Source organism: Pseudescherichia sp. AS216 (assembly GCF_037152055.1).
Taxonomy (GTDB): domain Bacteria; phylum Pseudomonadota; class Gammaproteobacteria; order Enterobacterales; family Enterobacteriaceae; genus Pseudescherichia.
In genome coordinates this window covers 168,354-399,039 of record NZ_JBBCMV010000002.1, presented here as the reverse complement: position 1 = coordinate 399,039, position 230,686 = coordinate 168,354, and the positions used below count along the sequence as shown (strand labels likewise).

At 57.0% G+C, this 230,686-nt stretch carries 210 protein-coding genes, 4 tRNA genes, 1 other RNA gene, 1 pseudogene and 1 riboswitch (2 of these 217 only partly in view); of the genes and pseudogenes, 160 read left to right on the top strand and 56 right to left on the bottom strand.

Translation table 11 applies throughout. From position 1 onward, the window contains the following. Both WFN61_RS07435 and speB read left to right on the top strand, forming a co-directional pair. Positions 1–165 carry the 3' end of a type II toxin-antitoxin system YhaV family toxin gene (locus WFN61_RS07435; RefSeq protein ID WP_144816139.1) on the top strand. The gene continues 315 nt to the left of window position 1, outside the view, so 165 of the gene's 480 nt are visible here — the last part of the coding sequence; its start codon lies off the left edge, out of view; its stop codon occupies positions 163–165. Between the two features lie 176 nt (positions 166–341). Then, entirely contained in the window at positions 342–1,262 is a 921-nt protein-coding gene (gene speB, locus WFN61_RS07430) for an agmatinase (RefSeq protein WP_042388088.1), read from the top strand. A gap of 47 nt (positions 1,263–1,309) precedes the next feature. Here the strand turns inward: speB and WFN61_RS07425 are convergent, their stop codons facing one another. Continuing rightward, on the bottom strand, positions 1,310–2,068 hold the full coding sequence (locus WFN61_RS07425) for a M48 family metallopeptidase (RefSeq protein ID WP_144816137.1): 759 nt from the start codon (positions 2,066–2,068) through the stop codon (positions 1,310–1,312). A gap of 279 nt (positions 2,069–2,347) precedes the next feature. Between WFN61_RS07425 and tkt the strand changes: the two genes are divergently transcribed. Continuing rightward, on the top strand, positions 2,348–4,339 hold the full coding sequence (tkt, locus tag WFN61_RS07420) for a transketolase (protein WP_222888808.1): 1,992 nt from the start codon (positions 2,348–2,350) through the stop codon (positions 4,337–4,339). A 45-nt stretch (positions 4,340–4,384) separates the two neighbouring features. Here the strand turns inward: tkt and WFN61_RS07415 are convergent, their stop codons facing one another. The 5 genes from WFN61_RS07415 to WFN61_RS07395 are packed head-to-tail and all read right to left on the bottom strand — an operon-like array spanning position 4,385 to position 7,448. After that, positions 4,385–5,050 carry an energy-coupling factor ABC transporter ATP-binding protein gene (locus tag WFN61_RS07415; RefSeq protein WP_337038440.1) on the bottom strand — a complete coding sequence of 222 codons (666 nt, stop codon included), beginning with the start codon at positions 5,048–5,050 and terminating at the stop codon, positions 4,385–4,387. Continuing rightward, positions 5,044–5,721 (bottom strand): ABC transporter ATP-binding protein, encoded by a 678-nt coding sequence (locus tag WFN61_RS07410; RefSeq protein WP_337038579.1) that lies wholly within the window; start codon positions 5,719–5,721, stop codon positions 5,044–5,046. Before WFN61_RS07410 ends, WFN61_RS07415 begins: the two co-directional genes overlap by 7 nt. Beyond that, on the bottom strand, positions 5,709–6,416 hold the full coding sequence (locus WFN61_RS07405) for an energy-coupling factor transporter transmembrane component T (protein ID WP_337038439.1): 708 nt from the start codon (positions 6,414–6,416) through the stop codon (positions 5,709–5,711). Before WFN61_RS07405 ends, WFN61_RS07410 begins: the two co-directional genes overlap by 13 nt. Further along, positions 6,417–6,995 carry an ECF transporter S component gene (locus WFN61_RS07400; RefSeq protein WP_337038438.1) on the bottom strand — a complete coding sequence of 193 codons (579 nt, stop codon included), beginning with the start codon at positions 6,993–6,995 and terminating at the stop codon, positions 6,417–6,419. Between the two features lie 24 nt (positions 6,996–7,019). Next, the gene (locus tag WFN61_RS07395) at positions 7,020–7,448 is read right to left on the bottom strand and encodes a PPC domain-containing DNA-binding protein (protein ID WP_144816118.1); all 429 of its coding nucleotides are present in this window, start codon (positions 7,446–7,448) and stop codon (positions 7,020–7,022) included. Positions 7,449–7,813: 365 nt separating this feature from the next. On the opposite strand from WFN61_RS07395, the gene epd reads away from it, so the two are divergent. The 6 genes from epd to WFN61_RS07365 all read left to right on the top strand — a co-directional run bounded on the left by epd (position 7,814) and on the right by WFN61_RS07365 (position 13,921). After that, positions 7,814–8,833, top strand: a complete 1,020-nt coding sequence (gene epd, locus WFN61_RS07390) for an erythrose-4-phosphate dehydrogenase (RefSeq protein WP_257758500.1) — start codon at positions 7,814–7,816, stop codon at positions 8,831–8,833. Positions 8,834–8,882: 49 nt separating this feature from the next. Then, on the top strand, positions 8,883–10,046 hold the full coding sequence (gene pgk / locus WFN61_RS07385; RefSeq protein WP_154058527.1) for a phosphoglycerate kinase: 1,164 nt from the start codon (positions 8,883–8,885) through the stop codon (positions 10,044–10,046). A 66-nt stretch (positions 10,047–10,112) separates the two neighbouring features. Beyond that, positions 10,113–11,189 (top strand): class II fructose-bisphosphate aldolase, encoded by a 1,077-nt coding sequence (gene fbaA, locus WFN61_RS07380; RefSeq protein WP_042388071.1) that lies wholly within the window; start codon positions 10,113–10,115, stop codon positions 11,187–11,189. Positions 11,190–11,406: 217 nt separating this feature from the next. Continuing rightward, the gene (locus WFN61_RS07375) at positions 11,407–12,276 is read left to right on the top strand and encodes a small-conductance mechanosensitive channel MscS (RefSeq protein WP_144816110.1); all 870 of its coding nucleotides are present in this window, start codon (positions 11,407–11,409) and stop codon (positions 12,274–12,276) included. A gap of 133 nt (positions 12,277–12,409) precedes the next feature. Then, positions 12,410–13,039 carry an arginine exporter ArgO gene (argO, locus tag WFN61_RS07370; protein ID WP_337038578.1) on the top strand — a complete coding sequence of 210 codons (630 nt, stop codon included), beginning with the start codon at positions 12,410–12,412 and terminating at the stop codon, positions 13,037–13,039. Positions 13,040–13,144: 105 nt separating this feature from the next. Further along, positions 13,145–13,921, top strand: coding sequence for an oxidative stress defense protein (locus WFN61_RS07365; protein ID WP_222888800.1), 777 nt, complete (start codon positions 13,145–13,147; stop codon positions 13,919–13,921). A 48-nt stretch (positions 13,922–13,969) separates the two neighbouring features. On the opposite strand, the gene argP is transcribed toward WFN61_RS07365, so the two are convergent. Next, positions 13,970–14,863, bottom strand: coding sequence for a DNA-binding transcriptional regulator ArgP (gene argP, locus WFN61_RS07360; protein WP_103818426.1), 894 nt, complete (start codon positions 14,861–14,863; stop codon positions 13,970–13,972). Positions 14,864–15,038: 175 nt separating this feature from the next. Here argP and rpiA point away from each other — a divergent pair, with 175 nt between their 5' ends. Continuing rightward, positions 15,039–15,698, top strand: coding sequence for a ribose-5-phosphate isomerase RpiA (rpiA, locus tag WFN61_RS07355; protein WP_257758496.1), 660 nt, complete (start codon positions 15,039–15,041; stop codon positions 15,696–15,698). Between the two features lie 254 nt (positions 15,699–15,952). Next, a complete protein-coding gene (gene serA / locus WFN61_RS07350; protein ID WP_144816102.1) occupies positions 15,953–17,185 on the top strand; it encodes a phosphoglycerate dehydrogenase in 1,233 nt (410 codons plus the stop codon). A gap of 28 nt (positions 17,186–17,213) precedes the next feature. Here serA and WFN61_RS07345 read toward each other — a convergent pair whose 3' ends face one another. The 3 genes from WFN61_RS07345 to zapA all read right to left on the bottom strand — a co-directional run bounded on the left by WFN61_RS07345 (position 17,214) and on the right by zapA (position 18,384). Beyond that, positions 17,214–17,810, bottom strand: coding sequence for a 5-formyltetrahydrofolate cyclo-ligase (locus tag WFN61_RS07345; protein ID WP_313572936.1), 597 nt, complete (start codon positions 17,808–17,810; stop codon positions 17,214–17,216). Positions 17,811–17,829: 19 nt separating this feature from the next. Further along, positions 17,830–18,013, bottom strand: a non-coding RNA gene (gene ssrS, locus WFN61_RS07340) — 6S RNA. Positions 18,014–18,054: 41 nt separating this feature from the next. Next, the gene (gene zapA / locus WFN61_RS07335; RefSeq protein WP_144816098.1) at positions 18,055–18,384 is read right to left on the bottom strand and encodes a cell division protein ZapA; all 330 of its coding nucleotides are present in this window, start codon (positions 18,382–18,384) and stop codon (positions 18,055–18,057) included. Between the two features lie 262 nt (positions 18,385–18,646). On the opposite strand from zapA, the gene WFN61_RS07330 reads away from it, so the two are divergent. The 8 genes from WFN61_RS07330 (at position 18,647) to WFN61_RS07295 (ending at position 28,750) form a co-directional block, all read left to right on the top strand. Continuing rightward, a complete protein-coding gene (locus WFN61_RS07330) occupies positions 18,647–19,225 on the top strand; it encodes a YecA/YgfB family protein (protein ID WP_144816095.1) in 579 nt (192 codons plus the stop codon). 31 nt (positions 19,226–19,256) lie between these two features. Beyond that, a complete protein-coding gene (gene pepP / locus WFN61_RS07325; protein ID WP_312282548.1) occupies positions 19,257–20,573 on the top strand; it encodes a Xaa-Pro aminopeptidase in 1,317 nt (438 codons plus the stop codon). Beyond that, the gene (ubiH, locus tag WFN61_RS07320; RefSeq protein WP_312282547.1) at positions 20,570–21,748 is read left to right on the top strand and encodes a 2-octaprenyl-6-methoxyphenyl hydroxylase; all 1,179 of its coding nucleotides are present in this window, start codon (positions 20,570–20,572) and stop codon (positions 21,746–21,748) included. The genes pepP and ubiH overlap by 4 nt, the downstream gene beginning before the upstream one ends. A gap of 21 nt (positions 21,749–21,769) precedes the next feature. Then, positions 21,770–22,972 carry an FAD-dependent 2-octaprenylphenol hydroxylase gene (ubiI, locus tag WFN61_RS07315; RefSeq protein WP_337038433.1) on the top strand — a complete coding sequence of 401 codons (1,203 nt, stop codon included), beginning with the start codon at positions 21,770–21,772 and terminating at the stop codon, positions 22,970–22,972. Positions 22,973–23,380: 408 nt separating this feature from the next. Further along, positions 23,381–24,475, top strand: coding sequence for a glycine cleavage system aminomethyltransferase GcvT (gene gcvT / locus WFN61_RS07310; RefSeq protein WP_313572939.1), 1,095 nt, complete (start codon positions 23,381–23,383; stop codon positions 24,473–24,475). 25 nt (positions 24,476–24,500) lie between these two features. Beyond that, complete coding sequence (gene gcvH, locus WFN61_RS07305; protein WP_337038432.1) at positions 24,501–24,890, top strand: glycine cleavage system protein GcvH; 390 nt, start codon at positions 24,501–24,503, stop codon at positions 24,888–24,890. Positions 24,891–25,062: 172 nt separating this feature from the next. Next, positions 25,063–27,936 (top strand): aminomethyl-transferring glycine dehydrogenase, encoded by a 2,874-nt coding sequence (gcvP, locus tag WFN61_RS07300; RefSeq protein ID WP_337038430.1) that lies wholly within the window; start codon positions 25,063–25,065, stop codon positions 27,934–27,936. Between the two features lie 70 nt (positions 27,937–28,006). Beyond that, positions 28,007–28,750 (top strand): SDR family oxidoreductase, encoded by a 744-nt coding sequence (locus WFN61_RS07295; RefSeq protein WP_337038428.1) that lies wholly within the window; start codon positions 28,007–28,009, stop codon positions 28,748–28,750. A gap of 18 nt (positions 28,751–28,768) precedes the next feature. On the opposite strand, the gene WFN61_RS07290 is transcribed toward WFN61_RS07295, so the two are convergent. Together WFN61_RS07290 and WFN61_RS07285 are read right to left on the bottom strand one after the other, a co-directional pair. After that, a complete protein-coding gene (locus tag WFN61_RS07290; RefSeq protein ID WP_312273196.1) occupies positions 28,769–30,202 on the bottom strand; it encodes a 6-phospho-beta-glucosidase in 1,434 nt (477 codons plus the stop codon). Positions 30,203–30,330: 128 nt separating this feature from the next. Next, positions 30,331–31,059 carry a MurR/RpiR family transcriptional regulator gene (locus WFN61_RS07285; protein WP_144816820.1) on the bottom strand — a complete coding sequence of 243 codons (729 nt, stop codon included), beginning with the start codon at positions 31,057–31,059 and terminating at the stop codon, positions 30,331–30,333. Positions 31,060–31,349: 290 nt separating this feature from the next. Here WFN61_RS07285 and trhA point away from each other — a divergent pair, with 290 nt between their 5' ends. Continuing rightward, the gene (gene trhA, locus WFN61_RS07280) at positions 31,350–32,009 is read left to right on the top strand and encodes a PAQR family membrane homeostasis protein TrhA (protein WP_144816076.1); all 660 of its coding nucleotides are present in this window, start codon (positions 31,350–31,352) and stop codon (positions 32,007–32,009) included. Between the two features lie 81 nt (positions 32,010–32,090). Here trhA and ygfZ read toward each other — a convergent pair whose 3' ends face one another. Beyond that, on the bottom strand, positions 32,091–33,071 hold the full coding sequence (gene ygfZ, locus WFN61_RS07275; protein ID WP_337038426.1) for a tRNA-modifying protein YgfZ: 981 nt from the start codon (positions 33,069–33,071) through the stop codon (positions 32,091–32,093). A gap of 262 nt (positions 33,072–33,333) precedes the next feature. On the opposite strand from ygfZ, the gene sdhE reads away from it, so the two are divergent. Then, positions 33,334–33,600 (top strand): FAD assembly factor SdhE, encoded by a 267-nt coding sequence (gene sdhE, locus WFN61_RS07270; protein ID WP_042388033.1) that lies wholly within the window; start codon positions 33,334–33,336, stop codon positions 33,598–33,600. Next, positions 33,581–33,997 (top strand): protein YgfX, encoded by a 417-nt coding sequence (locus tag WFN61_RS07265; RefSeq protein ID WP_144816072.1) that lies wholly within the window; start codon positions 33,581–33,583, stop codon positions 33,995–33,997. Before sdhE ends, WFN61_RS07265 begins: the two co-directional genes overlap by 20 nt. A gap of 6 nt (positions 33,998–34,003) precedes the next feature. Here WFN61_RS07265 and fldB read toward each other — a convergent pair whose 3' ends face one another. Next, the gene (gene fldB / locus WFN61_RS07260; protein ID WP_042388029.1) at positions 34,004–34,525 is read right to left on the bottom strand and encodes a flavodoxin FldB; all 522 of its coding nucleotides are present in this window, start codon (positions 34,523–34,525) and stop codon (positions 34,004–34,006) included. Positions 34,526–34,625: 100 nt separating this feature from the next. On the opposite strand from fldB, the gene xerD reads away from it, so the two are divergent. The 8 genes from xerD to WFN61_RS07220 all read left to right on the top strand — a co-directional run bounded on the left by xerD (position 34,626) and on the right by WFN61_RS07220 (position 42,464). Next, positions 34,626–35,522 carry a site-specific tyrosine recombinase XerD gene (gene xerD, locus WFN61_RS07255; protein WP_042388027.1) on the top strand — a complete coding sequence of 299 codons (897 nt, stop codon included), beginning with the start codon at positions 34,626–34,628 and terminating at the stop codon, positions 35,520–35,522. Between the two features lie 22 nt (positions 35,523–35,544). Further along, positions 35,545–36,255 (top strand): bifunctional protein-disulfide isomerase/oxidoreductase DsbC, encoded by a 711-nt coding sequence (gene dsbC, locus WFN61_RS07250; protein ID WP_042388024.1) that lies wholly within the window; start codon positions 35,545–35,547, stop codon positions 36,253–36,255. Positions 36,256–36,260: 5 nt separating this feature from the next. Then, positions 36,261–37,994, top strand: coding sequence for a single-stranded-DNA-specific exonuclease RecJ (gene recJ / locus WFN61_RS07245; protein ID WP_312174577.1), 1,734 nt, complete (start codon positions 36,261–36,263; stop codon positions 37,992–37,994). An 88-nt stretch (positions 37,995–38,082) separates the two neighbouring features. After that, positions 38,083–39,181, top strand: a protein-coding gene (gene prfB, locus WFN61_RS07240) for a peptide chain release factor 2 (protein WP_106403885.1) whose coding sequence is annotated in 2 segments (ribosomal slippage) — positions 38,083–38,157 and positions 38,159–39,181 — 1,098 coding nt in all. Because the reading frame shifts where the segments join, the coding sequence is not laid out codon by codon here. A 9-nt stretch (positions 39,182–39,190) separates the two neighbouring features. Continuing rightward, entirely contained in the window at positions 39,191–40,708 is a 1,518-nt protein-coding gene (gene lysS, locus WFN61_RS07235) for a lysine--tRNA ligase (RefSeq protein WP_337038422.1), read from the top strand. Between the two features lie 206 nt (positions 40,709–40,914). After that, entirely contained in the window at positions 40,915–41,616 is a 702-nt protein-coding gene (actS, locus tag WFN61_RS07230) for an amidase activator ActS (RefSeq protein ID WP_144818937.1), read from the top strand. Positions 41,617–41,696: 80 nt separating this feature from the next. Continuing rightward, a tRNA-Gly gene (locus WFN61_RS07225) sits at positions 41,697–41,770 on the top strand. Between the two features lie 487 nt (positions 41,771–42,257). Further along, entirely contained in the window at positions 42,258–42,464 is a 207-nt protein-coding gene (locus tag WFN61_RS07220) for a hypothetical protein (protein ID WP_257758485.1), read from the top strand. 87 nt (positions 42,465–42,551) lie between these two features. On the opposite strand, the gene WFN61_RS07215 is transcribed toward WFN61_RS07220, so the two are convergent. Together WFN61_RS07215 and WFN61_RS07210 are read right to left on the bottom strand one after the other, a co-directional pair. Further along, positions 42,552–43,655, bottom strand: coding sequence for a hypothetical protein (locus tag WFN61_RS07215; protein ID WP_313681295.1), 1,104 nt, complete (start codon positions 43,653–43,655; stop codon positions 42,552–42,554). 77 nt (positions 43,656–43,732) lie between these two features. Further along, positions 43,733–43,999: a hypothetical protein gene (locus tag WFN61_RS07210; RefSeq protein WP_257758482.1), complete on the bottom strand. Its 267-nt coding sequence runs from the start codon at positions 43,997–43,999 to the stop codon at positions 43,733–43,735. Between the two features lie 513 nt (positions 44,000–44,512). Here WFN61_RS07210 and WFN61_RS07205 point away from each other — a divergent pair. The 4 genes from WFN61_RS07205 to WFN61_RS07190 all read left to right on the top strand — a co-directional run bounded on the left by WFN61_RS07205 (position 44,513) and on the right by WFN61_RS07190 (position 46,624). Continuing rightward, positions 44,513–44,734, top strand: coding sequence for a hypothetical protein (locus WFN61_RS07205; protein ID WP_257758481.1), 222 nt, complete (start codon positions 44,513–44,515; stop codon positions 44,732–44,734). 656 nt (positions 44,735–45,390) lie between these two features. Then, positions 45,391–45,783, top strand: coding sequence for a polymorphic toxin type 44 domain-containing protein (locus tag WFN61_RS07200; protein ID WP_337038419.1), 393 nt, complete (start codon positions 45,391–45,393; stop codon positions 45,781–45,783). After that, a complete protein-coding gene (locus WFN61_RS07195) occupies positions 45,761–46,198 on the top strand; it encodes a hypothetical protein (RefSeq protein WP_257758479.1) in 438 nt (145 codons plus the stop codon). Before WFN61_RS07200 ends, WFN61_RS07195 begins: the two co-directional genes overlap by 23 nt. Positions 46,199–46,243: 45 nt before the next feature. After that, on the top strand, positions 46,244–46,624 hold the full coding sequence (locus WFN61_RS07190; RefSeq protein WP_337038416.1) for a putative T6SS immunity periplasmic lipoprotein: 381 nt from the start codon (positions 46,244–46,246) through the stop codon (positions 46,622–46,624). 71 nt (positions 46,625–46,695) lie between these two features. Here WFN61_RS07190 and WFN61_RS07185 read toward each other — a convergent pair whose 3' ends face one another. Together WFN61_RS07185 and WFN61_RS07180 are read right to left on the bottom strand one after the other, a co-directional pair. Continuing rightward, positions 46,696–48,732, bottom strand: coding sequence for a glycoside hydrolase family 31 protein (locus tag WFN61_RS07185; RefSeq protein ID WP_313681292.1), 2,037 nt, complete (start codon positions 48,730–48,732; stop codon positions 46,696–46,698). Between the two features lie 7 nt (positions 48,733–48,739). Then, a complete protein-coding gene (locus WFN61_RS07180) occupies positions 48,740–50,083 on the bottom strand; it encodes a glycoside-pentoside-hexuronide (GPH):cation symporter (protein ID WP_257758476.1) in 1,344 nt (447 codons plus the stop codon). 296 nt (positions 50,084–50,379) lie between these two features. On the opposite strand from WFN61_RS07180, the gene WFN61_RS07175 reads away from it, so the two are divergent. The 3 genes from WFN61_RS07175 (at position 50,380) to WFN61_RS07165 (ending at position 52,049) form a co-directional block, all read left to right on the top strand. Beyond that, positions 50,380–50,904 (top strand): hypothetical protein, encoded by a 525-nt coding sequence (locus tag WFN61_RS07175; RefSeq protein WP_337038413.1) that lies wholly within the window; start codon positions 50,380–50,382, stop codon positions 50,902–50,904. A gap of 216 nt (positions 50,905–51,120) precedes the next feature. Beyond that, complete coding sequence (locus WFN61_RS07170) at positions 51,121–51,663, top strand: type IV secretion protein Rhs (RefSeq protein ID WP_337038411.1); 543 nt, start codon at positions 51,121–51,123, stop codon at positions 51,661–51,663. Positions 51,664–51,668: 5 nt separating this feature from the next. Continuing rightward, positions 51,669–52,049, top strand: a complete 381-nt coding sequence (locus WFN61_RS07165; RefSeq protein ID WP_337038410.1) for a putative T6SS immunity periplasmic lipoprotein — start codon at positions 51,669–51,671, stop codon at positions 52,047–52,049. 104 nt (positions 52,050–52,153) lie between these two features. Here the strand turns inward: WFN61_RS07165 and WFN61_RS07160 are convergent, their stop codons facing one another. Beyond that, entirely contained in the window at positions 52,154–53,500 is a 1,347-nt protein-coding gene (locus tag WFN61_RS07160) for an aminotransferase-like domain-containing protein (protein WP_337038409.1), read from the bottom strand. A 108-nt stretch (positions 53,501–53,608) separates the two neighbouring features. On the opposite strand from WFN61_RS07160, the gene WFN61_RS07155 reads away from it, so the two are divergent. From WFN61_RS07155 to WFN61_RS07145, 3 genes are all read left to right on the top strand, one after another. Next, positions 53,609–54,484: a DMT family transporter gene (locus WFN61_RS07155; protein WP_337038577.1), complete on the top strand. Its 876-nt coding sequence runs from the start codon at positions 53,609–53,611 to the stop codon at positions 54,482–54,484. Positions 54,485–54,513: 29 nt separating this feature from the next. Then, complete coding sequence (locus tag WFN61_RS07150; protein ID WP_337038407.1) at positions 54,514–55,035, top strand: GNAT family N-acetyltransferase; 522 nt, start codon at positions 54,514–54,516, stop codon at positions 55,033–55,035. Positions 55,036–55,203: 168 nt separating this feature from the next. Then, positions 55,204–57,600, top strand: coding sequence for a membrane-bound PQQ-dependent dehydrogenase, glucose/quinate/shikimate family (locus tag WFN61_RS07145; protein WP_312235826.1), 2,397 nt, complete (start codon positions 55,204–55,206; stop codon positions 57,598–57,600). A 48-nt stretch (positions 57,601–57,648) separates the two neighbouring features. Here the strand turns inward: WFN61_RS07145 and WFN61_RS07140 are convergent, their stop codons facing one another. Further along, entirely contained in the window at positions 57,649–58,860 is a 1,212-nt protein-coding gene (locus WFN61_RS07140; RefSeq protein ID WP_257758461.1) for an MFS transporter, read from the bottom strand. 735 nt (positions 58,861–59,595) lie between these two features. On the opposite strand from WFN61_RS07140, the gene WFN61_RS07135 reads away from it, so the two are divergent. From WFN61_RS07135 to crtB, 10 genes are all read left to right on the top strand, one after another. Further along, positions 59,596–60,549: an aldo/keto reductase gene (locus tag WFN61_RS07135; protein ID WP_337038406.1), complete on the top strand. Its 954-nt coding sequence runs from the start codon at positions 59,596–59,598 to the stop codon at positions 60,547–60,549. 158 nt (positions 60,550–60,707) lie between these two features. Beyond that, a complete protein-coding gene (locus WFN61_RS07130; RefSeq protein ID WP_337038405.1) occupies positions 60,708–61,682 on the top strand; it encodes a fatty acid desaturase in 975 nt (324 codons plus the stop codon). Then, positions 61,672–62,442: a phosphate/phosphite/phosphonate ABC transporter substrate-binding protein gene (locus WFN61_RS07125; protein ID WP_312282526.1), complete on the top strand. Its 771-nt coding sequence runs from the start codon at positions 61,672–61,674 to the stop codon at positions 62,440–62,442. The genes WFN61_RS07130 and WFN61_RS07125 overlap by 11 nt, the downstream gene beginning before the upstream one ends. A 123-nt stretch (positions 62,443–62,565) precedes the next feature. Continuing rightward, on the top strand, positions 62,566–63,315 hold the full coding sequence (locus WFN61_RS07120; protein WP_144819000.1) for an SDR family NAD(P)-dependent oxidoreductase: 750 nt from the start codon (positions 62,566–62,568) through the stop codon (positions 63,313–63,315). Between the two features lie 166 nt (positions 63,316–63,481). Next, positions 63,482–64,354 (top strand): polyprenyl synthetase family protein, encoded by an 873-nt coding sequence (locus WFN61_RS07115; protein WP_308219181.1) that lies wholly within the window; start codon positions 63,482–63,484, stop codon positions 64,352–64,354. A 62-nt stretch (positions 64,355–64,416) separates the two neighbouring features. Then, complete coding sequence (gene fni, locus WFN61_RS07110; RefSeq protein WP_257758454.1) at positions 64,417–65,460, top strand: type 2 isopentenyl-diphosphate Delta-isomerase; 1,044 nt, start codon at positions 64,417–64,419, stop codon at positions 65,458–65,460. Further along, positions 65,457–66,698: a glycosyltransferase gene (locus WFN61_RS07105; RefSeq protein WP_337038402.1), complete on the top strand. Its 1,242-nt coding sequence runs from the start codon at positions 65,457–65,459 to the stop codon at positions 66,696–66,698. The genes fni and WFN61_RS07105 overlap by 4 nt, the downstream gene beginning before the upstream one ends. Beyond that, positions 66,695–67,855: a lycopene beta-cyclase CrtY gene (crtY, locus tag WFN61_RS07100; protein ID WP_436880860.1), complete on the top strand. Its 1,161-nt coding sequence runs from the start codon at positions 66,695–66,697 to the stop codon at positions 67,853–67,855. Before WFN61_RS07105 ends, crtY begins: the two co-directional genes overlap by 4 nt. Continuing rightward, positions 67,852–69,330, top strand: coding sequence for a phytoene desaturase (locus WFN61_RS07095; RefSeq protein ID WP_337038400.1), 1,479 nt, complete (start codon positions 67,852–67,854; stop codon positions 69,328–69,330). Before crtY ends, WFN61_RS07095 begins: the two co-directional genes overlap by 4 nt. Further along, entirely contained in the window at positions 69,327–70,256 is a 930-nt protein-coding gene (crtB, locus tag WFN61_RS07090; protein WP_144819012.1) for a 15-cis-phytoene synthase CrtB, read from the top strand. The genes WFN61_RS07095 and crtB overlap by 4 nt, the downstream gene beginning before the upstream one ends. Here the strand turns inward: crtB and WFN61_RS07085 are convergent. The 3 genes and pseudogenes from WFN61_RS07085 to WFN61_RS07075 all read right to left on the bottom strand — a co-directional run. Beyond that, the gene (locus tag WFN61_RS07085; protein WP_042387980.1) at positions 70,192–70,722 is read right to left on the bottom strand and encodes a sterol desaturase family protein; all 531 of its coding nucleotides are present in this window, start codon (positions 70,720–70,722) and stop codon (positions 70,192–70,194) included. The two genes, crtB and WFN61_RS07085, sit on opposite strands and share 65 nt — an antisense overlap. Before the next feature lie 89 nt (positions 70,723–70,811). Further along, positions 70,812–71,945, bottom strand: coding sequence for a trans-sulfuration enzyme family protein (locus WFN61_RS07080; protein WP_337038575.1), 1,134 nt, complete (start codon positions 71,943–71,945; stop codon positions 70,812–70,814). 36 nt (positions 71,946–71,981) lie between these two features. Then, positions 71,982–72,944, bottom strand: a pseudogene (locus WFN61_RS07075) (PLP-dependent cysteine synthase family protein); the annotation flags it as partial. 411 nt (positions 72,945–73,355) lie between these two features. On the opposite strand from WFN61_RS07075, the gene WFN61_RS07070 reads away from it, so the two are divergent. From WFN61_RS07070 to WFN61_RS07055, 4 genes are all read left to right on the top strand, one after another. Further along, a complete protein-coding gene (locus WFN61_RS07070) occupies positions 73,356–74,378 on the top strand; it encodes a methionine ABC transporter ATP-binding protein (protein WP_257758450.1) in 1,023 nt (340 codons plus the stop codon). Further along, positions 74,371–75,039, top strand: a complete 669-nt coding sequence (locus tag WFN61_RS07065) for a methionine ABC transporter permease (protein ID WP_103818366.1) — start codon at positions 74,371–74,373, stop codon at positions 75,037–75,039. The genes WFN61_RS07070 and WFN61_RS07065 overlap by 8 nt, the downstream gene beginning before the upstream one ends. Positions 75,040–75,067: 28 nt before the next feature. Then, complete coding sequence (locus tag WFN61_RS07060; protein WP_103818365.1) at positions 75,068–75,880, top strand: MetQ/NlpA family ABC transporter substrate-binding protein; 813 nt, start codon at positions 75,068–75,070, stop codon at positions 75,878–75,880. A 374-nt stretch (positions 75,881–76,254) separates the two neighbouring features. After that, the gene (locus WFN61_RS07055; RefSeq protein ID WP_042387967.1) at positions 76,255–76,935 is read left to right on the top strand and encodes an oligogalacturonate-specific porin KdgM family protein; all 681 of its coding nucleotides are present in this window, start codon (positions 76,255–76,257) and stop codon (positions 76,933–76,935) included. Positions 76,936–77,087: 152 nt separating this feature from the next. Here the strand turns inward: WFN61_RS07055 and WFN61_RS07050 are convergent, their stop codons facing one another. Beyond that, complete coding sequence (locus WFN61_RS07050) at positions 77,088–78,263, bottom strand: oligogalacturonate lyase family protein (RefSeq protein ID WP_312235467.1); 1,176 nt, start codon at positions 78,261–78,263, stop codon at positions 77,088–77,090. A 369-nt stretch (positions 78,264–78,632) separates the two neighbouring features. On the opposite strand from WFN61_RS07050, the gene kduI reads away from it, so the two are divergent. The 3 genes from kduI to araE all read left to right on the top strand — a co-directional run bounded on the left by kduI (position 78,633) and on the right by araE (position 82,053). Beyond that, a complete protein-coding gene (kduI, locus tag WFN61_RS07045; protein ID WP_144819018.1) occupies positions 78,633–79,469 on the top strand; it encodes a 5-dehydro-4-deoxy-D-glucuronate isomerase in 837 nt (278 codons plus the stop codon). Positions 79,470–79,530: 61 nt separating this feature from the next. Continuing rightward, complete coding sequence (gene kduD / locus WFN61_RS07040; protein ID WP_144819020.1) at positions 79,531–80,292, top strand: 2-dehydro-3-deoxy-D-gluconate 5-dehydrogenase KduD; 762 nt, start codon at positions 79,531–79,533, stop codon at positions 80,290–80,292. 342 nt (positions 80,293–80,634) lie between these two features. Next, positions 80,635–82,053, top strand: coding sequence for an arabinose-proton symporter AraE (gene araE, locus WFN61_RS07035; protein WP_222888755.1), 1,419 nt, complete (start codon positions 80,635–80,637; stop codon positions 82,051–82,053). A gap of 42 nt (positions 82,054–82,095) precedes the next feature. On the opposite strand, the gene WFN61_RS07030 is transcribed toward araE, so the two are convergent. The 5 genes from WFN61_RS07030 to WFN61_RS07010 form a co-directional block, all read right to left on the bottom strand. Next, positions 82,096–83,385 carry an ABC transporter substrate-binding protein gene (locus WFN61_RS07030; RefSeq protein ID WP_144819024.1) on the bottom strand — a complete coding sequence of 430 codons (1,290 nt, stop codon included), beginning with the start codon at positions 83,383–83,385 and terminating at the stop codon, positions 82,096–82,098. 13 nt (positions 83,386–83,398) lie between these two features. Next, complete coding sequence (locus WFN61_RS07025; protein WP_312235465.1) at positions 83,399–84,526, bottom strand: ABC transporter ATP-binding protein; 1,128 nt, start codon at positions 84,524–84,526, stop codon at positions 83,399–83,401. A gap of 12 nt (positions 84,527–84,538) precedes the next feature. Beyond that, positions 84,539–85,441 carry a carbohydrate ABC transporter permease gene (locus WFN61_RS07020; protein ID WP_144819028.1) on the bottom strand — a complete coding sequence of 301 codons (903 nt, stop codon included), beginning with the start codon at positions 85,439–85,441 and terminating at the stop codon, positions 84,539–84,541. After that, a complete protein-coding gene (locus WFN61_RS07015; RefSeq protein WP_144819030.1) occupies positions 85,434–86,324 on the bottom strand; it encodes a carbohydrate ABC transporter permease in 891 nt (296 codons plus the stop codon). The genes WFN61_RS07020 and WFN61_RS07015 overlap by 8 nt, the downstream gene beginning before the upstream one ends. 258 nt (positions 86,325–86,582) lie before the next feature. Then, positions 86,583–86,909 carry a cupin domain-containing protein gene (locus WFN61_RS07010; protein WP_337038397.1) on the bottom strand — a complete coding sequence of 109 codons (327 nt, stop codon included), beginning with the start codon at positions 86,907–86,909 and terminating at the stop codon, positions 86,583–86,585. Between the two features lie 148 nt (positions 86,910–87,057). On the opposite strand from WFN61_RS07010, the gene WFN61_RS07005 reads away from it, so the two are divergent. Continuing rightward, positions 87,058–87,750 (top strand): aspartate/glutamate racemase, encoded by a 693-nt coding sequence (locus tag WFN61_RS07005; protein ID WP_337038396.1) that lies wholly within the window; start codon positions 87,058–87,060, stop codon positions 87,748–87,750. Here WFN61_RS07005 and WFN61_RS07000 read toward each other — a convergent pair. Further along, complete coding sequence (locus tag WFN61_RS07000) at positions 87,747–88,673, bottom strand: LysR family transcriptional regulator (RefSeq protein WP_337038395.1); 927 nt, start codon at positions 88,671–88,673, stop codon at positions 87,747–87,749. The genes WFN61_RS07005 and WFN61_RS07000 overlap by 4 nt on opposite strands. 113 nt (positions 88,674–88,786) lie before the next feature. Between WFN61_RS07000 and lysA the strand changes: the two genes are divergently transcribed. Next, on the top strand, positions 88,787–90,049 hold the full coding sequence (lysA, locus tag WFN61_RS06995; protein WP_337038393.1) for a diaminopimelate decarboxylase: 1,263 nt from the start codon (positions 88,787–88,789) through the stop codon (positions 90,047–90,049). A 10-nt stretch (positions 90,050–90,059) separates the two neighbouring features. Next, the gene (locus WFN61_RS06990; protein ID WP_312235587.1) at positions 90,060–90,509 is read left to right on the top strand and encodes a GNAT family N-acetyltransferase; all 450 of its coding nucleotides are present in this window, start codon (positions 90,060–90,062) and stop codon (positions 90,507–90,509) included. On the opposite strand, the gene galR is transcribed toward WFN61_RS06990, so the two are convergent. Beyond that, entirely contained in the window at positions 90,506–91,513 is a 1,008-nt protein-coding gene (galR, locus tag WFN61_RS06985) for an HTH-type transcriptional regulator GalR (protein ID WP_144819040.1), read from the bottom strand. The two genes, WFN61_RS06990 and galR, sit on opposite strands and share 4 nt — an antisense overlap. A 431-nt stretch (positions 91,514–91,944) precedes the next feature. On the opposite strand from galR, the gene aas reads away from it, so the two are divergent. Further along, positions 91,945–94,104, top strand: a complete 2,160-nt coding sequence (gene aas / locus WFN61_RS06980; protein ID WP_337038392.1) for a bifunctional acyl-ACP--phospholipid O-acyltransferase/long-chain-fatty-acid--ACP ligase — start codon at positions 91,945–91,947, stop codon at positions 94,102–94,104. Further along, a complete protein-coding gene (lplT, locus tag WFN61_RS06975; protein ID WP_312467929.1) occupies positions 94,097–95,290 on the top strand; it encodes a lysophospholipid transporter LplT in 1,194 nt (397 codons plus the stop codon). The genes aas and lplT overlap by 8 nt, the downstream gene beginning before the upstream one ends. Positions 95,291–95,329: 39 nt before the next feature. On the opposite strand, the gene WFN61_RS06970 is transcribed toward lplT, so the two are convergent. Continuing rightward, positions 95,330–96,370: an NADP(H)-dependent aldo-keto reductase gene (locus WFN61_RS06970; protein WP_144819046.1), complete on the bottom strand. Its 1,041-nt coding sequence runs from the start codon at positions 96,368–96,370 to the stop codon at positions 95,330–95,332. Positions 96,371–96,493: 123 nt separating this feature from the next. Next, on the bottom strand, positions 96,494–96,712 hold the full coding sequence (locus tag WFN61_RS06965) for a YgdI/YgdR family lipoprotein (RefSeq protein ID WP_042387937.1): 219 nt from the start codon (positions 96,710–96,712) through the stop codon (positions 96,494–96,496). Positions 96,713–96,898: 186 nt separating this feature from the next. Between WFN61_RS06965 and WFN61_RS06960 the strand changes: the two genes are divergently transcribed. Continuing rightward, positions 96,899–97,156: a hypothetical protein gene (locus WFN61_RS06960; protein WP_337038389.1), complete on the top strand. Its 258-nt coding sequence runs from the start codon at positions 96,899–96,901 to the stop codon at positions 97,154–97,156. A gap of 37 nt (positions 97,157–97,193) precedes the next feature. Here the strand turns inward: WFN61_RS06960 and WFN61_RS06955 are convergent, their stop codons facing one another. Continuing rightward, on the bottom strand, positions 97,194–97,907 hold the full coding sequence (locus WFN61_RS06955; protein WP_144819054.1) for a TerC family protein: 714 nt from the start codon (positions 97,905–97,907) through the stop codon (positions 97,194–97,196). A gap of 63 nt (positions 97,908–97,970) precedes the next feature. After that, positions 97,971–98,666, bottom strand: coding sequence for a DNA mismatch repair endonuclease MutH (gene mutH / locus WFN61_RS06950; protein ID WP_144819056.1), 696 nt, complete (start codon positions 98,664–98,666; stop codon positions 97,971–97,973). 680 nt (positions 98,667–99,346) lie between these two features. On the opposite strand from mutH, the gene rppH reads away from it, so the two are divergent. The 12 genes from rppH (at position 99,347) to recD (ending at position 117,666) form a co-directional block, all read left to right on the top strand. Beyond that, positions 99,347–99,877 carry an RNA pyrophosphohydrolase gene (gene rppH / locus WFN61_RS06945; RefSeq protein ID WP_042387929.1) on the top strand — a complete coding sequence of 177 codons (531 nt, stop codon included), beginning with the start codon at positions 99,347–99,349 and terminating at the stop codon, positions 99,875–99,877. Between the two features lie 12 nt (positions 99,878–99,889). Further along, positions 99,890–102,136: a phosphoenolpyruvate--protein phosphotransferase gene (gene ptsP / locus WFN61_RS06940; protein ID WP_144819058.1), complete on the top strand. Its 2,247-nt coding sequence runs from the start codon at positions 99,890–99,892 to the stop codon at positions 102,134–102,136. Positions 102,137–102,300: 164 nt separating this feature from the next. Next, entirely contained in the window at positions 102,301–103,176 is an 876-nt protein-coding gene (gene lgt, locus WFN61_RS06935; protein ID WP_144819060.1) for a prolipoprotein diacylglyceryl transferase, read from the top strand. A gap of 6 nt (positions 103,177–103,182) precedes the next feature. Beyond that, on the top strand, positions 103,183–103,977 hold the full coding sequence (gene thyA, locus WFN61_RS06930) for a thymidylate synthase (protein ID WP_144819062.1): 795 nt from the start codon (positions 103,183–103,185) through the stop codon (positions 103,975–103,977). Positions 103,978–104,160: 183 nt separating this feature from the next. Then, positions 104,161–104,631, top strand: a complete 471-nt coding sequence (locus WFN61_RS06925) for a prepilin peptidase-dependent protein (protein ID WP_312177829.1) — start codon at positions 104,161–104,163, stop codon at positions 104,629–104,631. Then, positions 104,622–105,185, top strand: coding sequence for a prepilin peptidase-dependent protein (locus tag WFN61_RS06920; protein ID WP_312273268.1), 564 nt, complete (start codon positions 104,622–104,624; stop codon positions 105,183–105,185). The genes WFN61_RS06925 and WFN61_RS06920 overlap by 10 nt, the downstream gene beginning before the upstream one ends. After that, a complete protein-coding gene (locus WFN61_RS06915) occupies positions 105,182–105,589 on the top strand; it encodes a DUF2509 family protein (RefSeq protein ID WP_312235571.1) in 408 nt (135 codons plus the stop codon). Before WFN61_RS06920 ends, WFN61_RS06915 begins: the two co-directional genes overlap by 4 nt. Further along, positions 105,574–105,897 (top strand): prepilin-type N-terminal cleavage/methylation domain-containing protein, encoded by a 324-nt coding sequence (locus WFN61_RS06910; protein ID WP_144819068.1) that lies wholly within the window; start codon positions 105,574–105,576, stop codon positions 105,895–105,897. The genes WFN61_RS06915 and WFN61_RS06910 overlap by 16 nt, the downstream gene beginning before the upstream one ends. 12 nt (positions 105,898–105,909) lie before the next feature. Continuing rightward, a complete protein-coding gene (gene recC, locus WFN61_RS06905; protein WP_337038385.1) occupies positions 105,910–109,278 on the top strand; it encodes an exodeoxyribonuclease V subunit gamma in 3,369 nt (1,122 codons plus the stop codon). Between the two features lie 116 nt (positions 109,279–109,394). Then, positions 109,395–112,280: a pitrilysin gene (gene ptrA / locus WFN61_RS06900; protein ID WP_337038384.1), complete on the top strand. Its 2,886-nt coding sequence runs from the start codon at positions 109,395–109,397 to the stop codon at positions 112,278–112,280. Beyond that, positions 112,277–115,837, top strand: coding sequence for an exodeoxyribonuclease V subunit beta (gene recB, locus WFN61_RS06895; protein ID WP_337038383.1), 3,561 nt, complete (start codon positions 112,277–112,279; stop codon positions 115,835–115,837). The genes ptrA and recB overlap by 4 nt, the downstream gene beginning before the upstream one ends. Beyond that, a complete protein-coding gene (recD, locus tag WFN61_RS06890; RefSeq protein ID WP_257758437.1) occupies positions 115,834–117,666 on the top strand; it encodes an exodeoxyribonuclease V subunit alpha in 1,833 nt (610 codons plus the stop codon). Before recB ends, recD begins: the two co-directional genes overlap by 4 nt. A 36-nt stretch (positions 117,667–117,702) precedes the next feature. Here the strand turns inward: recD and argA are convergent, their stop codons facing one another. Then, positions 117,703–119,034 (bottom strand): amino-acid N-acetyltransferase, encoded by a 1,332-nt coding sequence (gene argA, locus WFN61_RS06885; RefSeq protein WP_336851902.1) that lies wholly within the window; start codon positions 119,032–119,034, stop codon positions 117,703–117,705. A gap of 230 nt (positions 119,035–119,264) precedes the next feature. Here argA and amiC point away from each other — a divergent pair, with 230 nt between their 5' ends. Beyond that, entirely contained in the window at positions 119,265–120,518 is a 1,254-nt protein-coding gene (gene amiC, locus WFN61_RS06880) for an N-acetylmuramoyl-L-alanine amidase AmiC (protein WP_312178441.1), read from the top strand. 70 nt (positions 120,519–120,588) lie between these two features. Here the strand turns inward: amiC and WFN61_RS06875 are convergent. From WFN61_RS06875 to WFN61_RS06865, 3 genes are all read right to left on the bottom strand, one after another. Next, positions 120,589–120,665 (bottom strand) — tRNA-Met (locus tag WFN61_RS06875). Between the two features lie 42 nt (positions 120,666–120,707). Next, positions 120,708–120,784, bottom strand: a tRNA-Met gene (locus tag WFN61_RS06870). Positions 120,785–120,828: 44 nt separating this feature from the next. Further along, positions 120,829–120,905: transfer RNA gene (locus WFN61_RS06865), tRNA-Met, on the bottom strand. 209 nt (positions 120,906–121,114) lie between these two features. On the opposite strand from WFN61_RS06865, the gene mltA reads away from it, so the two are divergent. After that, positions 121,115–122,218 (top strand): murein transglycosylase A, encoded by a 1,104-nt coding sequence (mltA, locus tag WFN61_RS06860; RefSeq protein WP_222888736.1) that lies wholly within the window; start codon positions 121,115–121,117, stop codon positions 122,216–122,218. Between the two features lie 41 nt (positions 122,219–122,259). After that, positions 122,260–123,066 (top strand): tRNA cyclic N6-threonylcarbamoyladenosine(37) synthase TcdA, encoded by an 807-nt coding sequence (gene tcdA / locus WFN61_RS06855; RefSeq protein WP_144817720.1) that lies wholly within the window; start codon positions 122,260–122,262, stop codon positions 123,064–123,066. 29 nt (positions 123,067–123,095) lie between these two features. On the opposite strand, the gene csdE is transcribed toward tcdA, so the two are convergent. Both csdE and csdA read right to left on the bottom strand, forming a co-directional pair. Next, the gene (gene csdE, locus WFN61_RS06850) at positions 123,096–123,539 is read right to left on the bottom strand and encodes a cysteine desulfurase sulfur acceptor subunit CsdE (RefSeq protein ID WP_257758435.1); all 444 of its coding nucleotides are present in this window, start codon (positions 123,537–123,539) and stop codon (positions 123,096–123,098) included. Beyond that, a complete protein-coding gene (gene csdA / locus WFN61_RS06845; protein WP_144817722.1) occupies positions 123,539–124,744 on the bottom strand; it encodes a cysteine desulfurase CsdA in 1,206 nt (401 codons plus the stop codon). The genes csdE and csdA overlap by 1 nt, the downstream gene beginning before the upstream one ends. A gap of 192 nt (positions 124,745–124,936) precedes the next feature. On the opposite strand from csdA, the gene WFN61_RS06840 reads away from it, so the two are divergent. From WFN61_RS06840 to rlmM, 4 genes are all read left to right on the top strand, one after another. After that, positions 124,937–125,164, top strand: coding sequence for a YgdI/YgdR family lipoprotein (locus WFN61_RS06840; RefSeq protein WP_144817723.1), 228 nt, complete (start codon positions 124,937–124,939; stop codon positions 125,162–125,164). 378 nt (positions 125,165–125,542) lie between these two features. Then, a complete protein-coding gene (gene gcvA / locus WFN61_RS06835; RefSeq protein ID WP_042387892.1) occupies positions 125,543–126,457 on the top strand; it encodes a glycine cleavage system transcriptional regulator GcvA in 915 nt (304 codons plus the stop codon). Positions 126,458–126,500: 43 nt separating this feature from the next. Further along, on the top strand, positions 126,501–126,896 hold the full coding sequence (locus WFN61_RS06830) for a DUF423 domain-containing protein (RefSeq protein WP_144817724.1): 396 nt from the start codon (positions 126,501–126,503) through the stop codon (positions 126,894–126,896). Continuing rightward, positions 126,889–127,989 carry a 23S rRNA (cytidine(2498)-2'-O)-methyltransferase RlmM gene (rlmM, locus tag WFN61_RS06825; RefSeq protein ID WP_144817725.1) on the top strand — a complete coding sequence of 367 codons (1,101 nt, stop codon included), beginning with the start codon at positions 126,889–126,891 and terminating at the stop codon, positions 127,987–127,989. Before WFN61_RS06830 ends, rlmM begins: the two co-directional genes overlap by 8 nt. Before the next feature lie 39 nt (positions 127,990–128,028). Here the strand turns inward: rlmM and xni are convergent, their stop codons facing one another. From xni to queF, 5 genes are all read right to left on the bottom strand, one after another. Beyond that, entirely contained in the window at positions 128,029–128,784 is a 756-nt protein-coding gene (xni, locus tag WFN61_RS06820; RefSeq protein ID WP_257758433.1) for a flap endonuclease Xni, read from the bottom strand. 75 nt (positions 128,785–128,859) lie between these two features. After that, complete coding sequence (locus WFN61_RS06815) at positions 128,860–130,227, bottom strand: L-serine ammonia-lyase (RefSeq protein ID WP_312235504.1); 1,368 nt, start codon at positions 130,225–130,227, stop codon at positions 128,860–128,862. A gap of 62 nt (positions 130,228–130,289) precedes the next feature. Then, positions 130,290–131,591, bottom strand: coding sequence for an HAAAP family serine/threonine permease (locus tag WFN61_RS06810; RefSeq protein ID WP_257758431.1), 1,302 nt, complete (start codon positions 131,589–131,591; stop codon positions 130,290–130,292). Positions 131,592–132,086: 495 nt separating this feature from the next. Then, positions 132,087–133,451 (bottom strand): nucleotide 5'-monophosphate nucleosidase PpnN, encoded by a 1,365-nt coding sequence (gene ppnN / locus WFN61_RS06805; protein WP_337038381.1) that lies wholly within the window; start codon positions 133,449–133,451, stop codon positions 132,087–132,089. Between the two features lie 127 nt (positions 133,452–133,578). Continuing rightward, entirely contained in the window at positions 133,579–134,427 is an 849-nt protein-coding gene (queF, locus tag WFN61_RS06800; RefSeq protein WP_312633168.1) for an NADPH-dependent 7-cyano-7-deazaguanine reductase QueF, read from the bottom strand. Positions 134,428–134,496: 69 nt separating this feature from the next. On the opposite strand from queF, the gene syd reads away from it, so the two are divergent. From syd to WFN61_RS06760, 8 genes are all read left to right on the top strand, one after another. After that, positions 134,497–135,042, top strand: a complete 546-nt coding sequence (syd, locus tag WFN61_RS06795) for a SecY-interacting protein (protein WP_144817731.1) — start codon at positions 134,497–134,499, stop codon at positions 135,040–135,042. A gap of 634 nt (positions 135,043–135,676) precedes the next feature. Beyond that, a complete protein-coding gene (locus WFN61_RS06790) occupies positions 135,677–136,006 on the top strand; it encodes a YqcC family protein (RefSeq protein WP_337038379.1) in 330 nt (109 codons plus the stop codon). Then, positions 136,006–136,800, top strand: coding sequence for a tRNA pseudouridine(65) synthase TruC (gene truC / locus WFN61_RS06785; protein WP_144817733.1), 795 nt, complete (start codon positions 136,006–136,008; stop codon positions 136,798–136,800). The genes WFN61_RS06790 and truC overlap by 1 nt, the downstream gene beginning before the upstream one ends. A gap of 3 nt (positions 136,801–136,803) precedes the next feature. After that, positions 136,804–137,253 (top strand): flavodoxin, encoded by a 450-nt coding sequence (locus WFN61_RS06780; RefSeq protein WP_144817734.1) that lies wholly within the window; start codon positions 136,804–136,806, stop codon positions 137,251–137,253. Between the two features lie 344 nt (positions 137,254–137,597). Further along, positions 137,598–138,950, top strand: coding sequence for a galactarate/glucarate/glycerate transporter GudP (gene gudP / locus WFN61_RS06775; RefSeq protein ID WP_144817735.1), 1,353 nt, complete (start codon positions 137,598–137,600; stop codon positions 138,948–138,950). 2 nt (positions 138,951–138,952) lie between these two features. Then, on the top strand, positions 138,953–140,293 hold the full coding sequence (locus WFN61_RS06770) for a glucarate dehydratase family protein (RefSeq protein WP_257758427.1): 1,341 nt from the start codon (positions 138,953–138,955) through the stop codon (positions 140,291–140,293). Between the two features lie 24 nt (positions 140,294–140,317). Next, positions 140,318–141,658: a glucarate dehydratase gene (gudD, locus tag WFN61_RS06765; protein WP_222888722.1), complete on the top strand. Its 1,341-nt coding sequence runs from the start codon at positions 140,318–140,320 to the stop codon at positions 141,656–141,658. 86 nt (positions 141,659–141,744) lie between these two features. Beyond that, positions 141,745–142,887: a glycerate kinase gene (locus tag WFN61_RS06760; RefSeq protein ID WP_144817738.1), complete on the top strand. Its 1,143-nt coding sequence runs from the start codon at positions 141,745–141,747 to the stop codon at positions 142,885–142,887. Between the two features lie 52 nt (positions 142,888–142,939). On the opposite strand, the gene barA is transcribed toward WFN61_RS06760, so the two are convergent. Beyond that, a complete protein-coding gene (gene barA, locus WFN61_RS06755; protein ID WP_257758424.1) occupies positions 142,940–145,702 on the bottom strand; it encodes a two-component sensor histidine kinase BarA in 2,763 nt (920 codons plus the stop codon). Positions 145,703–145,759: 57 nt separating this feature from the next. Here barA and rlmD point away from each other — a divergent pair, with 57 nt between their 5' ends. The 6 genes from rlmD (at position 145,760) to queE (ending at position 154,295) form a co-directional block, all read left to right on the top strand. Next, positions 145,760–147,058 carry a 23S rRNA (uracil(1939)-C(5))-methyltransferase RlmD gene (gene rlmD, locus WFN61_RS06750; protein WP_337038376.1) on the top strand — a complete coding sequence of 433 codons (1,299 nt, stop codon included), beginning with the start codon at positions 145,760–145,762 and terminating at the stop codon, positions 147,056–147,058. Between the two features lie 52 nt (positions 147,059–147,110). Further along, entirely contained in the window at positions 147,111–149,348 is a 2,238-nt protein-coding gene (relA, locus tag WFN61_RS06745) for a GTP diphosphokinase (protein ID WP_144817741.1), read from the top strand. Between the two features lie 107 nt (positions 149,349–149,455). Beyond that, entirely contained in the window at positions 149,456–150,247 is a 792-nt protein-coding gene (gene mazG / locus WFN61_RS06740) for a nucleoside triphosphate pyrophosphohydrolase (protein ID WP_337038374.1), read from the top strand. Positions 150,248–150,473: 226 nt separating this feature from the next. Further along, the gene (gene pyrG, locus WFN61_RS06735; protein WP_144817743.1) at positions 150,474–152,111 is read left to right on the top strand and encodes a glutamine hydrolyzing CTP synthase; all 1,638 of its coding nucleotides are present in this window, start codon (positions 150,474–150,476) and stop codon (positions 152,109–152,111) included. A gap of 79 nt (positions 152,112–152,190) precedes the next feature. Next, a complete protein-coding gene (gene eno / locus WFN61_RS06730) occupies positions 152,191–153,489 on the top strand; it encodes a phosphopyruvate hydratase (protein WP_144817744.1) in 1,299 nt (432 codons plus the stop codon). Between the two features lie 134 nt (positions 153,490–153,623). Next, positions 153,624–154,295: a 7-carboxy-7-deazaguanine synthase QueE gene (queE, locus tag WFN61_RS06725; RefSeq protein WP_042387845.1), complete on the top strand. Its 672-nt coding sequence runs from the start codon at positions 153,624–153,626 to the stop codon at positions 154,293–154,295. Positions 154,296–154,356: 61 nt separating this feature from the next. Here the strand turns inward: queE and queD are convergent, their stop codons facing one another. Next, complete coding sequence (queD, locus tag WFN61_RS06720; RefSeq protein ID WP_042387843.1) at positions 154,357–154,719, bottom strand: 6-carboxytetrahydropterin synthase QueD; 363 nt, start codon at positions 154,717–154,719, stop codon at positions 154,357–154,359. Positions 154,720–155,024: 305 nt separating this feature from the next. Here queD and cysJ point away from each other — a divergent pair, with 305 nt between their 5' ends. From cysJ to cysH, 3 genes are all read left to right on the top strand, one after another. Next, positions 155,025–156,836 (top strand): NADPH-dependent assimilatory sulfite reductase flavoprotein subunit, encoded by a 1,812-nt coding sequence (cysJ, locus tag WFN61_RS06715; protein ID WP_337038373.1) that lies wholly within the window; start codon positions 155,025–155,027, stop codon positions 156,834–156,836. Then, positions 156,836–158,548, top strand: a complete 1,713-nt coding sequence (cysI, locus tag WFN61_RS06710) for an assimilatory sulfite reductase (NADPH) hemoprotein subunit (RefSeq protein ID WP_312283035.1) — start codon at positions 156,836–156,838, stop codon at positions 158,546–158,548. Before cysJ ends, cysI begins: the two co-directional genes overlap by 1 nt. A 97-nt stretch (positions 158,549–158,645) precedes the next feature. Then, on the top strand, positions 158,646–159,380 hold the full coding sequence (cysH, locus tag WFN61_RS06705) for a phosphoadenosine phosphosulfate reductase (protein WP_144817747.1): 735 nt from the start codon (positions 158,646–158,648) through the stop codon (positions 159,378–159,380). 136 nt (positions 159,381–159,516) lie between these two features. Here cysH and WFN61_RS06700 read toward each other — a convergent pair whose 3' ends face one another. Then, positions 159,517–160,563, bottom strand: coding sequence for an aminopeptidase (locus WFN61_RS06700; protein ID WP_337038370.1), 1,047 nt, complete (start codon positions 160,561–160,563; stop codon positions 159,517–159,519). A 298-nt stretch (positions 160,564–160,861) separates the two neighbouring features. On the opposite strand from WFN61_RS06700, the gene cysD reads away from it, so the two are divergent. The 12 genes from cysD to rpoS all read left to right on the top strand — a co-directional run bounded on the left by cysD (position 160,862) and on the right by rpoS (position 170,657). Beyond that, positions 160,862–161,770, top strand: coding sequence for a sulfate adenylyltransferase subunit CysD (gene cysD / locus WFN61_RS06695; protein WP_042387833.1), 909 nt, complete (start codon positions 160,862–160,864; stop codon positions 161,768–161,770). Positions 161,771–161,779: 9 nt separating this feature from the next. After that, positions 161,780–163,207 (top strand): sulfate adenylyltransferase subunit CysN, encoded by a 1,428-nt coding sequence (gene cysN, locus WFN61_RS06690; protein ID WP_257758409.1) that lies wholly within the window; start codon positions 161,780–161,782, stop codon positions 163,205–163,207. After that, positions 163,207–163,812, top strand: coding sequence for an adenylyl-sulfate kinase (gene cysC / locus WFN61_RS06685; RefSeq protein WP_144817750.1), 606 nt, complete (start codon positions 163,207–163,209; stop codon positions 163,810–163,812). The genes cysN and cysC overlap by 1 nt, the downstream gene beginning before the upstream one ends. A 47-nt stretch (positions 163,813–163,859) precedes the next feature. Continuing rightward, on the top strand, positions 163,860–164,183 hold the full coding sequence (locus tag WFN61_RS06680; RefSeq protein WP_144817751.1) for a DUF3561 family protein: 324 nt from the start codon (positions 163,860–163,862) through the stop codon (positions 164,181–164,183). Positions 164,184–164,351: 168 nt separating this feature from the next. Further along, positions 164,352–164,663: a cell division protein FtsB gene (ftsB, locus tag WFN61_RS06675; protein ID WP_042387824.1), complete on the top strand. Its 312-nt coding sequence runs from the start codon at positions 164,352–164,354 to the stop codon at positions 164,661–164,663. Positions 164,664–164,682: 19 nt separating this feature from the next. Then, the gene (gene ispD, locus WFN61_RS06670) at positions 164,683–165,390 is read left to right on the top strand and encodes a 2-C-methyl-D-erythritol 4-phosphate cytidylyltransferase (protein WP_144817752.1); all 708 of its coding nucleotides are present in this window, start codon (positions 164,683–164,685) and stop codon (positions 165,388–165,390) included. A gap of 2 nt (positions 165,391–165,392) precedes the next feature. Further along, positions 165,393–165,872 carry a 2-C-methyl-D-erythritol 2,4-cyclodiphosphate synthase gene (gene ispF / locus WFN61_RS06665; protein ID WP_144817753.1) on the top strand — a complete coding sequence of 160 codons (480 nt, stop codon included), beginning with the start codon at positions 165,393–165,395 and terminating at the stop codon, positions 165,870–165,872. After that, the gene (gene truD / locus WFN61_RS06660; protein WP_144817754.1) at positions 165,869–166,918 is read left to right on the top strand and encodes a tRNA pseudouridine(13) synthase TruD; all 1,050 of its coding nucleotides are present in this window, start codon (positions 165,869–165,871) and stop codon (positions 166,916–166,918) included. Before ispF ends, truD begins: the two co-directional genes overlap by 4 nt. Further along, positions 166,899–167,660, top strand: a complete 762-nt coding sequence (gene surE, locus WFN61_RS06655) for a 5'/3'-nucleotidase SurE (protein ID WP_312633145.1) — start codon at positions 166,899–166,901, stop codon at positions 167,658–167,660. The genes truD and surE overlap by 20 nt, the downstream gene beginning before the upstream one ends. Beyond that, the gene (locus WFN61_RS06650) at positions 167,654–168,280 is read left to right on the top strand and encodes a protein-L-isoaspartate(D-aspartate) O-methyltransferase (RefSeq protein WP_144817756.1); all 627 of its coding nucleotides are present in this window, start codon (positions 167,654–167,656) and stop codon (positions 168,278–168,280) included. The genes surE and WFN61_RS06650 overlap by 7 nt, the downstream gene beginning before the upstream one ends. 109 nt (positions 168,281–168,389) lie before the next feature. Then, on the top strand, positions 168,390–169,544 hold the full coding sequence (gene nlpD / locus WFN61_RS06640; RefSeq protein WP_144817757.1) for a murein hydrolase activator NlpD: 1,155 nt from the start codon (positions 168,390–168,392) through the stop codon (positions 169,542–169,544). Positions 169,545–169,664: 120 nt separating this feature from the next. Further along, positions 169,665–170,657, top strand: coding sequence for an RNA polymerase sigma factor RpoS (gene rpoS, locus WFN61_RS06635; protein ID WP_103818262.1), 993 nt, complete (start codon positions 169,665–169,667; stop codon positions 170,655–170,657). 124 nt (positions 170,658–170,781) lie between these two features. Here the strand turns inward: rpoS and WFN61_RS06630 are convergent, their stop codons facing one another. Continuing rightward, entirely contained in the window at positions 170,782–171,210 is a 429-nt protein-coding gene (locus WFN61_RS06630) for an OsmC family protein (RefSeq protein WP_144817758.1), read from the bottom strand. Positions 171,211–171,272: 62 nt separating this feature from the next. Beyond that, a complete protein-coding gene (gene mutS / locus WFN61_RS06625) occupies positions 171,273–173,834 on the bottom strand; it encodes a DNA mismatch repair protein MutS (RefSeq protein ID WP_222888701.1) in 2,562 nt (853 codons plus the stop codon). A gap of 918 nt (positions 173,835–174,752) precedes the next feature. Here mutS and WFN61_RS06620 point away from each other — a divergent pair. The 36 genes from WFN61_RS06620 (at position 174,753) to WFN61_RS06445 (ending at position 213,413) form a co-directional block, all read left to right on the top strand. After that, positions 174,753–175,247 carry an SH3 domain-containing protein gene (locus WFN61_RS06620; protein ID WP_312177988.1) on the top strand — a complete coding sequence of 165 codons (495 nt, stop codon included), beginning with the start codon at positions 174,753–174,755 and terminating at the stop codon, positions 175,245–175,247. Between the two features lie 24 nt (positions 175,248–175,271). Then, a complete protein-coding gene (gene tssJ / locus WFN61_RS06615; protein WP_337038366.1) occupies positions 175,272–175,778 on the top strand; it encodes a type VI secretion system lipoprotein TssJ in 507 nt (168 codons plus the stop codon). A 29-nt stretch (positions 175,779–175,807) separates the two neighbouring features. Then, the gene (gene tssK / locus WFN61_RS06610) at positions 175,808–177,151 is read left to right on the top strand and encodes a type VI secretion system baseplate subunit TssK (RefSeq protein ID WP_144817762.1); all 1,344 of its coding nucleotides are present in this window, start codon (positions 175,808–175,810) and stop codon (positions 177,149–177,151) included. Positions 177,152–177,168: 17 nt separating this feature from the next. After that, complete coding sequence (locus WFN61_RS06605; protein WP_042387804.1) at positions 177,169–178,407, top strand: DotU family type VI secretion system protein; 1,239 nt, start codon at positions 177,169–177,171, stop codon at positions 178,405–178,407. A gap of 1 nt (position 178,408) precedes the next feature. After that, positions 178,409–182,032: a type VI secretion system membrane subunit TssM gene (tssM, locus tag WFN61_RS06600; RefSeq protein ID WP_257758404.1), complete on the top strand. Its 3,624-nt coding sequence runs from the start codon at positions 178,409–178,411 to the stop codon at positions 182,030–182,032. Between the two features lie 16 nt (positions 182,033–182,048). Beyond that, entirely contained in the window at positions 182,049–182,756 is a 708-nt protein-coding gene (tagF, locus tag WFN61_RS06595; RefSeq protein WP_144817764.1) for a type VI secretion system-associated protein TagF, read from the top strand. Positions 182,757–182,767: 11 nt separating this feature from the next. Then, the gene (gene tssA, locus WFN61_RS06590) at positions 182,768–183,784 is read left to right on the top strand and encodes a type VI secretion system protein TssA (RefSeq protein ID WP_312467989.1); all 1,017 of its coding nucleotides are present in this window, start codon (positions 182,768–182,770) and stop codon (positions 183,782–183,784) included. A gap of 75 nt (positions 183,785–183,859) precedes the next feature. Beyond that, positions 183,860–184,384 (top strand): type VI secretion system contractile sheath small subunit, encoded by a 525-nt coding sequence (gene tssB / locus WFN61_RS06585; RefSeq protein ID WP_042387797.1) that lies wholly within the window; start codon positions 183,860–183,862, stop codon positions 184,382–184,384. 3 nt (positions 184,385–184,387) lie between these two features. Next, positions 184,388–185,887, top strand: coding sequence for a type VI secretion system contractile sheath large subunit (gene tssC, locus WFN61_RS06580; protein ID WP_312283016.1), 1,500 nt, complete (start codon positions 184,388–184,390; stop codon positions 185,885–185,887). Positions 185,888–185,981: 94 nt separating this feature from the next. Next, the gene (locus WFN61_RS06575) at positions 185,982–186,407 is read left to right on the top strand and encodes a T6SS amidase immunity protein Tai4 family protein (protein WP_337038357.1); all 426 of its coding nucleotides are present in this window, start codon (positions 185,982–185,984) and stop codon (positions 186,405–186,407) included. 578 nt (positions 186,408–186,985) lie between these two features. Next, on the top strand, positions 186,986–187,468 hold the full coding sequence (locus WFN61_RS06570) for an Hcp family type VI secretion system effector (RefSeq protein WP_312283014.1): 483 nt from the start codon (positions 186,986–186,988) through the stop codon (positions 187,466–187,468). Between the two features lie 57 nt (positions 187,469–187,525). Continuing rightward, a complete protein-coding gene (locus WFN61_RS06565; RefSeq protein WP_312283013.1) occupies positions 187,526–188,350 on the top strand; it encodes a peptidoglycan-binding protein in 825 nt (274 codons plus the stop codon). Next, a complete protein-coding gene (locus WFN61_RS06560; RefSeq protein ID WP_312283012.1) occupies positions 188,350–189,156 on the top strand; it encodes a lysozyme inhibitor LprI family protein in 807 nt (268 codons plus the stop codon). Before WFN61_RS06565 ends, WFN61_RS06560 begins: the two co-directional genes overlap by 1 nt. A 70-nt stretch (positions 189,157–189,226) precedes the next feature. Further along, a complete protein-coding gene (locus WFN61_RS06555) occupies positions 189,227–189,628 on the top strand; it encodes a putative T6SS immunity periplasmic lipoprotein (RefSeq protein ID WP_312283011.1) in 402 nt (133 codons plus the stop codon). Between the two features lie 135 nt (positions 189,629–189,763). Further along, on the top strand, positions 189,764–190,123 hold the full coding sequence (locus WFN61_RS06550) for a T6SS amidase immunity protein Tai4 family protein (RefSeq protein WP_312283010.1): 360 nt from the start codon (positions 189,764–189,766) through the stop codon (positions 190,121–190,123). Positions 190,124–190,385: 262 nt separating this feature from the next. Then, positions 190,386–191,378, top strand: coding sequence for a hypothetical protein (locus tag WFN61_RS06545; RefSeq protein ID WP_337038352.1), 993 nt, complete (start codon positions 190,386–190,388; stop codon positions 191,376–191,378). Beyond that, positions 191,375–191,788 (top strand): hypothetical protein, encoded by a 414-nt coding sequence (locus WFN61_RS06540; RefSeq protein ID WP_312283007.1) that lies wholly within the window; start codon positions 191,375–191,377, stop codon positions 191,786–191,788. The genes WFN61_RS06545 and WFN61_RS06540 overlap by 4 nt, the downstream gene beginning before the upstream one ends. A gap of 228 nt (positions 191,789–192,016) precedes the next feature. Beyond that, positions 192,017–192,418 (top strand): hypothetical protein, encoded by a 402-nt coding sequence (locus WFN61_RS06535; protein ID WP_312283006.1) that lies wholly within the window; start codon positions 192,017–192,019, stop codon positions 192,416–192,418. A gap of 112 nt (positions 192,419–192,530) precedes the next feature. Next, on the top strand, positions 192,531–192,929 hold the full coding sequence (locus WFN61_RS06530; RefSeq protein ID WP_312283005.1) for a hypothetical protein: 399 nt from the start codon (positions 192,531–192,533) through the stop codon (positions 192,927–192,929). Between the two features lie 217 nt (positions 192,930–193,146). Continuing rightward, positions 193,147–195,081 carry a type VI secretion system-associated FHA domain protein TagH gene (tagH, locus tag WFN61_RS06525; RefSeq protein WP_337038348.1) on the top strand — a complete coding sequence of 645 codons (1,935 nt, stop codon included), beginning with the start codon at positions 193,147–193,149 and terminating at the stop codon, positions 195,079–195,081. Continuing rightward, positions 195,078–195,872 (top strand): PP2C family protein-serine/threonine phosphatase, encoded by a 795-nt coding sequence (locus WFN61_RS06520; RefSeq protein WP_144817779.1) that lies wholly within the window; start codon positions 195,078–195,080, stop codon positions 195,870–195,872. The genes tagH and WFN61_RS06520 overlap by 4 nt, the downstream gene beginning before the upstream one ends. A gap of 20 nt (positions 195,873–195,892) precedes the next feature. Continuing rightward, on the top strand, positions 195,893–196,888 hold the full coding sequence (locus WFN61_RS06515) for a hypothetical protein (protein ID WP_337038345.1): 996 nt from the start codon (positions 195,893–195,895) through the stop codon (positions 196,886–196,888). A 9-nt stretch (positions 196,889–196,897) separates the two neighbouring features. Beyond that, positions 196,898–197,710, top strand: a complete 813-nt coding sequence (locus WFN61_RS06510; protein ID WP_144817781.1) for a type VI secretion system accessory protein TagJ — start codon at positions 196,898–196,900, stop codon at positions 197,708–197,710. Next, the gene (gene tssE, locus WFN61_RS06505; RefSeq protein WP_144817782.1) at positions 197,703–198,266 is read left to right on the top strand and encodes a type VI secretion system baseplate subunit TssE; all 564 of its coding nucleotides are present in this window, start codon (positions 197,703–197,705) and stop codon (positions 198,264–198,266) included. The genes WFN61_RS06510 and tssE overlap by 8 nt, the downstream gene beginning before the upstream one ends. Positions 198,267–198,268: 2 nt before the next feature. Beyond that, positions 198,269–200,140 carry a type VI secretion system baseplate subunit TssF gene (gene tssF / locus WFN61_RS06500; RefSeq protein WP_257758390.1) on the top strand — a complete coding sequence of 624 codons (1,872 nt, stop codon included), beginning with the start codon at positions 198,269–198,271 and terminating at the stop codon, positions 200,138–200,140. Beyond that, positions 200,137–201,180, top strand: coding sequence for a type VI secretion system baseplate subunit TssG (tssG, locus tag WFN61_RS06495; RefSeq protein WP_144817784.1), 1,044 nt, complete (start codon positions 200,137–200,139; stop codon positions 201,178–201,180). The genes tssF and tssG overlap by 4 nt, the downstream gene beginning before the upstream one ends. Before the next feature lie 46 nt (positions 201,181–201,226). Then, the gene (gene tssH, locus WFN61_RS06490) at positions 201,227–203,842 is read left to right on the top strand and encodes a type VI secretion system ATPase TssH (protein ID WP_337038341.1); all 2,616 of its coding nucleotides are present in this window, start codon (positions 201,227–201,229) and stop codon (positions 203,840–203,842) included. Between the two features lie 26 nt (positions 203,843–203,868). Then, positions 203,869–205,311: a serine/threonine protein kinase gene (locus tag WFN61_RS06485; protein WP_144817786.1), complete on the top strand. Its 1,443-nt coding sequence runs from the start codon at positions 203,869–203,871 to the stop codon at positions 205,309–205,311. A gap of 39 nt (positions 205,312–205,350) precedes the next feature. Beyond that, positions 205,351–206,829 carry a phospholipase gene (locus WFN61_RS06480; RefSeq protein WP_144817787.1) on the top strand — a complete coding sequence of 493 codons (1,479 nt, stop codon included), beginning with the start codon at positions 205,351–205,353 and terminating at the stop codon, positions 206,827–206,829. A 41-nt stretch (positions 206,830–206,870) separates the two neighbouring features. Next, positions 206,871–207,599: an ankyrin repeat domain-containing protein gene (locus WFN61_RS06475; RefSeq protein WP_144817912.1), complete on the top strand. Its 729-nt coding sequence runs from the start codon at positions 206,871–206,873 to the stop codon at positions 207,597–207,599. A 150-nt stretch (positions 207,600–207,749) separates the two neighbouring features. Then, positions 207,750–208,250, top strand: coding sequence for a hypothetical protein (locus WFN61_RS06470; protein ID WP_337038338.1), 501 nt, complete (start codon positions 207,750–207,752; stop codon positions 208,248–208,250). A 14-nt stretch (positions 208,251–208,264) separates the two neighbouring features. Next, complete coding sequence (locus WFN61_RS06465) at positions 208,265–208,723, top strand: hypothetical protein (protein ID WP_337038337.1); 459 nt, start codon at positions 208,265–208,267, stop codon at positions 208,721–208,723. 94 nt (positions 208,724–208,817) lie between these two features. Next, the gene (locus tag WFN61_RS06460) at positions 208,818–210,779 is read left to right on the top strand and encodes a type VI secretion system Vgr family protein (RefSeq protein ID WP_257758384.1); all 1,962 of its coding nucleotides are present in this window, start codon (positions 208,818–208,820) and stop codon (positions 210,777–210,779) included. Positions 210,780–210,801: 22 nt separating this feature from the next. Further along, entirely contained in the window at positions 210,802–211,857 is a 1,056-nt protein-coding gene (locus tag WFN61_RS06455) for a PAAR domain-containing protein (RefSeq protein WP_257758383.1), read from the top strand. A gap of 24 nt (positions 211,858–211,881) precedes the next feature. Further along, positions 211,882–212,325 (top strand): hypothetical protein, encoded by a 444-nt coding sequence (locus WFN61_RS06450; RefSeq protein WP_337038336.1) that lies wholly within the window; start codon positions 211,882–211,884, stop codon positions 212,323–212,325. A gap of 14 nt (positions 212,326–212,339) precedes the next feature. Further along, positions 212,340–213,413: a hypothetical protein gene (locus WFN61_RS06445; protein WP_257758381.1), complete on the top strand. Its 1,074-nt coding sequence runs from the start codon at positions 212,340–212,342 to the stop codon at positions 213,411–213,413. Between the two features lie 78 nt (positions 213,414–213,491). Here the strand turns inward: WFN61_RS06445 and gap are convergent, their stop codons facing one another. Then, entirely contained in the window at positions 213,492–214,502 is a 1,011-nt protein-coding gene (gene gap / locus WFN61_RS06440) for a type I glyceraldehyde-3-phosphate dehydrogenase (RefSeq protein ID WP_257758380.1), read from the bottom strand. A gap of 78 nt (positions 214,503–214,580) precedes the next feature. Further along, complete coding sequence (locus WFN61_RS06435; RefSeq protein WP_238081207.1) at positions 214,581–215,561, bottom strand: GlxA family transcriptional regulator; 981 nt, start codon at positions 215,559–215,561, stop codon at positions 214,581–214,583. 397 nt (positions 215,562–215,958) lie between these two features. Between WFN61_RS06435 and pgaA the strand changes: the two genes are divergently transcribed. From pgaA to WFN61_RS06410, 5 genes are all read left to right on the top strand, one after another. Further along, complete coding sequence (pgaA, locus tag WFN61_RS06430) at positions 215,959–218,421, top strand: poly-beta-1,6 N-acetyl-D-glucosamine export porin PgaA (protein ID WP_257758379.1); 2,463 nt, start codon at positions 215,959–215,961, stop codon at positions 218,419–218,421. 9 nt (positions 218,422–218,430) lie between these two features. Then, positions 218,431–220,446 carry a poly-beta-1,6-N-acetyl-D-glucosamine N-deacetylase PgaB gene (gene pgaB / locus WFN61_RS06425; RefSeq protein ID WP_312282996.1) on the top strand — a complete coding sequence of 672 codons (2,016 nt, stop codon included), beginning with the start codon at positions 218,431–218,433 and terminating at the stop codon, positions 220,444–220,446. Further along, positions 220,443–221,777, top strand: a complete 1,335-nt coding sequence (gene pgaC / locus WFN61_RS06420) for a poly-beta-1,6-N-acetyl-D-glucosamine synthase (protein WP_144817800.1) — start codon at positions 220,443–220,445, stop codon at positions 221,775–221,777. The genes pgaB and pgaC overlap by 4 nt, the downstream gene beginning before the upstream one ends. Next, positions 221,774–222,208 (top strand): poly-beta-1,6-N-acetyl-D-glucosamine biosynthesis protein PgaD, encoded by a 435-nt coding sequence (pgaD, locus tag WFN61_RS06415; RefSeq protein ID WP_257758378.1) that lies wholly within the window; start codon positions 221,774–221,776, stop codon positions 222,206–222,208. The genes pgaC and pgaD overlap by 4 nt, the downstream gene beginning before the upstream one ends. Positions 222,209–222,316: 108 nt before the next feature. Next, positions 222,317–223,276, top strand: a complete 960-nt coding sequence (locus WFN61_RS06410; protein ID WP_257758377.1) for a sensor domain-containing diguanylate cyclase — start codon at positions 222,317–222,319, stop codon at positions 223,274–223,276. A gap of 52 nt (positions 223,277–223,328) precedes the next feature. On the opposite strand, the gene WFN61_RS06405 is transcribed toward WFN61_RS06410, so the two are convergent. Together WFN61_RS06405 and WFN61_RS06400 are read right to left on the bottom strand one after the other, a co-directional pair. After that, entirely contained in the window at positions 223,329–223,556 is a 228-nt protein-coding gene (locus WFN61_RS06405; RefSeq protein ID WP_042387723.1) for a YgdI/YgdR family lipoprotein, read from the bottom strand. Between the two features lie 114 nt (positions 223,557–223,670). After that, on the bottom strand, positions 223,671–224,606 hold the full coding sequence (locus WFN61_RS06400) for a LysR family transcriptional regulator (RefSeq protein WP_257758376.1): 936 nt from the start codon (positions 224,604–224,606) through the stop codon (positions 223,671–223,673). 100 nt (positions 224,607–224,706) lie between these two features. Here WFN61_RS06400 and WFN61_RS06395 point away from each other — a divergent pair, with 100 nt between their 5' ends. From WFN61_RS06395 to WFN61_RS06365, 7 genes are all read left to right on the top strand, one after another. Beyond that, positions 224,707–225,141 (top strand): DMT family transporter, encoded by a 435-nt coding sequence (locus WFN61_RS06395; protein ID WP_144817805.1) that lies wholly within the window; start codon positions 224,707–224,709, stop codon positions 225,139–225,141. 6 nt (positions 225,142–225,147) lie between these two features. After that, on the top strand, positions 225,148–225,603 hold the full coding sequence (locus WFN61_RS06390; protein ID WP_144817806.1) for a DMT family transporter: 456 nt from the start codon (positions 225,148–225,150) through the stop codon (positions 225,601–225,603). Between the two features lie 157 nt (positions 225,604–225,760). Next, a riboswitch (guanidine-I (ykkC/yxkD leader) is annotated at positions 225,761–225,859 on the top strand. Positions 225,860–225,915: 56 nt separating this feature from the next. Continuing rightward, positions 225,916–226,974 (top strand): putative urea ABC transporter substrate-binding protein, encoded by a 1,059-nt coding sequence (locus tag WFN61_RS06385; protein WP_337038324.1) that lies wholly within the window; start codon positions 225,916–225,918, stop codon positions 226,972–226,974. Between the two features lie 18 nt (positions 226,975–226,992). Then, positions 226,993–227,808, top strand: coding sequence for an ABC transporter permease (locus WFN61_RS06380; protein ID WP_042387713.1), 816 nt, complete (start codon positions 226,993–226,995; stop codon positions 227,806–227,808). Beyond that, entirely contained in the window at positions 227,805–228,581 is a 777-nt protein-coding gene (locus WFN61_RS06375) for an ABC transporter ATP-binding protein (protein WP_144817809.1), read from the top strand. The genes WFN61_RS06380 and WFN61_RS06375 overlap by 4 nt, the downstream gene beginning before the upstream one ends. A 4-nt stretch (positions 228,582–228,585) precedes the next feature. After that, entirely contained in the window at positions 228,586–229,314 is a 729-nt protein-coding gene (locus WFN61_RS06370) for an urea amidolyase associated protein UAAP1 (protein WP_337038321.1), read from the top strand. An 11-nt stretch (positions 229,315–229,325) separates the two neighbouring features. Then, positions 229,326–229,961 (top strand): urea amidolyase associated protein UAAP2, encoded by a 636-nt coding sequence (locus WFN61_RS06365; protein ID WP_103818238.1) that lies wholly within the window; start codon positions 229,326–229,328, stop codon positions 229,959–229,961. Here WFN61_RS06365 and WFN61_RS06360 read toward each other — a convergent pair. Further along, positions 229,958–230,119 carry a hypothetical protein gene (locus WFN61_RS06360; RefSeq protein WP_186370573.1) on the bottom strand — a complete coding sequence of 54 codons (162 nt, stop codon included), beginning with the start codon at positions 230,117–230,119 and terminating at the stop codon, positions 229,958–229,960. The two genes, WFN61_RS06365 and WFN61_RS06360, sit on opposite strands and share 4 nt — an antisense overlap. On the opposite strand from WFN61_RS06360, the gene uca reads away from it, so the two are divergent. Further along, positions 230,118–230,686: the start of an urea carboxylase gene (uca, locus tag WFN61_RS06355; RefSeq protein WP_337038319.1), read on the top strand. The gene runs 3,043 nt beyond the window's last position; the window shows 569 of its 3,612 coding nt (coding positions 1–569); it begins with the start codon at positions 230,118–230,120; its stop codon lies off the right edge, out of view. The two genes, WFN61_RS06360 and uca, sit on opposite strands and share 2 nt — an antisense overlap.

Below are 230,686 nucleotides of genomic sequence, written 5' to 3'. Positions count from 1 at the left end.
ATTCTGGCGTGGGTAAACGATGAATCTACCAAACGCGCCTACGATCACAAACGTGATGCGTATAAGGTATTCAGCGCAATGTTATCCAGCGGCCACCCACCGAGCGACTGGGATCGGCTGATTGCGGAGGCCGGGCCGCTCATTTCCCGTCTGCGTGGGCTATAATCGTCGATACGGATGTAAACGCAGGGGTCGTGGGCAGATTATTTTGGACTTACTTGAACCCGTACAGATTAACGGCGATAATCCGCGTCAGACAAGCACTCCCCCCATTCAAACCCTTCCTCGTCGGGCTAACGACGCGGAGGGGTTTTTTTATCGACGAAAAAGAGGTCATAGCCATGAGCACCTTAGGTCATCAATACGATAACTCTCTGGTATCTAACGCATTTGGTTTTTTACGCCTGCCGCTGAACTTCCAGCCGTACGACAGCGATGCTGACTGGGTTATTACCGGTGTGCCGTTTGATATGGCGACGTCCGGACGCTCCGGTAGCCGTCAGGGCCCGGGCGCTATCCGTCAGATTTCTACCAACCTGGCGTGGGAGCACTGCCGCTTCCCGTGGGACTTCGACATGCGCGAGCGCCTGAACGTGGTTGACTGCGGTGACCTGGTCTACGCCTTCGGTGATGCCCGTGAGATGAGCGAGAAGCTGCAGGCCCACGCCGAGCGTCTGCTGGCGGCTGGCAAGCGCATGCTCTCCTTTGGCGGGGACCACTTTGTCACGCTGCCGCTGCTGCGTGCCCACGCAAAACACTTTGGTAAGATGGCGCTGGTGCACTTCGATGCCCACACTGACACCTACTCCAACGGCTGCGAGTTCGATCACGGCACCATGTTCTATACCGCGCCGAAAGAGGGCCTGATCGATCCAAACCACTCGGTGCAGATCGGGATCCGTACCGAATTCGATAAAGACAACGGTTTCACCGTGCTTGATGCTTGCCAGGTTAACGATCGTTCCGTTGACGACATCATCGCTCAGGTGAAGCAGATCGTCGGCGACATGCCGGTCTATCTGACGTTTGATATCGACTGTCTGGATCCGGCCTTTGCTCCGGGTACCGGTACGCCAGTGATTGGTGGCTTGACCTCCGATCGCGCGATTAAGCTGGTACGCGGCCTGAAAGATCTGAATATCGTGGGAATGGATCTGGTGGAAGTCGCCCCGGCGTACGACCAGTCGGATATTACTGCCCTGGCCGCAGCGACCCTGGCGTTAGAGATGCTCTACATCCAGGCTGCTAAGAAAGAAGCGTAAGTGATTCAGGCCGGGTAGGGCGTAGCCACTACCCGACCTGGGGAGATTTACTTAATCCCGTCCGCCGCCATACGTTCGCGAATGTGCTGTGCACGGGCCTCGGAGGCCGGGTGATCGTCAAACATTGTGCTTTGACGGCCCGCTTCCTGCTGGGCCAGCTTCTCGAAGCTGGTGGCTAAGCCTGACGGATTGATGCCGCGCTTGCGCAGCAGATCGTAGGAGTAGTCATCCGCTTCTGCCTCCTGGCGCTGGGAGAACTGTGCGTTCACCAGCTTCTCGCCAAGATCGCCGAGCTGCGACTGGGAGAGGCTACCCACCACGCCACCCGCCGAGGCGGCGGCAACGCGTACGGCGTTAGTACCCAACGCAACCTGCATACCGCGCTTCACGTGACCGAGCGCAACGTGGCCCATCTCGTGGCCGATCACCGCTTCGACCTCGTTGTCATTCATCATATCCATCAGTCCGCTGTAGACACGGATACAGCCGTTGGCCATTGCAAAGGCGTTAACGTCTTTGGTGATATAGACGTTGTAGTTCACCGCCTGGCCGTTGATGTTGTCGCCCAGCGCAGAGGCAATCTTAGCCAGCCGCTGGCGATAGGGGCTGTTGGCAGGCGCAAGCGTTGCTTTGCTGTCCAGCTCTTTACAGGATTCGTCGCTCAGCGCTTTTACCTGTGCATCCGAAAGTGAATAGGCCTGGAATGCCTCAGCGCCCGAGCTTAATAAACCGTTTGAATCCATGTTCTGACAGCCGGTTAATGCCGCTGCCACACCCAGAGCGAGCAATGCTTGCCGAATTTTCATTGGTTATCTTCCGCATCAATATATTGATAATTTTAATGGTCTTCCCGACGCAGGGAGGCGGGAACCTTCTCTGAGTATAAAGAAAATAGCAAGCCGTGGGCGAGTGTTTGCGCAACCTGCGAGCGGCTTCCAGAGATTTCTGAAGTGGCAAAAGGATGGTCCATGTACATGGCTAGCCGCTTGGGTTACATTGTTGGCACTTTTTTCCGGCGTAGCCCATATTGCGCTGTAGTCAAGTCGCTACGGGCATGGCCTTTAACAGTCCGATCTGGAGTCAAAATGTCCTCACGTAAAGAGCTTGCCAATGCTATTCGTGCGCTGAGCATGGACGCGGTACAGAAAGCCAAATCCGGTCACCCCGGTGCCCCGATGGGTATGGCAGACATCGCCGAAGTCCTGTGGCGTGATTTCCTGAACCACAACCCGGCCAACCCGGCCTGGGCCAACCGCGACCGTTTTGTGCTCTCCAACGGCCACGGCTCCATGCTGATTTACAGCCTGCTGCACCTCTCTGGCTATGACCTGCCGATTGAAGAGCTGAAGAACTTCCGCCAGCTGCACTCAAAAACCCCGGGCCACCCGGAAGTGGGCTACACCGCTGGCGTTGAAACCACCACCGGTCCGCTGGGCCAGGGCATTGCCAACGCCGTAGGCATGGCAATTGCCGAGAAAACGCTGGCAGCGCAGTTCAACCGTCCTGGTCACGATATCGTTGACCACTTCACCTACGCATTCATGGGCGACGGCTGCATGATGGAAGGCATTTCTCACGAAGTGTGCTCCCTGGCCGGTACCCTGAAGCTCGGCAAGCTGGTGGCGTTCTATGACGACAACGGCATCTCTATCGACGGCCACGTTGAAGGCTGGTTCACCGACGATACCGCAGCACGCTTTGAGGCTTACGGCTGGCACGTAGTGCGCGGCGTAGACGGCCACGATGCCGACGCGATCAAACGCGCCGTTGAAGAAGCACAGTCCGTTACCGACAAGCCGTCCCTGCTGATGTGCAAAACCGTCATCGGCTTCGGCTCCCCGAACAAAGCGGGCACCCACGACTCCCACGGCGCACCGCTGGGCGACGCGGAAATCGTTCTGACCCGCGAGCAGCTGGGCTGGAAACACGAGCCGTTTGTTATCCCGTCTGACATCTACGCTCAGTGGGATGCGAAAGAAGTGGGCACCGCGAAAGAGAACGCGTGGAACGAGAAGTTCGCCGCCTATGCCAACGCCTTCCCGCAGGAAGCCGCCGAGTTTACCCGCCGCATGAAAGGCGACATGCCGGCTGACTTCAGCGCGAAAGCAGATGCGTTCATCGCTAAGCTGCAGGCTAACCCGTCCAAAATTGCCAGCCGTAAAGCGTCTCAGAACGCCATCGAAGCCTTTGGCCCGCTGCTGCCGGAATTCCTCGGCGGCTCCGCTGACCTGGCACCGTCTAACCTGACCATCTGGTCTGGCTCTAAAGCCATCAACGAAGATGCAGCAGGAAACTACATTCACTACGGCGTGCGCGAGTTCGGCATGACCGCCATTGCCAACGGTATCGCCCTGCACGGCGGTTTCGTGCCGTACACCTCCACCTTCCTGATGTTTGTGGAATATGCCCGTAACGCGGTGCGTATGGCTGCGCTGATGAAGCAGCGCCAGGTGCTGGTCTATACCCACGACTCCATCGGTCTGGGCGAAGATGGCCCGACCCACCAGCCGGTAGAGCAGGTGGCCTCCCTGCGTCTGACGCCGAACATGAGCACATGGCGTCCGTGTGACCAGGTTGAGTCTGCAGTGGCGTGGAAGTACGGCGTAGAGCGTCACGACGGCCCGACCGCGCTGATCCTCTCTCGTCAGAACCTGGCTCAGCAGGAGCGTACCGAGCAGCAGCTGGCCGACATCGCCCGCGGCGGCTACGTGCTGAAGGACAGCGACGGTCAGCCACAGCTGATTTTCATCGCCACCGGTTCTGAAGTTGAGCTGGCTGTTGCCGCATGGGAGCAGCTGACTGCGGAAGGCGTGAAGGCGCGCGTGGTCTCCATGCCGTCTACCGACGCGTTCGATAAACAGGATGCGGCGTACCGTGAATCCGTATTGCCGAAAGCCGTTTCTGCCCGTGTTGCCATCGAAGCGGGTATCGCCGACTTCTGGTTCAAGTACACCGGCCTGAACGGCGCTATCGTCGGGATGACCACCTTCGGTGAATCTGCTCCGGCAGAGCAGCTGTTCGAAGAGTTCGGCTTCACCGTGGAAAACGTGGTGGCGAAGGCGAAAGCGCTGCTGTAATCCGCTAATGCCCGCTGGCGCTGTGCTTAGCGGGCCTACAAGCAGTTACAGGCTACAGTGGTCTTCGGCTATGCCGCCGTCGGCCAGACGCACGATCCGCGGGAAGTTACGGCGGAGAAAATCGTAGTCATGGCTGATGGCGAGCACCGTGGTGCCACGCTGGCGGCAAAGTGCCAGCCAGTTTTCGAAGATACCCAGCCAGCGATCGTCAAAATCGCGGCTGGGTTCATCAAGCAGCAGCAGCGGCGGCGACAGCGCCTCCAGGCTTGCCACGGCGACCATCCGGCGTTGGGCAACATGGAGATCGAGTGGATGCGCCAGGGCTACCTCTTCAAGATGGCACAGCGTTAACGCCTCTTCGACTCTTCGTTGGATCTCATCCTGAGGCAGCTTCTGCAACCGCAGGCCATACGCCACCTCGGCAAAGACTTCGCTCTGCACGATCTGATTTTCCGCCTCCTGAAACAGCACGCCAGCAAGCCTTGCACGCTCCTGTGCCTTGAGGCGCGTTAGCGCGTGGCTTTGGATCGACACGCTTCCCGCATCAGGGGCAAGCAGCCCGGCCATAATGCGTAGCAGCGTCGATTTACCCGCGCCGTTATCGCCAATCAGGGCCACGGACTCGCCTGGCGTCAGGTGGAGCGACACGTCGTGCAGACAGCGCTGCTCCGCCTTCGGCCAGCGAAAATCGATGTGTTCTACTTTCAGCATAACGGCTCCAGCCCCCCGGTCGTGAGCTGCCAGGCCTGCTGGCAGAGAGGACGCACAGGCTCAAGCCTGCGTTCAAACAGCACGATCAGCGCCTGCTGTGCCGTGGCCCAATCGGCGAGCCGTTCAAGCATGCGCTGCGTAGCCTGGGGCGTCAGGCGGCTGAACGCCTCATCCAGCAGCAGGATTTTGGGCTGCATCGCCAGCGCACAGGCAATCACCACGCGCTGCGTCTCACCGCCGGAGAGCGTAGCCGGGTGGCGGTGGCGCAGCGGCTGGCAGTCGGTCAGGGTCAGCGCCGCGTCAATGCGAGCAAGGATCGCCTCCTCGCTCAGGCAGAGGTTCTCCGGACCAAAGGCAATCTCCTCTTCCACGCTAAAAGTACAGCCTGAGAGCTGAAGATAGGGCGACTGCTGCACCAGCTGAATGGTCTGCGCCTGCGCGGCAAGCGAAAGCGTGCCAATCGGCTGCCCAAGCAGGCTGCCGGATCCGCTAACGGTGCCGGGAAGAAAGTCCGGGTACCAGCCCGCCATCAGCTGCGCCAGCGTGCTTTTCCCGCTGCCGTTGCCACCAATAATCGCCACTATGCCGGGCAGCGCGTAATGAAAATCGTACGCTCGCGGGGCGGCGCTGGCGTGCAGCGGCTGATAGCAGAACCCCTCTAACGTAACCATAGCCATACGCCTGCCTCCACGACCATCAGCGCCACCATGCCGTAGCGCACGGCACGCTGAAGGGCGCTGTCCTTCGGGGCCCACAGCGTGGTGCGGGTACGGTGCAGGCGAAAGGCCCGCATATCCAACGCCGCGCCGCGCACGGCGAGATCGTTAAGCGCGCCCTGGGTCAGGGGCAGCACCAGAGCCGGGATCGCCCGCAGCCGTTGATACCAGCGTCCGTCCAGCGGCACGCCCCGGGCGCGCTGGGCTTCATGAATGCTGGCTAGCCGATGCTTAAGTTGCTCGACGATCAGCAGCGGGCCTGAAAGCAGGTAGGCGAGACCCGGTGGCAGGCGGCTGGCAAACAGCGCGCGAATAAACTGCCGGACCGGCACACAGTGCATCCAGAGCTGGGCAGTCGAGACGACTGCCAGAATACGCAGCCAGAGCGTAACGGCCTGTGCCCAGCGTCGGGGATCGCGCGGCTGTCCGCTAAGCCATTCTGTCAGCCAGCCGCCGTGCACCAGCCAGAGCCCCGCACCCAGGGAGAACATCAGCCAGCCGACGTAGCGTGCTCGCCTACGGGTGGCGTGAAAAAACAGCAGGCTGGCAAAGGCGGCGGTGCTCCAGGCGGTTAGCGCCGCGCCTGCTGGTATCAGCAGCGTAGAGAATGCGGCGAGCCCCCACAGCGTGAGCGACGTAAAGGGGTGCATTTAACGCACGGCGGCCATGGTGGGGAAGTGACGCGTGGTGCGCAGCGGCAGCCGGCGCAGCAGGATCCAGACCACAATCGCCGTGAGGATCTTATCCACGAGGTTGGCCCCGAGCACGGTGATCGCCACGGACTCAAGCAGATCCTGGCCCATAGAGTGCATCCAGGCGACAAAGAGATCGGCTCCGCTGCCGGTAACCCCGCCGAAGAGGGCGGTACGAAGCGGTACGGCCACCACCGTGACCGCGAGCGTAATGATGCCGCCGCTGACGATCACCTTCGGCAGGGTACGGAACCAGCCCAGCCGGGCCAGCCAACCGGCCACCAGACCAATCACCATGGCCACCGGGGCAAAGGCGGCGGCGATGGGATCGGTGAGCAGCCCCCAGAGCAGATTGGTCAGCAGGCCGGTAAGCATGCCGATAAACGGCCCCAGCAGCACGGCGCTCATCAGCGTGCCGATAGAGTCGAGAAAGATCGGCAGCTTCAGCAGGCTAATCAGCTGGCCACCGATCATATTGATGGCGATAGAGATAACGATCAGTGCCAGCGTCTGGCTGGCGAATTGGCGACGTGCCATAGCGACCTCATAAGGTTGGGAAAATTAGCGTACGTTAATAACCAGCTCGTCATAGCCCGAAACAGCACAGGGCTGGCGGCTGAAGGCGAGGGTGGTCAGCTCGCCGATCACCAGTTCAAGGGTGGTGCGAACCGTACAGCCAGGCATGACGTGCCCGCCGGTCATCACGCCATTCTCATCGGCCACGCTGAGGTGCAGATGCTCACCGGCCAGCTCCAGCGTGCCGCCGAGGGAGATCGCTTCGAAGGTGCCATGCAGATAAGTGGTCTCGTCGCGGGCGGCGAAGCGCAGCGCCACGTCCGTCAGGCTGCCGGTGCAGCCTGCAATCCAGGCGGCGTGGAGTGCGTGACGCTGGGTAAACGCACGCAGGGCAGTGAGCAGCTCATCGCCGGGAAGCAGACGCAGGGCATAGAAGCGTGCGCTGGATGGAGAAGTGCCGGGGGTCATGGTCATAGGCCTCGTAAACGCCAAAGTGGCAGCGATCATAAGAGCGACAGCAATTCGTTTTAATGATGTATATCAGGAAAAGACCGCGACCGAAGGCTGATTTGCGGATAAAGGAATACGGATTCCGGCAATGGAATAATTCCGCCGTCGGTTTGCGGTAAAGTGTGACGTAGATCAGATAACTGGTTTAACCCCGCGGCGACAGATTCCCTTTATTCCGCGTTTCGCTTACCCTAGCTGAAGCGTTTCAGTCGAAATTCCGTTCGACATTTAACCACTTAGTCACAGTTTGTGACAGGCGAGGTTTCCCTGACTATGCCGCTGCATTACTCTGTCAGCCATCGACTCAGGGATAGCTTTGCAGGAGACTTATGACCCTACGCATCGCGATAAATGGTTTTGGTCGCATCGGGCGTAACGTGGTTCGTGCTTTGTATGAATCCGGACGCCGGGCGGAGATCGCCGTAGTGGCCATTAACGAGCTGGCGGATGACGCAGGCATTGCGCATCTGTTGAAGTATGACACCAGCCACGGCCGCTTTAGCCAGCGTGTTCATCACGAGGGCGGGCAGCTATTTGTCGGCCATGACGCGATCCGACTCCTGCACGAGCCAACCATTGATGCGCTGCCCTGGCGCGAGCTTGAGGTCGACGTGGTGCTGGACTGCACCGGCGTGTATGGCAACCGTGAGCACGGTGAAGCACATTTGAACGCCGGCGCGAAAAAGGTGCTCTTTTCCCATCCAGGCAGCAGCGATCTCGACGCCACCGTGGTCTTCGGCGTCAATCAGGACGATCTGCGTCCGGACGATCGCATCGTCTCTAACGCCTCCTGCACCACAAACTGCATTATTCCCGTCATCAAGCTGCTTGATGATGCTTTTGGCATCGAGTCGGGGACGGTCACTACCATCCACTCGGCGATGCACGATCAGCAGGTCATTGACGCTTACCATCCGGATCTGCGGCGTACGCGTGCAGCCAGCCAGTCGATCATTCCGGTGGATACCAAGCTTGCGGCAGGCATTACGCGCTTCTTTCCAAAATTTAACGATAAATTTGAAGCCATTGCCGTACGCGTACCGACAATCAATGTCACGGCAATCGACCTCAGCGTGACGGTAGGCAGCCCGGTAAATGCCTGTCAAGTCAACCAGTTGCTGCAAAAGGCGTCACGGGAAGCATTTCATGGTATAGTTGACTATACGGAATTACCGTTGGTCTCAACTGATTTTAACCACGATCCGCACAGTGCCATTGTCGATGGCACACAGACGCGGGTCAGCGGTGCACATCTGATCAAAACGCTGGTCTGGTGTGATAATGAATGGGGTTTCGCTAACCGAATGCTCGACACGACGTTAGCGATGGCCGCGAAAGGTTTTAGGTAGGACGCGTCTTGCGTCTGCAAAACTTTAAGAATCAACGAGAGGATTCACCATGTCTGTAATTAAGATGACCGATCTGGATCTAGCTGGGAAACGCGTTTTTATCCGTGCGGATCTGAACGTACCGGTTAAAGATGGTAAAGTAACCAGCGATGCGCGTATTCGTGCCTCCCTGCCGACTATCGAACTGGCCCTGAAACAGGGTGCAAAAGTGATGGTCACCTCTCACCTGGGTCGTCCGACCGAAGGCGAGTACAACGAAGAATTCTCTCTGCTGCCGGTTGTTAACTACCTGAAAGACAAACTCTCTAACCCGGTACGTCTGGTCAAAGACTACCTGGACGGCGTGGAAGTGGCTGAGGGTGAGCTGGTCGTTCTGGAAAACGTTCGCTTCAACAAAGGCGAAAAGAAAGATGACGAAACCCTGGCGAAAAAATATGCTGCCCTGTGCGACATCTTCGTGATGGACGCATTTGGTACGGCACACCGTGCGCAGGCGTCTACCCACGGCGTAGGCAAGTTTGCTGACGTAGCGTGCGCAGGCCCGCTGCTGGCAGAAGAACTGGACGCGCTGGGTAAAGCGCTGAAAGAGCCAGCTCGTCCGATGGTGGCTATCGTTGGTGGCTCTAAAGTCTCTACCAAGCTGACCGTGCTCGACTCCCTGTCTAAAATTGCTGACCAGCTGATCGTCGGTGGTGGCATCGCCAACACCTTCGTTGCTGCGCAGGGCCACAACGTGGGCAAATCCCTGTACGAAGCGGACCTGGTTGACGAAGCGAAACGTCTGCTGCAGACCTGCGACATTCCGGTCCCGACTGACGTGCGCGTTGCCACTGAGTTCTCCGAAACCGCGACCGCGACCCTGAAATCTGTTAGCGACATCAAAGATGAAGAGCAGATTCTGGATCTGGGTGATGTTTCCGCTGAGAAACTGGCTGAAATCCTGAAAAACGCCAAAACTATTCTGTGGAACGGCCCGGTTGGCGTTTTTGAGTTCCCGAACTTCCGTAAAGGGACTGAGATCGTAGCCAACGCTATCGCTGACAGCGACGCGTTCTCTATCGCAGGTGGCGGTGATACCCTGGCAGCGATCGACCTGTTCGGCATCGCTGACAAAATCTCCTACATCTCCACCGGTGGCGGCGCGTTCCTTGAATTCGTGGAAGGCAAAGTGCTGCCAGCCGTAGCGATGCTCGAAGAGCGCGCTAAGAAGTAATGCCTGAGCAGGCGGATCGCTCCGCCTGATTTCAGACCCGTTTTCTGTAAATACAGGATTTACACCATGTCTAAAATTTTTGATTTCGTAAAACCAGGCGTGATCACCGGTGATGACGTTCAGAAAGTATTCCAGGTTGCTAAAGAGAACAACTTTGCGCTGCCAGCCGTTAACTGCGTAGGTACCGACTCCATCAACGCCGTTCTGGAAACCGCTGCGAAGGTAAAAGCGCCGGTTATCGTTCAGTTCTCTAACGGCGGTGCTGCGTTTATCGCTGGTAAAGGCTTCAAAGGCGAAGGCCAGCAGGCGGCTATTCTGGGTGCGATCTCTGGTGCGCACCACGTTCACCAGATGGCTGAACACTACGGCGTGCCGGTGATCCTGCACACTGACCACTGCGCGAAGAAACTGCTGCCGTGGATCGACGGTCTGCTGGACGCGGGTGAAAAACACTTTGCCGCTACCGGTAAACCGCTGTTCTCTTCCCACATGATCGATCTCTCTGAAGAGTCCCTGGAAGAGAACATCGAGATCTGCTCTAAATACCTGGAGCGCATGTCCAAAATGGGCATGACCCTGGAGATCGAACTGGGCTGCACCGGCGGTGAAGAAGATGGCGTGGACAACAGCCATATGGACGCATCTGCACTGTACACCCAGCCGGAAGACGTTGACTACGCGTACACCAAGCTGAACGCGATCAGCCCGCGCTTCACCATTGCGGCCTCCTTCGGTAACGTGCACGGCGTGTACAAGCCGGGTAACGTTAAGCTGACCCCGACCATCCTGCGCGACTCTCAGGAGTATGTTTCTAAGAAACATAACCTGCCGCACAACAGCCTGAACTTCGTGTTCCATGGCGGTTCCGGCTCTTCCGCGCAGGAGATCAAAGATTCCGTAAGCTACGGCGTGATCAAAATGAACATCGATACCGATACTCAGTGGGCTAACTGGGAAGGTATCCTGAAGTACTACAAAGAGAACGAAGCTTACCTGCAGTCTCAGCTGGGCAACCCGAAAGGCGAAGACCAGCCGAACAAGAAATACTACGATCCGCGCGTATGGCTGCGTGCCGCACAGGCCAGCATGGTGACGCGTCTGGAGCAGGCATTTAAAGAGCTGAACGCGATCGACGTTCTGTAATTTAAAGCGTGTAAAAGTGAATGGCTCCCTACGGGGGGCCATTTTTTTTGCCTGTATAGGGTGAACACAGTCTGAAAAGTCACCCTTATCGCAGATGTTTTGTGCGACCGGTGCGTTTAGGGTTTGGCATAGGTGTCGTTTTTTGTTTACGCTTTGCTGACCTGCTTCACGTTTTACGTGATTTTTAACCCATCTAGGTAAGCATAAGGAACAGTGAATGGACGATCTTAATGTGCTGGGTAGCATAAACAACGCCGGCGGCTGGCTGGTACGCAACCAGGCGCTGCTGCTGAGCTATGCCGTCAACATCGTTGCTGCGATTGTCATCCTCACTATCGGGATGGTGGTGGCCAGGGCCATTGCTAAGACTCTCAATCGGGTGATGGTCGCCAGGCATATCGATCCTACGGTGGCTGACTTTCTCTCTGCGCTGGTGCGCTACGGCATTATTGCCTTTACCCTGATCGCCGCGCTGGGCCGGGTAGGGGTGCAAACCGCATCGGTGATTGCCGTGCTGGGTGCCGCGGGTCTGGCCATTGGCCTTGCGCTTCAGGGCTCGCTCTCTAACCTGGCCGCAGGCGTGCTGCTGGTGACCTTCCGTCCTTTCCGCGCCGGTGAGTATGTGGATTTAGGCGGTGTGGCGGGGACCGTTTTGCATGTGCAGATCTTCTCTACCACCATGCGTTCCGCCGATGGCCGCTACATTGTCATCCCCAACGGTAAGATCATTGCTGGCAACATCATTAACTTCTCCCGCGAGCCGGTGCGCCGTAACGAATTCATTATCGGCGTTGATTACGATGCGGATATCGATCTGGTGAAACAGCTGCTGACCGAAATTATCGAGTCTGACGATCGTATTCTGAAAGATCGCGAAAGAACCGTCCGCATGAACGAGCTGGGCGCATCCTCAGTTAACTTTGTGATCCGTACCTGGAGCAACAGCGGCGATCTGCAAAACGTTTACTGGGACGTGCTGGAGCGCATCAAGAAGACATTCGATGCCCACGGCATTGGTTTCCCCTATCCGCAGATGGATGTGCACTTCAAGCGTGAGAGAGCCGCTCAGCCTGCCGAGCAGCAATAATCTCCCCAGGGCCAGCACTGCTGGCCCTATTTAGTATTAGCCCTACTGATTACTGATTAGAATTTTAAATTTCCGCTTATAATAAGGGCACGGTATAGTCTCCGCCATGAACGAACAGGTAGAGGCTATGATGGTGTTAAGTTATTATTTTCAAGGGCTTGCGTTAGGCTCAGCGATGATCCTGCCGCTGGGCCCACAAAATGCGTTTGTGATGAATCAGGGCATCCGCCGCCAGTATCCATTGATGGTGGCTGGATTATGCGCTCTTAGCGATCTGATTCTGATCTGTGCCGGGATCTTCGGCGGCAGCGCGGTGCTAATGCAGTCGCCGTGGCTGATGGCGCTGGTCACCTGGGGCGGCGTAGCGTTCCTGCTCTGGTATGGCTTTGGCGCCCTAAAAACGGCCTTTAGCCAGCAGCTTGAGCTGGCGAATGCTGAGGTGTTAAAACAGGGGCGCTGGCGAATAATCGCCACTATGCTGGCGGTAACCTGGCTCAACCCTCACGTCTATCTTGACACCTTTGTGGTGCTCGGCAGTTTGGGTGGGCAGCTGGCGGCAGAGCCGAAGCGTTGGTTTGCGCTCGGGACGATTAGCGCCTCATTTATCTGGTTTTTCGGCCTGGCGCTGCTGGCAGCATGGCTTGCGCCACGCCTGCGCACCGCTAAGGCGCAGCGTATTATCAACGTCGTCGTGGGCGTGATCATGTGGTTTATCGCGTTTCAGCTGGCGAAGGAAGGTATTCATCATTTACAGGTGCTGTAGCGCAGCGTTACCAGGCTAAGTCCGATGGACAACCGCGCCGAAAACGTTAAGCTTGCAGCCAAACGTCCGCGTCCGCGGCGAATATTCAGACAAGGAGAAGCTACGGTGAAGTTCAAAGTGATGGCCCTTGCGGCATTAGTTGGATTAGGTGCGCTGTCGGTTCAGGCAAATGAGCTGCCAAACGGCCCGCATATTGTGACCTCGGGTACGGCGAGCGTTGATGCCGTGCCGGATATCGCTACCCTGGCGATTGAAGTTAACGTTGCAGCAAAAGATGCGGCATCGGCGAAGAAGCAGGCCGACGATCGCGTTGCGCAATACCTGAGCTTCCTTGAGCAGAACGGCGTGGCGAAGAAGGATATTAACTCCGCTAACCTGCGTACCCAACCGGACTATGACTATCAGAATGGCAAAAGCATTCTGAAAGGTTACCGGGCGGTACGTACGGTAGAAGTGACGCTGCGCGAGCTGGATAAGCTTAACTCGCTGCTGGACGGCGCGCTGAAAGCCGGGCTGAACGAGATCCGTGCGGTTACCCTCGGCGTTGCGCAACCAGAAGCCTATAAAGACAAGGCGCGTAAAGCAGCAATCGATGACGCCGTGCGTCAGGCCGGGCAGCTGGCTGCGGGCTTTAAGTCTACCCTGGGGCCGGTGTACAGCGTGCGTTACCACGTCTCTAACTATCAGCCTACCCCGATGGTACGCATGATGAAGGCAGACGCGGCACCAACGTCGGCGCAGGAGACCTACGAGCAGCCAACGATCCAGTTTGACGATCAGGTTGACGTGGTGTTTGAACTGCAGCCGCAGGCGGGAAGCACCGCTCAACCTGCGCCTGCGCAGTCGGCACCAGCCCAGTCAACTCAGCCAGCCCAGCAGTAATCCGCTCTTATCCGGCCGGGGTCAAACCTGGCCGGATACTCTCCCGTTTTAGTCCTGACGCAGTACGCGGCGACCGTGGGCCAGCAACGCTTCGGTAACGTTGCGCATCATGCGGCTCTCCGGCGCGAAACGGTGCCAGAAAAGCATCCGCCGCTGGAACAGGCCCGGCGTCAGGTCAATCAGCTCGCCGCTGTCTAACTCGCGCTCAATCTGCAGGTGCGGGATCATGCAGCAGGTCGTACCCTGGCGCGCCAGCTGCACAAAGGCTTCGGACGAGTTAACGATATGGCACGGTACGCTGCCCGGCGGCAGATCGAAGTTCTGCTGCAAAAAGGCCTGATGCATATCGTCGAGATGGTCAAACGCCACCGCCGGGGCCTTTAGCAGCGCCGAGCGGGTCACGCCGTTGGGGAAGTAGCGTTCGGCGAAGGCTTTTGAGCCTACAAACAGGTAGTCGAGCGCGCCGAGCCGATCCACGAGGCAGCTTGGCAGCGCCTGGGACTGGATACTGACCGCGCCGACCACTTCCCCCCGACGCAGACGCTCCTGGGTACGGGTCTCATCTTCCACCTGCAGATTAAGGCGGATCGGTGAGTCAACCAGCACCGGTGCCAGGGCGGGTAACAGCCAGGTCGCCAGGCTGTCGGCGTTGACCGCTAGCGAGAGCAGCAGCGGCGTAGAGCCGGTCTGCTCATCCCCCAGCCACTCATCCTCTAGCAGCTCAACCTGACGCAGCAGTGCCAGCAGCTTCTGACCCTGCTCGGTAGGACGCGGCGGCACGGTACGAACCAGCAGCGGCTGACCAAACATATTTTCCAGCTGTTTAATACGTTGTGAGACGGCGGACTGGGTAATACACAGCTTTTGCGCGGCGCGCTCAAACCCGCGTTCACGAATGACCGCATCAAGCGCCTGTAATGTTCTGTAGTCCGGACGTTTCATTGCTAAGAGGTGCTCCAAAGTGTGATTAACAGCACTATGACATAAATTTTCGTTCGATACAGACGAAATGCGCGCCTCTGTTTTTCACTAAGAGTTGCGACATTGATCACAGGGACATTTTAACGATCGATGCCTTATAATGCGCGCTCAGTCACCACACCACAGGCAAACGATCATGACGCAGGATGAACTAAAAAAAGCAGTAGGCTGGGCGGCGCTAAACTACGTTGAGCCAGGCACCATTGTCGGCGTTGGCACCGGTTCAACGGCTGCACACTTTATCGATGCGCTGGGCACGATGAAGGGGCAGATTGAAGGGGCCGTTTCCAGCTCTGACGCCTCTACCGAAAAGCTGAAATCCCTTGGCATCACCGTGTTCGATCTCAACGAGGTCGATCGTCTGGGCGTTTACGTTGACGGTGCTGACGAGATCAACGGTCAGATGCAGATGATCAAAGGCGGCGGCGCGGCGCTGACTCGCGAAAAGATCATCGCCTCCGTGGCGGATAAGTTTATCTGTATTGCCGATGCGTCAAAAGAGGTGGCTATTCTGGGAGGCTTCCCGCTGCCGGTAGAGGTGATCCCCATGGCCCGCAGCGCCGTTGCCCGTCAGTTAGTGAAGCTGGGCGGTCGTCCTGAATATCGTCAGGGCGTGGTGACCGACAACGGTAACGTCATTCTCGACGTGCACGGTCTGGAGATTATCGATCCTGTGGCGCTGGAAAATGCGATTAACGCCATTCCAGGGGTGGTCACCGTCGGCCTGTTCGCCAACCGTGGTGCGGACGTGGCGCTGATCGGTACCGCCGACGGCGTAAAAACCATCGTAAAATGATCTGACGGCGAGAGGCTCTCGCCGGAGAAAAAATTTCCCCTGGCTGAATTCGGTGACTTGTGTCACGTTTTCAGCCAGCGACTGACGATCCTGTTGCCGTTTAGCCGCTTTGCTAGCATTTTCCTCTGTCAAACTTCACTGCGTGACTTTTCTTCATACCGCCGACGCAAACGTTCATATTGCCGCAATAGTTTTTTTTGATATGTTGGCTAAAGCGAACACACACTGATTTAGAAAATAACAGGGTCGGGGAAATGGCAAAAGTATCACTGGAAAAAGACAAAATTAAGTTTTTGCTGGTTGAAGGCGTTCATCAGAAAGCAATAGATAGCCTTCGTGCAGCGGGTTACACCAACATTGAGTACCACAAAGGTGCGCTGGACAGCGCCCAGCTGAAAGAGTCGATCCGTGATGCCCATTTCATCGGCCTGCGCTCCCGTACGCATCTGACAGAAGAGATTTTCGCTGCCGCAGAGAAGCTGGTTGCCGTCGGCTGCTTCTGCATCGGCACCAATCAGGTTGACCTCAACGCGGCTGCTAAGCGTGGCGTACCGGTATTCAACGCGCCGTTCTCTAATACCCGCTCGGTGGCGGAACTGGTGATCGGCGAGCTGCTGCTGCTGATGCGCGGTATTCCGGAAGCCAACGCCAAGGCGCACCGTGGCGTCTGGAACAAGCTTGCCGCAGGCTCCTATGAAGCACGTGGCAAGAAGCTGGGTATTATCGGCTACGGCCACATCGGTACCCAGCTGGGCATTCTGGCGGAGTCGCTGGGGATGCACGTCTTCTTCTACGATATTGAAAGCAAGCTGCCACTGGGCAACGCTACTCAGGTTCAGCACCTCTCTGACCTGCTGAACATGAGCGACGTCGTGAGCCTGCACGTGCCGGAAAACGCCTCGACGAAGAACATGATCGGCGTCGAAGAGCTGGCGCTGATGAAGCCGGGCTCGCTGCTGATCAACGCCGCACGCGGCACGGTTGTCGATATTCCGGCCCTGTGCGACGCGCTGCGTAACAAACACCTGGCCGGCGCGGCTATTGACGTCTTCCCGACTGAACCGGCGACCAACAGCGATCCGTTTGACTCCCCGCTGTGTGAGTTCGACAACGTCATACTGACCCCGCACATCGGCGGCTCTACGCAGGAAGCACAGGAGAACATTGGCCTTGAAGTGGCAGGCAAGCTGGCGAAATATTCAGACAACGGCTCCACGCTCTCTGCCGTGAACTTCCCGGAAGTCTCACTGCCGCTGCACGGCGGTCGTCGCCTGCTGCACATCCATGAGAACCGCCCTGGCGTGCTGACCGCCATCAACCAGATCTTTGCCGAGCAGGGGGTCAACATTGCCGCCCAGTATCTGCAAACGACACCGCAGATGGGTTACGTGGTGATCGATATCGAAGCGGAAGAAGAGGTGGCGCAGAAGGCGCTGCAGAGCATGAAAGGCATTGCCGGAACTATCCGCGCACGTCTGCTCTACTGATCCGTGTTGCCCGGCGTGCCAGCCGGGCCTACCACTGCCATGTCTGCGATGGCGTCACCACCGCAGGCAAGGGAATATCCCACTCTTCTACCGGCAGGGCATCGACCTGCTGGCAGTCATGGGCGTAGCCTACCGGCGTAAAACCATGCTGCTGCCACTTCTGTAGCGTGCGATCGTAAAAGCCGCCGCCCATCCCCAGCCGTTGTCCCTGATTGTCAAAGGCCACCAGCGGCGTGATCAACACGTCCAGCGTGTCGAGCGGCGTGACGTCGCGCAGATCGAGCCTGGGTTCATAAATTTTCAGATGATTTACCACCAGTTCGCTCTCAGGGTGGTAGTGCAGAAACAGCAGATTACCGGGGCTGAAGGGGTGCAAAACCGGCAGGCAGACGCGTTTGCCGCTGCGCCAGAGCTGCTCGATCAGCGGACGGGTATCAAGCTCACCGTCAAAAGAGAGAAACAGCGCCACGGTGTGGGCCAGCACCATCGGCGGAAACGCCATCATGCGGTTAGCGGCCTGCTGGGCGTAGCTACGCTGCTCGTCGTTGCTTAGGGCACGGCGACGCTGGCGGATCTGCTGGCGAATGAGCTGTCGGGGTGAAACGGATAGCGCGAGTGATGTCATGGTATCAGGTAGAGGAAGGGGAATCTCCGAGATGCCGCCGCAGGCTGTAACCCTTGAACCCTTGGTTCAAGGTGAATATGTCGTCATAGTTTTAAGGCTTCTCGGACGAACCGAGCATGCTCACCAACCATGGAGCGCCACATTCTTGTGGTATGAAATATCGGCTCAGGGGACTGGCCCGCTTGCGAACATCTCAGAGAAATTTTTTCTTCACTGTCACTCTACCATAGTCGACATTGAAGTGTTATTCAAACTTAGGCCCCGGTCTTTCGTTAGTGCGACCCTGATCAAGCAATGCCTGTTCGATGGTCTGCTGTAACAGTCGAATACGCTGCTCCATGCTGGATGCGTAGTCGCGGGTTTTCGCCTTTTCCTGAGCCAGTTCGTAGCTAATGTTCAACGCGGCGATGAAAACCAGCTGCTCAGTATTTGTGACTCTAGTGCGAACTTTCAGATCTTGCAACCGCTCATTCAGATCATCTGCAGCCTGATTGAGAGCGTCCCGCTGTTCAGGCGGACAGTTCACGCGCAGTGAACGGCCAAAAATTTGGATATCGACGGGTTGTGCAGACATGACACCTTCCTGCTGTTTGACTGCGCTCTACCTTGGCAACCGAGTCCTGGCTGCGAAGGGGCGACACTATAGCTACCCTGGTTAGAGGATTCAAGCAGATTCTCATAACCTGAACTCTTAGCCTATTCTCTTAACATAGCCGTAAAAAGAAACCTATACGTAAAGGTCGCAAACGCATGTTTGGCGAAAGCTGACGGCTATATCACCAGGGTCCAAAGTGGTAGCATACCATGAATCTTTCTCCCAACGACGACGAATGCGCATGTCAATACAGAACGAAATGCCTGGTTACAATGAATTGAACCAGTTACTCACCCAACAGGGTGTTGGCTTAACGCCAGCCGAGATGCACGGTCTGATCGGCGGGATGCTTTGCGGCGGCAATAACGACAGCTCGTGGCAGCCGCTGTTACACGATCTCACCAACGAAGGTCTGGCGTTTGGCCATGAGCTGGCCGAGGCGCTGCGTAAGATGCACGCCGCCACCAGCGACGCACTGGAAGACGATGGCTTCCAGTTCCAGCTCTTTCTGCCGGACGGCGATGAGGTCAGCGTGTTTGACCGGGCCGACGCCATGGCGGGCTGGGTGAACCACTTCCTGCTGGGGCTGGGCGTCACGCAGCCGAAGCTCGATAAGGTCACCGGTGATACCGGCGAGGCCATCGACGATCTGCGCAACATCGCGCAGCTGGGCTACGAGGAGGACGAAGATCAGGAAGAGCTGGAGATGTCGCTCGAAGAGATCGTGGAGTACGTCCGCGTGGCGGCGCTGCTCTGCCATGATACGTTTACCCGTCCACAGCCGACCGCACCGGAAGTGCGTAAGCCAACGCTACATTAAGCGTCGTACTGAATGCTAAAAAGGAGGTGTCATGACCCAGTCTGAGTTTCTTCGCCGCCGCCAGGCGCTGCTTGCGCAGATGGCCCCGGCCAGCGCGGCGCTGATCTTCTCCGCTCCGGAGGCGACCCGCAGCGCCGACAGTGAATATCCCTACCGTCAAAACAGCGACTTCTGGTACTTCACCGGCTTTAACGAGCCCGAAGCGGTGCTGGTGCTGATCAAGAGCGATGACACCCACAATCACAGCGTACTGTTTAACCGCCTGCGGGATAAAACCGCAGAGATCTGGTTTGGCCGTCGGCTGGGCCAGGAGGCCGCGCCGGAGAAGCTGGGCGTGGATCGGGCGCTGGCGTTCAGTGAAATCGACGAGCAGCTCTACCAGCTGCTTAACGGACTCGACGTGGTCTACCACGCGCAGGGCGAATATAGCTATGCGGATGCGATCCTCTTCACCGCGCTGGACAAGCTGCGCAAAGGGTCCCGGCAGAATCTCACCGCGCCCGCCTCGATGACTGACTGGCGGCCCATCGTCCATGAGATGCGCCTGTTTAAATCCCCGGAAGAGATTGACGTCCTGCGCCGCGCAGGTGAGATCAGCGCGCTGGCCCACACGCGGGCGATGCAGGTCTGCCGTCCGGGCATGTTCGAATACCAGCTCGAAGGCGAGATCCTGCACGAGTTCAACCGCCACGGGGCGCGCTTTGCGTCGTATAACACCATTGTTGGCGGTGGGGAAAACGGCTGCATCCTGCACTACACCGAGAACGAAAGCGAGCTGCGTGACGGTGAGCTGGTGCTGATTGACGCCGGGTGCGAGTATCGGGGCTACGCGGGGGATATCACCCGTACCTTCCCGATTAACGGCAAGTTTACCCCGGCCCAGCGCGAGATCTATGACATCGTGCTGGCCTCGCTCGACGCCGCGCTGACCCTGTTCCGTCCGGGCACCTCCATTCAAGACGTTACCAGCGACGTTGTGCGGATCATGATTACCGGGCTGGTGAAGCTCGATATCCTGAAAGGTGACGTTGACCAGCTGCTGGCCGACAACGCCCACCGCGCCTTCTTCATGCACGGCCTGAGCCACTGGCTGGGGCTGGACGTTCATGACGTCGGCGTCTACGGGCCTGACCGCTCGCGCACGCTTGAGCCGGGCATGGTGCTGACCGTCGAACCGGGTCTCTATATCGCTCCGGATGCCGACGTGCCGCCTCAGTATCGTGGCATTGGGATCCGCATCGAGGATGACATCCTCATCACCGAAAACGGCAACGAGAACCTGACCGCCAGCGTAGTGAAGAGGGCCGATGAGATCGAGGCGCTGATGGCGGCGGCGAAGCATTCATGAGTGTAATAATCGTCGGCGGCGGGATGACCGGCGCTACGCTTGCGCTGGCTATTTCGCGCCTGACGCACGGCACGCTGCCGGTGCACCTTATCGAAGCCACTGCTCCGGAAGAGCAGGCGCATCCAGGCTTTGATGCGCGTGCCATTGCGCTGGCCGAAGGCACCTGCCAGCATCTGGCGCGGATCGGCATCTGGCAGCATATTGCCCCGTGCGCCACGCCCATCACCAGCGTTCACGTAAGCGATCGCGGTCATGCGGGCTTCGTGACGCTGGAAGCACAGGACTATCGCGTCGACGCGCTCGGGCACGTTGTAGAGCTGCACGAGGTGGGGCAGCGGCTATTTTCGCTGCTACGCCGTGCCCCCGGCGTCACGCTGCACTGTCCTGACCGGGTCAACGACTTTACCCGCAGCGAAGAGGGCGTCAGCGTGACCCTGGAGAGCGGTAAAACGCTGCAGGGAAGCCTGCTGGTGGCGGCGGACGGTTCCCGCTCGGCGCTGGCAGCGCAGTGCGGTATCGGCTGGCAGCAGACGCCGTATCATCAGGTGGCGCTGATCGCCAACGTGACTACCTCGCTTGCCGGCCAGGGGAGAGCCTTCGAGCGCTTCACCGAACACGGCCCGCTGGCGCTGCTGCCTATGTCGCAGGGGCGCTACTCGCTGGTGTGGTGTCATCCACTGGAGAAGCGCGATGAGGTGATGGCCTGGTCCGATGAGCGCTTCTGCCACGAGCTGCAAAGCGCGTTTGGCTGGCGGCTTGGGCGCATTGTCCACGCGGGCACCCGCAATGCCTATCCGCTGACGTTAACCACCGCTTCATCGCCGGTATCGCACCGCGTGGTGCTGGTGGGCAACGCTGCCCAGACGCTGCATCCTATCGCCGGGCAGGGGTTCAACCTCGGCATGCGCGATGTGATGAGCCTGGCCGAGACGCTAGCTGATGCGCGGGCGGAGAACGGCGACATTGGCGCTTATCCGGTGCTGCGCGGCTATCAGCAGCGCCGTCAGAGTGACAAAGAGGCGACAATCGGCGTTACCGACGGGCTGGTGCAGCTGTTTGCTAACCGCTGGTCACCGCTGGTTGCGGGTCGCAACGCCGGCCTGATGGCAATGGAACTTTTTACCCCGGCACGCGACGTGCTGGCGCAGCGAACCCTTGGATGGGTCGCACGATAAATAAAGCCTTGGGAGCGAATTTTGCAGAGTGTAGATGTAGCAATTGTCGGCGGCGGTATGGTTGGTCTGGCGGTAGCCTGCGGATTGCAGGGGAGCGGCCTGCGCGTAGCGGTGCTGGAGCAAAACCCGCCTCAGCCGCTGCCGGAGAGTGCGCCGCCTGCGCTTCGTGTTTCGGCCATCAACGCCGCCAGTGAAAAGCTGCTGACGCGTCTTGGCGTCTGGTCATCTATCGTGGCGAACCGCGCCAGCTGCTATCACGGTATGGAAGTGTGGGACAAAGACAGCTTTGGACGCATCGCTTTTGACGACCGCAGCATGGGCTATAGCCACCTGGGCCATATTATTGAGAACGATGTGATCCATCAGGCGCTGTGGCAGAGAGCGCAGCAGTGTCAGGATGTTACGCTTATGGCACCCGCTGGCGTACAACAGGTCGCCTGGGGTGAAAATGAAGCCTTTTTAACCCTGAAAGATGGCGGCATGCTGACGGCACGGCTGGTGGTTGGCGCGGACGGGGCTAACTCCTGGCTGCGTGAAAAAGCCGATATTGCGCTTACCTCATGGGACTATCGTCATCATGCGCTGGTTGCCACTATCCGCACCGATGAGCCTCACGAGGCGGTAGCGCGTCAGGTCTTCCACGGCGACGGCATCTTAGCCTTCCTGCCGCTGAGCGATCCGCATCTCTGCTCCATTGTCTGGTCGTTGCCGCCGCTGGAGGCGGCAAGCATGCAGGATACGACAGAGGAGGCCTTCAACCAGGCGCTGGACATGGCGTTCGATAACCGCCTTGGCCTTTGTCACCTTGAGAGCGAGCGACTGGTGTTTCCGCTCACGGGCCGCTATGCACGCCAGTTTGCCGCCCACCGGCTGGCGCTGGTGGGCGATGCCGCGCACACCATCCATCCGCTGGCGGGGCAGGGGGTAAACCTTGGCTTTATGGATGCCGCCGAGATGGTCAACGAGCTGAAACGCCTGCACGGCGCAGGCAAAGATATCGGTCAGCATCTCTACCTGCGCCGCTATGAGCGCAGCCGTAAACACAGCGCCGGGGTGATGCTGGCGAGTATGCAGGGCTTTCGCGAGCTGTTTGCCGGCACGCACCCGGCGAAAAAGCTGCTGCGCGATCTCGGCCTGAAGCTGGCCGACACGCTGCCGGGGGTTAAGCCGCAGCTTATTCGCCAGGCGATGGGCCTGAACGATCTGCCCGAGTGGTTACGTTAACTCGATCACACTTTCCCTCTCCGGCTCTGGAGAGGGACGCATTCTCTCATTTGAAATATTCTAATTTCACCCCGGTTTTCGGATTACTTTTTCTCATCTACCAAAATTTTCCCATCTTGAAATCTGCGTGCTTTGCCGCGTAATACGCTGGCTTATCGGGTCTTCATCGTCTGTTTTATGATGTTTATCGCAAACTCACCGGCCTGTACCAGTGTAATATCCTGCCGCCTGCTTCAGCGTTTTAGGTCATAAGCTAATGTGATGGAACATTTTTGCTTATGGTTATGCCCGCTGTTCGATGATAAGTTCAGGCGAAAGGTAACGTTTGCGTCGCCGTCTGGAACCGAGGCTTACGTGCTTACGACTTCGCCTTATTTATCCTGGCCCCGCTTATTCAATGAGGAAAAGATGGCTCAGCAAACCCCTTTATACGAACAACACACGCTGTGCGGCGCCCGCATGGTGGATTTCCACGGCTGGATGATGCCTCTGCACTACGGCTCGCAGATCGATGAGCACCACGCGGTGCGCACCGATGCCGGTATGTTTGATGTCTCGCATATGACCATCGTCGATCTGCGCGGCAGCCTCTGCCGGGCGTTTCTCCGCCATCTGCTGGCCAACGACGTTGCTAAACTGACCCAGCCGGGCAAGGCGCTCTACAGCGGCATGCTCAACGCCTCCGGCGGCGTTATTGACGATCTGATCGTCTACTTCTTTACCGAAGATCATTTCCGCCTCGTGGTGAACTCTGCCACCCGCGAAAAAGATCTCGCGTGGATCACCCAGCACGCGGCTCCCTTTGATATCGAGATTACCGTTCGTGACGATCTGGCGCTGATCGCCGTTCAGGGGCCGAACGCCCAGGCGAAAGCGGCAGGTCTGTTTACCGATGCCCAACGTCAGGCCGTGGCAGGCATGAAGCCCTTCTTTGGCGTGGAGTCGGACGGCTGGTTTATCGCTACCACCGGCTACACAGGTGAAGCGGGCTATGAGATTGCGCTGCCGAGTGAGCAGGCAGCGGATTTCTGGCAGGCGCTAATTGGCGCAGGCGTGAAGCCCTGCGGTCTGGGCGCGCGCGACACGCTGCGTCTGGAAGCGGGCATGAACCTCTATGGCCAGGAGATGGACGAAGGCGTTTCGCCGCTGGCGGCGAATATGGGCTGGACCATTGCCTGGGAGCCTGCCGATCGTGATTTTATTGGCCGTGAAGCGCTGGAACTACAGCGTGAAAGAGGCACCGAGCAGCTGGTTGGCCTGATCATGACCGAAAAAGGCGTCCTGCGTAACGAACTGCCGGTGCGTTTCACCGATGCCAGCGGCAACTCGCAGGAGGGCATTATCACCAGCGGCACCTTCTCGCCGACGCTGGGCTACAGCATCGCGCTGGCCCGCGTACCGGCCGGGATTGGCGACACGGCTATCGTGCAGATCCGCAACCGTGAAATGCCGGTGAAGGTAACGAAACCTGTTTTTGTGCGCGCTGGCAAAGCCGTCGCGTAACCTAATCTATCGTGGAGAAATGTGAATGAGCAATGTACCTGGCGACCTGAAATACAGTAAAGAACACGAATGGCTGCGCAAAGAGGCAGACGGCTCCTACACCGTTGGCATCACCGAACATGCGCAGGAGCTGCTGGGCGATATGGTGTTCGTTGACCTGCCGGACGTGGGCGCTACCGTCAGCGCGGGCGATGACTGTGCCGTTGCAGAATCCGTTAAGGCGGCCTCCGACATCTATGCTCCGGTGAGCGGCGAGATCGTGGCAGTCAACGACGCGCTCAGCGACAACCCAGAGCTGGTCAACAGCGAGCCATACGCTGGCGGCTGGATCTTTAAAATCAAGGCCAGCGACGAAGCAGAGGTTGAAGCCCTGCTGGGCGCGACCGCATACGAATCTCTGCTAGAAGACGAGTAATACGCTTCATACTTCACGTTGCAGGTGTGTTGGCTTCCTCGCTCACCCCAGTCACTTACTTATGTAAGCTCCTGAGGATTCACTGCGTCGCCGCCTTCCTGCAACGCGAATTATTTTGCGTATGTGAGAAAGAACAACCACGATTCACCGCACGTTTCAGGAACCATCGCTCATGACCCAGACTTTAAGCCAGCTTGAACACCGCGACGCTTTTATCGATCGCCACATCGGGCCGGACGCTGCTCAGCAGCAAGAGATGCTGAAAACCGTTGGCGCAGATTCACTTAACGCCCTGATTGGCCAGATTGTCCCGCAAGACATTCAGCTGGCAACGCCGCCGCAGATTGGCGAAGCGACCACGGAGTTTGCCGCGCTGGCCGAGCTGAAAGCCATCGCCGCGCGCAACAAGCGCTTTAAGTCTTACATCGGCATGGGCTACACCGCCGTGCAGCTGCCGCCGGTGATCCTGCGCAATATGCTGGAAAACCCGGGCTGGTACACCGCCTATACCCCTTATCAGCCGGAAGTCTCTCAGGGCCGCCTTGAGGCACTGCTCAACTTCCAGCAGGTCACGCTGGATCTCACCGGTCTCGATATCGCCTCCGCGTCGCTGCTTGATGAAGCAACCGCAGGAGCCGAAGCGATGGCTATGGCCAAACGCGTGAGCAAGCTGAAAGGGGCAAACCGCTTCTTTGTCGCCGCCGATGTGCATCCGCAGACCCTGGACGTGGTGCGCACCCGCGCGGAAACCTTCGGCTTTGAGATTGTGGTCGACGACGCCGACAAGGCGCTGGATCATCAGGATCTCTTCGGCGTGCTGCTTCAGCAGGTAGGCACTACAGGTGAAGTGCATGACTACAGCGCGCTGATTAGCGAGCTGAAAGCACGCAAGGTTGTTGTAAGCGTCGCGGCAGACTTTATGGCGCTGGTGCTGCTGACCGCACCAGGCAAGCAGGGGGCGGATATCGTCTTCGGCTCTGCCCAGCGCTTCGGCGTGCCGATGGGCTACGGCGGCCCGCACGCGGCCTTCTTTGCTGCCAAAGATGAATTCAAACGCTCCATGCCAGGCCGTATTATCGGCGTATCGAAAGACGCTGCCGGTAACACCGCGCTGCGCATGGCGATGCAGACTCGCGAGCAGCATATTCGTCGCGAGAAAGCGAACTCCAACATCTGTACCTCGCAGGTGCTGCTGGCGAATATCGCCAGCCTCTACGCCGTATTCCACGGCCCGGTTGGGCTGAAGCGCATTGCGGGTCGTATCCACCGCCTGGCCGATATCCTCGCCACCGGCCTGCAGCAGAAAGGGTTGAAGCTGCGCCATGCGCACTTCTTTGACACCCTCTGCGTTGAAATTGCCGATAAAGCGGCGGTGCTGACGCGTGCCGAAGCGGCAGAGATCAACCTGCGCAGCGACATCCATAACGCCGTGGGCATTACGCTTGATGAAACCACCACCCGCGAAGACGTGGCGACGCTGTTTGACGTCATTGTCGGCGATGGTCATGGTCTCAATATCGATGCGCTGGACAAAGAAGTGGCTCACGACAGCCGCTCAATTCAGCCGGGTATGCTGCGTGATGATGCTATTCTGAGCCATCCGGTATTCAACCGCTACCATAGCGAAACCGAGATGATGCGCTACATGCACTCGCTGGAGCGTAAGGATCTGGCCCTGAACCAGGCGATGATCCCGCTTGGCTCCTGCACCATGAAGCTGAACGCCGCCGCAGAGATGATCCCTATCACCTGGCCTGAGTTCTCCGAGCTGCATCCGTTCTGTCCGGCAGACCAGGCGGAAGGGTATCATCAGATGATCAACCAGCTCTCTGAGTGGCTGGTGAAGCTGACCGGCTACGACGCCCTCTGCATGCAGCCGAACTCCGGCGCGCAGGGCGAGTACGCGGGCCTGCTGGCGATCCGCCACTACCATGAGAGCCGCAACGACGGCCATCGCGATATCTGCCTGATCCCCAGCTCCGCCCACGGCACCAACCCGGCGTCGGCGCAGATGGCCGGCATGCAGGTGGTGGTGGTTGCCTGTGATAAAAACGGTAACATCGACCTGGCCGATCTGCGTGTCAAGGCCGAGCAGGCGGGGGATAACCTCTCCTGCATCATGGTGACCTATCCGTCTACCCACGGGGTTTATGAAGAGACGATCCGCGAGGTGTGCGAAATCGTCCATCAGTACGGCGGTCAGGTCTACCTCGACGGCGCGAACATGAACGCTCAGGTAGGGATCACCTCCCCTGGCTTTATCGGCGCGGACGTGTCGCACCTCAACCTGCATAAAACCTTCTGTATTCCGCACGGCGGCGGCGGTCCGGGCATGGGGCCTATCGGCGTGAAAGCGCACCTGGCACCGTTTGTACCAGGCCACAGCGTAGTACAGATTGAAGGGATGCTGACCCGTCAGGGCGCGGTCTCTGCCGCCCCGTTCGGCAGCGCCTCTATTCTGCCAATCAGCTGGATGTATATCCGCATGATGGGCGCAGAAGGGCTGAAGAAAGCCAGCCAGGTGGCGATCCTCAATGCTAACTACATTGCTACCCGCCTGCAGTCGGCTTTCCCGGTACTCTATACCGGTCGCGATGGTCGCGTAGCGCACGAGTGCATTCTGGATATTCGTCCGCTGAAAGAGCAGAGCGGCATTAGCGAGCTGGATATCGCCAAGCGTCTAATCGACTACGGCTTCCACGCGCCAACCATGTCCTTCCCGGTGGCGGGTACGCTGATGGTGGAACCAACGGAGTCCGAAAGCAAAGCCGAGCTGGACCGCTTTATTGATGCGATGCTGTCTATCCGCATGGAGATCGGTCGCGTGCAGGACGGCGAGTGGACGCTAGAGGACAACCCGTTGGTTAACGCTCCGCATATTCAGCACGAGCTGGTAGCGGAATGGAACCACGCCTACAGCCGCGAGCTGGCGGTCTTCCCGGCAGGGGCAGCGAACAAGTACTGGCCGACCGTGAAGCGTCTTGATGACGTCTACGGTGACCGCAACCTGTTCTGCTCCTGCGTGCCGATGAGCGAATACCAGTAATAGTGTTGGTGTAGTAACGTAAGCCGGGTAAGGCGAAGCCGCTACCCGGCTTTTTTATTGGGAGAATGGAATGGGTATTGCACTGGTAACCGGCGCAAGCCGGGGCATTGGCAGGGCCACGGCGCTGGAGCTGGCGCGTGAAGGCTACGGCGTGGCGGTTAACTATCATCACAACGTGGATGCGGCAACCGAGGTGGTGAACACGATTGTCGCTGCGGGCGGTAGGGCTTTCGCGGTACAGGCAGATATCAGCGATGAAGCGCAGGTGCTGGCGATGTTCGCTCGTCTCGACGAGGAGAACGAGCCGCTGACCGCGCTGGTCAATAACGCAGGCATTTTGTTTGAGCAATCGACCATCGAAAACCTGTCGGCCGAACGCATCAACCGCGTGCTGGCTACCAACGTGACGGGCTACTTTCTCTGCTGTCGCGAAGCGGTAAAGCGCATGTCGTTTAAACATGGCGGCAAGGGTGGGGCGATAGTGAATGTCTCCTCCGCGGCTTCACGCCTCGGCGCGCCGGGTGAATATGTGGATTACGCGGCTTCCAAAGGGGCGGTGGATTCGCTGACCACCGGTTTATCACTCGAGGTGGCGGCGCAGGGCATTCGCGTCAACTGCGTACGCCCTGGCCTGATTTATACCGACATTCACGCCTCTGGCGGCGAGCCGGGACGCGTGGATCGGATCAAGTCCATGCTGCCGATGCAGCGCGGCGGTCAGCCGGAAGAGGTGGCGCAGGCGATAGTCTGGCTGCTGAGCGAGAAGGCATCGTACGTGACGTGCAGTTTTATTGAGTTAGCGGGCGGCAAGTAGCCGCCCGGCAATGCGTAGTTACAGGTTCTCACCGTTGCTGGCGATCACGGCTTTGTACCACTCAAAGCTCTTCTTACGGGAGCGGGACATATCCCCGGTACCGTCGTCATGCTTGTTCACATAGATAAAGCCATAGCGTTTGCTGTACTGGCCGGTAGTGAAGGAGACGCAGTCGATGCAGCCCCACGGGGTGTAGCCCATCAGATCGACGCCGTCGTAGGTCACGGCTTTGATCATCTCTTCCACGTGGGCGCGCAGGTAATCAATGCGGTAGTCGTCATTGATGCTGCCATCCTCTTCCACTTTATCGTACGCGCCAAAGCCGTTTTCCACGATAAACAGCGGCTTCTGGTAGCGCTCGTACAGCTCGCACAGAGCATAGCGCAGGCCGACCGGGTCAATCTGCCAGCCCCAGTCAGAGGCTTTAACGTGCGGGTTTGGCACGCTGCCTTCAAAGCCAGAGATCGCGTCACCGCTGCCGCCTTCCGCTTTCACCGCGTTGGTCATGTAGTAGCTGAAGCCGAGATAGGCGCAGGTACCCTCGCGCAGGATCTGCTCGTCGTTGGCTTCCATTTTGATATCAAAGCCGCGACGTTCCCACTCGTTCAGAACGTAGGAGGGGTAGTAGCCGCGCAGCTGCACGTCGGTAAAGACCCAGCGCTCGCGCATTGACTCCTGAGCATACATGACGTCTTCTGGCTTACAGGAGAACGGATAGAGCGGCACCATGGCCAGCATGCAGCCAACCTGCATCTCAGGATTGATCTCCCGCGCGGCCTTCACTGCCAGCGCGCTGGCAACGAACTGGTGGTGCAGCACCTGGTACATGGTCTCTTCCGGATTTTCATGCTCGGTATAGACCACGCCGGAGCAGCAGTAGCCAAACAGCGGCGCGCGCCAGTTACGCTGGTTGTTGATCTCGTTAAAGGTCATCCAGTATTTGACCTTGCTCTTATAGCGCTCGAAGACCACTTCGGCGAAGCGCACAAAGAAATCTACTACTTTACGGTTGGTCCAGCCGCCGTAGGCCTGTACCAGATGCAGGGGCATCTCAAAGTGGGAGAGGGTGATCACCGGCTCGATATTATATTTCAGCAGCTCATCGAACATATCGTCATAGAACTTCAGACCCTCTTCGTTCGGCGTCTGCTCGTCGCCGTTTGGGAAGATACGGGTCCAGGCGATAGAGGTACGGAAACACTTAAAGCCCATCTCGGCAAACAGCTTGATGTCTTCTTTGTAGTGGCTGTAGAACTCAATGGCTTCGTGGTTGGGATAGTATTTGCCGGGCACAACGTCCTGGGTGATCTCACGCGGTACGCCGTGCGCGCCGCCGGTCAGCACGTCGCAGATGCTCGGGCCTTTACCGCCTTTGTTCCAGCCGCCTTCAACTTGATGCGCAGCGACCGCGCCGCCCCATAAAAAGTCTTTTGGTAAGGTGATCTTTTTCATGCTTATTTATCCCGCTGTAACCGACAGAAAATAGGTTTACGCCGAGTCTAGCAAAGCCCAATCGAAAGTCACGATATAACACGTTGCCGCCTCGGTAATATGTTACAGAGAAAAAACAGCCTGTTTTTTTAGGCTAATTTTTTCGCCAGCTTGCGGCCCAGGGTTTCAAGAATATAGATCACGGGAATTTGGGTGGTCAGATCGTAGCCCCCTGAAATGCGCGTCTGGGGAATATGCCAGGAGAGATTAAAATCTGCCAGCTTAGCCAGCGCCGAGTGCTCGTGGCTGGTAATCGACATCACCTTACAGCGATGCAGGCTGAACTGGCTGGCGAAGCGCAGGATCTCCTCTGTCTCGCCGGAGACGGAGAGGACAATTGCCAGCGCATTTTTCGCCATATCGTTGGTGACGGGAAAATAGGGGTCGTCAACGTGATTGCTGAATTTACCCACGTTAGAAAAGAAACGTGCGCCATATTTTGCTAACGATCCGGAGGTGCCGACGCCGACAAATATAATTCGTTCAGAAGCTAAAATAATATCGGTTGCCTGATCCAGCAGGCGGTCGAATTCATCGTTATTGACGCTTTTAAAAAAGCTAATAATTTCGCTGGCACCAAAATTAGCGGGCTGCGGTTCGCTTTGTGCTAAATATAATTTAAAGCGCACGCGAAACTCTGAGTAGCCTTCGCACTCCAGCTTGCGGCAGAAGCGGAGAACAGTAGTGGTAGAGACGCCTGCGGCATCGGCCAGCTCGCGAATGGTCATGTACATCACCTTGTCGCGATTTTTAATGACCACGTTGTAGACCATCATCTCAAGGTTGTTGAGGCTGGCAACAGCGGAGTGGTTAAACAGGGTCACGAGGCTTCCTTTTTCAGATGGTTATCTGCACGGTGCGGCACCTCTCTATGCTGCCACATTTTGCCCGAAACGGGAAACGGCGGCGCGGCGCGGTCTGCTCTGAAAACCGGAACAGCTGTAGCCTGAGCGAAGCGTGAGTTTATTGCATTTTTTTGACGATAATATTTATTTTAGCTAACAGGTGTGCACTGGAATCATTCTCAGTTACTCTATACTGGTTATCATTCAGGCAGCTATCGGCTACTGAGTGACCCGGCGCAAGCCTCGGTTTTCTGGAGTAAGCTATGGTTGATAAACCATTAAAAAAACAGGGATATTCACTGGCTGAGGAGATAGCCAACAGCATAAGTCACGGTATTGGGCTGATATTCGGTGTGGTGGGACTGGTACTCTTACTGATGCAAGCAATGGATAATCATGCCAGCCCACTGGCCATTACCAGCTACAGCCTTTACGGTGGCAGCATGATCCTGCTGTTTCTGGCCTCAACGCTCTATCACGCTATTCCCCATCCGCGCGCAAAGCCGTGGCTAAAAAAATTCGACCACTGTGCTATCTATCTGCTGATAGCCGGTACCTATACGCCTTTTTTACTGGTAGGGCTGGATTCACCTCTTGCACGCGGCCTGATGGTTGTTATCTGGAGTCTGGCGCTGCTCGGGATCCTGTTCAAATTAACCATTGCTCACCGTTTTAAGGTGCTCTCGCTCGTGACCTACCTGGCGATGGGTTGGCTGTCGCTGGTGGTGATCTATGAGCTGGCCGTCAGACTCTCTGCTGGCGGGCTCATATTGCTGGCTGCGGGGGGCATTGTCTACTCGCTGGGGGTGATCTTCTACGTGTGCAGACGCATCCCTTACAACCACGCGATCTGGCACGGCTTTGTGCTGGGCGGCAGCCTGTGCCACTTCCTCGCCATCTACTTCTACGTTGGCCAGGCTTGAATTTTGCCTGGCGGCGCAAGGCTTGCCGGGCCTACAAAACCGTAGGCCGGGTAAGGCGAAGCCGCCACCCGGCGCACCAACTCACTCTTCTAACGAATAGGGCAGCGGCTCGATGCTGAGCGTATTGGCATCGTCGCGCACGCGGAAGACGCTGTCCGGCTCCATATCGTTGTTCATCACTGCCTGTACCAGCAGGCGGCCATCATCAAGCTGTACCGCCGCCAGGATTGTCCCGGTGCGACGCCAGTTTTCACCCATCTTCAGCTCAAGATCTTCTCCCGCCTCCGGCAGGCGGCTCGCTTTGCCCGCCAGATACCACAGGGCGCGCTTGTTGGCACCGCGGAACTTCGCCCGGGCGACCATCTCCTGGCCGGTATAGCACCCTTTCTTAAAGCTGATGCCACCGAGCGCCTGCAGGTTGGTGGCCTGAGGGATGAACTGGGCGCTGTTGGCGGCGTCGATCACCGGCAGGCCCGCTTCAATGTTCAGCGCCAGCCACTGCTGGCTGTTGTTCAGCTGCGCTTCACCGCGTAGCTTCTCGCTAAGCAGCTCCGCCGTGGCCACGTCAGTGACCAGCAGGAAACGCTCTGCCGGGTGCGTGAACCACAGAATAGAGGTCGCCCCCTCCTGTACGACCTGCTTTTCAGCGTCGGGCAGGGTGGTAAATACATTCGCCAGCGCGGCGCGGGCCTGAAAACCGGCCACGCCCAGCAGCACGTGCTCGTCATCCGGCACGATAGTGACCTTAGAGAAGACCGCGTATTTTTTTAACTCGGTCAGCTGAGCATCACGGATGCTGCGGCGCTCAATCAAGGCAAAGCCGCCGTCGCGGCGAAACAGGCGCAGGTTGCTCCACATTTTGCCTTTGGCATCGCAGTGCGCCGCCAGCAGATGCTGGTGCTCGGTCAGAGCGGCAACGTCAGCGGTGACCTGGCCCTGCAGATACTTTTCGCTATCTGCGCCGGTCAGGGTTGCCAGCGCCCAATCGTCGAGCGTCATAAGCGTCAGCGGCAGACGCGCAGAGGCGGAAGGCTGGCGCGGAGGAAAAGGAGTAAAGGCCATAATAGTGTCCTGGTTTGCTTAACGCTGTTAGATGCTTAATGGTAAAAGAGCCGCCGACCAATGCAAGCGGTAAAAGCATACGATTTGTGCTCACTTCACCGGGATGCGTAGCGCTACGCAATAAAATGCAAAACGTACGTCCGGGATGTTTTATGTTGGAAGCACCCTTCCTAATTATCAACTTTCCAGTAAAGGATGAACAAAAAACACGATACACTGTCTGCACTATCGATACTTATATAGCGTAATGCAGGGAGAAGACATGGACATAAATAATAAAGCCCGCATCCATTGGGCCTGCCGCCGGGGAATGCGCGAGCTGGATATCTCCATCATGCCTTTTTTTGAACACGAGTACGATACGCTGAGCGATGACGACAAACGGCTCTTCGTTCGCCTGCTGGAAAGTGACGATCCGGATCTGTTTAACTGGTTAATGAATCACGGTGAACCTGCCGACACGGAGTTGCAGAGAATGGTGCAGTTAATTCAGACACGGAATCGGGAACGTGGTCCTGTGGCAATCTGATCTACGCGTCTCGTGGCGCGCTCAGTGGCTCTCTCTTCTGCTTCACGGCCTGGTGGCGGCAATAATCCTGCTGGCTCCCTGGCCGCTGCGCTATACGCCGCTGTGGCTGATACTGCTGTCGCTGGTGGTGTTTGACTGCGTACGCAGCCAGCGGCGCATAAATGCTTGCCACGGTGAAATCAAGCTGCTGATGGATTCCCGGCTGCGCTGGCAGGACGCGGAGTGGGATATTATCGGCACGCCCTGGATGCTGACCAGCGGCATGATGCTGCGCCTGCGTAAAAAGCAGGGCGGACGCGTGCATCACCTGTGGTTGGCGTCGGACAGTATGGATGAACGTGAGTGGCGAGACCTGCGCCGGATGCTGCTACAGCAGCCAGCGACAGGGGAGCACTGACAAAACTCAGGCGAACTGCTCGGCCATTTCGCTGAGGATCTGTTCGCACCAGCTCTGGATGCGCTCTTCGCTCTGATCGTACTGGTTGGTTTCATCCAGCGCCAGGCCAACGAAGAGCTGACCATCGGCAATCACCGGCTTAGGGCTGGTAAACTCATAGCCCTCTGTCGGCCAGTAGCCAACAAAGGTGACGGCTTTGGCGGCCAGCTTGTCGTGCAGCATGCCGAGCGCGTCAAGGAACCACTCGCCGTAGCCGAGCTGATCGCCCATGCCGTACAGTGCAATGATTTTACCGTCAAGGTTGAGGCCGTCGAGCTGGTCCCAAACGGCTTCCCAGTCCTCCTGAAGCTCGCCAAAATCCCAGGTGGGAATGCCGAGGATGAGGACATCGTACTGCTCCATTAAGGAGACAGCGTCGTCTTTCAGGTTATGTAGCGTAACCAGTTCCGGGCCGATAACGTCGCGGATCTTCTCCGCCGCCATTTCGGTGTAGCAGGTACTGGAACCATAGAAAAGACCAATGTTCATAGCGTAAACGTCTCAATTCCTGATGGGGCTTTACGCACAGTGTACCAGAATCAGTGGGCAATCAGGCATAATGGAGAGCCGCAGACCCCAAGAGGCTCAAATGGATCAGGATCTCGCACGCATAGAACAGTTTCTTGATGCGCTCTGGCTGGAGCGTAATCTGGCGGAGAATACGCTAAGCGCCTACCGCCGCGATCTCAGCATGGTGGCGGAGTGGCTGCACCATCGCGGTCTCTCGTTACAGAGCGCGCAAAGCGACGACCTGCAGGCGCTGCTGGCGGAGCGCATTGAAGGCGGATATAAAGCTACCAGCTCTGCGCGCCTGCTGAGCGCCATACGGCGACTCTTTCAGCATCTGTACCGCGAGAAGCTGCGCCCGGACGATCCCAGCGCGCTGCTGGCGTCGCCTAAGCTGCCGCAGCGGCTGCCAAAAGATCTCAGTGAAGCCCAGGTTGAACGCCTGCTGCAGGCTCCACTGGTGGATCAGCCGCTGGAGCTGCGCGATAAGGCCATGCTGGAGGTGCTCTATGCCACCGGCCTGCGCGTTTCAGAGCTGGTAGGGCTGACCATGAGCGATATCAGCCTGCGTCAGGGCGTCGTGCGGGTTATTGGTAAAGGTAATAAAGAGCGTCTGGTGCCGCTGGGAGAAGAGGCCGTCTACTGGCTGGAGAACTATCTTGAGCATGGGCGGCCGTGGTTGCTGAACGGCACCTCAATCGATACGCTCTTCCCAAGCCAGCGCGCCCAGCAGATGACCCGGCAGACCTTTTGGCACCGGATCAAGCACTATGCTCTGCTGGCGGGCATTGACAGTGAAAAGCTTTCGCCGCACGTTTTGCGCCACGCGTTTGCCACGCATCTGTTAAACCACGGCGCTGACCTGCGCGTGGTGCAGATGCTGCTTGGACACAGCGATCTCTCTACGACCCAGATCTACACCCATGTGGCCACAGAGCGCTTGCGACAACTTCATCAACAGCATCACCCCCGGGCATGATGCTGAACAGTTAAGGACGGTTATGAAAAAGAGTTTAATGATGTTTACCCTGCTGGCGGCAACGCTCTCCGGGATGGCCCACGCTGATGACGCGGCCATCAAACAGTCGCTGGCGAAGCTGGGCGTACAGAGCACCGAGATCCAGCCTGCGCCAGTGAGCGGCATGAAAACCGTTATGACCAACAGCGGCGTGCTCTACGTCACCGACGACGGTAAGCATATTATTCAGGGGCCGATGTACGACGTCAGCGGTGCGCAGCCGGTTAACGTCACTAACCAGATGCTGATGACCCATCTCAACGCGCTGGAAAAAGAGATGATTGTCTACAAGGCCGCACAGGAGAAGCACGTCATTACCGTGTTTACCGATATCACCTGTGGCTACTGTCATAAACTGCATGAAGAGATGGCGGACTATAACGCGCTGGGCATCACCGTGCGCTACCTGGCCTTCCCGCGCCAGGGTATCCAGAGCGATGCGGCAAAAGATATGAAGTCGGTCTGGTGTGCGAAAGATCGTAACAAGGCTTTCGACAATGCGATGAACGGCAAAGGCGTGCAGCCAGCCAGCTGCGATATCGACATTGCTAACCACTATGCGCTGGGCGTGCAGTTTGGCGTTAGCGGCACCCCGGCTATTGTCCTGAGCAACGGCTATGTCGTGCCGGGCTATCAGGGCCCGCAGGAGCTGAAGGCGTTCCTCGACCAGCAGAAATCTATGAGCGGTAAATAATTTACGTGAAACATCAGAGACAACTTCGCCGCCGAACAGTGGATGAGGCGGCGGATCTACCGGCGAACCTGCCCCCGCTGCTGCGGCGCTTATATGCCAGCCGCGGCGTCAGTTCGGCCGGGGAGCTGGAGCGCAGCGTCAGAGGGATGCTCCCATGGCAGCAGCTCAGCGGCATCGATAAAGCCGTGGCGCTGCTCTATCGCGCCCTGCAAGAGGAGCTGCGCATTGTCGTCGTCGGCGATTTTGACGCCGACGGTGCCACCAGTACCGCCCTTAGCGTGCTGGCCCTGCGTGCGCTGGGCTGTGGGAACGTCACCTGTCTGGTACCGAACCGCTTCGACGACGGCTACGGGCTAAGCCCGGAGGTGGTTGATCAGGCGCATGCCCGCGGTGCGCAGATGATCCTGACCGTGGATAACGGTATCTCCTCCCATACCGGCGTCGATCGCGCCCATGAGCTGGGGATCCCGGTGCTGGTGACCGATCACCACCTACCAGGAGAGACGCTGCCGGACGCCGAGGCGATTGTTAACCCGAACCTGCGCGACTGCACCTTCCCGTCGAAGTCGCTGGCAGGGGTAGGGGTTGCATTCTATTTGATGCTGGCCCTGCGCGCCCATCTGCGTGACCAGGGCTGGTTTGCCGCCCGTGGTCTGGCCGAGCCTAACCTGGCGGAGCTGCTGGATCTCGTTGCCCTTGGCACAGTGGCCGACGTGGTGCCGCTGGATGCCAACAACCGTATTTTGACCTGGCAGGGGCTGAGCCGCATTCGTGCGGGCAAGTGCCGTCCGGGTATTAAAGCGCTGCTGGAGATCGCCAACCGCGATCCTCAGAAGCTGGCGGCCAGCGATCTCGGTTTTGCCCTTGGTCCCCGGCTTAACGCCGCCGGGCGGCTCGACGATATGTCGGTGGGCGTGGCGCTGCTGCTCTGCGACAACGTCGGTGAAGCCCGGGTGTTGGCCAGCGAGCTGGACGCCCTCAACCAGACGCGTAAAGAGATTGAGCAGGGGATGCAGGCCGAGGCGCTGGCGCTGTGCGAGAAGCTGGAGCGCAGCAGCGAGACGCTGCCCGGCGGACTGGCGATGTATCACCCTGAGTGGCACCAGGGCGTGGTCGGTATTCTCGCCTCGCGCATCAAAGAGCGCTTCCACCGCCCGGTCATAGCCTTCGCCCCGGCGGGGGACGGTCTGCTGAAAGGCTCCGGCCGTTCGATCCAGGGCCTGCATATGCGCGACGCCCTTGAGCGTCTCGATACGCTCTATCCGGGCATGATGCTGAAGTTCGGTGGTCACGCTATGGCGGCGGGGCTGTCGCTGGAGGCATCGCGCTTTGAGGAGTTTCAGCAGCGCTTTGGCGATTTGGTTACCGAGTGGCTGGATCCTTCCCTGTTACAGGGGGAGGTCGTCTCGGACGGCCCGCTTTCCCCTGCGGAAATGACGCTGGAAGTTGCAGAGATGCTGCGCGACGCCGGGCCGTGGGGACAGATGTTCCCGGAGCCGCTGTTCGATGGGCGTTTTCGCCTGTTGCAGCAGCGTATCGTCGGCGAGCGCCACCTGAAGGTCATGGTTGAACCGGTCGGCGGTGGCCCGCTGCTGGACGGCATCGCCTTTAACGTCGATACCACTATCTGGCCGGATAACGGCGTGCGTGAAGTGAGCCTTGCCTATAAACTTGATGTTAACGAGTTCCGAGGCAACCGCAGCGTGCAGCTGATCATCGACGATATCTGGCCGATTTAGCATCACTTTCACTGTAAAAAAGGGCGCGAATCCGCTAAGATCCCGCCCTTATAACCGCATTTTGACAAGCGCAGAAAAGAATACAGCCATGTTTGAAATCAATCCTGTAAAAAACCGCATTCAGGACCTCACAGAGCGCTCAGACGTTCTTAGGGGGTATCTTTGACTACGATGCCAAGAAAGAGCGTCTTGAAGAAGTAAACGCCGAGCTGGAACAGCCGGACGTCTGGAACGAACCCGAACGCGCGCAGGCGCTGGGTAAAGAGCGCTCCTCGCTGGAAGCCATCGTCGACACGCTGGATCAGATGCGCCAGGGCCTGGAAGATGTCTCCGGCCTGCTGGAGCTGGCCGTGGAAGCCGACGACGAAGAGACCTTTAACGAGGCCGTTGCCGAGCTTGACGTGCTGGAAGAGAAGCTGGCGCAGCTTGAGTTCCGCCGCATGTTCTCTGGTGAATACGACAGCGCCGACTGCTACCTGGATATCCAGGCTGGCTCCGGTGGTACCGAAGCCCAGGACTGGGCCAGCATGCTGACACGTATGTATCTGCGCTGGGCCGAAGCGCGCGGCTTCAAAACCGAGATTATCGAAGAGTCCGAAGGTGAAGTTGCTGGCCTGAAATCGGTGACCATCAAGATCATTGGCGATTACGCCTACGGCTGGCTGCGTACTGAAACCGGCGTACACCGTCTGGTGCGTAAGAGCCCGTTCGACTCCGGTGGCCGTCGTCATACCTCCTTTAGTTCGGCGTTTGTCTATCCAGAAGTGGAAGACGATATCGATATCGAAATCAACCCGGCGGATCTGCGTATCGACGTCTACCGTGCCTCCGGCGCGGGCGGTCAGCACGTTAACCGTACGGAATCGGCGGTGCGTATTACCCACATTCCGACCAACACCGTGACGCAGTGTCAGAACGACCGTTCCCAGCATAAGAACAAAGACCAGGCCATGAAGCAGATGAAAGCGAAGCTTTATGAGCTGGAGATGCAGAAGAAAAATGCTGAGAAGCAGGCGATGGAAGATAACAAATCCGACATCGGCTGGGGCAGCCAGATCCGTTCTTACGTACTGGACGACTCCCGTATCAAAGATCTGCGCACCGGGGTTGAAACCCGTAATACGCAGGCGGTGCTGGACGGCAGTCTGGACCAGTTTATTGAAGCAAGTTTGAAAGCAGGGCTATGAGGAACCAACATGTCTGAACAACAAGCACAGGGCGCTGACGCGGCGGTCGATCTTAATAACGAACTAAAAACCCGCCGCGAGAAGCTGGCGCAGCTGCGTGAGCAGGGCGTTGCGTTCCCGAACGACTTCCGCCGCGACCACACCTCCGATGCGCTGCACGCCGGGTTCGACGCGAAAGAGAACGACGAGCTGGAAGCGCTGAACGTCGAAGTGAGCGTGGCCGGTCGTATGATGACCCGCCGTATTATGGGCAAGGCATCCTTCATCACCCTGCAGGACGTTGGCGGCCGTATTCAGCTCTACGTCTCCCGTGACGACCTGCCGGAAGGCATCTACAACGAGCAGTTCAAGAAGTGGGACCTGGGCGATATCCTCGGCGCGAAAGGTAAGCTGTTCAAAACCAAGACCGGCGAGCTCTCCATCCACTGCACAGAGCTGCGTCTGCTGACCAAGGCCCTGCGCCCGCTGCCGGACAAGTTCCACGGCCTGCAGGATCAGGAGGCGCGTTACCGTCAGCGCTACCTGGATCTCATCTCCAACGATGAGTCCCGCAAGACCTTTAAAATTCGCTCCCAGATCATGGCCGGTATTCGCCAGTTCATGGTTAACCGCGACTTTATGGAAGTGGAAACCCCGATGATGCAGGTGATCCCGGGCGGTGCCTCCGCGCGTCCGTTCATCACCCATCATAACGCGCTGGATCTGGACATGTACCTGCGTATCGCCCCGGAGCTGTACCTCAAGCGTCTGGTGGTCGGTGGTTTTGATCGCGTGTTTGAGATCAACCGTAACTTCCGTAATGAAGGCATCTCTGTTCGTCATAACCCTGAGTTCACCATGATGGAACTCTATATGGCCTACGCGGATTATAAAGATCTGATCGAGCTGACCGAATCCCTGTTCCGGACTCTGGCGCAGGACATTCTGGGTACCACCGAGGTGCCTTACGGCGATGAAACCTTCGACTTTGGTAAGCCATTCGAGAAGCTGACCATGCGCGAGGCGATCAAGAAGTACCGTCCGGAGACCAATATGGCGGATCTGGACAATTTCGACGCGGCGAAAGCCATTGCCGAAAGCCTTGGCCTCAAGGTTGAGAAGAGCTGGGGTCTGGGCCGTATCGTGACCGAGATCTTCGAAGAGACCGCTGAAGCACATCTGATCCAGCCGACCTTTATCACCGAGTACCCGGCAGAAGTCTCCCCGCTGGCGCGTCGTAATGACGAGAACCCGGAGATCACCGACCGCTTTGAGTTCTTTATCGGCGGACGTGAGATCGGTAACGGCTTCAGCGAGCTGAACGACGCGGAAGACCAGGCCCAACGTTTCCAGGACCAGGTGGATGCGAAAGCCGCCGGTGATGACGAAGCGATGTTCTTCGACGAAGACTACGTGACCGCGCTGGAGCACGGCCTGCCGCCGACCGCAGGTCTGGGCATTGGTATCGACCGTATGGTGATGCTGTTTACCAACAGCCACACCATTCGTGACGTGATCCTGTTCCCGGCAATGCGTCCGGTTAAGTAACTCCTGCAAAAAAGCCGGATGGCGCTGCGCTTATCCGGCCTACAAAACCGCACTGAGCGTAGGCCCGGTAAGCGTAGCGCTACCGGGCATCCATTCCCCTGAAATGTAAATCACCGTGAAGAGATTTAGCCTCCGGCGGATGACTGCTATCATAAACAACCCCCATAACAATTACCTGAGGATCCGTTTTGAGCGCAGGACGCCCGATGAGAAAACCGTTTCGCCTTATTATCTGCCTGATGCTGGGCATGCTGCTGGCTGCCTGTTCATCGAACAAGCTGTCGGATGAAGATGTCTACGTCGTTAAACGGGGCGATACGCTGTCGCGTATTTCGCGCCTGACCGGCACTAGCGTCAGGGATCTGGCGCGCCTTAACGGTATCTCTCCACCGTATACCATTGAGATCGGCCAGCGGCTGCGGACCAACGGTTCCGGTAAAAAGACTTCCGGTAAGAGCAGCAGCGGTTCCTCCTCACGCGTCGTCACCGTGCCGCCAGCTTCCTGGCCACCGGTAGGGCAGCGCTGCTGGCGCTGGCCGACAAGCGGCACCGTGGTGCTGCCATACTCCTCCGCCGACGGTGGCAACAAAGGTATCGACATTGCAGGCTCACGCGGGCAGGCGATCTACGCTGCCGGGTCAGGGAAGGTGGTCTACGTGGGTAACCAGCTGCGCGGCTACGGCAACCTCATTATGATCAAGCACAGTGAGGACTACATCACTGCCTATGCCCACAACGACACGCTGCTGGTGAACAACGGCCAGAGCGTAAAAATAGGGCAGAAGATTGCCACGATGGGCAGCTCTGATACCGACTCGGTGAAGCTGCACTTCCAGCTGCGCTACCGTGCTACCGCCATCGATCCGATCCGCTACCTGCCGCCGCAGGGCACGCCGCCGAAGTGCTAACTGATTAATTAACCATCGGTTAGCGTTCTTCCGCCTTGCCAGACGGTGCGTAAGGTTTATAATGCCTTACGCACCTCAAAGCGGGCGTAGTTCAATGGTAGAACGAGAGCTTCCCAAGCTCTATACGAGGGTTCGATTCCCTTCGCCCGCTCCAAGTCTCTCTCTGTGGTCACAAAACTTACCTAAGCTATTGTTTACGAAACCAGTTTCTGACCTCGTATAGATTGTCAGTCTCATGTTCTACCACTTTAAACTACACTGATAGTTGTCACGAATAGTTAATATGGAAATGAGAGTACAACTATTCGTCGGCGGCAGTTCCAATCTTCACACCGCGACAGCACAACGTGAAGGCAAAGCCTGATCCGGGCATTGATTCTCATAACAGATTGATCACATGCATTTAAGCCCAATGTGCGGCCTTGTGGCTGCGTAAACAGGAAGGTACTTGCACACCAAATGCAAGCTCTATCAGCGGCTCAGCCACGCTCCCGGCAAGGGTACACGGTTATCCTGATAAGGCGCGATCTCTCTGACAGATTGTCGAAGTCGCTACGCTCCGCTTGTTGCTGTATCACCAACGGGGCTTTATGGCTCCTATTGTCTAAACTTACCAATACCAATCACACGAGAGCAGACAAATGAGCGTAACGTATAAAATCACTTATGAGCATAGAAATGGAAAAGAAACGAGAGCTGAAGAGGTATTGATTCAGTCCGATCACGAACCTACACAAGATGAAGTCCAAGATGCTGTAAGAAAGGATACAGCAAAGTTTAATACCCCATCACAGGGGGATACATCAGTTGCTGGGTTCTCAATTATATCAGTTGTACCAGTGCCATAATAAATAAGACAGGGGGTGATGCCCCCCTTTTTTATGGTCACGGCTTATTCTTTTTCTATTATCGTTTTATTTTTTATTTATTATTTATTATTTATTATTGCTATCCTTATCAAGGAAAGTTTCAATGTTAGTGAGTTCTGGTTTAACTAAATGTGCATACTTAGCGAAATTATTGATGTTATCACTTGTCAAACTTTTAAGAGCTTCTGATGTCTGTGAAGATAATGAAGATAATTGTGGGTATTGGTCTTTAAGAGCCGAGATTTGACGGCTTAGCTCCCCAATTTCCTTAAAGTTTGGATTGCTAAAAGCCATCAAAGAACTTGCAGCCAACTGTGCTAAATCTGGATGAGGAGATAATGATTGTTGAATCTGCTCATATGCTTTTTTGTATTGCATTTCAGAAAAAGGATTCTGGAGGCTCAAACCTGCAAGTGATGCTTTAGTTATATTCTCTAATGCAATTTTTGCATCATCAGCTGATGTGGACTTTGAAGGAGAAGGGTGGCTGTCTTCTATCTTTTTGAAAATAATAGATATTTCAGAAATAAAATTTTTTATTTCTTCATGATTGCTGGGTGCATTATATTTTCGAAATATATTAATTATTTCATTTGCTTTGCTCTTTAGTTCGTCTACTTCAGATGATAATTTTTCTTTCAGATTAACATGGTTATTTAATTCTTCATTGATGGATTTTATTTTTTTGCTTAGATTTGCATGTTCTTTCAGAAGGAATTCGGTTTTTAGAGGTAACTGTTTCTGTTCTTCTTCAATTTCTATAAGTCTTTTTTGTTCTTTAGCTTCCGCCTTGCGTGAGGTGAAATTACGTTCGGCGGTTTTCTCGATAATGTCAATTTCTATTTGTAAACTGTTTAGAGACCTATCACGCTCAACATTAGTTAACTGTTGTTCTGCTTTTTTATGAACTATAGAAAGCAATGCCTTAAAGTATGGTGATAATGCAGCCAGCACTCCACCAACAAAAATGGGGAGAAGTAAATAATGGCTGTAAAACCAATTTTGAGATGTAATGAGTTCAATTCTTTTTTCAACATCCTGTTTACTCATGAAAAGCCATGCGAAATTCTGCCAATTGAATCCGAGCCAAGAAAGAATAATATAGCCCCATAAAGGGCTAGTGAATCGCTCTTTTAAGGCTTGTGAAACTGAGTCTTTTAAACTATCCATTCTGATCCCTGATCAATAACCTCAAATATATAACCTTCTTAAGGAGGCCAAAAGGCCTCCTTATGCTAGATTAAGTATCAAATAGCTTTGCTATATGAATCACGGATTCCATCACGATAGCCATCAGCAAATGCTGCTTGAGGGCTTTTATGACGAACCGTTCCCGCTTGGCTATCGGGAAGAGCAGATAAATCAACCCAAGGCTGTCCTGTACGGGCTAAACCAGCGCGGTAGCCCTGATCATAAGCACACCCACAGCATTTATGGCGACCCTCACCGCCTTGATCGTGAGGTAGGCTAATGAAAAGTGTATTGTAACGATGCGACTGTTTACAAATGGTCATGCAATGCTCCTATTGAGCGTTCATTTTAAGATTTACATGATCCTCTTTGCCTGGCACAATCAAGCTGCTAGAAATGAAGGCAAGGCTAAGATTCATACGAGTTTGGCGACTCCTATTGGTCATGCTTCTTTGACCGGGTTCATGAAAATGAATCCGGTTTTTTATGCCTGTTATTCATACATCGACACTACATATAGGGGGTGTGAGCAAATGCTGCCCTATATGTTCTACATTTTAATAAGGATTCTTTTCAGTACAAGAGTTGATTTTGAGGTTAAGTTGCGGTTGCGGAAAGGTAATAGTGGCTAAGTCCGTGAACGACAAGGGCTACATGAAAGTCAACGCATGTGAAAAAAAATGAAAACTTGACCAAACGCTGATTATTAGCTGCTAATTCACAGCCTATGCTTCGCAAGTCAAAGGGATTTTCGAGCAATGAAGAGTGACTCAGCGTGGAGTTTTGCCTGCTTTTCCTGTCTTTGACCTACTTCCCACCCCGACAAGTAAAAATCTTTGATTAGCGCTGTTGCCGATCTGGTTGAGAGAATCAAAAAAGATGTCTCGCAAATCACGGCAGTGCGTACCTGGTATAACAATCTCGTGTACGGAAAGAGCGACGATCCGGCTGACGTCCTGCCCCGTATGACCGGCCTCGACCGGTTAAGCGAGCATGTCGGTATGATGCTTAAAGCCAGCCAGCGCCAGATTAAAGCTGATGATAAACAGGCCGCCTGATCATGCCGGGGATGAGGTAGTAATCCAGTGACTAAAGTTATGGCAACCATGCTGGAAGTGCTGGAGAACCTTTGCCTCTAGCACCCCGACACATATATCGCGATAGAAATTAACGTAAAGAGCGACGATGGTGGGATCCTTTATATGTGAAATCCCTTAATTTACTTTGTATGTCCTCCAGAAGAGTCATTGAGCATTGTTGATACAAAATTGTTTTGTGGTTTCTGATTTGAACGGCTGGGATCTCTGCTCCATGCAACTCTCAAAGGTTTTTATGCATTAAGTATTACGGTTGTACTCGATGCGTGCGCATAACCCTCTACAAGCCGCATTCTATGAACAACACGCGGACCGAGCGCAGGACAACAAGCATGCTAAAACTGAATAGAAGTATAACCGTAAGCCTAAGGACGAGAGCGTCCGCGTTATGCTTGCCATTGGGAAAAATCAAAGCACATCATGAAGATTGTTAGGATAAGCGGGGCGACTGACGGATGGCCTATCAACGAGGCAACTGCTACGTTCCGCACCTCGTTTTACATGAACGAGTAACAAAGCATTAGTGTCCGAAAATAAGGAGTTTTTAGGAAACTATGTTTACTCTATCTGATTGCCAGGAGTACGATTGCTATTCACTTAGTAATTGAGGGGTTAACATGGCAGTTATACCTTTGCTTCCACCGCAGGGAATACCATTGATTTTAGCTCATATGCGCACAGCTCGTATTCATGGTATGCCTCGTGACATGGCAACACCTTTAACTTATGCATGGTTTTACATGCAAGTTAGAAACCGTGGCCCATGGGACTACAAGCAGCATCACCCAGAGCTAGAAAACTTTGGTAATTTTCATTATGGTGCAATCAGCTACGCCGCAGGAATACCAGCAGAAATCCTGCAAATGGGCGGTGGTTTTGCGCAGGAGATGGCGAAAACTTCCAGAAAAAACTGGGGACATTGGTACCAAAAGCCGCCGTATGGCGACGATCCACATGACCAGTATTGGATTAAGCAAGGGATAGACTATGCTCGCAAGCTCGGTTACTAAAAAGCTACACGGTATGCTTACCGTGGTGTTGTTACTGCTCGTAGGCGGTTACGCGGCCTATTACTCTTTTTTTAACTCCCCGCCTCACGATACCTTTGTGGGTAAACAAAAACTGTCAGACAGCGTCTGGTTATACGTCACGAAATACGATGAGGGAAACGCAACTGTTTCAAATATTTATCGTTTTTATCTCGATAAAGACCTTGGAAACAGTGACGTAACTAACGCTCTGAAGGATAGATCGCCTTTCCTTGAAACGAACACGGATGCAGTGACAGCGACTGCCTATGGAAATACGGTAAATGTGAAAATGACCGGGAAGATCTATAACTTCACTAACTCAGATCTGTTTTATGAAAATGACGTTGCAGTGATGCCTGTTATTAATATAACTGCTAACGGAGTAAGAGATTAACACTCCTGGATTTTACGAAATGGGCGCTAAGACAGAGGAAGGTCAATGTACAAAAATTATTCAGTAATAGTCGCGGCATTTTTACTTTCCGGTTGCCCGGGGCCTGGCGATAGAATTCCGCCTAAAGAGCCCGCTAATGTAACATTAAAAGATAACCAGGTTTGTATTACTGCGCCTGTCTATCCTGGAGAGTTCGTTTCTTCAGCCCAGTTCTCTGACGGAGAAAACAATAATCTTCTCAAGATATTAGGAAATGACCCTGTTTATGTCGCTAACGGGCAGTGTCTGCCAACATTTGGTTATGATTTCCAAAAAGGCCATACCTATACCGTGTTTTATACCATTGAAAAAAACGCTACTGATAGCGGTCGTTACCTCTCAGCTGAGTTTTCTACAAAAGATGGTCTTCAGCAGACAGGCCCGTAAGCCGGGCCTGCAGGCAAATCATTATCAGAGTACCGGCATGCCACGAGGGCATAACCGGTTCCTTTAGGGATTTACTTTACCAGCAGTGAAATCAGCGGGCTGCCCTCACGAATAAAGAGTGGAATCGTCTCAAGTTCGGCAGAAACCGTAATACGCTGCCCACCCTGATAGCACTCTCCCTGTAAATTGACCCACTGATGTTCGCCCGGCAGCCAGACATCACGCTGACGTTGACCGGCGTGCATAACCGGCGCAACCAGTAAATCACGACCAAACAGATATTGGTCTTCAACCTGCCAGCTTTGCGCTTCGTCGGGATAGTGCCAGAAGAGCGGACGCATGAGCGGATCGCCGTGGTGATGCGCATTAGCGTAAAGTTCATCGATATAGGGACGGAGCGCCTCGCGGACGCCCAGCCAGCGCTGCATAATGGCAAAATTCTCCTCGCCATAGCTCCACAGCTCGTTGGGTGAACCGCTATCGCATTGCGGAATACCGTGGCGATAGCTTTCCGGCGGCTGGATCCGCGGCTCGCGGTAGCCGTGCATACGCAGCACCGGACAGAACACCGCCCACTGGAACCAGCGGATCAGCAGCTCGTGAAATGCTGGATCGTGGATGTTGCCGCCCTGGAAACCGCCGATATCGGTAGTCCACCATGGAATACCCGCCAGTCCCATGTTAAGCCCGGCAGCCAGCTGATTGCGGAACGAATGGAAGGAGGAGTGAACGTCTCCAGACCATGCGAGTACGCCATAGCGTTGGCTGCCTGCCCAGCTACAGCGCACCAGGTTGACTATCTCGTTTTCGCCTTCTGCACGCAGGCCGTCGTAAAAGCCCTGAGCGAAATCGCGCGGATAGCGGTTGCCTACTTCCAGTACTGGTCCCGCATGGTAGCGATAGTTATCGAAGTCATAGGCACGATACTCCGGCTCGGCTTCATCCAGCCAGAAGAGCTTGATCCCGTAATCAAAATAGTTTTTCTTCACCGTATCCCAGACAAACTGCCGCGCCTGCGGGTGGGTGGCGTCAAAGAAAGTGGTGTTGCCCATAAAATCGAGGTTGACCTGCACGCCGCGATCGCTGGTCACCAGCCAGCCTTTGGCTTTCATCTGCGGAAAGAGCGGGCTACGCGCTTCCACGGTCGGCCAGACCGACACCATGAGCCTGATGCCCATGGATTCCAGCTCTTCTACCATCGCCCGCGGATCCGGCCAGTCGACAGGATCGAAACACCAGGTTCCCTGATTGGGCCAATGGAAGAAATCGATAACCATCACTGACAGCGGCAGGTTGCGGCGATGATATTCGCGCGCGACGTCCAATACCTCCTGCTGGGTGCGGTAGCGCAATTTACACTGCCACAGGCCGCTGATAAATTCCGGCGCGGCGGGCGGCGTACCGGTGGCTTTGGCATACTGGCGGGTTATCTCCATCACGCTATCACCCGCAGTGATCCAATAGTCCATCTCCTGGGTGACGCGTGAGGTCCACTGGCTGTGGTTTTTCGCAAAGCTAGCTTCGCCAATGGCCGGGTTATTCCACAACAGGCCGTAGCCGAGGCTGGACTGGACAAAGGGCACGCTGGCCTGCGAGTTACGCTGCGCCAGCTCCAGAGAGCAGCCTTTCAGATCCAGCCAGGGCTGCTGGTACTGCCCCATGCCATACAACTTTTCTCCCTGGCGGGCTTCAAAACGGACTGTCAGCTGATATTTACCGCCGGGCAGCGGTTTAAATTCTCGGCCATCCAGCTTCAGTGCACTGACGTACTTGTCCTGGCTTTTTTCGCTGGCGCCGATGCCAACCGTAGAACGCTGTCGCCACATCTCTTCCAGCAGCAGCTCGCCGCGCTGATTGTAAAACGCCAGCTGGCCCTTAAGGTTCAATACCGCGCTGATGTTGCCGTTGCGCAGAGTCAGGGTTTCTGCATCTCGCAAAATTTCAGCCTGGCATGATTCTGGCGTCAGCAGAGCATGAAGGGCGGAAGTAAACTCCGGCGCGCAGGTGGCGCGTACCCGCAGGCTGTTCTTGCCCCAGGGCTCGAGACGTAAAATCTGTCGTTCGAAGCGCCATTCGATGGCGTTAGCGTGCTCAATTAATTCGCTCATGGAGAGGTCATCCTTTCACAATGGATTGCATTTTAGCCAAATTGATTTCCTGCATGGTCTGGTCATCAAGCTTGTACCAGCGCAGCGTGGCGAAAGCCGCCAGAGAGAGCAGTCCGGGGACGACGGTGAAAAGGGCGACGATGCAGTGCATTGCCAGCGACGTCTGTTCCGGCGCGTTGGCGACGTAGCCGCTGAAGCCCAACGTCCAACCGACGATGGCACCGCTGAGCGCCATGCCCAGCTTGAGGACGGCGAGGAAGGTGGAGAAAATGATGCCATCCATACGTTTGCCCTGGCTCCATTCGCCGTAGTCGGCGACGTCGGCCATCATCACCCACATCAGGGTGGTGGTCGCCTGATAGAGCGTCGAGATAATAAACGTTAGCGGAACCAGGACGAAAACGGATTTCGGTGCAAAGAACAGGGCGATGCTGAGCACACCCGCCAGTACGGCACAGTAGCCGAATATCTGCACTTTATTGAAGTTGCGGGTCAGACGCTTGGCCAGCAGACTACCAGCGGCTTTGCCAAGGATATGCGCGGCGAGCATCCACATGAAGTAACTGGCGCTGCCGAGGTAATAGGTGACGAAGTACATCATCGCCCCGAGGCGGATCACGCCAAAGCCAATGTTGGTTATCACCAGCACCGCGACGACTCGCCATTGATCGTTACGCAGCAGATCCCGTAGTTCGGCCAGGTAATTGTTGTGCGTGGCGGGCGCTTTAATACGCTCCCGGGTATTGGCAAAGCAGATCCAGAACATGATCACCGCCGCGCTGGCCATAATCGCCATCGCCCAGCGGTAACCTGCCAGCTTATCCGCGCCGCCCAGGTACTCCGCCAGCGGCATCATGAAAAATGTCGACATTGCGCCGCCAAGCGTGGCAAGGAAGAAGCGCCAGGACTGAAGGGAGATGCGCTCGTCGTTGTCAGGAGTAATCACCGCGCCCATTGAGCAGTAGGGGATATTGATGGCGGTATACATCAGCATCATGAAGGTATAGCTGATGCTGGCGAAAATCATTTTACCGGTCATATCCAGCGATTGTGGTACGGCATAGGTCAGGAGGCAGCTCAGGCCAAAGGGTAGGGCCAGCCACAGCATCCACGGGCGGAATTTTCCCCAACGGGAACGGGTACGGTCGGCCATATAGCCCATCGCGGGGTCGATAATGGCGTCGGCGGTGCGGGCAAGCAGGAACATGGTTCCGACGAATGCGGCCGGCAGGCCCACCACATCGGTATAGTAAAACGTGAGGAAAATAATCACGTTATCCAGACCAATATGGCTCGCCATATCCCCAAGGCCATAACTGATCTTTTCTTTACGGGTAACTTTAGTTGTCATTGATGTCACCAGGTGTCGTTAAGGTACAGGTTCTCTAATCAGGACAATAGTGTGGTTGAAGATGGAGGGTTAACAATTGCGGGATTTAACATCTGGGTTACGTAAAGTGCTTTCCGTGATACCGGTAACAAGATTGCTCTCATCGAATGCAACGCTATCTGGGCAGGTTCAGCAGCGTTACACCGGGATGAGTTGAAGGTAGAGTGTGATTCAGGAGAGAATGTCATAACGTTTAAAAATTTTCTCTCACCTTAGCGAAGGAAGATATCGATCCGGCGCTATTGAGGCAGTGGCTAATGGCAGTAAAAGATAAATTTAACCCGATTATAAAAATTGCATTATTCATTTTAATTATGTTTCTTGTGGCTAAATGGGTGCCCTACGGTGGGTTTGTGAGTGCAATTACGGATAAGTTTGACTATCAAAGCGCACAGCGATTTACCGCCGCAATTGAGGGGGAGCCAAATCCCGAGGCATGGGAGGCAGTGTCCGATTACTTCAGCCTTTTAATCAATACGCTAATCAGCATCCCGTTACTGAGTGCAGTAATAACGACATACCGTATTGCCGTTAAACGCAGCACGACTGGCCATCATGCGAAAGAGTGGATGACGTCTACAGTCCGGCGATTCCTGAAGGTGTTCTTGTATACCTGGCTGTTCTGGATCGTTTTTCGGGTTATGCCTTATGAGTCGCTGGTTAACGGTTCGCAAAGCACGGCTCTTTACCTCGCAATCGCTATTATCAACATTGCTATTACTATTGCTGCGTATGTCTTGATTGTAGGACTCTTAAAAAAAGAGAAGTTAACAGTGAGGTAACCGGATGAAGCTTCTTCAATCTGCTTTCGCTCATCCTTACGGCGTAGAAAATTTCTTTTTTAATCAGTTAGCTTATGGCCGTATGGCATTTCGCTTGCTACCTGTATTACTAATAGGGTTCAGATCCTCTATAACATAAAATTCAGACACAAAATTATAGACTATCTCAACTAATGGTCTTAGGATTCAAAATAAGAATTTAAGGAGGAAAGCATTATGAGTGAACAATCTGCGGAAGGAACGCTCCGACGTATGACTCTAGGCGAGATTACAATGGCTCGTCGGCTATACGGTGACTCTATAGTTTACAGTCGCGTCTGGATTCATTGTGATAGCTATTTACCGTTCGGATTACAGAAGCAAAACTACGCTATGACTCCTAATGGTGAGTTATGGTATAGAAAGTCAATGTATAAGGCTGATTTCTCAGATAATTTAGTGCTCATTGAGGACAAATACACTTTTATCCACGAGTTAGGGCATGTATGGCAACATCAGCATGGACAATGGGTGAGGCTACGGGGTGCTTTTAGCTGGGCTGCAAAATATACTTATAAATTGGATAAGGATAAGCTGACAGATTACTCTCTTGAGCAGCAGGCAGCAATCTTAGCCGATTATTGGTTGTTACTAGTGTATGGTATTGATAGATGGTTTTACTATCAGACACCAGAGCGAATGGGAAAATATAGAGGAAAAGATAGTATGCGTAATATTCCCTCGCTATATAAGAAAATCGTTACCGGAAAAGGAATGTGATTATTATGAAAAAATATATATTCGTGACTATTGTATTCCTGTTGACTGGATGCCCTGGGCCGGGCGATCGGATGGTCTCTCGAGAGTCCGCAACAGCAATAATTAAAGATAATCGTGTTTGCGTGGTATCTCCACTTCAGCCGGAAGAGTATGTTACCGCTATTCAAATAAATAGTGCCAGGGGTGATAGTCTACATAAGATCTTCGAGGATAGTCCTGTTAGTGTAGGTAAAGGTCAATGTTTACCGCTGTTTGGTTATGCCTTTATACCCAATGAGCGATATTCTATTGCTTACGATATTAAATCTGGTAAAAATCAGTCTCATTTGGTTGTAGCTGAGTTTTCTACAGTGCAAGGTGCTGGTGGAGCTATTGAAATATTATAATTTACCAAAACTTTTTGATTGAAAAAGAGGCTGGTGCCTCTTTTTTATGAACTCATTGAGGTTTTCTATGTATATATTAACTTAAGCGAGACAATCAAACACCGTCACCTTCCCCTTAGCCCATACTGCTCAAACTCAATTACTTCCCGCACCTTTACCAGCGCGCTGCGCAGGTTATCAATAGACACCGAGCCTAGCGCGATGCGAATTGCCTGCGGCACGCTCGCTGAAACCGAGAAGGGTTCGGCGGTGGATACGGAAATATGACTCTCCAGCAACGCTTTTACCACCCGGTCGGCTCTGGCCCCTTCCGCCAGCGGCAGCCAAATAAAATAGGCGTCGGGATGCGAAATAGAGGGGAGAGGGCCCAGACTCTCTCTTGCTATGGACTGGCGCAGCCGGGCATCGCGTCGCTTAAGCGTCTCGAACCGTGAAACCGTCCCGTCCTCTATCCAGCTACAGACCAGGGCTGTCATCAGCGAAGGCGTATTCCAGGCCGTGGCCCTGATTGCCCGCTCCAGCGCAGGTCGATAGTGAGCAGGGCAGATGGCAACGCCTACCCGCAGTCCGGTGGCGACATTTTTGGAAAAGCCGGTGATATAGACCGTTCTTTCTGGCGCAAAGAATGCGAGGGGCGGGGGCGGACGTCGAATCAAATACGCGTAGGCGGCATCTTCAATAATAAGCAGATCATGCTGCCGGGCGATATCGGCAATCGCTTTTCGTTTCTGACGATCCAGCACCCAGCCCAGAGGGTTATGCAGCGTCGGCATAGTGTAAATGGCCCGCACCTGCCGCCGGGTACAGAGCTGGCGCAGCACCTCTAAATCCGGCCCTTCGGCAGTACAGGGAATGGCAACCAGTTCAAGATGGCAGAGCGCCGCTAAGGCTTTAAAACCGGAATAGGTTAGTGCATCCACGGCGACGACATCGCCAGGTTTGAGCAGGGCCATCGCGGTGATGGTCAGCCCGTGCTGGGCACCGTTAACGATAAGCAGGTTCTCTACTTCAGGGCGAAAACCGCTCCGGGTCAGATGGCGGGCAATAATTTCCCGTTCAGCGAGCCGCCCCGCATGGGGCTGATAGCGAAGATGGGATTCGATATCTCCGCCTGCCGCCATCTGCCTGAGCGCATCGCGCAGCAATTCCCCCTGACCCGGCAGGGAGGGGTAGTTGAAGTTCAGATCCAGTATATCCGGCGCCACGACGAGCTGATCCACGCCGTGTCCGGGCGGCAGAGAGATATCCCTGACAAAGGTCCCGCGTCCAGTTTCACCGCTGACCAGCCCCATCGTTTCCAGCTCGTTATAGACTCGAGTCGCCGTTGCCAGCGAGATATGCTCAGCGGATGCAAGCTGCCGGTGCGTCGGTAGACGGCTTCCGGCGGTGCGTTTTCCGCAACGTATAGCCTCAGCAAAATTATCTACGATAGATTTATAGCGCGCCTTCATGAGATGTATCTATGACAATTTTTTGATTGTACTGTGTCAGGCAAATTACCATCCCGTCATTCATGACTCAAGCTGATCGAAGGTGGCGTTAAGATGGTTAATGCAGATGTGCATAAGGCGGAACCGGGAGCGCTCTCCGGATGGCTCAACGGTTTGCTTGGAGTAGTTATCTTCAGCGGTTCGCTGCCCGCGACTCGCATTGCCGTCCTCGATATGGATCCCTTTTTTCTGACGTTCCTGCGCGCTTCGATTGCCGGTCTTTTAGCTGCCGCACTGATCGCTGGCTTTCGTGAAGAGCGCCCGCATCGGTCGCAGCTCGTGCCGCTGGTTATCGTTGCTTTGGGCGTAGTGGTTGGCTTTCCGCTGCTGACGGCGCTGGCGTTGCAGCACGTTACCTCCGCGCACTCCATTGTCTTTCTGGGCCTGCTGCCGCTTACTACGGCGATTTTCGGCGTGCTGCGCGGCGGCGAGCGGCCGCGTCCTGCCTTCTGGATCTTCTCCGTGCTGGGCAGCCTGCTGGTGGTCGGCTTTGCCCTGTCGCAACATGCCTCTGCTTCGCTGACGGGAGATCTCCTGATGTTCGCGGCCATTATTGTCTGCGGACTGGGCTATGCCGAAGGGGCAAAGCTGACAAGGGAGCTGGGAGGCTGGCAGGTCATCAGCTGGGCGCTGATCGTTGCGCTGCCCTTCATGCTGATCGCCTCGTTTACCACGCGGCCAGAATCGTTTAGTGCCTTCTCTACCTCAGCCTGGATTGCGCTGGGCTACGTATCGCTGTTCAGCATGCTTATTGGGTTTATCTTCTGGTACAAAGGGTTGGCCCTTGGCGGCATCGCGACTGTAGGACAGCTGCAACTATTGCAGCCGTTCTTTGGGCTTGGCTTATCCGCCGCGCTGTTGCACGAAACCGTCGATCCGCTGATGCTGGTTAGCACGCTGGGTGTTATTCTTTGCGTGGCCGGAACGCGAAAGTTTTCCGGGTAATCAGGGTGTTAACATACTGAGGTTTCTCGATGATAACGATAACGACAGCCAGGCTTCTTTGCACGCAGATTACGGAGAGCGACTGGGACTTTTTCCACGCGCTACAGACAGACCCGCAGGTGATGTATTACGTGGCGGATATGCCGCAGCAAGAAGAGATTCGCGCCGCGTTTACCTCAAGGCTGCCGCTCTGGTCACCCCAAAGTCCCCATTGGCTGTGCCTCGTGGTTTCTGACAGGGCCAGTGGGAAAAGGCTCGGCGTTACGGGCTATATCCATCGCGCTAGCGGCTGCGCCGAAGTGGGCTTTTTATTCGCGCCCGACGCCCAGGGGCAGGGCTACGGCACAGAATCTCTGCGGGCCGTCTGCGGTTACGCTTTCCGCGAGGGTGGGATTAAACGACTTATTGCCACCGTCACCGCAGGTAATCTCGCTTCCCGCAGCCTGCTGGAAAAAGTCGGTTTCACCCTCGAGCAGGAGCTACACGAAAGCTATCGGCTGAGGGGTAAGTTGCATAACGACTGGCTGTTTGGCCTGATGCGTAACGCCTGAGACCGTTACGCATCAGGTCTTTTACCCTTGCTCTGACCCTTTCCCCGCACAAAACGACAAATTTGCAACGACACCAACCCTATATTTTTTTTGTGATCGTTGTAACATTGTTTCGAAATTGTTGTAAAACGACGTTTCAATTGTACATTTGTCTATGTCAGGGGAATCATGCTTAACAAAATAACAAGTATTGTCATCGCGCTCATTGGGCTCGCGATGCTCTATATGGGGGCGAAGCTGCTGCTGGTCGGCGGCTCGCCATTCTACGCCGTGATGGCCGTGGGGCTGATTGCCACCGCCGTAACGCTCTACCTGAACAAACGCATTGCGCTTAGCCTCTACGCGGTGCTGATGTGGATTGTTCTGGCCTGGATCATCTACGAGGTCGGCTTTGATAAGTGGCAGTGGATCCCGCGTGGCGATCTGATTGGCGTCATTGGCCTCTGGCTGGCGATGCCGTGGGTAGTGCGTCCGCTTTTCCGCGCCAATGGTGCCGGGGAGCGTCGCTTCCATCCTTTCCTCGGCGGTACCGTCGCGGTGATGATCGCCCTGGTGATCGGCCTCTGCTTCTACGATCCATACCCGCAGGAGGGCACCATTACGACTGCACGTAATGCCTCCAGCGCTGACGTTGCGGAAAACAACTGGACCGCCTACGGTGGCACCACCAACGGCCTGCGTTTCTCTAAGCTTAACCAGATCAATAAAGACAATGCCAGCGATCTGGAAGTAGCCTGGACCTACCACACCGGCGACCTGCGCGACGGCAACAAAGACGCGACGGAATACACCTTCGAGGCAACGCCGCTGAAGGTCAACAACGCGCTCTACTTCTGTACGCCGCACAACGAAGTACACGCTCTCGACCCGCAGACCGGGGCGCTGAAGTGGAAATATGTTCCTGAGAAGGATCGATCTTACCTCCAGCAGCACCAGACCTGTCGTGGCGTAAGCTACTACGACGGCAGCGCAGCCGCGCAGAGCAGCAGCCCGGCCCAGCCGGCAGCCACTAACGCTGCACCGGCGGCCTGTACTCGCCGTATCTTCAATGCCACTACCGATGCAAAACTGATCGCGCTGGATGCCGATACCGGTAAACTGTGCGCCGATTTTGGTACTAACGGCATTGTCGATCTGCATGACAACATGGGCACCGTTCGTCCGCACGCGCTGATGCAGACCGCTGCCCCGCTGGTCGCGGGTAAGCTGGTGATCCTCGGCGGCTCCGTGATGGATAACGGCTATAACAGCGGTAACCCGTCTGGCGTGATCCGCGCTTTTGACGCCGAAACCGGTCGTCTGGTCTGGAACTTCGATCCGGCAAATCCTGAGAATACCCAGCCGATTGCCGCCGGGCAGACCTTCCCGCAGGATACCCCTGTGGCCTGGGCTACCCTGAGCGCCGATCTGAAAAACGGTCTGGTCTACGTGCCGTTTGGCAACGCCTCGCCGGATGAAGTCGGTACTCAGCGCGACCCGCAGAGCAACACCGAGAAGTTCCGCGACACGCTGGTGGCGCTGGATCTCAACACCGGCGCGTTCAAATGGCGTTTCCAGTCCTCGAAGCATGACCTGTGGGACCGCGATAACCCGTCCCAGCCGTCGCTGCTGGATATCGACTACCAGGGCAAAAAACAGCCGGTCGTTATCCTGCCGACCAAAACCGGCAACCTGTTTGTGCTTAACCGTCTGACCGGGGAGCCTGTCTACCCGATCAACCAGCAGAAAGTGTCGACCGAAGGCGGCATCACCGGGGAGAACTTCTCGCCGACCCAGCCGGTCTCCGCGCTGAACTTTATTCCCGATCCGCTGAGCGAAAAAGCGATGTGGGGGATCACGCCGTTCGATCAGATGGCCTGCCGTATCGATTTCAAATCGCTGCGCTACGACGGTAACCCGTGGACGCCAGCCACCGAAGGCGGCTCTATTGTCTTCCCGGGTAACATCGGCGTGTTTAACTGGGGTTCAGTGGCTATCGACCCGGAGCGTCAGATCCTGATCGCTTCGCCGGTACGTCTGGCCTACAAATACAACCTGATCAAACGTACCCCACAGACAGAAGAAGAGCGTCTGTTTACCAAAGAGAACTCGCCGTACTGGAATGAGAACTTCCAGGGCACCTACGCGATCCACATCCAGCAGCTCTCCTCCGATCTGGGCATTCCTTGTATCGCTCCGCCGTGGGGCCGGATGGTGGGTGTCGATCTGACCACCGGTAAAACGGAGTGGATGCGTCGGGTCGGCACGACCAAGAACCTCAACACCTCCTTCCTGCCAGGGCGCTTCCCAATCGGCTTCCCGATGGGGATGGTTGCTCACGGCGGTCCGCTGGTGACGGCGGGTGACGTGGTGTTCCATGGCGCAACGGCAGATAACTTCTTCCGTGCCTATGACATCAACACCGGTAAGCTGCTGTGGCAAACCGAGCTGCCAGCAGGCGGCCAGGCGACCCCGGCAACCTACCTGGGCAGCGATAATAAGCAGTACGTCGTTATTGCCGCAGGCGGTCACGGCTCGCTGGGCACCAAAGGCGGCGACGCCGTTGTTGCGTATCGTCTGAAGTAATCTTTACCCTCTCTGCTACGGGTCAGCCGACCCGTAGCATTTTCCCTCTTAGTGACGATAGCGAACCAAAATCGCCATCACCAGCGTCAGCGATGTAAACGACACCGTATATAACGCCTGAGCCGCTCCCCATTGCGCCGCCACGATGGCCGCGATACCCGTTGTTAACGCAGCGCTCACCGCCTGCCACCGCCACGCTTTACCACTCGCGACCGACACCGTTTCCGCAGTGAAGTCGTTCAGGACGCTAAAGGTGCCCAGCGCAAAGACCATGTTAGATGCCAGGTGTGCCAGAAATATCATCAGTAGCGCGACGCTCCTGTAGGCTGAAAAGCCAGGTAACAGAGCGTAAGCAGCAAGGAAAATCAGCAGGCAGCCCAGCAGGTAGCGGTTGCTGCGGGCATACTCGCCGAGCCGGTCAGCGTTGAGCAGAAGCGGGCCACAGAGCTGACCCAGGCTGCGGGCAAAGATCAGCGGCAGCGCCAGCCCGGTGGTTTCATCCGGTCTGATCTGCTGCGCCAGAGCGGGCAGCAGCGCCATGGCCGGTGCGCCGACCGCAGCCAGCGCCGGAAGCAGGAGCAGGCTCCGTTTTTGCCGGCAGGATAGCGCGTGCCAGCGCAGCGCCATTTGTGTAGCAAATTGCTTATCAGGCTGCTCATCAATCGGCCCGAGGCAACGCATGGCAAGCAGCAGAAAAACGGCAGAAAGCAAAAAGCTTATCGCGTCGGCGCAGAGTAGCGTCGCGGGGGAGACGCGATCAAAAAGCAGCACACCGATACCGGTTCCCAGCAGCACCTGCGAGGCAAAAATCACTGTCTCCATTGCGGTTGCGGCAGGCAGCTCTGAAGTGCTTAAGCCCCGCTTAAACAGCAGGCTCATCGCTGGCCATGACAGCCCCGCCAGCAGCGCCTCTATCGACTGCAGGGCAAGCAGCGAAGGAGTGCTGTGCGCCATCAGACCATATGCCGGGAGCAGCAGCGACACCATGCCAGCCAGTTCGCTGAGCAGCAGCAGGCGCAGCGGAGAGACGCGTCGGCATAGCCTCTCCCCGAGGTAGCTGCCGATAAAGCCAGGCAGGGTAGCCAGCATATAGGTCAGCGTCAGGGTTGAGGGCGGCGCATGCCAGCGCAGGAGCTGGCCGAGGATCAGGGTTTGGGTCAGTCCATTACCCACTGAAGAAAAAATATAGGCGACGCCAAACAGGCATAGCCAGCGATGCTGGCGTAGCGCCTGCACCAGAACCATCAAAAGGTTATTCATTGTTAACATACTCAATCAAACAGAAGTCCTCATGCAGCAGGTGCCGCACGATCGTGAAAGCTGTCAGAGTTGAGATGTCGTTACATTGGCTGGTCCGGGCGTTGAGAGCGAACCGATAACGTAGCATCTATTTCGGCTCTGGAAAAGAGAGGTACAAGATTGCTTATGCATCGCTGCTAAGCGCCTGGAAGCATTTTACATTCAGTACATGCTGGCAGCCTATATTACTGGACATGGCTTATTAGAATAGTTGATTAGCTATAAGCTACATTTTTTTACTAACCGTTTTAAAACGTAGAATAAGATGACCATTATAAGCGTAAAGCTCCAACGGCCAATTAAAAAACCATAAGCATAACTATTTGCAGTCTCATTAAAAGCTAACGAAAGCATGAGCATAACATTTAACGCTGCTGATACAACGCCAAGTATCGCTGATAGAGTGATACCTGACCATAGTAAAAAAAGTATTGCTTTCTTCATTGTCTGGATACTTCTTAATGTGAACAAAGTGACAAAGAAACCTTAAACTTTTCTCACCAATAAGTAAAATAAACCACTGTTGCTTAGCGGAATTAATTTATAAGGTAAGTATATCTAACAAGCATAGAGCTTCATTGTCACATTTAATGCGGTTTTGCCTGATTCTGATAATCATACGCGAAAGATTGCTTATGCATCGCCGTGTTTTGTCTACCCTTGCCTATACCGTAACTCAAAAAAGGGGTATTGCGCATGGCTTTACGTTCATTAGGCACGACGGGATTACACATTCCACCGCTGGTTTTTGGCGGTAACGTCTTTGGCTGGACCGTTGATGAGCAGCAGAGCTTCAGCCTGCTGGATGCGCTGCTGGAGCGCGGCCTGAACGCTATCGACACCGCCGACGTCTACTCTGCCTGGGCACCAGGTAACAAAGGTGGCGAATCCGAAACGATCCTTGGCAAGTGGTTCGCTGCCCACCCTGGCGCACGGGAAAAGATCACCCTGTTTACCAAAGTAGGCTCAGATCTTGGCGAGCCGGGGAAAAAGGGGCTCTCCGCCCGCTGGATCGAACAGGCGGTAGATGACTCCCTCAAGCGCCTGCAAACGGACTACATCGATCTCTACTTCTCCCACTGGCCGGACGACAGTACCCCCTATGAGGAGACCCTCGGCGCGTATGAGAAGCTGCTGAAGGCAGGCAAGATCCGCGCCGTTGGTGCATCCAACCTCAATGTGGCGCAGCTGGAAGCCTCGCTTAAGGCGGCCGACGCCAACGGCCTGCCGCGCTACCAGGTGCTACAGCCGGAGTACAACCTCTACGATCGCGACGGCTTTGAAGGCGAACTGCAAGAGCTGGTGGTGCGGGAGAATATTGGCGTGGTGACCTACTTCAGCCTGGCCTCAGGCTTCCTCTCCGGGAAGTACCGCAGCGAGAAGGATTTGGGTCAAAGTCAGCGCGGCGAGGGCGTGGGTAAATACCTTAATCCGCGCGGCTACGCCATTCTGGCAGCGCTGGACAGCGTGGCAGAGAGGCACGACGTCAAGCCCGCGCAGGTGGCGCTTGCCTGGCTGATTAGCCGTCCCGGCGTTACCGCACCTATCGCCAGCGCCACCAAAATTGAGCACGTAGACGGCTTTGTTGAGGCCATCAACCTTCAGCTCACGCCGGAAGATATACTCACCCTGGATAAAGCCGGCGCATAATCCCTCTCCTCTGCCCGGTGGTTATCACCGGGCGCTCTATCCTGCGGTGGATTATTGCCGCGCCTCGCAAAAGCTAAGCCATTTAAATTCTTTGTCATTACCGCCTTTTTCTCACATCGTTTGCGCTATCTGACAAGCAAGCCGAGTAGGGGAAAACAATGGCGAAAAGCACCGCTGGCTGGCTACACGAGCAGCAGCGCGACTGGGTCCGACAGCACGGCCGCTCCTGGCTTTGGCGCAGCGAGCTGCCAACCTGGATGTTGATCGTCGCGATCTACGGCGGCTGGTTTGCGACGCTGGCCTTCTGGCAGATGCTGGGGCTGCTGCCCGCTACGCTGCTGCTGATCTGGTTCACCACCTGGTACATGTCGCTTCAGCATGAGCTGATCCACGGCCATCCAACGCGCTCTCCACGGGTGAACCAGCTGCTGGGACTGATGCCGCTGGCGGTCTGGTATCCCTATGGCCTCTATCGGGACGCGCATCTGGCGCATCATCGCACCCATCTGCTCACGCAGCCGGAGGACGATCCCGAGTCCTACTATATTCCCGAGTGGCGCTGGCGGCGCTATGCGCCCTGGCAGCGTAAGCTTATAACCCTGCGCAACACCTTTCCCGGTCGCCTGCTGCTGGCCCCGGCGCTGGATATCGTCCAACTGCTGGTCGGGATGCTGACCGCGTTTCGCCAGCTGGATTGGCGGGCGATGGCGATGTGGATTGTGCACGGTATCCTGCTGGCGGTAACCTTTGCCTGGCTGGTGCACTGTGGGTTTTCAATTCTCTATTTCGTGCTGGCGATCAGCTATCCGGCGCTAGCGTTGACGAAAGTGCGATCGTTTCTGGAGCATCGGGCGGATAACGATCCGCTTGCGCGCTCGGTAATCAACGAGGCCTCGCTGCCGTGGCGGGTGCTGTTCCTGAATCTGAACTACCATTCTGTCCATCACGATCTGCCGGGCGTACCCTGGTACGCATTACGCAAGATCTATCTGCGCGATCGGGCGAGCTATCAGCAGCGCAACGGTGGTTTTCTGGTGCGCGGCTACGGCGAGTGGCTGCGGCACTTTTTATGCCGCTCGGTGAACGTCAATGTCCATCCCGGCTTTAGCAAGGCAAACGGTAATGAGCACTAAGATTGCGTTTCCGATGTATGACCTGCACCGCCCGGATAGCGAGGCGCTGATTCAGGCTGTGCAGGATCTGCTGGCGGCAAGGGGCATTGCCGTCACGCCGATTTGGCCGCAGGCGGATCTGCTTACCCACTGGCAGGATGACGATCTGCTGCTCAGTCAGGCCTGTGGTTATCCGCTGGTCACGCAGCTACCGGAGGTGCAGACGGTAGGCTGCTTTCACTACTCTGCTCCGGGTTGCGAAGGGATCTATTATCGCAGCCTGCTGGTGGTGCGCCAGAGCGACAGGCATAAAACGCTGGCGGATTTTCGCGGCAGCCGCGCGGTCTGCAACGCACCCGACTCCCAGTCGGGTTACAACGTATTGATGCAGATGGTTGCCCCGCTGGCGCAGCAGGGGACCTTCTTTAATAGCGTTACTTTCAGCGGTAGCCACTGCCAGTCGCTGGTTGAGATCGGCGAGGGCAGGGCGGACATTGCTGCCATCGACTGCGTCACCTTCGCGCTGCTCCAGCGCCATGCACCCATGCTCGTTGCCGAGCTGGCGGTGATTGGCGCAGGCCCTGCCGCGCCGGGCCTGCCGTTGATTACGAGTAGAAGCACATCGTCGGCATGCATAGCCCTTCTGCGTGATGCATTGACCCAGCTAGTGAGCGATCCGGCGTACTGCACCCCGTGTACAGCGCTGTTCATCAGCGGCTTTAGCGAGGTTTCACGCCAGGATTATGCGCCCATCCTCTCTGGTGATTATCCACACCGGTAAATAGTGCTTTCTATTTTCCACTATTTTTCCCTAATGCAATGCGCAGTAGAGTTCATCCATGCCCTGACGATGCGGTGACGGGCACTCCCGATACTCACTATTAAGCAGGTAAGGAATAATAAGATGAACAAACAACTCGACGGTAAAATTGCATTAGTTACTGGTGGCACAAGCGGCATTGGTCTGGCAACCGCACAGGTGCTGGCGGCGCAGGGCGCGCAGGTGTTTATTACCGGGCGTCGCCAGGCCGAGCTGGACGCAGCGGTTGAGTCCATCGGCGCGGCGGCAACCGGCATTCGTGCCGATGCCTCTAAGCTGGCGGATCTGGACGCGGTCTATGCCCAGATTGCGAAACAGGTCGGGCGGCTGGACATTCTGTTTGCCAATGCCGGAGGCGGCGACATGCAGCCGCTGGGGGCCATCAGCGAAGAGCATTTTGATCGCATCTTTGGCACCAACGTGCGCGGCGTGGTGTTCACGGTGCAGAAGGCGCTGCCGCTGCTGGTGGATGGCGCATCGGTGATTTTAACCGGCTCGACCACCTCCGTTATGGGCACCGCCAGCTTCAGCGTTTATAGCGCCAGCAAGGCCGCCGTGCGCAACTTTGCCCGCTCGTGGGCGCTGGATCTGAAAGATCGCGGCATTCGCGTCAACGTGGTCAGCCCCGGCCCGGTTCGTACGCCAGGCCTCAGCGAGCTGGTGCCGGATGAGCATCGGCAGGGGCTGTTTGACGCCCTCGCCGCACAGGTGCCGCTGGGCCGCCTCGGTGAGCCGGAGGAGATCGGTAAAGTGGTCGCATTTCTTGGCTCCGATGCGGCCAGCTTTATCAACGGCGTAGAGCTGTTCGTTGATGGCGGCATGGCGCAGATCTAAAGGCACAGCGTCTCATGCTTCGCACAATGTAAAACTGCTTCAGAACCTGGCGAGAGCTATCCGCGCGGTCTACGGTTAACTGATACTAAAAGACAATTCAGCGGGTAACCTTGCAATGGTGAGTGGCAGTAAAGCGGGCGTTTCGCCTCATCGCGAAATAGAAGTAATGAGACAATCCATTGACGATCACCTGGCTGGCCTGTTACCTGAAACCGACAGCCAGGATATCGTCAGCCTTGCGATGCGTGAAGGCGTCATGGCGCCCGGTAAACGGATCCGTCCGCTGCTGATGCTGCTGGCCGCCCGCGACCTCCGCTACCAGGGCAGTATGCCTACGCTGCTCGATCTCGCCTGCGCCGTTGAACTGACCCATACCGCGTCGCTGATGCTCGACGACATGCCCTGCATGGACAACGCCGAGCTGCGCCGCGGTCAGCCCACTACCCACAAAAAATTTGGTGAGAGCGTGGCGATCCTTGCCTCCGTTGGGCTGCTCTCTAAAGCCTTTGGCCTGATCGCCGCCACCGGCGATCTGCCGGGGGAGAGGCGTGCCCAGGCGGTCAACGAGCTCTCTACTGCCGTGGGCGTGCAGGGCCTGGTGCTGGGGCAGTTTCGCGATCTTAACGATGCCGCCCTCGACCGTACCCCTGACGCTATCCTCAGCACCAACCACCTCAAGACCGGCATTCTGTTCAGCGCGATGCTGCAGATCGTCGCCATTGCTTCCGCCTCGTCGCCGAGCACGCGAGAGACGCTGCACGCCTTCGCCCTCGACTTCGGCCAGGCGTTTCAACTGCTGGACGATCTGCGTGACGATCACCCGGAAACCGGTAAAGATCGCAATAAGGACGCGGGAAAATCGACGCTGGTCAACCGGCTGGGCGCAGACGCGGCCCGGCAAAAGCTGCGCGAGCATATTGATTCCGCCGACAAACACCTCACTTTTGCCTGTCCGCAGGGCAACGCCATCCGACAGTTTATGCATCTGTGGTTTGGCCATCACCTTGCCGACTGGTCACCGGTCATGAAAATCGCCTGATACCGCCCTTTTGGGTTCAAGCAGTACATAACGATGGAACCACATTACAGGAGTAGTGATGAATGAAGGACGAGCGCCTTGTTCAGCGTAAGAACGATCATCTGGATATCGTTCTCGACCCCCGTCGCGCCGTAACTCAGGCTAGCGCAGGTTTTGAGCGCTGGCGCTTTACCCACTGCGCCCTGCCAGAGCTGAATTTTAGCGACATCACGCTGGAAACCACCTTCCTTAATCGGCAGCTACAGGCTCCGCTGCTGATCAGCTCCATGACCGGCGGCGTTGAGCGCTCGCGCCATATCAACCGCCACCTCGCCGAGGCGGCGCAGGTGCTAAAAATTGCGATGGGGGTGGGCTCCCAGCGCGTCGCCATTGAGAGCGACGCGGGCTTAGGGCTGGATAAAACCCTGCGGCAGCTGGCCCCGGACGTGCCGCTGCTGGCGAACCTCGGCGCGGCGCAGCTGACCGGCAGAAAAGGTATTGATTACGCCCGACGGGCCGTGGAGATGATCGAGGCGGATGCGCTGATTGTGCACCTAAACCCGCTGCAGGAGGCGCTACAGCCCGGCGGCGATCGCGACTGGCGCGGACGGCTGGCGGCTATTGAAACTCTGGTCCGCGAGCTGCCCGTTCCGCTGGTGGTGAAAGAGGTGGGAGCCGGTATCTCCCGAACCGTGGCCGGGCAGCTGATCGATGCCGGCGTTACCGTGATTGACGTCGCGGGCGCGGGCGGCACCAGCTGGGCCGCCGTTGAAGGCGAGCGGGCGGCCACCGAGCAGCAGCGCAGCGTGGCCAACGTCTTTGCCGACTGGGGGATCCCCACCGCTGAGGCGCTGGTTGACATTGCCGAGGCCTGGCCGCAGATGCCCCTTATTGCCTCGGGCGGGATTAAAAACGGCGTCGACGCGGCGAAAGCGCTGCGGCTCGGCGCGTGCATGGTAGGGCAGGCCGCCGCCGTGCTCGGCAGCGCAGGCGTCTCCACGGAGAAGGTGATCGATCACTTCAACGTGATTATTGAGCAGCTGCGGGTGGCCTGCTTCTGCACCGGCAGCCGCAGCCTGAGCGAGCTAAAGCAGGCGGATATCCGCTATGTGCGGGATACGCCATGAGCCATTTTGCCATTGTGGCACCGCCGCTCTACAGTCATGCGGTGGCGCTGCATGCCCTGGCTCTGGAGATGGCCCAACGCGGCCACCGGGTGACCTTTCTCACCGGCAACGTCGCCTCGCTGGCAGAGCAGGAAACGGAGCGGGTGGCGTTCTATCCACTTCCCGCCAGCGTGCAACAGGCCCAGCGCAACGTCCAGCAGCAGAGCAACGGCAACCTGCTGCGGCTGATTGCGGCCATGTCATCCCTGACCGATGTGCTCTGCCAGCAGCTGCCCGCTATTCTACAGCGGCTGGCGGTGGACGCGCTGATTGTCGATGAGATGGAGCCCGCCGGAAGCCTGGTCGCCGAGGCGCTGGGACTACCATTTATCTCTATTGCCTGCGCGCTGCCGGTCAACCGCGAGCCGGGTCTGCCGCTGCCGGTGATGCCGTTTCACTACGCCGAGGATAAGAGAGCCCTGCGGCGTTTTCAGGTCAGCGAACGGATCTACGATGCGCTGATGTACCCGCACGGGCAGACGATCCTGCGCCACGCCCAGCGCTTTGGTTTGCCGGAGCGCAGGCGTCTCGACGAGTGTCTCTCGCCGCTGGCGCAGATTAGCCAGTCCGTTCCGGCCCTCGACTTCCCACGCCGGGCGCTGCCGAACTGTTTTCACTACGTGGGAGCACTGCGCTATCAGCCGCCGCCGCAGGTTGAACGCTCGCCACGCAGCACGCCGCGGATCTTTGCCTCGCTGGGCACCCTTCAGGGCCACCGTCTACGCCTGTTTCAGAAGATCGCCCGCGCCTGTGCCAGCGTGGGGGCGGAGGTGACCATTGCCCACTGCGATGGCCTGACGCCCGCCCAGGCCGACTCGCTCTACGCCTGCGGCGCGACGGAGGTGGTCAGCTTTGTCGACCAGCCGCGCTACGTTGCCGAAGCCAATCTGGTGATCACCCACGGCGGTCTCAATACCGTACTGGATGCGCTGGCTGCCGCGGCGCCGGTGCTGGCGGTGCCACTCTCTTTCGACCAGCCCGCCGTGGCTGCCCGGCTGGTCTATAACGGGCTGGGCCGCCGGGTATCGCGCTTTGCCAGACAGCAGACGCTGGCGGATGAGATTGCCCAACTGCTGGGGGATGAGACGCTGCATCAGCGTCTGGCGACGGCCCGCCAGCAGCTTAACGACGCCGGGGGCACGCCCCGTGCGGCGACCCTGATTGAACAGGCCATAGCAGGGAGTGAGAGCGTATCGTGAGGGATCTGATTTTAGTCGGCGGCGGCCTGGCCAACGGGCTGATCGCCTGGCGTCTGCGCCAGCGCTACCCGCAGCTTAACCTGCTGCTGATCGAGGCCGGGGAGCAGCCCGGCGGGAACCATACCTGGTCATTCCATGAAGACGATCTGACTCCCGAGCAGCACGCCTGGCTGGCCCCGCTGGTGGCCCACGCCTGGCCGGGCTATGAGGTGCAGTTTCCCGATCTTCGCCGTCGCCTCGCGCGCGGCTACTACTCCATTACCTCAGAACGCTTTGCCGAGGCCCTGCATCAGGCGCTGGGGGAGAACATCTGGCTAAACTGTTCGGTGAGCGAGGTGTTACCCAATAGCGTGCGCCTTGCCAACGGTGAGGCGCTGCTTGCCGGAGCGGTGATTGACGGACGCGGCGTGACCGCCAATTCGGCGATGCAAACCGGCTATCAGCTCTTTCTTGGTCAGCAGTGGCGGCTGACACAGCCCCACGGCCTGACCGTACCGATCCTGATGGATGCCACGGTGGCGCAGCAGCAGGGCTATCGCTTTGTCTACACGCTGCCGCTCTCCGCCGACACGCTGCTGATCGAGGATACGCGCTACGCCAATGTCCCGCAGCGTGATGATAATGCCCTGCGCCAGACGGTTACCGACTATGCTCACAGCAAAGGGTGGCAGCTGGCCCAGCTTGAACGCGAGGAGACCGGCTGTCTGCCGATTACCCTGGCGGGTGACATCCAGGCTCTGTGGGCCGATGCGCCGGGCGTGCCGCGCTCGGGAATGCGGGCCGGGCTATTTCACCCTACCACTGGCTATTCGCTGCCGCTGGCGGTGGCCCTCGCCGACGCGATTGCCGACAGCCCGCGGCTGGGCAGCGTTCCGCTCTATCAGCTCACCCGGCAGTTTGCCGAACGCCACTGGCGCAGGCAGGGATTCTTCCGCCTGCTGAACCGGATGCTTTTCCTGGCCGGGCGCGAGGAGAACCGCTGGCGGGTGATGCAGCGCTTTTATGGGCTGCCGGAGCCCACCGTAGAGCGCTTTTACGCCGGTCGGCTCTCTCTCTTCGATAAGGCCCGCATTTTGACGGGCAAGCCACCGGTTCCACTGGGCGAAGCCTGGCGGGCGGCGCTGAACCATTTTCCTGACAGACGAGATAAAGGATGAAAAAAACCGTTGTGATTGGCGCAGGCTTTGGTGGCCTGGCGCTGGCGATTCGCCTGCAGGCGGCAGGGATCCCAACCGTACTGCTGGAGCAGCGGGACAAGCCCGGCGGTCGCGCCTACGTCTGGCATGACCAGGGCTTTACCTTTGACGCCGGGCCGACGGTGATCACCGATCCCACCGCGCTTGAGGCGCTGTTCACCCTGGCCGGCAGGCGCATGGAGGATTACGTCAGGCTGCTGCCGGTAAAACCCTTCTACCGACTCTGCTGGGAGTCCGGGAAGACCCTCGACTATGCTAACGACAGCGCCGAGCTTGAGGCGCAGATTACCCAGTTCAACCCCCGCGACGTCGAGGGCTACCGGCGCTTTCTGGCTTACTCCCAGGCGGTATTCCAGGAGGGGTATCTGCGCCTCGGCAGCGTGCCGTTCCTCTCTTTTCGCGACATGCTGCGCGCCGGGCCGCAGCTGCTTAAGCTCCAGGCGTGGCAGAGCGTCTACCAGTCGGTTTCGCGCTTTATTGAGGATGAGCATCTGCGGCAGGCCTTCTCGTTCCACTCCCTGCTGGTAGGCGGCAACCCCTTCACCACCTCGTCCATCTACACCCTGATCCACGCCCTTGAGCGGGAGTGGGGGGTCTGGTTCCCTGAGGGCGGCACCGGGGCGCTGGTGAACGGCATGGTGAAGCTGTTTACCGATCTGGGCGGGGAGATCGAACTCAACGCCCGGGTCGAAGAGCTGGTGGTGACTGATAACCGCGTAAGCCAGGTCCGGCTGGCGGATGGTCGGATCTTTGACACCGACGCCGTAGCCTCGAACGCTGACGTGGTGAACACCTATAAAAAGCTGCTCGGCCACCATCCGGTGGGGCAGAAGCGGGCGGCAGCGCTGGAGCGCAAGAGCATGAGCAACTCGCTGTTTGTGCTCTACTTCGGCCTGAACCAGCCTCATTCCCAGCTGGCGCACCATACCATCTGTTTTGGTCCCCGCTACCGGGAGCTGATCGACGAGATCTTTACCGGCAGCGCGCTGGCGGATGACTTCTCGCTCTACCTGCACTCGCCCTGCGTGACCGATCCCTCGCTCGCGCCTCCCGGCTGCGCCAGCTTCTACGTGCTGGCCCCGGTGCCGCATCTTGGCAACGCGCCGCTGGACTGGACGCAGGAGGGGCCGAAGCTGCGCGACCGCATCTTTGACTACCTTGAAGAGCGCTATATGCCCGGCCTGCGTAGCCAGCTGGTGACCCAGCGGATCTTTACCCCGGCAGACTTCCACGACACGCTGGATGCGCATCTGGGATCGGCCTTCTCCATCGAGCCGCTGCTGACCCAAAGCGCCTGGTTCCGCCCGCACAACCGCGACAGCGACATTGCCAACCTCTACCTGGTGGGCGCAGGTACTCACCCTGGGGCGGGTATTCCTGGCGTAGTGGCCTCGGCGAAAGCCACCGCCAGCCTGATGATTGAGGATCTGCAATGAGCCAACCGCCGCTGCTTGACCACGCCACGCAGACCATGGCCAACGGCTCGAAAAGTTTTGCCACCGCTGCGAAGCTGTTCGACCCGGCCACCCGCCGTAGCGTGCTGATGCTCTACACCTGGTGCCGCCACTGCGATGACGTCATTGACGACCAGACCCACGGCTTCGCCAGCGAGGCCGCGGCGGAGGAGGAGGCCACCCAGCGCCTGGCCCGGCTGCGCACGCTGACCCTGGCGGCATTTGAAGGGGCCGAGATGCAGGATCCGGCCTTCGCTGCCTTTCAGGAGGTGGCGCTGACCCACGGTATTACGCCCCGCATGGCGCTCGATCACCTCGACGGCTTTGCGATGGACGTGGCTCAGACCCGCTATGTCACCTTTGAGGATACGCTGCGCTACTGCTATCACGTGGCGGGCGTGGTGGGTCTGATGATGGCCAGGGTGATGGGCGTGCGGGATGAGCGGGTGCTGGATCGCGCCTGCGATCTGGGGCTGGCCTTCCAGCTGACGAATATCGCCCGGGATATTATTGACGATGCGGCTATTGACCGCTGCTATCTGCCCGCCGAGTGGCTGCAGGATGCCGGGCTGACCCCGGAGAACTATGCCGCGCGGGAGAATCGGGCCGCGCTGGCGCGGGTGGCGGAGCGGCTTATTGATGCCGCAGAGCCGTACTACATCTCCTCCCAGGCCGGGCTACACGATCTGCCGCCGCGCTGCGCCTGGGCGATCGCCACCGCCCGCAGCGTCTACCGGGAGATCGGTATTAAGGTAAAAGCGGCGGGAGGCAGCGCCTGGGATTGCCGCCAGCACACCAGCAAAGGTGAAAAAATTGCCATGCTGATGGCGGCACCGGGGCAGGTTATTCGGGCGAAGACGACGAGGGTGACGCCGCGTCCGGCCGGTCTTTGGCAGCGTCCCGTTTAGGCGGGCGGCCATGACGTTCACGCAGGATCGCCTGTAGGTCGGCAGGCTTGCGGGCGTAAATAAAACCGAAGGAGACGCAGCCCTCCCGGCCGCGCACCGCGTGGTGCAGGCGGTGGGCGACGTAGAGCCGCTTCAGGTAGCCCCGGCGCGGGATCCAGTGGAAGGGCCAGCGCTGATGCACCAGACCGTCGTGCACCAGGAAGTAGAGCAGGCCATAGACCGTCATGCCGCAGCCAATCCACTGCAGGGGCCAAACGCCCGCCGTGCCCACGGCAATCAGCGCGATAGCTACCCCGGCAAACACTACCGCAAAGAGATCGTTTAACTCAAATACGCCCTTGCGCGGGGTATGGTGTGACTCATGCCAGCGCCATCCCCAGCCGTGCATAATGTAGCGGTGGGTAAACGCGGCGATGCCCTCCATCGCAATAACGCTCAAGATGACGATCAAACTATTTACTAGCATAGCGGTGCGCGCTCCTGCGACTCAGACTGGCTTAATCAAAACCCTTAGCCTCTAAGCATAGTCGCAATCGCAGGCGGCGCGCATCGGTATCAGGCCAGAGCCTGCTTTAGATCCGCCAGCAGATCTTTCTCATCCTCAATGCCCACCGACAGGCGGATCAGCTGCGGCGTAATGCCGTTCGCCAGGCGCTGCGCCAGCGGGATCGAGGCGTGGGTCATACTGAACGGCTGGCTAACCAGACTCTCAACGCCGCCCAGGCTCTCGGCGAGGGTGAACAGCTTCAGTTTACTGATCACCTCTGCCGCACGCTGGTCGTCGCCTTTGATCACGATGGAGATCATGCCGCCCGGCTGAGCCATCTGCTGGCGCGCGAGGGCATACTGCGGGTGGGATGTCAGCCACGGGAACCAGACTTTCTCGACCTGCGGCTGCTGCTCAAGCCAGCGGGCCAGCGCCAGGGCGTTGCTGCTGTGGCGCTCGATGCGCAGGGCGAGGGTGCGGATCCCGCGCAGGGTCAGGAAGCTGCTGAACGGATCGAGCACGCCGCCCACCGCATTTTGCAGGTAGCCCAGCTTCTCCGCCAGCGCTGGGCGATCGCCCACCACCGCCAGCCCGGCGACCACGTCGGAGTGGCCGTTGAGGTATTTGGTGGCCGAGTGCACCACGATATCAAAGCCCAGCGTCAGTGGGCGGTGGATCAGCGGCGAGGCAAAGGTATTATCTGCCACGCTAATCACGTTATGACGGCGGGCGATCTCAGCGATAGCCGCCAGGTCCGCCAGCTTCAACAGCGGGTTGGTGGGGGTCTCTACCCAGATCATCCGCGTGTCGGGACGGATGGCGGTCTCCAGTCCGGCGAGATCGTCCGGCTTCACCCAGCTCACCTGTAGTCCGGTACTGCGGCGGCGTACGTTCTCAATCAGGCGGTAGGTGCCACCGTAGACGTCGTCAATGGCGACGATATGACTATCTTTATCCAGCAGCTCCAGCACGGTCGAGATCGCCGCCAGGCCGGAGGCAAAAGCGTAGCCGCGTGTGCCGCCCTCCAGCTCGGCGATAGCGCTCTCCAGGGCGTGGCGGGTTGGGTTGCCGCTGCGGGAGTATTCATAGCCGGTGTGCTGGCCCGGTGCAGGCTGGGCAAAGGTTGAGGTGGCATAGATAGGCGGCATCACTGCCCCGTGCTGGTCATTAAAGGCCCCGCTATGCACGCTGAGGGTTGCCAGAGCAGGCGCGGCGGGCGCGGGCCGATCATCATCCTGCAAGCCCTGCTGGCGCAGCCACTCGTCGTTAAACATGCGGGAGAGATATTTATTGCCGCTGTCGCAGGCGAAGGTCACCACCCGCTTCGGCGTCGTCTGGGCCTGACAGTAGCGTAGCGCGGCGGCCAGCAGGGTGCCTGTAGAGGAGCCGGCCAGCACCCCCTCCGTCTGTAACAGCTGACGAGCAGTGGCAAAGGCCTCTGCATCCGTGACCCGATACGCCTGGCGGACATTCTCCAGCTGGGCGAGGGGAGGGATAAAGTCCTCCCCAATCCCTTCGACGCGCCAGGATCCCGCTTCGCCGTGCTGTCCGGTCTCAACCTGATCCGCCAGAATCGAGCCAACGGGATCGGCCAGCACAAATTCGGTATGCGGCGAGTGTTTGGCAAACCATGCCTGCAAGCCACCCAGCGTGCCGCCGGAGCCAACGCCTACTACTACGGCATCAACCCTGCCTGCCAGCTGGTCAAACAGCTCTGGCGCAGTGGTGGTAGCGTGCGCCAGTGGGTTGGCCGGGTTAGAGAACTGATCGATATAGTAAGCACCCGGCGTCTCCTCTGCCAGGCGGCGGGCATAGTCCTGATAGTACTCCGGGTGGCCCTTTGTCACGTCGGAGCGGGTCAGGCGCACGTCAACACCCAGCGCACGCAGGTGGTAGATCTTCTCATGGCTCATCTTGTCCGGCACTACCAGCACCAGCTTATAGCCCTTCTGCGCAGCTATCAGCGCCAGCCCGAGCCCGGTATTACCTGCGGTGGCTTCAATAATGGTGCCGCCGGGAACAAGCAAACCCTGGCGCTCGGCCTCGTTGATCATCGACAGCGCCACCCGGTCTTTGATAGAGCCGCCGGGGTTCTGGTTCTCCAGCTTGAGAAAAAGCGCGCATGGACCCGCGTCCAGTTTATGCAGCTGAAGCACCGGGGTCTGACCGATTAGGTCAGTAATAGAGTGGAATACGGACATGTTTTGTACCTGTTATGAGATGCGATAGCAGGAGGATAGGGCGGCAAAAAAGAGGTTTTAAAGAATGATTCTCTGCTAAATAGAACAAAATAGCATATCTATGCTGTTTAGCCGTCAGGATGGAAAGCCGTCTATTGTTAACGTTGCACTGCGTGGTATTTATTATGTTTATAAAACAAAGGGTTAATCTCTACTAGTGGCGTTGCCGCTGGGGACCGTAGCCGGGCCTATATGCACGCTTTAGCAAAGCATTGCTGAATTTATCCTATCTCTTTCAGGCCACTGGAATCGCCATATAGAGCGATAAATTATTTCATATCTCTTTTTTATCATTTGCAAAGGTAGTAACGGCTGTTTATCATCATTCAGACATCCATACTGCTAAACTGCCATAACGGATACACCAACGAAATGATCGTCCTGAGGAATATCTCTAAGATTTTTGACCACGGAAAGGTCCCTATTACCGCCGTGGATAATGTGAACTTGACGGTCGAGCAGGGACAAATTTACGGCATCATCGGCTACAGCGGGGCAGGGAAAAGTACCCTGATCCGCCTGCTTAACGGCCTGGAGAAGCCCACCGAGGGCAGCGTGACCATCAACGGCCAGGATATCTCTGCCGCGCGCGGCGAGAGCCTGCGCCAGGCGCGGCTGAAGATCAGCATGGTCTTTCAGCACTTTAACCTGCTCTGGTCGCGTACGGTAAATGAAAACATCGCCTTCTCGATGCAGATCGCGGGCGTGCCGAAAGCAAAAATCACCGCCCGGGTGGCGGAGCTGGTTGAGCTGGTGGGTCTGACCGGGCGTGAACACGCCTATCCGTCCCAGCTGAGCGGCGGGCAGAAGCAGCGCGTCGGCATTGCCCGTGCGCTGGCGAACAGCCCGGACGTGCTGCTGTGCGATGAAGCGACCTCGGCGCTCGACCCGCAGACCACCGATCAGATCCTCGATCTGCTGCTGGATATCAACCGCCGCTTTAAGCTGACCATCGTGCTGATCACCCATGAGATGCACGTGGTGCGCAAGATTTGCGACCGCGTAGCGGTAATGGAGAACGGCAGAGTGGTGGAAGAGGGCGATGTGCTGGATCTCTTTACCCGCCCGCAACAGCCCATCACTCGCCAGTTTGTGCGTCAGGTGAGCCAGTATGCAGAGGAGGAGGCCTTCAACCCGGAGCTGGCTAACGATCTGGACGGCAGCGTGATCAAGCTGACCTTTACCGGCCACAGCACGCACAGGCCAATCGTCGGCGAACTGACCCTACGCTACGGCCTGCCGTTCAATATTCTGCACGGCAAAATGACCCAGACGGCACACGGCGTCTTTGGACAACTTTGGGTACACGTAGTGGCAACCCAGGAACAACTAGGCAATATCCTCGCAGATCTGCAGAAAAGCGATATTGACGGCGAGGTGATCAAACATGGTTGAGAATTTATTCCCGCATCTGCGTCTGGACCAGCTGTGGTCCGCCACACAAGAGACCCTCTACATGACGGCCCTCTCCGGCGTCGCGACCTTTGTGCTGGGGATCCTGCTCGGGCTGGCACTGTTTTTAACCGCTAAAGGCGGGCTGTTCCAGAACAAGCCGCTCTACAGCGTGATCTCCATTGTGGTGAACGTCTTCCGTTCGATTCCGTTCATCATTCTGATCGTGCTGCTGATCCCCTTCACTAAAACGATTGTCGGCACCATTCTGGGGGCCAACGCTGCGCTGCCGGCGCTGATTGTCGGTGCCGCGCCGTTCTATGCGCGTCTGGTGGAGATTGCGCTGCGTGAAGTGGATAAAGGCGTTATTGAAGCCACGCGCTCAATGGGTGCGCGCCTCAGTACGCTCGTGTTTCGGGTGCTGTTGCCTGAATCGTCGCCTGCGTTAGTGTCAGGCATCACCGTTACGCTGATCGCGCTGGTGAGCTACAGCGCCATGGCTGGTGTGATCGGCGCGGGCGGTTTAGGAAATCTTGCTTATCTGGAAGGATTCCAGCGTAACCACAACGACGTCACGCTGGTGGCGACGGTGACCATCTTGATCATCGTCTTCATTATCCAGTTCTGCGGCGACGTGATTACCTCTCTGTTAGATAAACGCTAAACACAACAACAAATTGGGAACCAACATCATGAAAAAAACACTCACACTGATTGCCGCAGCAACCCTTAGCGCCCTGAGCTTCGCCTCATGGGCTGATACCCTGACCGTGGGCGCTTCTAACGTGCCGCACGCGGAGATCCTTGAGCAGGCTAAACCTATTCTGGCCAAACAGGGTATCGACCTTGAGATCAAACCGTTCCAGGACTACATCCTGCCGAACACCGCTCTGGCCAGCCGCGACATCGACGCTAACTACTTCCAGCACATCCCTTACCTGAACAGCGTGCTGAAGGATCACGAAGGTGACAAAACCTATGATTTCGTCAGCGCAGGCGCGATCCACATCGAGCCGATCGGTATCTACTCGAAAAAATACAAGTCGCTGAAGGATCTGCCGCAGGGTGGCAAAGTGATCATGCGTGATGCCGTGGCGGAAGAGGGGCGTATCCTCTCTATCTTCGAGAAAGAGGGCGTGATCAAGCTGAAGCCGGGCGTGAATAAAGTCAACGCGCGCATCAGCGACATCGTGGAGAACCCGAAGAAGCTGGAGTTCCTGCCGAACGTAGAGGGCTCTCTGCTGCCGCAGATGTATAACAACGACGAAGGTGATGCGGTGGTGATCAACGCTAACTACGCCATCGACGCCGGTCTGGATCCGGTGAAAGATCCGATTGCGGTAGAGAGCGGTGAGAATAACCCGTACGCTAACATCATCACCGTACATCGTGGCGACGAGAAGAAGAAAGACGTTGTTGCGCTGGTGAACGTACTGCACTCGAAAGAGATCCAGGACTGGATCCGCACCAAGTACAAAGGCGCGGTGATCCCAGTTAACAACTGAGTTGAATGCGTCACAAAGGCCCGCTAAAGAGCGGGCTTTTTTTATGTCTAAATAGATGCTTAAGAAAAGTATTATGCGATTCTAATAAAGTCACATATGTGACTATTTGTTACCTAATTTAATAACTATCTGATAAATATGCATTTTAATTTATTAGGAGATATTTGTAATTATTTCGTTAATATCCTTCCGTTGTGATCTGCGTCGTTATTTATAGCCAAAAAAGCCTCGCTTTGTTGATATTCATCACGTCTTTACTTGCCTGTTTTTTTGAAACAGACAATTACGATCTCGATCACTAAAATAAAGTTATTTAAAAAATAAAATGCAATTCCATAAAAACGGAACATCATTTTAATTTTTTGAGGGTGGCTATGTTTAAAAATACTCTGATCCTTGCATCTCTCATCGGTGCCTCTTTTGCTGCGCAGGCTGTGACTGTCGATCTGCGTCATGAATATATTGATAATGAAACTAACGCCGACCGCGTATCAGTCTCGCACCGCTTTGATAATGGCCTGGGTTTTGGCGTCGAAGCAAAATGGAAATCAGGCGGCGATGATGCAGATAAGCCATTAACCGAACTGGTTGGCAACGGTCATGAAGAATCCATAAACTGGCGCTGGAAAGCGACAGATAACATTGCCCTTACCCCGGGCTTTAATATCGAAAGTAAAGATACCTTCTCAATCTATAAACCTTATCTGCATGCGCAATACAGCTTTGATAACGGCGTCTATATTGCGGGTCGTTACCGCTATGAGTATACCCGTAACCCGGACTCAAATGTGGTTGATAACAAAGTCAATAAATTCGATGCGTGGGTAGGCTGGGCGATGGGCGACTGGCGTCCAGAGCTGAACTACGTCTATGCGAAAAGCAGCGAAGACGTTATTCGTGAAAATAACAAAACCTATTCTAACGAATATAACGCCAAGCTCGCCTATAAATGGGATAAGAACTGGGCCCCGTATGCAGAAGTGGGTAACGTCGGCGTGCGAAATACCGACGAGCGCCAGACCCGATTCCGTGTCGGCGTAGCATATACCTTCTAACAGAACCCTCATGAGAAGACCCCGGAGCAGTTGGCCGGGGTTTTTTCTTTATATTAACAGCGAGAGAGTGAAATAGATTTTTGCGAAGAGATAATGCAGATAAAAAAAGGCCCTCCATACGGAGGGCAAGGCCAGTTACTAAACACACTCAATTATGCTTGAAGCCATTCACGCTGTTCAGGAAGCCGGGCAATATAGAGCGCAGGCTTACCGTCTTTATCAGAGCTAAACAGAACCGCGCTGTCGTCCGGCGTAAATGACGGATGCGGATGGGTCACCTGACGACTATTTGCCACCGTGGCCCACGAGGTATCGTGACGTGCCGCGCGGAAGTAGCGCTTCTCCGCCACGTCGAACACATAGATATAGGGATCGTTATCGATGCTGTAGCCGTCGGCATCGTTAACATCGACCGGCGAGCCTGAACCGTCACCTACCAGCAGCGTGCCGTCAAAGTTGCTCATCAGATGGGAGCAGGCCGGCATCGCCATGATCGCTTCGTTAACCCCCGTGTTCGGATCAAAACGATAAACGGTGCGGCCCTGTTGCCCCTTCAGGTAGGAAACGTAAACCAGCGCCGAGCCGTTCGGTACCCAGAATTCATGGGTGCAGCTCTCGCCTTCGGCATGGGTCTTCACTTTACGGATGTTGCTGCCGTCCTCATTTACCAGCCACATGCGGGCATCCACCAGGTCGTGCGGGCCTTCGTGGCAGAAGGCGACGGTGTTATCGTCAAACGGACGGTAGATAGGATGACCCAGCCAGAGTTTCTCTTCATGGATCGTAGCGCTTTCACCGGTCTGGAGATCGACGCGCAGCAGGCGGCAGCGAGGCCCCTTCAGGAAGAAGTCGTGGAAGATTTTCCAGTCGTTGAGCGGCGTCCAGTCGCTTTTGGCAATTTCGATGCCGACCAGCTTGGTGCAGTCGCTGTTTGCTACCCAGGTGCCGTAGCCAACCCACTCATCCGGTACGCGGTAGACTTCCCGCTCGGCCAGGGTTTCCAGGTTCACTTCACGCAGGGTGCGGTCGTTTTTAACGTAGTAGAGGGCCGTGTCATCCGGCGACAGGAAGCCACCAAAGGTATTGTCGCCCGCGCCCTCGGTCAGCTGTACCGCTTCGGCTTTCGCGATGTTCAGCAGGTAGTAGTTCCAGTGACCATCGAATTCGCCTGCGAAAAGCAGGTGGCTGCCATCATTAAAAAAGCATTTCTGATAGAAGTAATTACGATGACAGGTGACTTCGGGAGGGGTTAAGCGGATCACTTCCGCGCCCGTGTCGGGATCGCGGCTGACTGCATAGTTGAGCTTAACCCGCATACCTTTCGCCATACTTATCTCCTTGTTAAGGGGGCCTGTCACGATGTATCGGTCAGCGTAATGACCCAAATGGATTATGAGTTTAAAAACGAGGTATTAAATTATCAAAACATCGTTTCAATATGTGTGATTGGTCACGCACTTTATAAGAAAAAAGTCGTGTAGATAGGGGATAAAGGCAGGAGGAAAACGGACGTTTCTGAGCAATCGTGATCCTAATTGCAATTTTCAAATGAAATCGCAGAAAAAATGAAACAATGTTTTATTTGCAATTGAAAACACGTTTTAGCCGGGATAATATGGCCGCCATACTACAAAACGGAACAGCGTTTCGTTGCGCCGTTATGTGACGTTAGGTCAAAAACGATTTTGGAGGTAAATGTGGAAGTCAGACAAAGCATCCACAGCGCGCATGCTAAGACGCTGGACACTCAGGGGCTGCGTGACGAGTTCTTAGTTGAGCAGGTATTCGAGCCCGACGCTTACACCATGGTGTATAGCCATATCGACCGCATTATCGTTGGCGGCATTATGCCGGTGGCAAAAACCGTCGCCGTCGGCGGCGAAGTGGGCAAGCAGCTGGGCGTCAGCTACTTCCTTGAGCGCCGCGAGCTGGGCACCATCAACATCGGCGGTCCGGGCACCATCACCGTTGACGGCCAGTGCTACGAAATCGGCCATCGCGATGCCCTCTACGTGGGTAAAGGCGCTAAAGAGGTGGTGTTTGCCAGCGTCGATCCGGCAAAACCGGCTAAGTTTTACTACAACAGCGCCCCGGCGCATACCGCATATCCAACCAAAAAAGTGACCCCGGCGGACGTTGCCCCGGTGACCCTTGGCGATCCGCTCACCAGCAACCGCCGCACCATCAACAAATACTTTGTGCCGGACGTGCTGGAGACCTGCCAGCTAAGCATGGGCCTGACCGAGCTGGAGCCAGGCAACCTGTGGAACACCATGCCGTGTCATACCCATGAACGCCGGATGGAAGTTTACTTCTACTTCAATATGGATGAGGACGCCTGCGTGTTCCATATGATGGGCCAGCCGCAGGAGACGCGCCACATCATCATGCATAACGAACAGGCGGTGATCTCACCGAGCTGGTCTATTCACTCTGGCGTGGGTACCCGGGCTTACACCTTCATCTGGGGGATGGTAGGCGAGAACCAGGTCTTTGATGATATGGACCACGTTGCCGTTAAGGATCTGCGCTAAGTCGCGGAGAGCAAAGCAAACCATGCCTGGCGAACAGGCGCAGATAGATTAAGGAACCACTATGATTCTGAATGCATTTTCTCTTGAAGGTAAAGTTGCGGTTGTCTCTGGCTGTGATACTGGCCTGGGCCAGGGTATGGCGCTGGGTCTGGCAGAAGCGGGCTGCGACATTGTCGGGATTAACATCGTTGAGCCGACCGAAACCATCGAGCGCGTTACCGCCCTGGGTCGCCGCTTCCTGAGCCTGACCGCTGACCTGCGTCAGATCGACGGCATCCCTGCGCTGCTGGAGCGCGCGGTGAACGAGTTCGGCCATATCGACGTGCTGGTGAACAACGCAGGTCTGATCCGTCGTGAAGACGCGATCAACTTCAGCGAAAAAGACTGGGACGACGTGATGGATCTGAACATCAAGAGCGTGTTCTTTATGTCCCAGGCGGCGGCGAAGCACTTTATCGCCCAGGGCAACGGCGGCAAAATCATCAACATCGCCTCAATGCTCTCCTTCCAGGGTGGGATCCGCGTACCGTCCTACACCGCATCTAAAAGCGGCGTGATGGGCATCACCCGCCTGATGGCTAACGAGTGGGCGAAGCACAACATCAACGTGAATGCTATCGCACCAGGCTACATGGCGACTAACAACACCCAGCAGCTGCGTGCCGACGAGCAGCGCAGCGCTGAGATCCTCGACCGCATTCCGGCGGGCCGCTGGGGTCTGCCAAGCGATCTGATGGGGCCGGTGGTGTTCCTGGCCTCCAGCGCCTCTGACTACATCAACGGCTACACCGTGGCGGTAGACGGCGGCTGGCTGGCGCGTTAATTCAGCGTAATTCAATGTCGGGTGGCGCTGCGCTTACCCGACCTACACGATCCTGCCACTCGGCGGGATTTTTTATCGCTTAAAATCGGATAAATCCATATGGTTAATCGCGAAATATCCATATCAAAAACCAAAATAAAGTCGCTTTCTTGCTTATTTTCTAAATAAAACATCAAATTAAAATAATTTGATAATATTAAATGTGGTTATGAAAGTGGAATATCCATCACATAAACCATATGCATAGCAATTTAATCCATATCTACGACCGTTAACCCCTGACACCTTTTGCCATCCCTCTCTTACTTTCAATAGACGATTTACTACTTCAGGCACCAAAAGATGAGTTCATTGAGTCATAACGCACCGTCATTGCCGCGCGCGTTGCAGGATACGCGGCGCATGAATCTTTTTGTCTCTATCTCCGCCGCCGTGGCCGGTTTGCTATTTGGTCTGGATATTGGTGTGATCGCCGGAGCGCTCCCCTTTATTACCGACCACTTTACGTTGACCAGCCGCCAGCAGGAGTGGGTGGTGAGCAGCATGATGCTGGGAGCGGCCATCGGGGCGCTGTTTAACGGCTGGCTCTCGTTTCGCCTGGGGCGTAAATACAGCCTGATGGCGGGGGCCATTCTTTTTGTCGTGGGATCCCTCGGGTCGGCCTTCGCTATCAACGTTGAGGTGCTGATCTTCTCCAGGGTGATCCTCGGCGTGGCGGTGGGCATCGCCTCCTATACCGCGCCGCTCTATCTCTCCGAGATGGCGAGCGAGAACGTGCGCGGCAAGATGATCAGCATGTACCAGCTGATGGTCACCCTGGGCATTGTGATGGCCTTTCTCTCTGACACGGCGCTGAGCTACTCGGGCAACTGGCGCGCCATGCTGGGCGTGCTGGCCTTGCCAGCGCTGGTGCTGATCGTGCTGGTTATTTTTCTGCCCAACAGCCCGCGCTGGCTGGCGGAAAAGGGGCGGCATATTGAGGCGGAGGAGGTGCTGCGCATGCTGCGCGATACTTCCGAGAAGGCGCGCGAGGAGCTGAATGAGATCCGCGAAAGCCTGAAGCATAAGCAGGGCGGATGGGGACTGTTCAAAGCCAACCGCAACGTGCGGCGGGCGGTATTTCTCGGCATGCTGCTCCAGGCGATGCAGCAGTTTACCGGGATGAACATCATTATGTACTACGCCCCGCGCATCTTTAAGATGGCCGGGTTTACCACCACCGAACAGCAGATGATCGCTACCCTGGTGGTCGGCCTGACCTTTATGTTCGCGACCTTCATCGCCATCTTTATGGTCGACAAAGCCGGACGTAAGCCCGCGCTGAAGATCGGTTTTAGCGTCATGGCCTTTGGCACGCTGGTACTGGGCTACTGCCTGATGCAGTTCGATAACGGCACCGCCTCCAGCGGCCTCTCCTGGCTCTCTGTGGGCATGACCATGATCTGCATCGCCGGATACGCCATGAGCGCCGCGCCGGTAGTGTGGATCCTCTGCTCGGAAATTCAGCCCCTGAAGTGCCGCGACTTCGGTATTACCTGCTCGACCACCACCAACTGGGTGTCGAACATGATTATCGGCGCGACCTTCCTGACCCTACTTGATGCGATTGGTGCGGCGGGCACCTTCTGGCTCTATACCGGGCTGAATATCGTGTTTGTCGGTATTACGTTCTGGCTGATCCCGGAGACGAAAAACGTCACCCTTGAGCATATTGAACGCAGGCTGATGGCGGGAGAAAAATTAAGGAATATCGGGGTATAAACCGTAGGCCGGGCAAGCGCTAGCGCCGCCCGGCATTTTACATTAGCGCATTGCGCGTTTCAGGATACGCTCCGCCTGGCGCTGGAAATCAGCCGCCGTCTCTTCCACGGTTTTCTGACCGTAGTCGATGTACTGCAGAGACGTACCAAACTGGGCCACCACCTGTGGGTCGTCAAAGTAAGGCGATACCGTCAGTTTGGCAGGCAGGGACTGCGCCAGGCGCAGGCCCGCAACCGACGGATCTTCCTCTTTGATGGTGCCGTTAGCGGTCAGGGTCTCCACCGCTGCCTTGCTCAGCGGTACGCCACGCTCAAGGCCCAGCGTCTCCGCTCCCTCTTTGCTGTTCAGCAGGAAGTTAATCAGCTGCGCCGCCTCTTTCGGATGCTTGGTCGATTTGCCAATCGACAGCATCTGGGCCGGTTTAAAGAACAGACCCGCGTCGGTGGCACCCGGCAGCATCGGGTAGCTGCCCAGCTCCAGCTTCGCCGGTGGCTTCAGGTTGTCAGAGTATTTGGTGATAGTGGAGTTCCACATGTAGGTGCCGCCCCATTCACCTTCAATCCACGGCTTCATCTCATACATGTTGCTCTTACCAAACGACGCGTAGTATTTGGTATCCGGCATCACGTGGTTGTCGACGAGATCCTTATAGGTCTGGAAAAACTCCACCCACTGCGCTTTGCTGTAGGCGAATTTTTTGGTTTTCTCGTCCACTGCCGGAAGGTTGTACTTCTGGATCATGTAGGAGTTCAGCAGCGCCAAGGTGTCCTGATGCTCCAGCACCACCGGGTAGTACTGCTTGCCCAGCTTGCTCTCAAAGGTTTTACCTGCGGCTTTCAGCTCATCCCAGGTTTTGGGGTATGTAACGCCTGCTTTTTTCCAGGTCTCATCGTTGAAGTAGAAGACGCGCGCGGTCACAGAGATCGGGATCCCGTTCAGCTTGCCGTTGACGGTGGTCGATTTCAGCTCTTTCGGATCGAACTGGCTCAGATCGATCACATCCTTCAGCTGATTGAGGTCGTAGAAGCCGTCGCCGTTTTTCGAGAAGATCGGCAGCCAGTTCCAGTTGGTCTGCATCACGTCAGGCTCGGTGCCGCCAGCGATCTGCGTGGTCAGGCGGGAGAGGTGACCGTCCCAGCCGGTATATTCTGATTTAACATTAATGTCCGGGTGCTGCTTATGGAACTCCTCGATCGCCTTCAGCGTCACCTGGTGACGGCCATTACCGCCCCACCAGGACATACGCAGGTCGACGCTATCCGCCGCCTGTGAAGGAAGGGCGCTCAGGCCTAATGTGGCGGAGATTGCTGCGCTTAAAAGCACTTTTTTCATTTTTATACTCCAGTTAGAGAGAGATGTTCTGTTCAGTTTTCGCGTCAAAGATATGACACTTATCCATGTCAAACTTAAACCAGACCTTACGGTTAAGGCCCTTTTCAATCATTGGTTTAGCCTCGTCGGAGGGGATACGGGCGGTCAGCTCATAGTCGGCCACTTTGAGGTAGACAAAGAACTCATGGCCCATGTTTTCGGTGCGCACCATCTCGCCGGTGCAGCAGCCTTCGGCAAAGGGTTCATCGGAGAGGGAAACGAACTCCGGGCGCACGCCGAAAAAGAGTGACTGGTTCTGGTACGCGGCGACTTTCTCCTGCTGGCGAGCGTTCAGCGGCAGGCTCTCATCGCCGATGGTGATATGCAGGCGGCCTGCTTTATCGATCAGCTTGCCGGGCTTGATGTTCATCTCCGGTGCGCCGATAAAGCCCGCCACGAACATATTCTTTGGGTGGTGATAGAGATTGTCCGGGGTATCAACCTGCATGATATGCCCCAGCTTCATCACGCAGATGCGATCGCCCATGGTCATGGCTTCGGTCTGGTCATGGGTTACGTAGACGGTGGTAGCCGGTTTCCCGGACTTCTTCAGCTCCTTATGCAGATCCGAAATACGGATACGCATGGAGGCGCGCAGCTTGGCGTCGAGGTTAGAGAGCGGTTCGTCAAACAGGAACACGTCCGGCTTCTTCACAATCGCCCGGCCCACCGCCACACGCTGGGCCTGGCCGCCGGAGAGCTGGCGCGGCAGGCGTTCCAGCAGCTCTTCCAGCTCGAGGATCTTCGCCGCTTCGTCCACGTACCTGTCGATCTGATCCTTCGGCATCTTGCTCAGCTTGAGACCAAAGGCGAGATTTTCCCGCACCGTCATATGCGGATAGAGCGCATAGTTCTGGAACACCATCGCAATGCCGCGCTCTTTCGGCGCGAGGTTGTTCACAATCTTCTCCCCGATACGCACTTCGCCGCCGCTGATGGTCTCCAGCCCGGCCAGCATGCGCAGGGTCGTAGACTTGGCGCAGCCGGACGGCCCAACAATCACCATAAACTCCCCGTCAGCAATCTTCAGGTCGATACCATGTACCGCTTTAAAGCCGTTGGAGTACACTTTTTCCAGCTTGTTGAAAATAACTTCAGCCATGATATTTCCCTCTTAACCTTTAATTCCGCTGCTGGTCACGCCCTGTACGAAGTAGCGTTGAGCCAGGAAGAAGACAATGATGGACGGCAGAATGGAGATACTCGCCATTGCCAGAATTTCGTTCCACGGCGCGCCTTCGGTCACGTCGATGGACATTTTCAGCGCCAGGGCAATCGGGTACTTATCCACGCTATAGACGTAGATCAGCGGGCCGATAAAGTCGTTCATCGACCACATGAACTGGAACAGCGCCACCGAGATAATCGCCGGTTTCAGGATCGGCACCACCACGTACCAGAGCACCTGGGCAGAGTTACAGCCGTCGATCTGCGCCGCCTCTTCCATGTCACGCGGCACGCCGCGCAGGAACTGGATCAGCATGAAGACGAAGAAGCCCTGGGTCGCAAAGGCCAGCGGCAGATAGAGCGGCATATAGCTGTTGAGCATGCCCATCTCACGGAACATCAGGTACTGCGGGATCAGCAGCACGGTGCTTGGCAGCAGCATGGTGGTGATAAGCGTGGCGAACCAAAACTTCTTCCACGGGATCTCGAAGCGGGCAAAGCCGTAGGCCACGATGGTGGAGGAGATAATGGTCAGGATCACTTTCGGGATCACATACTTGAAGGTGTTCAGCATGTAATGGCCAAAATTATACTCGGTGCCGGTTTTCCAGCCGTTGATAAAGCCATCCCAGGTGGCATGTGCCGGCCACAGGCTCAGGGTGGTGAAGATCTCGTGGTTAGGCTTGAACGCCGCCGAGAACATCCACACCAGCGGGTAGAGCATCAGCAGGCCAACAAACAGCAGGATCACGTAGCGGATGCTGGCGTTGATCTTCTCTTTACGCAAGGTACGCGCGACTTCCTGGTCAGCGATGCTTCTTGCCGTAGATATTTGTTGAACGTCAGCCATTTTTGCCTCCCTTATCGGCGGAGTAGAAGACCCAGTATTTTGATGATTTAAAGGCAATGGAGGCGAAGACGGCCACCACCAGGAACAGTACCCACGCCAGCGCCGCGCCGTAGCCCATATCGAAATACTTAAAGGCGGTGTCGTAGATGTAGAGCGAGAAGAGATAGGTGTAGTAGGTTGGGCCGCCGCCGGTAATGACGTACGGGCCGGTAAACTCCTGGAACGCCTGGGTGGTCTGCATAATGAAGTTGAAGAAGATCACCGGCGTAATCAGCGGCACGGTCACTTTAATAAACATCTGCCACTTCGACGCGCCGTCGATCATCGCCGCCTCATACTGCGACTGGGGCACGTTTTGCAGCGCGGCGAGGAAGATCACCATCGCGGAACCAAACTGCCAGACGCGCAGCAGGGTCACGGACATCAGCGCCAGCGACGGCTCGCCCAGCCAGTTCACCGGATCGAGACCAAAAACGCCGATAAAGCTGTTCAGCAGGCCATCGATGGCAAACAGCGCGCGCCACAGCACGGCGATGGCAACGGAGCTGCCCAGGATGGATGGAATGTAGTAGGCAGTACGGAAGAACCCGATGCCGCGTAATTTAAAGTTAAGAACAAAAGCAATCCCCAGCGCGAAGGCGAGCTTCAGCGGGATAGTTAAAAAGACGTAGGCAAAGGTGACGCCCATCGATTTCCAGAACAGGGAATCTTCGGTCAGCATGTAACGGTAGTTTTCAATCCCGTTAAATACCGGCGGACTCATTAAGTCATACTCAGTAAAACTGAGGAAAAACGAGGAAACGAAGGGAAAGGCCGTAAAGACGATCAACCCGATGATATAGGGCGATATCCAGGCCAATCCCAGCAGTCTGTTTTCATTCATATATACCTGCCTGGGTGTATGAGTGCTTTTTAAAACGGTGTTTTAATTTATCTTATTGCGATTTATTTCTGCGTCATTCGATTAATTATGGAAATGTGATCAAAGTCGAAACGACGTTTCAATAAGGTGAGCCAGGTGACATTTCCCGTGAGCACGCGGGGTAAGTGCCTGGATAAATGAATGATTAACCCGCTAATAATTTGGTATAAATAAAAATGCCCTCGCGGCGGAGGGCTTTTTAACAGAGAGCGCTAACGGTTACGCTGTGAGGAAATCCTCACGCACCGGCGTAAAGGTATCGAGCAGGGTGCCCGCTTTTAAGCAGACGCAGCCGTGCATGATGTTTGGCTCTTTATAGAGCGTGTCCCCGGCACGAACGATATGTTTCTCATCGCCGATGGTAAATTCAAACTCGCCGGATAAAACATAGGTAAGCTGTTCATGAGGGTGGTTATGCAGCGGGCCAACCGCGCCTTCGCTAAAATTTACCTCTACCGCCATCATTTTGCCTGAATGGGCCAGAATGCGCCGGGTAACGCCATTGCCCAGATCGTCGAGCTGGGTCTGCTGGTGGAAAGTAAACATGAGAGCGTCCTGTAGTAAAATAGTTTAAGAGTAAAACAATGTTTCATTAAATTTATATCAGCTAGCGTTAAAAAGAAACGCGACGCCTAATAAGTGGAAAGTCGATCACAAGTTTGCTTTCACGGGCGGATAACAGGGGAGAGATACGATGAAAACGATAGGGCTGCTGGGCGGCATGAGCTGGGAATCAACCATTCCCTACTACCGTCTGATTAATGAAGGAATAAAGGCCCGGCTGGGTGGGCTGCACTCCGCTAGCCTGCTGCTGCACAGCGTCGATTTTCATGATATTGAGGCCTGCCAGTCGAGCGGCGACTGGGACCGGGCGGGCGAGATACTTGCCAGCGCTGCCGCAGGGCTTGAGCGCGCCGGTGCCGAAGGGATCGTGCTCTGCACCAACACCATGCACAAGGTTGCCAGTCAGATCGAAGATCGTTGCAGCGTGCCGTTTTTGCACATCGCCGACGCCACCGCTCGGGCGATCCAGAAAGCCAACCTGCAACAGGTGGCGCTGCTGGGCACCCGTTACACCATGGAGCAGGATTTCTACCGCGGGCGGATGCGTGACGCCCACGGCATTGAGACCAGCGTCCCGGACGACGAGGATCGCGCCAGGGTTAACCAGATCATCTTTGACGAACTCTGCCTGGGCACCTTTAGCGAGCCGTCGCGGGCTTACTTTATCGACCTGATTGCGCGGATGGCGAGCCAGGGGGCGGAGGGGGTGATCTTCGGCTGCACCGAGATCGGCCTGCTGGTCTCCCAGGATCAAAGCCCGATCCCGGTGTTTGATACCGCCGCGCTTCACGCCGCCGACGTTGTCGACTTTATGCTGGATTAACGCTCCGCCAGCACCGCTTCTAACGGCGCGATAATGCGCGACACCGCCTGCTGTAAATGGGCGGAGAAGGCATCCACCAGCGCAGAGGCGGGGCGGTGCAGGGGGCGGATCAGGCTGACGGTAAAGGGCACGGCGATGCTGAAGGGTCTGACCACCACCCCGCTGCTGGCATAGTCGAGGGCGGTGAGCGGGTTAACCACCGACACCCCGACACCGGCGCGAACCATCGCGCAGACGCTGGCGGCGCTGTGGGTCTCTACTACCATGCGGCGTTTCACCTGGTGCTCACTGAACAGGGCATCCAGCAGCTGACGATAGCTGTCCGAGCGCGACAGGCTAATGTAGTTCTCACCCTGGAAATCCTGGGGAGTAAGCACCGTGCGCTGCGCCAGCGGATGTCCGGCGGGCAGGACGCACACCTCGTTGAGGGTCAGCAGCGGCGTGCGTTCGGTCCCGGCGGGGGTGCTCAGGGTTTCGGTCAGGCCGAGATCATGACGCTGGGCAGAGAGCCACTCCTCCAGCAACGGCGACTCCTGCGGCACCACGTTGAGGCTCACCTCCGGGTAGCGGGCAAGAAAGGGTTGCAGCAGCAGGGGCAGAAACGACTGAGAGAAGACCGGCAGGCAGACGATAGACAGCTCCCCCTGGCGGAATTCTCGCAGGCTTTCGGCGGCGCTGACGATGCGATCCAGGCCGTACCACGAGCGCTGTACCTCTTCAAACAGGCGCAGGCCCTGCACCGTAGGGTGTAGCCGCCCCCGCGAGCGTTCAAACAGCGTCAGGCCAATCACCTTTTCAAAGCGCGCCAGCTCCCGGCTCACGGTAGGCTGCGAGGTGTGCAGCAAACGCGCGGCCTCGGTCAGGTTTCCGGCGGTCATTACGGCGTGGAAAATTTCGATATGACGAAGGTTAACGGCGGGCATAGGCTCTCCTGCGGCACAAGGTATATCAGATATGAATAGAATCGTAACATAACGATATTTTTTATTCCCTTTGGCCTGTGGCGTAATAGAAAAAAATGATTATGGAGTTCGCCATGCCACGTCCGTTAAATAACACCGATACCGCGCTCACTGCCGCCAACCTGCACAGCCTGGTGACTGAATTTGGCTGTCCGGTCTGGGCCTACGACGCCGGGATTATCCGCCGCCGTATTGCCCAACTAGCCCAGTTTGACGTGGTGCGTTTCGCCCAGAAGGCGTGCTCCAATATTCATATTCTGCGTCTGATGCGCGAGCAGGGCGTCAAGGTGGATTCGGTATCGCTGGGCGAGATCGAACGTGCGCTGGCGGCAGGCTATGAGCCGCAGAACGGTGCGGATGAGATCGTCTTTACCGCCGATGTGATCGATCCCCCGACGATGGCCCGCGTACATGAGCTACAGATCCCGGTTAACGCGGGATCGGTAGATATGCTGGCCCAGCTGGGGGAGGTCTCTCCGGGCCATCGCGTCTGGCTGCGGGTTAACCCTGGCTTCGGCCACGGCCACAGCCAGAAAACCAATACCGGTGGCGAGAACAGCAAGCACGGGATCTGGTACAGCGATCTGCCCGCTGCGCTGGAGGTCATGCAGCGCTACCAGCTTAAGCTGGTGGGCATTCATATGCATATCGGCTCCGGCGTGGACTATGGCCACCTTGAGCAGGTATGTGGCGCGATGGTCAGCCAGGTCGTTGAGTTCGGCCAGGATCTGGAGGCGATCTCCGCCGGCGGCGGGCTGTCGATCCCCTATCGTGAAGGGGAAGAGGCGATTGACACCGATCACTACTTTGGCCTGTGGAACAGCGCCCGGGAAAAAATTGCCGCCCACCTGGGGCATCCGGTAAAGCTGGAGATCGAGCCGGGACGTTTCCTGGTAGCTGAATCCGGCGTGCTGGTGTCGCAGGTGCGCAGCGTCAAAGCGATGGGCAGCCGTCACTTTGTGCTGATCGACGCCGGTTTTAACGACCTGATGCGCCCGGCCATGTACGGCAGCTATCACCACATCAGCGCTCTGGCAGCAGACGGCCGCGATCTGGCGGCAGAGCCGCTTATCGATACCGTGGTGGCCGGTCCGCTGTGTGAATCCGGAGACGTCTTTACTCAGCAGGCGGGCGGGGAAGTTGAAACTCGCGCCCTGCCTGCGGTGGTGCCGGGAGATTACCTGGTACTGCATGATACCGGGGCCTATGGCGCATCGATGTCATCCAACTATAACAGCCGTCCGCTGCTGCCGGAGGTGCTGTTTGACAACGGCGCGGCGCGGCTGATCCGCCGTCGGCAGACCATCGACGAGCTGCTGGCGCTGGAGCTGCTGTAAGACAATGAGCCTGAAGATCCTGCCTCTGTACGACGCGCCGCACTTTGCGGACCAGGTAACCGACTGGCTGTGGCAGGCCTTTGGCGACACGCTGTCACGCGATTTTTTTGCCAGCGTGGTTGCCCACAGCCAGCAGCCTGAGGCGTTGCCTGTTACGTTTATTGCCACCGAAGGCGGGAGGCTGCTGGGCACGGTGGGGCTCTGGCGCTGCGATCTCATCAGCCGCCAGGATCTCTGGCCGTGGCTGGCGGCGCTGTATGTCGATGAGGCCGCGCGCGGGCAGGGGCTCGCGGGCAGGCTTCAGCAGCACGTGAAGGATTACGCCCGCGCACGGGGTTTTACCCAGCTGCATCTCTACTCTGCCTGTCGCGATTTTTACGAGCGCTTTGGCTGGCACTATATCGGTGACGGGCTGGACTACCCGGCCACCACGGTGCACCTCTACCGCTGCGCGCTTTAGCTCTCCTGCGGCGTACCCACCGAGTGACGGCGCACCAGCGTTGGGCTAAAGAGGTGAGTGATCTCCGGCAGGGGCTGCTCTTTCGCCAGCGCCAGCGCCAGCTCTGCGGCCTGGGTTGCCATCGTCACGATGGGGTAACGCACGGTGGTCAGGCGTGGACGGACGTAGCGGGAGATCAGCACGTCATCAAAGCCAATCAGCGAGATCTCACCCGGCACCTCAATGCCGTTATCGTTTAAAACGCCCATCGCCCCAGCGGCCATTGAGTCGTTATAGCAGGCAACGGCGGTAAAGTGCCTGCCACGCCCGAGTAGCTCGGTCATCGCCTGCTCGCCGCCGCTCTCATCCGGCTCGCCCCAGGTCACCAGCCTATCGTTACAGGGCAGGCCGTTCTCCCGTAGCGCATCGTAATAGCCCTGGAGGCGATCTTCCGCATCGGAGATGGCATGGTTAGAGCAGAGATAGCCAATTTTGGTATGTCCCTGCTGGATAAGATGTCGCGTCGCCAGCCATGCGCCATAGCGATCGTCCAGCGCCACGCAGCGCTGCTCGTAGCCAGGCAGGATCCGGTTGATCAGCACCATGCCGGGCATCTGATCCATCAGTGCGGCTAAATCGTCATTGGGAATGCTTTTCGCGTGTACCACCAGCGCCGCGCAGCGGTGGCGCATCAGCTGCTCAATGGCGCGCCGCTCTTTCTGTTCATTATGGTAGCCGTTACCAATCAGTAAAAAGTTACCGGTATGGTAGGCCACCTGCTCTACGGCTTTGACCATGGCCCCAAAAAAGGGATCGGAGACGTCGCCGACCACCAGGCCGAGGGTCTCCGTTGACTGCTGCGCCAGCGCGCGGGCGTTGGCGTTGGGATGGTAGTTGAGTGACGCCATGGCGCTCTGCACCGCCTGCCGGGAGGCGTCGCTGGCTTTGGGGGAACTGTTAATGACGCGCGACACCGTGGCGACGGAGACACCGGCGAGTTTTGCAACATCCTTTATGGTCGCCATTCTGAACCTTCTTTAATGGGTAAGCGTTTACACCTGGTTAAGTGTTGCGGAAAAGTGCGGCAGGTTCAAGGCTCTTGCTTTTCTGAAGTGCGCAAACGTGAGCCAAAGCGCATGTGCAGTGTGAAACCGTTACACTGTTGTTATCAGGCAAATAAACCGGGCAAATAAAACAGAAAAAGGGTAATTCAAACCTTTAGTTACACTTTGCGATGAGCTGTTGCGATTGTTCCCTGGCATCCACAGGGGCGAGGAGCCACAATCAAGATCCCAGAGGTATTGATTGGTGAGATTTCAGTACGTATGAGTACTCACTTTTTGCACCAACCTGCGCGGATGCGCAGGTTTTTTTTCGCCTCGATTTTGCCGCCCGCTACACTTCTCGTGTAATCTGCCACAATCTGCCATACCCGAACGACTGACACAGGAAGTTAATGATGCTGGGATTTTTCCGTACCCTCTTCCGTCTGCTTTATCGCGTAGAGCTCACGGGCAATACGCAGGCGCTGAGCGGCGAGCGCGTCCTTATTACCCCCAACCACGTCTCTTTTATTGACGGTATTCTGCTGGCCCTGTTCTTACCGGGGCGTCCGGTATTTGCGGTCTACACCTCAATTAGCCAGAGCTGGTACATGCGCGCCCTGTCGAACCTGATCGACTTTGTCCCCCTCGATCCCACCAAACCGATGTCGATCAAGCAGCTGGTGCGGCTGATCGAGAGCGGGCGACCGGTAGTGATCTTCCCCGAGGGTCGTATCTCCGTCTCCGGCTCGCTGATGAAGATTTATGACGGGGCGGCCTTTGTGGCGGCTAAATCGCGCGCAACGGTGATCCCGGTGCGCATCGAAGGCGCGGAGCTGACCTTCTTCAGCCGCCTGAAGGGGCTGGTGAAGCAGCGCCTCTTCCCACGTATTACTCTGCATATCCTGCCGCCGACGCAGCTGCCGATGCCTGAAGCGCCACGCGCCCGCGATCGCCGCAGGCTGGCGGGCGAGATGCTGCATCAGATTATGATGGAAGCGCGCATGGCCGTGCGCCCGCGGGAAACGCTGTTCGAAGCCCTGCTGGCGGCGCAGTACCGCTACGGCGCGGGCAAGAACTGCGTCGAGGATATCAATTTCAAGCCCGATACCTACCGCAAGCTGCTGACCAAAACGCTGTTTGTGGCGCGCATCCTGGATAAATACAGCGCCCAGGGCGAAAAAATTGGCCTGATGCTGCCGAACGCAGGCATCGCGGCGGCGGTGATATTCGGTGCTATCGCCCGGGGACGTATTCCGGCAATGATGAACTACACGGCTGGGGTGAAGGGGCTGGGCAGCGCCATTACCGCCGCACAGATCAAAACCATCTTTACCTCCCGCCAGTTTATGGAGAAAGGGAAGCTCTGGCATCTGCCGGAGCAGCTGACCCAGGTGCGCTGGATCTATCTGGAAGATCTGAAAGGCGAAGTCACTACCGCCGATAAGCTGTGGATCTTCGGCCATCTGCTGATGCCGCATCTCGCCCAGGTACCGCAGCAGCCGGAAGATGACGCGCTGGTGCTCTTTACCTCCGGTTCAGAGGGCAATCCAAAAGGGGTGGTGCACAGCCATAAAAGCCTTCTCGCCAACGTGGAGCAGATCCGGACCATCGCGGACTTTACCGCCCGGGATCGCTTTATGTCGGCTCTGCCGCTGTTCCACTCCTTTGGCCTTACCGTGGGGCTATTTACCCCGCTGCTGACCGGGGCAGAGGTCTTTCTCTATCCCAGCCCGCTGCACTACCGTATCGTGCCGGAGCTGGTCTATGACCGTAACTGCACCGTGCTGTTTGGCACCTCGACTTTCCTTGGGCACTACGCCCGCTTTGCCAACCCTTACGACTTCTACCGCCTGCGCTACGTGGTCGCCGGGGCGGAAAAACTGCAGGAGAGCACCCGCCAGCTCTGGCAGGATAAGTTCGGCCTGCGGGTTCTGGAGGGCTACGGCGTCACCGAGTGCGCGCCGGTGGTCTCCATCAACGTGCCGATGGCGGCGAAACCGGGGACGGTGGGGCGTATTCTCCCAGGCATGGATGCGCGCCTGATGGCGGTGCCGGGCATTGAAGAGGGCGGCAGGCTACAGCTGAAGGGGCCGAACATCATGACCGGCTATCTGCGCGTTGAGAATCCTGGCGTGCTTGAGCGCCCGGCGGCAGAGAACGCCGAGGGTGAACTCGAGCCCGGCTGGTATGACACCGGCGATATCGTACGCTTCGATGAGCAGGGCTTTGTGCAGATCCAGGGCCGGGCCAAGCGCTTCGCCAAAATCGCCGGGGAGATGATCTCGCTGGAGATGGTAGAGCAGCTGGCATTAATGGCCTCGCCGGACAAAATGCACGCGACGGTTGTGAAGAGCGACGCCAGCAAAGGCGAGGCGCTGGTGATGTTTACTACCGACAGCGAGCTGACCCGTGAGACGTTGCTTAAGCAGGCGCGCGCGCAGGGCGTGCCGGAGCTGGCCGTGCCGCGTGATATCCGTTTCCTGAAGCAGTTGCCGGTGTTGGGCAGCGGCAAACCAGATTTTGTTACCCTGAAGAGCAAACTCGACGAGGCGGAAGCGCAACATGCATGAGCCAGTAAGCACGAACAACTCTCTCCTGTCGAAGGGGATGCTGGCGGTGACTGCCGCCCAGTTCCTCTCGGCATTTGGTGATAACGCCCTGCTGTTTGCCACCCTGGCGCTGCTCAAGGCCGAGTTCTATCCTGACTGGAGCCAGCCAATCCTGCAGATGGTGTTTGTAGGTGCTTACATACTCTTCGCTCCTTTTGTTGGACAGGTGGCGGACAGCTTTGCCAAGGGGCGGGTAATGATGTTCGCCAATGGGCTGAAGCTGCTCGGGGCGCTGAGTATCTGCGTGGGCCTTAACCCATTTATTGGCTATACGCTGGTGGGCATTGGCGCGGCGGCCTACTCTCCGGCCAAATATGGCATTCTCGGCGAGCTGACCTCCGGCGATAAGCTGGTGAAGGCCAATGGCCTGATGGAGTCCTCGACTATCGCCGCCATTCTGCTTGGCTCGGTGGCCGGGGGCGTGCTGGCAGACTGGCACGTGCTGGCGGCGCTCGGCGTCTGCGCCCTGGTGTACGCCGGAGCGGTGGTTGCGAACCTGCTGATCCCGAAACTGCCGGCGGCCCGGCCGGGCCAGAGCTGGCGTTTTGCCCCCATGACCCAGAGCTTCTTTCACGCCTGTAAAGCGCTATGGCTAAACGGCGAAACCCGCTTTTCGCTGGTGGGCACCAGCCTGTTCTGGGGAGCAGGGGTGACGCTGCGCTTCCTGCTGGTACTGTGGGTGCCGGTGGCGCTTGGCATCAGCGATAACGCGACGCCAACCTATCTTAACGCTATGGTAGCGGTGGGTATCGTTGTTGGGGCGGGCGTGGCGGCGAAGCTGGTGACCCTGGAGAGCGTGGCTCGCTGCATGCCTGCGGGGATCCTTATTGGTGTGGTGGTGACGCTCTTTTCGTTACAACATGCATTGCTGCCTGCCTACGGCCTGCTGGTGCTCATTGGTATTCTGGGCGGGTTTTTCGTCGTGCCGCTTAATGCGCTTCTGCAGGAACGAGGGAAACGTTCCGTGGGGGCGGGCAATGCCATCGCGGTGCAGAACCTGGGCGAGAACGCGGCGATGCTGCTTATGCTGGGGCTTTACTCGCTGGCGGTGAAGGCGGGTGCGCCGGTGGTCGGCGTCGGGGTAGGCTTTGGTGTGCTGTTTGCGCTGGCGATTGCCGGCCTGTGGCTGTGGCAGCGCCGTCGATAAAAAACATGCCCGGCGGGCGTATTCCGCCGGGCAATTCACTTACGGTGCCGGGTAGGTATAGACCTTGTGCACCGCTTCAATCTCCGCCAGTACCTCTTCGCTCAGCTCCAGATACAGGCTCTCAACGTTGGTTTTCAGCTGCTCCATGGTCGTGGCACCCAGCAGGGTGCTGGCCACGAACGGCTGGCGGCGGACAAAGGCCAGCGCCATCTGCGCCGGGTCCAGATTATGCCGTTTGGCGATATCCACATAGGCAGCGATCGCTTTTTGCGTCTGCTCGCCGCTGTAGCGCGTAAAGCGGCTAAACAGCGTGTTGCGCGCGCCGGCGGGCTTCGCGCCATTCAGGTATTTACCGGTTAGGGTGCCGAAGGCCAGGCAGGAGTAGGCCAGCAGTTCAACGCCCTCAAACTGACTCACCTCTGACAGACCAACCTCAAAGCTGCGGTTCAGCAGGCTATAGGGGTTCTGGATGGTGACGATGCGCGGCAGATCGTGCTTATCCGCCAGGTGCAGATAACGCATCACGCCAAACGCCGTTTCGTTCGAGACGCCGATATAACGAATCTTGCCCGCCCGCTGACACTCGGCCAGCGCTTCCAGCGTGTCGAGAATAGTGACGCCGGGCGCGGATTCGGCCCACTCGTAGCCCAGCTTGCCAAAGCAGTTAGTTGGGCGCTGCGGCCAGTGAACCTGGTAGAGATCGAGATAGTCGGTTTGCAGGCGTTTCAGGCTGGCGTCCAGCGCTTCACGGATATTTTTGCGATCCAGCACCTGGTTCTGGCGAATGCCGCTGTCGTTATTGCGGCTTGGCCCGCTCACCTTGGAGGCGATAACCAGCTTTTCACGGTTGCCGTGCCTGGCCAGCCAGTTGCCGACGTAGGTTTCGGTTAAACCCTGCGTCTCCGGGCGCGGCGGTACGGGATACATCTCTGCCACATCAATCAGGTTAATACCCTGGGCTACGGCGTAATCAAGCTGCGCATGGGCCTCGGCTTCGCTGTTCTGCTCACCAAAGGTCATTGTGCCCAGCCCCAGCGTGCTTATCTCAAGCGAGCTGTGAGGGATACGGTGATAATGCATAGCCGGCTTCCTTGTTTTTTAACAACGTCAGGGGCTTCCTGACAAAGGAATATAAACATGGCAGAGGGGAGGCAAAAGGGGAAGAGAAAAATCAAAAGGCCAGCAGATTGCTGACCTTAGCACCTAGCGTTCGATAATTTGCGACACGTCATCACGGTTAATCTGCATCTCGTTGCCCTGCAGGTCGCGGTAGCTGACCAGCCCGGTATCGTCATCTACTGCCGGCTTACCTTCAGTCAGGATCATACGGCCATCTTTGGTCGCCATCACATAGTCGCTGCTGCATCCTGAAACTGCACAGGCTAAACCCACTGCGGAAATCACTACTGCCCATTTTTTCACGGTTGTTCTCCTTCTTAAGGCCAGAATCTGTAATGAGTGTAGTAATAACGCACGGATACGAAAGGAAAAAGCGGGAAAATCTTAAAAGGCCGCGAGAAATAGCGGCATTCGCCACGGTTTACCCTACCCGTAGCGTGGTAATATTTTCGTGACGTAATTAACGTTACACGTAACGGAGAAGGAGAGATGGAGATAAGCGTCAAAACGCTTGAGGAGAAGGTGGAGTCGCTGGTCACGGATGTCGCCGTGATTAAGTCTAACTATGCAACGAAGGAAGATATCTCAACCATCAGAGTGGAATTAGCAGAGACTAACGTCAGGATTGCAGATGTAAAGGCCGAGCTTCATAGCACGCTTAGAACTCAGGTAACGACGATCGTTGGCTCAATGATTGCGATTACCGGCGTCGCTTCAGGCGTTATCATTAAATTTCTCGCTCATTAATGTAGCGATGGCTCCCCCGTAGCGGGGGAGCGAGAGATCACAGCGGATTCTTTTTATTGCGCAACAGGTTCAGGGTCTCGACGGCGATCGAGAAGAACATGGCGAAATAGATATAGCCTTTTGGCACGTGAATGCCAAAACTCTCCAACATCAGCGTAAAGCCAACCAGGATCAGGAACGACAGGGCCAGCATTTTTACCGACGGGTGACGATCGACAAACTCGCCGATAGGGCGGGCGGCAAACATCATCACGCCGACAGAGATCACTACCGCCGCCATCATAATGAACAGATGATCCGACAAGCCCACTGCCGTAATGACCGAGTCGAGGCTAAAGATAATATCCAGCATCATGATCTGCACGATGGCACCGAGGAAAGAGTGAACGTTGGTTTTCAGCCCCTCCTCTTCACCTTCAATCGTTTCATGGATCTCCTTGCTGGCCTTCCAGATTAAGAACAGACCACCGAGCAGCAGGATCAGATCGCGGGCGGAGACCGCATGATCGAGCACGGTGAACAGCGGCGTAGTCAGCCGGGTAACCCAGGAGATAGAGGCCAGCAGCGCCAGACGCATCAGCATTGCGCCTGCCAGGCCAATACGCCGGGCATGGTTACGCTGTGCGGTCGGGAGTTTTGCAACGACCAGAGAGAGGAAAATAATATTGTCGATCCCGAGCACAATCTCCAGCAGCGTCAGCGTACCGAGCGCGAGCCAGGCGTTGGGATCGGTTATCCATGCAAATAACATCGTAAAGTCCTGCCAAAAAAAGAAGCGCTAATTATAAGCCTCTGGCAGGCGAGGGCAAAAAATTTAATAACCCTGCAACAAAAAATGCCGCGCCAGCAGCGCGCGGGTGAAGTTCTTTTTCAGATAGAAGCCGCGCGGCAGCGTCAGAATCGGCTGGCCATGCTGGCCCACCGCCTCGGTCAGCGCCTTGCTGTTTGCCGCCTTTGGCCGAAGCTGTAGCACTTCGCCATGGCGGGCGGTAATGCTCTCTACCTGACCCAGCACAATAAGATCCATCAGCTCCTCCCAGTCCATGCGCAGCTGCTGCTCTTCCTGAACGCTTGGACTCCACAGCAGCGGCGAGCCAACCCGGCGGCTGGCGACAGGGATCTCCCGCGAGCCCTCTACCGGGATCCACAGCACCCGCGTCAGCTTGTGACGCACGTGGCTGCTCTCCCATGTGACGCCGCTGTTGCCGGTCAGCGGCGCAACGCAAACGAAGGTTGTCTCCAGCGGACGGCCCAGGCTGTCCACCGGAATGGTCTTCAGCTCCACCCCTAGCACAGCGAAATCTTGCTCAGGCTTGCTGCCCGCGCTCGCCCCCAGCCAGCGCTCCAGCAGCACACCGGTCCAGCCCTTATCACGCTTGAAGTCTGCCGGAACCGGCAGCCCAGCCAGCGCACCTAGCTCGCCAAGTGTCAGCCCAGCTAACCGCTGCGCCTGCTCAAGCAGAGCGCTTTCCGAGTCTGGCGGAGAGGTAAAAGGAGAGAGCGGCAGCATATATACAACCTCTGGTTAAAAAATGAACAGCAATAGTGCACAGGGGGCAACGGGATAGATTTTTTCCCACAGCGATAAACAACGCAATGATTTTTAGGATTTTTTTCCCTTGCGCGATCTCTGTTGCGCAACGGGTCGCCATGTTTTCCAAATCTGGTCACTGACAATGAACAGGATCTTACACCATGTTATCCACAGAAAAGTGGGATAAGTGAGAAAAACCCGGACTACTGTTTCCATTTACAGCCTTGACGTGCGACCAAAATCGAATTTTCGCACAAATTGTGCTTAACTTATTGGCACAAACTGTGGATAAAACCGGCTCTGTTCGATCTTTCATCAGTTGTCGGATCGTGCCTGTGATACACGTCACATAATGATCCCGATAGCATAAAGATCGTGATATAACCTAATGAATAGTCCCAAATTATTTTTACGAGTGATAAACTGATTGTTCAGGGCCGTCAGGGTTTTCCCGGAGTAATTCCGTACTTCTGCACAACTCTATCCACAGAAATCGTGAATAAAACCGCAGCCGATGCGCCCATTCTGTTTATAACTCGGGTGATAATTGTGAGTTATTCAAATGTTATTCGGTTATAGCGCATTGAGAGAGTGGTTTACCGTATCTCACGAGTGTGAAACAATCGTTTAATTCAGGTTTATTTTGAGGTAGTCCGGTGATTGATGACGATGGCTACCGCCCAAATGTGGGTATCGTAATCTGTAATCGACAAGGCCAGGTCATGTGGGCCAGGCGCTTCGGTCAGCACTCATGGCAGTTTCCCCAGGGCGGTATCAACCCTGGCGAGTCCCCGGAGCAAGCTATGTACCGGGAGCTGTTCGAAGAGGTGGGGCTGAGCCGTAAGGATGTACGTATTCTTGCTTCGACCCGCAGCTGGTTGCGTTACAAGTTACCAAAACGTTTGGTGCGTTGGGACACAAAGCCGGTTTGTATCGGCCAAAAACAGAAGTGGTTTCTTTTGCAATTGATCAGCAACGATGCGGATATCAATATGCAAACCAGCAGTACCCCTGAGTTTGATGGCTGGCGCTGGGTAAGCTACTGGTATCCTGTTCGTCAGGTTGTCTCGTTTAAGCGCGATGTTTATCGTCGGGTGATGAAGGAGTTTGCAAGTGTGGTTATGGCGCTGGCGGAGAGCACCCCAAAGCCACAACACTCTCCTGCCTGGCGACGTAAGAGAGGATAAGCCATACATATCATGCTCACCCGGTTACGAGAAATAGTTGAGAAAGTTGCCAGCGCGCCACGCCTTAATGAGGCGCTGGATATTCTGGTGACGGACATCTGTCTGGCGATGGATACCGAAGTCTGTTCGGTCTACCTCGCCGATCACGACAGACGCTGCTATTACCTGATGGCGACGCGCGGGTTGAAAAAGCCGCGCGGCCGCACCATCACGCTCGCATTCGATCAGGGTATCGTCGGCCTGGTAGGCAGGCTGGCGGAGCCGATTAACCTCGCCGACGCGCAAAAGCATCCCAGCTTTAAATACATTCCCTCAGTAAAAGAGGAGCGCTTCCGCGCCTTCCTTGGCGTGCCGATTATCCAGCGGCGTCAGCTGCTGGGCGTGCTGGTGGTACAGCAGCGCGAGCTGCGCCAGTTTGATGAGAGCGAAGAGTCGTTTTTAGTCACGCTGGCCACCCAAATGGCGGCGATCCTCTCTCAGTCGCAGCTTGCCGCGCTGTTTGGCCAGTATCGCCAGACGCGTATTCGTGCCCTGCCTGCCGCACCCGGCGTCGCCATTGCCGAGGGGTGGATGGATGCCACCCTGCCGCTGATGGAGCAGGTCTACGAAGCCTCGACGCTGGACACCGCCCTTGAGCGTGAACGCCTCACCGGTGCGCTTGAGGAGGCCGCCGGCGAGTTTCGTCGCTACAGCAAGCGCTTCTCTGCCGGGCAGCAGAAAGAGACGGCGGCCATCTTCGATCTCTACTCCCACCTGCTGTCGGACGCCCGCCTCAGACGCGAGCTGTTCGACGAGGTGGATCGCGGTTTCGTGGCCGAGTGGGCGGTGAAAAAGGTCATCGGACGCTTTGCCGAACAGTTTGCTGCCCTCTCCGACGGTTATCTCAAGGAGCGCGCTGGCGATCTGCGCACGCTGGGTCAGCGCCTGCTGTTCCACCTCGATGATAGCCTACAGGGCCCCAATACCTGGCCCGAGCGCTTTGTGCTGGTGGCCGACGAGCTCTCCGCTACTACGCTGGCTGAACTGCCTCACGATCGGCTGGTCGGGGTGGTCGTACGCGACGGCGCAGCCAACTCCCACGCGGCGATTATGGTGCGTGCGCTGGGCATCCCAACGGTCATGGGGGCCGATATTCAGCCCTCGGTGCTGCATCGTCGCACGCTGGTGGTGGATGGCTACCGGGGTGAGCTGCTGGTCGATCCTGAGCCGATCCTGCTTCAGGAGTATCAGCGTCTCATCACCGAAGAGAACGAGCTCAGCAAGCTGGCGGAGGATGAGGTTAACCTTCCCGCCCAGCTAAAAAGTGGCGATCGGGTTAAGGTGATGCTCAACGCCGGGCTGAGTCCTGCACATGAGGAGCAGCTTGGCAGCCGCATCGACGGGATTGGTCTCTACCGAACTGAGATCCCGTTTATGCTGCAAAGCGGCTTCCCCTCCGAAGAGGAGCAGGTGGCTCAGTATCAGGGTATGCTGCAGCTCTTTAACGAGAAGCCGGTGACCCTGCGTACGCTGGACGTCGGGGCGGATAAGCAGCTGCCCTATATGCCCATCAGCGAGGAGAACCCCTGCCTTGGCTGGCGTGGGATCCGTATTACGCTCGATCAGCCAGAGATCTTTTTAATCCAGGTGCGGGCCATGCTGCGCGCCAACGCCGCCACCGGCAACCTCAGCATCCTGCTGCCGATGATCACCAGCATTGAAGAGGTGGACGAAGCTCGCCGACTGATTGAGCGCGCCGGGCGGGAAGTGGAAGAGATGATCGGCTACGCTATCCCCAGGCCGCGCATCGGCGTGATGCTGGAAGTCCCTTCCATGGTCTTTATGCTGGCGCATCTGGCGAGCCGGGTCGATTTTATCTCCGTCGGTACCAACGATCTCACTCAGTACCTTCTGGCGGTCGATCGCAACAACACCCGTGTGGCAAGCCTCTACGACAGCCTGCATCCGGCGGTTCTGCGAGCGCTGGCAACCATTGCTCAGGAGACGGAGCGCTATGGCATCGATCTCTGCCTGTGCGGTGAGATGGCGGGCGATCCGATGTGCGTGGCGGTGCTGATCGGTCTTGGTTACCGCCATCTGTCGATGAACGGCCGTTCGGTGGCCCGCGTTAAATATCTGCTACGCCATATTGATCGCGAGGATGCCGAGACGCTGGCAAACCGTACCCTGGAGGCGCAGTTTACCTCTGAGGTGCGCCACCAGGTGGCCGCCTTTATGGAGCGCCGTGGCATGGGTGGCCTGATCCGCGGCGGACGCTAGCGCATCGGCGGCGGGTAAAGGGAAGATACAGATCTTTTACAACTTCGCCCTAATCGCCCGCCTGGCTTATGCTATGATTCCCAGCTTTGGAGCGCCCTGTTAAGCGGGCGCACATCTTAACCGCTGTCGACTTTTGGCGGAATAACAACACTTTGTGGTGACAGATGAATAATGGATATCTGCATTTTCCCGATTTCGATCCGGTAATTTTCTCTATCGGACCGCTTTCGCTGCACTGGTACGGCCTGATGTACCTTGTTGGCTTTATTTTTGCCATGTGGCTGGCTGGCCGCCGCGCAAACCGTCCCGGCAGCGGCTGGACGAAAAACGAAGTGGAAAACCTGCTCTATGCGGGATTCCTGGGCGTCTTCCTCGGCGGGCGCATCGGCTATGTGCTGTTCTATAACTTCCCGACCTTTATCCAGGATCCGCTCTATCTGTTCCGCGTCTGGGACGGCGGCATGTCCTTCCACGGCGGCCTGATCGGTGTGATCGTGGTGATGATCATCTTTGCTAAACGCACTAAGCGTACCTTCTTCCAGGTCTCTGATTTTATTGCGCCGCTAATCCCCTTCGGGCTGGGTGCCGGAAGGCTGGGTAACTTTATCAACGGCGAGCTGTGGGGCCGCGTCGATCCGAGTTTCCCTTATACCATGCTCTTCCCTGGCTCTCGCGCCGAGGATATGGCGCTGCTGCCTTCACATCCGGAGTGGCAGTCTATTTTTGACACCTATGGCGTCCTGCCGCGCCACATGTCTCAGCTCTACGAGCTGGCGCTGGAAGGGGTGGTGCTGTTTATCATCCTTAATCTGTATATTCGTAAGCCGCGCCCGATGGGTGCAGTATCAGGCCTGTTCCTGATCGGCTATGGCGCATTCCGCATTATTGTGGAGTTCTTCCGCCAGCCGGACGCGCAGTTTACCGGCGAATGGGTGCAGTACATCAGCATGGGCCAGATCCTCTCTATCCCAATGATTATTGCGGGTGCGCTGATGATGGTCTGGGCGTACCGCCGTCGCCCGCAGCAACACGTCTCCTGAGGAATCATGAAACAGTATTTAGAACTGATGCAAAAAGTGCTGGATGAAGGCACGCAGAAAAACGACCGTACCGGCACCGGCACGCTTTCCATTTTTGGTCATCAGATGCGCTTTAACCTGCAGGAGGGCTTCCCGCTGGTGACCACCAAGCGCTGCCACCTGCGCTCAATCATCCATGAGCTGCTGTGGTTCCTGCAGGGCGATACTAACATTGCCTACCTGCATGAAAACAACGTCACCATCTGGGACGAGTGGGCCGACGAGCAGGGCAACCTTGGCCCGGTTTACGGCAAACAGTGGCGTGCATGGCCTACGCCGGACGGTCGCCACATTGACCAGATCGCGACCGTGCTGAACCAGCTGAAGACCGATCCGGACTCCCGGCGGATCATCGTCTCCGCCTGGAACGTGGGCGAACTGGACAAAATGGCGCTGGCCCCGTGCCACGCGTTTTTCCAGTTTTACGTGGCGGATGGCAAGCTCTCCTGCCAGCTCTACCAGCGCTCCTGCGATGTCTTCCTCGGTCTGCCGTTTAATATCGCCAGCTATGCGCTGCTGGTGCATATGATGGCGCAGCAGTGTGATCTTGAGGTGGGTGACTTCGTCTGGACCGGCGGCGATACCCATCTCTACAGCAACCACATGGAGCAGACGCACCTGCAGCTGAGCCGTGAGCCGCGTGCGCTGCCGAAGCTTGTTATCAAGCGTAAGCCCGCGTCGCTGTTTGACTACCGCTTCGACGACTTTGAGATTGAAGGCTACGATCCGCACCCTGGCATCAAAGCCCCGGTCGCTATCTGATAATCACAGCCTGCCACAGCCGGCGCGTTACCGCGCCGGCTTTTTTTCGCTTTTACCCCGTTCTGCGACCCGCCTTCCCGCTGTGATGTAACCCTCTGCAATCCACAATATTTCTCCCGTAGCGCCTCGTAAAAGCGAGCATCTCACCTCGCATGCATCACGCATCAGGCGCAAAGTACGGCCATGAAAAAAGAGCAGGGTTACACCCTTATAGAGATCACGGTAGCAACGATCGTTCTGGTGATCCTTGGCGCGTCGGGGCTGTATGGCTGGCAGAGCTATCAGGCACATCAGCGTCTGTGGCAAACCGCCTGGCAGGTGCGTGACTATCTGGAACTGCTGCGGAACGACGCCAACTGGCACAACCGGGATCGCAAGGTATGGGTGAAACAAGAGAGCGGCCGCTGGTGCCTGCTGGCGTCAGCTGATGCGCAGGCAACGTGTGGCGGGGATAACCCCTTTGCGCTGCGTCCGCTCTGGCCTGAGGTGGCGCTGGTTGATATCACCCCCTCGCTCGGCTTTTACGGGCTGCGTAATACCGCATGGGCCGGACACATCACGCTGCGTAGCGAGGCGGGGGAGTGGCAAATCATTGTATCGAACTGGGGGCGGATAAGAGTATGCCAGCGTACAAACAGCGGTGCATGCAGCTGACCGAAGGCGGGTTCTCGCTGCTGGAGGTACTCATCGCGATGACCATCGGCAGCGTGCTCCTGCTCAGCGCCGCTCGCTTTTTACCTGCGCTGCAAGCGGCAATGCTCCATCAAACCCGGCAGCAAGCGCTGGAAGAGGCGGTTTGGCAGCATCTCTTCACGCTGGGAAAGCATCTCCAGCGGGCTGGCTACTGCCGGGGAGAGTGCAGCGGACAGCCGCTGGTCATGGGTCGGCAGGGAGCCTGCATAATCGTGCGATGGGATGCCAACAGCAACGGCCGGTGGGAACACTCCCCCCTCGCAGAGGCCGAACAGACCGGCTTTCGCTTGCAGAGCGGCGTGCTGGAGACGCGGCAGGGGGCAGAGAGCTGCGAAGAGAAAGGGTGGGATAAAATCACCGATCCGGCCACGGTCAGCGTGCAGCGCTTTACGGTGGTTCGTCAGCCGCCGGGCGTTTTGGCCCCCATGCTAACGCTGACGCTGGCGGCGGCTCCCCTTAATCATCCCGAGGATGCCATTAGCGCGACGTACAGCGTGGTGGGGTACAACCTGTGAGGGGCGAAAAGGGAATATCCTCTCTGGCACTGGTGCTCCTGCTGCTGGTATTGGGTAGCTTGATGCTTAGCGGTTTAAACCAGCGCCAGCGCACCCATACGCAGCGCATTACCAGCGAAAGTCGGGCGATGCGCAATTTGGCCGATGCTCACTCGGCGCTGGAGTGGGGGCGAATGCAACGCTGGCAGAGGCAGCCTGCCGTGCAGTGCCGGGAGCATCACCGCCAGCCGTGGCGGGTCTGCTTACGCATTTTTGCCGACCGGACGCTGGTGCTGATCGCCGCCAGCGGGAGTGTAACGCTGTGGCGCAGCGGAGCGACAGGCGAGAGCGGCGTGACGTTTTCGCCCCACGGCTGGAGCGATTTCTGTCCCCTCAAGGAGATACGCCTGTGTCAGATGCCGTAGCCCGCCAGCGGGGCTTTAGCCTGCCGGAGACGTTGCTGGCAATGGTGCTGCTGGTCATGGTTGTCACGGCGCTGACAGGGTATCATCGCGTGCTGCTGGAGGGCTTCACCGCCTGGAGCCACTATCGCTACCTGTGGCGTTACGGCTGGCAGCAGGCGCAGCCCCGGCCCGCGCCGCTACCGGCAGGCTGGCAGGTCAGCCGGGTACAGACAACGGACGCCGGATGTGTCAGCATCAGCGTAACCATCACCTCTCCGGTGGGCAGGCAGGGGAAGATGACGCGGTTATATTGCCCAGTTTATAAGTAGTCAGGAGCGTTTATGTTAAGGGTCTATCACTCCAATCGTCTGGATGTGTTGGAAGCACTGATGGAGTTTATCGTTGAGCGCGAACGGCTCGACGATCCCTTTGAGGCCGAAATGGTGCTGGTACAGAGTACCGGCATGGCGCAATGGCTACAGATGACGCTGTCGCAAAAGTTTGGCATCGCCGCCAATATTGACTTCCCGCTCCCGGCGAGCTTTATCTGGGATATGTTTGTCCGCGTGCTGCCGGACATCCCGAAAGAGAGCGCCTTTAATAAACAGAGCATGAGCTGGAAGCTGATGACCCTGCTGCCGCAGATGCTGGAGCAGGAGGCGTTTACCATGCTCCGCCACTACCTCAATGACGATGATGACAAGCGCAAGCTGTTTCAACTCTCGTCTCGGGTGGCGGATCTCTACGATCAGTATCTGGTCTTTCGCCCGGAGTGGCTGACCCGCTGGGAAGAGGGCGGCCTGATCGACGGTCTCGGTGAAGCGCAGATCTGGCAGGCCCCGCTCTGGCGAGCGCTGGTGGAGCATACCGCGGCGCTGGGGCAGCCGCACTGGCACCGCGCCAATCTCTATCAGCGTTTTATCAACGTGCTGGAGTCTGCGACAACGCCGCCAGCCGGGCTGCCTTCCCGGGTGTTCATCTGCGGCATTTCGGCCCTGCCGCCGGTCTATCTCCAGGCATTGCAGGCCCTGGGTAAGCATGTGGATATTCACCTGCTGTTTACCAACCCCTGCCGCTACTACTGGGGGGATATCAAAGATCCGGCGTTTCTCTCCCGGCTCATTGCCCGCCAGCGTAAACACCACCTTGATGCTCATCCGGTGGCCCTGTTCCGTGAAGATCAGCCGGTAGAGGGCCTGTTTAACAGCGAAGGCGAGCAGGAGGTGGGTAACCCGCTGCTGGCCTCGTGGGGGAAGCTGGGGCGCGACTACATCTATCTGCTGGCAGGCATGGATCGCTACGACGATCTCGATGCCTTCGTTGATATTACGCCCGGTGCGCTGCTACAAAACGTGCAGTATGACATCCTGGAGCTGAAAAACAGCGCCGTCGCCGGCGTGACGGCCCAGGAGTATGAGCGCAGCGACGCCAAGCGCAGGCTGGAGCGAGAGGATCGCAGCGTGGCGGTGCACGTCTGCCACAGCCCGCAGCGCGAGGTCGAGGTGCTGCACGATCGCCTGCTGGCGATGCTGGAGGAGGATCCCGATCTCTCCCCGCGCGACATCATTGTGATGGTGGCGGATATCGACAGCTACAGCCCCTTTATCCAGGCGGTATTTGGCAGCGCCAGCGGGGAGCGCTATCTGCCCTATGCCATCTCCGACCGCCGCGCCCGCCAGTCGCACCCGGCGCTGCAGGCCTTTATCAGCCTCCTTTCGCTGCCGGATAGCCGCTTCCAGTCGGAGGATGTGCTGGCTCTGCTGGATGTGCCGGTGCTCGCCGCACGGTTTAACATCGACGAAGAGGGGCTGCGCTATCTCCGCCAGTGGGTCAACGAGTCCGGCGTGCGCTGGGGCATGGATGACGACAACGTGCGCGAGCTGGCGCTGCCTGCCACCGGGCAGCACACCTGGCAGTTTGGCCTGACGCGCATGCTGCTTGGCTACGCGATGGAGAGCCGTCAGGGCGAGTGGCAGTCGGTGCTGCCCTACGATGAGTCCAGCGGCCTGATTGCCGAGCTGGTGGGCCATCTGGCCTCACTGCTGATGCAGCTCAGGCTGTGGCGCAAAGGGCTGGCTCAGGATCGCCCGTTGGCCGAGTGGCTGCCGGTCTGCCGCGACATGCTCAACGACTTCTTCCTGCCGGATCCCGATACCGAAGCCGCGCTGGCGCTGATTGAACAGCAGTGGCAGGCGGTGATCACCCAGGGCGTCGGCGCGCACTATGACGAGGCGGTGCCGCTCTCGCTGCTGCGCGACGAGCTGGCGCAGAGGCTCGATCAGGAGCGCATCAGCCAGCGTTTCCTCGCCGGGCCTATCAATATCTGTACCCTGATGCCGATGCGATCTATCCCCTTTAAGGTCGTTTGCCTGCTGGGGATGAACGACGGCGTCTATCCGCGCGCGCTAGCCCCGCTCGGCTTTGATTTGATGAGCCAGAAACCGATGCGCGGCGACCGCAGCCGCCGGGACGATGACCGCTACCTCTTCCTGGAGGCGCTTATCTCTGCGCAGCAGAAGCTCTACATTAGCTATATTGGGCGCTCGATTCAGGATAACAGCGAACGCTTCCCGTCGGTGCTGGTGCAGGAGCTGGTGGACTACATCGGGCAGAGCCACTATCTGCCTGGCGATGAGGGGCTCACCTGCGACGAGAGCGCGCGACGAGTGGTGGATCATATTACTCACCTGCATACGCGAATGCCGTTCGATGCAGAAAACTTTATTGCCGATGAGCTGCAAAGCTATGCCCGGGAGTGGTTGCCCGCCGCCAGTCAGCAGGGGGTGGCGCATGCCACCTTTATTCAGGAGCTGGAAGATGAGCCGCTGGAGACGCTGGCGTTTGAGCAGCTACAGCGCTTCTGGGCGCATCCGGTGCGGGCTTTCTTCCTGATGCGTCTGAAGGTTAACTTCCGCCCCGAGGCGAGCGATATTCCCGACGCCGAGCCATTTATCATTGATGGCCTGGACCGCTACCAGCTCAACCAGGCGCTGCTCAACACCCTGGTAGAGGAGGAAGATGTCGAGAAACTCTTCCGCCAATACCGTGCGGCGGGCCAGCTGCCCTACGGCGCATTTGGTGAAATTGTCTGGGAGAGCCAGCACCAGGAGATGCAGCAGCTGGCTTCGCGGGTTCACGAGCACCGCAAGCCAGCCGAGAGCATGGAGATCGAGCTTGACTGTGGCAAGGTGCATCTGACCGGCTGGCTACAGCACGTGCAGGAGGATGGCCTGCTGCGCTGGCGTCCTTCGATGCTGAAGGTCTCACAGGGGCTGCAACTTTGGCTGGAACATCTTGTCTACTGTGCCAGCGGCGGAACGGGAGAGAGCCGGCTGTTTGTCCGCAATGATAAAGCCTGGCAGTTCCCGCCTCTCAAGCAAGATGAGGCCCTGAAGTACCTTGAGGAGCTGGTCGAGGGTTACCGGGAGGGGATGAAAAAACCGCTGCTGCTGCTACCCGAAAGCGGGGGCGCATGGATAAAAGCCTGTTATGACGCAACAAATGATGCGATGTTAAAAGATGAGGAGACGCTCGCTAAGGCGCGAAGCAAATTCTTGCAGGCTTATGAAGGCAACATGGTGGTCAGCGGCGAGGGGGAGGACGTATGGTACCAGCGCCTGTGGCGTACCCTCGAACCTGAAAACTATGCCGAGATAGTTAAGCAGGCAGAACGTTATTTACTGCCGCTCTTTCGCTTTAGTCAGTCCTGATGAAGTGTATAAAAATTGCGCAGTGGAAAGGCTTCCATTATGATGCGCAGCGAATCACGGACTGATTGGATATGCCGGTACTGCCGGCACTGGTTTGTTAATGATGAGGTTCGTGAATGCCCAGCAGCACCTGGTTCAAAGCGTTAGTCTTATTTGTCGCCTTCTGGGCACCGTTAAGTCAGGCAGACACCGGTTGGCAACCCGTTCAGGAAACCATTCGTAAAAGCGATAAGGACACCCGTCAGTATCAGGCTATTCGCCTCGATAACGGCATGGTGGTGCTCCTGGTTAACGATCCGCAGGCGGTGAAATCGCTCTCCGCACTGGTGGTGCCCGTTGGCTCGCTGCAGGATCCGGAGGCGCATCCCGGCCTGGCGCACTATCTTGAGCACATGACCCTGATGGGCTCTACCCACTATCCCCAGCCGGACAGCCTTGCTGAATTTTTAAAGCTGCACGGCGGCAGCCACAATGCCAGCACCGCACCCTACCGTACCGCGTTCTATCTGGAAGTTGAGAACGATGCGCTGGAAGGGGCCGTGGATCGGCTGGCGGATGCCATCGCCTCGCCGCTGCTTGATAAAAAGTACGCCGAACGCGAGCGTAACGCGGTTAACGCCGAGCTGACGCTGGCCCGCTCCCGGGACGGGATGCGCATGGCGCAGGTGAGCGCCGAGACCATCAATCCGGCGCATCCCGCTGCACGCTTCTCTGGCGGTAACCTGGAGACCCTGAGCGACAAGCCGGGCAGCCCGGTGCAGGAGGCGCTGCTGGCCTTCCGCGACAAATACTATTCGGCGAACCTGATGAAGGCCGTGGTCTACAGCAATCGTCCGCTGCCGGAGTTAGCCGCCATTGCGGCAAAAACCTTTGGCCGCGTGCCGAACAAAACGCTGGATCTGCCGAAAATTGACGTGCCGGTGGTGACCGATGCGCAGAAGGGGCTGATCCTCCACTATGTGCCGGTGATGCCGCGCAAGGTGGTGCGGGTTGAGTTCCGCATCGATAACAATACACCGCAGTTCCGCAGCAAAACTGACGAGCTGATTACCTACCTGATTGGCAACCGCAGCCCGGGCACGCTCTCTGACTGGCTGCAGCAGCAGGGGCTTGTGGAAGGGATCCGCGCCGACTCCGATCCGATCGTTAACGGCAACAGCGGCGTACTGGCGATATCCGCGACGTTGACCGAAAAAGGGCTGGCGCACCGTGATGAGGTGGTGGCGGCTATCTTTAGCTACCTCCAGCTTCTGCGTGAGAAGGGCGTGGACAAGCGCTACTTTGACGAGCTGTCCCACGTGCTGGATCTCGACTTCCGCTACCCCTCTATTACCCGGGATATGGACTACGTCGAGTGGCTGGCAGATACCATGATCCGCGTGCCGGTTGAGCACACCCTGGATGCGGTAAACATTGCTGACCAGTTTGATGCCGAGGCTGTTAAGGCGCGTCTGGCGATGATGACGCCGCAGAACGCCCGCATCTGGTATATCAGCCCGCAGGAGCCGCACAATAAAACCGCCTATTTTGTCGATGCGCCCTATCAGGTCGATAAGATTAGCGACCAGACTTTCGCCGACTGGCAGCAGAAATCTAACGCCATCGCGCTGACGCTGCCGGAGCTGAACCCCTATATTCCGGATGATTTCACGCTGCAAAAGCCAGCGAAAAACTACACCCATCCCGAGCTGATTGTGGATGATCCCACCCTGCGCGTGGTTTACATGCCGAGCCGCTATTTTGCCAGCGAGCCAAAGGCTGACGTTAGCGTGGTGCTGCGCAATCCGCTGGCGATGGACAGCGCCAAAAACCAGGTGATGTTCGCCCTGAACGACTATCTGGCAGGGATCGCCCTGGATCAGCTCAGCAACCAGGCCGCCGTTGGCGGGATTAGCTTCTCCACTAACGCCAATAACGGCCTGATGCTTAACGCTAACGGCTATACCCAGCGCCTGCCGCAGCTCTTCAGCGCACTGCTGACGGGCTACTTCAGCTATACGCCAACCGAGGATCAGCTGGCGCAGGCGAAGTCCTGGTATGCGCAAATGATGGACTCCGCAGAGAAGGGCAAAGCCTACGAGCAGGCGATTATGCCGGCGCAGATGCTCTCTCAGGTTCCCTACTTCCAGCGTGAAGAGCGTCGGGCCCTGCTGCCGGAGATCACCCTGAAAGAGGTGATGGCCTACCGCGATCGGCTGAAAAGCAACGCCCGTCCGGAGTTCTTAATCGTTGGTAATATGAGCGAGACGCAGGCGAAAGATCTGGCTCACCAGGTGCAGGATCAGCTTGCGGCGAAGGGAAACCAGTGGTGCCGCAATCGTGACGTGCTGGTGGACAAAAAGCAGGGGATAATCTTTGAAAAAGCAGGCAGTACCAGCGACTCGGCGCTGGCCGCCGTGTTTGTCCCGCCCGGCTATGACGAGTACAGCAGCTCGGCCTACAGCGCGATGCTGGGGCAAATTATCCAGCCGTGGTTCTATAACCAGCTGCGTACCGAAGAGCAGCTCGGTTATGCGGTATTTGCCTTCCCGATGAGCGTTGGCCGCCAGTGGGGCTTAGGCTTCCTGCTTCAAAGCAGCGACAAACAGCCGTTGGCGCTGTGGGCGCGTTACCAGGCCTTCTTCCCAACGGCAGAGGAGCGGCTGCGCAAAATGAGCGCAGAAGAGTTTGCCCAGCTGCAGCAGGCGGTGATCGCTCAGGTTACTCAGGCCCCGCAAACGCTGGGAGAAGAGGCGTCGCAGATCAGCAAAGATTTCGATCGGGGTAATATGCGCTTTGACTCCCGTGATAAAGTTGTCGCTGAGATTAAACAGCTGACGCCGCAGAAGCTTGCCGACTTCTTCCACCAGGCGGTGGTAGAGCCGCAGGGGATGGCGATCCTGTCCCAGGTCTCCGGCACGCCGAGTGATAAATCCGGGTATGTACACCCTGAAGGCTGGAAGGTATGGGACAACGTCAGCGCGCTGCAGCGCACGCTGCCCCTGATAAGTGAGAAACAATGAGTAACCCCGCTGAGACTCTGGACCCCCTGCGCTTACCCTTACGCGGTGAGCGCCTGATTGAAGCCTCTGCGGGCACCGGGAAAACCTACACCATCGCCGCCCTCTACCTGCGCCTGCTGCTGGGCCTGGGCGGCGAGAGTGCCTTTTCGCGTCCGCTTACCGTGGAAGAGCTGCTGGTGGTGACCTTTACCGAAGCCGCCACCGAAGAGCTGCGCGGCCGTATCCGCAGCAACATTCACGAGCTACGTATCGCCTGCCTGCGTGAAAGCAGCGCCGATGCGCTCTACGCTCGCCTGCTTGATGATATTCCCGATAAGCAACAGGCGGCGAGCTGGTTGATGCTGGCCGAGCGGCAGATGGACGAGGCCGCGGTCTTTACCATCCACGGCTTCTGTCAGCGTATGCTGAGCCTCAACGCCTTTGAGTCGGGCATGCTTTTCCAGCAGCAGCTGATTGAAGATGAGTCCCTGCTGCGCGCGCAGGCCTGCGCCGATTTCTGGCGTCGCCACTGCTATCCGCTGCCTCGCGATATTGCCGAAGTGATCCACGCCTCGTGGAAGGGGCCGCTGGAGCTGCTGAACGCAATTAACCGCTATCTGCAGGGAGAGGCACCGGTAATTAAATCCCCGCCGCCTGCGGATGAGACCCTGGCCTCGCGCCATGCGAAAATCATCGCCCGTATTGATGCCATCAAGCAGCAGTGGCTTGCGGCGGTAGCGGAGCTCGATCCCCTGATTGAAAATTCAGGCATTGACCGACGCAAGTTCAACCGGGGCAACCAGGGCAAGTGGATCGAGAAGATTAGCGCCTGGGCGCAGGAGGAGACCCGCGGCTATCTGCTGCCGGACGCGCTGGAGAAGTTCGCCCAGTCCTTTTTAACCTCGCGCACCAAGGCGGGCGGCGTTGTGCCGGAGCACCCGCTGTTTGTCGCCATTGAGGGGCTGCTGGCCGAGCCGCTTACCCTCAGCGATCTGGTGCTGACCACCGCCATGCGGGAGATCCGCGAGGCGGTAGCGCGCGAAAAACGCCGTCGCGGCGAGCTGGGCTTTGATGACATGCTGAGCCGTCTCGACCAGGCGCTGAACAGTGAAAACGGCGAGGCGCTGGCGACCGCGATCCGCCAGCGTTTTCCGGTCGCGATGATCGATGAGTTTCAGGATACCGATCCCCAGCAGTACCGTATTTTCCGCCGCATCTGGCGGCAGCAGCCGGATACCGCGCTGCTGCTGATTGGCGATCCCAAGCAGGCGATCTACGCCTTTCGCGGCGCGGACATCTTCACCTACATGAAAGCGCGTGGGGAAGTCAGCGCTCACTATACGCTCGATACCAACTGGCGTTCTGCTCCCGGCATGGTCAACAGCGTGAATACGCTGTTTAGCCAGATGGACAACGCCTTTATGTTCCGCGAGATCCCCTTCATGCCGGTGAAGGCAGCGGAAAGAAACCAGCCCCTGCGCTTTGAGCTGCACGGTGAAACCCAGCCTGCTATGAACCTGTGGCTGATGGAGGGCGACGGCGTTGGCATCGGGGACTATCAGTCCTTTATGGCCCAGCTCTGCGCGGCGCAGATCCGCGACTGGCTGGTGGCGGGTCAGCAGGGTAGTGCCCTGCTGCATGACGGCAAGCGCTCCCGGCCGGTGCAGGCCTCCGACATAACCGTGCTGGTGCGTAGCCGCCACGAGGCGGCGCTGATCCGCGACGCCCTGACGCTCCTGAACATCCCTTCGGTGTACCTCTCCAACCGCGACAGCGTCTTTGAGACGCCAGAGGCGCAGGAGCTGCTGTGGCTTATCCAGGCGGTGCTGACGCCCGAGCGGGAGAGCACGCTGCGCAGCGCTCTGGCAACGGGGATGCTTGGCCTGACCGCCCAGGATATTGAACGGCTCAACAAGGATGAAGAGGCATGGGACGGGGTAGTTGAGGAGTTTGACGGCTACCGCCAGACGTGGCAAAAGCGCGGCGTCATGCCGATGCTGCGCACCCTGATGGCCCGGCGCAATATCGCGGAGAACCTGCTGGCCACCTCCGGCGGCGAGCGGCGTTTGACCGATATTCTGCACATCAGTGAGCTGTTACAGGAGGCGGGAGCGCATACCGAGAGCGAGCATGCGTTGGTGCGCTGGCTGGCGCAGCATATCGCCGAGCCGGACAGCAACGCCGCCAGCCAGCAGCTCCGGCTGGAGAGCGACAAGCATCTGGTGCAGATCGTCACCATTCATAAAGCCAAAGGGCTGGAGTATCCGCTAGTCTGGTTGCCGTTTATCGCCAACTACCGGGCACAGGACCAGGCCTTCTATCACGACCGTACCTCCTTTGAGGCGGTGCTGGATCTTAGCCAGGCCGACGAGAGCATTGAGCTGGCCGAGGCGGAGCGGCTAGCGGAGGATCTGCGCCTGCTCTACGTGGCGCTGACGCGCTCGGTATGGCACTGTAGCCTCGGCATTGCGCCGCTGTTTCGCCGTCGCGGAGAGAAGAGCGGCGAGAGCGATTTCCACCACAGCGCACTGGGCAGGCTGATCCAGCAGGGCGAGCCGCGCGATGCCGCAGGCTTACGCCACTGCCTGGAGACGCTGTGCAGTGACGATATCGTGCTGAGCATCCCTGGCACGCCGGATAATTCGCGCTGGGAGTACACCCTCTCTCTGCCGCCGTCGCTGCGTGCCCGACACATTGACCGTCCTATTCTCGACGACTGGCGGGTGACCAGCTACTCTGGCCTGCAGCAGCGTGGGCACGGCATCGCCCAGGATCTGCTCCCGCGGCTGGACGTTGATGCCGCAGGTGAACGCCAGGCGGACGAGGTACCGGCCTTAACGCCGCATGCGTTTCCACGCGGGGCGTCGCCGGGCACCTTCTTACACGGGCTATTTGAGGATATCGATTTCACCCAGCCGGTGACCGAGGAGTGGGTGAGCGAGCGCCTTCAGGCAGGCGGTTTTGACGAACAGTGGCAGCCGGTGCTGCTGGCCTGGATCAACGCTATCCTGCGCGCGCCGCTTATTGAGTCAGGTTTATCGTTAAGCCAGCTCACCGCGAAAGATAAGCAGGTAGAGATGGAGTTCTATATTCCGATTGCCCAGACCCTGACCTCAGAGAAGCTGGATGCGGCGATCCGTCGCTACGATCCGCTGTCTGCGGGCTGTCCGCCGCTGGATTTTCGCGACGTGCGCGGGATGCTAAAGGGCTTTATCGACCTGGTTTTCCGCCACAACGGCCGCTTCTACCTGCTGGACTACAAGTCTAACTGGCTGGGCGAGAGCAGCGAGGCCTATACCCGCGAGGCGATGGCGGCTGCTATGCAGTCGCACCGCTACGACTTACAGTATCAACTTTATACGCTGGCGCTACACCGCTATCTCCGCCATCGCATTGCGGACTACGATTATGAGCGCCATTTTGGCGGCGTGATCTACCTGTTCCTGCGTGGCGTTGATGCGCAAAACCGCGAGCAGGGCGTCTATACCACTCGCCCGGATGTACGGCTGATTAACGAGATGGATGCCCTGTTTAGCGGTGAAGAGGCCAGTGAAGACTATCAGGAGACCGCACAGTGACGATGCAAACTCTGCTTATAGAGGCGCTGGCTCAAAAGCTGTTTCGCCCGTTGGACGTCCAGTTTGCCCTGACCGTGGCCGGACGCGACGAGCCAGCGGTAACCCTGGCGGCGGCGATACTTAGCCGCGACGCGGGGGAGGGCCACGTCTGTCTGCCTCTCTCCCGACTGGCGGCCGAGGCCGAAGATAAGAGCCATTCCCTGCTGATGGCGCTGTTTGCCGAGGCCGGTGCGCCCTGCGATTGGGCTGGGATCTTACAGCGATCCGACGCCGTCAGCGACGGTCATACCCCTGCACCGATGGTGCTGGCCGGGGAGCGCCTCTACCTGAACCGTATGTGGTGCAACGAGCTGACCGTAGCGAGTTTCTTTAGCGAGGTTAACCAGCCGCTGAGCGTTGACGAAGCCCAGCTGCGTCAGATCCTCGACGGGCTTTTTCCGCCAACGGAGGGGATCAACTGGCAGAAGGTGGCGGCAGCGGTGGCGCTGACCCGGCGGATCTCGGTGATCTCCGGCGGGCCCGGCACTGGAAAAACAACCACGGTAGCGAAGCTGCTGGCGGCGCTGGTACAGATGGCGAACGGCGGTCGCTGTCGCATCCATCTGGCGGCTCCGACCGGGAAAGCCGCGGCGCGCCTGACGGAGTCGCTGGGCGCGGCCCTGCGCCAGCTGGCATTAACCGACGATCAGAAAAAGCGCCTGCCGGTGGAGGCCAGTACGCTGCACCGCCTGCTGGGTGCCCAACCCGGCAGTCAGCGCCTGCGCTATCACGCCGGTAACCCGCTGCACCTTGATGTGCTGGTGGTGGATGAAGCGTCGATGATTGACCTGCCGATGATGTCACGGCTGATCGATGCGCTGCCTGCCCATGGACGGGTGATTTTCTTAGGCGACCGCGATCAGCTGGCCTCGGTAGAGGCGGGAGCGGTGCTGGGAGATATCTGCGCATGGGTTAACGCGGGCTTTACCCCGGCGCGGGCCGAGCAACTCTCCCGTCTGACGGGCATGGCGGTTCCCGGCGGCGAGCCGGGCGGGGCGGGCGCATTGCGCGACAGCCTCTGCCTGCTGCAAACCAGCTACCGCTTCGGCAGCGACTCCGGCATTGGCCAGCTGGCGGCAGCGGTAAACCGGGGCGATAAAAAAAGTACCCGCTCGGTGTTTAGCCAGGGCTTTAGCGACATTGAGCACAAGCCTCTCCAGGCGCGTGACGACTACCAGGCATTGCTAGACGATGCGCTGGCGGGCTACGCGCGCTATTTGCAGCTGGTGCGGGATGAGGCGGAGCCAAAGGCGATCCTCGCGGCATTCAGCGAGTACCAGCTGCTCTGCGCCCTGCGCGAGGGGCCGTTTGGCGTAGCAGGCCTCAACGAGCGGCTGGAGCAGACCCTGGCGAACCAGCGGCGTATCAGCCGGACGCCACACTCGCGCTGGTTTGATGGACGCCCGGTGATGATCTCCCGTAACGACAGCGCGCTGGGGCTGTTTAACGGCGATATCGGCGTGGCGCTGAACCGGGGGCAGGGGACGCGCGTCTGGTTCCCGCTGCCGGACGGCAGCATCAAATCGGTACAGCCCAGCCGCCTGCCGGAGCATGAAACGGCCTGGGCGATGACGGTGCATAAATCACAGGGCTCGGAGTTTGACCACGCTGCGCTGATCCTGCCGGGGCAGATGGTGCCGGTGGTGACTCGGGAGCTGGTCTATACCGCTATCACCCGCGCGCGCCGTCGGCTGTCGCTCTATGCCGACGAGCGTATTCTGGTGCAGGCTATTGCCACCCGTACCGAACGACGCAGCGGCCTTGGCGATATTTTTGCGCAGGTCAAATAGCGAGATCCCTACCCGGCCGGGTAGGGAAGGGCGTGCTTAGGTAAGATCGGCCATCAGCACCTTTGAGCGGCGCTGGTAGTTGTACATCTCTTTCTTGCTCTCCGGCAGCAGGTCGATATCCACCGGCGTAAAGCCGCGCTCCTGGAACCAGTGGATGCTGCGGGTGGTCAGCACAAACAGCTTGCTGAGGCCCATCTGCCGCGCCTGAAGGGCAACGCGCTCCAGCAGCGCTTCCCCTCGCGACGAGCTGCGGTAGTCCGGGTGCACCGCCACGCAGGCCATCTCGCCAATCTTCTCTTCCGGGAACGGATAGAGCGCCGCGCAGGCGATGGTCAGGTTGTCGCGCTGAATAATCGTGAACTTGTCGATCTCCATCTCCAGCTGCTCGCGGGAGCGCCGCACCAGAATACCCTGCTGCTCCAGGGGACGGATCAGCTCCAGAATGCCGCCGATGTCGTTGATGGTGGCGCGGCGGATCTGCTCGGCGCTCTCCATTACAATCTGCGTCCCGATACCATCGCGAGAGAAAAGCTCTTGTAACAGCGCGCCATCTTCCTGATAGCTAATCAGATGGCTGCGGCGCACGCCGCTGCGGCAGGCCTTCACCGCGCCGCGCAGGAAGCGTACCGTGCCGGAGTGGTAGTCCTGCCGCCCCTCCAGCTCTTCAACCCGCGCCTGAGCCTCGTTGGGGAACAGCTCCGAGACGATATTGCCCTCGTCGTTGATCACCCCCTGCGAGGAGCAGAAGCCGATCATCTTCTCCGCCTTCAGCTTGATCGCGAGCTGGGTAGCGACCTCTTCCGAGGTGAGGTTAAAGCTCTCTCCCGTTACTGAGACCGCCACCGGCCCCAGCAGCACGATCGCGCCGCCGTCGAGCTGACGGTGGATCGCCTCTTCATCAATGCGGCGAATACGCCCGCTGTGGCAGTAGTCGACGCCGTCATCGACGCCCAGCGGCTGAGCAATGATAAAGTTGCCGCTCACCACGTTGATATGCGCCCCCTGCAGCGGCGTATTGTTGAGGCTCATAGAGAGACGGGCAGTGATATCAAGCTGTAACAGCCCCGCCGCCTGCTTGACCAGCTCCAGGGTTTTCGCGTCGGTCACGCGGGTATGCTTGTGATAGATGGGCTCGTGTTGGTGCTCCGCCAGATTGGCATCGATCTGTGGCCGTGCGCCATAGACCACCACCAGGCGGATGCCGAGGCTGTGCAGCAGCCCGATGTCGTTGACGATGCTGGAAAAGTTCTCATGCTCGATGGCTTCACCGCCCAGCATGATGACAAAGGTTTTCCCCCGATGGGCATTAATATAGGGAACAGAGTGGCGGAATCCCTGCACCAGTTCGGTTCGACGCTCCTTCACCACGGCACAACCCTCATTGCATGTTTATTCGGAATTTATGTATTTTTATTCTTTTATTGCCGTGGGCGCAAGTCAAAATTTCACCGGGATGTGAGAAAAATCTCTACATTGTCACCGCCGTTAAACCAATGTTTACCCTTTTGTTGATGACAGTTTATGCATCATTCGTTAAAGTTTTTCGTCAAGCAGGCCGTTTTAATAATAAATGTCATATTTTTTTGCTCGGGAGAGGCATGTCAGGATCCAACTCAGCTCTTAGCCGTCGCCGGCTGTTACAAGGCGCTGGCGCTCTGTGGTTGCTTAGCGTAAGCAAGGCAGGTTTAGCCGCGGTAAGTCAGATTATTGCCGTACGCGTCTGGCCCGCATCGACCTATACGCGCATTACCGTGGAGTCAAACCGGGTGCTGAAGTACCGTCAGTTCGCCCTAAGCAACCCTGAACGGCTGGTGGTGGATATCGAAGGGGTGAATCTTAATTCGGTCCTGAAGGGGATGGGGACACAGATCCACGACAGCGATCCCTTTATCAAATCTGCCCGCGTGGGGCAGTTCGATCCCAACACCGTGCGCATGGTGTTTGAACTTAAGCAGAACGTCACGCCACACCTCTTCTCGCTGGCTCCGGTGGCCGAGTTTAAAGAGCGTCTGGTGATGGATCTCTACCCGGTTAACGGGCAGAACGAGCAGGATCCGCTCCTGGCGCTGCTGGAAGATTACAACAAAGGGAGCCTGGAGAAGCAGGTTCCGCCTGCCCAGAGCGGGCCGAAGCCGGGCAAAGCCGGGCGCGACCGTCCGGTGGTGATCATGCTCGATCCCGGTCACGGGGGCGAGGATCCAGGGGCGATCGGCAAATACAAAACCCGTGAAAAAGACGTGGTGCTGCAAATTGCCCGCCGCCTGCGTGCGCTGATTGATAAAGAGGCCAATATGAAGGCCTACATGACGCGCAACGAAGATGTCTTTATTCCGCTGAAGGTGCGGGTCGCTAAGGCGCAGAAGCAGCGCGCCGATCTCTTTGTCTCCATCCACGCCGATGCCTTTACCAGCCGGGCCGCTCGCGGCTCGTCGGTCTTTGCGCTGTCAACGAAAGGGGCCACCAGTACGGCGGCAAAATACCTCGCCCAGACGCAGAATGCCGCCGACCTGATCGGTGGCGTGAGCAAGAGCGGCGATCAGTATCTGGACCACACCCTGTTTGATATGGTGCAGTCCCTGACCATCAACGACAGCCTGAAGTTTGGCAAAGAGGTGCTAAACCGCCTTGGGCACGTCAACAAACTGCATAAGAACCGGGTCGATCAGGCAGGCTTTGCGGTGTTGAAAGCGCCGGATATTCCGTCAATTCTGGTAGAGACGGCATTTATCAGTAACGTGGAAGAGGAGCGCAAGCTCAGAACCGCAGCGTTTCAGCAGGAGGTCGCAGAGTCGATTCTGGCTGGGATCAAGGCGTACTTTGCTGATGGTGTGACGTTGGCCCGCAGGGGCTAACGTTTTTGCCGGGAGGGTTTGCCGGAGGACAGATACAAAAAAACACCCGGAAGGGTGTTTATTGTTGAAGTGGTTGCGGGGGCCGGATTTGAACCGACGACCTTCGGGTTATGAGCCCGACGAGCTACCAGGCTGCTCCACCCCGCGTCCGAGTCTTCTACTTCTTATTTTTACTACACGGTACAGTGTTGGTTGCGGGGGCCGGATTTGAACCGACGACCTTCGGGTTATGAGCCCGACGAGCTACCAGGCTGCTCCACCCCGCGTCCGTCTCTGCTTACTCAGCAGGTTTCTTTCTTTCACACTGTATTGGTTGCGGGGGCCGGATTTGAACCGACGACCTTCGGGTTATGAGCCCGACGAGCTACCAGGCTGCTCCACCCCGCGTCCGTGGAAGCGCACTATACTCCGCTCGCTCTTTGACGCAACCCTTTTTCGAGAAAATTGTTAAATTATGAAAGCATCTGCATAAAAAAGGCACATTATGCGCGTTTTTTGAACGCAATTGCCGTTAAGTCCCCTTTTTCGCATTTCATTAGCGAAACTGGTTTGTTATCTTCATCACGCCCCCTGGTTAACCAAAAAGATGAGAGACAATGAAAGGACGTTGGTTGAAGTATCTCCTCACGGGCGCAGCGCTGGCTTTGCTTGCCGCCTGCTCCTCGAAACCGACCGATCGCGGTCAGCAGTATGAAGACGGGAAATTAACCCAGCCTTTCACCCTGGTAAACCAGCCGGATGCGGTAGGTGCCCCGATTAACGGCGGCGACTTTGCCCAGCAGGTAGGCCAGATCCGCAGCGCTTCGCCGCGCCTCTATGGCAACCAGAGCGCCGTCTACAGTGCGGTGCAGGAGTGGCTGCGCGCCGGGGGCGATACCCGCACTATGCGCCAGTACGGCATTGACGCCTGGCAGATGAACGGCACCGATAACTACGGCAACGTTCAGTTTACTGGCTACTACACGCCGGTCGTACAGGCCCGCCATACCCGTCAGGGCGAGTTCCAGTATCCGATCTACCGCATGCCGCCTAAACGCGGCCGCCTGCCGTCCCGGGCAGAGATCTACGCGGGCGCGCTCAGCGAAAACTATGTCCTGGCCTACAGCAACTCGCTGATGGACAACTTTATTATGGACGTGCAGGGCAGCGGCTATATCGATTTTGGCGATGGCAGCCCGCTTAACTTCTTTAGCTACGGCGGTAAAAACGGCCATGCCTACCGCAGTATCGGTAAGGTGCTGATCGATCGTGGGGAAGTGAAGCGCGAGGATATGTCGATGCAGGCGATCCGCCACTGGGGCGAAACCCACAGCCCGGCCGAAGTGCAGGAGCTGCTGGAGCAGAACCCTTCATTCGTCTTCTTTAAACCGCAGTCCTATGCGCCGGTGAAAGGGGCCAGCGCCGTGCCGCTGATTGGCCGCGCTTCGGTGGCCTCCGACCGCAGCATTATCCCGGCCGGAACCACCCTGCTGGCGGAAGTCCCGCTGCTGGATAACAACGGCAAGTTCAACGGTCAGTATGAGCTGCGCCTGATGGTGGCCCTCGACGTGGGTGGTGCGATTAAGGGTCAGCACTTTGATATCTATCAGGGGATTGGCCCTGAGGCCGGGCACCGTGCCGGATGGTATAACCACTACGGCCGCGTATGGGTACTGAAAAACGCGCCGGGGGCAGGAACCGGTAACGTCTTTAGCGGCTGAGTATGCTAATCTGCGCGCCCAATTTAACTATCTGAGGTCTTATGTCTGTGGTAATCAGCGATGCCTGGCGTCAGCGTTTTGGCGGCACGGCGCGGTTATACGGTGAAGATGCGCTGGCGCTGTTTGCCGGCGCGCATATCTGCGTGGTCGGCATTGGCGGCGTTGGCTCCTGGGCGGCGGAGGCGCTGGCCCGCACCGGGATCGGCGCTATCACGCTGATTGATATGGACGACGTCTGCGTGACCAACACCAACCGGCAGATCCATGCCCTGCGCGACAGCGTTGGGCTGGCCAAGGCCGAGGTGATGGCGGAGCGCATTCGCCAGATCAATCCTGAGTGCCTGGTGACGGTGGTGGACGACTTCGTGACCGCCGATAACGTGGCGACGCTGCTGAACAGGGACTTCACCTACGTCATTGACGCGATCGACAGCGTGCGCCCCAAGGCGGCGCTGATTGCGTACTGCCGCCGGTACAAAATTCCGCTGGTTACCACCGGCGGTGCGGGCGGGCAGATCGATCCGACGCAGATTCAGGTCAGCGATCTGGCAAAGACGATTCAGGATCCGCTGGCGGCCAAGCTGCGCGAACGGCTGAAAAGCGATTTTGGCGTGGTGAAAAACAGCAAGGGCAAACTGGGCGTAGACTGTGTCTTCTCTACCGAGGCGCTGGTCTACCCGCAGGCGGACGGCTCGGTCTGTGCCATGAAGAGCACCGCAGAGGGGCCGAAACGGATGGACTGTGCCTCCGGCTTCGGCGCGGCCACTATGGTCACCGCCACCTTTGGTTTTGTGGCGGTCTCCCACGCGCTGAAAAAGATGATGGCAAAAGCAGCACGGGTTTCGTAGGCCCGGTAAGCATAGCGCCACCGGGCGTTTCACCCCTGACGCGCCGCCTCAACCACCGCCTCGCTCAGCGCCGCCAGGCCCTGCGTACGCGAGGCGCTCAGTTGCGCGCGCAGGCCAAGCTCATCAAACAGCGCCAGCGGATCGCCCGCCAGCAGCGCGTCGGCACTTTTTCCTTCGACTGCGGTCAGCAGCACCGCCAGCAGGCCGCGCACAATACGCCCCTCACTGTCGCCAAAGAAGTGCATTTTTCCCGTTGCCGTGCGCGTATGACCAAGCCAGACCCGGTTTTCACAGCCGGGGATCTCCCGGGCCTGCGCCTTCAGCTCCTCCGACAGGGGCGGCAGCTGCTTACCGAGCATAATCAGCTGGCGATACTTGTCCTCCCACTGGGTCAGCGGGCCAAAGGTCTTTTTCAGCGTCTCTTCGGTGACGGCGGTGCCAAACGGGTGTCCGGCAAAAGCAGGGCTAGTCATTAATCCACCAGTATCTCAAGGGCGCGATCGACGGCGTTAACCAGCGCGTCGACGTCAGCTTTCGTGTTATAGGGGGCAAACGAGGCGCGCAGCGTCCCGCTCACGCCGAGGGCTGCCAGCAGCGGCTGGGCGCAGTGCTGCCCGGCGCGCAGGGCGATCCCGGACTCTGCCAGCAGGGTGACCATATCGCTGTGGTGAACACCGGCAAAATCAAACGCCAGCAGGCTGGAGTCCTGACAGCGGAACGAGCGGAAGCCCGGACGCTGGGCCAGCGCCTCTTCGGCCAGCGTCGCCAGGCCACGACTGTAGCTCTCGGCCTGCACGATATCAAACCCCTCCAGCCACTCCAGCGCGGCGCAGAGGCCAATCACGCCGGCAACGTTGGGGGTACCCGCCTCCAGACGATAGGGCACAGGCTGCGTGGTAAAACCGTCGAAGGTCACTTCGGCGATCATCTTGCCGCCGCCCAGCCAGGGCGACATCTCATCCAGCAGACTGGCTTTGCCGTAGAGCACGCCGATACCGGTTGGGCCATACAGCTTATGGCCGGAGAAGGCGTAGAAATCGATCCCTAGTTTCTGCACGTCGGCGGGAAAGTGCACCGCGCCCTGTGCGCCGTCGACCACGACTACCATGCCTGCACCGTGGGCCCAGGCGATAGCGCGGGCCAGATCCGGGCAGCCGCCGGTGACATTAGACATCTGCCCGAGGGCGAGAATGCGGCTGCGCGGGGTGATCAGCGCTTCAAGCTGCTCAACGTCCGGTACGCCGTTGGCCGCCAGCGGCAGCTTAACGATGCGTGCCCCGGTCTGCTCTGCCACCATTAGCCACGGCACCAGGTTAGCATGGTGCTCGGCCACGCTGACGATGATCTCATCTCCCGCCTTCAAACGCGGGCGGGCGTAGCACTGGGCGACCATATTGATGGCTTCGGTGGTGCCTCGCGTCCAGACGATATTCTTGCCGGAGGGGGCATTAAGCAGGGCCGCAACGCGATCCCGCGCCGCTTCATAGCGGGCCGTTAGCCGCTGGGCCTCGGCAAACTGGCTGCGGTGGACGTTGCCCGCGCTCAGGCTGTAGAACTGCTGCGTCGCGTCGATCACCGCCTGGGGCTTCAGCGCCGTGGCGGCAGAGTCCAGGTAGATACCGGCATCGGCGAGCGCCGGGAACTGGGCGCGAAACTGCGCAGGATTAAAAGCGTTCATAGAATTCCTCATATCAATATAAGGATCGTCGCGCAATTTTCACCAATGTACAAGCAAAGTGCTAACCATCGGAATTATCTGTTTATCCTGGCGAATTTACGTAAGCCGATTATGCTGATAAGTGTTAGGTGTCGATTGAAGCCTGTTAAGAAAAACGGTTTGAATAGCATTTATTGCTAAAAGGAGAAGAAGATGAAAAAGACTGCCGCAATTATCTCTGCTTGTACACTGGCTTTTGCCCTGAGCGCCTGTTCCGGTCCGAACTATGTGATGCACACCAACGATGGTCGTACTATTGTTTCCGACGGTAAGCCGAAGACTGATGACCAGACCGGGATGATTTCGTATAAAGATGCGAACGGTAACAAACAGCAGATTAACCGCACCGACGTGAAAGAGATGGTCGCGCTGGAGAAATAATCTCAGGTTAAGCTACTGAAATTTAAGCTACTGAAAATAGCCTAAAAAAAAGCACCGCAATTCGCGGTGCTACATTAATCACTATGGACAGACAGGGTAAATGTACAGGAAGTGAAATAGGGTAGCGTTGCTACCATGGTCTGAATCGCAGACCAAATGCAAACACAACAACACAACATCACAACCGTAAGCCAAAAGCCCATCAGAACACGCATTCCAAAAAAAGCTTTTCGTTCCGGCTCAGGAAGTGCCGCCACTATAGGTATTTGCTGGTAGTTCCTCAACGGACAATTTATAATGGCTCAGATAAAAAAAACTAATAGGTAACGTGTTGTTTCCTGTTTGTTAAAATGATTTAACACCTAAGCCAAATAACCCATGTCTAAGCGATTACCGCCCTTAAATGCATTACGTGTTTTTGATGCTGCCGCCCGCCATTTAAGTTTTACTCGCGCCGCCGATGAGCTTTTTGTGACGCAGGCCGCAGTAAGCCACCAGATCAAGTCTCTTGAGGATTTTCTTGGGCTCAAGCTGTTCCGCCGCCGCAACCGATCCCTGCTGTTAACGGAGGAGGGGCAGAGCTATTTTCAGGATATCAAAGAGATCTTTTCTCAGCTCACCGAGGCCACGCGCAAGTTACAGTCGCGCAGCGCAAAAGGGGCGTTAACCGTCAGTCTATTGCCCAGCTTTGCTATTCAGTGGCTGGTGCCAAGACTCTCTAGCTTTAACTCAGCTTATCCGGGAATCGACGTTCGTATCCAGGCCGTAGACCGTGAGGTCGACAAACTGGCGGACGACGTCGACGTAGCCATTTTTTACGGTCGCGGTAACTGGCCAGGCTTGCGTGTTGAAAAATTATACGCAGAATATCTGCTGCCGGTCTGCTCACCGCTGCTGCTCACCGGCGACAAACCGATAAAAACCCCTGAGGATCTGGCTAAGCATACGCTGCTGCATGATGCCTCCCGCCGCGACTGGCAGACCTATACCCGCCAGCTGGGCCTGAACCTTAACGTGCAGCAGGGGCCCATCTTCAGCCACAGCGCCATGGTGCTGCAGGCGGCAATTCACGGTCAGGGCGTTGCGCTGGCAAATAACGTGATGGCCCAGTCAGAGATCGAAGCCGGTCGCCTGGCCTGCCCGTTTAACGACGTGCTGGTCAGTAAAAACGCCTTTTATCTGGTTTGTCATGACAGTCAGGCAGAACTGGGTAAAATAGCTGCCTTCCGCCAGTGGATCCTGGCCAAAGCGGCAGCCGAGCAAGAAAAATTTCGCTTTCGCTATGAGCAATAACGTATATAGGCGCGCGGTTAGCGCATGACTTTAGGGTAAGACTATGACCAGCCGATTTATGCTGATTTTTGCCGCTATCAGCGGTTTTATTTTTGTGGCCCTGGGCGCGTTTGGCGCACACGTATTAAGTAAATCGTTAGGCGCTGCCGAGATGGGCTGGATCCAGACCGGTCTTGAGTACCAGGCGTTTCATACCCTGGCGGTCTTTGGCCTGGCGGTAGCGATGCAGCGTCGGATCAGCATCTGGTTCTACTGGAGCAGCGTCTTTCTGGCGCTGGGTACGGTTCTCTTTAGCGGGAGCCTTTACTGCCTCGCGCTGTCGCATCTGCGCCTGTGGGCGTTTGTCACCCCGGTCGGCGGCGTCAGCTTCCTTACCGGCTGGGTATTAATGTTAATTGGCGCAATTCGTCTGAAACGTAAAGGCCCTGGTCATGAATAAGCTTGTACTACTGTGTCGCCCTGGATTTGAAAAAGAGTGCGCCGCAGAGATTACCGATAAGGCCGGGCGGCTGAACGTGTTTGGTTTTGCCCGCGTCAAAGATAACGCTGGCTATGTAATTTTTGAGTGCTATCAGGCCGAAGAGGCCGACAAGCTGGCGCGCGAGCTGCCATTTAGCTCGCTGATTTTTGTCCGCCAGATGTTCGTGGTGGGTGAACTGCTTCAGGATCTGCCTCCGGAGGATCGCATTACGCCGATCGTTGGCATGCTGCAGGGCGTGGTCGAAAAAGGCGGCGAGCTGCGCGTTGAGGTAGCCGACACCAACGAAAGCAAAGAGCTGATGAAGTTCTGCCGCAAGTTCACCGTGCCGCTGCGCGCTGCGCTGCGTGAGGCGAAGATCCTCACCAGCTACGAAACCGCCAAGCGTCCGGTGGTGCATGTCTTCTTTATCGCACCTGGCTGCTGCTACACCGGCTACTCCTACTCCGACAATAACTCGCCGTTCTACATGGGCATCCCGCGCCTGAAGTTCCCGTCCGATGCGCCGAGCCGATCTACGCTGAAGCTGGAGGAGGCGTTCCACGTCTTTATCCCGGCTGACGAGTGGGACGAGCGCCTGGCGAATGGCATGCACGCGGTCGATCTGGGCGCCTGCCCCGGCGGCTGGACCTATCAGCTGGTGAAGCGCAACATGTGGGTCGCGTCGGTGGATAACGGCCCGATGGCGCAGAGCCTGATGGATACCGGCCAGGTGACCTGGCTGCGGGAAGACGGTTTCAGATATCGCCCAACGCGCAGCAACATTACCTGGATGGTGTGCGATATGGTAGAGAAGCCAGCGAAAGTTGCTGCCCTGATGGCGCAGTGGCTGGTTAACGGCTGGTGCCGGGAAACCATCTTTAACCTTAAGCTGCCGATGAAAAAGCGCTATGAGGAGGTCTCGAACAACCTCGCGTACATTCAGCAGCAGCTGGAAGAGAACGGTATCAACGCGCAGATCCAGGCCCGTCAGCTCTATCACGATCGCGAAGAGGTGACGGTGCACGTCCGTCGCTGGTGGGCTGCCGTGGGTGGCCGTCGCGACGAGCGCTAATATAAATCTTATCGCCCGGTGGCGCTGCGCTGACCGGGCCTAGGCGCTCAATCGTAACTGCTGTAAATTGCCGTCGAGGTGCAGATCCGTCTGTAGCTTTGCCACCTCGCGGCAGATAAACGCCATCTCCCGGTGCGCCTCAAGCTTGCTGCGCCACTTCTCCGGCACCTCGTTCAGATGAGCATAGATCCCTTCCAGAGTTGCAAACTGTGCCAGCAGCTGGGCGGCGCTCTTTGGACCAATCCCCGCCACGCCAGGGATTTTCGAGCTGCTGATGCCCGCCAGTCCCCAGAAATCCGTTAGCTGCTCCGGCAGAACGCCAAACTCGCCTGCAATAAAGGGCGCATCCAGCCAGCGCTTCTGGAAGTAGTCACGAATGCGTAGAGTGGGAGAGAGAAGCTGGCAGTAGCCTTTGTCGGTTGAGACGATGGTCGCCTGATGTCCCGCCTGGGCCACCTTTACCGCCAGCGTGGCGGCAAGATCGTCCGCCTCGTTGCCTTCGGAGATCCAGCAGCGTACGCCGCGCTGTTCAAACGCGGCGCGCAGGGCAGGCATTTCGCCGTGCAGGGTATCGGGCATCGGCGGGCGACCCGCCTTATAGTCCGGCAGCTTCTGGTGTCGCCAGCCGCTGTTGCGGGCCTCATCGTCAAACACCGCGACCGCATGGGTCGGCTGGCTGTGAACAATCAGCTGCCCCAGCGCGTGCGTACAGGCTTCCACGCAGGGTGACCCCTGGACGGCATGAATACGGCGAATAAGGTTAAGTGCATCAACGATAAGCAGATGAACGGCCACGGGATCCTCCCGGCAATGACAGACCGGCTAAGGGTATCATTGACGGGAGGCGGAGACCATTCATCGCTCAGGGGATCAATCGCAGGAGACGATTTTCATTGCCAGCCCACCACGAGAGGTCTCGCGGTATTTGGCGTTCATGTCCTTACCGGTTTCGTACATGGTTTCGATCACCTTATCGAGGCAAACGCGCGGCTCGCTGGTACGACGCAGTGCCATTCGCGCGGCATTCACCGCTTTGACAGAGGCGATGGCGTTACGCTCAATGCAGGGAACCTGTACCTGACCGGCAACCGGATCGCAGGTCAGACCCAGGTTATGTTCCATGCCGATTTCCGCTGCGATGCAGACCTGCGTCGGGCTACCGCCCAGCAGCTCGGTTAGCCCGGCAGCCGCCATTGAGCAGGCGACGCCGACTTCACCCTGACAGCCCACCTCGGCCCCGGAGATAGAGGCGTTCATCTTATAGAGCGAGCCGATGGCGCTGCACACCAGCAGGTAGCGCGCCAGCGAGTTAGCATTCACTTCGCGGATGAACTTGTCATAGTAAGCCAGCACGGCGGGAACGATACCGCATGCGCCGTTGGTCGGTGCGGTTACTACCCGCCCGCCAGCAGCGTTCTCTTCGTTTACCGCCAGCGCAAACATGTTGATCCAGTCGACTACCGCCATCGGATCGGTGGTGGTTTTATCGCTGCTTACCAGCATCCGGCGCAGCGCTGCCGCCCGACGCGGCACCCGCAGCTTGCCCGGCAGCGCCCCTTCAGTGGTGATCCCGCGTTCGATACCGCCGCGCATGACCGCCCAGACGCTGGTGAAGTGCTGCTCCAGCGCCGCTTTGCTGTGCAGGGCCAGCTCATTCTCCATCATCAGCCCGGAGAGCGACAGGCCGGTCTGCTGACAGTGGCGCTGCAGATCGGCGGCGTTCTTATAGGGGTAGGGCACGGCAACCGGCGAGTCGCTGGTTTGGCCGAAGTGCGCCTCATCGACGATAAACCCGCCGCCGATAGAGTAGTAGGTCTGGCTGTAAAGCAGCGTATCGCCTGCCAGGGCGCTGATACGCATCCCGTTTTCATGCAGAGAGAGGTTGTCAGCATGGAAGTTCATGCTCTGCTCAAGGGGGAAATCGACCTCATGCTGACCGTTCGCCAGCGGCAGACGGCCTCGGGCGCTGACATCGGCAATAAATGCCGGGATGGCATCGATGTCGACGCTGTCCGGCAGGTTGCCTGCGAGGCCCATAATAATGGCTATATCGGTATGGTGGCCTTTGCCGGTAAGCGACAGCGAGCCATATACGTCAACCACGACGCGGGTGGTATCGGTAAGGATCCCGCGGGTCACCAGGTCATCGGTGAACTGCTTTCCGGCTTTCATTGGCCCGACGGTGTGCGAGCTGGAGGGGCCAATACCAATTTTAAAGATATCGAATACGCTGATCATAATGCATTGTCCATGGCGTAGAGCTGGGTTCGCCGCCCGGGTGGGCGGCGAGGTGGGATAACTTAAGCAGCGAAGAGGTGATACAGCGAGTAGAAGATCGCAGAGATAGCGATCAGGCCCATCACCACAACAAACGCGTTGCTGATGTGGCCGCTGTATTTACGCATCGCCGGGACTTTCTGGATGGCGTACATCGGCATCAGGAACAGGATCATGGCGATAACCGGGCCGCCCAGGGTTTCGATCAGGCCAAGGATGCTCGGGTTCAGCGTCGCAACCAGCCAGGTGGTCAGCAGCATGAAGATCGCCGTGATGCGGTTCAGCTTGCCGATCTCCATGGTTTTGCCTTTGCCGCGCAGAGACTTAATGATCATGCCGTTAAAGCCTTCGCGCGCGCCCAGGTAGTGGCCGAGGAAGGATTTGGTGATCGCAACCATGGCGATAATCGGTGCCATCCACTCAATGACCGGGGCATGGAAGTGGTTAGCCAGGTAGGAGAGGATAGAGATGTTCTGCTCTTTCGCCGCAATCAGATCGGCCGGGGCCAGGCTCAGCACGCAGCTGAAGACAAAGAACATCACCGTCAGCACCATCATGATGTGGGCATAGGAGAGGATGCGGGAGCATTTTTTCTCTGCGCCATCGCCGTACTCTTCGCGTTTAGCAACGGCGAAGGAGGAGATGATCGGCGAGTGGTTAAAGGAGAAAACCATCACCGGGATCGCCAGCCACAGGGTCATCCACAGGCCTTGTCCGGTATTGGCGGCAGCATCAAAAGAGAGGGTTTCCAGCGCCGCGCCGTTCCACTGCGGGATCAGGTAGAGCGCCAGCAGCATCAGGGCAATCACAAATGGGAACACCAGGATGCTCATCGCCTTAACGATCATCTTCTCGCCGAAACGCACGATGGTCATCATGCCGATAATCAGGATCAGGGACAGCACGACGCGCGGCGGCGAAACCATGCCCAGCTGGTGGGTCAGGAAGCTGTCGACGGTGTTGGTGATCGCTACGCTGTAAACCAGCAGGATCGGGTAGATAGCAAAGAAGTAGAGCAGGGTGATGACCTTACCGGCACCGACGCCAAAATGCTCTTCCACCACTTCGGTGATGTCTTCACCAGGGTTTTTCCCTGACAGCACGAAGCGGGTCAGGCCGCGGTGGGCAAAAAAGGTCATCGGGAAGGCGATAATCGCCATGATGATCAGGGGGATCATGCCGCCGACGCCGGCGTTAATCGGCAGGAACAGGACGCCTGCGCCAATCGCCGTGCCATACAGGCCCAGCATCCACATGGTATCGCTCTTACGCCATGTGCTTCGCGTTGCCTGCGAAGCAATGGTGCTGGTTTGCGTGGTTTCCATTTCAATCTCCATTTACTTAAAAGCTAAATATCAGGTGCTTAGTCAAATCCGATGAAAAAGCGCCCAACGGTAATATAAAATTGGGTTAAGTAACGTGTTGGGATTATTTTTATCCGTTACATTTTGGGGCGGAACGATACATTTTAGTTATCACACTGACAGTGATCGCGATCTCAATTGCCATAATCCACTTTCTATATGGATATATTTGGACCAACGCCCTGCTAAAAATGCACACGGTAAGATTTATGGTGGCGAAGGCTACCATTGCCAGGATTTGCGATCAAAGCGGTAGACGCGAAATACGATAATCACCCGGCAAAAGGCACAGATGGCAGCGTTTTATCAGATTTAAGCAAAACTTTGCTAGATAAATAACGGGGCATATTTGCTAAGCAATCGATTGCTTTTTGCGGGGTGGTTTAGAACTATAAGTTTAATGTATGTATTGAGGGAGCCGGGTAAGCAGAGCGCCACCCGGCAGGTCAGGAAAAATCAGGCACAGATTTCGTAGCAGGGGATATAGGCCGAGCCAGGTAGCTTCATGCGGTGCTGGGCCACAAAGCCCTGGAGCAGATCGTCCATCCGGCGCATCATTGCCCGGTCGCCGTGGATCTTGTATGGGCCGTCAGCTTCGATGGCGCGAATGCCCATCTCTTTAACGTTGCCCGCCACGATCCCGGAGAAGGCGCGACGCAGATCCGCCGCCAGCACCTCCACCGGCCGATCCGGGTAGAGCTGAAGGTTAGCCATGTTCTCATGGGTCGGTTCGAAAGGCATCTGCAGATCCGGCGCGATGCGAATAGACCAGTTGAAGCTGTAGGCGTCTCCCGTATTGCGACGATGCTCTTTCACCAGCGGCATCGCTTTTTTCATCTGGCGTGCCACTTCCGGCGCATCGTCAATGATGATGCGGTAGTAGCGGCGGGCCGATTCGCCGAGCGTATGGGTAATAAACTCGTCCAGCACGCGGAAGTAGTCGGCGCTCTGTTTTGGCCCGGTGAGGATCAGCGGCAGCACCTGATGCTGGTTGGCCGGGTTCATTAGAATGCCGAGCAGATAGAGCAGCTCTTCTGCCGTACCCACGCCGCCGGGGAAGATGATGATCCCGTGGGCGATGCGTACGAAGGCCTCCAGACGCTTCTCGATATCCGGCATGATCACCAGCTCATTGACCAGCGGGTTGGGCGGCTCGGCGGCAATAATGGACGGCTCGGTCATGCCGATAAAGCGTCCCTCTTTATAGCGCTGCTGGGCATGGCCCACCGCGGCACCTTTCATCGGGGCTTCCATTGCGCCTGGGCCACAGCCGGTGCAGATATTCAGCTCGCGCAGGCCCAGTTGGGTGCCGACGCGGCGCGCGTAGAGGTACTCGGTTTCATTGATCGAGTGGCCGCCCCAGCACACCACCATATTAGGCGCTTCGCCTACGTGCAGCGCGCGGGCGTTACGCAGGATCGAGAAGACCAGGTTGGTGATGTGGGTAGAGCTCTCCAGGTTAAGATGCTGGAAGCGCCCGGCGTTGTGGATCTGTCCATTGACGAACAGGATATCGCGCAGTACGGCGAAGAGGTTAGCCTGGAGCGAGCGGATAATACGCCCGTCAACGAACGCCTCTTCCGGCGGGTTGATCAGCTCCAGCTTTACGCCGCGTTCACGACGTAACACGTTGATATCAAAGTTCTCGAAGCGGGACAGCAGCTCTTTACTGCTGTCGGTCTGGCTTCCTGAGTTTAGAACGGCAAGTGAACAGTTACGAAACAGTTGATAAAGGTCGCTGCTGGCCGAGCTTTTGAGCATATCGACTTCCAGCTGCGACAACAGATCCATTGAGCCTAGCGGGCTAATATGTGTAATCAAGTGAACTCCTTATGGGGCGAAGATCGCCGCTCCCTGTGATTACAATAGCCCTGGCATATGACGTTTAACAACCTCAGGCGCGGAATCCACCGCGCAAATCAGTAAAAAAGCGTACTTTTTGCCGCCCTTACTGGCGCACCAGACGACCGGTAGCGGGCTGGAAGTGGGTGTTGCTACGCCACGGGTTGATATCCAGGCCACCGCGACGGGTATAGCGGGCGTAGACGCTCAGCGTTTCCGGCTGGCAGAAGCGCAGCAGATCGTTAAAGATGCGCTCTACGCACTGCTCGTGAAACTCATTGTGGTGGCGGAAGGAGACCAGATAGCGCAGGAGCTTCTCGCGATCGATCTGTGGCCCGCGATACTGAATCTGCACGGAGCCCCAGTCCGGCTGATGGGTGATCAGGCAGTTGGACTTCAGCAGGTGGCTGACCAGGGTTTCTTCCACTACGCTACCGCCCGCGGCATTGTGCAGGTAGTCGGCGTTGAACTGGTAGTCATCGATCGCGATATCCTGGTTATCGATGCACTTACCGTTGAAGTGAGCGATCGGCTGGCCTTCTAACTCATCCAGCGCATAGAGCATCACGCTCACCTTGCCCTGCGCACAAGCGCTGAGATCCCGCTCCAGCGTGGCGCGAACCTCTTCCCAGCTGCCAAAACGCGTCTGGTTAAAGCTGTTCAGGTAGAGCTTAAAGCTTTTTGACTCCACCAGGTTGAGGCTGGCGTAGTCCAGCTCGACGTGGCCCACGGCAACCTGCGGCAGGCCATTGGCGTTGAGCCATGACAGTTCATACAGCGTCCAGATGTCGCCGCCGTGGAAGGGCAGGCTGTCGGCGTGCAGACCGAGGGGATCGCGATTGAGGCTGCGGGGAACGCCCTGCAGCAGGGTCGCATCGTAGGTATCGCAGTAGCGGGTGGTTTTACCCAAGGTCAGGCCAGCCAGCGCCTGGTGGTTATCATAAGAAGAAGACATGTTTCATCGCCGTTTTGCAGGTAAACTCTCAGCCTTAAGTTTATCCTGGCTGAGTGAAGAGAGGAACCAGTGGACCAAGAGACATCCCTTGCCCTGAAGGCTTTTACCGCGCGCTACTGCGATGCCTGGCATGAGACCCACAATAGCTGGCCGCAGAGCGAGGCGCTGTATGGCGTGCCGTCGCCCTGCGTCATCTCCTCGCTTGAAGACCGGGTGATCTGGCAGCCCCAACCTTTTGATGCAGAAGAGAATGTAAACGCTGTTGAACGGGCATTAGATATTGTGATACAACCTGCAGTTCACAGCTTTTATTCCACACAGTTTGCTGGTGATATGCTGGCACGATTCGAGAACGAGACGCTGACGCTCCTGCAAACCTGGAGTGCGGACGATTTCCTGCGTGTTCAGGAGAATCTCATTGGACATTTAGTGACGCAAAAGCGATTAAAGCTGCCACCCACGCTCTTTATCGCCACGCTCGATAGCGAACTGGATGTCATCTCGATCTGTAACTTAACCGGCGAGGTGGTGAAAGAGACGCTCGGTACCCGCCATCGCACCGTGCTTGCCCCATCGGTAGCGCTATTCCTCCAGCGGCTTGAGCCGGTCATGTAATCCAATCCTCTATTACGCGTGTGAGACATCTCTTACAAGCGTGTAAGATATTGCCATTTTGTTAAAAAATATTTTTAAGATGTAAAATCGATAAAGCAATTTTAAATCAGTAATTTACTAAAAAATGCGCGACATTTAACGCAAATTAATCCGTACTAAAGTCTTATGGCATGCTTGCAAGACGAAGCGGAAAGGTCGATTCTATTTGTGTCGACAGGATGTTGAACATGAAGTGAATATCAGGATGATGTCGCTTCTGACACAGGAGATACCGGGACGGTATGACAGGGAAAGGCTTCAGGATGAAGTAGAGAGGATAACGCCGGAGCGCGTTAAAGGACACCTCCAGGAAGGAGAATGTGAACCGGGCAGGATATCCGGTGGATCAGGATGATTAGGAAGTCGCTTAATGGATTAAGCGTGTCGTATCGGGCGATGCGAGCAGGCAGCATGGTTTATGGATGAACAGGTCAGGAGACCGCAGGAAAAGTTTTCATGGATGAGCAGGGAGCATCAAGGTAGCCGGACTGCTGCTAAACGAACCGGGAGCACTGTTTAATTACAGTGCTCCCTTTTTTATTTCTCCCTCCGCAATGCTATTCTGCGCGCCAGTTCGATCGTCATTGAGGTTTCTATGTCTCTTCATATCAGCGTACGCGAGCAGCTGCACGCCATTGAGGCGCTGCTGCGCGAACAAAATGTCTGGCAGGGCGTGGCGCCAGAGAGCAGCGCGTTTGCCAGCACCCAGCCATTCTGCCTGGATACGCTTGCCCCGCTGGAGTGGCTGCAGTGGGTGTTGATCCCCCGTATGCACGCTCTGCTGGACAGCGGTCAGCCGCTGCCGCAGGCCTTTGCCGTTACCCCTTATTACGAGATGGCGCTCGATGCCAGCGATCCGCTGCGTGATGTCATCCTTGTGCATCTGCAACGCCTTGATACGCTCTTTGCCGGTAGCGACGCCTGATGCTGGAAATTATTTATCAGGATGCGTGGCTGGTGGCGGTGAATAAACCCTCTGGCTGGCTGGTGCACCGTAGCTGGCTCGATCGCGATGAAAAAGTGGTGGTGATGCAAACCGTGCGGGATCAGATTGGTCAGCACGTCTTTACTGCCCACCGCCTTGACCGACCCACCTCTGGCGTACTGCTGATGGGGCTCTCCAGCGAGGCGGGGCGTCTGCTCTCCCAGCAGTTTGAGCAACACCTGATCCAGAAGCGCTACCATGCGATTGTCCGCGGCTGGCTGATGGATGCCGCGACGCTGGACTACCCGCTGGTAGAGGAGCTGGATAAGATCGCCGATAAGTTTTCCCGGACTGACAAAGAGCCACAGCCGGCGGTCACCCGCTACCGTGGGCTAGCCACCGTCGAGCTGCCGGTTGCTATCAGCAAGTTTCCGACCACCCGCTACGGGCTGGTAGAGCTGGATCCGCAAACCGGACGCAAGCACCAGCTGCGCCGTCACCTTACTCACCTGCGTCACCCGATTATTGGCGACAGCAAGCATGGCGATCTGCGGCAGAACCGCAGCGCGGCGGCGCACTTTGGCCTGAACCGGCTCATGCTGCACGCCAGCGAGCTCTCCCTGACCCATCCCTTTACCGGCGAGCCGTTAACTCTGCGCGCCGGGCTGGACGACGTCTGGATGCAGGCGTTAACCCAGTTTGGCTGGCGCGGCCTTCTCCCGATGAATGAAAGGGTTGAGTTTGTGCCGGACAGCGGCCAGGATGAAACCTGGCAGTTAGCAACCAGGGAGTGAAAAATGGCAGAGATTGGTATTTTTGTTGGCACCATGTATGGCAACTCATTGCTGGTGGCCGAAGAGGCGGAGACGCTGCTGACCGGGCAGGGGCATAAGGTTAAGGTCTTTGAGGATGGGACGTTGGCGGACTGGGCCCATTACCAGGACAAAACCGTGCTGGTGGTCACCTCCACGACGGGGCAGGGCGATCTGCCGGATAACATCGCGCCGCTCTACGCGGCGATCCGTGATTCGCTTGGTTTCCAGCCTAACCTGCGCTACGGCGTGATTGCGCTGGGGGACAGCACCTACTCCCACTTCTGCGGCGGCGGGAAACGGTTTGCCGAGCTGCTTGCAGACCAGCAGGCGCAGCGCGTCGGTGAGGTGCTGCTCATTGACGCCAGCGAACACCCTGAGCCCGAGACGGAGTCAAATCCGTGGGTTGAGCAGTGGGGAACCCTGCTGAAGTAAATCCCTCTTTATCCCTTTAGCCCTCCCCGTTGCGGAGGGCTAGCATCTTCTGTTACTCGCTTTTATCCCCGACGCTTTTCAATTCCGTGAAGTACCCCCCACTGGTTTGGGCCTATGCCCCAAAGCAGAGTGATAAGCATCCTGAATGTTGTGTGCTTGCACGGTGAGCAGATTCTGGCCACTTCATATACTTTTCTCGCCAGTTATTAAAACGCAGTCCGCAGGGGGCTAACGAACCGCTGCACAGAGACTGCAATAAAACACCAGTACGTCATTCTGATACCCCTACAGGTTGTGCTTTTCAGAATGAATGTAGCTCAACGCTATAATTCAGGAGTGCAATAATGAGTTCATTAAGCCACGCAGCGAGCAGCGCCGAAAAGCGCACTAACGCTCGCTACTGGATAGTGGTGATGCTGTTTATCGTCACATCCTTCAACTATGGTGACCGCGCGACGCTGTCCATTGCCGGCTCTGAAATGGCAAAAGATATCGGTCTTGATGCTGTTGGCATGGGGTATGTTTTCTCTGCATTTTCATGGGCCTATGTTATCGGCCAAATCCCAGGTGGCTGGCTGCTTGACCGCTTCGGTTCAAAACGCGTCTACTTCTGGTCTATCTTCATCTGGTCACTGTTTACCCTGCTGCAGGGCTTCGTTGATATTTTCAGCGGCTTCGGCATCATTGTTGCGCTCTTTACCCTGCGCTTCCTGGTGGGCTTAGCGGAAGCGCCCTCTTTCCCTGGCAATAGTCGCATCGTGGCGGCCTGGTTTCCGGCGCAGGAGAGGGGCACGGCGGTTGCGATCTTTAACTCCGCCCAGTACTTTGCCACCGTTATCTTCGCCCCAATTATGGGCTGGCTGACCCACGAGGTGGGCTGGTCGCACGTCTTCTTCTTCATGGGCGGACTCGGCATTATCATCAGCTTTATCTGGCTGAAAGTGATCCATGAGCCGAATCAGCATCCAGGCGTGAATAAGAAAGAGCTGGAGTACATTGCCGAAGGCGGCGGGCTAATCAACATGGATCAACCCGGTACAAAAATAAAAGTACCGTTCAGCGTCAAGTGGGCGCAAATCAAACAGCTGCTCAACTCGCGCATGATGATCGGGGTCTATATCGGCCAGTACTGCATTAACGCCCTGACCTACTTCTTTATCACCTGGTTCCCGGTCTACCTGGTGCAGGCGCGCGGCATGTCAATTCTGAAAGCGGGCTTTGTCGCCTCTATCCCGGCTATCTGCGGCTTTGCCGGTGGCGTGCTGGGCGGCATTATCTCCGACTGGCTGATGCGCCGTACGGGCTCGCTGAACATCGCCCGTAAAACACCTATCGTGCTCGGTATGCTGCTGTCGATGGTGATGGTGTTCTGTAACTACGTCGACGCAGAGTGGATGATCATCGGCTTTATGGCGATGGCCTTCTTCGGCAAAGGCATCGGCGCGCTGGGCTGGGCCGTAATGGCCGACACCGCACCGAAAGAGATCAGCGGCCTCTCCGGCGGCCTGTTCAACATGTTCGGTAACATCTCCGGGATCGTTACCCCGATCGCCATCGGCTACATCGTGGGCACTACCGGATCCTTTAACGGCGCGCTGATCTACGTGGGTGTTCATGCCCTGATCGCGGTCCTCAGCTATCTGGTGCTGGTGGGCGATATCAAACGTGTCGAACTGAAACCTGTGACAGGACACTAACGATGAGTATGCACTCCAGCCCCGTTATTACCGATATGAAAGTGATCCCGGTCGCCGGCTACGACAGTATGCTGATGAATATCGGCGGGGCACATAACGCTTACTTCACCCGCAATATCGTGGTGCTGACCGACAACGCCGGGAACACCGGCGTTGGAGAAGCGCCCGGCGGCGAAGTGATCCTGAAGACGCTGACCGATGCGATCCCAATGGTTATCGGCCAGCAGGTTGCCCGCTTAAACCAGGTGGTTCAGCGGGTGCACAAAGGCAACCAGGCGGCTGACTTTGACACCTTCGGCAAAGGTGCCTGGACCTTTGAGCTGCGGGTGAATGCGGTAGCGGCCCTGGAGGCCGCGCTGCTCGACCTGCTGGGTAAAACGCTTGGGGTGCCGGTCTGCGAGCTGCTGGGGCCAGGCAAACAGCGCGATGCCGTAACGGTGCTCGGCTACCTGTTCTACGTCGGCGACCGGCAAAAGACCGATTTGCCGTATCTCGTCAAAACCGAGGGCAACCATGACTGGTATCATCTTCGTCATCAGGAGGCGATGAACAGCGAGGCGGTGGTGCGCCTGGCGGAGGCGTCACAGGATCGCTACGGCTTCAAAGATTTCAAACTGAAAGGTGGCGTGCTGCCGGGCGAGCAGGAGATTGACACCGCCCGCGCGCTGAAAAAGCGCTTCCCGGACGCCCGCATCACCGTCGACCCTAACGGCGCATGGCTGCTGGATGAGGCCATTGAACTCTGTAAAGGGCTGAACGATGTCCTGACCTACGCGGAAGATCCGTGCGGTGCAGAGCAGGGCTTCTCTGGCCGGGAGGTGATGGCGGAGTTCCGTCGGGCAACCGGTCTGCCGGTGGCAACCAATATGATCGCCACCAACTGGCGTGAGATGGGCCACGCGGTGATGCTCAACGCGGTGGATATACCGCTGGCGGATCCGCATTTCTGGACCCTCTCCGGCGCGGTACGTGTGGCGCAGCTGTGCGACGACTGGGGTCTGACGTGGGGCTGCCACTCCAATAACCACTTTGATATCTCACTGGCGATGTTTACCCATGTCGCTGCCGCCGCGCCGGGTAATCCGACCGCCATTGATACCCACTGGATCTGGCAAGAGGGCGAGGCACGGCTGACTACGCAGCCGCTGGAGATTAAGCACGGCCAGATTGCCGTGCCGGACGCGCCAGGCCTTGGCGTGGAGCTGGACTGGGACCAGGTACAGAAAGCCCACGAGCTGTACAAGACGCTTCCGGGCGGGGCGCGTAATGACGCGGGCCCGATGCAGTATCTGATCCCCGGCTGGACGTTCGATCGCAAACGCCCCGTCTTTGGTCGACACTAAATTTGTTAGAGAAAGGATTAAACGATGAGCAATCAATTTTCTACCCCGGTCGTCACGTCCATGCAGGTGATCCCGGTTGCGGGCCACGACAGCATGCTGATGAACCTGAGCGGCGCGCACGCGCCGTTCTTCACCCGTAACATCGTTATCATCAAAGACAACTCGGGTCATACCGGCGTGGGCGAGATCCCGGGCGGCGAGAAGATCCGCCAGACGCTGGAAGATGCCGCCGCGCTGGTGGTCGGCAAAACCGTTGGCGAGTACAAAAACATTCTGACCGCCGTACGTAACCAGTTTGCCGACCGCGACTCGGCGGGCCGTGGCCTGCAAACCTTTGACCTGCGTACGACCATTCACGTGGTGACCGGGATCGAAGCCGCGATGCTGGACCTGCTGGGTCAGCACCTGGGCGTCAACGTGGCGACCCTGCTCGGCGACGGTCAGCAGCGCAGTGAAGTAGAGATGCTCGGCTACCTGTTCTTCGTCGGCAACGCCAAAGCGACGCCGCTGCCGTACCAGAGCCAGCCGGATGACCCATGCGACTGGTACCGCGTGCGTCATGAAGAGGCGATGACCCCGGACCGCGTGGTGCGTCTGGCCGAAGCGGCCTATGAGAAATACGGTTTTAACGATTTCAAACTGAAAGGCGGCGTGCTGGCGGGCGAAGAGGAGGCCGAGTCCATTGTGGCGCTGGCGAAACGCTTCCCGCAGGCGCGCGTGACCCTCGACCCCAACGGCGCGTGGTCGCTGGCCGAGGCCATCAGCATCGGTAAGCACCTGAAGGGCGTGCTGGCCTATGCGGAAGATCCGTGTGGCGCAGAGCAGGGCTTCTCTGGCCGTGAGGTGATGGCCGAGTTCCGCCGCGCCACCGGTCTGCCGACCGCCACCAACATGATCGCCACCGACTGGCGGCAGATGGGCCATACGCTCTCCCTGCAGTCCGTGGATATCCCGCTGGCGGATCCGCACTTCTGGACCATGCAGGGCTCCGTGCGCGTGGCGCAGATGTGCCACGAGTTTGGCCTGACCTGGGGCTCGCACTCCAACAACCACTTTGACATTTCACTGGCGATGTTCACCCACGTGGCTGCCGCCGCACCGGGTAAAGTCACCGCTATCGATACCCACTGGATCTGGCAGGAGGGCAACCAGCGCCTGACCAAAGCGCCGTTTGAGATCAAAGGCGGGATGGTGCAGGTGCCGAGCACGCCGGGTCTGGGCGTCGAGCTGGATATGGACCAGGTGATGAAGGCGCACGAGCTGTACCAGAAGCACGGTCTCGGCGCGCGTGACGATGCCATGGGCATGCAGTACCTGATCCCTGGCTGGACGTTTGATAACAAACGCCCGTGCATGGTGCGTTAATGCAGAGGCCGGTCCCGGCGGGATCGGCCTGTTCCCTGTTTTTCCGGCTGTAGGGTTTAGGCAATCACTCTGCGTAAGGACGGCTTATGAAAATTGTTATCGCACCGGACTCCTATAAAGAGAGTTTGAGCGCCCTTGATGTCGCCACCGCCATAGAGCAGGGCTTTCGTGAGATCTTTCCCCAGGCGGAGTACATCAAACTGCCGGTAGCGGATGGCGGTGAAGGCACGGTTGAAGCGATGGTCGCCGCCACTCAGGGGCGGATCGTCGAGGTTACCGTTACCGGCCCGCTTGGCACTCAGGTTGAGGGCTTCTATGGCCTCTCCGGCGACGAGCAGAGCGCATTTATTGAGATGGCGGCGGCCAGCGGCCTTGAGCTGGTCTTACCCGAACAGCGTAATCCGCTGATCACCACCTCGTGGGGAACGGGGGAGCTGATCCGTCATGCGCTGGACGCAGGCGTGAAGCATATCATTATTGGCATCGGCGGTAGCGCCACCAACGACGGCGGCGCAGGCATGGTGCAGGCGCTGGGGGCAAAGCTGCTGGATAGCGAAGGCAACCCCCTCGGGCAGGGCGGCGGCGCGTTGGAGACGCTGGCGCGGATCGACATCAGCGAGCTGGACAGGCGGCTCCACGACTGCCGTATTGAGGTTGCCTGCGACGTGACCAATCCCCTGACCGGCAAAGAGGGCGCAACGGCGATCTTCGGGCCGCAGAAAGGGGCAACGCCGGAGATGATTACCCGCCTTGATGCGGCGCTGGCGCACTATGCCGAGCTGATCAAGCGCGATCTCGATCTCGACGTGCTGGATCTTGCCGGGGGCGGGGCTGCGGGTGGCATGGGCGCGGCGCTGTTTGCGTTCTGCGGTGCTGAGCTGCGGCAGGGCATTGAGATTGTCACCGACGCGCTGCATCTCGATCGCTATGTCGCCGAAGCGGATCTAGTGATCACCGGCGAGGGGCGGATCGATAGCCAGACCGTGCACGGTAAAGTTCCCGTGGGTGTGGCAAAGGTAGCGAAGCGCTACAACAAGCCGGTGATCGGCATCGCTGGCAGCCTGACGGCAGACGTCGGCGTGGTGCACGAGCATGGGATCGACGCGGTATTCAGCGTGATCTACGGCATCTGTACCCTGGACGACGCCCTGAAAAATGCGGCGGAAAACGTGCGCATGACGGCCCGCAATGTGGCAGCGGTGTTGAAAGCGGGCCAGGCATTGCGTTAATCGAACCGTAGGCCGGGCAAACGCAGCGCCGCCCGGCGTGACGACGATCTTATCAGCTAATCCACCTGCGCGCTTCCCGCGCCACGTTATCCATCTCATCCAGCAGCTCCAGAAACTCCGGCTCCAGATCCTCCGCAGGCATGCCGCTGCGCAAGTGGTGTTCGATCAGATGACACAGCCGCTTGAGGCGCGGTACGCCGCTGTAGCCGCAGCTGCCGTGCAGCTTGTGAATCGCCTCGAGTAAATCTTCGGGCGCTTCTCCCACCAACTGCTCTTCAACCTTATTGCGGATCTCCGGCAGGAAAGCGATCAGCATCTGTAGCATCTCCCGCGCCAGATCGGGTTTATTTGCCGACTGGCGCAGGGCCAGCTGCCAGTCCAGGGAGACCTCAGGATCCTGCGGTGCCTCTATCGGCTCCGGCTCCGGCGGGGTTAGCCACTGGCTGACCCCAGGGCCGGGAAGGTAGCGCAGCAGCAGGCTGTGGAGCTTCTCTTCATCTATGGGCTTTGCCAGATAGCCGCTCATCCCGGCGTTCAGCAGCTTCTCTTTTTGCCCGGCCATGGCGTGGGCCGTTACCGCGATCACCGGCGTCTGCTGCTGGTGCGGCAGCTGGCGAATGGTTTCGCTGGCGCGAATCCCGTCGATATCGGGCATCTGAATATCCATCAGGATCAGATCGAACTGCATCTGCTTCGCACAGTCGATCGCGCTATGACCGCTGTCGCACAGCTGGACATACTGGACCTGATCCTCAAGCAGCGCCCCGATAAGCTTCAGGTTGGCCGGGTTGTCATCCACCGCCATGACGCTCATTGGCAGCTTGCGGTCGTCGTTAAGCACCTGCTCACGAGGACGATTAAGGCGGCAGTACTCGGTCAGGGCAGGCAGCAGGCGCGTGGAGGTAAGCGGTTTTAACAGGCACGCCGCGGCACCCTCCTGCTTGAGCTGCTCGGCGTTGATCTGCACGTGACACGGCAGCGCCAGCAGCAGGAAATCGGTCATGGAGGCGGCCTTTGCCAGCCTTTCGTGCTGCATGGTGAGCGGCTCGCGCAGGGTCACCGGCACCGCCAGCAGCAGGATATCGTAGCGCGCCTCAGGCAGGGCAGAGAAGGTCGGGCTGTAGATCACCTCCAGCGGGGTTGCCTGGAGCAGATCCAGCGTACTCTGGGCGGCGGCGGCGTTTGGCTCAACGTAGGCCAGCCGCTTGCCGGCGAGGCAGTCGGTCGGCAATCCTTCGCTGCTGACGTTAGGGTTAAGATCGAGGTTGATGTGGAACCAGAACGTCGAACCCCGCCCTGGCTGGCTGTGGAAGGAGATATCGCCCCCCATCTCGTTGACCAGCTTCTGGGTGATCACCAGCCCCAGCCCGGTTCCGCCGTGCCGCCGGGAGATGCTGGCATCCGCCTGGCGAAACGCCTGGAAGAGCCGGGACTGATCGCGCTCGGGAATGCCGATCCCGGTATCGCGGATCTGCATCTCGATCTGCACCTTGTTGTTGCTCAGGGCGCGTTTCTCTACCAGCACGTCAATATTGCCGTTTTCGGTAAACTTGATGGCGTTGCCGACCAGGTTGGTAATCACCTGTTGCAGGCGCAGCGGATCGCCAATCACATTATCCGGCACGTCGTTTTTGACGTTGAGCGTCAGCTCCAGCCCTTTATCATGGGCGGAGTGGGCGAGCAGGGTAACCACCTCGTCGAGGGCGTTACGCAGCGGGAAGGGAATGCTCTCCAGGATCAGCTTGCCAGCCTCCAGCTTGGAGAAGTCCAGCACGTCGTTAATGATGGTAAGCAGGTTATCGGCCGAGCGCTCAATGGTATGCAGATGATCGCGCTGGGTCGGCGTCAGCTCGGATTTCAGCGTCAGCCGGGTAAAGCCAATCACGCCGTTAAGCGGGGTGCGCAACTCGTGGGACATATTGGCCAAAAATTCGGACTTGATGCGGGCGGCTTCCTGGGCGCGCTTCTTCGCCAGGTCCAGCTCGACGTTCTGGATCTCCATCTGCTCAAGGGTTTCACGCAGATCCGATGTTGCCTGATCGATGTTGTGCTGCATCTCCTCATGGTAGGCCGCCAGCGACATCGCCATTGAGTTGATGCCGTTTTTCAGCATATCCAGCTCGCCCAGCATAAAGCCCTCAACGCGGCTATCCAGCTGGCCCCGACGGATGCGGTCAACCGTATTGACCATGTTACGGATAGGCCCGGTGACGTCGCGCATCAGCCGCCAGCCAAAGATCAGCGCGAGCCCCATGCAGAAGAACATCATCATGGCAGCGATAAAGATCTCTTTATACTGCTGTAAACGCACGGAGCGGAGATCCAGCTCCAGCGCGACGTAGCCCAGCATATTACTGGATGCTTTCACATCCGGTGTGGCGGGCTCGTCGGGTGAATAGCCCTCAGAGACAATGGGCGTGCGCAGGATCATCAGATCGCCATGGCGCGTAACGCTCAGCAGCCGAGGGAAGGCTGCGCCGTCCGGGAGCTTTAACGTTTTGGGATCGAGTTGAAAATTTGAGGTCACGAACAGCCGGTTATTGTCATCGTAGACGGAGATGGCACGCACGATGTCGGAGTGGCGGCGGTGCAGAATGCTGATCAGCTGGCCGATAGAGTCGCGATTCTGCAGGTTCATACCGTATTCACTCGCCACCGCCAGCGGCTCGATAATGCTCGCCCCCGCATCCTCAAGCTGCTGCTGTAAGTCATTGTAGCGGTGGACAACAAAGAAAACGCTAAGCAGTAAACCGATCAGAACGGTTGGCGCTAAGATTAAAATCATCATTCGCGCCCGCAGGCTGTAGTTGGTCATGGAGTTCCGTTATGGGACAATTAGAGTCATTATGTTTGATTGAGAAAAATCCCGGCAATGGCGCAATTCTACTCTGCAAAACGGCGCGTGACGACGCGTGAGATCATAACCGTAACAGTAAACGACCTGGATCCCTTTGGCCAGGGCGTTGCACGTCACAACGGCAAAGCGCTGTTTATCCCCGGACTGCTGCCCGGCGAGCGCGGCGAAGTTACCCTGACTGAAGATAAACGTCAGTTCGCGCGCGGGACGGTGAAGCGTCGGCTGAACGACAGCCCGGATCGCGAAACGCCGCCGTGCCCGCATTTTGGCGTCTGCGGCGGCTGCCAGCAGCAGCATGCCAGCGTGGCACTGCAGCAGCGCAGCAAAAGCCATGCGCTGGCGCGTCTGATGAAGCACGAGGTAGACGACATCATCGCCGCCGAGCCGTGGGGCTACCGGCGGCGGGCGCGGCTGAGCCTGAACTATCAGCCGAAAACGCAAACGCTGGAGATGGGTTTTCGCAAAGCCAGCGCCAGCGAGATCGTCAACGTGGTGCGTTGCCCGGTACTGGCGCCCCCTCTTGAGGCAGCGATCCCTTCGCTACGTGAATGTTTACAGAGCCTGGAGGCGGTACGCCATCTCGGCCACGTTGAGCTGGTGCTGGCCGATAACGGCCCGCTGATGGTCTTGCGTCATACGGCACCCCTTCCGGCCGCCGATCGCGAAAAACTGGAACGCTTTTCGCATTCTCACGGCGTTGCGCTGTTTCTTGCTCCGGAAAGCGCCATACTGGAGCAGGTATCCGGTGAGTTGCCCTGGTACACCTCTGACGGACTACGCCTGACCTTTAGCCCGCGTGATTTCATTCAGGTTAATGATAAAGTGAACCAGCAGATGGTAGATCGGGCGCTGGCGTGGCTGGATATTCAGCCGGACGATCGGGTGCTGGATCTCTTCTGCGGCATGGGCAACTTTACCCTGCCGCTGGCTAAACGCGCCGCCAGCGTAGTGGGCGTAGAGGGGGTGGCTGCGCTGGTGGCGAAGGCGCAGGAGAACGCGCAGCAGAATGGGTTGCAGAACGTGACCTTCTTCCATGAGAACCTGGAAGATGACGTCACAAAACAGCCCTGGGCGCAGCACGGTTTCACAAAGGTGCTGCTCGACCCGGCGCGCGCGGGCGCAGCAGGCGTGATGCAGCACGTGCTAAAACTATCCCCAAAAAAGGTGGTCTACGTGTCATGCAACCCCGCGACGCTTGCCCGAGACAGCGAAGCATTATTAAATGCGGGCTACACTATGTCGCACCTTGCGATGCTGGATATGTTCCCGCACACCGGGCATCTGGAATCGATGGTGTTGTTTGAGCACAAGTGATTAACTCTGGCTTGCCGAATTCGGCAGGCTTCGTCCCGGAAAGGAGAGGACAATGGTTGCGGTAAGAAGTGCACATCTTAATCGAGCGGGTGAATTCGATTCGAAAAAATGGATCGCAAGTCTGGGCATCTCCAGTCAGCCGTCGTGTGAGCGCTTAGCCGAAACCTGGGCGTACTGCCTGCAACATACTCAGGACCACCCTGATGCCGAGCTGCTGCTGTGGCGCGGCGTCGAGATGGTGGAAATCCTCTCCATGCTCAGTATGGATCTCGACACGCTGCAGGCCGCGCTGCTCTTCCCGCTGGCGGATGCCGAAGTAGTGAGCGAAGCGGTGCTGCGCGAAAGCGTCAGCAAGTCCGTCGTGGCGCTGATCTACGGCGTGCGTGATATGGCGGCGATCCGCCAGCTCAAGGCCACGCATACCGACGCCGTCTCCTCTGAACAGGTCGATAACGTTCGCCGCATGCTGCTGGCCATGGTGGATGATTTCCGCTGCGTGGTCATCAAGCTCGCCGAGCGCGTCGCACACCTGCGAGAGGTGAAGGACGCTCCGGAAGACGAACGCGTGCTGGCGGCCAAAGAGTGCACCAACATCTACGCCCCGCTGGCAAACCGGTTGGGCATCGGCCAGCTGAAGTGGGAGCTGGAAGACTACTGCTTCCGCTATCTGCATCCGGACGAGTACAAGCGTATCGCCAGGCTGCTGCACGAGCGGCGCATCGATCGTGAACGCTATATTGATGAATTCGTCGGTCACCTGCGCGCTGAAATGAAGCGCGAGGGGGTGAAGGCCGAAGTCTATGGTCGGCCTAAGCATATCTACAGCATCTGGCGCAAAATGCAGAAAAAGCATCTCGCCTTTGACGAACTGTTTGACGTGCGGGCGGTGCGTATCGTCGCCGAGCGCCTGCAGGACTGCTACGCCGCGCTGGGGATTGTCCATACCCACCATCGTCACCTGCCGGACGAGTTCGACGACTACGTCGCTAACCCGAAGCCGAACGGCTATCAGTCGATCCACACCGTGGTGCTGGGGCCGAGCGGCAAAACCGTTGAGATCCAGATCCGCACCAAACAGATGCATGAGGATGCGGAGCTGGGCGTTGCCGCGCACTGGAAATACAAAGAGGGCACAACGGCGACAAGCGCGCATAACAGCCATGAGGATCGCATCGCCTGGCTGCGGAAGCTGATTGCCTGGCAGGAGGAGATGGCAGACTCCGGCGAAATGCTTGATGAGGTGCGCAGCCAGGTCTTTGACGATCGTGTCTATGTCTTTACCCCGAAAGGCGACGTCGTGGATCTGCCCGCTGGCTCGACGCCGCTTGATTTCGCCTACCATATCCACAGCGACGTCGGTCACCGCTGCATCGGGGCCAAGATCAGCGGGCGTATCGTCCCCTTTACCTATCAGTTGCAGATGGGCGATCAGATTGAGATCATCACCCAGAAGCAGCCGAACCCGAGCCGCGACTGGCTGAACCCAAACCTTGGCTACGTCACCACCAGCCGCGGACGCTCGAAGATCCACGCCTGGTTCCGCAAGCAGGATCGTGACAAGAACATTCTTGCCGGACGCCAGATCCTTGACGATGAGCTCGCGCACCTGGGCATCAGCCTGAAAGAGGCAGAGAAGCTTCTGCTGCCGCGCTACAACTTCAATGAAATGGAGGAGCTGCTGGCGGCCATCGGCGGAGGCGATATTCGCCTTAACCAGATGGTGAACTTCCTGCAGTCGCACTTTAACAAGCCCAGCGCCGAAGAGCAGGATGCCGCCGCGCTGAAGCAGCTGCAGCAGAAATCCTATGCGCCGCAGGGGCGCAACGGCAAAGACGATGGTCGGGTGGTAGTTGAGGGCGTCGGTAATCTGATGCACCACATCGCCCGCTGCTGCCAGCCCATTCCGGGCGATGAGATTGTCGGCTTTATCACCCAGGGGCGCGGGATCTCCATTCACCGCGCCGACTGCGACCAGCTGACGGATCTGCAATCCCACGCGCCGGAGCGCATCGTCGATGCGGTATGGGGCGAGAGCTACTCGGCGGGCTACTCGCTGGTGGTGCGCGTCACCGCCAACGATCGCAGCGGCCTGCTGCGCGACATCACCACTATTCTCGCTAACGAGAAGGTGAACGTGCTTGGCGTTGCCAGCCGGAGCGATACCCGGCAGCAGCTGGCCACTATTGATATGAATATCGAAATCTACAACCTGCAGGTGCTGGGACGCGTGCTTGGCAAGCTCAACCAGGTGCCAGACGTGATTGACGCCCGTCGGCTGCACGGCGGTTAACCGCATACGCTGCTATTTTCCCCGGTGGCGCGTTGCCTGCCGGGGCTACGCTCTATCGTAGGCCGGGTAAGCGTTAGCGCTACCCGGCGTTTTATTCAGGAAATCATATGAATCAAATCAACCGCTTGCTGAGCATCATGCAGCGCCTGCGCGACCCGGAAACCGGCTGTCCGTGGGATAAAGAGCAGACCTTCGCCACCATCGCCCCCTATACGCTGGAAGAGACCTACGAGGTGCTCGACGCCATCGCCCGTAACGATCTTGACGATCTGCGCGGCGAGCTGGGAGATCTGCTGTTCCAGGTGGTGTTTTATGCTCAGATGGCGCAGGAGCAGGGGCATTTTGACTTCAATGACATCTGCGCGGCCATCAGCGACAAGCTTGAGCGCCGCCATCCGCATATCTTTGCCGACGCGACCGCCAGCAGCAGCAGCGAAGTGCTGGCACGCTGGGAGGAGATCAAAACCAGCGAGCGGGCTGCAAAAGCACAGCACTCGGCGCTGGACGATATTCCCCACGCTTTTCCCGCGCTGATGCGTGCCCATAAGATCCAGAAGCGCTGCTCGGCGGTGGGCTTTGACTGGGACTCTCTCGGCCCGGTGCTGGGTAAGGTGCATGAGGAGATCGACGAGGTAATGCACGAGGCAAAACAGGCGGTCGTGGATCAGGCCAAACTGGAAGAGGAAGTGGGCGATCTGCTGTTCGCCACCGTCAATCTCTCTCGTCATTTAGGGGTAAAAGCCGAAACCGCGCTGCAAAAAGCGAACCTCAAATTTGAGCGCCGCTTCCGTGAAGTTGAGCGAATTGTCGCCGCCCGCGGTCTGACAATGACCGGCGTCGATCTCGACACCATGGAAGAAGTCTGGCAGGAGGTAAAGCGCCAGGAATCTGATCTCTAACGAGTTTTGTGAATCAAGCGCGAATAGTGTGATTTTTTAAATAACAAGCGCTTGATTTGCGTCAAAAACATTTGCCGCAAACGAGCTATTTTCTCTCTCCCCGTAGTGAGCTGAAGATGAGAAGAGGAGGGATAATGAAAGTTTGTGGCGACAGCCTGGTTCCGGTATACTACTTTCCCGTCCTGGTTATTCCATCGTCTTTTAAACCTAACTTCTCAGGTTCAGCATGACAACGAACTATATTTTTGTGACCGGCGGGGTTGTATCCTCTCTGGGTAAAGGCATTGCAGCCGCCTCCCTCGCAGCCATTCTTGAAGCCCGTGGCCTTAACGTGACCATGATGAAACTGGATCCGTATATCAACGTCGATCCGGGTACCATGAGTCCTATCCAGCACGGGGAAGTGTTCGTTACGGAAGACGGCGCTGAAACCGACCTGGATTTGGGCCACTACGAGCGTTTCATTCGTACTAAAATGACGCGCCGCAACAACTTCACCACTGGCCGTATCTATTCCGACGTACTGCGCAAAGAGCGCCGTGGCGACTACCTGGGCGCAACCGTTCAGGTTATTCCCCACATCACCAACGCCATTAAAGAGCGCATCGTTGCCGGTGGCGAAGGCCACGATGTGGTGCTGGTTGAGATCGGCGGTACCGTGGGTGATATCGAATCCCTGCCGTTCCTTGAAGCGATCCGCCAGCTGGCGGTGGATATCGGCCGTGAGCACGCGCTGTTTATGCACCTTACCCTGGTGCCGTACATGGCGGCAGCGGGCGAAGTGAAAACCAAGCCTACCCAGCACTCTGTTAAAGAACTGCTCTCTATCGGTATTCAGCCAGATATCCTGGTTTGCCGTTCCGATCGTGCCGTTCCTGCTAACGAACGTGCGAAAATTGCATTGTTCTGTAACGTGCCGGAAAAGGCCGTTATTTCAATGAAAGACGTCGATTCGATTTATAAAATTCCAGGCCTGTTGAAATCACAGGGGCTGGACGATTATATTTGTAAACGATTCAGCTTGACCTGTCCGGAAGCTAACCTGAGCGAATGGGAACAGGTTATCTACGAAGAGGCGAATCCGTCAGGTGAAGTCACCATCGGTATGGTCGGCAAGTACATTGAGCTGCCGGATGCCTACAAATCGGTGATTGAAGCGCTGAAGCATGGCGGCCTGAAAAACCGTGTTACCGTCAACATCAAATTGATCGATTCGCAAGATGTTGAAACACGTGGTGTAGAAATCTTGAAGGATTTGGATGCTATCCTGATCCCTGGTGGTTTCGGCTACCGTGGCGTAGAAGGCAAAATCGCCACCGCGCGCTATGCGCGTGAACACAATATTCCATATCTGGGTATCTGCCTGGGTATGCAGGTTGCGCTGATCGAGTTTGCGCGCAACGTGGCGGGGATGGACAACGCTAACTCAACGGAATTTGTGCCAGACTGTAAGTTCCCGGTTGTGGCTCTCATTACCGAATGGCGTGACGAAGAGGGCAACGTCGAAGTGCGCTCTGAGAAGAGCGACCTGGGCGGCACGATGCGTCTTGGTGCGCAGCAGTGCCAGCTTGATGACGATAGCCTGGTGCGTCAGATGTACGGTTCGTCGACTATCGTTGAACGTCATCGTCACCGCTATGAAGTTAACAACATGCTGTTGAAACAAATTGAAGCTGCGGGTCTGCGTGTTGCAGGCCGTTCCGGCGATGATCAGTTGGTCGAGATCATCGAGGTGCCAAACCATCCGTGGTTTGTTGCCTGTCAGTTCCACCCGGAATTTACTTCAACGCCGCGCGACGGGCATCCGCTGTTCTCAGGCTTTGTGAAAGCCGCCAGCGAGCACCAGAAACGTCAGGCGAAGTAAGAGTTAGAGCGACAACGCGTACTTAAGGTACGCGTTGTTTGTCTGGAGTTTTAATTAAACTTGTACTGAGGAAATCCTAATGTCCAAAATCGTTAAAGTCATCGGTCGTGAAATCATCGACTCCCGTGGTAACCCGACTGTTGAAGCCGAAGTACACCTGGAAGGTGGTTTCGTCGGTATGGCTGCTGCCCCGTCAGGTGCTTCTACTGGTTCCCGCGAAGCGCTGGAACTGCGCGATGGCGACAAATCCCGTTTCATGGGTAAAGGCGTGACCAAAGCCGTTGGCGCGGTTAACGGCCCGATTGCTCAGGCTATCCTTGGCAAAGACGCTAAAGATCAGGCTGGCATCGACCAGATCATGATCGACCTGGACGGTACTGAGAACAAATCTAACTTCGGTGCTAACGCAATTCTGGCTGTTTCCCTGGCGAACGCCAAAGCTGCCGCTGCCTCTAAAGGCCTGCCGCTGTATGCGCACATCGCTGAACTGAACGGCACCCCGGGCAAATACTCTATGCCGGTTCCGATGATGAACATCATCAACGGTGGCGAGCACGCTGACAACAACGTAGACATTCAGGAATTTATGATTCAGCCGGTTGGCGCGAAATCCCTGAAAGAAGCCGTACGTATGGGTTCAGAAGTGTTCCACAACCTGGCGAAAGTGCTGAAATCTAAAGGCATGAACACCGCTGTGGGCGACGAAGGTGGCTATGCGCCGAACCTGGGTTCCAACGCCGAAGCACTGGCTGTTATCGCTGAAGCGGTAAAAGCAGCAGGCTACGAGCTGGGTACCGACATCACTCTGGCGATGGACTGTGCAGCCTCTGAGTTCTACAAGGATGGCAAATACGTTCTGGCTGGCGAAGGCAACAAAGCGTTCACCTCTGAAGAGTTCACCCACTTCCTGGAAGATCTGACCAAACAGTATCCGATCGTTTCCATCGAAGATGGCCTGGACGAGTCTGACTGGACTGGCTTTGCTTACCAGACCAAAGTGCTGGGCGACAAAATCCAGCTGGTTGGCGACGATCTGTTCGTAACCAACACCAAGATCCTGAAAGAAGGCATCGAGAAAGGCATCGTTAACTCCATCCTGATCAAATTCAACCAGATCGGTTCTCTGACCGAAACCCTGGCTGCGATCAAAATGGCGAAAGACGCTGGCTACACTGCGGTAATCTCTCACCGCTCTGGCGAAACTGAAGATGCAACCATCGCTGACCTGGCTGTGGGCACCGCTGCTGGCCAGATCAAAACCGGTTCCATGAGCCGTTCTGACCGCGTTGCTAAGTACAACCAGCTGATTCGTATCGAAGAAGCGCTGGGTGAGCAAGCACCGTACAACGGTCGTAAAGAGATCAAAGGCCAGGCATAATCGCCTGACTTTTCACTCTTAAGAGAAAACCCGCTTCGGCGGGTTTTTTTATTGCTGCAATAGCGCAGCTGCTGCACATGACCTGAGGGCAGGGATCTGCGATACTTACCTTTTACAGCCAAACAGAGATGAGTATGCAGTACCCGATTAATGAGATGTTCCAGACCTTGCAAGGCGAGGGTTACTTTACCGGCGTTCCCGCTATTTTTATCCGTCTGCAGGGGTGCCCGGTAGGCTGTGCCTGGTGCGATACCAAGCACACCTGGGATAAGCTCGCCGATCGAGAGGTGTCCCTCTACAGCGTGCTGGCAAAAACCAAAGAGAGCGATAAGTGGGGCCCGGCAAGCAGTGAAGATCTGCTGGCCATCATTGAGCGTCAGGGCTATACCGCCCGCCACGTGGTGATCACCGGCGGCGAACCCTGCATTCACGATCTGATCCCGCTGACGATGCTGCTGGAGAAAAACGGCTTTAGCTGCCAGATCGAAACCAGCGGCACCCACGAGGTGCGCACCTCGACCAATACCTGGGTGACGGTTTCACCGAAGGTGAATATGCGCGGCGGGTATGACATTCTCCAGCAGGCGCTGGATCGTGCGGATGAGATCAAGCACCCGGTTGGCCGGATGCGTGACGTTGAGGCGCTGGATGAACTGCTGGCGACGCTGCACGACGATAAGCCGCGGGTGATTGCGCTTCAGCCGATTAGCCAGAAAGAGGATGCGACGCGTCTGTGCATTGAAACCTGCATCGCTCGCAACTGGCGTCTGTCGATGCAGACGCATAAATACCTGAATATTGCTTGATAGATCGCTATGCCCGGTGGCGCTCCGCTTACCGGGCCTACGTTAACCGCACCGCGAAACCTCACTCTCCGCGATAGACACAGCCTGCCGTACAGGTCTCTTTGATTGTCACTGCGCTCAGCAGCGGCACAAGCGGCTTCATCTCTTCCCAGATCCACTTCGCCAGCACTTCGCTAGTTGGGTTCTCCAGGCCAGGAATATCGTTCAGATAGTAGTGATCCAGCCGGTCGTAGGTTGGCTTAAACGCCGCCTTTAGCTCGGAAAAGTCCATGATCCAACCCGTATGGGGATCGACTTCACCGGTAATTTCCAGGCGCACCATAAACGAGTGGCCATGCAGGCGACCACATTTGTGGCCTTCGGGCACGTGGGGCAGACGGTGAGCAGCTTCGAAGATGAAATCTTTAAATAACGTGGTAGACATGATGAATTCTCAGACAGGCAAAAACCGCCGCATACTACCGGAATTGACCTTTTTTGGCATTAACTAAAACAGGCAAAAGCGGTAAAGCCTGCCCTATAGTCATAAAATTGCCATTTTATCTTTATATATCAATTGATTAATTAACCTGTTTTACTGTTAATAACTATGACTAAAAGCGGTTAGCGTTTTTAGTTATTTGTTATTTCCATCCCTTCTTTAATTGTTATTATTCACGCCGTTAACCTTACACTCTGTTCTGTTTTTACGCTTTTTTATTCGCTTTGCTTACTGGAACATAACGACGCATGACGACACAGGTCCCACCTTCCGCTTTGCTTCCGCTGAACCCGGAGCAGCTGGCGCGCCTTCAGGCAGCCACCATCGATTTAACACCGACCCAGCTCGCCTGGGTTTCCGGCTATTTCTGGGGCGTGCTTAATCAGCAGCCTGGCGCAGCAGCGATGGCGGCAGCGCCGGCTCCGGCGGCAGAGACGCCGACGATCACGCTGCTCAGCGCGTCGCAAACCGGTAACGCGCGTCGCGTCGCAGAAGCACTGCGTGACGATCTGCTGGCGGCGAAGCTCAACGTCAACCTGGTCAACGCTGGCGACTATAAATTCAAACAAATTGCCAATGAAAAGCTGCTGGTTGTGGTTGCTTCGACCCAGGGGGAAGGGGAGCCACCGGAAGAAGCGGTCGCCCTGCACAAGTTCCTGTTCTCAAAAAAAGCGCCGAAGCTTAACGGCAGTGCCTTTGCCGTGTTCGGCCTGGGCGATACCTCCTACGAATTCTTCTGCCAGTGCGGTAAAGATTTTGACAGCAAGCTGGCGGAGCTGGGTGCCGAGCGCCTGCTGGATCGCGTGGATGCCGACGTTGAGTATCAGACGGCGGCCAGCGAGTGGCGGGCCCGCATCGTTGAGATCCTCAAGGCTCGCGTGCCCACCGAAAGCCCGGCCCAGGCGGCAGTGACCGCCACCGGCGTGGTCAACGAGGTCTTCTCCAGCCCCTATACTAAAGAGGAGCCGCTGGTCGCCACGCTCGCCGTGAACCAGAAGATCACCGGTCGTGATTCTGAGAAAGATGTGCGCCATATCGAGATCGATCTGGGCGACTCCGGTCTGCGCTACCAGCCGGGCGATGCGCTGGGCGTGTGGTATCAGAACGATCCGGCGCTGGTGCGCGAACTGGTTGAACTGCTGTGGCTGAAAGGTGACGAGCCGGTCACCGTAGATGGCAAAACGCTGCCGCTCTCTGAAGCGCTGGAGTGGCATTTTGAGCTGACGGTCAACACCGCCAGCATCGTTGAGAACTACGCCAGGCTGAGCCGCAGTGAAACCCTGCTGCCGATGGTGGGCGACAAAGCTCGACTTCAGCACTACGCCGCGACGACGCCGATCGTCGACATGGTGCGCTTCTCGGCTGCCCAGCTGGATGCTGAGGCGCTGATTGGCCTGCTGCGTCCTCTGACCCCGCGCCTCTACTCTATCGCCTCATCCCAGGCGGAAGTCGAGAGCGAAGTGCACGTTACCGTTGGCGTGGTGCGCTATGACGTTGAAGGCCGCGCCCGCACCGGCGGCGCATCAGGCTTCCTCGCCGATCGTGTCGAAGAGGACGGTGAGATTCGCGTGTTCATTGAGCACAACGACAACTTCCGCCTGCCTGCAAATCCAGAGACGCCGGTGATCATGATCGGCCCAGGCACCGGTATCGCCCCGTTCCGCGCCTTTATGCAGCAGCGTGCGGCCGACGAGGCACCGGGTAAAAACTGGCTGATTTTTGGTAATCCGCACTTTACCGAAGACTTCCTGTACCAGGTGGAGTGGCAGCGCTACGTCAAAGAGGGCGTGCTGAACCGCATCGATCTGGCCTGGTCCCGTGACCAGAAAGAGAAAATATACGTACAAGATAAGCTGCGCGAGCAGGGCGCAGAGCTGTGGCGCTGGATCAACGAAGGCGCGCATATTTATGTCTGCGGCGACGCGACGCGTATGGCGCGCGACGTTGAGCAGGCTTTACTGGAAGTGATTGCCGAGTTCGGTGGCATGGATACCGAAACGGCTGACGAATATTTAAGTGAGCTGCGCGTAGAGCGCCGTTATCAGCGAGATGTCTACTAATGAGCGATAAACACCCTGGTCCGCTGGTGGTCGAAGGTAAACTGACCGACGCCGAGCGTATGAAACGTGAGAGCAACTACCTGCGCGGTACGATTGCGGAAGATCTGAACGACGGGCTTACCGGCGGTTTTAAAGGTGACAACTTTCTGCTGATCCGCTTCCACGGTATGTATCAGCAGGACGATCGTGATATTCGTGCCGAACGCGCCGAACAGAAGCTGGAGCCGCGCCATGCCATGATGCTGCGCTGCCGTCTGCCGGGGGGGATCATTACCCCGACGCAGTGGCAGGCTATCGATAAGTTTGCCGAAGAGAAGACCATTTACGGCAGCATTCGTCTGACCAACCGCCAGACTTTCCAGTATCACGGTATTCTGAAGAAGAACGTTAAGCCTGCCCATCAGATGCTGCATGAAGTGGGTCTGGACGCGCTGGCGACCGCCAACGACATGAACCGTAACGTGCTCTGCACCTCTAACCCGATTGAGTCGGAGCTGCATGCGGAGGCCTACGAGTGGGCGAAGAAGCTCTCTGAGCACCTGCTGCCACGCACCCGCGCCTATGCTGAGATCTGGCACGACGCGGAGAAGGTGGCGACCACCGATGAAGAGCCGATCCTCGGGCAGACCTATCTGCCGCGTAAGTTCAAAACCACGGTAGTGATCCCGCCGCAGAACGACGTTGATCTGCACGCTAACGACATGAACTTTATCGCCATCGCCGAGAACGGCAAGCTGATCGGTTTTAACCTGCTGGTGGGCGGTGGCCTCTCAATCGAGCACGGTAACAAAAAAACCTACGCCCGTACCGCGAGCGAGTTTGGCTTCCTGCCGCTGGAGCACACCCTGGCGGTGGCAGAGGCGGTAGTGACCACCCAGCGCGACTGGGGCAACCGTACCGATCGTAAAAACGCCAAGACCAAATATACCCTTGAGCGCGTGGGCGTTGAGACCTTTAAAGCGGAAGTTGAACGCCGGGCTGGCATGAAATTCGAGCCGGTTCGTCCTTACGAATTCACGGGTCGCGGGGATCGCATCGGCTGGGTGAAGGGTATCGATAACAAGTGGCACCTGACGCTGTTTATCGAAAACGGTCGTATCCTTGATTACCCGGATCGTCCGCTGAAGACCGGCCTGCTGGAGATCGCGAAGATCCACAAGGGTGATTTCCGTCTGACCGCGAACCAGAACCTGATCGTCGCGGGCGTGCCGGAAGGCGAAAAGGCGAAGATTGAAAAGCTGGCCCGCTCCCATGGTCTGATGGATGCGGTGAAACCGCAGCGTGAGAACTCCATGGCCTGCGTCGCCTTCCCGACCTGTCCGCTGGCGATGGCGGAAGCGGAGCGTTTCCTGCCGAGCTTTGTTGATAAAGTCGAAGCGATTATGGAGAAGCACGGCGTTGGTGACGATCATATCGTCATGCGCGTCACCGGCTGTCCGAACGGCTGTGGCCGTGCGCTGCTGGCGGAGATGGGCCTGGTGGGTAAAGCGCCGGGACGCTATAACCTGCACCTTGGCGGCAACCGCATGGGCACGCGTATTCCGCGCATGTACCGTGAGAATATCACCGAGTCAGAGATCCTCGACTCTATCGACGTGCTGGTAGGCCGCTGGTCGAAAGAGCGCGAAGCAGATGAAGGTTTCGGCGACTTCACCGTCCGGACGGGGATCATCCGCCCTGTGCTGGATCCGGCGCGGGATTTCTGGGAGTAACGAGGTCATGCCCGGTGGCGCTTCGCTTACCGGGCCTACAAAACAGTAGGTCGGGCAAACGTCGTGCCGCCCGGCGTAACAGGCAAACGAGGTTCTTATGTCCGTACTCGATCTAAACGCCCTTAATGAGCTGCCAAAGGTTGAACGCATTCTGGCGCTGGCAGAGACCAACGGCCAGCTGGAAAAACTGAGCGCGGAAGAGCGCGTCGTCTGGTCGTTAGAGAACCTGCCCGGCGAGTATGTGCTCTCCTCAAGCTTTGGTATCCAGGCGGCGGTCAGCCTGCATCTGGTGAATCAGATCAGCCCGGATATTCCGGTGATCCTGACCGATACTGGCTACCTGTTCCCGGAGACCTATCAGTTCATTGATGAGCTGGCAGACAAGCTTAAGCTGAACCTGAAGATCTACCGTGCGGAGCAGAGTCCGGCGTGGCAGGAAGCACGCTACGGCAAGCTGTGGGAGCAGGGCGTGGAAGGCATTGAGAAGTACAATGAGATCAACAAGGTCGAGCCGATGAACCGCGCCCTCAAAGAGCTGAAGGCGCAGACGTGGTTTGCAGGCCTGCGCCGGGAGCAGTCCGGCAGCCGTGCCACGCTGCCGGTGCTGGCCGTTCAGCGCGGCGTGTTCAAGGTGCTGCCGATCATCGACTGGGACAACCGTACCGTTTACCAGTACCTGCAGAAGCACGGGCTGAAGTACCACCCGCTGTGGGACCAGGGCTATCTCTCGGTGGGCGATACGCACACCACCCGCAAATGGGAGCCGGGCATGGCAGAGGAAGAGACCCGCTTCTTCGGCCTCAAGCGCGAATGCGGGCTGCACGAAGGGTGATATAACGCACCGGACGAAAAATGCTGACTTTAGGGTCGGCATTTTTTTGTAGGTAAGTTGAGGAGTTAAAAATTGATATCGCCGGGCGGCGCTGCGCTTGCCCGGCCTACAAAACCCAAATCCTGCACTATCCGTCTCAGGTACCTTTCTCCGCCTTCGCCAGCTCTTCAAGCAGCGGCAGCATAATACGCATCACGTCGCGGCTGCGGCGCTCAATGCGGCCGGGCAGGGCGCTGTCGATAAACTGCTGGTTATCCAGACGCACGTTATGCCAGCTGGTGCCGTCGGGAAACGCTTTGGTTTTTGCCCGCTGCTGGTAGCCATCTTTTTTCCCCAGCGACCAGTTCGTGGCCTCGACGGAGAGCACCGGGATACCTGCGCGATCGAACACTTCGCTGTCGTGGCAGCAGTCGGTGCCTTTCGGATAGTCTGGGTTCAGGCCCGGATTAGTGGTGGCGGTGATGCCGTGCTGGCGAGCAATGGCCAAGGCGCGATCCCGGGTCAGCTTGCGCACTGCGGCAGGGGTGCTTTTGCCGCTGTTGAAGTAGAGCTTATCGCCGACGATCAGGTTATCGAGGTTGATCACCAGCAGAGTGTTTTTCTTCTCGGCGTCGCTCATGCGCTGCAGCAGATTTTCCGCGCCCAGCCGTCCCTCCTCCTCGCCGCTGGTGGCGATAAAGCGGATGCCGTACTGGGTCTGCATATGCTTCATCTGGTCAGCCAGCTCCAGCATCACCCCCAGCCCAGCGGCGTTATCGTCGAGGCCCTGTAACGTCAGGCCGCCAAGGTTGTTATCGCTATCGGCGTCGCTGCGCGGCGCGTAGGTATCGAGATGCGCCATCACAATGATCTGCTGAGCCAGCTTGCCTTCATGGGCGGCGATGACCGTACTGCCCGTCACGTTGTGCCAGTTCTGGTTCTTATTGCGTGAGGTATAGATGTAGCGGCTGTTGAACTTGCGGATGTCGCTCTGGTAGCCCATCTGTTCAAACTGCTGGCGCAGATAGTCCGCTGAGAGCATCTCCGCAGGTGTGCCGGTCATGCGGCCTGGGAAATAGGTAGCAATATGGCGAGCCTGCTCGCTGGCCATCTCGCCGGGCTGGCTGATCTTAGCCTGTGCCGGCACGGTAAAGCACACACCGAGCGCCAGAGCTACAACAAGATGGCGCAATGCGGGAAACATAGTGAGTCCTTAAAAATGAAGCAAAATTTTTGACGTGCATAGTATGAAACTGTGACCGCAGTTACACAATTTCAATTACGCTCAAACGCCCGGATTTTCTCACGTTAAGCACTTTTTGATCTTTGCTTTTGCTTAACGTTATTCCATTGAGTAACTACTCATTCCAATTCGTAATTTCATTCGTCCTTAGACGACCCCTATAGTCCCTCTATCCCTTGTTTTTAGCGACTCATGCGACGTATAGCAGACGCACAGAATAGATCGTCTCGTGTGGTAAATTTCCCTTTAAGGAACGGTTATGGATCAAAAACGACTCACCCACCTGCGACAACTGGAGGCGGAAAGCATCCATATCATTCGCGAGGTGGCGGCTGAATTCTCCAATCCGGTGATGATGTACTCCATCGGCAAAGACTCCAGCGTGATGCTGCACCTGGCACGCAAGGCTTTCTATCCAGGTACGCTGCCTTTCCCGCTGCTGCATGTCGATACTGGCTGGAAATTCCGTGAGATGTATGAGTTCCGTGACCGTACCGCCAAAGCCTACGGCTGCGAGCTGCTGGTGCATAAAAACCCGGAAGGCGTAGCGATGGGGATCAACCCGTTCGTGCACGGCAGCGCCAAGCACACCGATATCATGAAGACGGAAGGGCTGAAGCAGGCGCTGAATAAGTACGGCTTTGACGCCGCCTTTGGTGGTGCACGCCGCGACGAGGAGAAGTCCCGCGCGAAAGAGCGTATCTACTCCTTCCGCGACCGCTTCCACCGCTGGGATCCGAAAAACCAGCGTCCGGAGCTGTGGCACAACTACAACGGGCAGATCAACAAAGGGGAGAGCATCCGCGTCTTCCCGCTGTCGAACTGGACCGAGCTGGATATCTGGCAGTATATCTACCTGGAAAACATTGAAATCGTTCCGTTGTACCTGGCGGCTGAACGTCCGGTGCTGGAACGTGACGGCATGCTGATGATGATCGATGACGATCGCATCGACCTGCAGCCGGGCGAAGAGATCAAACAGCGCATGGTGCGCTTCCGTACCCTCGGCTGCTGGCCGCTGACCGGCGCGGTAGAGTCTGATGCCCAGACGCTGCCGGAGATCATCGAAGAGATGCTGGTCTCCACCACCAGTGAACGCCAGGGGCGCGTCATCGACCGGGACCAGGCCGGTTCGATGGAGCTGAAAAAACGCCAGGGATACTTCTAAGGAGCCGCCATGAATACCACTATTGCTCAACAAATTGCTAATGAAGGCGGCGTCGAAGCGTACCTGCACGCCCAGCAGCACAAAAGCCTGCTGCGCTTTCTGACCTGCGGCAGCGTCGACGACGGCAAAAGCACCCTGATTGGTCGTCTGCTGCACGACACGCGCCAGATCTATGAAGATCAGCTCTCCACGCTGCACAACGACAGCAAACGCCACGGGACCCAGGGCGAAAAGCTTGACCTCGCGCTGCTGGTGGATGGCCTGCAGGCCGAGCGTGAGCAGGGCATCACCATTGACGTGGCCTACCGCTACTTCTCTACCGAAAAACGCAAATTTATTATCGCAGATACCCCCGGGCACGAGCAGTACACCCGTAATATGGCGACCGGGGCCTCGACCTGCGATCTGGCGATCCTGCTGATTGACGCGCGTAAAGGCGTGCTGGATCAGACCCGTCGCCACAGCTTTATCTCCACCCTGCTGGGCATTAAGCACCTGGTGGTGGCGGTGAACAAAATGGACCTGGTTGAGTTCAGCGAAGAGACCTTTGACACGATTCGCCAGAGCTACCTGACCTTTGCCGAGCAGCTGCCGGGCAACCTCGATATCCGCTTTGTGCCGCTGTCGGCGCTTGAAGGAGATAACGTAGCCAGCCAGAGCGCAAGCATGCCGTGGTACAGCGGCCCGACGTTGCTGGAAGTGCTGGAGAGCGTGGAGATCCAGCGCGTAGTCGATACCCAGCCGATGCGCTTCCCGGTGCAGTACGTTAACCGTCCGAACCTCGATTTCCGCGGCTTCTCCGGTACCGTGGCCTCCGGCAGCATCAAGGTCGGCCAGCGCGTCAAGGTGCTGCCGTCGGGCGTGGAGTCCACGGTGGCACGCATTGTGACCTTCGATGGCGATCTGCAGGAAGCAGGTGCGGGCGAAGCGGTGACCCTGGTGCTGAAGGATGAGATCGACATCAGCCGGGGCGATCTGCTGCTGGATGCGCAGGAGAGCCTGCCAGCCGTACAGAGCGCAGCGGTAGATGTGGTATGGATGGCCGAGCAGCCGCTGAGCCCAGGCCAGAGCTATGACATTAAAATCGCTGGCAAGAAGACCCGAGCGCGGGTGGACGGCGTTCAGTATCAAGTGGATATCAATAACCTGACCCAGCGCAGCGTCGACGCGCTGCCGCTTAACGGCATTGGGCTGGTGGATCTGACTTTTGACGAGCCGCTGGTGTTGGATAAGTACCAGGACAACCCGGTGACCGGCGGGATGATCTTTATCGACCGCCTGAGCAACGTCACCGTCGGGGCGGGCATGGTTAATCAGCCGAACGCTGATGCCGTGGCCGCGCCGTCTGAGTTCAGCGCCTTTGAGCTGGAGCTGAATGCGCTGGTACGCAAGCACTTCCCACACTGGGGCGCGCGCGATCTGCTGGGAGGCAAATAATGGCGGAGCATGACGAGAACGTCGTCTGGCACGCCCATCCCGTCACCGCGCAGCAGCGGGAGCAACTCCACGGTCACCGTGGGGTTGTGCTGTGGTTTACCGGGCTATCCGGCTCGGGTAAATCCACCGTCGCCGGGGCGCTGGAGGAGGCCCTGCACCGGCTGGGTGTTAGCACCTATCTACTGGACGGCGACAACGTGCGCCACGGTCTGTGCAGCGATCTGGGCTTCAGCGACGACGATCGCAAGGAGAACATTCGCCGCGTGGGCGAGGTTGCCCGGCTGATGGTCGATGCGGGGCTGGTGGTGCTGACAGCTTTCATCTCTCCGCACCGGGCCGAGCGGCAGATGGTGCGCGAGCGTGTAGGCGAGGGGCGTTTTTACGAAATCTTTGTCGATACCTCGCTGGCTACCTGCGAAGCGCGGGATCCCAAAGGGCTGTATAAAAAGGCGCGCGCCGGTGAGCTACGCCATTTTACCGGGATCGATTCCGTCTATGAGGCACCTGAATTACCCGAGGTGCATCTGGACGGTGAACAATTAGTAACAAATTTAGTGGCTCAATTATTAGATCTACTGAAACGGGACGATATTATCAGATCCTGAGACAACGCCGGGTTTTGCGCCCGGCAAGTCAGGTCACAGGATCCACTATGCGCAATAGCCAGAATATTACTATTACTCCATCTGAAACCGGCGTTGCCAATGACGAGCCGGCCTGGTCACTGCCAGGCGCTGTCGTTGGCTTTGCCTCATGGCTGCTGGCGCTAAGCATTCCGTTCCTGCTGTACGGCTCTAATACCCTCTTTTTCTTTCTCTATACCTGGCCGTTCTTTCTCGCACTGATGCCCGTTGCGGTTGTGGTCGGGATTGCCATCCACTCCTTGCTTAACGGCAGGCTAGTTTACACCAGCCTGGTGACGGCGCTCGCCAGCGTGGGCATGTTCGGCATGCTATTTATGTGGCTGATGGGTTAAAGCACGCCATAATTCAAACCGTAACGCTTTTTAAGACGATGTTTCCAGGCTGGACAGTGCCTGGATCGCGTGAGGTATGGTACATTTGGCAGCGTCGTTACGGCATCGGCTTAGAGTGGAGTCCTGGCGTAAGTTATGGGATGATGATGCCGTTTTACAGGGGGCAGGATGGGTAAATTAACGCTGCTGTTGCTGGCTCTGCTGGTCTGGCTACAGTATTCATTGTGGTTTGGCAAGAATGGCCTCCACGACTTCAGCCGCGTCAGCGATGATGTCACAGTACAGCAGGCAACAAACGCTAAGCTAAAAGCGCGTAACGATCAGCTTTTTGCCGAGATCGACGATCTCAACGGCGGTCAGGAAGCGATTGAAGAGCGCGCACGTAACGAACTCAGTATGACCAAGCCGGGCGAAACCTTTTATCGTCTGGTTCCGGATGCGTCTAAACGTACTCCAGGGTCACCACAAAATAATCGATAACAGGCCCAGGTTTTCTTACATGGCAGCAATAGTTCCGGCCATCTGTGCCGTCGTACCGGCCGCCGGATTTGGCCGCCGTATGCAAACGGAATGCCCTAAACAGTATCTTTCGATTGGCAATAAAACCATTCTTGAACACGCGGTTGCGGCATTGCTGGCAAATCCGCGTGTGGAGCGGGTGATTATTGCCGTCAGCCCAGGCGATGAACGCTTCGCCCGGCTGCCGCTGGCGCACCACCCTCAGGTAACCGTGGTTGACGGCGGCGCAGAGCGCGCCGATTCGGTGCTGGCTGGTCTGCACGCTGCCGGTGATGCCGAGTGGGTGCTGGTACACGATGCGGCCCGTCCCTGCCTGCATCAGGACGATCTTTCCCGTCTGCTCTCTCTTAGCGAAACCAGCCCTACGGGTGGCATTCTGGCCGCCCCGGTGCGCGATACCATGAAGCGCGCCGAGCCCGGCAAAAGCGCCATTGCCCACACCGTTGATCGTAACGATCTGTGGCACGCGCTAACCCCTCAGTTTTTCCCCTTACCGCTGCTTAAAATGTGCCTGACGCGGGCGCTGAACGACGGGGCAACCATCACCGATGAAGCCTCAGCACTGGAGCACTGCGGCTATCATCCCGAGCTGGTTGCCGGTCGCGCTGATAATATTAAAGTGACGCGGCCTGAAGACCTGGCGCTGGCAGAATTTTATCTTACCCGTAACGCCTCTATGGAGAACTGATAATGCGTATTGGACACGGCTTTGACGTACACGCTTTTGGCGGCGAAGGCCCCATCATCATCGGCGGCGTACGTATTCCCTATGAGAAAGGCCTGCTGGCGCACTCTGATGGCGACGTGGCCCTGCACGCCTTAACCGATGCGCTGCTTGGCGCGGCGGCGCTGGGCGATATCGGCAAACTTTTTCCGGACACCGACCCGGCATTTAAAGGCGCTGACAGCCGCGAGCTGCTGCGCGAAGCCTGGCGTCGTATTCAGGCGAAAGGTTATGCCCTTGGCAACGTGGATGTGACCATTATCGCCCAGGCACCGAAAATGCTGCCGCATATCCCGCAGATGCGCATCTTTATTGCAGAAGATCTCGGCTGCCACATGGACGACGTTAACGTTAAGGCCACCACCACCGAGAAGCTGGGCTTTACCGGGCGCGGCGAAGGCATTGCCTGCGAAGCCGTGGCGCTGTTAGTCAAGGCGGCTAAATGACCGAGTTTGACGCGCTAACGTACCTGCACGGCAAACCGCTGGCCAGTGGCCTGCTGAAGGCCAACCCGGAAGATTTCGTCGTGGTAGAAGATTTAGGCTTCGCGCCTGACGGCGAGGGCGAGCATATTCTGGTGCGGGTGCTGAAGACCAGCTGTAATACCCGCTTTGTCGCTGACGCGCTGGCAAAATTCCTTAAAATCTCTGCCCGAGAGGTCAGCTTCGCCGGGCAGAAAGACAGGCATGCGGTGACCGAGCAGTGGCTCTGCGCCCGCGTGCCGGGTAAAGAGATGCCGGATCTCAGCGCGTTTCAGCTGGAAGGTTGCCAGGTGCTGGAGTATGCGCGGCATAAACGCAAGCTGCGGCTGGGTGCGCTGAAGGGCAACCAGTTTACGCTGGTGCTGCGTGAGGTGAGCAACCGCGCCGACGTCGAGGCGCGTCTCACGGCAATCGCCGGGCAGGGCGTACCGAACTACTTCGGCGCGCAGCGCTTCGGTATCGGCGGCAGCAACCTGCACGGTGCGCTACGCTGGGCGCAGAGCGATGCCCCGGTGCGCGATCGCAATAAACGCAGTTTTTGGTTGTCGGCGGCACGCAGCGCGTTGTTTAATCAGATCGTCAGCGAGCGCCTGAAAAAAGCGGACTTTAATCAAGTTGTTGACGGCGATGCGCTACAATTAGCGGGGCGCGGAAGCTGGTTCGTGGCCACGCCGGAAGAGCTGGCGGCGCTCCAGGCGCGCGTTGATGATAAAGCGCTGCTGATTACCGCTGCGCTGCCGGGTACCGGCGAGTGGGGAACCCAGCGCGAAGCGCTGGCGCGTGAAGAGGCGGCCATTAGCGATTCGCCGCTGTTACAGTCCCTGCTGGTGCGGGAAAAGGTTGAGGCCTCGCGCCGGGCGGCGCTGCTCTATCCGCAGCAGCTGAGCTGGAACTGGTGGGATGATGTTACTGTCGAACTGCGCTTCTGGCTGCCGGCAGGGAGCTTTGCCACCAGCGTTGTAAGGGAACTTATCAATACATCGGGTGATTATGCGAATATTGCTGAGTAACGATGACGGGATCCATGCGCCAGGCATTCAGACGCTGGCCCATGCTTTACGGGAATTTGCCGATGTGCAGGTTGTCGCGCCCGATCGTAACCGCAGCGGAGCCTCTAACTCTCTGACGCTGGAATCGTCACTTCGTACCTTTACCTTCGAAAATGGCGATATCGCCGTGCAGATGGGGACGCCTACCGACTGTGTCTTTCTGGGCGTCAATGCGCTGATGCGCCCGCGTCCGGACGTCGTGGTAGCCGGGATCAATGCCGGGCCGAACCTTGGCGACGATGTGATCTACTCCGGGACGGTAGCCGCGGCAATGGAGGGGCGTCACCTTGGTTTTCCGGCGCTGGCGGTCTCGCTTAACGGCTACACGCACTATGACACTGCCGCCGCCGTGACCTGTTCGATTCTCCGCGCCCTGAGCCGGGAGCCGCTGCGCACCGGTCGCATCCTGAATATCAACGTGCCCGATCTGCCTCTCAATGAGATCAAAGGCATTCGCGTGACCCGCTGCGGCAGTCGCCATCCGGCGGATAAGGTCATTCCGCAGGAGGATCCGCGCGGCAATACGCTCTACTGGATTGGTCCGCCGGGTGAGAAGCACGACGCCGGGCCGGACACCGACTTTGCCGCCGTGGATGAAGGCTACGTCTCGGTAACGCCGCTGCATGTCGATCTTACTGCCTACGGTGCGCGTGATGTTGTTTCGGACTGGTTAAGCCGTGCCGGGGTGAACACGCAATGGTAAGCAGACGCGTACAAGCCCTTCTCGATCAGTTACGCAGCCAGGGCATTAAAGATGAACATGTCCTGGACGCTATCGCACGGGTTCCCCGTGAGAAATTTATTGATGAAGCGTTTGAACACAAAGCGTGGGAAAACGTCGCGCTGCCTATCGGCCAGGGGCAGACCATCTCGCAGCCCTATATGGTCGCGCGAATGACCGAACTGCTGGCGCTGACGCCGGACTCCAGAGTACTGGAGATCGGCACCGGCTCTGGCTATCAGACTGCTATCCTGGCCCATCTGGTGCGCCATGTCTGCTCCGTTGAGCGCATCAAAAGTCTTCAATGGCAGGCGCGTCGCCGCCTGAAGCAGCTCGACCTGCATAATGTTTCTACGCGTCATGGCGATGGCTGGCAGGGGTGGCAGGCGCGCGCCCCGTTTGATGCCATCATCGTCACGGCCGCACCGCCGGAGATCCCCGCCGCGCTTCTGGCGCAGCTGGATAACGGCGGCATTCTCGTTTTACCCGTGGGCGATGAGCACCAGCAGCTAAAGTGCATCCATCGACGGGGAAGCGAATTTATCATCGAAACCGTGGAAGACGTACGCTTTGTCCCGCTTGTGAAAGGCGAACTGGCCTGAGACCCGGATTTTTCCTAAAGTTTTCAGCGAGTTTAAGCGTAAGGTGGGGCGGCGTTAAATAACGCTACGGTTTTCAACACGCACAAGCAAATACATTTTTGGGGGATAAATGAGCACGGGAAGCCCAACATTCACCTTAAGCCGGATTGCGGCACTGTCACTGGTTTCGCTCTGGCTGGCAGGATGCTCAAATTCTGGTAATCCACCCGCACCGGTAAGCTCCGTTGATGGCGGCAGCGCCTCCGGCAGCAGCACCGAATCCGGGATGTTAATTACCCCTCCACCGAAGATGGGCAGCGCACCACAGCCGGCACCGCAAATTCAGCCGGTTCAGCCGGTTATCGCTCCGCCAACGACCATTCAGCCAGCGACGCCTCAACCGGTGACGTCGCAGCCCATTCAGACGCAAAATGGTCGAATTGTTTACAATCGTCAGTATGGGAACATTCCGAAAGGGAGCTATACTGGCGGCAGTACTTACACTGTGAAACGCGGTGATACACTGTTTTACATTGCCTGGGTAACCGGCAATGATTTCCGTGACCTGGCCCAGCGGAATGGCGTTGCTGCCCCGTATGGCCTGAATGTCGGGCAAGTTCTCCAGGTAGGAAATTCATCCGGTACGCCAATCACTGGTGGGAATGCAATCACTCAGGCTGATGCTTCCGAGCAAGGAATAGTGACTCCGCCTGCACAAAAATCAACCGTAGTAGTTGCGCCGCAACCGACAATTACGTATTCTGAGGACTCAGGTGAACAGAGTGCTAACAAAATGTTGCCGAACAACAAGCCTGCGACGGTAGTCACAGCGCCTGTTACAGCACCTACGGTTAGCAATTCTGATGTAAGTACCACCGAACCGACAGCCAGCAGTACGTCAACCAGCGCACCAATTTCAACATGGCGCTGGCCTACTGATGGCAATGTTATCGATAACTTCTCTGCGACCGAAGGTGGCAATAAAGGGATCGATATCGCAGGGTCGAAAGGCCAGGCTATCGTCGCGACCGCAGATGGACGCGTGGTATATGCCGGTAATGCTCTGCGCGGTTACGGTAATCTTATTATCATCAAACATAACGATGATTACCTGAGTGCCTACGCCCATAACGACACAATGCTGGTCCGGGAACAACAAGATATCAAGGCGGGGCAAAAGATAGCTACCATGGGTAGCACCGGCACCAGTTCGACACGTTTGCATTTTGAAATTCGTTACAAGGGGAAATCCGTCAACCCGCTGCGTTATTTACCGCAGCGATAATATGGCAAAGTCGCTATACTGTCCTTTGCTTTGCCGTGGCAGCTTGTGTAACAGCCGCTGCCACGCATAAGAAAAGGGGTATGGAGATTTTGTTCAGGGATCACGGGTAGGAGCCACCTTATGAGTCAGAATACGCTGAAAGTTCATGATCTAAATGAAGATGCGGAATTTGATGAGAACGGAGTTGAGGCTTTCGATGAGAAAGTCCTGAATGAAGAGGAACCCAGTGATAACGAGTTAGCTGAAGAGGAGCTGTTATCTCAGGGAGCAACACAGCGTGTGCTGGACGCAACTCAGCTGTACTTAGGAGAGATCGGTTATTCTCCTCTGTTAACCGCTGAAGAAGAAGTTTACTTCGCGCGTCGCGCACTGCGTGGGGACGTTGCATCACGCCGTCGCATGATTGAAAGTAACCTGCGTCTGGTCGTGAAGATTGCCCGTCGTTACAGCAATCGTGGTCTGGCTCTGCTGGATCTGATTGAGGAAGGTAACCTGGGGCTGATCCGCGCCGTTGAGAAGTTTGACCCAGAGCGTGGGTTCCGTTTCTCGACTTACGCAACCTGGTGGATTCGTCAGACCATCGAACGGGCAATCATGAACCAGACCCGCACGATCCGTCTGCCAATTCACATTGTTAAAGAGCTGAACGTCTATCTGCGAACCGCACGTGAACTGTCCCATAAGCTGGACCACGAGCCAAGTGCAGAAGAGATTGCCGAACAGCTGGATAAGCCAGTTGATGACGTAAGCCGTATGCTGCGTCTCAACGAGCGCATTACCTCGGTAGACACCCCGCTGGGTGGCGACTCCGAAAAAGCGCTGCTGGACATCCTGGCCGATGAAAAAGACAACGGTCCGGAAGACACCACGCAGGACGATGACATGAAGCAGAGCATCGTCAAATGGCTGTTCGAACTGAACGCCAAACAGCGTGAGGTGCTGGCACGTCGTTTCGGTCTGCTGGGCTATGAAGCTGCAACGCTTGAGGATGTGGGCCGTGAGATTGGCCTGACTCGTGAACGCGTTCGTCAGATTCAGGTTGAAGGTCTGCGTCGTCTGCGCGAAATCCTGCAGACGCAGGGGCTGAATATCGAAGCGCTGTTCCGCGAATAAGCGACACCATTTCAAAAAAGGCCAGTCAAATGACTGGCCTTTTTCTTTTGTGCTTTCCGATGGCAACGATTTTTACTAAAAACGTAGGCCGGGCAAGGCGGCGCCGCCGCCCGGCTTAACTCAATTAATTGAGGGTATAGTCCAGGGTGATCTCAGCCTTCAGCAGCTGGGAAACCGGGCAGCCCGCTTTGGCTTTGTTGATGATCTTATCGAAGGTCTCTTTTTCGATACCGGGCACTTTCACCGTGCTGGTGAGCGCGATTTTGGTAATCGCAAAGCCGCCGTCAACTTTATCCAGAGACACATCTGCCGTAGTGTCGATGCTCTCCGGGGTATAGCCCTCTTCACCCAGCATCAATGACAGCGCCATAGAGAAGCAGCCCGCGTGCGCAGCGCCGATCAACTCTTCCGGGTTAGTCCCGGCTGCGCCTTCGAAGCGGGTGTTGAAACCGTAAGGCTGCTGCTTTAATGCGCCGCTCTCGGTAGAGATGGTGCCTTTACCGCCTTTGATGTCGCCTTCCCAGTGTGCCTGACCTTTCTTATGGATCGTCATCTATTCGCTCCTTTTTTGGATGAAAACCTAAGTATAGAAGCTCAGGCCAGGCCCACAGAAAACTACGCCATATTCTTAAGGCGATAGATCCACTCCAGCGCCTGACGCGGAGAAAGGGTATCCGGATCGAGAGCCTCCAACGCCTCAACCGCCGGATGAGCCTCCTCCGGCGCGGCGAGCAGTGACATCTGCGTTCCGTCGACCTGGGTGGCCGCCGCGTTTGGCGTAATGCTCTCCAGCTCGCGCAGCTTCTGCCGGGCGCGCTTGATCACCTCTTTCGGCACGCCTGCCAAGGCCGCTACCGCCAGGCCATAGCTTTTGCTTGCCGCGCCATCCTGCACGCTGTGCATAAAGGCGATGGTATCCCCGTGCTCCAGCGCATCGAGATGCACGTTAGCAACGCCTTCCATCTTCTCCGGTAACTGGGTCAGCTCGAAGTAGTGGGTAGCAAACAGGGTCAGTGCCTTAATGCGGTTCGCCAGGTTCTCTGCGCAGGCCCACGCCAGCGACAGGCCGTCATAGGTGGACGTGCCGCGCCCAATCTCATCCATCAGCACCAGGCTATTTTCCGTGGCGTTGTGCAGGATATTGGCCGTTTCGGTCATCTCAACCATGAAGGTTGAACGCCCGCTAGCCAGATCGTCCGCCGCGCCTACGCGGGTAAAGATGCGGTCGATAGGGCCAATCTCTACCTTCTGCGCCGGCACGTAGCTACCAATGTAGGCCAGCAGGGCAATCAGCGCGGTCTGGCGCATATAGGTACTTTTACCGCCCATGTTCGGCCCGGTAATGATCAGCATCCGCCGCTGCGGCGAGAGGTTCAGCGGGTTGGCAATAAACGGTTCGTTCAGCACCTGCTCAACCACCGGATGACGCCCTTCGCTAATACGGATGCCCGGCTTATCGCTAAAGGTTGGGCAGCAGTAGTTAAGGGTCCAGGCGCGTTCGGCCAGGTTAACCAGCACGTCAAGCTCCGCCAGCGCGCTGGCACTCTGCTGAAGATCGGCCAGGTGCGGCATCAGCAGGTCAAAGAGTTCATCATAGAGCTGCTTCTCCAGTGCCAGCGCCTTGCCTTTCGAGGTGAGCACCTTGTCTTCGTACTCTTTCAGCTCGGGAATGATATAGCGTTCGGCGTTCTTCAGGGTCTGGCGACGCACGTAGTGAATGGGAGCATGATGGCTCTGGCCGCGGCTGATCTGAATAAAGTAGCCGTGCACCGCGTTATAGCCCACCTTCAGGGTGTCGAGGCCCAGCTTCTCGCGCTCGCGGATCTCCAGCTTATCCAGATAGTCGGTGGCACCATCTGCCAGGGCACGCCACTCGTCCAGCTCGGCGTTATAGCCGGGGGCGATTACGCCACCGTCGCGCACCAGCACCGGCGGGGCATCGATGATTGCCCGCTCCAGCAGCTCGCGCAGCTCGCTAAATTCACCCATTGTCTCTCGCAGCCGCTGTACCGGCGCGCTGTCGACCTCGGCCAGCATCTCTCTCAGCGTGGGGAGCTGCTGGAAGGTATGGCGCATGCGGGCCAGATCGCGCGGACGCGCGGTGCGCAGGGCCAGGCGCGCCAGAATACGCTCCAGATCGCCAACCTGACGCAGCACCGGCTGCAGCTCGGCAGTGGCATCCTGTAGCGCGGCGATGGTCTGCTGGCGCTCGGTCAGCGTTTTGGTGTCGCGCACCGGCATATGCAGCCAGCGCTTGAGCATGCGGCTACCCATTGGCGTTACCGTGCAATCGAGCACCGAGGCGAGGGTATTCTCAATGCCGCCGGCCAGGTTCTGGGTGATCTCCAGGTTACGGCGGGTAGCGGCATCCATAATGATGCTGTCCTGCTGGCGCTCCATGGTGATTGCCCGAATGTGGGGCAGAGAGGTGCGCTGGGTATCTTTCACGTACTGTAGCAGGCAGCCCGCCGCGCAGAGGCCGCGTGTAGCGTTCTCTACGCCAAAGCCCACCAGATCGCGGGTACCGAACTGAAGGTTCAGCTGCTGGCGAGCGGTGTCGATCTCAAATTCCCACAGCGGACGGCGGCGTAGACCGCGGCGGCCCTCAATCAGGGCGGTCTCGGCAAAGTCTTCGGCGTAGAGCAGCTCTGCCGGGTTGGTACGCTGGAGCTCAGCGGCCATGGTCTCGCGATCGGCTGGCTCGCTCAGGCGAAAACGCCCGGAGCTGATATCCAGGGTAGCGTAGCCAAAGCCTTTGCTGTCCTGCCAGATAGCTGCCAGCAGGTTGTCCTGACGCTCGTGTAGCAGCGCTTCGTCGCTGATGGTGCCAGGCGTTACGATGCGTACCACCTTGCGCTCAACCGGCCCTTTGCTGGTGGCCGGATCGCCAATCTGTTCACAGATGGCCACTGACTCACCGAGGCTGACCAGCTTAGCCAGATAGTTCTCCACCGCGTGATGTGGCACGCCCGCCATCGGGATGGGTTCACCGGCCGAGGCACCGCGTTTGGTCAGGGAGATGTCCATCAGCTGCGAGGCGCGTTTCGCATCGTCATAGAACAGCTCATAAAAATCACCCATCCGGTAGAAGAGCAGGATATCCGGATGCTGGGCTTTCAGCTTCAGGTACTGCTGCATCATGGGCGTATGGGCGTCAAAGTTCTCTTGTGTACTCATGAAGTTGTGTCCAGTTCCCTGATTTAAAATGAGGTGCAGATACCGTTGTTGTGATGGGTATTTGCATGGGGGACATGATAACGGAGATAAGCATTCGCTGGAAAGCAGCGATAGGGAACTTCACGAGACGCCTTCCAGTTTCATCAAAAAGCAGAGGCGTAAGACCCGAAGATGTTTTAGCATAGGTTAAAGAAGGGTAAGCTCATATTGGCGATGCATATCGCCACAGAGCCAAATGCTGCCTGGGAAGTTCCACAATAATAATTTAGCGTAGCTAAACTATTTAGGTTGGTATTAAAAGAATATATTCAGTTTACTTTTGTAAGGCTTATAGTCACGGTGCGTTATTTCCTGATTCCAACGTAGTCTTACACATCCGAAAATCTATAGCCTGTCCTATATAGGATATTTTATGTTTTTTCTAAACATGCTTTGAAAATACTACTACTCTCTTTGGAGGTTATATTGATATACACGGTAACGAAACATTGCTACTAATTATAGTAGTGGTAATTGTAATTATGTTGCGTTATGTGTTCACGTTGCAGTTTCACTTAATAAGCCAAAAAAATCATAGATTTATTTAATTATCTGGAATCTTTTGATGCTCCATGGTTACTTTTTTGCCATGTAAGCCATTGGATTCTACTATTAGCACTTATGGTGCTCTGCTGTGCCCTTAAAACAGGTAGCATGCGCGGACGTATATTGAATTGATGGAAAGTTGCTTTACAATTGTTTCTCAGTTGTCAAAAAAAGCCGTCGAGAAATGGAACTTACTCGTTAAGTTTCGTGCGGTAGCTATGCCTTTTGCATAGAAAGAGTACGTTGAATTATCATCTTCCTGTAATGATAGCACTTAAGTGAAACTTCACATCTCCTGTTAACGATCTGCAGAATATTGCTACGGAAAAGCATATGAACAAGCGACTCATTATTTCACTTCTTTTTGTTATGACGGTTGCAGGGTGTAAAGCACCGGCCAAGCCTGCAATGACTGACGATACCATCGTCACCCACGAGGTGAACGGCGTGACGTTAACCCACCGTAATGCGGTCTCGCCGCCAGCGGAGTTTACGCCCGTGAACGCCTCTTACCGTGCCCTCTACCCCGCCTCGCTAATGACTCGTCCTGACTTTAGCGGCAAGGTTGTCCGTACGCTGGAGACCGGTAAAACCTATGAGGTGTTAGGGCAGGTGGAACACTTCTGGATGGCGCTGGCAGACGAAGGTAAAGACGAGCTGATCGGTTACGTTCCAATGCGCGCCGTGGTGAAAGCCGATCAGTATGAAGCCACGGTTCGTAAAGCCTCTGTGCGACCAAAAGCACGGAAAAAGGCCACCTGCGTGAACGTTGATGGCAGCGGTAAAGCCTGTAAAAACAATAATAACGGCACCTGGATCCTGGATTAATAGAGCTTTTGCGAGCGAATCCTTATGAATAAGAAGACTTTTTTCGGCAGGGCTTCCCTGGCGTTTTTGCTGTTCATCTTTGCATTGATAGGTGGTTGCGCATCGTCTTCACACAGCGAGCCTTCCCGCTACACCCTGCAGTTTCAGGCCCATCCACAAATCAATGATTCTGCGCCACTTAAGGTCAGGGTATTGTTGCTGAAATCGGATGCGGACTTCATGTCCGCTGATTTCTACTCCCTGCAGAACAACGCGTCAGCCGTACTTGGCGCAAACCTGTTGAATAGCGATGTGTTCTTCCTGATGCCCGGACAACTGTCGAAAAGCCTGAGCGGACAAAGCTCGCCTGAGGCGCGATACATTGGGATCATGGGGGAATACCAGGCGCTGGACGGCAAAAAATGGCGCATGTCACTTCCTCTGCCCGTACCGGGCGAAAACCATATCTACCAGTTCTGGAAAGGGTCTGCAGAAGAACTGCAAGCCACTCTCTTTTTTGACGTAAACGGGATCCGCGTCATCAGCCAGTAACGCGCTTCTTAACAGGAAAACAGATCATCATGACGAAAGCAGAAAAGGTCGTCTGGACCGAAGGGATGTTTCTGCGTCCGCACCATTTTCAGCGCGCGGAAAGCTACCTGCAAAGCCATATTCGTGAATGGGGTATGCTGCAACGCGCTTACCTGTGGGGTTTTCTCGATCTGGAGCTCGACGAGGCCATGCTGCGCCAGGGGTGTGTGGCGCTCAGCTACGCCAGTGGACTGATGCCCGACGGGACCTTTTTCCACTTTCGGGATAGCCGTAACGGCCCGCTGCCGCTGCAGATCCCCGATAACCTCTCTGGTGAAAAGGTCGTGCTGGCGCTGCCGGTACGCCGGGGCGAACGTGAAGAGGTGGTCTTCAGCGAAGAGAAGGCCTCGCTGGCACGCTTTGTCACGTTTGAAGAGGAGGTGGAAGATGATAACGCCCTGTCGGTAGGGGAGGCCACGGTACAGTTTGGCCGCCTGCGCCTGAAGCTCATGCTGGAGAAAGATCTGACGGCAGAGTGGACCGCGATTGGCGTCGCTTTCGTCAATGAAAAGCGTAACGATAACCACGTCCGGCTGGATAACAGCTACATTCCGCCAATGCTGAACGCCAACAACAGCCATGCTATCTACAGCATGATCAACGATCTGCACGGCCTGCTGGGTGAGCGAAGCCAGCAGATCGCAGGCCGTTTACGTCAGCCGGGTCGCTTCAACACCTCTGAACTGATTGAGTTCACGCTGCTGTCGCTGCTGAACCGTCACCTTGGTGAGGTTTCACATATTAAGTCCCTGCCGCTGCTGCATCCGGAGACGCTCTGGCGCAGCTGGCTGCCGTTTGCCTCCGAGCTGGCAACCTGGACCGCTCACCGCACCACGGAAAGCGTGCTGCCGGTCTATAACCATGACGATCTGGCTGGCTGCTTTAGCAAGTTGATGCTGCTGCTGCGTCAGGGTCTGTCGATGGTGATGGAAGACCAGGCGATTCAACTGCCGCTGAACGAGCGCTCTCACGGCCTGAATATCGCTACCGTGCCGGAAATCAGCATGGTACGCGAGTTTGGTTTCGTGCTGGCGGTAAAAGCCAGCGTGCCAGGCGAGCATCTGCAAACGCATTTCCCGGCACAGATGAAGGTTGCCCCCGTCTCTAAAATCCGCGATCTGGTGCAGCTCCAGCTGCCGGGCATTGGGCTGCGCGCGATGCCGGTGGCTCCGCCGCAAATCCCATGGCATGCCGGATACAGCTATTTTGAGCTGGAGAAAGGCGGCGAGCTGTGGAACGAAATGGATAAGTCCGGCGCGTTTGCCCTGCATCTGGCAGGCGAATTTCCAGGACTGGATATGGCGTTTTGGGCCATTCGTAGCCCAACAGAATAATAAAGCGAGCGCTTAACATGCAGGAACGACAGGCTTCCGGCAACGATGCCGCATTTACCGGAGCAAGCAGCAATAACCTTCTGGTGGCAGCGGCGAATCCGCTGCTCAACGCTATCCCGCAGATCCGTCATTCAGTATCCCATGACGATCAGGCTGGGCTACGTCAGCGTTTAATCGATGAGATCCGGCGCTTCGAAGTGCGCTGTCAGCAGGCAGGGCTACCGTATGAAACCATCGTCGGTGCGCGCTACTGTCTCTGTACGGCGCTGGATGAAGCTGCCGCGCTGACGCCCTGGGGAAGCAGCGGCGTCTGGTCCGGGAGCGGTCTGCTGGTCACTTTCCACAACGAAACCTGGGGCGGGGAGAAGTTTTTCCAGCTGCTGGCGCGTCTGTCGCAGAACCCGCGTGAGCACATTCTGCTGCTGGAGATGATTAACTACTGCCTACTGCTAGGCTTTGAAGGGCGCTACCGGGTGCTGGATAACGGCCGTACCCAGCTTGAAACCATCAAGCAGCGGCTGTGGCAGATGATCCGTGGCGTGCGCGGCAGCTATCCGCCGCCGCTCTCTCCGCACCCGGAGGACCAGCCGGTACTGCGCAAGCTGTGGCGGCCCATGGTGCCGCTCTGGGCCTGCGTGGCGCTTGCCGGATTCGCCGCCTGCCTGTTCTACATCATTCTCAACTGGCGGCTCGGTGACAGCACCAATCCGGTGCTGGCGAAGATCTACCAGACGCCGCTGCCCGAGGCGACTATTCAGCAGCCCGCGCAGCGTCTGCCTGCCGTCCTGAATCTGCGCGGCTTCCTGAAGCCGGAGATCGAGGCGGGGCTGGTGGCGGTGAAAGACGAAGCGGACCGCAGCGTGGTGATCCTCAAAGGAGATGGGCTGTTCGCCTCTGCCTCGACGGTGGTGAGAGACCGCTACGACCGGGTTATCGAGCGTATTGCCCAGGCCATGAACAACGTGAGCGGCAAGATTCTGGTAGTGGGCTACAGCGATAACGTGCCGATCCGCAGCGCTCGCTTCGCCTCTAACTACGAGCTCTCTCTTGAGCGCGCCCGGTCGGTGCAAAAGCAGTTGCAGGATCGCCTCTCGCAGCCCCAGCGTGTGAAAGCCGAGGGAAGAGGGGAGATGGACCCCATCGCGCCAAATACGACGCCGGAAAACCGCGCCCGTAACCGCCGCGTGGAAATTACTCTGCTGGTATCGCCTGAAAATACCCAGGCTGAGCTGAACGGATTGCCGCAAGGAAACTAGGATGCTGACAACACTTCTCTCCATTCTCACCAATCGCCTGCTGTGGGGCTTCCTTGGTGTGACAGCCCTGGCGGCGGTGATCTGGATGATTGGCCCGCTGCTATCGATTGTCGATACCCGGCCGCTCGAATCAGAACAGAACCGTATCATCAGCATCGTGGTGCTCTATTTTATCTGGGCCCAGAGCCACATTGTGCCTCGCCTCTATAACGCCTGGCTCAACCGCAAGCTGATGGATAAGCTCAAAGAGGATACGACCGATCCGCAGTCGGTGGATCCGCAGCAGCGGCTGAATAGCGAAGACCAGATCCTGGCCAGCCGTTTTGATGAAGCGGCGCAGATGCTGAAGAAAGCCCATTTCAGCAAGGCGGGCAACCGCAACGCGCAGTGGACGCAACGCTTTGGCACCCAGTATCTCTATCAGCTGCCGTGGTATGTGATCATCGGCGCGCCGGGCTCGGGTAAAACTACCGCGCTGGCCAACTCTGGCCTCCAGTTCCCGCTGGCGGATCGCTTTGGGAAAACGGCCCTGCGCGGTATTGGCGGCACCCGTAACTGTGACTGGTGGTTTACCAATGAGGCGGTGCTGCTGGATACCGCAGGCCGCTACACGACTCAGGAGAGCGAACAGGCGCAGGATGCCGGGGAGTGGCTCAGCTTTGTTCAGCTGCTGCGTAAATACCGCCGTCGCCAGCCCATCAACGGCGTCATCATCACCATCAGCATCTCCGATCTGCTGACGCAGTCCGCCGAGGCCTCCCGCCAGCAGGCGGTAAACCTGCGCCAGCGTCTGTCGGAGCTGCACGAGCAGCTGGGCATTCGCTTCCCGGTCTATGTCATGGTCACCAAGGTCGATCTGCTTAAAGGCTTCCGCGCCTGGTTTTCCGATTTCGATAAGGCCCAGCGCGACCAGATCTGGGGCTTTACCCTGCCGTGGGAAAAAGCTAAGCAGGCCGATTTTGACCTGATGGGGAACTTCGAGCAAGAGTTCTCCCTGCTGCAGCAGCGTCTGGATGCGGGCCTGCCAGAGACCATGCTCCAGGAGCACGATGCAAAGACCCGCGCCGAAGCCTGGCTCTTCCCGCAGGAGTTCGCTGCGCTACGTCCGCTGCTGGCGGACTACCTGAGCACGGTGTTTGCCCGCTCCAACTTTGAAACCGAGTTTTCGCCGCGCGGGATCTACTTTGCCAGCGGCACCCAGGAGGGCATGCCGTTTGACCGGGTGATGGGCGAGCTGAACCGGGCGCTTTCGCTGCCAGAGGGTAACGAGGCGGATAACTGGGATTCGGTAAGCAAAGAGGCCCCGATCCCGGGAGCCAAAGGGCAGAGCTTTTTCATTAAGAATCTGCTGCAAAACGTCATTTTCCAGGAAGCGGGCATCGCCGGGGAGAATCGCTGGTGGGAGCTGCGCAACCGGGCGGTGATCTGGTCTGGTTATGCCGCGCTGCTGGCCCTGCTGGTGATTTTAGGTGGCCTGTGGCTGACCAGCTACGGTAAAAACAGCGCCTACCTCAAAGAGGTACAGGCGAAAGTGCCGGAGGTGGAACAGCAGAGTAAGGCGCTGCAAAACCTTCAGCAGCGTGACCTGTTTGCGCTGCTGCCGCTGCTTAATGGCCTGGTTGAACTGCCGAAAAGCAGCGAGTTTGATATCAACGAACCGCCGATCACCCGGCGGATGGGGCTGTATCGCGGGTATGACGTCAGCAACGCATCGCAGGCGCTGTACCAAAAAGCGCTGGAGCAGATGCTGCTGCCCGCCGTCGCGATGCACATCACCACCTGGTTACGCAATGACAACGGCAGCGACGTAGAGTACAGCTACGAAGCGCTGAAGGCCTACCAGATGCTCTACCAGCCGAAGCACTACGACGGCAAATTCCTGCACTCGTGGGTCATGCTCAACCTGGAGCGCAACCTGCCGCAAAACGTAACCCAGGCGCAGCTGCGCGAGCTGGAGTGGCATCTGACTCAGCTGCTGGAGCCGCAGATCCAGGCGTCGCCTTATGCGCAAGACGAGGCGCTGGTGGCTCGCGAGCGGGCACTCATCAACCAGCAGCCGCTCTCGACGCGGGTGTACGGTCGCCTTAAGCGCCTGCTGGAGCATGACGAAAACCTCAAGCCGGTATCACTGTCGATGCTCGGCGGACCGCAGAGCGAGCTGGTGTTTTCCCGTAAAAGCGGTAAACCGGTGAGCGAGGGCGTTCCGGGCCTGTATACGCCAGACGGCTACTGGAAAAGCTTCAACGGGCAAATCGATAGCGTCACTACCGCCCTGCATGAAGATGACGCCTGGGTGCTGGGAAGCACCTCGGCCCAGGAGGATAAGCAGCAGACCGACAACGCCGTGCGTCAGCTCTATATGCGCGACTTTATCGCCAACTGGGACAGCTTCCTGGCTGACATTCAGCTCAACAACAGCGCCGATCTCTCCCAGCGCATTAACACCGCCCGGCTGCTCTCCAGCAGCAACTCGCCGCTGCGACGTCTGGTGATGAACCTGAGCAAGGTTCTGACCCTTTCCCGTGAAGCGCCGAGCCCAGCGGATGCCGCGCAGGCCAAAGAGCAGAACAACCGCGCCACGCGTACCCTGGAGGCACTGTTTAGCAATAACGACGGCGCGCCGAAGCAGGGAGCCGTGATGACCCAGGCACCGGAGCAGCTGGTGACTGACCACTACGCGCCGATGATAGAGCTGGCACAGCCCCTGGAGAAGGGCGGCAAAACCATCGTCTTTGATGATTTCCTCAAGCAGGTGGATGAGCTGTATCGCTATCTGACCGCCGTGCAGGATGCGGCGAACAGCGGCATGCCAGCGCCGGGCGGGGAAGCTATCAGCCGCCTGCAGGCCAGCGCGGGTCGCCTGCCGGGCGGCTTGCAGACCATGTTCAGCAATATGGCGGTCGGTGCAAGCAGCGACACCCAGCGCCGCGATCTCGATAACGTGCGTAAGCGAATTAATGTCGAAGTGGGCAGCTTCTGCCGTCAGGCTATCGCGGGCCGCTACCCGCTGGTGCGCAGCGCCAGCAGTGAGGTGACGCCGGACGATCTGGCGCGAATGTTTGCCCCAGGAACCGGCCTGATGGATGCCTTCTTTCGCGACAACCTGACCAATAAAGTCGACACCACACAGTCGAGCTGGCGCTTTATGCCGGGCATTGATGGCAAAACGCTACCGGGCAGCGAAGGGCTGCTGCGTCCCTTCCAGCAGGCGCAGTCGATTCGCGATGCCTTCTTTGCCAGCGGTGCTGCGACGCCATCCTATAAGGTTACGGTGCGCACCGTCCGCATGGACAACACTATTCTCAATCTGACCCTGGACGTAGACGGTCAGATGTTGCGTTACAGCCACGGGCCGCAGGCGGTGCAGATCATGACTTGGCCGGGGCCAGGCGGAACAAACCAGGTGCGTATGCAGCTGGGGCTGGCGAACGGCAGTACCTCGACGCTGGTCACCAACGGCGCCTGGGCGCTTAACCGTTTCTTTGATAAAGCACGTATCAGCCCAGGCGGCGGCAGTCTGAGCCGGCAGGCGACGTTTACCGTAGATGGCCATCAGGTCACGCTGGAGTTTGCGCCAAACAGTATTCGCAACCCGTTCCAGCTTCCTCGTTTCTCATGCCCTTAATCGCAAGGATAGCCGTATGACGAATACCCCCGCGACAAGCTGGTACGGAAAATTACCCAGTGCCGGCGATTTTTTACAGCGTCGCTTTCCCGACTCGCTGCAGCGCCAGTGGTCGCATTGGTTTCAGGTAGGTCTGCACGCCTGGCAGCAGGAGGAGCTCCGCAGCGGCGAGCGCGACTTCAGCGCCGCGCCGGTGTGGAATTTTGTGGTGCCGCCCATGCTTGGCAGTCAGATGGTGCAGATGGGCTGTCTGCTGCCGGGGCGCGACAGCGTTGGCCGCCGTTATCCGGTGTGCGCCCAGCTCTCTTTTAACCCGACCGAGTGGTCGCCGCGCCTGCTGGCTCAGGCGGAAAGCTGGTATCAGCAGCTGGGTCGCGTCCTGCTGCACGCCGTGCGCAACACCTTCTCTGCGGAACAGCTGGATCAGGCGCTGATGGCCATTCCCTCGCCACAGCTCGCAGAGCCGCAGGTGCGCTCTGACATTCTTGATGTCATTGGCTATGAAGGCGAAGAGCGCTGCACGCTGAGCTGGCCGCAGGCGGCAGAGTGTTTTGACCCGCAGCGGCAGACCAGTTTTTGGTGGACCAACCGCAGCGATGGGTATCCGCTCTACACCCATGTTCACAGCGGTAACTTTACCGGACAGCTCTTTACGCTGCTGTTCGATCCCGCAGGCGGGGCCAGACCCGGACGTCACGGGCTTTATCCGCCCATGTTTGAATAAGCAGGTATCTGATGAGCATCGATCACTTTCTTACCCCGATAAGCCCGGAGAAACCCTGCGGCGACAATCTGGAATATGACGCTGACTACCAGGCGATGGAGCAGGCCAGCCAGGGGAAAGCCGAGCAGCAGTTTGGCACCACCATTATTCCCGCTGAGCCTGCCGACTGGACTACGGTGGAGAAGCTGGCCACCGGTCTGCTGGAGCGCACCAAGGATCTGCGGGTGATCATGGCGTTAACCCACGCCTGGACCAAGCGTCGCGGGCTAGCAGGCTATGCCGATGGGCTGCTGTTAATCCAGCAGGCGATCTCGCTCTACTGGGAGCCGCTCTATCCGCTGCTGGAGGAGTATGGCGAAACCGATCCGATCTACCGCATTAACGCTCTGGCCGCGCTAAGCGATAAGTCAGATCTCACCGCCGCGTTGCGCGTTGCACCGCTGCTGCGCTCCAGCGGCGATGAGATTTCGCTCCGCGATGCTCAGGCGTTGCTGGACGGCAGTAAAACCGAATGTGCCGACTACCCGGGTGGCCGGGCGCGGCTCATTGACGAACTGGCGCGCGGCGGCCAGCCGGGTATTGAGGCAGTGGTGCAGATCCACGAGCGTCTGCAAACCATTCGCGAACTGCTGATTGGCTACCTGAGCGAAAGCGGCGTGCCAGAGATGGAGCAGCTGCAAAAAACCGTTGGGCTGGTGGCTAACGCCTGCCAGTCAGCCGACGGCAATGTGGCACCAGCGCCGCAGGACGCTGCGCCTGCAAGCGAGGAAACCCCCTCCGCGCCTGCGCCCCAGCCGGTTCAGTACGCCGCCGACTGGCGCAGCGTGCAGGTCACCAGCCGCGCTGATGCGCAGCTGATGCTGGAGAAAGCCAAGCACTATTTCGCTCAGCATGAACCTAGCCATCCCGCGCCGCTGATGATTGACCGGGTGCAGAAGCTAATCGAACTCAACTTTATGGACATCATTCGGGATCTGGCCCCGGATGGCGTGCATCAACTGGAAAACATTTTTGGGCGTCGCGATTGACGCATAACCCTGTAACGGCGTCTGGCCTGATGCTGGTCGCCACATTTTCACAGCGCATCTTTGATGGAGAGCATCATGGCAATGAGTAACAGTGGGCAGAAATTTATCGCACGTAACCGTGCGCCACGCGTACAGATTGAGTATGACGTAGAGATTTACGGTGCGGAGCGCAAAATCCAGCTTCCCTTCGTAATGGGCGTGATGGCGGACCTGGCGGGCAAACCGGTTGAGAACCTGCCTGCGGTTGACGAGCGTAAGTTCATGGAGATCGACCTCGACAACTTCGATGAGCGTATGAAAGCCCTGAAGCCACGCGTGGCGTTCCACGTGGACAACACGCTGACCGGCGACGGCAAGCTGAACGTCGATCTGACCTTTGAAAGCATGGAAGATTTCCTGCCGGATGCGATTGCACGCAAGGTTGAGCCGCTCAACAAGCTGCTGGAGGCGCGCACGCAGCTCTCCAACCTGCTGACCTACATGGACGGTAAGAATGGTGCAGAAGAGCTGATCGCCAAGATCCTTCAGGATCCGACCCTGCTCAAATCCCTGAGCCAGATGCCAAAAAATGACGATAGCGTAAAAGGTAACGAGGAGTAATCGATGAGCAATCCTTCTCAACAACATGAGCAGCAGGCGGGGCAGGCGTTTAGCCAGGATGAGTTCAGCGCGCTGTTGAACAAAGAGTTCCGCCCGAAGACTGACCAGGCCCGTTCAGCCGTAGAGAGCGCGGTAAAAACCCTGGCGCAGCAGGCGCTGGAGAACACGGTTACCTTTTCTAACGACACCTACCGTACCATCCAGAACCTGATCGCCGGTATCGACGAGCAGCTCTCCCGGCAGGTGAACCAGATCATCCACCACGACGAGTTCCAGAAGCTGGAGAGCGCGTGGCGTGGTCTGAGCTACCTGGTAAACAACTCCGAAACCGATGAGATGCTGAAGATTCGCTTTATGAGCATCTCCAAGCAGGAGCTGGGCCGCACCCTCAAGCGCTATAAAGGGGTGGGCTGGGATCAGAGCCCCATCTTCAAAAAAGTCTATGAGCAGGAGTATGGCCAGTTCGGTGGCGAGCCGTTTGGCTGCATTGTGGGCGACTACTACTTTGACCACAGCCCGCAGGATGTCGAGCTGCTGAGCGAGATGGCGCGCATTGGTGCTGCGGCACACTGCCCGTTCATCACCGGTACTGCGCCAAGCGTGATGCAGATGGAGTCCTGGCAGGAGCTGGCAAACCCGCGCGATCTGACCAAGATTTTCCAGAACACCGAATACGCCGCCTGGCGTTCACTGCGTGAATCCGAAGATGCGCGCTATCTGGGCATGGTGATGCCGCGCTTCCTGTCGCGCCTGCCTTATGGCATTCGTTCTAACCCGGTAGACAGCTTCGATTTTGAAGAAGAGACCGACGGCGCGAACCATGACAGCTACTCATGGGCCAATGCCGCCTACGCGATGGCCGCCAACATCAACCGCTCCTTCAAAGAGTTCGGCTGGTGCACCTCCATCCGCGGCGTGGAATCAGGTGGGGCAGTAGAGAACCTGCCGTGTCACACCTTCCCGAGCGATGACGGCGGCGTGGACATGAAGTGCCCGACTGAGATCGCCATCAGCGACCGTCGTGAAGCCGAACTGGCGAAGAACGGCTTTATGCCGCTGATCCACCGCAAGAACTCCGACTTCGCCGCCTTTATTGGTGCGCAGTCGTTGCAGAAGCCGGCGGAGTATCACGATCCGGACGCGACGGCCAATGCCCGTCTGGCGGCACGCCTGCCGTACCTGTTTGCCTGCTGCCGCTTCGCGCACTACCTGAAGTGCATCGTGCGCGACAAGATTGGTTCCTTCCGCGAGCGTGAAGAGATGGAGCGCTGGCTGAATGACTGGGTGATGAACTACGTCGACGGCGACCCGGCTAACTCCTCTCAGGAGACCAAATCCCGCAAACCGCTGGCCGCAGCGGAAGTGCAGGTGCAGGAGATCGAAGACAACCCAGGCTACTACGCGGCGAAGTTCTTCCTGCGTCCGCACTATCAGTTAGAAGGTCTGACCGTTTCCCTGCGTCTGGTATCGAAGCTGCCGTCGCTGAAGAGCAAAGAAGCGTAATAGTTAAAAAGCCGGGTTGTAGATCAACCCGGCCCTTCTAGGGGACAAATGGCGAGTACAAGATCATCTTTTTACGCTGCGAGGAATGGCTACCATGAAAAATGTGCTTTTAGGCCTTGTTCTGTTCGCTACTGCAATGACAGCAAATGCGACTAATGATCCTGTTCTGTTTATAAAAAAAATGCCGTATAAGCAAGTTGTAAAAGATATGGTGTTGTCACGTTGTCTTGCACAAGTTGTAGATGATAAAAGTCAATTTTCTCTGGACGCCGCACGCAGCGGTAATGCATTGCTGGAGTGGGTGCCTTTCGATATTGAAAATGGCAATGATAAGGTCAATGCTCTTATCGATAAATATAAAGGTTTTACTAACGGGTTTCATTCTGAACGAAAACCTGCGATACAAGGCGTAACCCTAAACTGTTTACGGCTGTACCATAGCGATGAGCTTGATAAGTTAACTTCGCAAGTGATAATCGGCCAACCGGATCACACCTGGCTTGATGATAATCCACAATAGTAAGTCTTAACATATTTGGTTAGTAAGATACGTTATAAGTTTGCTTTACATGAATAACTCATTTAGAGATGACAGGCACTTCAGTAAAATCATTTGCTGAAGAAAAATGGTTTTACTGAATGCTGGCAGAGGCCATAATTGCTTAAAAAAATCATCATCTATATGGCTGTTTATGCGCTTCTATTTATGTCGGCCATGCTTCTTTTTACCGTAGTAGGCTATTACCTCATTGTCTTTGAGTGGGCCGGTAGCACTATAAAGCAAGCGGTCAACGCACTAATTTTGGTAGTGTCATTGTCTGCATCGGTCGCAGTATATTATGTGGCGGAAAAGTTAAAATCACGGATTTAAATGTTGCTCTATTTTGCAATATTACTCATTCGCGTAATAGTTCGCGAATGAACCAGATTTAGAGGGGTTGCTCATGCTACCGCTCTGGATGATCTGAACGCTTTAACAGCGTTTAGGCTAGAGGCAGAGGTAAAATATGGACGGTTTTATTCAGCCCCATGCTTTCCTGTTTGCCATATAAGTGCTTTTTTGAAAGCAATAATTTTCAATCACGAAGAGTAGATACTATGGCTATTGATATGTTCCTGAAGGTCGAAGGTGTTACAGGTGAATCGAAAGATTCGAATCATACTGGTTGGACTGATATTATTTCCTTTACTTGGGGAGCGTCCCAGCCGGGTAACATGAGCGTTGGCGGCGGCGGCGGTGCTGGTAAAGTTAACTTCAACGACCTGCACGTTAATGCGCTGATCGACAAATCAACGACCGCTATCCTGAAGCACTGCGCTAGCGGTAAACACCTGGCTAAAGTTGAACTGTCTGTTTGCAAAGCAGGTGGTCAGCAGGTGGAATACGGTCGTATTACTTTGGAAGATGTGCTGGTAACGTCTGTTCAGTATACCGGTTCCGATGATGGTGATCTGGTTGGTATTGCTTACGCATTCCAGGCTGCGAAAGTAAAACAGCAGTACTGGGAACAGACTTCTGCTGGCGGTAAAGGGGCTGAAAGCAGCGCTGGCTGGAATATCAAAGAAAACAAAGAAGCGTAATAGTAAAATTGCAATCCCCTTTTGGGGGTTGCAATTATTTACCTAAGGAAAATGTGTATGTCAACTTTACGTTTTGGATATAAAGGGCCTGAAGTAAAAAGCCTTCAAAAAATGCTTAACTCTGAAGGATATGACATTTATCCAGACGGGGTTTTTGGTAGTAAAACAGAAAATGCGGTACGACTTTTTCAAAGTAAAAAGAATCTCCATGTTGACGGGATTGCTGGCCGTAAAACCATGACCGCGCTGGGTAAGAAAAATGTCACCCGAGCGCCTGCACCACCGATTAATGGTAATGTAGGACGTCAACCGTGTTCATCGATGAATATCTCGACAAGTGGATTCAATTTTATTTACCGTCATGAAGCCCAAGCGGGAGTTAGTAATCATCTACATTGGCCCGGTGGAATAAGTGGAGTAACGCTTGGCCCTGGTTATGATATGGGTCATAGAACCAATGCCGAGGTGAAAACAAGACTTCTATCGTTAGGTCTTTCTGAAGAAGAGGCGGAAAAAGCGAGTCAAGGTGCTGGAAAAAAAGGTACAACTGCGTTTCAGTTTGCTAAAGATAATAAAGATCTTTTAAAGTTAACTACAGAGCAAGAAAAAAAACTCCTTGAATTGACTGTGCCAGCCTACGTTAATTCAGTAAGAAGACGTATAGCTGTGCCACTGCGTCAATATGAATTTGATGCACTTGTATGCTTTGCTTATAACCCGGCTACTTTTCTTGATAAAGTTTGCAACTATATTAATAATGGCCAAGTAAGTGATGCAATGACACTTATAAGTAAAATTGTTTATAGTGGTGCTAAAATTCAAAAAGGCTTAGTTAACCGCCGCAGAGATGAAGTTAACCTATTTCTTAATGGGCAATACTAATGAATATTTTAAAAATACCTTTTTTTATCTCGCTAGCTTTGTTAACGGGATACTGTTATGCTGACGACTCATCACAAAAAATCAATGAGTTAATCGGAGAGTGGCGGGTTACCGCTGTACAGTTAGATAATGAGGCCACCACGAGTACCGGTACTACTATCAATGATCCCCATTATATTGGTAGGAAAGTGGTGATTAATAGAGAAAATATCAATGGTAATCTCGATAACTCGGTAAATTGTTCTTATCCTAACTATCAGTTAAATAAGACTATTTCCCTAGATAAGTTACTTGAATCCACTTCGGGTAAGCGCCATGTTGCACCACAGAACCCTAAAGCAGAAGACTATGGTTTGAAAGCGCAAAATGTATTACCGGTGAGTATAGTCTGTAAAGAGGGTAAGTTTGGTCCAAAAGGTGAAGATATTGGTAATTGGGTTGCGTTACTAGAACGTAATACACTTATTACAAATTGGTACGATAATAGCTATTTAGTAATGAAGCGTATTCAAATTAATGAAAAAATAAGCCCTTCCTTTAGTTGCCACGCATCCCTGAATCCAACGGAAAAAGCTATATGTAGTAATAATGAGCTGGCCTCTTGGGATAATAGCGTTAATCAAGCTTACAAGACATTGTTGATGCAACAACAAAAAATTATGCCCGATGACAAAACCACCTTAAACAACATTAAAGCAACTCAAATGAACTGGCTAAAAAAACGTAATGAATGTAGGGCTGATACAGATTGCATTGAGAAAACGATGAAAGATAGAGTTGATGTCATTACACAGCAATTTATGTAATAAATTGTACCTGATAGGTAGCACTGTTTTTCGCAAGCGCTTTTAAACGTTAAAGGCAGCGGGTTTGGTTATGAGAATATTGACAGTCGCTTTGGTAGTTGCTTTTATCAGTAGCGGCTGCATCTCACACTCTGCTCAGTATGAACCGTTGTTGGTGAGGCTAAAAAACAATGAGCCATGTTTCAGTATTTCTTCTGGTTCAAGTCTCGATAACTCTTTAAGCAGCCATGCACCAACGGTTATGAAACGAGAGGGAGGGGAGTGGAGAACCATTTCTGAACCTGCTACCTACTCACCTGTTGTTAGGTTAGATGCCCATGATTGCCATCAATGGAACGGTATTGACTGGGAGGCTGGTGAATACGATGTAGCCCTTAAGGTTACAGATGGGAATGAGGCGATACATTATGCTGCCCAATTCAACCTGCGAAAAAATGCGAAAGGTGAACTAAGTATTTTTAAGATCGAGTAAATGCAAAGCATAAATGTACTAACTTAGTACCCAAATGAGGTTATTTTTTAAAGTGAGCTTATTTGAATGCTAAATTGGTTGTTTAAAGGTTTTTTATTAACTAAGTTTCTTGCTACACCATACCGTGGAGCCTAAATGAAAACTTTGTTAGCATTTCTCCTGGTAATCACCTTTTTCGACGTTTCTGCGAAAACGCTGCCGGAAGTAAATAGCTTTTCTCAGCAGCAAATTTTTAGTAACTGGGTGCAAAATCGCTGCATTGGCAAAATTGCTGATGGTGAATCTTTAAAGAGCGATGCTAAGGTCAGCGCATCTGCGTGGCTTGAAGCAAGTAACGTGTCCGCTGAGTTATTCGAAGAGGCAGACAAAACCATTGATAATCAGCTTAAAGAAAAGATCGGCGGCTCACTTCCGGGTGAGTATCAAGTATTGAAATGTACGCTTATCGCTAATAGCGAAGCTATTAATAATATCTACGGTAAAGGCACCAGGTAGTTCTTGTAAGATTAAATAGCACAAGCTGTAATAGCATGGATAGCACAAATACATTACAGAGAATGGCAGGTTCGCAGTAGAATCATTTTTACAGACCGTATTTTGAAATCGTTTGCGATGCTACGTCAGGTTAACAGGTGTTCTTTTAACAGGCTGAACGAATTTCAAAATCATTTTTAGTAAAAATGAGAAATCGTCTTCTCATGTCGCTTTAAAACAGCGGGCAGAGGTTGCTGTTAAAGCGATTTAACAGGGATTAAAGATGAGAACACAATCTACTGTAGCCCCCGGATACTGCGTGGTACAGCAGCCGGGAAACTTAGATCTCCAGGCGCGTCTGCTGTTTAACAATCCGAACAGCGAAGCGGCCCGCTACTTTATGCATCTCAACAGGGATATGCGCTGGGTCAGGCCCGGACAGATTTTGATAGTCGCCGACCCGGCGAATCAGAATCAGGTGTATCAGCTTAATCATATAATTATGGCGAAGCAAAAAGTGAACGCGGCCCTGGCAACAACGGATGACAATGTAGCGGCATTCCTGAACAAGAACTATCAGCACATTGCGGCGCTGACCTCCCTGGGAGAGAAGGTTGTTGGAACGGCGGGAGAGGCGGGGGAAAGATATTTTCACCAGATTGAGTCGATTCTGGTCAAAATAGAGCAGACCTACCAGAACCAGTTCCGTACGCAGGGCACGCTGATTGGTCAGCAGTTTTATACGGAGCGAAACGCGCTGTTCGCCCAGCTTAAGCCGCTGCTAAATAGCCTCGGTCGTATGTCGCTGAACATAGACCGCTACGAGAGCATCAAAAGAGCACTGGGCTTGTCCACACGCGCGATTATTCATGAGTGGAGCACGGTTGGGGTAGGCACCATCCCCGGATACGCCAGCTACATAATCCGCTCAGCAAAAGCAGCGAGCTTTATGAAAGCGGGCGGATGGGTGGCGTTAGGCCTCTCATTTATGAACACCACTAACGATGTGTACCATGCCTGTACCACCGGACGCGAAGGTGAATGTGCGAAAGTTGCGGTAAAAAAATACAGTATGTTCGGCGCTGGTATTGTGGGTGGAATGTATGCTGGGGAATATGGTGCTCTGTTAGGAAGTGGCATATGTGTAGGTCTGGGACTTGCTAGTGGAGGTGTCGGAACACTTGCTTGCTCTATAGTTGGCGCAGCCGCTGGAGGATATTCAGGAAGTGAAGTAGCTGGAGGATTTACTGGATTTATAATGGATAAAATATTGTGAGTGCTGAAAATGTTCTTATATCTTTATCTGCCATTTCATTTTTAATGATTGTAATAATTGACCTATTTAATTCAAGTCAATTTAGAAGTAATAAAGAAAAATATGAAGAGTTGTTGGCAGAGTACCGCAGTCATGGTTTTGATATTGATATAATGACAAACTACGCTGTATACTTTGGTTCATTTGCTAACTATCAAAAAATAATCTGGTTTGTAAGGCTATATAAAGGTGTAAGAATAAAATTTACACGCGAGCGTTATGTTCAGCTAGAAGCATACGAATTTATACAGTCATTACCTGATTCAAGGATTAGTTGGATAATGCAATTGCATCGTCTATACAAAATCCAAGCTTACATAGTTACTTTTTGGTTGGCTGTTACTACTGTTTTGTTGATGCTATATAAATAGCTAGGTTGCCATTTAGAGGATATTGTAACTTCGGTGGTGGAGTAGCAGGTGCAGCTTTAGCTGCTTCCTTAACAACTCCGGTTTGCTTAGCACTAGGTGTACCTACTGTAGGTATGGGAACTATAGCCTGCGGTGTTATTGTCAGTGCGGCTGGTTCATCAATAGGAGCCACAGTCGGTGGATATGCTGGTCAAGTAACAAACTATTTGATTTATGGTGGAAATTAGTGTGGATGCCAAACACATTTATTCACTGTTTGTTTTGTTTCTATTTATAGTATGGATTCTAATTGTTGTGTCTTTTTTGATGGATTATAAAAGATACTCAAAAAGATTAGCGGGTATTTTTCAGCTTTTAAAAGATAATAGATTATTGCATGACAATGATTACCAGACTTTGGAAATGTTAGGTTTTTGGGGTTTTGGTGCAAGAGTAATGGTTCTTTTCTTAATTCTTAAAGGTAAGAGAGTTAAGTTAACTCGTACTCGCTGGCTTGAGCCAGAAGCTTGTCAGACTCTATTAAAGGATTTTGATTTGATATGGGTTAAAAATTATGGTTGTAAAGTCAAGCTAGGTAGTGTCCTTTTATGTATTTTACTAATATTATCTTTCGTCGGTTATAAGTACTAGTGGGTTTTTTAAATGTTGAGGATGATATTAGTAAAAATGAGTGCTGCTTGCTGAAGAGCGGTGACTGGCTTTTTCATATACTGCTGATAGTCTGCATAAAATGATTTTGCATATGATTAAGTTGACATTCCTATTAATGCTAATGTTCAGTTGGATATACACTCTTATTATTAACTACATCTATTATCGGAAGTATAGAAACGAGCTTGCAAGTGTTTTTCAACTGTTAGTCGATCATTCAATTATTCGCTTTGAAGATTACTATTTTTATGAGCAGTTAGGCGTGAAAGGGTTTGGATATCGCGTATCGATTATCTCTATGATTCTAAAGGGTAAGCGCATTCCGATTGATAATAAAAGGTGGATAGAGCCAGAGGCGGGTGACTTAATAAGAAAGCACTATGATCTTTCATGGATACGCGGTTTTTATAGAAATGGCTATTTTATGGGGTTAGGCTTTGGGGTTGGTCTGATTTATGCATTACTTGTTAAGATCGGTTTTTTATCTTAAGTAATTGGTCTTTCAGTGCAAGCGAAGCAATATAAGAATAAATAGTATTAATCATGCAGTTAAGTCTTAGCCCTTAAAAAACTTGTAACTTATTTCCAAGACGTATCTATTTGCACCATTCAGCTTTTTCTTAATCAACTTATTCGCCCCCAAACGCAGCCATTCTTCCTTAAGAGCGGCTGCGTTTGAGTGCTAACCATACCAGCAGGAATACGCTATGCGATTCACGATTATTTCGACAAAACCTGGCCATCAGCCACCCACGAGTAGCTTCGAATTTTATGCGCCCGGTGGCACCATTGGCCGCGGAACGGATAACAATCTGGTGCTGCCGGATAACGACCGCACGATCTCCCGCCTGCAGGCCATTGTCCATGTGGATGCTCAGGGCGAGTGCCACATCACCAACCGGGGCAGCGTGACCCGCGTGGCATTGAACGATATTCCCCTGGAGCGCGGACGCCAGGTCGAACTGCAGGATGGCGACATCCTGGGTATTGATGACTACCGCATCGAAGTTACTAGCCTGCAACAGCAGGCTGCGCCGGTAAGCCGTCCGGCAGCGGTGATTACGCCGCCGCCGCCGAAACCTGCCGCCGCGCCAGCGCCAGCATCGAAGCCAGCCAGCGACGCTGCGCAAGCGGACGCCGCGCCTACGGCGGTGCCTACGGAGATCTGGGACAGCCTGATGCAGGAGTTCTCTATCTCCGACAGCATCTCAAGCAGCCGCGCCAGACCACAGCCTGCTGAATCTCACGATCCGTTCTCACAGCCCAAAGAGCCGGAACGCAACGCCGAGGATCCGCTGGCGATGTTCCAGAATAGCGATCCCCAGCTAGAGCGTAAAAACGTTAATACCGACTCGCTGTTTAGCGACGAGGCGCTGTTTAAAAGCGACAGCATCTTCAATGACGCTACGCCCAGCACGCTGGTGCCGCCAAAAGAGAGCGAGCCTTCGCTGCCAAAAGAGGAGCCGAAGGACGAGCTCGATCCGCTGGCGCTGTTCGGCGGCTCTGCCAGCGCACCCGCCGCGCGCAATGACGATCCGCTTGGGCTGATGGGAGGCGCACCGCTTACCCATCCCGACGATCTCTCTGCTAAAGACGATCTGTCGCCTAATAACAGTCTGTCGCCCAAAGACGATCCGCTGCCGAAAGACGCAGCACCCGCTGAAGATAACGATCCTCTGGGGCTGATGGGCGGTGCACCGCTGACCGCTGCGCCTGAGCAGAAGCCTGAGCCTGAGTTTACGTCAAAGCCTGAAACCGTAGCGCCGCTGGTCCAGACGCCTGACGATGCCGATCCGCTGGCCAACTCGCCGCTGTTTGCAGAGGTGCCGCTGCCGGAAGCGCCGCACGCTGAACCTGACATGCCAGCCGAGGAGCCGGACCGCCAGGACTACGCAGGCTTTACCATGCCTACGCCGCAGGCGGTTGCGCGCACGCAAATGCAGACGCCTAAAGGCCGCCTGCGTATCGATCCGGTGCAAAACGCCGCCTCTGCCTCCTCGTCCCAGCCTGCCCGGGGCGACGTACTGCAGGGCGAGCTGCTGGAGGCACTGCTGGAAGGGATGGGCCTTGGCGATATGCAGCCGACGCCGCAGTTCGACCGGGAAAATATGCGCCAGCTCGGCCAGATGCTGAGCATGTTCTCTCAGGGGACGGTGGCACTCCTCTCGTCGCGATCGATCCTCAAACGCGGCGTGAAAGCGGACATGACGATGGTGCTGGACGACGCCAACAACCCGTTCAAGCTGCTTCCTTCCGGGAAAACGGTGCTGATGCAGATGTTCGGCACCCGCATGCCGGGCTTTATGCCGCCGAAAAAATCGGTGCGCGATGCGCTGATCGATCTTCAGGCGCACCAGCTGGGCATGATCTCCGGCATCCGCGCCATCATCGCCGCCATGCTGCAATCCTTTAACCCGGAGCAGCTTGAAGAGCAGGCGAAGCTCGATGGCGTGACGTCGCGTCTATCCTTGCCGGGCAGCCGTAAAGCCGCGCTGTGGGACTACTTCGTTCGCTCCTACGGCCAGACGGCAGGCGAAATTGAAGATGACTTCCATACCCTGTTTGGCGAAGCCTTCCTGCATGCCTATGACATGGAGGTCAATCAGTACAAAGACTCACAAAGCGGATCGGAAGAAGAATGAATATCGCAACGGCCTCTCTCTCCCGCCAGGGAACGCGCGCCAGTAACCAGGATCAGACGGGAGAAAACATCGGGGAGCGCGCGGCCTGCTTCGTGGTGTGTGACGGTATCGCGGGCCTGCCGGGCGGCGACGTCGCGGCTGAGCTTGCCCGCAACAGCATTATCTCGCGCTTCAACGGCGATAAACACCTGAACGCACAAGAAATTCCCGACTATATTCAGCAGGCAAACCGCGCCATCCTCAGCGAACAGCAGGCGGTGCAGGACTACCGCCGGATGGGTACCACGCTGGTCAGCCTGTTTATCGATCGTGACTACAAGCTGGCCTACTGGGCGCACGCGGGCGATAGCCGCCTCTACCTGTTTCGTCGCGGTTGGCTCTCCCATGTGACCACCGACCACAGCCTAATCCAGCAGATGAAAGATGCCGGGCACCAGACGGATAACATCAACAGCAATCTGCTCTATCTGGCGCTGGGCATCGAGAACGGTGGTCCGGAAGCGAGCTACAGCGATGTGGTCCCGGTCGAAGATGGCGATGTCTTTCTGCTGTGCACCGACGGCTTCTGGCACGGCGTTAGCGAAGAGCAGATGAAACAGTCGCTGCATATGGTCAACACGCCGCAGGAGTGGCTGACGCTAATGCAGCAGCTCATTCAAAAAAACAGCGAAAGCGAGGGTAGCGCTCAGGATAACTACACCGCTGTTGCGGTGTGGATGGGCAACCCGCAGGACACCACCTTGCTGCATACGCTCTCTGATGCAGCTCAGTTTTTTCCCGTACTGGATTGATTAGGCACACAAGGACTTATATGAAACTTTGGCTATCGGGTTTAGCGCTTCTGGCTGTAGCGGGCACCGCACAGGCTGAGAACTATCGCATCGTGCAGTCGCCTTCACAAAAGCTGGATATCTGGATAGACGATATCAAGGACAAAACGCCGCAGAGCTGGTGTAAGCAAGACGTCGCGTTACGTATCGTGGCGAACGGCAATAAAGAGGTCTCTATACTCGACAGCTTTATGCCTCGCCTGGGCGCGCTGCTGGAAAACCAGTGCGGCAAGCTGCAGCAGTTGTCGTGGACGCTGAACGATCCTGCGGGTACAACGCTGGCCCAGGGGACGGCGAGTAAAAACAAGGAGTGGGCGGTCGCAGTCAAGCAGCCGCAGCCGCAGTCACAGCCGCAGGTAGCTACAACGACTAATAACGCCCTGGTCCCGCCAGCCGTTAATCCGGAAACGCTCTCGGTCGCGGCGGATCGCACGCCATGGCAGGAGTTTACCCTGCAAAACGGCTGCCATCTGCGTACCTTCTGGCAGGGCGGCGCGGCCGCACCGGCGCTGTTTATTCCGGCATCCGGCACGGCGAGCTGCGAAAAAGGTAGCTGGCTGAGCGGTCATGCTGTGATGACGCAGGCCAGCAACAGCGGGCAGCAGGAGACTCCAGTGACCTATGTCCACGGCTTCCCGGTCACCGGCCTGAGCGACAGCGTTAATGCGGATGATGTACTCATCACTTCCGTGAATAAAGAGCGCATGGTTTTCAGCACCAAAGGTAGCGAGCAGAGCTGGATGATCCTGCCTTACGACAGCGCGCTAAACAGCTGGAAGAGCGAAGGTACGGTAGTAGTTCAGGTCTCTCAGGAGCTGGCCAGCGACGATGCGCAACTGCAGGCGCGTTTGCAGGCCGTGAAACAGCTCTGGACCCCGTGGCTGGCACCGAATGCCACGCTCAATATTGTCCTGGTCGATGCGCTGCGCCCGCAGCTGCGCGATCCTGCGGTGGGTGCCTGGCGCGCCGCGAATTAAGGAGCAGCTATGAATACGCTTTATCAACATCTGGGTGATGAGTCGATTAATGACGCCCTGCTGCGCCTGGAAACTGAGATCAAATCCCGTCCGGCGGACGCCGATCTGCGCGCCGCCTTTGTCCAGTTTTTGGCCCTGAGCGGTAACTGGACGCGGGCGATAACCCAGCTGAAAAGCTGGCTGGCAATGAAGCCACAGGCGAAGCCTACCGTGACGCTGCTTGAGCAGGCCATGCAGGGGGAGCTGCAGCGTGCTCAGGTTCTGGCAGGCCTGGCGCGCCCGTCGATGCCGGATACGCAGTGGCCCTGGCTGGCTACGCTCGCCTCGGCGCTGGCTGAAACCGGGGAGCGCGCCCGGACGCTACGCCTTGAGGCGCTGGAGCAGGCTGAGGCCAGCGCTGGCGTGCTTACGTTTGAGAATGAAGAGACCCAGGACTTTGCATGGCTGATGGATGGCGACGCGCGCCTGGGGCCGGTCTGTGAAACTATCCTTAACGGCCGCTATTTCTGGCTGCCCTTTAGCGCCATCGAAGAGATCCGTTTTCAGGCTCCGGCCAGCGTCACCGACCTGGTGTGGCGTCACGCGCTGGTGCGCCTGACCGATGGCACCGAGCAGGTCTGCCAGCTCCCGGCGCGCTATCCCTTTGAGCCCGAGGCGGCTGACGCGGTCAAGCTGGGGCGGGCGACGGAATGGCTGCCGCTGGATGACGACGGCGTGCTGTATCAAGGGCTGGGTCAGAAGGCGTGGCTCAGTGAGCAGAGTGAAAGCCCGCTGCTGTCACTCAGCCTGATCACTTTTACGGCAGGCAGCGAGCATGAGTAAACCCGCTGGCGAAGGCGATCTGCTGCGCAGCGGCTGGCAAGCCCGCAGCAAGCAGGAAAGAGTGGGCGCGCGCGACAAGATGCAGCCCTCGCTGCTGGATCGCCTGACGGATAACGATCCCGGAAAGCAGCGGGAGCCCGCAAACAGCAACTTTATTACCCACTCTGCTTTGCGGCACCAGGTGCTGCGCGATCTGCAGTGGCTGTTTAATACCATCAATCAGGACTCGTCCCACGATCTCAGCGCCTTGCCGGAAGTGCGCCGTTCGGTGGTGAACTTCGGCGTGGCGCCGCTGGCGGGAAAACGGATGTCGGATATCGAATGGCATGACATCCAGCGCAAGTTAACCGAGGCGATCGTTAACTTTGAGCCGCGTATCATGGCGCAAGGGCTCCAGGTGCGCTGCATATCCGACACGGCGTCGCTTGATCTGCACAACGTGCTGTCGATAGAGATCAAAGGGCGTATGTGGTGCGTACCGTACCCGTTGGAGTTTCTGTTTCGCACGGATGTCGATCTGGAAAACGGTCATTTTGAACTTAAAGATGCGGGGTAACTATGGAAAGTAAACTGCTTGAGTACTACAACCGCGAGCTGGCCTATCTGCGGGAGATGGGTGCAGAGTTTGCCCAGCGCTACCCTAAAGTAGCCGGGCGGTTAGGGATGCAGGGCATAGAGGTGGCGGACCCGTATACCGAGCGCCTGATGGAAGGCTTTGCCTTTTTGACCTCCCGCGTACAGCTCAAAATGGATGCCGAATTTCCGCGCTTCTCCCAGCGCCTGCTGGAGATGCTGGCCCCCAACTATTTAGCTCCCACGCCGTCCATGGCCATCGCTGAACTGCAGCCCGATAGCGGGCGGGGCGATTTGAGCAACGGGTTTATCGTGCCGCGCGGCACCATGATGGACAGCCTGGCGCTGAAAAAAAACGGGGTCACCTGTAGCTATACCACGGCGCATGACGTCAACCTGCTGCCGCTGAAAATCGACAGCGTTGAGCTGGGGGGCGTGCCTGCCGATCTGCCTCTCGCCCAGCTTGGCCTCAGCCAGCGCGGGATCACCAGCGCCCTGCGGATCCGCATCGCCTGCGATGGCCCGCAGCACCTTGGACATCTCAACTTTGACCGGCTGGATTTCTTCCTGAGCGGCCCCGACATCGAAGCGCTGAAGCTGCTGGAACTGGTCATGGAGCATCACGTTGGCGTTGTCTGCCAGACCGTGGGCGCGCAGCCGCAGCGTCAACAGCTGCCAGAGAACGCCCTGCGTCATGAGGGTTTTGACGCCGACCATGCGCTGCTGCCAGAGGATCTGCGCAACTTTGATGGCTACCGGCTGCTTCAGGAGTATTTTGCTTTCCCGGCGCGCTTCCGCTTTATCAGCCTGAGCGGCCTTAGCAAGCTGATTAGCCGCTGCGAAGCAGAGCATGCGTTTGATATTTTCATCCTGCTGGATAAAACCGACGAGCAGCTGGAGCGGGTTGTGGACGCCAGCCACATGGCGATGCACTGCACGCCGGTGATCAATCTCTTCCCGAAGGTGGCCTCTCGCCAGAAGCTAAGTGATAACCAGCACGAATGTCATCTGGTGGTCGATAATATCCGTCCGCTGGATTATGAAATCTATGCGGTAAACAAGATCTACGGTAGCGCCGACGGCCAGCGTGACGATCAGACGTTTCGTCCGTTCTGGAGCACCTGGAGCCAGGATGCAGGCAACTACGGAGCCTACTTCTCCCTGCGCCGCGAGCAGCGTGTGCTGTCCGAACATGCGCTACGCTACGGCACCCGTACCGGCTACACCGGCTCGGAAGTGTTTGTCTCGCTGGTGGATGAGCAGCATGCCCCGTGGCAGGAGAGCCTGCGCTATATCACCGCCGACGTGCTCTGTACCAGCCGCGATCTGCCGCTGATGCTTCAGCAGGAGCTGGGCCAGTTTATCCTGTCGGATTCGATGCCGGTGAAAAAGCTGAGCCTGCGTAAAGGCCCCACGCCGCCGCGTCCGGCGCTGGCGGAGGGGTTCAGCACCTGGCGGCTCATCAGCCAGTTGCAAATGAACTACCTGAGCCTGATGGACAGTGAAAACGAAGACGGCGCCGCCGCGCTGCGCCAGCTGCTCGGCCTGTATGCCGGCCTGGCCGAAGCGCCCATTGCCCGCCAGATCGAGGGCGTTCGCCACTGCGTGCTGGAGCCCGTTCATCGCCGCGTGCCGGAGCCGGGGCCTATCGTTTTCGCCCGTGGCATCGGCATTACCCTGACGGTGGACGAGCAGGCCTTCTCGGGTTCCAGCCCGTGGCTGTTTGGCAGCGTGCTGGAGCGCCTTTTCGCCCGCCTGGTCTCCATCAATAGCTTTACCGAGTTCACGCTTAAGAGCCAGCAGCGGGGGGAGATTGGCTACTGGGCACCGAGAATGGGCAAAAGGGCGCTGATATGAGTGAAACCGTGACCACGCTACGGCAGGTTCATCGCCTGACGCCGCTGCCGGAGACGTTCTGGCGCGGGGTGATGGACGCGCCCTGGCGCTACGATCTCTTCCAGCTGCTGAGACGCGTTGACGCCCAGGGGGGCGAGCGTTACCCGCTGGGCCGTGCGCCGCTGCCAAAATTTGAGCCGCTGCGTATCGGTCAGCAGCCCTCCATGAGCTTTGCCCCCTCCACGGTGGCACAGGTTCGCCAGCGGGCGCAGAGCGGATTGCATGAGGTCTCTATCCTGAGCTTTGGCATGTTTGGCCCCAACGGCCCGCTGCCGGTGCACATGACGGAGTACGCTCGGGAGCGTATCCATCACCATCAGGACGATAGCCTGGCCGCGTTCGCCGATCTCTTTCATCATCGTCTGACGCTGCTTTTCTACCGCGCGTGGGCCGATGCGCAGCCCGCCGTGTCGCTCGACCGTGCTGACAATAAGCGTTTTGATCGCTATCTGGCGTCGCTTATCGGTATGGGGCAGCCGGGGCAGATGGCGAAAGGCAGCCTCAGCCCACACGCGCGCTTTACCCATGCCGGACACCTGACGCGCCATAGCCGCGATCCGGAAGGGCTGGAGAAGATCCTGCGCAACTACTTTAAGGTGCCGGTAAAGCTGGCGATGAACGTGCCGCAGTGGATGCCGCTTTCCTCTCGTGAGCAGGCCCAGCTCGGTGCGGGACGACGCCTGCCCCGGCTAGGCCAGTCGGCGTTTCTTGGCGTAGCCGTCCGCGACGTGCAGCATAAGTTTCGTATCGAAATAGGTCCGCTGAGCGCAGAGGAGTATGACCGCTTTCTGCCTGGCGAAGCCTGGGTAACGGCGCTGCGCGACTGGGTGCGCCAGTACCTGGGTCTTGAGTATCAGTGGGATACGCAAATTTTACTACGAGCCGATGCGGTACGCGGCGTGGCGCTCGGGGGAGGCGGTCGGCTGGGTTACAACACCTGGCTTGGACAACAGCCTCTGCCGATACCTCGCGGCGACCTGGTTTTTAGCGCAGAGCTCTGATTTTCGTCTCTGACGTCACACATCAATGTTATCAATGGAACCGAACATGTCAGAAATCAGCCGTGCCGTGCTTTTCGGCAAACTCGATACGCTGTTATTTACCTCGCTGGAAAGCGCCACCGCCTTCTGCAAGCTGCGCGGAAACCCGTATGTTGAACTGGTGCACTGGCTGCATCAGCTTATGCAGCAGCAGGATGGCGATCTCCAGCAGGTTATCCGCCACTTCTCTCTTGATGAGCCACAGCTCACCCGCGATATTGTCGCCGCGCTGGATGCGCTGCCGCGTGGGGCCAGCTCGGTCTCCGATCTCTCAGAGCATATCGATAGCGCCGTTGAGCGCGCCTGGGTATACGGTTCGCTGACGTTTGGCGTAAGCCGTATTCGCGGCGGGCATCTGCTCATTGGCCTGCTTAAAACCTGGAACCTGGCGAACGTGCTGAAAAGCATCTCCGCCCAGTTTGGCCGTATCAACGTTGAGGTGCTGCTGGAGCAGTTCGACACCATCTGCGCCCAGAGCAAAGAGACGCAGCAGGCCGCCGCAGCCGCAGAGGCACCCACCGGCGCGGTGCCCGCTGCACAGGGCACGCTGGCGCAGTACGGTCAGGATCTGACGGCCCGCGCCAGAGAGGGAAAAATCGATCCGGTGGTGGGGCGCGATGAAGAGATCCGCCAGATGGTGGATATCCTGATGCGTCGTCGGCAGAATAACCCGTTGCTGACCGGGGAAGCCGGGGTGGGTAAAACGGCGGTCGTGGAAGGATTAGCGCTGCGTATCGCCGAGGGCGACGTGCCGGAACCGCTGCAAAATATTCAGCTGTGGCTGCTGGATATCGGCATGTTGCAGGCGGGCGCGGGCATGAAAGGGGAGTTCGAAGCCCGGCTCCAGGCGCTGATCAATGAAGTCCAGTCCAGCGTCACGCCAATCATTCTGTTCATTGATGAAATTCATACCCTGATTGGCGCTGGCGGCCAGCAGGGCACCGGCGACGCTGCCAACCTGCTGAAACCGGCCCTGGCGCGTGGTCAGCTGCGTACCATCGGCGCAACCACCTGGGCGGAATACAAAAAATACATTGAGAAAGATCCGGCCCTGACCCGCCGTTTCCAGACGGTACAGGTGCATGAGCCGGACGAGGCAAAAGCCGTGCTGATGCTGCGCAGCACCGTCTCGCCGCTGGAGAAGCATCATCAGGTGCTGCTGCTGGATGAAGCGGTCAGCGCGGCGGTGAAGCTTTCCCATCGCTATATTCCCGCGCGCCAGCTGCCTGATAAAGCGGTCGCCCTGCTTGATACCGCCTGCGCCCGCGTCGCGGTCAGCCAGAGCGCACCGCCGGCGCAGCTTGAAGCCTGCCTGCGCCGTATTGCTGCCCTCGACGTAGAGATCGAAATTGCCGGACGCGAAGCGCGGGTCGGCGTGGGTGAAACCGACCGGGTCGCCACCCTCCAGGCGGAGCGCGACCAGCAAGAGACCCAGCGCGAGGCGTTAAACCAGCGCTGGGAGGAGGAGCGTGGCCTGATCAGGGAGATTATCCGCCTGCGCGCGGCGCTGTTTGCCGCCGAAGAGGAGGAGACGACCGAGCTGCGTAGCCAGCTGGCTGACCAACAGCAGGCGCTGAAGACGTTGCAGGGCGATGCGCCGCTGCTGTTCGCCGCCGTGGATGAGAACGTGGTGGCTGCCGTGGTCTCCGACTGGACCGGCATCCCGCTGGGGCGGATGGTGAAAAACGAGATCGACGCGGTGCTGAGCCTGGCCGATACGCTCAATCAGCGGGTGATTGGTCAGCGTCACGGTCTGGAGCTGATCGCTCGCCGGGTGCAGACCTCGCGGGCGAAGCTTGACGATCCCAACAAACCCATCGGCGTCTTTATGCTGTGCGGTCCCTCCGGCGTCGGTAAAACCGAAACCGCGCTGGCGCTGGCAGAGTCACTCTACGGCGGCGAGCAGAACGTCATCACCATTAACATGAGCGAGTTCCAGGAGGCGCATACCGTCTCTACCCTTAAGGGCGCGCCTCCGGGCTACGTGGGCTATGGCGAGGGTGGTGTGTTAACCGAGGCGGTTCGCCGTCGCCCCTACAGCGTGGTGCTGCTGGACGAAATTGAAAAAGCGCATCCGGATGTGCATGAGATCTTCTTCCAGGTCTTTGATAAGGGCTGGATGGAGGATGGTGAAGGACGCCTGATCGATTTCCGCAACACCATTATCATCCTCACCTCCAACGTCGGCACGGATCTGATTAGCGCTATGTGTGCCGATCCGGAGCTGATGCCGGAGCCAGAGGCGCTGGGCGGTGCGCTACGTCAGCCGCTGCTACAGGTCTTCCCGCCTGCGCTGCTGGGCCGCCTGCTGGTGGTGCCTTACTATCCGCTCAGCGATGATATGCTGGGTCAGATCGTTCGCCTCCAGCTTAAACGTATTCAGCGCCGTCTGGAGGAGAACCACGGCATTGATTCAGAATTTGACGACAGCGTGGTAGAGCAGATTGTTCAGCGCTGTACCGAGGTCGAGTCCGGCGGACGTATGGTTGACGCCATTCTTACTAATACGCTGCTGCCGCAGATGAGCCAGATTTTATTGACCGCCAGCCGCAGTGACGAGCAGTACCAACGTCTGCGCGTCACCTGTGAGCAGGGCGAGTTTCACTGTCAGTTTGCCGTGTAACGCAATCATCAAGAGAACTGTTAAACATGATGGATAATGATAACAATCGGACTGTCCCAAACGCGCTGCCGGTCGGGTACCGTTTCAATGAGTTTGAGATAAAAGAGGTGATTGGCGGCGGTGGATTCGGCATCGTATATCGTGCCTGGGACCACCAGCTTGAGCGCACTATCGCCATCAAAGAGTTTATGCCCGCCTCGCTAGCCGTACGTGGCGACGACATGACGCTGGTACTGCGCAGCGAGCGCTTCGGTAAAGCCTTCTCTGCCGGGCTGAATAGCTTTATCCAGGAGGCGCGCCTGCTGGCGCGCTTTAACCATCCTAACCTGGTGCACGTCCTGCGCTTTTGGGTGCAGAACGATACTGCCTACATGGGGACGCTGTTCTACAGCGGGACCACGCTCTCCCGCCTGCGCGAGCAGAAGCCAGAGATGGTTAACGAGGCGTGGATCCGCCGCATGCTGCCGATGCTGTTTGGTGCCATCAAGACCATTCACGATGAAGGCTACCTGCATCGCGATATCTCCCTGGATAATATTCAGATCCAGGATAACGGCCTGCCGGTACTGCTCGACTTCGGCTCGGCGCGTCGCACCATCGGCAACCTCTCCGACGAGACGGAGACCATGCTGCGCCCGGGCTTTGCGCCCATTGAGCAGTACACCGATGACAACGAGAGCGAGCAGGGGCCGTGGACCGATATCTACGCCCTGGGTGCGGTGATCCATACCCTGATCGTCGGTTCACCGCCGCCGGTGAGCGTAGTGCGCTCGATTCAGGACACCTACAAACCGTTGGCCGAGCTGCAGCCAGCGGGCTATTCGCTCTCTCTGCTCCAGGCGGTGGATCGCGCGCTGATGCTGCGCATGGACGATCGTCCTCAGTCGATTGACGAATTCGCCGTCCTTATCGACATGCCCGTTGCGGGCATTGACGACGTGCTGAGCGCCAAAAAGCCGGGCACCATGCTGGTCCCGGTAGAGGAGACGCCGGAGCCGACGTCTGCCCTGGACTGGCGGCGCTACAAGGTTCCAGCGATTGGCGCAGCGGGGATCATCGTCGGTATCGTTGCGGGCGCGCTGCTGTTCAGCGGCAGCGACGATGAGACGCCGGAAACCGCCAGCGTCGATACCGCCGTCACCGCACCGCCAGCGCCAGCCGAGGCACCCCCGGCCACCACGGCGAATGAGGCTCCGGCTGCTGTTCAGACCCAGGCTCCACCGGCGGTGGAAAGCGCGCCCCCGGCGGCGGTTGAAGCCGAGCCGATTGTGCTGGTCTACATTCGCATGCTGGAGGGTGAAACCTTGCAGATTAACGGCGAGTCAAAAGCACTACGCCCGGCGACCAACGGCTACGCCTCTCTTACCCTCCCGGCAGGGGAGTTCACTTTTGAACTGCAGGGGAGCGGTAAAACGCGCACGCAAACGCTGAATATTGCTAAGCCCGGCACGTGGCTGGTGAACCCGTAAACGCGGCGAAAGTCAGGGAGGGGTGACAGGACAAAGCCTATGTACAACATTAAATTTATCTATCTTTTTAGTGAAAAAGTGCCGCCCGCGATGTTCGATAGAATTATGCGGCCCTCGGTCGCCGGGCAGTGGATCATGTCGGTGCCGGAAAATTCATTACGCTCGCTGTTTACGCGCTACGATCTGCTTCAGTGGGTTACCGGAGCCAACCCGAACCAGTCCGGGCGCAATACGCGAAAGCTTATTGTGCAGGATCTGGAGATCGGCAGGCTGGTGGCGATTGATAATAGCGCTCGCGGTTGGTCAGCGGCGACGGAGATGTTCTACATCAACGGTGAGGGCGAGCTTACGCTCGGCCCATCGGGGAAGGAGGGGTTGAGCTGGTCGTATCCGGTAAGCACCGTCATCGACCGCTACGAAACCATGGTGCGGGCGTATGAACGTCCGCCAGCTACCGTGATCCCTGCAATGCATGTGGTGAAATCCAAAGCGCCTCAGGTGGGACAGCAGGCCACACCAGGAAAAGACAATCAGACCTATGCCGCACAGCTCCAGGAGATGACCAAGGCCCAGCGCTGGCAGGCACGAAAAGATCTGATCGGCAAGGGGAGTACCAGTCCCTTTCCGGATGCACAAATTGCTGCCAAGCGGCTGGCAGCAAACAATATCGCCGTAGAGAAAGCGAAGCTTGCAGAGAACGTCTATAAAACCGTCGACCCGCTGAAAGCGACGCCGGGGGTGCCAGAGGGCTGGACAGATATCAGTAATGATGACGCGGTGCTGAGTAAGCTGGGCCTTAAGAGCAGTATGCTTTATGACAAAGAGGTCGCACCTGATTTTCTGGCGCGTGTTTATCAGCCAGACCCCAGCGTTTTCGGCAGCGATATGAACCCTACCGTGGTTTTCAGGGGATCGCGGGAGCCGGGGTTGGCGTCGGGAGCAGAGCTGAAAGCCTGGTTCTTCAATGAGGAAGGTGGTCGAGTAATTAAAAACGGTGCTGACTGGTCGAATAATTTGTCGCAGGGAGCAGGGATGAGTGCGCCATATTATGAAAAAGCGGTGGGCATAGGTAACTTAATCGCCAAGTCAGGTCAGAACGTAGATATCGCCGGGCATTCCCTTGGCGGTGGCCTGGCATCGGCAACGTCGATTGCCAGCGGTAAACCCGGATGGACGTTTAACGCCGCAGGGCTAAACAGCGGCACCGTAGAAAGATATGGTGGAAGCCTGTTGGGTAGTCCAGACAATATCCAGGCCTACCGCGTTAATGGCGAACTCCTGACTAAGCTTCAGGAAGTCAACCTGTCGGAGGACGCCGGTATCATGAAGGACTTTGGACCGGGAGGTCTTCTCCTTAAAGAAGAGATATCCGCTCTGAGCCCAAACGCGGCGGGTATTCCACACGATCTGCCTGGCGGAGCGGGTGGAGCACTCAGCCGTCACGGTATCGATCAGGCTATTCACTGCATTGAGCAGCAAAAAGATGAAGATATTGCGATTATCGGGAGTCGAGTGTGAAGACGATTTTTTCATTCAGCCTCGCGCTGCTCTTTACGTTTATGATTCAGGGGTGTAAGCAAACAATGGATTTGAATCCGCAGGATTACTTCAGCGGCCAGCAGCTCGAGCTGGCAAAGGCAATTGAGCAAGGTGAAGTTAACGAGGTAAAAAAACTCGCACCGGAAACCGATCTCAATAAACCCGGACAGCAGGATATGACGCTGCTGTTCTGGGCGCTCAGCAATGCCATAAACGATAAAAAAACAGCACCCCAGTTAGAAATCATCACCGACCTGGTGAAGGCGGGGGCAGACCCGCTCCAGCCGCGCCCGGCCGGTGGAAGCAGCCCGGCTGAATTTGTTTTGCAAGGGGATAGTGGAGACTGGATTAACGCGCTGCTGGACGGAGGCTTGTCGCCTGATGCGAAAGATAAAGTGCATCACGATCCCATCATAATGGAAACGATCAAGGCTAAAAATACCGAGACGCTGAAAGCGATGCTGGATCGCGGAGCCAATATTAACGTTACCGATTCGCTGGGAAATACGTTGCTGATCTATGCCCTGGATTATGGCAAGCATGACCATGTCCTGCTACTGCTGGATCGTGGCGCCGATCCTGAAATCCGTAGCAATCTCGGCTGGACGATGGGCAATCAGCTGCAGCGCCTTTTAAAGGGTGCGAAAGAGGGCGACGAACACTATCAAGATTTGATCAAAATAAAAGAGAAGCTGATCCAACATGGCGGGAAGTGGCCGCCTGCGCCACCCGCTAAACCCGTTAATTAACTCTTTAACGGGTGCAGAGTTATTAATATAACAGGGAGTTGTTAATGAAAGCATTATTATCGGTGTGTCTTGCACTGACATTGACTTTCATTGTGCAGGGATGCACGTGGCGATGAACACCAGCCCCTGTTAAAAAGTGAGAAGCGGATTATGACCACAAAAGAAAAAGTCTTCTATTTTTGGGGCATCATGGATGTCATTTGTATTTATTATTATATCATTAAGCCATTCTCATCTGTGGGTGACCTCATCAGTTCAGCGGGTGGTGGTGTATTTATGGCGATATACTTTATCGCAGCGGGTAAGGTATGGACGGCGCTTTATGTTCTTATTTTTATATTTACGCCAGTGTCACTTTTCTTTTCAGCCTGGTTTTTCTTTAAAAAACGTGACTATGCCATCCGTTTTGCTTTGATTCAGGAAGTGTTTCGCTTTATCACGGTTCGCTGCTCAATACCCTTTTTTCTATCGATATTAGCCAAAGTTGATACGCCTGATGGCTACCTTGGTTTATCACTATCTCTGGTTATGGCCATGATTCCAGCTGAGATATTGAAGATAGGCTCATTGATGTATGTGGCAAAAAAATACCCCGTTAAGCGTGACGCGGATGAGCGTCACGAGAAGTGGCCGCCTGACCCCATTGAATAAATGAGACATAAATTATGACCACAAGAGATAAGGTCTTCTACTTTTGGGGCGTTATGGATGTCATCGGTATCGCCTGGTACATTATGGGGCCGATCGCGTCGCTGGAAAATATGTGGGCATCAGCGGCCGGTAACCTGGCGGTGGTGATCTTCTTTTTTGCCTCAGCGGGACCCTTAGCGGGGCTGTTTTATCTGGCATATCTCATTACGCCATTCACCTTTTTCATCTCAGCGTGGCTTTTCTTCAAGAGAAGCGGGGCTGCTATCAAGTTTGCCCTGGTTCAGGAAGTGCTGCGTTTTCTGACGTTTCGCTGTTCAGTTGCGCTCTTTCCCTTACTTGCCGGGAAGTTAGGCGTTGCAGGAGGCTGGATGAACATCTCTCTGCTGATCCTGTCTGAGGCGCTAAAAATAGGATCGCTCATCTACGTGGCTAAAAAACACCCCATCAAGCGTGACGAATCTGAATCGAAATAAAACTCAGGTACTAATTTGGGTAGGTTAATCTTGCCAGCACCTTTAATTTACCATCACATCATCTGCATCGCATAAACCGTATGGAATAAAGATTATGCTTAACCGTATCACTGTCCAGCTTCCCGTTGAGGGACTGCTTTTCTGGAAACTCTCTGGCCGTGAGGCGCTCTCAGAGACGTTCGCGCTAACGCTGACCCTGCTCGGAACCGATGCCCGCCTTGACCGCAGCACGCTGCTGGGCCAGCCGGTGACTATCACCATCCCGACGCAGAGCCTGCTGTCGCCGCGCTATATTAACGGCAAAATCACTAAGGTAGGCGTGAGCGCGGTAGAGCTGTCTGGATCGCGCTATGCGGTATATGAGCTGATCGTTGAACCCGATCTGTGGCCAATGACGCGCGACCGCAACCTGCGCATCTTCCAGGGCCAGACGGTGCCGCAGATCGTTAAAACCCTGCTCGGCGAGTGCCAGGTCAATATCGAGGATCGCCTGGTCTCAAGCTACCGGGTGTGGGAGTACTGCGTTCAGTATCAGGAGAGCAGCTTCGACTTCATCAGCCGCTTGATGGAGCTGGAAGGTATCACCTACCACTTCAAACATGAAGCGGATCGCCACACGCTGGTGTTAACTGATTCCGCGACCCAGCATGAGCCCTTTAGCGGCTACGAGATGATCCCCTACCACATGACGCCGTCGGGCGGCAGCACGGATGAAGAGGGCATCGGTCAGTGGGCGCTGGCCGACAGCGTGACGCCAGGCATCTACAGCCTTGACGACTACGACTTCCGCAAGCCGAACGCGTGGCTGTTCAAGGCCCAGCAGAACCCGACCTCGCCGAAGCCGGGCGGGATTGACGTCTACGACTGGCCGGGGCGTTTCGTCGAGCACGGCCATGGAGAGTTCTATGCCCGTATTCGCCAAGAGCGCTGGCAGGTGGAGCACCAGGAGATCCATGCCACCGCGACGGCGATGGGCATCGCGCCGGGCTATACGTTTGCCCTGCTGAACGCCCCCTTCTTCAGCGACAACGGCGAGTATCTCACCACGGCGGTGCACTATCAGTTTGAAGAGAACCGCTACGCCAGCGGCGCGGATGGCTTCACCATTCACCGCATCGACTTCTCGGTCATCCCGTCGTCGGTGGTGTTCCGTCCGGCGCAGGCCACACCCTGGCCGCGCACCTTTGGCCCGCAGACCGCACGCGTGGTTGGCCCGGAAGGCGAATCCATCTGGACCGACAGATATGGCCGGGTGAAGGTGAAGTTCCACTGGGACCGACTGGCGAAAGGGGATGACACCAGCTCCAGCTGGATCCGCGTCTCCAGCGCGTGGGCGGGCCAGGGCTACGGCAGCGTGCAGATCCCGCGCGTGGGTGATGAAGTGGTGATCGACTTTATCAACGGCGATCCGGATCGCCCGATCATCACCGGGCGCGTCTACAACGAAGGCAGTATGCCGCCGTGGGCCTTACCCGCTGCCGCCACGCAGATGGGCTTCTACAGCCGGAGTAAAGACGGGCACAAAGACAACGCCAACGCCCTGCGCTTTGAGGACAAGGCGGGGGCCGAGCAGATCTGGGTGCATGCCGAAAGGAACATGGACACCGACATTGAAAACAGTGAAACCCACAGCGTCGGTGTCGATCGGACAAAAACTATCGGTCAGGATGAACACGTCAAGGTTAAGCGCAACCGCGATGTAAACGTCGGGGTGAACTCAACCAGCAATACCGGAAGTCAGCACAAGATTAACGTCGGCGAAAACCAAACCGTATTGACTATGGATAAAGACGGTAATGCCCTGCTGGAGGCTAACACCTCTATCAAGCTCAAGGTGAAGGATAACTATATTCTTATCACGCCGTCGACCATCGAAATTATTGTTGGAGAAGGTACGCTGAAGGCAGAGAGTATTACCGAAGCCTCCTTCAAAGGCACGGAGATGACCAAGCTGGGCGGCGGTAAAGATGGCGAGCTGAAAGTGAATAATACGCTTAATATCAGCGGAACCAACCTGACCGATATTAAAGGCGCTGTCGTTAAAATTAACAGCTAATTTCAGCAGAGGGATAGTGATTATGGGACAGCCTGCTGCGAGAGCAACAATCGACACCAGCGCGCATACCGGTCCAATACAGTCCGGAAGCCCCGATGTGATCATCGGTGGTTTTCCTGCCGCACGTAAGGGCGACACCTTATCGTGTTCAAAGCACGGCAGCGGCGCGATCGTCGGTGGATCCAGCACGGTCTTCGTAAACGGTGTGCCGCTGGCCCGTCTGGGGGATCAGACCAAGTGCAACACCGGCGGCTCGCCTGCACCCGCCGCGCCGAAACCCGCCGCACCGCAGTACTGGGGCGGCACGCTGGCGAAAAAGGCCGGTGAAGATGGCATGATGCACGGCGACCATTACGATGCCCGCGTGCTGGGCGCCTATGCCAGCCTTGAGGATAAAACGGAGCTGGGCAAGCTTGATACCGCTTCCGTTGGCTTTTCCCTTGCGGATATCACCGTCGGGAACATGAAAAGCAAGGATCTCGCTAAAGGCGAGATTCGCACTAAGTTAGCTACCGCAAATGCGAGCGGTGGTCTGGTTCTCGATCGGCAAGATTATGCGGCCCTTAACGCGAGCGCAACCGCAACAGGCATGCAGTACGGTGCCTCAGGTGGTCTCGGTAAAGAGGGTGTCCTGTACGGCGGCGTTGGTGGAGACTTTACCGTAGGGACCGCCGAAGCGAAGGCCGTCAGCGAAATGTACAAAGGGAACAAAGGACGTTACGGGTTTAACGTTGAATTGGGTGCCGAGGCTGCCGGGATCAAAGGTGAAGGTACGGCAAAAGCCGATCTCTTCGGTGTGATTGTTGCTGATGGCAAGCTCGGAGGTAGCGTAGGGAGTGCTGGTGCATCGGCTGGGTTAGCGGCCTTTGTTGATGCAACAGATTATTCTGTCAATGTTAAGGTTGCAGGGGAAGTTGCTCTCGCGCTCGGGCTTAAAGCCGACGCCAACGTTAAAATAGCCATTAAACCTATTCTGAATTTTATTTTCGATGACGATGACAAGCCTGCCAGTGCGGCTCCTGATAGCGGAGATGGCGTGATCAAGACCGGCTGTGTTACAGTCATTATAGGGGATTAATATGTGTAAACGAGGGATGAAGTAATGAATTGGCTATTTTTTATTGTCTTTTTAGGATTAGCGCTCTTTTTTATCTGGAATGGAAAGGACCGTTTTTCTAAAAAAGAGTGGGTGCGTATGGCTTTACTGCTCGGGCTGATTCTTTTAGGGACATTTATTATAGGCTATATTTTTAAATGGCTGTCCCTGTCGCTCTCTCTGTTTTCAATAGCAACAGCTAAGCAATATACGGCTATTGTCTCACTCTCCTTCCTGTGTGTATGGATATTGAAATTGGCGGTTGTTCTCCTTTGCACCATTTTTGCAAGGATCATGGGATTCCATGAAGTGCACAACGCTGAAAATTATCAGAAAATATCATCTATCTCGAATAAATTCGGACCGGTTTTGCTGATTGCGGCAAAATGTTTAGTTTCATTCGGTGCTTTCCTTATGTTCTACGGCATCTGGTTAACCGCTGCGGTCTAAGTTAAAGAGGCTTTATGAATACCGAGAGTAACTACCCGTTTCCCATCGCCTCCAGTGCCAGCAACGAAGACATTGAGGCGAACTACTGGAAGTGCCTGTACACCTCTACTGATAAGCAAATGCTTCAGTACTGGGTGATCCTGCCCAAGCGCGTCAAGCCGGCAGAGCTGGCTCCGCAGCACATTGCCGAGGTCAGTCTGACTAATCTTGGCCGCTACGTGACCAATGATACCCAGCCCTATATGGAAGTGTGGGCCGCTTACGAGCGCTGTGAGTGGGAGATGAACCCGGCGGACTGGCTGTTTAATAAGCTGGAGCTGATGGGCGAGAAAGTGCTGAACCAGCGTTTGATTGTCAATCCTGCCGGCAGCGGTGTGTTTGCCGATGTGCTGACGCTTAAAACCCACTCTTCCGGGGATGAGGTGATCTCACGCTTTACCGTGCAGAAGGACTACAACCCTGATGAGGGCGGTGGCAACTACTTCCTGATTAAAGCGGCCTGTGCAGCGCGTGACTATCCGGCGCTGGCAAATGATATGTTCTTTACGGTGGTGAACTGGGATCTGATGCATCGCAGTAATCTGGCCCTGGCGGAACTGTTGAAGACCGTGAGCCTGAGTAATAAAAACAGCAGCGGCTTTAAAATCCCTGACTCCTGGCAGGTGAAGGCGCTAACGGACACGCGGCTGGTGGTTGAGCATACCTTTGGCGATATCAACTACGGCGTAATCAATCTGTGCTTCTATTCGCAGGAGACGCTGTTTAATGCGCAGGATGTTTTCATGGTTGCCACCAAGCGTTTCCATGAGCATGAGCCTGCCGTCACGCTGACCACTGAAGCGCTGAGCACGGTTAAGAATGAGTTTAGCCCCTCGCTGGGAGAAACGCTCTCCACCTGCCAGGGCGAGCTCGTCAGCGCCGAGGAAAAAATGCGCGCTATGTACCAGTGCTATATCTTTAGCGTAGGCAAAATCTGGTGCTACGCAGAGCTGGTCGGCAGACACCGCAATCATAGCGACTACCACTTCGAGGCGAATAAACGTTGTCTGGAGATTATCCTTTCAACTTTTCATATTGAAACAGCGTAAGCCACGCTTTTAATTAAGCTAAAAATGCCAGTGACTTCTTCGGTAACTGGCATTTTTTGTAGAGAGTATTTACAACATTTATAAACCGCGCTGGGCCATTAGTTTAGCAAGGTCAACCAGACGATTAGAGAAGCCCCACTCGTTGTCGTACCAGGCGAGGATCTTAACCAAGTTCCCGCCGATGACCAGCGTAGAGAGACCGTCGATAATTGAGGAGCGCGGATCGCCCTGATAGTCGCTGGAGACCAGCGGCTCGTCGCTGTAGCCCAGAATGCCCTGCAACGGCCCCTCGGCGGCGGCCTGGCGGAAAGCGTCGTTTACCTCGTCCACGGTCACGTCACGTTTCAGGGTCACGGTCAGGTCGACAATCGACACCACCGGGACCGGCACGCGCAGCGAGTAGCCGGTGAGGCGGCCTTCCAGTTCAGGAATAACCTTGCCGAGCGCCTTCGCCGCGCCGCTGGAGTAGGGGACAATCGACAGGGCAGCGGCACGCGCCCCGCGCAGATCTTTCTCCGGCTGATCGTGCAGCGCCTGGCTGTTGGTGTAAGCGTGGGTGGTGTTCATCAGACCATGCTCAATGCCGAAGCGCTGATGCAGCACCTGAGCGGCAGGAGCCAGGCCGTTAGTGGTGCAGCTGCCGTTGCTAACCACAAAGTGCTTCTGCGGATCGTAGCTCTCGTGGTTGACCCCCAGCACGATAGTGAGATCGTCGTTTTTGCCAGGGGCAGAGATGATCACCCGCTTAGCGCCGCCGTGGGTGATGTGCACCTCGGCTTTTTCGCGATCGGTAAAGAAGCCGGTGGCCTCAATCACAATCTCAACGCCGACGCTGGACCACGGAATAGCCGCTGGATCGCGCTCGGAAAAGACCCTAACGGGTTTTCCATCTACCTTCAGTTCACCTTCTGCTGCCTCCACCGGTACGGGAAGCGTCCCCAGCAATGAGTCATGCTTTAACAGATGCGCTAGCGTTTTGCTGTCCGTCAGATCGTTAATTGCCACAATCTGTACGTCTGCATTACCTAACGCGGCACGAAGCACGTTGCGACCGATCCTGCCGAAGCCATTAATACCGACCTTAACCATGATGTACTCCTGTTATGCTGTAACTGGAATCAGAGTAGGTCGCGCCCGTAATGGCGTAAATGACAAAAAAGGATCACTTTACGCCATCTTGCGGCTGTGAAAACGCTGGCGATACTCGCCGGGCGTGAGCTTGAGCTGCTTCTCGAAAATTCGGCGTAGATTGATGCTGCTGCCAAAACCGGTGGCTACCGCCACGCGCTCCAGCGTATCCATGGTCTGCTCAAGACGGTCTCTGGCGGCGGCCAGACGCGCCTCTGCGACATACCGGGCAGGGGTGGTTCCGGTTTCGCGGGTAAAGACGCGGGTAAAGTTACGCGGGCTCATTGCTGCCCGATCTGCCAGCGCCTCGACCGACAGATCGGCCGTCAGGTTCTGCTGGATCCAGCGCTGCACGTCGCCAATCGGGCCGGAGCCGTCGACATCAAGCAGCTGAAACCGGCTGAACTGCATCTGTCCGCCGGGACGACGCAGATACATCACCAGATCCTGAGCCACGTCGCGGGCCAGGGTAAAGCCGTAGTCCTCTTCCACCAACGCCAGCGTAAGATCGAAGCCGGAGCTGACCCCGGCAGAGGTCCAGATATGGCCATCCTGAATATAGAGCGGCCCGCCTTCCACCTTCACCAACGGATAGTGGGACTGCATCTCCTCCAGCCGCCGCCAGTGGGTCGTAGCCCGACGACCATCAAGCAGTCCCGCCTGCGCCAGCAACAGCGCACCGCCGCAGATAGAGACCACCCGACGCGCATGAGGAGCGGCAAGACGCAGCCAGTCAACAACCGCGCTGTTCTCCTGCTCGTTCATGCCTTTGCCGGTGACCATGATGGTATCCCGCGGCTCGGTATAATCGAGATCCACCAGCCTGAAATCCGCCAGCAGATTTAACCCGGACTGACCATGAATGACCTGGTGGGGCTGAGTGGTGGCGATGTCTATCCGATAGCGAGCAGAGGAAAACTCTTCCAGATGCAGGCGGTTAGCGTGCATCAGAATATCGGCGATACCGGCGGCCTCAAATAACATACCGCCATCAGGGACAATAATAAGAAACGTCTTCATGTCCTGAAAAGTACCCTTTTTATAAAATAAGTCAACTTTTACCTGCACAGATAAAATTACCATTGCGCGGCTGTTTTTTGCTTTTTGGCGATATTAAACGCCAAAAGTATTAGAAAAAGTGGTGTTAAAATTTTCTTTTTAACGTGACTTGTTTAACAGTGATGGCAAAATAAATATTCCACTGCTAACGTTTGCACACATCGAGATCTTATTATTAAAACGTGCCTTAATACACTCTGGAATCCATTGAAATACGAAGAAAGTAGTAATTTAAATTAATTTTTCGTGAAAGCTAATAAATTACCGTGATGCGCGGGGATGCCCCTCGCATATTGCAGCACCATATTAATGATAATGCTTATTTATTCCGGCATAAGGAAATAAGGACAGCACAGCTATGTTCAGCATTCACCGACGTAAAAATTTAGTAAAACGCTTTCGTTCCGGCACGTGCTTATTTACTGCAAGTATTATGCTGCCAGCGTTCGCGTACGGAGCCTCTCCTGAATACGATGCCCTGATTGTACAGGCGCGCGAAGGGGAGCGAGCGCCGCTGCTAAATTACTTAAAGGCTCAGGAACAGCAGACGCCGCTCACGCCCGATCAGGTTGCTGACTGGCTGCAGGTTACCGCCTGGGCAGATGACAATGCCGAGACGGTCCGTATCTGGCAGCGCTATCAGGATCGCCTTCAGATTCCGCCGCGTGGGCGAATCGCTGTCGCCCGCGCGCTGCGTAACCAGAAAAATTGGAATGCCTCGCTGGCTGTCTGGGAGAACGTCCTCAAGGACGATCCAAAGAGTGCTGATGCACGTACCGGCTGGATCATGACCCTGGCCGACGCCCGCCGTAACGAGCAGGCGATCACCGAAGCCAACAAATGGGCAGCGGAGGAGCCGGGGGCCGAGCGTGATGCGCTGGTAGCCTACGTCTACCATTCGCAGGGTAAAAACTGGGATGCGCTGCTGGCGACCAGCCGCGCCGAGGCGCTGGATCCGCAGAACAAAAGTGTCCAGTCCACCAAGCTGGCGGTGCTCTCTGCCAACCGTATTGCCGGTCCGGCGCTGGATCTGACCCCGCCCTCTGTGGCTTCGGGCCCCCTTGAGCGGCGGCTGGAGCTGGACGCGGTTGCCCAGACCGTGCGTTCGGCGTTTACCCCTACCCGTAACGAAGAGGAGCGTTTCCTCGTCGCCGATAAAGCCATCGCCCGCTACGACGCGCTGCTGATCGCCTGGAAGGACGATCCTTCGGCGCAGGCCGACGTGCGTCGCGCCCGTATTGACCGCCTGGGCGCGCTGGTGATCCGCAAGCGTACCAAAGAGACCGTGAAGGAGTATGAGTCGCTCTCCGCCGACGGCCAGCCGATCCCGGACTACGCCAGGCGCTGGGTAGCCTCCGCCTACCTGGCGGAGAAAGATCCGCAGAAAGCCGAAGAGATGCTGATGGCGATCTACTACCCCAACGGCCCGATCCCGGTGACGCCGTTGACCGAAGACGATGAGCAGGATCTCTTCTATGCCCATATCGACAGCGGCAACTACCCGGCGGCGAAGCGCCAGGTTGACGATCTGGTTAAAAAGAGCCCCTACCTGATGCGGGTTTTGGGTTCCCCCGTGCCGCAGCCTAACGATAGCTGGCTGCTGGGACAGAGCCTGCTCACCCAGTATGAGATTGAGACCAACAACCTGCCCGAGGCCGAGAAGCACGCGGAGTGGCTGGCGCGTACCGGCTCCGGCAACCAGGCGCTGCGCATTACCTACGCCTCGGTGCTGCTCGCCCGTGGCCTGCCACGCCAGGCCGAACGCGAGCTGAAGCTGGCTGAGGTCATCGAGCCAAGCAACCTTGAGCTGGAGAAGCAGCAGGCCTGGAACGCCCTTGAGTTGCAGGAGTGGCGGCAGGCGGACGAGCTGACCAACGACGTCATCGCCCGCAGCCCGGATGATGAATCCTCCCTGCGCCTCGCCCGCGCCCGTGAGGTGCACCACAAGAGCGAGCTGCGGATCAACGGTTCACAGGGGATCTCCTCTGATAGCCCGGTCAGCGGCCAGCACGACTTCATCTTTAACGCGGCGCTCTATAGCCCGCCGATCGCTGACAACTGGCGGCTCTTTACGGCCTACAACTTCGCCAGCGGCGAATTTGAAGAGGGCAAGGGGATCAACCGCGATCTCGGCGTCGGTACTGAGTGGACGGCGCGGGACTACTGGGCCGAAATGGAGGTATCGACGCGTAACTACGGCGACGGGCAGAAGACCGGCGGTCGTCTGTCGGCGTGGCATGACTTCAATGACAACTGGCGGCTGGGCGGCTCTGCGGAGCGGCTGTCGCGTAATACCCCGCTGCGTGCCCTGCGCAACAACGTCTATGCCAACAGCGGCGATCTCTATCTGCGCTGGCACCAGACCGAGCGCCGGGAGTATCAGCTCTCGTTCGCTGCCTCGCACTTCTCTGATGATAACGATCGCATCGAGTACGGCCTGAGCGGCAAAGAGCGGCTGTGGACCGCCCCGCGCTTTACCCTCGACTTCACGCCGGGCATTAGCGGCAGTACGAACACCAAGGAGGATGTCTACTACTACAACCCGAAACGCGATCTCTCTGTGGTACCAGCGCTGACCGCTGAGCATGTGATGTATCAGCACTACGACACGATATGGAAGCAGGAGATTGCCGCTGGGGCAGGGGCCTACTGGCAGAAAGGCCACAGCGTCGGGGCAATAAATCAGTTTGGGTATGGACAACGGGTTCAGTGGAACAACGTCGTGGAAGGCGGATTGATGCTGACCTGGGATAAACGTCCCTACGATGGTAAGCGTGAGCGGAATATCTCCCTCGCATTTGATTTGAATGTCAGGTTCTGAGGACAGGTCATGTTTAAGAAATGGCTGCGAGCCGCAACACTCATCGCCGGATGGATGCTCATCACCGCCTGTAGCAGTGCTGAGAAGCCGGGTTATCTTCCACCTTCTGCCAGACCGCCGCTGAACGCGGACAGCGCCTGGCCAAAAAACAGTTTTCTGGTACTGGGGTATCACGACGTTGAGGATGGCGCTGCGGACCAGCGCTACCTCTCGGTGCGCACCAGCGCATTAAACGATCAGATCGCCTGGCTGCGTGACAATGGCTATAAACCGGTTTCCGTGCAGCAGGTGCTGGATGCTCACGACGGTAAAATCACGCTGCCGGAAAAGGCGGTAATGCTGACCTTTGACGATGGCTACAGCAGCTTCTACACCCGCGTCTGGCCGATCCTCAAAGCCTACAACTGGCCTGCGGTCTGGGCCCCGGTTGGCAGCTGGGTGGATACACCCGCCAACCAGCCAATCGACTTCGGCGGCTTAAAAACGGCGCGTGACAAGTTCGCGACCTGGCAGATGGTCAAGGAGATGGGCGAGTCACCGCTGGTTGAAGTAGGGGCACACACCTGGGCGTCCCACTACGGCATCCAGGCAAACCCGCAGGGCAGCAAGGAGCCGGCCATTGCCAACCGTGGCTACATCAAAGCCACCGGCAAGTATGAAACCGACGAGGAGTATGAGGCGCGCATCAACAAAGACCTGGATCTGGTGACCAAAAAAATCACCGAGGTCACCGGCAAAGCGCCACGCGCGTGGGTCTGGCCTTACGGGGCAGCAAACGGTACGTCGCTGAAGCTGATCCATCAGCATGGCTATCGGATGGCCTTTACCCTTAATCAGGGTCTGGCTAACGCCGCAAACCTGGAAGATATTCCGCGCATCCTGATCACCAACAACCCGTCGCTGAAAACCTTTGCCAGCCAGGTTGCCCAGGTGCGTGAGAAGCAGAACATGCGCGTAATGCATATCGACCTGGACTACGTCTATGACAAGGATCCGGCTCAGCAGCGGCGTAACATCGACATGCTGATCCAGCGGGTGTACGACATGAAGATCTCCCATGTCTTCCTGCAGGCGTACGCCGATCCCGAGGGCGACGGCAATATCCGCGAACTCTACTTCCCGAACCGCTGGCTGCCGATGCGCGCCGATCTGTTCAACTTTATCGCCTGGCAGTTACAGAGCCGCGGCGGGGTGAACGTCTACGCCTGGATGCCGGTACTGGCTTTCCAGATGGACGATCCGCTGCCGCGCGTCACGGCCTGGAACCCGGATACGAAGCGCAGCATGGTAGAGCGCAAGCAGTACGTGCGTCTCTCGCCGTGGAACCCGGAGGCGCGCAGGCGTATCACCGAGATCTACGAAGATCTGGCGAAAGGGGCCGCCTTCAACGGCGTACTGTTCCACGATGACGCCTTCCTGAGCGATTTCGAGGACGCCTCGCCGGATGCGCTGCGTGCTTACAAAGCGGCAGGCTTCCCCGGCAGCATCGAGGCGATCCGCAGCAACCCGGAGACCTTTAAACGCTGGACGCGCTTCAAGAGTAAGACGCTGATCGACTTTACCCGCGATCTCACCGCGTCGGTACGCGCCATTCGTGGGCCGCAGGTGCAAACCGCCCGCAATATCTATGCGCCGCCGATCATGGAGCCAGAGAGCGAAGCCTGGTTTGCCCAGAACCTCGACGACTTCCTGGCCACCTACGACTGGACCGCGCCGATGGCCATGCCGTGGATGGAGGGCGTACCGGAGGGTGAGGACAAAGCGTGGCTGGACAAAATGGTGAAAATCGTGGGCCAGCGCCCCGGTGCGCTAGATAAAACCGTCTTTGAACTGCAGGCGCAGGACTGGCGTGCTGATGCGAAAGAGAAAGATATCAGTGGGAAACAGATGACCGAGTGGATGCGCCAGCTCAAGCTGAGCGGTGCAGACAGCTATGGCTACTACCCTGACGATTTCCTTAACGATCAACCCGAGATGTCTGAGATCCGCTCTGCCTTCTCATCATACTGGTATCCGCAAAAATGACCGATCGCATTGTAGCGTTTCTCATACTGTGCCTGATGTTCAGCTTCCCGCTGGGGGTCGCGGCGATTTTCACCGGCGACATGATCCTGAACTTCGTCTTCTTCTGGCCGCTGTTTATGTCCGCATTATGGATCAGCGGCGGGCTCTACTTCTGGTTCCATCGGGAGCGTCACTGGCCCTGGGGGCCAAACACGCCGCCGCCGGAGCTGGAGGGGAACCCGCTCATCTCCATCTTGATACCTTGCTATAACGAGGGGCTGAACGCGCGGGAGACCATCGAGGCGGCGCTGGCCCAGCGCTATGAAAATATCGAGGTGATCGCCATCAACGATGGCTCAAAGGACAACACCGGCGAGGTGCTGGACCAGCTGGCCATTGAGTATCCGCGTCTGCGGGTGATCCATCTGGCAGAGAACCAGGGCAAAGCGGTGGCGTTGCAGACCGGCGCGGCCTCGGCACGAAGTGACTTCCTGGTCTGCATCGATGGCGATGCCCTGCTGGATCGCGATGCGGCGGCCTACCTGGTGGCACCGCTGCTGCAGTACCCTCGCGTTGGGGCGGTAACAGGCAACCCGCGGATCCGCACCCGCTCCACGCTGGTGGGGCGCGTGCAGGTTGGCGAGTTCTCCTCCATCATCGGCCTGATCAAGCGCACCCAGCGTGTCTATGGCCAGGTGTTTACCGTCTCCGGCGTTATTGCTGCCTTCCGCCGCCGCGCGCTGTCGGAAGTGGGCTACTGGAGCCCGGACATGATCACGGAAGACATTGATATCAGCTGGAAGCTGCAGCTGCGTCACTGGACAGTGTTCTACGAGCCGCGCGCGCTCTGCTGGATCCTGATGCCAGAGACGATGAAAGGGTTATGGAAACAGCGCCTGCGCTGGGCCCAGGGTGGGGCAGAAGTCTTTATTGTTAATATGCGTCGCCTTTGGGCATGGGAGTATCGCCGTATGTGGCCGTTATTCCTCGAGTTTTGCCTCTCTACCGCCTGGGCCTTTGCCTATGCGGTCACGATCCTGCTGTTCCTTGTTGGGCTGGTTATCCCCATGCCTGATTCGCTCCATGTACAACATCTGTTCCCACCGGCTTTTACCGGGCTGATGCTCGGCGTGGTTTGTCTCCTGCAGTTTTTGGTGAGTTTGATTATTGAACGACGCTATGAGCAAGGTATCGGCGCGTCGCTCTTCTGGATCATTTGGTTCCCGGTGGTTTATTGGATGTTGAGTTTGTTCACAACGTTGGTCGCCTTCCCCAAAGTGATGCTGATGCGCAAGCGCAGCAGAGCGCGCTGGGTAAGTCCTGACCGTGGTATAGGAAGAAATGATCCATGAAACAACCGCTGATTTTTACTGAACTGCGTATTATGCCGCGTATTTTTGACGTGGCCCTGACGCTGATTGCCTGGACCGGGTTCTCCTACCTGGTCTATGCAGGGCTGATTAACATGCTGGCCAACGCACCGTTTATTGGTTTTGGCCCGCTGTTCTCCACCGTGAACACGGTGACGTTCTACCTGATGGTTGCGCTGATCAACGCGGCAGTGCTGATTGGCTGGGCCAAATATAACCAGATCCGTTTCCGCGTCGAGCGCCGCAAGCGCCGTCCGGGACTGGGACGTGACGAACTGGCGGCTAGCTTCCGCATCGCCCCGGCGCTGGTACAGGATCTGAGTAACGGCCGCGTGCTGACCGTGTTTCACTACGATACCGGTGCCATCAGCCGTGCAGAGGTAGACAAAGGCCTTATCGCCAGCGTTGCCTGACGCCGTTTAGCACCTTGCCCAGAACGCGGGAGAGCGACCTGGGCAGGGTACTTATCCTACCAAAACTGCACTTCTCGGTTATATTGTTTAAAACCAGAGAGGGCGTCTATGAAATTTCCCGGTGTACCTGTTAATGAAAAAGAGCGCTTAAAATCGCTCTATATGATGGATCTGCTTGATAAAAAAGACGATGAGCGGCTGCAACGCCTCACCAGGCTGGCCAAAGCGACCTTTAACGTGCCCATTGCGCTTATCACCCTGCTGGACCGAGATCGGCAGTGGATGATCTCCTGCGAGGGTTTCAACATGCGACAATCCTCGCGTAACGTCTCTTTCTGCGCCCACGCGATCCTGCTGCAGGGCATTATGATCGTTAAAGATGCGCTGAAAGACGATCGCTTCGAAAATAACCCGCTAGTCCATGATGAACCCTTTGTGCGTTTCTATGCGGGCTGCCCGGTGCGCCTGCCCGATGGATCGATCGCGGGGACCATCTGCCTGCTGGATAATAAGCCACGGGAGTTCAGCTCCGACGATATCAACCTCCTGCTCGATTTAGGTGCGATTGTGGAAGATGAGCTGGTGATTATCGGCATGGCGATGACCGATAAGCTGACCGAGCTGCCTAACCGCCGTGGCTTTTTCCAGATTGGCGATAAACGTTTTATCGAGCTAACTCAGAATGCCACGCCCTTTACGCTGCTCTATTTCGTGGTCGAAGGCCTGCAGTCTCTTAATGATATTTGGGGCCATGCCGAGGGAGATAACGCCCTGCGTGCTTTTGCCAGATGCCTTAATAGCTGCATGAAAAATGGCGACGTCTGCGGGCGTGTAGACAGCAGCGGCTTTGCCGTGCTGCTGGCGCATAATGGACAGAATGATGCCGACGCGTTTTTATTCAATCTGCAAACTAAAATAGATGACTGGTATAGTAATGTAGGTAAAAAATATCCGTTAAATTACTCATATGGGATGCTGGAAAATAGCATAGAAAAATATGACGATCTCGTGGATATGCTAAAGGCTGCCGATACGGTGATGTATTCCGAGAAGCGCAAGGGGCGTTAATTGAGAGAGGGTTGAGGGGGCCATAAAAAAGCCCCCGTAGGGGGCCCTTCTATTAATGAGGCACTTCAGAGACCTTCTGAACTTCGGACTGGTTTATCTGCTGCTTAACGCCGTTGGCATCTTTATAGCCTAACAGGCCTGCATCGGTCTGCTCTGGTTTGCCATCGGTGATGATGGTTCGGCCATCATTGGTATGAATCGCATAGCTGGTACGGGTACAACCAGATAGGGCCGCTGCGCCAAGTAAAATTGCAACAGGTAAAACGATCGCTTTTTTCATTAGACTCTCCTGATTGTCAGTTGAATATTAAAGACCTCATCAAAACATGATTAAAATCGAAGCCTTGAAAATAAGTGTAGAAGATTTTTTTAATTCTACAACTTTCTCATGAGTTCAGATTACCTGCCAATAAAGGGGGGTGCCATAAACGTCGACAAAATAATCAATAACCGCACGTACTGTTAAAGGCGGATGCCGGGTATTGGGATAAATCACGGCAATATGCTGTGGCCCGGCATTAATTGTGGGGTGATAGTTAGCTAATAGCTCAACTAATGTTCCCTGACGCAGGCAGTTGCCTATCATCCAGTCCGGAAATAACACAATTCCCATGCCGCCCAGCGCGGCGGTAAGCAGCGTTTCGGCATTATTTGAGCTGAGGTGGGCCGCCACCGGGTAGTGCATCCACTCGCTGCCCCCGGCGCTAAAAAGCCAGCGGTTAGGGCCGGAAGCGCCGCTGTAGACCAGACAGCGATGCTGATTCAGTTCCGCTGGCGTCTGCGGCACACCCTGTTTTGCCAGGTAGTCCGGCGATGCGGCCAGGTAATAGCGCTGAGTTCCTAAGATGCGCGCGTGGAAAGAGGAGTCGGTAAGGGTGCCAATACGAAAGATCAGATCGGCGGCGTCGCGATGGGGATCGATATAGTCGTCGGTCTGGTTCAGCTCAATCTGTAGCTGCGGATAGCGCGCCACCAGGCCGCTCAGCCAGGGAGCGATATGGTGCTGACCAAAAAACACCGGGGCATTGATACGCACCAGCCCGGCAGGCACGGCGGCGCGGTTTTGCAGCTCCGTCTGCGCGCTATGCATGTTTTCCAGTATGGCGCGGGCATGCACCATAAACAGATGACCCGCTTCGGTGGGGATCACCGCCCGGGTATTGCGGTAGAAAAGCTGCTGCCCCAGCGCGTTCTCCAGCTGGATCACGGTGCGAGAGATCATTGAGGCGGAGACGCCCTCCCGGCGGGCCACCGCTGAAAAACTCTGCTTATCATAGACGGCAACAAAAAAGCGCAGGGCGCGCAGAGTGATCGAGCCTGTATCTTTCATTAGTGCAAAACCTGCAAAAGTGTTTCGCGCATTATAGCGTTTTTTAATAGTGAAGGTTGCTTTAGGCTGCTGCGCTTCTGTTCTTAAGGGATACGTAGTCATGCAATTGTTACTGATTTTACTGGTGATCGCGGGCGGCATGGGGCTGTCGGTCGAGGCTGGCATTCTCGGCCCGCTGGGGGGCGAGGTAGGCCATCTGTGGGCCACCTTCAGCATCTTTGGCGTCGGAGCCGCGCTCACCTTTCTGCTGATGCTCTTTTTCAGTCCGCGCAACAGCCCCTCCTTTTTCAGCCAGCCCGGCTGGCAGCTGCTCGGCGGCGTGCTTGGCCCGGCTTACGTGGTGATCCTGACCCTGGCCGCGCCGATTGTTGGGGTAGCGATGTGCATGATTGGCATTCTGGCCGGACAGGTGTTTAAAAGCCTGGTGATCGATCACTTTGGACTGTTTGGCACCGGACGCAGACAGATTGATGCAAAGCGCCTGTGGGCACTGGTTTTCATCATCGCCGCGCTGGCGCTGGTGGCAAAAGGATAACGAACAATGATTCTACTGATGATTATTCTCTCGGTGGTGGGCGGGGCGCTGTTAAGCGTGCAGGCCGCGATCAACGGTCAGCTGGGCAGCAAGGTGGGTGTGTTTCGCAGCGCGTTTCTGACCTTCTCGGTGGGGGCACTGATTACCGCCCTGCTGATCTTCTTCTTTGAGACAAAGCATGCGGTCACCCTGCTGGAGGTGCCGAAGTGGCAGCTGCTCGGCGCGCTACTGGGCGTGCCCTATATCGTGATTATGGTGCTGGCGGTGCAGCGTATCGGCACGGCGGTGGCCACCGTCGCGGTGATCTTCGGCCAGCTGGCGATGAGCATGCTAATCGACAATTTTGGCTGGCTGCATAACGAGGCGATCCCTTTCTCCGCCACCCGACTGGGCGCGGTCGTGTGCCTTGGGATCGCCCTCTGGTTTATCTACTCCGGCAGCAAAAGCCGCGCGGATGAGTAGACCCCGGCCGCATTGCACCATCACATAGCACTGCCCAATTTTGGGGCGCACTTTTCGCCTGCTGCGTTCGCAGCAGGCACCGTTTGCGGGCATTAGCGCCTGGCATAGCTTTTGCACTGTTCACTACAGCAGGCAGCGCAACACAACATATCTGTACAAAATGGCTGGCTAGGGTTCCGGTTCATCATTGATGAATGCTGGTCCGAGAGCTGGCGACCTCTCTGAGGTTACACGGCGGGGCAAAATCCCGGGAGACGGCAACACCAGAGGGTGTCGCGCTGCTCCCTTTTTGTCCCAACCCGAGGTCAGATAATGAAAAAACGTTCCTTTCTCCGCACGCTTGCTCTGTCGCTGGCCCTGCTTACCAGCGTTCCCTCATTCGCGGCGGCTAAAAAAGAGTTCAACGTCTGTTGGACCATCTACGCGGGCTGGATGCCGTGGGGCACCATCAGCAGCGAGAAGATCATCGACAAATGGGCGAGTAAGTACGGCATCAAAATCAACGTCGTCCAGCTCAATGACTATATCGAATCCATCAATCAGTACACCGCCGGCCAGTTTGACGGCTGCACCATGACCAACATGGATGCGCTGACCATTCCGGCGGCGGGCGGCGTCGATACCACGGCGCTAATCCTTGGCAGCTACTCGGAAGGCAACGACGGGGTGGTGCTGAAAGGCGAAGGCAAAAAGCTTGCCGACCTGAAAGGGATGAAAATCTACCTGCCGGAACTCTCCGTCTCCCACTATCTGCTGGTGCGCGGCCTGGAGAAGGCCGGATTGCAGGAGCGTGACGTGACGGTGGTGAACACCTCCGACGCCGATATCGTCTCTGCCTTCGCCACCGATGACGTCCAGGCGGCGGTGGCCTGGAACCCGCAGCTCTCTGCCATCAAGGCGACGCCGAAAACCACTGAAGTCTTCAGCTCTACCGCCGTGCCGGGGGAGCTGATCGACATGATGGTAGTCAATACCGAAACGTTGAAGGATAACCCGGCGCTGGGCAAAGCGTTGACCGGCGCATGGTACGAGATGATGGGCCTGATGAAAGCCCAGGATGCGAAGGTGCTGAACGCAATGGCGGCAGCTTCCGGCACCGATCTGGCGGGTTACCAGGCGCAGCTGAAAACCACCCATCTCTTCTATACCCCGGCGGATAACCTCGCTTTCGCCACCTCGGGCGATCTGGCGAAAACCATGCAGCGCGTGGCGCAGTTCTCCTTTGATAAGGGGCTACTGGGGGAGGGGGCGCAGAGCGCTAACTTTATCGGCATGGCCTTCCCGGGCAACGTCACTCAGGGCGATGCGGGCAACGTCAAGCTGCGCTTTGACGACAGCTTCGTGAAGCTGGCTGCCGACGGCAAACTTTAAGACTAACGGAGCCTGTGCATGCGACAAATTAACCGCCACCCACAGCCTGGTATGCGCCTTATGCTGGTGCTGCTGCCGTTCGTCCTGTTGCTGGCGGCCTACTTTCTTGGCTCCGCGGTGCGCCTTGAGGCCAACCCGCATGACAAGCTGCTGCCGGGCCTCGACGGCATGCTGGCCGCCATTGACCGGATGGCCTTTACCCCAGACAGGCGCAGCGGCGACTACCTCTTCTGGCTGGATACCCTGGTGAGCCTGGCGCGCCTGCTTACCGGTCTGGTTATCGCCTCGCTGATTGGGCTGTGCATCGGCATCACCGCCGGGGTCTTTCCGATGTGGCGGGCCTCGCTTTCGCCGCTGATGACCGTGCTGTCGATGATCCCACCCCTGGCGATCCTGCCGGTGCTGTTTATCGTCTTCGGCCTCGACGAGCTGTCCAAGATCATGCTGATCGTTATCGGCATCACGCCGATGCTGGCCCGGGATCTCGAACATCGAGCGCGAGAGATCCCTCAGGAGATCTTGATCAAGGCCCAGACGCTGGGGGCCAGCAGCTGGACGCTGGTACTGCGCGTCGTGCTGCCACAGCTGCTCTCGCGCCTGCTGACCTCTCTGCGGCTGCTGCTCGGATCCGCCTGGCTGTTCTTGATCTCCGCCGAGGCGATCTCCTCCACCGCCGGGCTGGGCTACCGCATCTTCCTGGTCCGCCGCTATATGGCGATGGACGTCATTATTCCGTACGTCGTCTGGATCACCCTGCTGGCCTGGCTGATGGATCTGGCGCTGCGGGCGCTGCACAGAACCTGTTTTCCCTGGGCGGAAGGAGGGAAGGCATGAGCTTTATCGATATCAACAACATCTGGCAAGAGTACGGCAACCACGTGGTGCTGGAGCGGGTCAACCTGCAAATCCAGCAGGGGGAGTTTTGCTCCATGGTCGGGGCATCGGGCTGCGGCAAATCGACCTTCCTGCGCCTGCTGCTGGGCCAGGAGCGACCCACCCGGGGAAGCATTACCCTCGACGGCCAGCCGCTGGCGGCAGAGCCGGATCGCAGCCGTGGCGTGGTGTTTCAGCGTTACTCGGTGTTTCCACACCTTAACGTGCTGGATAACGTCGCTATTGGCCTTGAACTGCCCAACAGTCCGCTGCTGGGTCGCCTGTTCGGCGGTCGTAAAAAAGCGGCTCGCGAGCAGGCGGCGCAGATGCTGGAGAAGGTCGGCCTCGGCCACGCCCTGACCAAATATCCGGCCCAGCTCTCGGGCGGGATGCAGCAGCGGTTAGCCATCGCCCAGGCGTTCATCATGCAGCCGCGGGTGCTGTTGCTGGATGAACCGTTCGGCGCGCTCGATCCGGGCATCCGCAAGGACATGCATGCTCTGCTGCTCCAGCTGTGGAGCGAAACGCGGATGACCGTTTTTATGGTCACTCACGATCTCTCCGAGGGGTTCAACCTCGGCACGCGCCTGCTGGTGTTCGACAAGGTGCGCATCGACCCCCACGAGCCGAACGCTTACGGGGCGCGTATTACCTATGACATCCCGCTGAACGAGGCGCGCATGGCGGAGGTGATGTCGCCCCCGCCCGCGAACGTTATTTCTTTAAGGAGCTAATTCGATGACGCACTCTCTGCATACCGCCACTGCCATTCGTGAGGAGACCGTCCCCGGCGGCGGTCACGCCTCGTTTATTCTCAAGCGCGGGCAGATCCTGCGCCTGACCGACATTGAGGGCGGGGCGAACGTCAGCATGATGATGCTCAACGCTCACGAGAAGAGCGAGCGTCTGAACCTGCCGGATACCCTCAAGGGCCAGCACACCGCCAGGCTCACCGCCGGGCACTGCTTCTACTCCGACATGGGGCGCGTACTGGCGGGCATCGTGGCGGATACCTGCGGCTGGCACGATCCCTTTGGCGGGGTGCTGAACGCCGAGGAGACCGCCGAGAAGTATGGTCAGGGTCGCTATCAGGAGCTGCGCAACGGCTTCTACCGCAACGGCATGGATAACCTGCTGGTGGAGATGGGCAAATGGGACCTCAACCTCGAGGATCTGCTGATGGTGGTGAACTTCTTCAGCAAGGTCAGCGTTGACGAGCAGGGGGCCTTTACCTTTCACCGTGGCTTCTCAGCGCCGGGAAGCTATGTCGAGCTGTATGCGCCGATGGAGACGCTGATCGTCCTGACCGCGCTGCCCCACCCGATGGATCCGCAGCCTGAATACGCCCCGCGCCCGGTACAGCTGAGCTGGTTCGAGGCGAGTAACAACGAAGCCGCCGTTAGCGCCCTGCTGACCCGGCCTGAAAACGGTCGCGCGTTGACTAACACCCAGCTGTTTGCCCTGTAAGGAGCCGAAAAATGTCTCTTGTTGAAAGCCAAAAACATCCGGCAGAAGCGGTGTTCCGCCATACCATTCCGGCGGGTGAGCACTACCTGTTTGAAGTGAAAAAGGGGCAGACCCTGCGTCTGCACGATCTCGAAGGCAACCAGGCCATCGATACGCTGTTCTATAACGCCGATAACCCGCGCGAGCGCTACGATCCCCAGCGCACCCTGCGCCGCCAGAACAACGCCTACCTGACCACCGGAAGCGTGCTGTGGTCGGGGCTGGGCAATCCGCTGCTGACCATCGTGGCCGATACCTGCGGCCGTCACGACACCCTCGGCGGAGCCTGCGCCCAGGAGAGCAACACCGTGCGCTACGCCCTCGACAAACGCTACATGCACAGCTGCCGGGATAACTTTCTCTGCGCCTGCCTGCACGATGGCCGTCTGCATAAGCGCGATATCGGGGCCAACATTAACTTCTTTATGAACGTGCCGGTAACGCCGGAGGGCGGTCTGACCTTTGAGGACGGCATCTCCGCCGCGGGCAAGTACGTTGAACTGCGCGCCGAGTGCAACGTCATCGTGCTGATCTCCAACTGTCCGCAGCTTAACAACCCGTGCAACGGCTGGAATCCGACCCCTGCGGAGGTGTTGGTATGGAACTAAGTCGCCTGCGCCTCATGCTCTACCGCCTGTTTGCAGTGCGGGCTAATCGCCTGACGCTGGACAATAAGCCGCAGCAGTAACAGCCTTTTCCCCCTGGACGACCAGGCGGCGAGATTATTCCCGGCGGGACGACCCGCCACGGTTCGGGTCTGGATCATGTTTACAAAATTACTTATCGCTAACCGGGGCGCTATCGCCTGCCGTATCCTGCGCACCCTGCGGGAGATGAACGTGAAAGGGGTGGCGGTCTGGTCGGAGTCCGATGCCAGCAGCCTGCATATTCGCGAAGCCGACGAGGCGATTAGCCTCGGTGAAGGCCCGGCGGCGCAAACCTACCTGCAGGTGGATAAGATCCTCGCTGCCGCCCGGGAGAGCGGGGCGCAGGCTATTCACCCCGGCTACGGCTTCCTGTCGGAAAACGCCGCCTTTGCCGACGCGTGCGAGGCCGCCGGGATTGCCTTCGTTGGCCCCACCCCGGAGCAGCTGCGCATCTTCGGCCTGAAACACACCGCCCGTGCGCTGGCGAAAAGCCACGGCGTGCCGCTGCTGGAGGGCACCGAGCTGCTGGCTGACGTCGCGGAAGCGCTGGATGCCGCAGAGAGCGTCGGCTACCCGGTAATGCTCAAGAGCACGGCGGGAGGCGGCGGGATCGGGATGCGGGTCTGCTACAGCCCGGCAGAGCTGGCAGAGGCTTTCGATGCGGTGCAGCGGCTGGGGAAAAATAA

Excerpts from the sequence above, each read along its gene's own strand:
- speB (WP_042388088.1), top strand. The coding sequence starts at position 342 with ATGAGCACCTTAGGTCATCAATACGATAACTCTCTGGTATCTAACGCA.
- WFN61_RS07425 (WP_144816137.1), bottom strand. The coding sequence starts at position 2,068 with ATGAAAATTCGGCAAGCATTGCTCGCTCTGGGTGTGGCAGCGGCATTA.
- tkt (WP_222888808.1), top strand. The coding sequence starts at position 2,348 with ATGTCCTCACGTAAAGAGCTTGCCAATGCTATTCGTGCGCTGAGCATG.
- WFN61_RS07415 (WP_337038440.1), bottom strand. The coding sequence starts at position 5,050 with ATGCTGAAAGTAGAACACATCGATTTTCGCTGGCCGAAGGCGGAGCAG.
- WFN61_RS07410 (WP_337038579.1), bottom strand. The coding sequence starts at position 5,721 with ATGGTTACGTTAGAGGGGTTCTGCTATCAGCCGCTGCACGCCAGCGCC.
- WFN61_RS07405 (WP_337038439.1), bottom strand. The coding sequence starts at position 6,416 with ATGCACCCCTTTACGTCGCTCACGCTGTGGGGGCTCGCCGCATTCTCT.
- WFN61_RS07400 (WP_337038438.1), bottom strand. The coding sequence starts at position 6,995 with ATGGCACGTCGCCAATTCGCCAGCCAGACGCTGGCACTGATCGTTATC.
- WFN61_RS07395 (WP_144816118.1), bottom strand. The coding sequence starts at position 7,448 with ATGACCATGACCCCCGGCACTTCTCCATCCAGCGCACGCTTCTATGCC.
- epd (WP_257758500.1), top strand. The coding sequence starts at position 7,814 with ATGACCCTACGCATCGCGATAAATGGTTTTGGTCGCATCGGGCGTAAC.
- pgk (WP_154058527.1), top strand. The coding sequence starts at position 8,883 with ATGTCTGTAATTAAGATGACCGATCTGGATCTAGCTGGGAAACGCGTT.
- fbaA (WP_042388071.1), top strand. The coding sequence starts at position 10,113 with ATGTCTAAAATTTTTGATTTCGTAAAACCAGGCGTGATCACCGGTGAT.
- WFN61_RS07375 (WP_144816110.1), top strand. The coding sequence starts at position 11,407 with ATGGACGATCTTAATGTGCTGGGTAGCATAAACAACGCCGGCGGCTGG.
- argP (WP_103818426.1), bottom strand. The coding sequence starts at position 14,863 with ATGAAACGTCCGGACTACAGAACATTACAGGCGCTTGATGCGGTCATT.
- rpiA (WP_257758496.1), top strand. The coding sequence starts at position 15,039 with ATGACGCAGGATGAACTAAAAAAAGCAGTAGGCTGGGCGGCGCTAAAC.
- serA (WP_144816102.1), top strand. The coding sequence starts at position 15,953 with ATGGCAAAAGTATCACTGGAAAAAGACAAAATTAAGTTTTTGCTGGTT.
- WFN61_RS07345 (WP_313572936.1), bottom strand. The coding sequence starts at position 17,810 with ATGACATCACTCGCGCTATCCGTTTCACCCCGACAGCTCATTCGCCAG.
- zapA (WP_144816098.1), bottom strand. The coding sequence starts at position 18,384 with ATGTCTGCACAACCCGTCGATATCCAAATTTTTGGCCGTTCACTGCGC.
- WFN61_RS07330 (WP_144816095.1), top strand. The coding sequence starts at position 18,647 with ATGTCAATACAGAACGAAATGCCTGGTTACAATGAATTGAACCAGTTA.
- pepP (WP_312282548.1), top strand. The coding sequence starts at position 19,257 with ATGACCCAGTCTGAGTTTCTTCGCCGCCGCCAGGCGCTGCTTGCGCAG.
- ubiH (WP_312282547.1), top strand. The coding sequence starts at position 20,570 with ATGAGTGTAATAATCGTCGGCGGCGGGATGACCGGCGCTACGCTTGCG.
- gcvT (WP_313572939.1), top strand. The coding sequence starts at position 23,381 with ATGGCTCAGCAAACCCCTTTATACGAACAACACACGCTGTGCGGCGCC.
- gcvH (WP_337038432.1), top strand. The coding sequence starts at position 24,501 with ATGAGCAATGTACCTGGCGACCTGAAATACAGTAAAGAACACGAATGG.
- gcvP (WP_337038430.1), top strand. The coding sequence starts at position 25,063 with ATGACCCAGACTTTAAGCCAGCTTGAACACCGCGACGCTTTTATCGAT.
- WFN61_RS07295 (WP_337038428.1), top strand. The coding sequence starts at position 28,007 with ATGGGTATTGCACTGGTAACCGGCGCAAGCCGGGGCATTGGCAGGGCC.
- WFN61_RS07290 (WP_312273196.1), bottom strand. The coding sequence starts at position 30,202 with ATGAAAAAGATCACCTTACCAAAAGACTTTTTATGGGGCGGCGCGGTC.
- trhA (WP_144816076.1), top strand. The coding sequence starts at position 31,350 with ATGGTTGATAAACCATTAAAAAAACAGGGATATTCACTGGCTGAGGAG.
- ygfZ (WP_337038426.1), bottom strand. The coding sequence starts at position 33,071 with ATGGCCTTTACTCCTTTTCCTCCGCGCCAGCCTTCCGCCTCTGCGCGT.
- sdhE (WP_042388033.1), top strand. The coding sequence starts at position 33,334 with ATGGACATAAATAATAAAGCCCGCATCCATTGGGCCTGCCGCCGGGGA.
- fldB (WP_042388029.1), bottom strand. The coding sequence starts at position 34,525 with ATGAACATTGGTCTTTTCTATGGTTCCAGTACCTGCTACACCGAAATG.
- xerD (WP_042388027.1), top strand. The coding sequence starts at position 34,626 with ATGGATCAGGATCTCGCACGCATAGAACAGTTTCTTGATGCGCTCTGG.
- dsbC (WP_042388024.1), top strand. The coding sequence starts at position 35,545 with ATGAAAAAGAGTTTAATGATGTTTACCCTGCTGGCGGCAACGCTCTCC.
- lysS (WP_337038422.1), top strand. The coding sequence starts at position 39,191 with ATGTCTGAACAACAAGCACAGGGCGCTGACGCGGCGGTCGATCTTAAT.
- actS (WP_144818937.1), top strand. The coding sequence starts at position 40,915 with ATGAGAAAACCGTTTCGCCTTATTATCTGCCTGATGCTGGGCATGCTG.
- WFN61_RS07220 (WP_257758485.1), top strand. The coding sequence starts at position 42,258 with ATGAGCGTAACGTATAAAATCACTTATGAGCATAGAAATGGAAAAGAA.
- WFN61_RS07215 (WP_313681295.1), bottom strand. The coding sequence starts at position 43,655 with ATGGATAGTTTAAAAGACTCAGTTTCACAAGCCTTAAAAGAGCGATTC.
- WFN61_RS07210 (WP_257758482.1), bottom strand. The coding sequence starts at position 43,999 with ATGACCATTTGTAAACAGTCGCATCGTTACAATACACTTTTCATTAGC.
- WFN61_RS07200 (WP_337038419.1), top strand. The coding sequence starts at position 45,391 with ATGGCAGTTATACCTTTGCTTCCACCGCAGGGAATACCATTGATTTTA.
- WFN61_RS07195 (WP_257758479.1), top strand. The coding sequence starts at position 45,761 with ATGCTCGCAAGCTCGGTTACTAAAAAGCTACACGGTATGCTTACCGTG.
- WFN61_RS07190 (WP_337038416.1), top strand. The coding sequence starts at position 46,244 with ATGTACAAAAATTATTCAGTAATAGTCGCGGCATTTTTACTTTCCGGT.
- WFN61_RS07185 (WP_313681292.1), bottom strand. The coding sequence starts at position 48,732 with ATGAGCGAATTAATTGAGCACGCTAACGCCATCGAATGGCGCTTCGAA.
- WFN61_RS07180 (WP_257758476.1), bottom strand. The coding sequence starts at position 50,083 with ATGACAACTAAAGTTACCCGTAAAGAAAAGATCAGTTATGGCCTTGGG.
- WFN61_RS07175 (WP_337038413.1), top strand. The coding sequence starts at position 50,380 with ATGGCAGTAAAAGATAAATTTAACCCGATTATAAAAATTGCATTATTC.
- WFN61_RS07170 (WP_337038411.1), top strand. The coding sequence starts at position 51,121 with ATGAGTGAACAATCTGCGGAAGGAACGCTCCGACGTATGACTCTAGGC.
- WFN61_RS07165 (WP_337038410.1), top strand. The coding sequence starts at position 51,669 with ATGAAAAAATATATATTCGTGACTATTGTATTCCTGTTGACTGGATGC.
- WFN61_RS07160 (WP_337038409.1), bottom strand. The coding sequence starts at position 53,500 with ATGAAGGCGCGCTATAAATCTATCGTAGATAATTTTGCTGAGGCTATA.
- WFN61_RS07150 (WP_337038407.1), top strand. The coding sequence starts at position 54,514 with ATGATAACGATAACGACAGCCAGGCTTCTTTGCACGCAGATTACGGAG.
- WFN61_RS07145 (WP_312235826.1), top strand. The coding sequence starts at position 55,204 with ATGCTTAACAAAATAACAAGTATTGTCATCGCGCTCATTGGGCTCGCG.
- WFN61_RS07140 (WP_257758461.1), bottom strand. The coding sequence starts at position 58,860 with ATGAATAACCTTTTGATGGTTCTGGTGCAGGCGCTACGCCAGCATCGC.
- WFN61_RS07135 (WP_337038406.1), top strand. The coding sequence starts at position 59,596 with ATGGCTTTACGTTCATTAGGCACGACGGGATTACACATTCCACCGCTG.
- WFN61_RS07130 (WP_337038405.1), top strand. The coding sequence starts at position 60,708 with ATGGCGAAAAGCACCGCTGGCTGGCTACACGAGCAGCAGCGCGACTGG.
- WFN61_RS07125 (WP_312282526.1), top strand. The coding sequence starts at position 61,672 with ATGAGCACTAAGATTGCGTTTCCGATGTATGACCTGCACCGCCCGGAT.
- WFN61_RS07120 (WP_144819000.1), top strand. The coding sequence starts at position 62,566 with ATGAACAAACAACTCGACGGTAAAATTGCATTAGTTACTGGTGGCACA.
- WFN61_RS07115 (WP_308219181.1), top strand. The coding sequence starts at position 63,482 with ATGAGACAATCCATTGACGATCACCTGGCTGGCCTGTTACCTGAAACC.
- fni (WP_257758454.1), top strand. The coding sequence starts at position 64,417 with ATGAAGGACGAGCGCCTTGTTCAGCGTAAGAACGATCATCTGGATATC.
- WFN61_RS07105 (WP_337038402.1), top strand. The coding sequence starts at position 65,457 with ATGAGCCATTTTGCCATTGTGGCACCGCCGCTCTACAGTCATGCGGTG.
- WFN61_RS07095 (WP_337038400.1), top strand. The coding sequence starts at position 67,852 with ATGAAAAAAACCGTTGTGATTGGCGCAGGCTTTGGTGGCCTGGCGCTG.
- crtB (WP_144819012.1), top strand. The coding sequence starts at position 69,327 with ATGAGCCAACCGCCGCTGCTTGACCACGCCACGCAGACCATGGCCAAC.
- WFN61_RS07085 (WP_042387980.1), bottom strand. The coding sequence starts at position 70,722 with ATGCTAGTAAATAGTTTGATCGTCATCTTGAGCGTTATTGCGATGGAG.
- WFN61_RS07070 (WP_257758450.1), top strand. The coding sequence starts at position 73,356 with ATGATCGTCCTGAGGAATATCTCTAAGATTTTTGACCACGGAAAGGTC.
- WFN61_RS07065 (WP_103818366.1), top strand. The coding sequence starts at position 74,371 with ATGGTTGAGAATTTATTCCCGCATCTGCGTCTGGACCAGCTGTGGTCC.
- WFN61_RS07060 (WP_103818365.1), top strand. The coding sequence starts at position 75,068 with ATGAAAAAAACACTCACACTGATTGCCGCAGCAACCCTTAGCGCCCTG.
- WFN61_RS07055 (WP_042387967.1), top strand. The coding sequence starts at position 76,255 with ATGTTTAAAAATACTCTGATCCTTGCATCTCTCATCGGTGCCTCTTTT.
- WFN61_RS07050 (WP_312235467.1), bottom strand. The coding sequence starts at position 78,263 with ATGGCGAAAGGTATGCGGGTTAAGCTCAACTATGCAGTCAGCCGCGAT.
- kduD (WP_144819020.1), top strand. The coding sequence starts at position 79,531 with ATGATTCTGAATGCATTTTCTCTTGAAGGTAAAGTTGCGGTTGTCTCT.
- araE (WP_222888755.1), top strand. The coding sequence starts at position 80,635 with ATGAGTTCATTGAGTCATAACGCACCGTCATTGCCGCGCGCGTTGCAG.
- WFN61_RS07030 (WP_144819024.1), bottom strand. The coding sequence starts at position 83,385 with ATGAAAAAAGTGCTTTTAAGCGCAGCAATCTCCGCCACATTAGGCCTG.
- WFN61_RS07025 (WP_312235465.1), bottom strand. The coding sequence starts at position 84,526 with ATGGCTGAAGTTATTTTCAACAAGCTGGAAAAAGTGTACTCCAACGGC.
- WFN61_RS07020 (WP_144819028.1), bottom strand. The coding sequence starts at position 85,441 with ATGGCTGACGTTCAACAAATATCTACGGCAAGAAGCATCGCTGACCAG.
- WFN61_RS07015 (WP_144819030.1), bottom strand. The coding sequence starts at position 86,324 with ATGAATGAAAACAGACTGCTGGGATTGGCCTGGATATCGCCCTATATC.
- WFN61_RS07010 (WP_337038397.1), bottom strand. The coding sequence starts at position 86,909 with ATGTTTACTTTCCACCAGCAGACCCAGCTCGACGATCTGGGCAATGGC.
- WFN61_RS07005 (WP_337038396.1), top strand. The coding sequence starts at position 87,058 with ATGAAAACGATAGGGCTGCTGGGCGGCATGAGCTGGGAATCAACCATT.
- WFN61_RS07000 (WP_337038395.1), bottom strand. The coding sequence starts at position 88,673 with ATGCCCGCCGTTAACCTTCGTCATATCGAAATTTTCCACGCCGTAATG.
- lysA (WP_337038393.1), top strand. The coding sequence starts at position 88,787 with ATGCCACGTCCGTTAAATAACACCGATACCGCGCTCACTGCCGCCAAC.
- galR (WP_144819040.1), bottom strand. The coding sequence starts at position 91,513 with ATGGCGACCATAAAGGATGTTGCAAAACTCGCCGGTGTCTCCGTCGCC.
- aas (WP_337038392.1), top strand. The coding sequence starts at position 91,945 with ATGATGCTGGGATTTTTCCGTACCCTCTTCCGTCTGCTTTATCGCGTA.
- lplT (WP_312467929.1), top strand. The coding sequence starts at position 94,097 with ATGCATGAGCCAGTAAGCACGAACAACTCTCTCCTGTCGAAGGGGATG.
- WFN61_RS06970 (WP_144819046.1), bottom strand. The coding sequence starts at position 96,370 with ATGCATTATCACCGTATCCCTCACAGCTCGCTTGAGATAAGCACGCTG.
- WFN61_RS06960 (WP_337038389.1), top strand. The coding sequence starts at position 96,899 with ATGGAGATAAGCGTCAAAACGCTTGAGGAGAAGGTGGAGTCGCTGGTC.
- WFN61_RS06955 (WP_144819054.1), bottom strand. The coding sequence starts at position 97,907 with ATGTTATTTGCATGGATAACCGATCCCAACGCCTGGCTCGCGCTCGGT.
- mutH (WP_144819056.1), bottom strand. The coding sequence starts at position 98,666 with ATGCTGCCGCTCTCTCCTTTTACCTCTCCGCCAGACTCGGAAAGCGCT.
- ptsP (WP_144819058.1), top strand. The coding sequence starts at position 99,890 with ATGCTCACCCGGTTACGAGAAATAGTTGAGAAAGTTGCCAGCGCGCCA.
- lgt (WP_144819060.1), top strand. The coding sequence starts at position 102,301 with ATGAATAATGGATATCTGCATTTTCCCGATTTCGATCCGGTAATTTTC.
- thyA (WP_144819062.1), top strand. The coding sequence starts at position 103,183 with ATGAAACAGTATTTAGAACTGATGCAAAAAGTGCTGGATGAAGGCACG.
- WFN61_RS06925 (WP_312177829.1), top strand. The coding sequence starts at position 104,161 with ATGAAAAAAGAGCAGGGTTACACCCTTATAGAGATCACGGTAGCAACG.
- WFN61_RS06920 (WP_312273268.1), top strand. The coding sequence starts at position 104,622 with ATGCAGCTGACCGAAGGCGGGTTCTCGCTGCTGGAGGTACTCATCGCG.
- recC (WP_337038385.1), top strand. The coding sequence starts at position 105,910 with ATGTTAAGGGTCTATCACTCCAATCGTCTGGATGTGTTGGAAGCACTG.
- ptrA (WP_337038384.1), top strand. The coding sequence starts at position 109,395 with ATGCCCAGCAGCACCTGGTTCAAAGCGTTAGTCTTATTTGTCGCCTTC.
- recB (WP_337038383.1), top strand. The coding sequence starts at position 112,277 with ATGAGTAACCCCGCTGAGACTCTGGACCCCCTGCGCTTACCCTTACGC.
- amiC (WP_312178441.1), top strand. The coding sequence starts at position 119,265 with ATGTCAGGATCCAACTCAGCTCTTAGCCGTCGCCGGCTGTTACAAGGC.
- mltA (WP_222888736.1), top strand. The coding sequence starts at position 121,115 with ATGAAAGGACGTTGGTTGAAGTATCTCCTCACGGGCGCAGCGCTGGCT.
- tcdA (WP_144817720.1), top strand. The coding sequence starts at position 122,260 with ATGTCTGTGGTAATCAGCGATGCCTGGCGTCAGCGTTTTGGCGGCACG.
- csdE (WP_257758435.1), bottom strand. The coding sequence starts at position 123,539 with ATGACTAGCCCTGCTTTTGCCGGACACCCGTTTGGCACCGCCGTCACC.
- csdA (WP_144817722.1), bottom strand. The coding sequence starts at position 124,744 with ATGAACGCTTTTAATCCTGCGCAGTTTCGCGCCCAGTTCCCGGCGCTC.
- WFN61_RS06840 (WP_144817723.1), top strand. The coding sequence starts at position 124,937 with ATGAAAAAGACTGCCGCAATTATCTCTGCTTGTACACTGGCTTTTGCC.
- gcvA (WP_042387892.1), top strand. The coding sequence starts at position 125,543 with ATGTCTAAGCGATTACCGCCCTTAAATGCATTACGTGTTTTTGATGCT.
- WFN61_RS06830 (WP_144817724.1), top strand. The coding sequence starts at position 126,501 with ATGACCAGCCGATTTATGCTGATTTTTGCCGCTATCAGCGGTTTTATT.
- rlmM (WP_144817725.1), top strand. The coding sequence starts at position 126,889 with ATGAATAAGCTTGTACTACTGTGTCGCCCTGGATTTGAAAAAGAGTGC.
- WFN61_RS06815 (WP_312235504.1), bottom strand. The coding sequence starts at position 130,227 with ATGATCAGCGTATTCGATATCTTTAAAATTGGTATTGGCCCCTCCAGC.
- WFN61_RS06810 (WP_257758431.1), bottom strand. The coding sequence starts at position 131,591 with ATGGAAACCACGCAAACCAGCACCATTGCTTCGCAGGCAACGCGAAGC.
- queF (WP_312633168.1), bottom strand. The coding sequence starts at position 134,427 with ATGTCTTCTTCTTATGATAACCACCAGGCGCTGGCTGGCCTGACCTTG.
- WFN61_RS06790 (WP_337038379.1), top strand. The coding sequence starts at position 135,677 with ATGTCTCTTCATATCAGCGTACGCGAGCAGCTGCACGCCATTGAGGCG.
- truC (WP_144817733.1), top strand. The coding sequence starts at position 136,006 with ATGCTGGAAATTATTTATCAGGATGCGTGGCTGGTGGCGGTGAATAAA.
- WFN61_RS06780 (WP_144817734.1), top strand. The coding sequence starts at position 136,804 with ATGGCAGAGATTGGTATTTTTGTTGGCACCATGTATGGCAACTCATTG.
- gudP (WP_144817735.1), top strand. The coding sequence starts at position 137,598 with ATGAGTTCATTAAGCCACGCAGCGAGCAGCGCCGAAAAGCGCACTAAC.
- WFN61_RS06770 (WP_257758427.1), top strand. The coding sequence starts at position 138,953 with ATGAGTATGCACTCCAGCCCCGTTATTACCGATATGAAAGTGATCCCG.
- gudD (WP_222888722.1), top strand. The coding sequence starts at position 140,318 with ATGAGCAATCAATTTTCTACCCCGGTCGTCACGTCCATGCAGGTGATC.
- WFN61_RS06760 (WP_144817738.1), top strand. The coding sequence starts at position 141,745 with ATGAAAATTGTTATCGCACCGGACTCCTATAAAGAGAGTTTGAGCGCC.
- barA (WP_257758424.1), bottom strand. The coding sequence starts at position 145,702 with ATGACCAACTACAGCCTGCGGGCGCGAATGATGATTTTAATCTTAGCG.
- rlmD (WP_337038376.1), top strand. The coding sequence starts at position 145,760 with ATGGCGCAATTCTACTCTGCAAAACGGCGCGTGACGACGCGTGAGATC.
- relA (WP_144817741.1), top strand. The coding sequence starts at position 147,111 with ATGGTTGCGGTAAGAAGTGCACATCTTAATCGAGCGGGTGAATTCGAT.
- mazG (WP_337038374.1), top strand. The coding sequence starts at position 149,456 with ATGAATCAAATCAACCGCTTGCTGAGCATCATGCAGCGCCTGCGCGAC.
- pyrG (WP_144817743.1), top strand. The coding sequence starts at position 150,474 with ATGACAACGAACTATATTTTTGTGACCGGCGGGGTTGTATCCTCTCTG.
- eno (WP_144817744.1), top strand. The coding sequence starts at position 152,191 with ATGTCCAAAATCGTTAAAGTCATCGGTCGTGAAATCATCGACTCCCGT.
- queE (WP_042387845.1), top strand. The coding sequence starts at position 153,624 with ATGCAGTACCCGATTAATGAGATGTTCCAGACCTTGCAAGGCGAGGGT.
- queD (WP_042387843.1), bottom strand. The coding sequence starts at position 154,719 with ATGTCTACCACGTTATTTAAAGATTTCATCTTCGAAGCTGCTCACCGT.
- cysJ (WP_337038373.1), top strand. The coding sequence starts at position 155,025 with ATGACGACACAGGTCCCACCTTCCGCTTTGCTTCCGCTGAACCCGGAG.
- cysI (WP_312283035.1), top strand. The coding sequence starts at position 156,836 with ATGAGCGATAAACACCCTGGTCCGCTGGTGGTCGAAGGTAAACTGACC.
- cysH (WP_144817747.1), top strand. The coding sequence starts at position 158,646 with ATGTCCGTACTCGATCTAAACGCCCTTAATGAGCTGCCAAAGGTTGAA.
- WFN61_RS06700 (WP_337038370.1), bottom strand. The coding sequence starts at position 160,563 with ATGTTTCCCGCATTGCGCCATCTTGTTGTAGCTCTGGCGCTCGGTGTG.
- cysD (WP_042387833.1), top strand. The coding sequence starts at position 160,862 with ATGGATCAAAAACGACTCACCCACCTGCGACAACTGGAGGCGGAAAGC.
- cysN (WP_257758409.1), top strand. The coding sequence starts at position 161,780 with ATGAATACCACTATTGCTCAACAAATTGCTAATGAAGGCGGCGTCGAA.
- cysC (WP_144817750.1), top strand. The coding sequence starts at position 163,207 with ATGGCGGAGCATGACGAGAACGTCGTCTGGCACGCCCATCCCGTCACC.
- WFN61_RS06680 (WP_144817751.1), top strand. The coding sequence starts at position 163,860 with ATGCGCAATAGCCAGAATATTACTATTACTCCATCTGAAACCGGCGTT.
- ftsB (WP_042387824.1), top strand. The coding sequence starts at position 164,352 with ATGGGTAAATTAACGCTGCTGTTGCTGGCTCTGCTGGTCTGGCTACAG.
- ispD (WP_144817752.1), top strand. The coding sequence starts at position 164,683 with ATGGCAGCAATAGTTCCGGCCATCTGTGCCGTCGTACCGGCCGCCGGA.
- ispF (WP_144817753.1), top strand. The coding sequence starts at position 165,393 with ATGCGTATTGGACACGGCTTTGACGTACACGCTTTTGGCGGCGAAGGC.
- truD (WP_144817754.1), top strand. The coding sequence starts at position 165,869 with ATGACCGAGTTTGACGCGCTAACGTACCTGCACGGCAAACCGCTGGCC.
- surE (WP_312633145.1), top strand. The coding sequence starts at position 166,899 with ATGCGAATATTGCTGAGTAACGATGACGGGATCCATGCGCCAGGCATT.
- WFN61_RS06650 (WP_144817756.1), top strand. The coding sequence starts at position 167,654 with ATGGTAAGCAGACGCGTACAAGCCCTTCTCGATCAGTTACGCAGCCAG.
- nlpD (WP_144817757.1), top strand. The coding sequence starts at position 168,390 with ATGAGCACGGGAAGCCCAACATTCACCTTAAGCCGGATTGCGGCACTG.
- rpoS (WP_103818262.1), top strand. The coding sequence starts at position 169,665 with ATGAGTCAGAATACGCTGAAAGTTCATGATCTAAATGAAGATGCGGAA.
- WFN61_RS06630 (WP_144817758.1), bottom strand. The coding sequence starts at position 171,210 with ATGACGATCCATAAGAAAGGTCAGGCACACTGGGAAGGCGACATCAAA.
- mutS (WP_222888701.1), bottom strand. The coding sequence starts at position 173,834 with ATGAGTACACAAGAGAACTTTGACGCCCATACGCCCATGATGCAGCAG.
- WFN61_RS06620 (WP_312177988.1), top strand. The coding sequence starts at position 174,753 with ATGAACAAGCGACTCATTATTTCACTTCTTTTTGTTATGACGGTTGCA.
- tssJ (WP_337038366.1), top strand. The coding sequence starts at position 175,272 with ATGAATAAGAAGACTTTTTTCGGCAGGGCTTCCCTGGCGTTTTTGCTG.
- tssK (WP_144817762.1), top strand. The coding sequence starts at position 175,808 with ATGACGAAAGCAGAAAAGGTCGTCTGGACCGAAGGGATGTTTCTGCGT.
- WFN61_RS06605 (WP_042387804.1), top strand. The coding sequence starts at position 177,169 with ATGCAGGAACGACAGGCTTCCGGCAACGATGCCGCATTTACCGGAGCA.
- tssM (WP_257758404.1), top strand. The coding sequence starts at position 178,409 with ATGCTGACAACACTTCTCTCCATTCTCACCAATCGCCTGCTGTGGGGC.
- tagF (WP_144817764.1), top strand. The coding sequence starts at position 182,049 with ATGACGAATACCCCCGCGACAAGCTGGTACGGAAAATTACCCAGTGCC.
- tssA (WP_312467989.1), top strand. The coding sequence starts at position 182,768 with ATGAGCATCGATCACTTTCTTACCCCGATAAGCCCGGAGAAACCCTGC.
- tssB (WP_042387797.1), top strand. The coding sequence starts at position 183,860 with ATGGCAATGAGTAACAGTGGGCAGAAATTTATCGCACGTAACCGTGCG.
- tssC (WP_312283016.1), top strand. The coding sequence starts at position 184,388 with ATGAGCAATCCTTCTCAACAACATGAGCAGCAGGCGGGGCAGGCGTTT.
- WFN61_RS06575 (WP_337038357.1), top strand. The coding sequence starts at position 185,982 with ATGAAAAATGTGCTTTTAGGCCTTGTTCTGTTCGCTACTGCAATGACA.
- WFN61_RS06570 (WP_312283014.1), top strand. The coding sequence starts at position 186,986 with ATGGCTATTGATATGTTCCTGAAGGTCGAAGGTGTTACAGGTGAATCG.
- WFN61_RS06565 (WP_312283013.1), top strand. The coding sequence starts at position 187,526 with ATGTCAACTTTACGTTTTGGATATAAAGGGCCTGAAGTAAAAAGCCTT.
- WFN61_RS06560 (WP_312283012.1), top strand. The coding sequence starts at position 188,350 with ATGAATATTTTAAAAATACCTTTTTTTATCTCGCTAGCTTTGTTAACG.
- WFN61_RS06555 (WP_312283011.1), top strand. The coding sequence starts at position 189,227 with ATGAGAATATTGACAGTCGCTTTGGTAGTTGCTTTTATCAGTAGCGGC.
- WFN61_RS06550 (WP_312283010.1), top strand. The coding sequence starts at position 189,764 with ATGAAAACTTTGTTAGCATTTCTCCTGGTAATCACCTTTTTCGACGTT.
- WFN61_RS06545 (WP_337038352.1), top strand. The coding sequence starts at position 190,386 with ATGAGAACACAATCTACTGTAGCCCCCGGATACTGCGTGGTACAGCAG.
- WFN61_RS06530 (WP_312283005.1), top strand. The coding sequence starts at position 192,531 with ATGATTAAGTTGACATTCCTATTAATGCTAATGTTCAGTTGGATATAC.
- tagH (WP_337038348.1), top strand. The coding sequence starts at position 193,147 with ATGCGATTCACGATTATTTCGACAAAACCTGGCCATCAGCCACCCACG.
- WFN61_RS06520 (WP_144817779.1), top strand. The coding sequence starts at position 195,078 with ATGAATATCGCAACGGCCTCTCTCTCCCGCCAGGGAACGCGCGCCAGT.
- WFN61_RS06515 (WP_337038345.1), top strand. The coding sequence starts at position 195,893 with ATGAAACTTTGGCTATCGGGTTTAGCGCTTCTGGCTGTAGCGGGCACC.
- WFN61_RS06510 (WP_144817781.1), top strand. The coding sequence starts at position 196,898 with ATGAATACGCTTTATCAACATCTGGGTGATGAGTCGATTAATGACGCC.
- tssE (WP_144817782.1), top strand. The coding sequence starts at position 197,703 with ATGAGTAAACCCGCTGGCGAAGGCGATCTGCTGCGCAGCGGCTGGCAA.
- tssF (WP_257758390.1), top strand. The coding sequence starts at position 198,269 with ATGGAAAGTAAACTGCTTGAGTACTACAACCGCGAGCTGGCCTATCTG.
- tssG (WP_144817784.1), top strand. The coding sequence starts at position 200,137 with ATGAGTGAAACCGTGACCACGCTACGGCAGGTTCATCGCCTGACGCCG.
- tssH (WP_337038341.1), top strand. The coding sequence starts at position 201,227 with ATGTCAGAAATCAGCCGTGCCGTGCTTTTCGGCAAACTCGATACGCTG.
- WFN61_RS06485 (WP_144817786.1), top strand. The coding sequence starts at position 203,869 with ATGATGGATAATGATAACAATCGGACTGTCCCAAACGCGCTGCCGGTC.
- WFN61_RS06480 (WP_144817787.1), top strand. The coding sequence starts at position 205,351 with ATGTACAACATTAAATTTATCTATCTTTTTAGTGAAAAAGTGCCGCCC.
- WFN61_RS06475 (WP_144817912.1), top strand. The coding sequence starts at position 206,871 with ATGATTCAGGGGTGTAAGCAAACAATGGATTTGAATCCGCAGGATTAC.
- WFN61_RS06470 (WP_337038338.1), top strand. The coding sequence starts at position 207,750 with ATGACCACAAAAGAAAAAGTCTTCTATTTTTGGGGCATCATGGATGTC.
- WFN61_RS06465 (WP_337038337.1), top strand. The coding sequence starts at position 208,265 with ATGACCACAAGAGATAAGGTCTTCTACTTTTGGGGCGTTATGGATGTC.
- WFN61_RS06460 (WP_257758384.1), top strand. The coding sequence starts at position 208,818 with ATGCTTAACCGTATCACTGTCCAGCTTCCCGTTGAGGGACTGCTTTTC.
- WFN61_RS06455 (WP_257758383.1), top strand. The coding sequence starts at position 210,802 with ATGGGACAGCCTGCTGCGAGAGCAACAATCGACACCAGCGCGCATACC.
- WFN61_RS06450 (WP_337038336.1), top strand. The coding sequence starts at position 211,882 with ATGAATTGGCTATTTTTTATTGTCTTTTTAGGATTAGCGCTCTTTTTT.
- WFN61_RS06445 (WP_257758381.1), top strand. The coding sequence starts at position 212,340 with ATGAATACCGAGAGTAACTACCCGTTTCCCATCGCCTCCAGTGCCAGC.
- gap (WP_257758380.1), bottom strand. The coding sequence starts at position 214,502 with ATGGTTAAGGTCGGTATTAATGGCTTCGGCAGGATCGGTCGCAACGTG.
- WFN61_RS06435 (WP_238081207.1), bottom strand. The coding sequence starts at position 215,561 with ATGAAGACGTTTCTTATTATTGTCCCTGATGGCGGTATGTTATTTGAG.
- pgaA (WP_257758379.1), top strand. The coding sequence starts at position 215,959 with ATGTTCAGCATTCACCGACGTAAAAATTTAGTAAAACGCTTTCGTTCC.
- pgaB (WP_312282996.1), top strand. The coding sequence starts at position 218,431 with ATGTTTAAGAAATGGCTGCGAGCCGCAACACTCATCGCCGGATGGATG.
- pgaC (WP_144817800.1), top strand. The coding sequence starts at position 220,443 with ATGACCGATCGCATTGTAGCGTTTCTCATACTGTGCCTGATGTTCAGC.
- pgaD (WP_257758378.1), top strand. The coding sequence starts at position 221,774 with ATGAAACAACCGCTGATTTTTACTGAACTGCGTATTATGCCGCGTATT.
- WFN61_RS06410 (WP_257758377.1), top strand. The coding sequence starts at position 222,317 with ATGAAATTTCCCGGTGTACCTGTTAATGAAAAAGAGCGCTTAAAATCG.
- WFN61_RS06405 (WP_042387723.1), bottom strand. The coding sequence starts at position 223,556 with ATGAAAAAAGCGATCGTTTTACCTGTTGCAATTTTACTTGGCGCAGCG.
- WFN61_RS06400 (WP_257758376.1), bottom strand. The coding sequence starts at position 224,606 with ATGAAAGATACAGGCTCGATCACTCTGCGCGCCCTGCGCTTTTTTGTT.
- WFN61_RS06395 (WP_144817805.1), top strand. The coding sequence starts at position 224,707 with ATGCAATTGTTACTGATTTTACTGGTGATCGCGGGCGGCATGGGGCTG.
- WFN61_RS06390 (WP_144817806.1), top strand. The coding sequence starts at position 225,148 with ATGATTCTACTGATGATTATTCTCTCGGTGGTGGGCGGGGCGCTGTTA.
- WFN61_RS06385 (WP_337038324.1), top strand. The coding sequence starts at position 225,916 with ATGAAAAAACGTTCCTTTCTCCGCACGCTTGCTCTGTCGCTGGCCCTG.
- WFN61_RS06380 (WP_042387713.1), top strand. The coding sequence starts at position 226,993 with ATGCGACAAATTAACCGCCACCCACAGCCTGGTATGCGCCTTATGCTG.
- WFN61_RS06375 (WP_144817809.1), top strand. The coding sequence starts at position 227,805 with ATGAGCTTTATCGATATCAACAACATCTGGCAAGAGTACGGCAACCAC.
- WFN61_RS06370 (WP_337038321.1), top strand. The coding sequence starts at position 228,586 with ATGACGCACTCTCTGCATACCGCCACTGCCATTCGTGAGGAGACCGTC.
- WFN61_RS06365 (WP_103818238.1), top strand. The coding sequence starts at position 229,326 with ATGTCTCTTGTTGAAAGCCAAAAACATCCGGCAGAAGCGGTGTTCCGC.
- WFN61_RS06360 (WP_186370573.1), bottom strand. The coding sequence starts at position 230,119 with ATGATCCAGACCCGAACCGTGGCGGGTCGTCCCGCCGGGAATAATCTC.